Source organism: Vreelandella arctica, assembly GCF_037070215.1.
In the GTDB taxonomy this organism is placed as follows: Bacteria; Pseudomonadota; Gammaproteobacteria; order Pseudomonadales; family Halomonadaceae; genus Vreelandella; species Vreelandella arctica.
The window spans coordinates 1-230142 of the sequence record NZ_JBANSN010000004.1 but is presented as its reverse complement, the minus strand read 5'-3'; the positions used below and the strand labels follow the sequence as shown (position 1 = coordinate 230142).

Below are 230142 nucleotides of genomic sequence, written 5' to 3'. Positions count from 1 at the left end.
TGCTGATGACCTACGAACAGGGTAAGCCGCTCAAAGAAGCGGCGGGTGAAATTGCCTATGCGGCCAGTTTTCTGCGCTGGTTTGCCGAAGAAGCGCGACGCGTTTACGGCGAAACCATTCCTGCCGCTAAAGCTAACCAGCGCATTGTGGTAACTAAGCAGCCCGTCGGTGTTGTGGGGGCCATTACGCCCTGGAATTTCCCTGCGGCGATGATTACTCGCAAGGCAGGGGCTGCACTGGCAGCAGGCTGCACGATCGTGGTTAAACCTGCTAGCCAGACGCCTTTTTCAGCCACTGCGCTCGCGCTATTGGCCGAGCGTGCCGGCATTCCCCGCGGTGTGTTCAATGTGGTGCCCGGCAGTGCCAGCGATATTGCCCAAGCCATGACCCAGTCGCCCAAAGTGCGCAAGATTACCTTCACTGGCTCGACCGAAGTAGGCCGCAAGCTGATGGCGCAAGCGGCGGAACACGTACAGAAAATCTCGCTAGAGTTGGGCGGTAATGCGCCGTTTATCGTGTTTGAAGATGCCGATTTAGACGCCGCTGTAGAAGGCGCCATGGCCGCTAAATTCCGTAACGCCGGGCAAACCTGTGTTTGCACTAATCGCTTCCTGGTTCAGTCCAGCGTGATTAATGCCTTTTGCGAAAAGTTAGCGGTTGCCATGAACAGCGAGCTGCATGTCGGCGATGGCACCAAGCCGAATATTAATATCGGTCCGCTCATTGATGGCAATGCGGTTAAAAAAGTCAGTGAACATGTGCAGGACGCCATCGATAATGGTGCAGAGCTGTTGTTGGGCGGGCATCCGCACCCGTTGGGCGGTAACTTCTTTACGCCGACGCTGATCAGTTTTGCGACCGACAAGATGAAAGTGGCTCATGAAGAGACCTTCGGTCCGCTCGCGGCTGTCTTCCCGTTTGACGATGAAGAGACCGCGATTGAAATGGCCAACGATACCCAGTATGGCTTGGCTTCTTACTTCTATTCGCGTGATCTCTCCCGCGTATGGCGCGTGGCCGAAGCACTTGAGTACGGTATGGTCGGGATTAATACCGGCGCCATTTCTAACGCTGCTGCGCCGTTTGGGGGTGTCAAAGCCTCAGGCTTAGGCCGTGAAGGCGGCCATCAGGGCTTGGAAGAGTACCTTGAAACCAAGTATCTATGTATTGATCTTGGCTGAGCCCTGAGCCCTAAGTGTTCTTTTTTTTAAGTAAGACTGGGTAAAAAAGCCCCCATCAGCGCGCTGCTGATGGGGGCTAGTTTTTGACGGTATCAGCTTGATGCCGAAAGTGTGGCTAAGCGTTGTGGCTACTCTTAGTGGCGGAAGTGGCGCATGCCGGTAAACACCATGGCAATGCCTGCTTCGTTGGCGGCGTCGATCACTTCCTGGTCGCGCATGGAACCCCCCGGTTGAATCACGGCGGTAATGCCTGCGGCTGCCGCGGCATCAATGCCATCGCGGAACGGGAAGAAGGCGTCAGACGCCATCACTGATCCGGGCACCGAAAGACCTTCGTCGGCGGCCTTAATGCCGGCAATTTTAGCCGAGTAAACGCGGCTCATTTGGCCCGCGCCAACGCCCACGGTTTGGCCCTCTTTGGCATACACAATGGCGTTGGATTTGACGAACTTGGCCACTCGCCAGGCAAAGGCCAGATCACGCAGCTCCTGTTCGCTAGGGGCGCGCTGGCTGACCACGGTCAGGTTGTCACGGGTGACCATTCCGTCGTCACGTTCCTGCACCAGTAACCCGCCGTTGACACGCTTAAAGTCCAGCGCAGGCTGCTGCTCGCCGGGCCAGTGAGCGCTGACGTCCAGCAAGCGTACGTTTTGCTTATTCGCCACGATGGCAGCGGCTTCATCGCTGACCCCTGGGGCAATAATTACCTCGACAAACTGGCGATCAATGATCGCCTGGGCTGTTTCGGCGTCCAGCGGTGTATTGAAAGCGATAATGCCGCCAAACGCACTGGTAGGATCGGTGGCAAAGGCTTTGTCGTAAGCGGCTAAGGCGGTTGCGCCAATGGCGACGCCGCAGGGGTTTGCGTGTTTAACAATCACGCAGGCTGTCTCGTTAAAGGCTTTTACACACTCAAACGCAGCGTCAGTATCGGCGACATTGTTATACGAAAGCGGCTTGCCTTGGAGCATTTTAGCCGTAGCGACACTGGGCTCGCTCGCCTGGGGGTCAACGTAAAAGGCTGCCTGCTGATGCGGGTTTTCGCCGTAGCGCATGTCCTGCTTTTTATCGAGCTGCAGGTTAAAAGTGCGTGGGAAGGTCTTATCGCTAGCATTCACTTGGCGACCCAGGTAGTCAGCAATCGCGCCGTCGTAGCCAGCGGTGTGTTCAAACGCTTTTACCGCTAAATCAAAACGCGTGGCGCGACTCACCTGGCCATCCTGTGCGGCCAGCTCACCAAGTACCCGCGCATAGTCACTGCTATTGACCACGATAGTGGTGTAGGCGTGGTTTTTGGCGCAGGCGCGTACCATGGTTGGGCCGCCGATATCGATATTTTCAATCGCATCTTCCAGCGTGCAATCAGGCTTGGCTACCGTCGCGGCAAATGGGTAGAGGTTGACGACCACCATGTCGATCGGGGTAATGTCGTTCTCAGCCATGACCGCATCATCCTGACCACGGCGCGCCAGGATGCCGCCGTGGATTTTCGGATGCAGCGTTTTTACCCGGCCATCCATAATTTCGGGGAAACCGGTGTGTTCAGACACTTCTTTCACTGCGATAGCATTTTCCTGCAGTAGGCGGAAGGTGCCACCCGTGGAGAGCAGTTCAACACCATGTTTAGTCAGGCCACGGGCAAATTCTACAATGCCGGTTTTATCAGAAACGCTCAAAAGAGCGCGGCGGACGGGGGTGGCGCTACTGTCAGTCAAGGAAGAACTATCAGCCATGAGAGGATTATCAGCCATAAGAATGCTCGTATGCAGAGTCGAGAATAGAAAATAACAACGCCCCAGGGTTATGGGGCGTCACCTTCGATAAGTCCGTATTGCTTGAGTTTTTTACGCAGGGTGCCGCGGTTCAAGCCGAGCACATCCGCGGCACGGGTCTGGTTGCCGTCGGTGTGCTCCAAAACGCAGGCGAGTAATGGTGCCTCTACTTCGGCCATCACCATGGCATAAAGGTCGCTGGCTTGGCTGCCATCTAAATGCTCAAAGTAGCGGCGCATTGCCGTTTCAACAGCCTCTCTAAGCGGCTGTGGCGGTGAGCTAGCAGCCGCCGGATCCGCAAGCGTGCCCGTTAAATGGGAGTAGCCTTCGCTGGCACGGGTGTCGCTAGAAGAGTAGGTGTCGCTAGAGAGAAGATCGCGTTCGGTCATGCAGCATGGCTTCCTTTGGCTAGCAAACGTATGGCAGCACCGGGGGCCATCACGTCGTTGATCCAATCAAATTGCGTTTCAGGTGACGCTAACGCATTGAACTGCTGCTTAAGCGCGCGCTGCTGAGGCTGCGTAAAGCGTGGGTCGTCGCTGAGGTACCAGCCGACATGCTTGCGCGCAATACGCACACCCATCGTCGTGCCATAAAACTCATGCAACGCCTCGACATGCCCGTGTAGCACGTGGCGGCGCTCCACAAGGGTGGGTAGCGCCAACCGTTCCCCATGCTGAAGATAGTGGTTAATCTGTTGAAATATCCACGGGTTGCCCTGAGCACCACGGCCTACCATTACTGCATCAGCGCCGGTATAAGCGAGTACCTCGGCGGCTTTTTCCGGACTTGTTATGTCGCCGTTGGCTATCACCGGTATCGAGAGGTGAGATTTTATCTCAGCAATCGTGTCGTACTCTGCCTGTCCAGTATAGCGCTGCTGGCGGTGACGGCCATGTACGGCGAGTGCTTGAATGCCTGCGGACTCAGCTAAGCGGGCAATTCGCAAGGCGTTGTTTGATTCGGCGCACCAGCCGGTGCGAATTTTCAGCGTTACTGGAATATCGACCGCTGAAACTACTGCGTCAAGAATCTCGGCAACCAAGGCTTCATCGCGAAGGAGCGCCGACCCAGCGGCTTTGTTGCAGACTTTTTTCGCGGGGCAACCCATGTTGATATCGATGATCTGAGCGCCAAGTTCGGCATTCAACCGCGCCGCCTGGGCGAGCATCTCGGCATCGCCACCGGCGATTTGTACCACGCGGGGGTCGGGCTCTCCGCGATGGTCCATCCGTAGCTGCGATTTACGCGTGTGCCATAAGCTGGGGTCTGACGTCACCATTTCACCCACCACCCAGCCAGCCCCCAGCCGCCGACATAACTGGCGGAAAGGCCGGTCGGTGACGCCGGCCATGGGCGCGAGAATTACCCGGTTGGGTAATGCATACGTCCCAATGGTGACGGGCTCATTGGAGGCTAGTGCATTGGCTACAGTCATGGCGTTAGGCTTTATGTGTGCTGGGCTAGCGGCGAGTAGGCGATTCAAGGGGGCGTATGATACGCCTACTCGGTGATGGGGTGAAGGCCGTTTGCCGCTTTAACGCGGACGCTGGCCGTTAAGTCGCACCCATCCTTCGCGAATCACTGGCTCCTCCATGGCGATTCCCTGTGCGGCATAGGCTTCATAAACCTCATTTGCCTGGTTCGCCAAGATGCCGGATAGCGCAATGCGGCCGCTAGGGGCCACGTGCCCGGCAATCATTGGAGCAAGCTCGACTAGCGGGCCCGCTAAAATATTGGCGGTCACAACAGGGTAGTCGCCGCCATCACTTAACTGCTCAGGGTAGTAGAGCGTTAAATCCGGCTCGGCAATCCCGTTACGCTCGGCGTTGTCACGGCTGGCTTGGAGTGCCTGCGGGTCAATATCGGTGGCATCAGCATGGCTAGCGCCGAGTTTGAGTGCGGCGATAGCAAGAATGCCGGAGCCACAGCCCACATCCAGCACGGTCTGCTGGGCTAAGTGCCCAGCCACGGCCAGTTCATCCAACCACTCCAAACACAGCGCTGTGGTCGGGTGCGTGCCCGTTCCAAAGGCCAGGCCGGGGTCGAGAATCAAGTTAACGGCGTCGGCATGGGGAGGTTCGTGCCAGCTTGGTACGATCCACAGCCGCTGGCCCATCTGCAGCGGTGTGAAGTCATCCATCCATTCCCGCTCCCAGTCCCGGTCAGCCAGTAGCTCATATTCGATGGTGGGGCAGGGCTCCTCAGGCATCTGTTCGGACCATGCCGCCTCAATACGTTCCAACATGCTTTCGACGCCCTCTAGGTCATCGTAAAGGCCGGTCAGAATGGTGTCTTCCCAGAGCGGTGTGGTGCCACGTTCTGGCTCAAATACCGGATCATCGTGGGCATCCTGAAGGCCAATCGCTGTCGCGCCTTCATCAAGCAGCAGTTCTTCGAGAAACTCTGCTTGTTCAGGGGCGACATGGGCTTTGAGTTGGAGCCAGGGCATGGAGAGTCTCCGCAGGGCGAATTAAAGACAAATACAGTAAAGACAGATTCAGTAAAAACAAAGAAGGTAAAGACAAAGACGTTAAAGACAGAGACGGGGTGGACATGGCCACCCCGCTGGGCATCACTCTTAGCGCTGGAAAGCGTTTGAAGTGCTATTAGCTGCTGAGTTTCTTTTCCAGATAGTGAATGTTGACACCACCTTGACGGAAGTAGCTATCGCGAACCAAATCTTTTTGTAGATCGATATTGGTTTTAATACCTTCCACCAGCAGTTCATCAAGGGCATTGCGCATGCGCGTAAGCGCTATTTCGCGGTCGGCGCCCCAGGTGATCAGTTTGCCGATCAGTGAGTCATAGTGAGGCGGCACGGTGTAGCCGGTGTAGAGGTGGGAGTCCATACGGACACCCAGGCCACCCGGCGCGTGAAACAGCGTTACCTTGCCAGGGGAGGGCATAAAGGTGCGCGAGTCTTCAGCGTTAATCCGGCACTCGAAGGAATGACCGTTGAGCTTTACATCTTCCTGGCGAATCGACAGCGGCAGACCCGAGGCAATGCGCAGCTGCTCTTTAACGATATCGACGCCGGTGACCATCTCGGTAACAGGGTGCTCTACCTGAACGCGGGTATTCATCTCGATGAAGAAATACTCGCCGTCTTCGTACAAGAATTCAAAGGTGCCTGCGCCACGGTAATTGATCTTAATACATGCTTGGCGACACGCTTCTAGCACTTGGGCGCGAGCTTCCGGATCAAGACCTGGTGCAGGCGCTTCTTCAAGCACTTTCTGGTGACGGCGTTGGAGTGAGCAGTCGCGGTCATAAAGATGAATCGCGTTGCCCTGACCATCCGCAAGCACCTGAACTTCGACGTGGCGCGGTTTTTCGAGGAATTTCTCCATGTAAACCGTGCCGTCACCAAAGGCGGCATGGGCTTCAGTGCGAGTAACGGTGATTGCCGAAAGCAGGTGGCCTTCGGTGTGTACCACACGCATGCCGCGACCACCGCCACCGGAGGCTGCCTTGATGATGACCGGGTAGCCGATGCGACGCGCAGTGGCTAAATTGGTCGCATCATCGTCACCCAAGGGGCCGTCTGAGCCTGGCACCGTGGGAACGCCCGCTTCTTTCATCGACTGGATAGCACTGACTTTATCGCCCATCAGGCGAATCGTCTCTGCGCGGGGGCCAATAAAGGTAAATCCCGAGCGCTCAACCTGTTCGGCAAAGTTGGCGTTTTCAGACAAAAAGCCGTAACCGGGGTGAATAGCGGTCGAGTCAGTGACTTCGGCCGCACTGATCAGGGCCGGAATATTTAAGTAAGACTGCGCTGACGATGCCGGTCCAATACACACGGCTTCATCCGCCAGGCGAACATGCATGAGTTCACGATCAGCTTTGGAATGTACCGCAACGGTTTTAATGCCCAGTTCTTTACAGGCCCGTAGGATACGGAGGGCAATCTCGCCGCGGTTGGCGATAAGTACCTTGTCCAGCATGGGAGAGTCCACCCGTGTTGAAAATGAAGGATTAAGCGATGACGATCATGGGTTGATCGAATTCGACCGGCTCACCATCTTCTACCAGGATGGCTTCCACCACGCCGTCGCGGTCAGCTTCAATCTGGTTCATCATTTTCATGGCTTCAATAATACAAATGGTATCGCCTTGCTTGACGCTATCACCGACTTCTACAAACGACTTGGCGCCCGGCGCGGGGCTGCGATAGAAGGTGCCTACCATCGGGGAGTTAACGGCTTCACCACGGTAGCTTGTGCCTTGAGGCTCAGCTTCAGCAGCCGGTGCTGATGTAGGAGCGGGAGCTGCTGCATAGCCAGGCTGCTGTTGTGCGTATTGCGGCATGGGCTGTGGCTGCCACGAGGCGCCATTAGGGTGGCGGCTGATACGAACGGACTCTTCGCCTTCCTGAATTTCAATCTCGCTAATATTGGACTCTTCGAGCAGCTCGATCAGTTTCTTAACTTTGCGGATATCCATGGCATAGCCCCATCAATGTCATAAAAGAAGATTATGAGAAATAATCACACAGTAACCGTGGCCTATAGGCGAGTTGCTGCGCGGCGCTGCGCGGCTCATCTATAGGCGCAGTAAACCAAATTTAAAAATGAAGAGAACGCTGCATGTTAGCGAACGTTACCCCGTTCTCACCCCTAAAAAAGGAAGTTTTTAGCTAATATGGGAGCGGAGTTTGCCGAAAAAGTGCCAGGATGTCCAGCGACAGCCTAAGCCAGTGCTTAAACTGACGCTGAATGTAGATTTAAACAACTGTTTGACGATATTCGCGTCAAAACGCTGCTTAAGTGCCTTAGTGGGCAAGGCTCGTAGGGTGGTGGCTCAACTATTGGCAAGCCACTGGCTAACGGATTCAAGATGTTCATGCAGTTGGTCGGCGGTGACTTCGCCTTGAATGCGCGCATCACGAATTTCTTCGCCTTGACTGAAAAACAGCAGGCTTGGCGGGCCGAAAAGATTGAACTGTTCCAGCAGCTCACGACTTTGTGGATCGGTCTGCGTCACGTCTGCGGCAATTAATGTGTAACCCTCCAATGCCGCTGAAACACGTGGGTCAGGATAAACATCGCGCTCCAGTAGCTTGCATGAAATGCACCAGTCAGCGGTAAAGTGAACAAACGCCGGCTGATTAGTACTTTTCGCTTGAGCGATGGCCGCCTCAAGCGCGGTAAGGTTATCGACCTCAACAAACTCAAGCTGTTCCACTTGAGACTCGCCGGGCCCAATCGAGGTGGCCGCAAGAGGGCGCAGTGGGTTGCTGCCACCTTGCGCGGCACCAATCACCAGCAGGACGCCCCACGCCAGCAGCAAAACCCCCAGCGTTTGACGTGCCCGTGGCCACCCTTGCGGTTGATTGAAGTTCAGAGCCCCAAGCGCCAGCGCCGTGCCGATCGCGAGTGTTGCCCATAGAAGTAGCGCTATGGGTGCAGCAACTAAACGCTCGATCATCCAAATTGCCACACCCAGTAGCAACAGGCCAAAGGCAATCTTTACGCCATTCATCCAGGCGCCCGAACGGGGTAACAGTGTGGCGCCAAAGGTGCCGACTAAAAGAAGCGGTACGCCCATGCCCATTCCCAGGGCAAAGAGTACCGTACCCCCCATGGCTGCATCACCGGTTGAGGAGATAAACACCAGTGCCCCGGCTAATGGAGCGGTGACGCAGGGTGACACCACTAGTACGGAGAGCGCACCTGCTAACGCTAAACCCGCTGGTCCACTACGCTGAGCGCGAGCCTGCCAGGCGTCAATACGGGTGGCTAAGCGGGGCGAGAGATTCAGCGTGAAGGCCCCGAACATGGCCAGCGCAAAGAGCGTGAAGAGTACGGCGAAAGTGATAAGCACCGGTGCCGACTGTAAGCGCGCCTGAAGATTAAGGCCGGCGCCGAACAGCCCCATCAAGATCCCGACCAGCGCGTAGGTCAGCGCCATCCCCAGCACATAGCTTAACGAGAGAGCAAAGGCGCGTGGGCGGGTGGGGTTCTGGCCGACGACGATTGAGGAGAGAATCGGGATCATCGGGAGTACGCAGGGGGTAAAGGTAAGCCCCAAGCCGGCAATAAAAAACAGCCCTAACGCTAACGGTAAGCTTGCATCGCTAATCAAAGCGCTAAAGCGGCTATCTTCACTTTGAGGCCCCGCGAAGTTACTCTGTGAAGTAGAGGTAGCGGTAGCGATTTCACTAGCGGCGCTATCTCCTTCTTGCCAGTTTGCAAATTGATTGGGCGGCTCAGTCTCACTCGCTTGTAGGCTCAAGCGTTCCGGTGGATAGCATAGCCCTGCATCCGCGCAGCCTTGAAAGGTTAACTCAACGTTTAGCGGGCCTGCGTAGGGAGCGCTCAGCGGTACTTCAAACACCACCTGGTCGCGGAAGATGTAAACATCGCCCATGAATTCATCGTTGGTGAACGTGCCTTCGGGGATGTTGGGTTCGCCAAGCGTTATACCCTCGGTCTGACTGGAGACAGCAAACTGATGCCGATAAAGATAGTACTCATCGGTGATATCGGTACCGATAAAAAGCGTTTCTCCATCGTGCCAAGCGGTAGGCTGAAAGGCTTCCATTACCGGTAAAAATTCATCTTGGTTGCTAGACGATGAAAACCATTGGGCGTGTGCGCTCAAGGGTAACCAGCCGAGAAAAAAAACCAGTAAGGGAAGTAGGCTCAGGCGTTTAAGAGATAACACGGTGCGTCCTTAATTAATGGCATCGCAAGCTAGGACAAATAGCATACCGCAACCTTGAATCTCTCGCGTATACGCTGCGGTGACGTGACGCGGTCGCTAATGGTGCGTTAATCCTAACAACCTAAAAGGTCGCCCGAAGGCGACCTTTTCACATACACAGAAGCAACTTTACAAAACGATTACGCTTTCTGGTAAGCGATAACGGATTTTTCAATCGCTTTGCGCGCAGCGTCAGCGCCTTCCCAGGACTCGACTTTTACCCATTTGCCTTTTTCGAGATCTTTGTAGTTCTCGAAGAAGTGTGCAATTTGCTGGCGCAGCAGCTCAGGTAGGTCAGTGACTTCCTGAATGTCATCGTAGAGCGAACTAAGCTTGGCGTGGGGCACACAAATCAGCTTGGCATCTTCGCCGGCTTCGTCGGTCATGTTTAAAATGCCTACCGGACGAGCACGAATAATGCTGCCGGGTTGAACCGGGTGCGGGGTCACGACCAGCGCATCCAGGGCGTCGCCGTCATCGGCTAGGGTGTGGGGAATAAAGCCATAGTTGGCAGGGTAGAACATGGGGGTGGCCATAAAGCGGTCAACGAGTAGTGCGCCCATGTCCTTATCAATTTCGTATTTGATTGGATCGTGGTTGGCTGGAATTTCGATCACCACATAAACGTCGTTGGGGAGATCCTTTCCAGCAGGGATATTATCGAAGTTCATCGTTGATTCCTTGGTAGTACTGTGGCTTGAGTCGTGCAGAGGTTAGGTAATCGTTACAGAGTCGTTGATGGCGAAGAATTATACGAACATGACTACGCGATTACCAATGCGACATAGGTGGGCCGGTGTGGTTTAGCCGTTGCCCTATTATGAGGGAAATCAAAAAGCAGCGCATATAAAAGCGCACTAATACGATAGAGACGTTTGTTGGGCATCGTTTCTGCTCCGCTGCGTGTATCATAGGCAGAGTTTATTGACAGTGAAGTCCCTCGATCGAGTCGGCAGCCTAGGAGGATGACTTGTCGCACGCCCAGTTGCTCATCAGTTATGGTCAAGCATTTGTCGCGCCGGACCGGCGCCTGCACCGCAGTTCAATGTCGGTTCGCTTTCCTGAAGCGCCGCTGCTGCGCGCCAAAGGTGGCTGTGCCGTTATTAGTGACTCCATCTCACGCAATACCATGGCCAAGCAGGCCGGTGATTTAAGCGTGCGCGGCTTTCTGGCCGATTACTTCTCCACCCCTGATCATTGGGATGTCAAAACCTCGGCCACCCGCGTGCTGCGTGCCCTTAATAGCTGGTGCTACAGCCAAAGCCAGCATGTGAAAGAGGGCAGCTTTGTTTCCTCCATGTCGGCGATGGTCTTCCGTGGGCGCGAAGCACATCTGTTTCATATGGGCGACACGCTGGTGTTCCGTTTGCGCGGGGCCGAGTTTGAGCAGTTGAGCCGAGACCATGTCACCGACTTAGGAGGGTACCGTTATCCTTCCCGGGCGCTGGGTATGGATGGCAGTGTTGATATCGATTACACCCATATAGCGCTCAAACAGGGCGATCTGTTCTTGTTCACCACCCAGGGTGTGCGCGGTACTCTGCTACCTTCCGACTATGTACGCTTGATCCGCCAAGATGCCAGTGATCTGGATGCCGCCTGCGAACGGCTTGCCGATGAGGCGAAGCAGCGCGCCCAGGATCGTGGCTACGGTGGCGATCAGTTCTGCTTCCAGTTGGTGCGAATCGATGAGTTGCCTGACGAAGTAACGGAGCATCCAGGACAGCTCTACGGCGACTTGCCGATTCCGCCAGAACTGGCGCCGGGTGAGCGTTTAGATGGCCTTGAAGTTCTCGCTGTGCTGTCACGCACAGCGCAGTCGCGGGTTTATCGTGTTCGTGATGTGCATAGCGAGCGTGAAATGGTCATGAAAGCACCCAGCCCGGAGCTTTCGTTGCGCAACGCCTATCTGGAGCACTTCCTGCTTCAGCAGTGGGTGGTCGAGCGCGTCAATTCGCCGTTTGTGGTCAAGGTGATGGAGCCGTCGCGGCCGCGCCGTTATCTCTATTACCTGATGCAGCATATTGAAGGTGAAACGCTGCGACAGTGGGCCGAACGCCATCCTCAAGCCAGCTTAACGCAGCGCTTAGATATTGCTAATCAGCTGGGTAAGGCGGTGCAGGCGCTGCATCACCGGGAAATTATTCATCAGCAGATCAACCCCGATAATATCCTGATCGACCCGCACGGCAAGCTGGTGCTGACTGATTTTAGTGCCTGCCATATGCGCGACGGCGAAGGGCACCGCCACTCGGGTGAGTTGCTCCGCCAAATTGGCTTCAACGAGCACACCGCCCCTGAGTATGCGTTGGCCGACAGCATTGGTCGGCGCAGTGATCAGTACTCGCTGGCATCCACGACCTACTGGTTATTGACCGGTGCTTTGCCCTATACCTTGACGCCCAATCGCCTGCGCAGCCATACCGATCTTGAAGAATTAACCTACCGCAGCGCGCGCACAACCAATCCTGAGATATCCCAAGACTTAGACGATGCGCTACGCCGCGCTTTGGATCCGCAGCGGGCTCTGCGCTTTAGGCGTCTATCGGAGTTCTTGCATGCCCTTAGGGTGCCGCTGGGGCGATTGCCGAACCGGGAAGAGAGCCGCCAGGAGCCGCGGCGTTTCTGGCAGGGGGTAGCAGGTATATTGCTATTGCTGCTCGTGCTTTCCTGGCTGTTACGCTAAACCTACACAGCGAGTTGCGAATAAAACGGGGTTATGTCATTGCGAGGAGTGAAACGACGCGGCAATCTCAACGCCGCGGCGGCAGCTAACCCCGAGATTGCTTCACTGCGTTCGCAATGACATCAGGAGAGGTCATTGCGAGGAGTGAAACGACGCGGCAATCTCAACGCCGCGGCAGCAGCTAACCCCGAGATTGCTTCACTGCGTTCGCAATGACATAAGGAGAGGTCATTGCGAGGAGTGAAGCGACGCGGCAATCTCAACGCGCCGCGGCGGTACCTAACCCCGAGATTGCTTCACTGCGTTCGCAATGACATTGCTACAGCAAATATTTATAGCGTAAAAGTAGGCAGTTTACGTTCTGCTTTTGCCAGTTTCAGCTTGGCCACTTTCGGCAAGCCATTCTCAAACGGGGGGAAATCCTCGCCCTGGATCAATGGTGAGAGGTAATCCCGGCACGTCTGGGTAATCGCAAAGCCGTTGTCGCTGATAAAGTCGCGGGGCATAAATTTCTCTTTATTGGCCACCTGTGACAGCGGGGCAGAGATGACATCCCACTGGTAAGGTGACTGAGAAATACGACGAATAGCGGGCATCATGGCATTTTTGCCTGCTAGCGCCAGCGTCACCGCTTCGCGACCCACCGCATAGGCCTGTTCAACGTCGGTTTTAGACGCTAGGTGGCGCGCTGCGCGCTGTAGATAATCGGCCACTGCCCAGTGATACTTGTAGCCCAAATCCTGCTTGATCATACCGGCAAGTGTTGGCGCTACGCCGCCCAACTGGCGATGGCCAAAGGCATCGGTATTGCCTGCGTCAGCCAGGAAAGTGCCATCTTCGTAGCGGGCGCCTTCAGAAACCACGATCACGCAGTAGCCATATTGTTTAACGCTTTCTTCAACCCGCGCCATGGCCGCTTTACGGTTAAACGGGATTTCCGGGAAGATAATCATGTGCGGCGGCTCGCCTTCGGCTTCGCCCGCTAAACCACCGGCTGCGGCGATCCAGCCCGCGTGGCGGCCCATGACTTCAAGTACAAATACCTTGGTGGAGGTGGCGCACATGGAAGCAATATCCAGCGACGCTTCCAGCGTAGAGGTCGCAATGTACTTAGCGACACTGCCAAAGCCTGGGCTGTTATCGGTAATCGGCAGGTCGTTATCCACGGTTTTAGGCACGTGAATCGCGGTAAGCGGATAGCCCAGCTTCTCGGAAAGCTGAGAGACCTTTAAGCAGGTATCGGCACTATCACCGCCACCGTTATAGAAGAAGTAGCGAATATCGTGAGCTTTAAAGACTTCGATCAAGCGCTCGTACTGGGCGCGGTGAGTATCAATATCTTTTAGCTTATAGCGGCAAGAGCCGAAAGCACCACCTGGCGTGTGGCGCAGGGCTGCAATCGCTTCGTCACTCTCTTGGGTAACGTCGATTAGGTCTTCTGTTAAAGCCCCGATAATGCCGTTATGACCGGCATACACCTTGCCAATCTGATCGGGTGCTTGACGACAGGCTTCGATAACGCCACAGGCACTGGCGTTGATCACGGCGGTGACGCCACCGGATTGGGCGTAAAAGGCATTATGCTGGGCCATGGAAACGTCTCATCTCCTGAAAATGGGGAAAAATTAATCGATATCGTTTTATCACCGCCAAACACGCGCTAACCGGCATTGTCGGTGGTAAATCACATTGCAGTAATGCGGCAAAGTTTAGCGTAAAGCCTGATTTTCTGCATTAGCGGCTCTCTGCATTGCTGCCTCTATGCATGAGTAATGCATCAACGGCTAGGCGGCGGATGCCAAGTTCTAATCTGTGCTATCCATCTCTTGCTCTCGCTGGGCAAGCTGCCAGCCGCCCAAATCTTTATAGCGATTCACCATGGAGCAAAATAGCTCAGCAGTTCGCTCAGTATCGTAACGGGCGGAGTGGGCAGCTTTATTATCAAACTCAATGCCAGCAGCACGGCAGGCGCGGGCAAGCACGGTTTGCCCATATATCAAGCCAGCCAGAGTGGCGGTATCAAAGCTAGAAAACGGGTGAAATGGATTGCGCTTAATGCCGCAGCGATTCACCGCCGCGTTCAAGAATCCCTGATCGAACGCCGCATTATGACCGACTAAAATCGCGCGAGTGCAATCGTGAGCTTTGATTGACTTCCGTATAGGACGAAAAATTTCATTGAGTGCTTCAGCTTCGCTAAGCGCGACTTGGCTGCGCAACGGGTCATCCAGGTTAATGCCGGTAAAATCGAGTGCCGACTGCTCAACATTCGCCCCTTCAAAGGGGTGAATGTGGTAAGCATAGGTGGCATCAGGCAGCAGGTTGCCTTCCGGATCCATGGTTAGCGTAACGGCAGCAATCTCAAGTACGGCATCACCTTGGGCATTAAATCCCCCGGTTTCTAAATCAACGACCACCGGCAGGTAACTGCGAAAACGTTGGGCCATTAATTCGCGGGCAATTGCCTCGCTCATGCAGCTCTCCTTATGTTCAAGCGAGTAATAGTCTTCAAGCGAGTAATCATTCGACATTAGCGGCAAGCCGCCGCTTTGAATGGAGTGATTCTAGCAGCTTTAGCCCCCAGGCGTCGTTGACGGTATTCGCTGAGCATTGAGAACGCTATACTCAACGTCTGTCTCAAAGATCTATCTCAACGGTCGGTCGCAAAGAGCTCTCGCATCAGCCAAGTGTTAATGGCTAGCGTGGTTTTGTTTTTATCAATTTCTTATGGTCAATGAGGAGCAAAGAATGTCCGATGTCAAAAAGGTTGTGCTGGCATATTCAGGCGGCCTGGACACATCCGTCATCGTTAAGTGGTTGCAAGAAACTTACAACTGCGAGGTAGTGACCTTTACTGCCGACATCGGTCAGGGCGAAGAGGTCGAACCAGCTCGTACCAAGGCGCAAGCCCTTGGTGTAAAAGAAATTTACATCGAAGACCTGCGCGAAGAGTTTGTGCGTGACTACGTTTATCCCATGTTCCGCGCTAACACGATTTATGAAGGTGAGTACCTGCTGGGTACCTCTATCGCTCGGCCCCTGATCGCCAAGCGCTTGATCGAAATTGCCAATGAAACCGGCGCCGACGCTATTTCTCACGGTGCTACGGGTAAAGGTAACGACCAGGTTCGCTTTGAGCTCGGCGGCTATGCCCTTAAGCCCGGCGTGAAAGTCATTGCCCCGTGGCGTGAGTGGGACTTAACCTCTCGCGAAAAGCTGATGGCCTATTGCGAAGAGCACAACATTCCGGTCGATTTTGCCAATAAAAAGAAAAAATCGCCGTACTCAATGGATGCCAACTTACTGCATATCTCTTATGAGGGCGGTATTTTGGAAGATCCTTGGGCCGAAGCCGAAGACGACATGTGGCGTTGGAGCGTGTCTCCTGAAGCCGCACCCGATACCCCTACCTACGTTGAACTGACGTATGAAAAGGGTGACATCGTGGCCATCGACGGCGAGCCGTTAAAAGCCCACGAAGTGCTTGAAAAGCTCAATAAACTAGGAGGCGACAACGGTATCGGCCGCTTGGATATCGTTGAAAACCGCTACGTGGGCATGAAATCACGTGGCTGCTATGAAACACCTGGCGGCACTATTATGCTGCGCGCTCACCGCGCGATTGAGTCGCTAACCCTAGACCGCGAAGAAGCCCACCTGAAAGATCAGCTGATGCCGAAATACGCGGAAGTGATCTACAACGGTTACTGGTGGAGCCCAGAGCGTCGCATGCTGCAAGCGGCCATTGACGAGACCCAAAAGAATGTATCGGGTGTCGTACGTATGAAGCTCTATAAAGGCAATGCTACCGTGGTTGGCCGCAAGTCTGATGAATCGCTATTTGATGAGTCAATTGCGACATTTGAAGATGATGCGGGCGCTTACAACCAGAAAGATGCCGAAGGCTTTATTAAGCTGAATGCTCTTCGCCTGCGTATTGCCGCTGGCAAAGGCCGTAAGCAAAGCTAGTAAAACCTAGTTAATTATAAAAGCGTATATCTTGTCAGGGCGGCAGCTAATAGCTGCCGCCCGGCATGTTAAGGAGCCACTATGTTAAAAAAATTATTATCTGGCCTCTTTGGTAGTGATCGTCAGTCTGCGCCAGGCGCTACCACCAAAGCGGCTGATGCCGTGGAGTACAATGGTTATGAGATCGTATCTCAGCCGGACGATCAAAGCGGCCAATACCGTGTAAGTGGTTGGATTCGTAAGGCCGATGCCAGCGGTGAAACCCTTGAACACCGTTTTGAGCGTTCCGATATGCTGCCTGGACGCGAAGCGTGTGATGCTATGATGGTCACTAAAGCGCAGCGCTATATTGATGAAGTAGGGGAGGCAATGTTCGAGCCTGACCCACGTCGTGCTGGCGACAGCGCATAGTAAAACCGAGAAAGAAGTAAAACCGAGATAAAAGTAACGCCGACACAAACGTTCGTAAAGGAGAGGCGTATGCGAGTAGTACACCAAGCCTCGCCCTGGCGCTCCTTATTCAACGAGCATGGACATTTAAACACCATGGCGCTCGACGCGCCGCTCCAGCATCTTTTCTCAAAAACCTCTTCACCTCAGTCTTCCATTGCCGACGCTTATGCGTGGCAACCCTCCTTGGTTGAAACGCTGGCACATTACGATTTACCCGCTTGGCGTATCAGCCAGATCATTAGTGATCACAATGCTTGGCTATACCGGCGCGCTATTGCCCAGTCGCTTGAAGAGATGCAAGCGCAAGGGTGGGGCACACCACCGGTCGATTACTGTGTGTTGATGTTAGGTTCGGCGGCTCGCTACGAGAGCCTGCTCGGCCCTGATCAGGACAATGCGCTGATTATCGATGATTACCCTGACCATAGGCATGTTGAGATTGACGGCTACTTCCAAGCCCTGGGCGAGCGGTTTACTCAACGTCTGGATGAAGCCGGCATTCCCCTTTGCCGAGGCCATGTGATGGCTCGCTGGCCAATGTGGCGCAAGCGGATAAGTGAATGGCAAGCACAGCTGGAAATCTGGAGCGCCGATCGACGGGTGAAGCGTGTTCAGCAGACTAATATTTTGCTCGATTTTTCTCCCATCGCTGGCAATCAAGCACTTGCCGCGCAACTGGGGGATAGCATCGCCGCGATACTCCCTAACGCATCGCTTTATATGGATGAAATGGCGGCGCTACTGAATGAGTTGCCGGTAGCTTTGAACCGCTTTGGGCAACTTGCCTCGAGCCCACACCTTGAGGCTCCTCACGAGCAAGCCATTAATCTGAAACTTCAGGGCCTATTGCCTTTGATTAGCGCTGCGCGTTTGTTCTGCCTGCGTTACGGGCTGCGCCACATAGCCACCCGCGAACGGTTGATCGCGCTCAGTCATATGAGAGATGGTCATACGGAAGATGGTCATAAGGTGGATGCGCTAACGTCGGCTGAATCGGCGTTGCTTATAGCCGCTTTTGAGCGTCTACAGCAACTCTTATTAGATCAGCAGCGTTACAACAGAGCCCGTGGCCAAGCCGCAGACGCCTGGGTGGATCTTCGCCGCCTGCGTGAAGACGAGCGCCTGCTATTAAAGTTTGATCTGCAGCAGATTAGAGCGTTTGTTCAGCGCGCCAAAAGTGGTTAGCGGAAAGTTCTTGGCGGAAAGTTCTTAGCTGAATAGGATCAAGCGTGGGTGTCATCCGGCGCCGCGGGTAGCTCCAGTGTTAAACAGGCACCGCCAAGCGTTTTGGCATCCTCAACCCAGAGTCGTCCACCCAGATGAGCGATAATTCCACGGCTAATGGGTAGTCCCAAGCCGCTCCCTCTGGGCCGTCCTCTTGGTATATCATCGTCTTGCTGTATCTGATGAAATTTTTCAAATACCCGTTCACGCTCATCCGCGCTAATCCCGGCGCCGTTATCCTCCACGCTTAAACGGAAATGGTGGCGATGGCGGTAGAGCGACAGGCGCACTTTAGGCTGGTGGCGATCGGCAAACTTACTTGCGTTATCAAGCAGGTTAATAATCACCTGTTCTAAACGATCATGGTCACCAACCACCATTGCTGGGTCTGCTTCTAAATCAACCTCTAGTTGGATGCCCCGCTCTTGATGCAGGTGCGCGATGGCGTCAATGCTGTGTCGGGTAAGCGCGGCAAGATCCAGCGGCACCGGGTTAAGCGTTAAACGGCCACTTTCCAGACGGGCAAGGTCCAGTATTTCTTCGATTAAGCGTGAGAGCCGTTGGCTTTCGAGAACGATGACACCCAGAAAATGCTGGCGCTTTTCATCGGGTAGCTGGCCGCTATCGCGCAAAATTTCAGCAAAAGCGCGGATGGAGGTTAGTGGCGTACGGAGTTCGTGGCTGACCATGGCGACAAACTCATCTTTTAAACGATCCAGCTCCCGCAACCGTTCATTAGCGCTGCGTAACTCTTCGCCGATTTGGACGAGCTCTTGGGATTTCTGCTCTAAGCGGCGGTTGTACTCAAGGGTTTGCGAGGTGGTATCCAGAATACTAAGGATCGACTCAATATCCAGCGCCTCGCCGCGAACCACTGAGTTGATCAACACCCGCGCTGAAGAGCTGCCAAGGGCCCCCGCCAATGCCTGCTCTGCACGTGTAATCAACTCAGCGGCAGCGGGCTCGTCTGCCACAAATGCGTTTTTGATACTGCTATGGCTGAACACCCGTCGGGTAGTGTGGGCACCGAGATAGCGAACCAACAGCTCTTTGAGTGCCCCCTGGGTGGTTTGCCCGCGCCATAGTGACGTCGATAGTGATGTTGTTTGTAGATTGGGGTTCATCGCTTCGGTGAACAGCGCCGCCTGGGTTTGCTCCAGGGGCGTTGGGCGGGTAAACAGCGAAACACCGACCAGCAACCCGACGTTGACCAGCATGCTCCACAGCAACGAGTGGGTGTAAATATCCCAATTTTCGAGTCCAAACAACGCATAGGGTTTCAACCAGCCGATTCCCCATGGCCCTTCGGTAAGTAGCGTGGCGTCCAACCAGCCCGACTGGGCAAACCCCGGCAGCAGTAGTGTATAGCACCACACCAAAAAGCCAGCGATTAAGCCTGCCGTGGCGCCTTGGCGAGTCGCACCACGCCAGTAAAGGCCTATCAATAGCGCCGGTGCGAACTGTGCTGCACCTGCAAAAGAGACCAGCCCGATTGTGACCAGACTGTAGGAATCGCCAATCAGCGCATGGTAAAGATAACCCAGCAGCAGAATCAGCACGATAGCGACCCGACGAATTCCCAGTAGCCAGCCGGCAAGTTCGCCTTTGGTGCTGAGGTGCAAACGCCGTGAGCGCAGCAGCAGTGGCATCACCAGCTGGTTACTGACCATTGTGGAGAGGGCGATTGTCTCGACGATCACCATGCCAGTTGCCGCTGAAAGCCCCCCAATAAAGACCAGTAGCGGCAGCCCTTCTAAGCCTGCCGAAAGCGGTAGCGTCAGAACAAAACTATCGGGGTCGCCTGCGCTCGCACCTAGCAGCAGGCCCGCCAGGGCGATAGGGATTACGAACAGGTTGATCAACAGCATGTAAAGGGGAAATAGCCAGCTTGCTCTGGCTAAATGCTGCTCGTCGACATTCTCTACCACCAATACCTGAAACTGGCGGGGAAGCGTTAAAAAGGCCAGGAAGGCGAGCACCAGCATGCCCACCCAACCAGTGACGCCACCAGGAACGCTGTCCAACCGCATGCTATCGACCAGCGCTGGCGTGGCTGCTACCTGAGCAAACAGCGCCGCGGGGCCTTCAAACATCACAAAGACCACGAAAACACCGACGGCCATGAAGGCGACCAGCTTCACCAGGGATTCCAGCGCGATGGCGGCCACCATACCCTCGTGGCGTTCGCTGGCATCCAGGTGGCGAGTGCCAAATAGAATAATAAACACCGCCAGTACCAGAGCCACCCAGAGCGACTTATCCATCCAGAAGTGTTCATCCACCAGCGTGGTGTCGGCCGCTTGTGGGTAGTTAATGAGCACTGCATGGCTAACGGTAATGGCCTTTAACTGCAGGGCAATATAAGGCGTGATACTGATCAGCGCCATTAAGGCCACCAGGGCGCCTAAGCTGGTACTTTTGCCGTAGCGGGCACTGATAAAATCGGCAATGGAAGTAATGCGCTGGCGGGCGGCAATGCGCACCATCTTGCGGACCACGAAGGGTGCCAGCAGCATGGCGAGTGTGGGGCCAAGATAGATGAGCAAAAAGCTGGGGCCATACTCCGCAGCGCGGCCTACGCTGCCGTAGAAGGTCCAGGCAGTGCAGTAAACGGCAATGGAGAGGGCGTATACCGTGGGCGAGCCGATCAGCGATCGCCCCTGCTCGGCCCGCCGGTCGCCCCAGGCCGCGACCACAAACAGCAGTGCTAAATAGCCAAAGGCAGTGCCTAGGATGACGGCGTCAGTACGCATCATCAGCGATCCGCACGGTGTTCCATTAGCCAAGCCGTCAAACCGATGACGACTGCCCAAGCGCAAAACAGATAGAGCGGTAACCAGCCGACGTTAAAGGAGGGTAGACGGTCTACCACGATAATCAGTGGTGGGCAGAACAGCAGTAAGGCGACCGCTACCAGGGCCATTAAGCGTTCGGTTTGTCGCGATTTAGTGCCTGTCTTTTTCATGAGGCGAAATTTTTCATAAGACTAAGCCTTTCATAAGGCACTCGCATCCTGTCGGTCAAAAGCATTGGCTTGTAGCGTTAAAAGCTGTTCCAGGGTATCGACGCCGCGGGCCTCTAAGCGTGGCAGCAGGGCTAGCCAGAGTTCTGCGGTCACCCGAGCATCGCCTAAGGCAGTGTGGCGGGTGCCGGGGGGGAATGCCAGGTCGTAGCGCTGGGCAAGACTATCCAGGTCATGCCCGTCCAAGGCTTCGTCCAGTGCCCGAGAAATCAGCAGGGTGTCGATGACGGGAATATCAAAAACGACGCCTTTGTGGCTGATGGCGAGCAGATCAAACGCGGCGTTATGTGCCAGTAATACCGCTTCTCCTACAAAGTCACGAAAGCGGGTAAGTACGATATCCAGCGGTGGTGCACCTATGACATCGGCATCGGTAAGACCATGAATGGCCGTGCTGGCGGCAGGAATAGGTCGCTGTGGGTCGACTTTTTGATCGAAAGCCTCGCTTGCCAATAGCCGCGCGTTGACCACGCGGCAGGCACCAAGACTGATCACCGTGTCACCTCGACGCAGCTCAAGCCCGGTGGTTTCGGTATCAAACGCCACGACTTCCAAGCTGCGCAGGGAACGACTCGCAAGCGCTTCATCCGGCGGGGGCAGGTCGGCAATCCCAAAATCATGAAACTCGGGGCGTGGTGGTGCGGTTTCCCGCGGGGCACCGACGCGTTCAACGGCAGGGAGCGGAAGGCGCAGGCGGGCATGCACACCATCATCGTCGACCAAGCTCCAGAGGTCGCTGGCGTGTTGGCGCAATACATCGGCCACGCTGGGTGTTAGGGGCAGTGAGTTGAGCGGCTGCTGGCGCCATTCAGCCAGTTCATGTTCGGGGATCGCTTTGCCACGCCAAATTAGGTCTAAATAGACACGCTTATTGCCTAGACATATTTCACCTTCAAAGCCGCTCTCAGGAAGGTGGGTATTCAGATGCTTTACTAATGAGTCGAACAGCGCAATCAGGGCGGGGGCATCGCCTTTAAACCAAGCGGGCATGCCCACCGGGGTAATCAAACGATGCTCTGGGTCTAGGCGTTCATCCAGTGCTTGCCAGAAATCGTTAGACCACATCGGCGTTAAACGCTCGCCCTGATGCTGCATATCGTCGAGCAGTTGGCCGATTTTAGCCACGTTGTCGCCTAACGTGATGCCTTCCTCATGAATAACCCGCTCAAACCGTTGGCGTAACAATGACGTGCTATCGTCGTTTTGATGGCGCAGTTGGATCAGCGCATCGGCAGCGCTGGTTAGGCTGGCGGTATGCTGACGGAGAGGCGTCAACATATTGGCCAATTCGGCTCTTACGCCCATTTCACTCGACCACGATGCCGTTGCATCACCAAACGTCAGCAATGTTTCGCCATCGCTACCCGGCACGCGACGCAGAATAACTTTTAGCCACCGGTTATCACAGGGGGCAAGCAGTTCTCGTGGGGAGCCATCGTTAGGCAGTTGGCTAAGTGCTTGCTGTAAGCTAGCAACTGGAAGCAGCGCTTCAAGACGTTTACCTAAGCCTAGCCCGGTATTGCCGACAAAAAAGTCTTCAGCCGCCTGGTTAAACAGCATTACACGCCGGTGGTGGTCACATAAAAGTAGGGGTGTTTCGAGTACCTGCAGCAGTGTTTCCAGTTCCTGGCGGATGCGTGCCGCGCTGCGGGCGCCATCGGCGTGGGCGGTAGCGAGGCGGCTGCGATCTTCGCGCCAGCTTTCGCGCACACGGCGTAAATCTGGCCCCAGCCCTTTTAGCCAACCCTCGGGCGGGTGTTCGTCACGGGCGTCAGGATTGGCAACCAAGCGTGCCAGCTGCACCTGTAAATGGCGTAGCGGTGTAAACAGCATGCGTTCAAGCACTAAGCCCACCATAAATAGGGTCGCGCCGCCGGAAAAGCTGCCTAGCCATAGCGCTATTCGTGTTACGCCCGTGGGTGCGAGCTGAGCATCCAGCCAGGCGGCAAAAATAGCGCCACCCAATAGGCTGATGCCGCTTAGCGAGAGCCATAAGCCAATCAGGCGCTGGCGTTTGGGCAGCCCACCACGGGTCATGGCTGCTCCTTAATGAGTAGCGCTTTGACTTTTTCCACCAAGGATTGGGTGGAAAAAGGCTTGGTAATATAGTCATCAGCGCCCAGCGCCATGCCTTTTTCACGCTCGACATCGCGGCCGTGGGCAGTGAGCATAATAATCGGTAGTTGGGCGGTGCTTTCTTCGTTACGCAGGCGCTCTAAAACGTCAAAACCGCTAATCCCTGGCAGGCTGATATCAAGCAGGAGTAAATCGGGCTGGCTATCCTGGACACGTGCTAACGCCTGTTCACCATCTTCGGCAGTCACTACCTCAAATCCTGCTTGCTCCATCAAGAACTCAAGCGATAGCACAATGTTGGGTTCGTCATCGACGACGAGCACTTTGGCCATGGTGTTCTCCAGCTTTTATTTGTTTTAACGACGCATACTTGCAGTCTAGATAGATCGAGACAGTCAGCCAAGACGACCTTGGCCGAATGTACTAGCAATCCGCTAGCAGCGAGCAAATGCGATTGGTTTGGTACACTGGTGTCTCTATGCCATGGCATAACAAGCGATGGCTTACTACTGATCTGCTTGCTAAGGCTGTGAATGCGCGTACTACTGTTATCCGCCTACGAAGCGGTGAGTCATCGCTATTGGGCGCAAAGTTTAATGGCGCAGCTTGATGAAGTATCGTGGGCGATGTTGAGCCTGCCACCGCGTCATTTTGCCTGGCGAATTCGCGGCAACCCACTGAGCTGGATGTTGAAAGAGCAGGATACCCTTAGCCAGTCGTATGAGGTGGTGCTTGCCACGTCAATGGTGGATCTGGCGACGCTAATAGGGCTGTTTCCACACCTTGGCCGAGCCAAAAAGATCGTCTATTTTCACGAAAACCAGTTTGCCTATCCTGAGTCTAGCGATCAGATACCCCAGGTAGAGGCCAAAATGGTCAACCTCTACACGGCGCTAGCGGCGGATTGTGTGGTGTTTAACAGCGCTTACAACCGCGACTCTTTTATCGATGGCGCGCGAGCCTTTCTGAAAAAAATGCCTGAAAACCTACCTGCAGCGAAGCCATTGGAAGCGCTGCGCGAGCGGTCTCAGGTTTTACCCGTGCCCATTTCTGATAGCTCAATTTCTCACCAGCAAACGGCTGTGCAAAAAACAGTGCCACAGCGTATTGTTTGGAATCACCGCTGGGAGTATGACAAAAATCCTGATGACTTCTTTGCCGTGCTGTTCGCGTTAAGCGATGCCGGAGTGGCATTTGAGCTGGCCGTGCTAGGGCAGCGCTTCCGCCAAGCTCCGGCCATTTTTGACGAAGCCGAGCAGCGCTTAGCCAAGCATATTGTGGCTTGGGGGCCCCAGCCCGAGGGGAGGTATCGCGAATTGCTGGACAGCGCAGGCATCGTGGTATCGACCACCTGGCATGAGTTTCAAGGCTTGGCGATCATGGAGGCAGCTCAGCGCGGGGCGCTGCCCCTAGTGCCGGATCGGCTTTGCTTCCCGGCTTTATATCCACCTGACTACCGTTACGATGGCACTCAGGAAGGGCTTTATAAGCGACTCCATGCTTGGCTGACAAATCCAACTGCGCGTCCTATGAGCCTTGATACTGCGGCTTGGGAGTGGGCCGCTTGGCGCGAGGCCTATCGCCAGCTTCTTTCAGTCGAGCCGGTCTAATCGTCGTGTCGGCCAGTGCACCACGGCGGTATGGCGACGCATCTTTTGCGCAAGCATCGGGTGCTCACGGCGAATCACCTGCTCGGCAAAATCTGACAGAAAGTGGGATTTAAGCTCCGCGCGGGCGCGGTCGACGCCGCTGTGCTGGTAGGGGGTCGAAGCCAGCAGCATAAAGCCATCATCTGGGATGCGTCCGGCGCGCATATTGGTGTCAATGATGGTGGCTGCCGTGCCAATGGGCACTGCTAAGTCCGGCCCGTAAGGGCCAATAATCAGGGCGGTATTGGGTAGGTGCAGAAAATCAAAGCCCCGGCCGATGCAGATCACCCATTCGCGGTGCTCGATATCGAGCTCCCGCTCGACGCCATGCAATTCGCTAACGTGGGCAAGGTTACCTTCCAGCAGAGGCAACAAATCGCGCTGCATGTCATGGGGCATATCGGGGCAAAGGGCATTCAGTTGACTGCTTAGTCCTTCTGGGGCCCGGCCAATCCACTCGCTGACATCAAGGGTGGTGCCGTCTTGGCCATGAATCACCAGCGCATCGCTGTCGGTTTCAAAGCCGCACACCAGCGGGTAAACCTGCTGGTGGTCGTGGCCAAATAGCTTTCCAGCCTGTTCGGCAATGGCATAGGCGTGGGCTTTCGCGGCTTGGGTATCGCAGTTAAACCCGGCGCAGCCGCGGGCTGGGTTGCCATGGGAAAAGTGGTAGGTGATCAGCATTAGCGTGCTGCGCCCCGCCTGAGCGGCGTCGACTACCGTCTCGGTCAGCAGTTCCCCCAGGTAGGGCCAGCCTAGATCAAAAATGCCGCCCAGGTTACGAAACGGCGTAATGATACCTAACGGCGTGCGCGTGGCGTGGGGTATATGTATGCGCCCATCCATGCACTTCATGACGACGATGGATGTCGGGTGCTGTGCCGTATAACGCTGCCGCGCTAGCCATGCCCCTGGGCTACAGAAATGCTCGGCGTGTTGCCGTGACAGATCCAGTAGCGCATCAATACGCTGCTCAATGGGCTGATCATGCAGAAGCGTGGCAGGGGTAGGCATGGAGGACTCCGTCTAGGCGATTTCGGTTTTGTCTTTATAGTCGCACAGATCCTCAATAATGCAGCTACCGCAGCGCGGTTTGCGGGCAATGCAAGTATAGCGACCGTGCAGAATCAACCAGTGATGAGCATCTTGCAGAAATGCTTTGGGCACATGGCGCAGCAGTTTTTGCTCCACCTCCACAACATCTTTACCTTTGGCGATGCCAGTGCGATTAGAGACCCTGAAAATATGCGTATCCACGGCCATGGTGGGCTGGCCAAACGCCGTATTGAGAATCACATTGGCAGTTTTGCGGCCTACGCCAGGCAGGGCTTCTAACGCTTGGCGGGTGTTGGGCACTTCGCCGCCATGCAGGTTGACCAGCATATGGCAGGTTTTCATCAGGTTTTCGGCTTTGGTGTTGTATAAGCCGATGGTTTTGATGTGCTCTTTAAGTTCGTCGATGCCCAAATCAATGATCGCTTGGGGAGTATTCGCTACCGGGTAGAGCCGTGCTGTGGCTTTATTGACGCCCACATCGGTGGCTTGAGCAGAAAGCAGTACGGCAGCAAGCAGCTCAAAAGGTGAGCTCCAGTTAAGCTCGGTAGTGGGATGCGGGTTCTCTGCCTGAAGGCGAGCAAAAATTTCATGACGCTTTTGGGCATTCATGGCTGGTCTCGTTATTTAAAAGACAATGTTTTAAAAGACAGTGGTTAAAAACAGTATTTAAAAAAAAACAGTGACTTATGCGCAGTGATTAAAAACGCTATTTAATCGTACCGGTTACCCGCACACGGCGATCAACTCGGGTTTCAATGGCTGCCGGACGAGCGCGTGCTGCACTGCGTTGATCGATGGCATTTTTCAATGCGATCAACATGCCCGCCACAAAGAAAGCGCCCGGGGGCAGCACAAAAAACAGAAACTGGTAATCGTCGGCAATCGTCAGTTGCCAATTAGCGGCTTGGGGTCCAAACAGCAGCGCCATGTCGCTGAACAGCGTGCCCTGACCGAGTAGCTCGCGTAGGGCGCCCAGGAGTACCAGCACGGCGCCAAACCCCAGCCCCATCATCAAGCCATCGATAGCCGCTGGAATGACCGGTTGGCGGGAGGCAAAGGCATCGGCGCGGCCTAAAATAGCGCAGTTGGTGACAATCAGTGGAATAAAAATCCCTAGCACCTGATAGAGCGGGTAAGCATAGGCGGCCATCAGCAGTTCGGCGCAAGTCACAAAGGCGGCAATCACCATCACGAAAGCGGGCAAGCGCACCGCGCTGGGGACTTGGTGGCGAATCAGCGAGATCGCCGTGCTGGCGCCTACCATTACCAAAAGCGTGGCAAGTGCCAAGCCCAGCGCATTCACCACGCTGCCGCTAACGGCTAACAGCGGGCAAAGCCCCAGCAGTTGAACCAGCGCAGGGTTGTTTGACCACAGCCCATCACGGGCCAGTTGGCGCCATTGGCTCATCTGCTTGTTTTTCACGAGCGTGGCTCCTCAAATGTTATCGGTAATGGTGTATTAGCGGCGTACTCCAAGGCTTTATGAACGGCGTTAACCACGGCTCTGGGGGTGATCGTTGCGCCGGTAAACGCATCAAACTGGCCACCATCTTTAGTTACCGCCCAGCCCTCTGGTGGCAAACTATTTAGCCCCAGGCCATCAAAGTGAGTGATCCAGTCGCTGCGGCTGCGCTCAATATCATCGCCTAGCCCGGGCGTTTCCTGGTGTTGGGTGACGCGCACACCGCTAATGCGCTGCTGCTCATCAATCCCGATCAGTAGGCGAATTTCGCCGTTATAGCCTTGCCGGGTGACCACCGGAAAAATGACGGCACTGTGTTTATTACTGTTGTCGTTGTCGTTGTCGCTGCCGCTTACCCACCAGCCTTGGCTATCGCTTTTCAACCCCAGTGCTTCTGGGTTAGGAAGCGTAAAGGTGCTTTCTAGCACGCGTGCAACGGGCGTGTTGGCAAGCGTCTGAGGCAGTACTTCTTGAAGCTGACGGTGCTGGTAAGCCAACTGATGGGTCGCTATGCGCTCGGCGGTTAATGCGCGCGTGAGCGCAACGCTACCCGCGGTCACCAGAGCAAAAGTGCCCAATGCGAGAGCACCCCGCTGCATGGCTTGAAAGAGCGTCATGGCTGCTCACCCCGGGAGCTTTTTGGCTGCCCCGTCGGGCGTGGCACGCTGTACAGGTCTAGCAGCGGCACGCACAGATTCATCAGCAACACCGCAAACGCCACTGCATCCGGGTAACCGCCAAAGGTGCGAATAATGATAACCAAGGTGCCGATACCGGCTCCATAAAGTAGTTTGCCGCGGCGGCTGGTGGCGGCGGAAACCGGGTCGGTGGCGATAAAAAATGCCCCAAACAGCGTCGCCCCGGTAAGTAGGTGAAAAAGCGGTGAGGCAAAGTGGCTGGGGTCGCTGAGATAAAACAGCGTGGCCAGCACCACTAGGCTACCCAGCATAGCGGCAGGAATGTGCCAACTGATAATCCGCTTTGCCAGCAACAATACGCCACCTGCTAACCAAGCAAGGGCGACCCAGCGCCAAGCACTCAATGTGCTCTCGGGCAGTGGGTGGGTGGCCCAGAATTCGCTGGCAAGCACGGCCTCGCCTTTGTGCTTAAAGGCATCGAGCGGTGTGGCGCCACTTAGGCCATCTAGCTGGCCAGCTGGCAGCGTTCCTGTGATTTGTGCCCACAAGCCCTCCGGTAGTAGTTCTTGGGGGGGAGCCCAAAGCGTCATATAGGTTGGGAACGACACCAAAAGCAGCGCATAACCTACCATGGCGGGGTTAAACGGATTGTGGCCCAAGCCACCGTATAACTGTTTAGCGACGATGATCGCCGCGATCATCCCGACACCGATCAGCCACCAAGGGCTTGCGGGGGGCAGCGAAACGCCCAGTAAAACGCCGGTGAGTAGGGCACTTGAGTCATTCAACGTAATACGAACGGGGCGATTACGTAACTTAAGAATGGCGGCTTCTAGCCCAAGGCCAAACGCTGCCGCTAGCATTACATTGCTGAGTACCCCAAGGCCAAAGAAATAGCTCATAGTGGCGATGCCCGGCAGCGTGGCGATGATCACCCAGCGCATTAAATTTGCCGTGGGTGGCACGATAGTAGCGTTTGCACTGGTCACCTGTGAGGCGTGCATCATGCTCATGGTGATTCCTTGCTGGGCTGTTGTTCGCGTGCTTGGGTAAGCTGGACCTCGGTGGCGCGTAAATTTTCCTGGGCGGTGGCAAGCTGCATTTCGAGATCATCAAGAGGCTGTTTGGGGTCTTCCTGGGCAACGCGTGCCAGGGTTTTTTCAGCTTTTTTGACTGACGCCTTGGCGGCGGCATGGGCAATTCGTAGCCCGCGCAAGTCGACCTTTTCACTACTGGCTGCTGCACTAGTGGGCGTTTGACGCTGTTGCGATTTGCGGGCCTCTTTACGTGCCTGTTTCTCCGCCTCTTCCCGCGCCAACCGCGCTTGACGAAACTCAAAGCGGTGCTTGGCATGCTCTGCTTTTACCGTCTCGATTCGCTGCAGGCGGATTCGACTTTTTGCTTCACGATAATCGTCAACCAGGGGGATATGGCTGGGGCAGACGTAGCTGCAAGCGCCGCACTCAATGCAGTCGAAAAGATGATAACGCTCCATCTTGGCATCATCGTTGGCGCGAGCGTACCAGTGGAGCTGTTGGGGTAGCAGCGACACCGGGCAAACGCTTTCACACTCACCACAGCGTATGCAGGGGGATTCCACCGGGGCAGGTGGTAGTTCGGCAATAGTTGCAGCTATTAAACAGTTGGTAAGTTTGGTAACTGGCGTATCAAGTGTCAGCAGCGGCGCTCCCATCATGGGGCCGCCCTGAATCACTTGATTGAGCATGGGCTGATTAAGGCCTGCCTGTTCCAGCAGTGCTTTCACGGAGGTGCCTAGTCGCACCCAGCGATTGCCGGGCTGACTGATCGCTTCGCCCGTTAGCGTGACAACCCTGGACACCAGCGGCTGACCATCACGCACTGCATGTAATATTGCCAGCAGTGTGCCAGGGTTATGGCACAGCACGCCTACGTCAGCGGGTAAGCCGCCGCTGGGTACCGTTAGATCCAGCAGTTTTTTGATCAGTTGGCGCTCGCCGCCGCTGGGGTAGCGGGTAGAAATCACCTTGAGCTCAACGGTAATCGGGTGGCTATTCTGTATCGCCTGCCGCAGCGCTTCAATTGCCTCGGGTTTGTTATCTTCAATGCCGATAACGATATGCTGCGCGCCGCACAGTTTGGCGCTTATCTGGGCGCCTTCGAGTACGTCGTTAGCGTAGTGGCGTAGCGTGATATCGTCGGCGGTGATATAAGGCTCACATTCGGCGGCGTTGATCACCAAAGTATGAATGTCATGCTGTTCCACTACCCGCGCTTTAATATGGGTAGGGAAACCAGCTCCGCCGAGTCCGACAACCCCGCTCTCATTCAAGCGCTCAAGTAGCGCATTGAGTTCGCCGCGTTGCCAGTCGAGGCTGGGTAACCGGAGCCACTCATCCTGACCATCGCTATCAATGATGATTTGGATAGCGCTCACCTCGCTCACCGTGCCGCTAATGCTGGCGTGCAGATTACTGGAGATCATGCCTTCGCGCTTGGCAATGACGCTACCTACTTTGACTGTATCGCCCGGCGCGACACAGGGCGTGGCGGGCTGGCCGCTGTGCTGTTGCAGCGGCAGTGTCACTCGGCCAGGTAATGGCGCGTCAATCAGCTCGGCCTGATTCGATCGCTGTTTGCGCTCGGGCGGGTGAATTCCACCGGGGAAATCAAAGGTGTTCGACATCAAGACACCCCTGGTGCGGGTTGGCGGTCACTGGCAATCATGTTTGAAGAGTGCGCTGTTACCGGTTGCCATTGGGTGAGCGGTGCCGTGCGTGGCAGCATATCGATACAGTCTACGGGGCAAGGGTCAAGGCACAGATCACAGCCGGTACACTCATCTTCAATCACCGTATGCATTAACTTAGCCGCACCAATAATCGCATCGACCGGGCAAGCTTGGATGCATTTTGTGCAGCCGATGCACTCTGCTTCGCGAATAAACGCTACTTTGGGCTCACTTTGGGCTTCGCCATCGAGGGGCTCTGATTCGCGGCCGAGTAGATCGGCGAGGGCGTGAATCGTCGACTCGCCACCGGGTGGGCACTTATTCAGTGCATCGCCCTGGTTAATCGCTTCGGCGTAAGGGCGGCAGCCTGGGTAGCCGCACTGGCCGCACTGAGTTTGCGGCAGCAGGGCATCAATTTGTTCCACTAGCGGGTTATCTTCCCGCTTGAAGCGTTCGCTCACCACGCCCAGCAGGGCACCAAAACCCAGGCCTAAGCCGGTTAATACCGCAACGGCGCTAAGCATGCTGATAGCATCGAATGTGTCACTCATTATGCGCTACCTTCACCCTTGTACTAATCCGGAAAAGCCGAGAAACGCTAGCGACATAAGGCTAGCGGTCACCATGGCAATCGCCGCACCTTGAAATGGTTTAGGAATATCCGCTCCTGCCAAACGCTCACGCATGGCAGCAAATAGTACCAAAATAAACGAAAAACCCAGCGCCGCGCCCAAACCATAGAGGGTGGTATGAAAAAAGCTCAGTTCGCGGTTCAGCGACAGTAGCGCTACGCCCAATACCGCGCAGTTGGTGGTAATAAGCGGTAAGAATATTCCCAGTACTTGATGTAGTAGTGGGCTTAATTGACGCACCATAATTTCTGTAAATTGAACCACCGCGGCGATCACCACAATAAAGCTGATGGTGCGCAGGTATGTCACATCCAGCGGCACTAGCAGCCCGTGATAAACCACGAAGCTAGCAGCCGATGCCAGGGTTAACACAAAAGTGGTTGCCAGGGACATGCCCATGGCCGACTCCAATTTATTAGAGACGCCCATAAATGGGCATAGACCCAAAAATTGAACCAGCACGAAGTTATTGACCAGCGCCGTGCTGATCAAAATGATAAATAGCTCACTCATGATGGCGCATTGTGCGAAGAAATTGTGGCGTTGGCGAGCGAAGGTGTATAAACCTTGGCGCAGTGTCTGCCAGCTGCTTTAGCAGCGTAAAGCGCTTGGTCAGCGGCGGTCATTAATCCACTGAATGTCTGAATGCCTGCTATACCCAACTGGCTAATACCGATGCTTACGGTAACATGCGGTGCTACGGGCGACATATAGTGTAGATGCTGCAATTGATCAATAGCGTCACTAAGTGCTTGGCTTTTTTCCAATGCCTGGGTAGCTGATGTTGCGGACATCATGGCACTAAACTCCTCGCCGCCTGTACGCGCGATAAAGAAGCCATGCGCAGTGGCGACGTCATGCATGGTTTGTGCTACCCGCTGCAAACATATATCACCCTCGGGATGCCCATAATGATCATTAAACATTTTGAAGTGATCGATATCGAGCATCATGACCGACAACGGTTGGCCTGACGCCAAGGCGCTATTAACCACCTCTTGCAGGCGCTGATCGAATAATCGCCGATTGGGTAAACCGGTTAAGGGGTCATGAGTAGAAAGCTCGATAAGCTCAGCATTGAGCTGCTGTTGATGCTTGAACTGGTATTGAAAGGCCCGTGCTAGGATGCCGATTTCATCTCCACGCCCTAATAAAGTGCTTGATCCCTTTAAATCCACGCTGGCTTGCTGCGTAAACTGGGTCAGAGTTCTGAGTGGCTTCAGAATAATACGCTCCAGTAGCAGCAGAACAAGGCCAATCACTAATAGCATCAAGCAGGCTGTCCATAAAAGTACGTAGCGAAACGTTTCTAGACTGGCCAAATAACTGGTGCGATTAAGCTGGGTTCCCAATGCTAACTGCTCGTTATGCGGGTAGGTAGTCAAATAGCGCTGCGCCTGGATCGTATTGCCTGAGATGGTGACGGCTGCGTCATTATTGATACCGCCTTTCACCATCGAAAGCGTCGTTGGTAGCCCCGTATAGTCTTTTATGATCGTCAACCATTCATCGTCCATCGGCCTTACTTTGAATAGCCATCCTTGGGGCGGACCGCTCTCATCGGTTCTCACAATGGGGTTGGACGCAACCATTAGCGGCGTTGTGCCCGCATACAGGCTACTTTTACCCTGTTCTGGATCTTCTTTAATGGAAGCCTGCATCGAGCGAATAAGTCCCGACATCCAGCGGCACTCACGTTCTGCGGTATAGCAAGCGTGGTATTGGCCGGTAGCAGGATTGAGACCTGCCAAAAAATGTACATCGCCCTTCGCATTGAAAAAGGCCATTAGCTGGTAGCGCATTTCTTCAAACATCTGTTGGCTAAAATTGGTATCCGTATAGCCAGGGTAGTTACCCTGAATAAATTCATAGGTATCGTCCCAGATCGACCAGTCTCGCGCTTGGGCTAGTAGTTCCTGTTGGCTGATATTGAGGCTGCGTTCAATTTGCGCTAGCTCCTGGATTACTACCGCACGCTCTTCCTTATGAAGTGCGGGAAATATTACCCACTTGCTCAAGGCAGCTAAGGAAATAAGGGCTAGTAATAACACCCCGCCCAAGGCGGCCAGAAAACGAAAGCGCAAAGATCGAGAGAAGCGATGAACCATAGGGGTGCCTAAGCGAAACGGTGACGATGTACGACAGCTGCAAAAAATAAAAGGGGCAAAGGCGTTTAGCCTCTGCCCCTTTGGCATGGCACTTTAGTGATTAAGTGACCCGCTGGCCCGGTTCAGCACCGGTGTCAGGGGAGAGCAAATAGATGCCGTCTTCGTTTGCTGAGGCTAGCACCATGCCTTCCGATACGCCAAAGCGCATTTTACGCGGTGCCAAGTTGGCAACCATAACTGTCAAGCGACCTTCCAGTGCTTCAGGTGCGTAAGCAGAGCGAATGCCAGAGAATACATTGCGTGTTTCGCCACCTAGGTCGAGGGTCAATTGCAGCAGCTTGTCGGCGCCTTCCACGTATTGGGCTTTCGCAATGCGCGCAATGCGTAGGTCGACCTTGGCAAAGGCGGCAAAGTCGATTTCATCCGCGATGGGGTCTTCCGCCAGCGGGCCTTTTGGCGCCTCTTTCAGCTTTTGCTCTTCCACAAGATCTTCCTTGGACGCTTCAATCATGGCATCAATTTTATCCCGCTCGACGCGAGTCATCAGAGGCTTAAATTTGTTGATCGAGTGATCGGTCAGAACCGTTTGGCGAGTGTGCCAGTCAAGAGACGCGACATTCAAGAACTCACGCGCTTCTTTGGCCATCGTGGGAACGACGGGGACTAGATACACCATCAACTGCCGGAACAGGTTAATACCGACCGAACATATCTCAAGCACTTCAGCGTCGCGGCCATCTTGCTTGGCCAGTGCCCAGGGTTCTTTGTCGGCAATATAGGTGTTGGCTTCGTCTGCCAACTCCATAATTTTACGCATTGCTCGGCTAAATTCGCGGGCTTCAAAGTCGTCGGCAATCTCATCACCGGCGGCAATAAAGCGGGCGACCATTTGCGGTTCTGCGCAGTGAGCCGAGAGAGTGCCACCGCCAATTTTTTTAACAAAACCGGCGCAGCGACTTGCAATGTTGACTACTTTGCCGACTAAATCTGAATTTACTCGGGCGGCAAAGTCCTCCAGGTTTAAATCCAAATCATCCACTTTGGAGGTAAGCTTTGCGGCAAAGTAGTAGCGCAAGTATTCCGGATTCAGATGGTCGGCGTAGGTGGCGGCTTTAATGAAAGTCCCGCGAGATTTTGACATCTTGGCGCCGTCCACCGTCAGGAAGCCGTGACAATTAACGGCCGTCGGCGTGCGCAGGTCAGCGCCATGCAGCATGGCAGGCCAGAACAGGGCATGAAAATAGACGATATCTTTGCCGATAAAGTGATATACCTCGGCCTTCGAGTCTTTGTTCCAGTAGCTGTCGAAGTCGATCCCTTCGCGGTCGCAGAGATTTTTAAAGCTGGCTAAATAGCCGATCGGCGCATCCAGCCAGACATAGAAGTACTTGCCTGGGGCGTCGGGGATTTCGAAGCCAAAGTAGGGCGCGTCGCGGGAAATGTCCCACTCGTTAAAACCGGACTCAAACCATTCCATCAGCTTATTACGGATTTGCGGCTGAACGTGGCCGTCGTCAATCCAGCGCTGTAGGAAGTCGGCAAAGTCGGGCAGCTTAAAGAAGTAGTGGGTTGAGGTGCGTACTTCGGGCGTTGCGCCTGAAATTGCTGAGACGGGATTAATCAAGTCAGCGGGGGTGTAGGTAGCACCGCACTTTTCACAGTTGTCGCCGTACTGGTCCTCTGAACCGCATTTAGGGCAGGTGCCTTTAATAAAGCGATCGGCTAAAAACAAGCCTTTCTGGGGATCAAACATCTGCTCAATATCACGCGTGGCAATATGGCCTTTATCGCGTAGACGCTTATAGATCATCTCGCTGAAGTGACGATTTTCAGGGGAGTGCGTCGAATGGTAGTTGTCGAACCCAACGCCAAAACGGGCAAAGTCCATTTGGTGGTCATTGGAAACCCGTTCGATCAGCGCTTCAGGGGTAATACCTTCCTGTTCCGCACGCAGCATGATGGCAGTGCCATGGGCGTCATCGGCGCATACGTAGTAGCACTGCTGGCCACGGCTTTTCTGGAAACGTACCCAGATATCAGTCTGGATATACTCAAGTAAGTGACCGAGGTGAATGGCTCCGTTGGCGTAGGGGAGCGCGCTTGTCACCAAAATGTTGCGCGTGGCGGTAGTAGACATGGTGAAGGTTAATTCCGAGTGAATAAGGGTGCCGATCCGGCGATACCAAAAAAGACGGCGAAGTCGCTAAACGCTTCGCCGATAGCGTTACTTTCTAATAACGGTTAATAAAGCGCTTGCTCTTCTTGAACCACTTCGCGCAGCAGTTCTAAAAAAAGCTTATCAGCCTCAGAGTGCTCAGCAGGGTCTTCGGGTATGTGCACACTGGTGGTGTCGGAAATTTCGTTAGCAATCCGTGCCATGGCCGCGGGGCTGTTGCCTTCGGTCAGTTGCTGCCTGGCGATCACAAGGGATTGCTCAAGAATTTTGGGGTCTTGAAGCAATTTGCGAATAAAGCCACGCAGCTCATTGATGACACGTGTTTTCTGGATTTCTGAACCGGACATGGGAGTCTCCTTAGGATCGCGAATGACGACAGGGCCAAGCGAAGCCAATCAATGCATTGACCATAGCATTTTTTCTGCCAACGGGCATGAGTTGCACGGCATTAAACCTGCAGATTAAAACGCTGGTTTAAAGCGTCAATCGACCGGCTTTGTGCTTGACGGGGTTCGCGTATTGAGCAAGCCAATATGGCCTTAACGCCTCGGGTACATCGGCAAGTCGTGCATTGAAACGCTCCCTGTCTTGTTTAGTAATCGCTTTACGCGCTACTAGTTCTGGCGCTTCGCCCAATGCTTCAAGCGCTAAATAGTGGCTGGGGAAGAGGCGGTACCCGCCAATCACCTGACGATCAATCTCCGCGGCCACTTCGTCTGGCGTCGCCATATCAGCGCCGACCGGCGTGCCAAAGTGCAGCCGCACACGGCCCTTAGAGCCGGTAATGCCTGCCACAATGGAACGGATATCCTCAAACTCACCTTTGGCATAGCTGCCCTGCGTATCAATATCGTGTAGTTCCTGGGCCTTTTGCACGTCGCAGGGGTCATATTCATAGCTAATCGATACCGGCACGAGCTTCAATTCGGCAATCGCATCACCAAACACCATGTCGCGCTCTGACGCTTTCCTGGCCATGGTTAACATCTTGATAATAGCGGGCTCGGTATGGTCGATACCGTTCTTGGCGCGCCCTTCGCGCTGCGCCATCCAAATCGAGTGTTGGTCTTCGGTAATGGTGTGGCGAATATAGGCTGACAGCTGCTGGTACGCGGCTAGCATCGCCCGCTTACCCCGGGCGCTGCGTGGCACAATAAAGCTTTTATTCAGCCGCATCAGGTCGGTGACGTAGGGCTTTTTAAGCAGATTGTCACCGATAGCGATGCGAACGGTGTCGCGGTTTGCCTGATACAGCGCATAGTTGACGAACGCGGGATCCAGCGAGATATCGCGGTGATTGCCAATAAAGAGATAGGCGCCCTGTGGTTCGAGTTTGTCGAGCCCCGTGACTTCAAATGCATCCGTAGTGGTACGAATCATGCGCTCCATATAATGAGCAATACGCATTTGAAATTCGTAAACCGTCGACACATCTTTGACTTCACGGCGTATAGCACGGCTGGCAAAAGCACGTGCCAGCGACGGCGCCCAGCGCGCTAAGCGCGGAAGTCGAAAACGTGTGAGCGCATCCAGCAGCTCGTTGTCCCGTGATAGCCTAGCAAGCACATCGGCCACTTCATGATCCATAAAGGGCCGAATGTCGGCCCACGGGTCTGTCTCAGTAGAGGCGTTGGTAGCGTTATTGTGATGAGTCATGCGAACCGTTGGATGATAAATAGTGAAGATCGATTAATAACATCGAGGCGAACGTATATAGAACCATTGACTGCTATAGAGCCACTTACTGCACTGCGGGTTCCCGCTGCGTCTCGCCGCCGAGCCACTCTATCAAGCGCGGAATATCGTCCGATAGCGCCTGCGCCATTAAAACAAAATCCGTTTCCAGCCGCGCAAGGGCGTCATCACCGTCATCAGCATGATCGGCTTCCTCAATCAGAGCATCGCCAAAGCGCAATGATTTGAGCGCTAAATCATCATGCAACACGAAGCTTAAGCGGCCTTCCAGGCTAATCGCGAGCTTGCTGGCCTGACGGCCGCTCTCTAGCAGTTGCTGAATTTCATCGCTGTCTAAGTCGACTTGGCGCGCGCGTAGTACGCCGTCATCGCCTTTGGCCTTGAGCTCTACCTGGTCGCCAAGTTGCAGGTCGGCAGGGCGACTCGCGGCATCCCCAAGCCAGGTAGTCATGGCGCGGATAGGCAGCGTTTGTGAGCTGAGCGGGGTGACTTTTAAGCTGCCCAGCGTTTCACGCAATAAATCTAGAATATCTTCAGCGCGGGTACGCGAGCTGGCGTTAATGCCGATCATTTGCCCCCGGGTATCCCACCACAAATCGATTTTCTGGCTGCGCACAAAGGCGCGGGGCAATAAATTCTCAGTGACCTGCTCTTTGAGTGCGGTCTTCTCTTTGCGAGTGACTTTGCGGCCTTCGCTGGCCTCAATGTCGGCGACCTGCTCATCGACTTCTTCTTTGACCACAGAGGCGGGCAGTAGACGCTCTTGGCGCAGGGCGGAAAGCAGCCGATGTGCTTGGATTTCGTGAACCAGTTGGCCGCCGCCCATACGGCCAGCAGGCGCTGTCCAGCCCAGGCGGCGCGCATCGGCGTTGCCGAGTGGTTTGGCGGAATGCTCGTCTAAAGCGCTAGCCAGCGCATCGCTGGATATTTCGGGCGCATCGTGCAGGCGGTATATATGCAAGTGCTTAAACCACATAGGGCCAATCCTGTTCAAAAGGTGGCACATTATGGCGAAAGCGGGGCCTTCCTACCAGCATGCAACGGGCAATCCATGTTATTGCACACGTTTCAAACTTGTGTTTGATTGAGTTGTCGGCTAATCGATATAAAGGAGCTGTTATGACCGCATCACTTTCACGGGTTCAATTGCGCGTTCGTGGCTATCACTTGGATGGCTATGGGCATGTGAATAACGCTCGCTACCTGGAGTTTATGGAAGAGGGGCGTTGGGATTACTTTGATCAACACCCAGCGATGATCAAGGAACTCCATCAGGCTGGCCGTGCGTTTGTAGTGGTTAACTTGAATATTGATTATTTAGCCGCGGCGCGTCACGGCGATGATATAGAAATTATGACGGGTATCGTCGACGTCGGTGAGCGCAGCGGCCTCTGCCATCACCGCATCGTGCGCAAAGACGGTACCGTCATCGCCCAGGCAGATTTGACCTTTGTGCTTCTGGATATGCGGGCTAATAAAGCCGCTGCCATTGAGGGCGAGGTGCGCGATGCGTTGGCTTCATTAACGTTGGCGAAAGAGGCATTTACCCCCTAAACGGCTTTGGTGAGCTCTCTGGCTGCCCTTGCTGCTTTTGCGGTGGTATGATGGTGGAGTATTTGCGCGCCGCTCTAATTTTCTTTTAAGGGCGGTGTTTTTAAGCGCTTTCAACTCTCGCAGTGCCAATGCAGTGCAAAGGATCTGACTTTCATGGGTGACATCGCCAGAGAAATCTTGCCCGTCAATATTGAAGACGAGCTCAAACAGTCGTACCTCGACTATGCGATGAGCGTCATTATCGGCCGCGCGCTTCCTGATGTGCGGGATGGCCTTAAACCAGTTCACCGGCGTGTGCTGTTTGCCATGCATGAGCTGAGTAATGACTGGAATAAACCGTACAAGAAGTCGGCGCGTGTCGTCGGCGATGTCATCGGTAAATACCATCCGCACGGCGATAGCGCGGTTTACGACACTATCGTACGTATGGCGCAGCACTTCTCGATGCGCCATGTGCTGGTCGACGGCCAAGGTAACTTCGGTTCTATTGATGGGGATAATGCGGCGGCCATGCGGTATACCGAGGTGCGCATGGCGCGCCTCTCTCATGAGCTGCTCGCTGACCTTGAGAAGGAAACCGTCGACTGGGTCGATAACTACGACGGTACAGAGCGTATTCCCGCCGTATTGCCCACTAAAGTACCCAATCTGCTGATTAACGGTTCTTCGGGTATTGCGGTCGGTATGGCGACCAATATTCCACCGCACAATATGCGTGAAGTGATTGACGGCTGTTTGGCGTTAATCGACGACTACACGCTGACGGTGGATGACTTGATGGAGTACATCCCCGGCCCTGATTTCCCCACCGGCGCGATCATTAATGGCCGTGCGGGCATTTTGTCGGCGTATCGCACAGGCCGTGGACGTATTTATGTGCGCGCTTGCCACACCATTGAGCACCACGACAAAACCGGTCGCGATCACATCATCATCACCGAGCTGCCTTATCAGGTGAACAAGGCGCGGTTGATTGAGAAGATCGCTGAGCTAGTGAAAGACAAGAAAATCGAAGGCATCGCCGAACTGCGCGATGAGTCGGACAAAGACGGCCTGCGTGTGGTGATTGAAATCAAGCGCGGTGAGTCCGGCGAAGTAGTGGTTAATAATCTGTTTGCCCAGACGCAGCTGCAAAATGTGTTCGGGATTAACATGGTGGCGCTGGAAAACGGCCAGCCACGTATCCTCAATCTTAAAGAGATGCTGGAAGCTTTTATTCGCCACCGCCGCGAAGTGGTTACTCGGCGCACGCTGTATGAGCTGAAAAAAGCCCGTGAGCGTGGCCATCTGCTGGAAGGCTTGGCGGTCGCTATCTCGAATATCGATGAAGTGATTGAGCTGATCAAAGCCTCGCCCAACGCGGCAGAAGCGCGTGAAAAGCTGCTGGCCAAAACCTGGCAGCCAGGGCAAGTGACCGCCATGTTGGATCGGGCTGGGGCGACCTCTTGCAAGCCTGAAGAACTGGAAGAGGGCTTTGGCTTAAATACTGAAGCGACTTCCTACCGGCTGTCACCTGCTCAGGCGCAGGCGATTCTTGAGCTACGCTTGCACCGCTTAACGGGTCTTGAGACAGAGAAGCTACTTGATGAATACCTCTCTATCCTCGAGAAGATCGCCGAGCTTACCGAGATTCTGGCATCTGCCGACCGCTTGATGGAAGTCATCCGCGAAGAGCTGCACGCGGTGCGTGATCAGTTTGGCGATGACCGTCGCACGGAAATTCAGGCCAGCCATCTGGATCTCTCCATTGAAGACTTGATCGCCGAAGAAGACATGGTGGTGACAGTGTCGCGCTCCGGCTACGCCAAGACACAGCCGCTGTCGGACTATCAGGCCCAGCGCCGTGGCGGCCGCGGTAAGTCTGCCACCGCAATGAAAGACGAAGACGTAATAGAGCACCTGCTGGTAGCGTCTACACACGACACCGTGCTGCTGTTCTCTAATCGCGGCAAGGTGTACTGGCTGAAAGTGTATGAAATGCCCAACGCCAGCCGTGGCTCACGCGGTAAACCGTTGGTCAATATGCTGCCGCTGGAAGAGGGTGAAGCGGTTAACGCCATCTTGCCAGTGCGCGACTACAATCCTGATAACTACATCTTCTTTGCTACGGCCAAAGGCACTGTCAAGCGGACTAGCCTTGAGCAGTTCTCCCGGCCGCGCAGCGTAGGTCTGATTGCGATTGACCTTGAAGAGGGCGACCGCTTAGTGGGTGCGGCGATTACTGCCGGTAATGACCATGCCATGCTGTTGTCGTCTAACGGCAAGGCGATTCGTTTTGAAGAGGGCAAAGCTCGCGCCATGGGACGTACTGCTCGCGGTGTGCGCGGTATGCGCCTGGCCGGTGATGCGGAAGTGATCAGTCTGATTATTCCCAAGAGCCAGCAGATCGACGCCGAAGCGGACGCCGAAAGTGAAGCGCAGGATACCAACCAAGAGAGCGTGGTGTCCGAAACGGCTGATGGCCAGATCTATATCATGACCGCCAGTGAAAATGGTTACGGCAAGCGCACGCGGCTGGAAGCGTTCCCGCTACGTGGCCGCGGTGGCCAGGGCGTGATAGCCATGCAAACCAGTGAACGTAACGGTTCGCTGGTGGCGGCGATGCAGGTTTACGACAGCGATGAAATGATGCTGATCACTGACCGCGGCACGCTGGTGCGTACCCGTGTTGAAGAGGTCTCAACCACCTCGCGTAATACCCAGGGCGTGATGTTGATTCGTCTGGGTAAAGAAGAAAAATTAGTCAAAACCGTTCGCGTTGATGAGCCCGCCGAAGTCGATCTGACCGCTCTTGAGGAAGGTGCCGAAGAGGGTGCCGAGGCTAGCCTTGATGAGCGACCTGAAGACGTTCAGGCGAGTGAATCATCCGATGACGCACAGGAACCGGGGACTGATGACACGTCATTATAATTTCTGCGCAGGGCCAGCGGCCCTGCCAGTAGCCGTACTGGAACGCGCCCGGGAAGAGTTGCTGGACTACCATGGGCGTGGCCTTTCCGTAATGGAAATGAGCCACCGTAGCGACGAGTTTGTTGCCATTGCTGAGCGTGCAGAAGCTGATTTTCGTGAGCTTCTAAGCGTGCCAGATAACTATAAAGTGCTGTTTTTGCAGGGCGGCGCCAGTATGCAATTTGCAATGCTGCCGATGAACCTGCTGGGACAGGGCGGTAGCGGCAACTTCATCCAGACCGGTATCTGGGGCAAAAAAGCGCTTAGCGAAGCAAAGCGCCTTGGTTTCGCTTGTCATGTTGCTGCAAGCAGCGAAGCTAATGGTCACATGGCGGTACCCGCGCTGGATAACATCAGCGTTAGCGATGACGCGGCCTATTTGCACTACACGTCGAACGAAACGATTGGCGGCTTGGAGTTTGACTATACACCCCATGTTCAGCGTGCCGATGGCGCTAGCGTGCCGTTGGTCTGCGATATGTCATCAAATATCCTGTCTGGGCCGATCGACGTTAGCAATTTCGGCGTGATCTACGCTGGGGCGCAGAAAAATATCGGCCCCGCAGGTTTAACGCTGGCCGTCGTTCGTGACGACTTGCTAGGCAAAGCCCAAGCCAACATTCCTTCGCTGTTTGATTACAAAATGCTGGCCGAAGCGGGTTCGATGGTGAATACACCGCCCACCTATGCCTGGTATTTGGCGGGATTGGTGTTTCAGTGGCTGAAAGATGACATTGGTGGGCTAGCCGCGATGGACGCCATTAATCAGCGCAAAGCCGATAAGCTGTATGAGGCGATTGATGACAGCGACTTTTATAGAAACCCGATTGCTAAGCACAATCGCTCGCGTATGAACGTACCGTTTGTCTTGGCCGATGCGGCGCTGGATAAAGCGTTTTTACAACAAGCCGATGCGGCGGGGCTGCTCAATTTAAAAGGCCACCGCAGCGTGGGCGGTATGCGGGCTAGCCTATATAACGCAGTGCCTGAGTCTGCGGTAGATGCGCTGATCGCATTTATGGCCGATTTCGAACAAACAAGGGGCTAAACACCATGTCCGACACGTCGATCAATCTGGATGAGCTGCGCCAGCGAATCGATCAGCTCGATAGCGATATTCTGAATCTCATCAGCGAGCGCGCCAGCTGTGCCCAGCAAGTGGCGCATGTGAAGCTGGCCGAAGATAAAGATGCGGTGTTCTACCGCCCTGAGCGAGAGGCTCAGGTGCTACGGCGCATCATGGCCTTGAATAAAGGCCCGCTTGATTCAGAAGAGATGGCGCGCCTGTTTCGCGAAATCATGTCGGCGTGTTTGGCACTTGAACAGCCGGTTAAAGTGGCTTACTTGGGCCCTGAGGGCACTTTCACTCAGCAGGCGGCGCTCAAGCACTTTGGTGAAAGTGCAGTCAGTCTGCCCATGGCGGCGATTGATGAAGTGTTTCGCGAGGTAGAGGCGGGCGCTGTGCATTACGGCGTGGTGCCGGTGGAAAACTCCACCGAGGGGGTGGTCAATCACACCCTGGACACTTTCATGGACTCCTCCATCAAAATTTGTGGCGAGGTGGTGCTGCGTATTCACCATCATCTGCTGGTCAGTGAAACGACCCGTCGCGATAAAGTCTCGCGTATCTACTCGCACCCGCAGTCGTTTGCCCAGTGTCGTAAATGGCTGGATGCTCACTATCCCCATGCGGAGCGAGTTCCGGTTTCCTCTAATGCGGAAGCGGCTAAGTTAGTCAAAACCGAGTGGCATAGTGCGGCGATTGCAGGTGATATGGCAGCCAAGCTTTATGGGCTTGAGCACATTGCCGAAAAAATTGAAGACAGCCCGGATAACTCCACGCGATTTTTGATTATTGGCAACCAGGATGTGCCCATGGCAGGAGAGGATAAAACCTCTATTGTGGTTGCCATGCGCAATCAGCCGGGTACTTTGCACGCGTTACTGGAGCCGTTCCATCGCCATCAGATTGATTTAACGCGCCTTGAAACACGTCCTTCGCGCACTGGTGTGTGGAACTACGTCTTTTTTATAGACTTTAAAGGCCATCGTGATGAGCCCAAGGTCGCGGCGGTGCTTGAAGAGGTGCAGCTGCGGGCGGCGGACTTGCGTGTGCTGGGTTCCTACCCGATAGGGGTACTGTGACGTTAATGGTTGGAAGCAGCGTAACAACATCATCTTGTCATGAGTCGCGCTTATTAATTGTTGGTCTGGGATTAATTGGTGGTTCGCTTGCGGCAGCTCTGCGCGCTTCAGGATTTAAGGGGCAGATTGTTGCCTGTGACCCTGATAAAGATGAAATTGCTCGCGGTATAGAGATGGGTCTGATCGACTCAGGTGGCACCCACCTTGCGGAGCAAGTGAGTGGCGCTACTATGGTGGTGTTGGCTGTGCCGGTGCTGGCGATGGAAAGTGTAATGACTCATTTGGCGGGTGCCCTGGCATCTGCGTCACCGAGTGTGGTCATTACTGATGTCGGTAGCACTAAAGCCACTATCCGCGCCTGCGCTGAGCGAGTATTTGGCCAAGTTCCCACCAATATGGTGTTAGGGCACCCCATCGCCGGTTCAGAGAAAAGCGGTGTGGCGGCGGCGAATCCACGCCTTTATGTGAATCATAAAGTGATACTTACGCCCGAGCCCAACGTAGATGCCGATGCCTTGCAGCGCGTCCGTAGCTTGTGGGAAGCCTGCGGTGCCGATGTGCTGGAAATGGACGTTGAGCGCCATGACCAAGTGCTGGCGCGCACTAGCCATTTACCTCATCTATTAGCATTTTCATTGGTGGATACGCTGGCTCGTCAGGATGAGCGGCTAGATATTTTCCGTTACGCAGCGGGCGGTTTTCGCGATTTTACCCGTATCGCGGGAAGCGACCCGGTAATGTGGCGGGATATTTTTATTGCCAATAAGCAGGCGGTTTTAGCATCGTTGGATGATTTTGAAGCAGGGCTTTCTCGCTTGCGTCATGCGGTAGAAACCGGTGACAGCGATGCGTTAATTGCCACCTTCGATCGGGCGAGCCATGCCCGGCACTATTTCGACTCTTTATTGAACAAAACCAGCTATCAGGCGGAATACCATATGCAACCACAAGGTAAGGTCACCTACCGTGTGCAGCCGGGCGGTCAAGCCCAGGGGCGCCTGCGCGTGCCCGGCGATAAATCCATGTCACATCGCTCTATTATGCTGGGCGCGCTGGCAGAGGGTGTTACTGAAGTAAAAGGCTTTCTGGAAGGCGAAGATAGCTTGGCGACGCTGCAGGCGTTTCGTGAAATGGGCGTGGCGATTGAAGGACCGCATCAAGGTAAAGTCACCATCCATGGCGTTGGCATGCACGGTTTAAAAGCCCCCGCGGGGCCGCTCTATGTAGGCAACTCAGGCACCGCGATGCGGTTGTTTTCAGGGCTGCTCGCAGGTCAGGCGTTTGATAGTGAGCTAACCGGCGATGAGTCGCTGACCAAGCGCCCTATGGGACGCGTGGCTGACCCGCTACGTCTAATGGGAGCCACCATTGATACGGCTGAAGGCGGCCGCCCACCGCTGAAAATTCACGGCGGCGCTAATCTAAAGGGCATTTATTACGATATGCCTATGGCCAGCGCCCAGGTGAAATCCTGCTTGCTGTTGGCGGGGCTCTACGCCGAAGGCGAAACCCGTGTACGTGAACCAGCGCCCACACGCGACCACACCGAACGTATGCTCAATGGCTTTGGTTATGCGGTTTCTCGAGAAGGTGATACCTGCTGGCTGCAGGGTGGCGGTAAGTTAACGGCTGGGCCGATCGATGTGCCTTCGGATATCTCTTCAGCAACGTTTTTCTTAGTCGCAGCGGCTATCACACCGGGTTCTGATATTACCCTTGAGCATGTAGGTATTAATCCCACCCGGATCGGCGTTATCAATATTCTGAATTTGATGGGGGCCGATTTAACGCTTGAAAATGAGCGTGAGGTAGGGGGCGAGCCGGTGGCGGATATTCGTGTTCGCTATGCGCCACTTAAAGGGATTGATATTCCCGTTGATCAAGTGCCGTTAGCGATTGATGAATTTCCTGCCCTCTTTATTGCTGCCGCCAACGCAAACGGCGTAACCCGCCTAAGAGGCGCAGAAGAGCTGCGTGTTAAAGAGTCCGATCGCCTCCAGGCAATGGCGGATGGCATGGCCATCTTGGGTGTTAAGCACACGCTACTTGATGACGGTATCGATATTACCGGCAACGGTAATGCCGAGGTGGCCAGTTATGGCGGTGGGCGTATCGATAGCCTGGGTGATCACCGTATTGCCATGGCGTTTGCGATTGCATCTCTGCGGGCGAGTGCAGAAATTGAGATTGAAGACTGCGCCAATGTGGCGACCTCTTTCCCTGATTTCGTTGAATTAGCCACGCGCATTGGCATGGGCGTTAACGTGGAGGGCGCGCATGAATGATCGCGCTTCAGCTGTTCCAGTGCTCACCATTGATGGCCCAGGCGGGGCAGGTAAAGGCACCATTAGTGGTTTAGTAGCAGAACGCCTGGGCTGGCATTTGCTGGATAGTGGCGCACTGTATCGGCTGACGGCTCAAGCAGCGGTTAAGCACAACGTAGCCGTTGACGATGAGGCGGGGCTTGCCCGCTTAGCGGAGCAATTGGATGTCGCCTTTCCAGTTGAAGATGGTCAGCCACGAACGCTACTAGAAGGTGAAGATGTTGGTCAGGTGATTCGTACCGAACAGGCTGGGGAGCGTGCCTCGCAAGTAGCAGCGCTTCCTGCTGTGCGTCAGGCATTGCTGCAGCGCCAGCGCGATTTTTGCCAAGCGCCAGGGTTGGTGGCCGATGGCCGCGATATGGGCACGGTGGTGTTTCCCGACGCCACGCTAAAGATTTTTTTGACGGCAAGTGCCGACGAACGGGCACGTCGGCGTCATCTGCAGTTGCAGGAAGCCGGGGTGAATGCTAGTCTTTCGAGTCTTTTAAAGGAGATTCAGGCACGCGATGCACGCGACACGCAACGCAGCGTGGCCCCTCTCAAGCCGGCAGATGATGCCATTACGCTTGATACCACGCGTCTGAGCATACCGGAAGTGGTTGAACGACTGACCGAACTGCTCGCCCAAAGAGGGCTGGTAAGCGGCGTGTGATTCTCCCTTGCGGCGCTTTTGGATAGGTGTCACGACGTGGCAGGGCACTAAACTCACATCGGTGAGCCCGGTCAGGTCTAACCAGCGTTAACACCCCCAAAGGCTGAGTGACATTAGGCCCGCACTTGCTGGTGGTGCGGAGAAGGCATTTATGCCTCAACAACGTAATTACGTAGGAACACCATGAGCGAAAGCTTTGCTGAGCTGTTTGAACAGTCTCTTAACGACATCAACATGGAGCCAGGCGCTATTGTCGCGGCTCAGGTTGTCGACATTGACGGTGACTGGGTTACTGTCAACGCTGGCCTAAAATCTGAAGGTCAGATTCCGGCGTCACAATTCCGCGATGAACACGGTAACCTGAACATCGCTATCGGTGACGACGTGCACGTTGCATTGGAAGCCGTTGAAGATGGCTTCGGTGAAACTCGTCTGTCCCGTGAAAAAGCCAAGCGCGCAGAAGCTTGGAAGGTTCTGGAAGCAGCCTTCGAGAAAGACGAAATCATCAAGGGCGTTATTAACGGTAAGGTTAAAGGCGGCTTCACAGTTGAAGTTGACTCTATCCGTGCCTTCTTGCCTGGCTCGTTGGTTGACGTTCGTCCGGTTCGCGACACTGCGCACCTGGAAAATAAAGAGCTGGACTTCAAAGTCATCAAGCTTGATCCGAAGCGCAACAACGTCGTGGTATCACGTCGTGCGGTTCTGGAAGCAGAGAACAGTGCCGAGCGCGAAGCGCTGCTGGCAACGCTGCAAGAAGGCCAGCAGATCAAGGGTATCGTTAAGAACCTGACAGACTACGGCGCTTTCGTAGACCTGGGTGGTGTTGACGGCTTGCTGCACATCACAGACATGGCGTGGAAGCGTATTAAGCATCCGTCCGAAATCGTTGCCGTTGGCGACGAGATCAACGTCAAGGTTCTGAAGTTTGACCGTGAGCGCAACCGCGTTTCACTGGGTCTGAAGCAGTTGGGCGAAGATCCGTGGGTCAACATTAAAGAGCGTTACCCAGAAGGCATGAAGGTACACGCAGTCGTCACTAACCTGACTGACTACGGTTGCTTTGCTGAGCTGGAAGAGGGTGTTGAAGGTCTGGTTCACGTGTCTGAAATGGACTGGACCAACAAAAACATCCATCCGTCTAAAGTCGTTCAAGTGGGCGATGATGTTGACGTCATGGTGTTGGATATCGACGAAGAGCGTCGTCGTATTTCTCTGGGCATCAAGCAGTGTACTGCTAACCCGTGGGAAACCTTCAACACTGACTACAACAAGGGCGATCGCGTTTCAGGTACCATCAAGTCGATCACTGACTTCGGTATCTTTATCGGCCTGGAAGGCGGTATCGACGGTCTGGTTCACCTGTCTGATATTTCTTGGACTGATACTGGCGAAGAAGCCGTACGCAGCTTTAAGAAAGGCGACGAAGCTGAAGCCGTTATCCTGTCTATTGATCCTGAGCGTGAGCGTATCTCGCTGGGCATCAAGCAGATGGATTCTGACCCCGTTGCTGAGTACTTGTCAGTCAATGATAAGGGCAGCATCGTAACGGGTCGTGTCATTGAAGTTGATGCTAAAGAAGCTCAAGTTGAATTGGCGACTGACGTTATTGCTGTGCTGAAAGCTTCTGAAATTAGTGCTGATCGCGTAGAAGACGCGCGTAATGTACTGAATGAAGGCGACAGTGTAGAAGCCCGTATCGTGAGTGTTGATCGCAAGAGCCGTCAGATTAACCTGTCGGTAAAAGCGAAAGACCAGGATGATACGCGTCAGAACCTGAAGAAGATGCGTGAGCAAGAGCCGGAAACTGCGGGTGGCCCGACTACAATCGGCGACCTGATCAAGCAGCAGATGGGCCAAGACTAATTATCGATTAGTTATTGGTTGATAAAAGCGCCGCCCTTATGGGCGGCGCTTTTGTTTGTAAGTGTTGAGCCTTCTAATAGATGACACATAAATTCACAAAGCAATGATGAGCTATTAGGGTTATAAAACACTTTAAATAGCAGTTGTGTTTTTAAAAAACGATTAGTAATTGAGTAAAAATCAACTAGACTGTTGTCAGTTAGTCTTTTTACAGCAATAATGTCCCAGCATTCTGAACTAGTGGGTGCCAAGGTTGTCAAGTTAGCACCTAAGCCAGTTGAACCCCTTTCAGTTGGACCCCGTTCAGTTGGATACGATACTAAAGGAACCCCGATGTCATTACTTAACGAATATATTCAAAAAGAACAGCAGCTGAAGCAGCTTCAAGAAGACCTACAGCGCTTAGAAGGCGATCAGCGCCTTAAAAGCGAGTTGGAGTTCAAGGCCAAACTTGAAGCGCTTATGACTGAGTTCGGCAAGCGTCCTAGCGACGTCATTGCTTTACTAGATCCCGCTTCTGATCAGCGCAGCGTTAAAACGACGGCTAGTGGCAATGCGCGCCGTAAGCGTCGTCTTAAAATTTATAAAAACCCTAAAACCGGGGAAGTCATCGAAACGCGTGGTGGCAATCATAAAGGTCTGCGTAGCTGGAAGGATGAGTACGGCGATGAAGCCGTCGAATCCTGGCTGGTTCGCATGGAAGATTAAGAAATTTAATAACCGGCATTTCTTTACAGAAGTGCCGGTTTTTTATTACCCCAGCTCAGCGGTGCCTCAAAGACGTTATCTTTCCTACTGACTTATAAGCGGGAGCCGAAGCTCTAAACAATGTGCTTTCCATAAGACCTGAGGCGGGTAACCGCTTACGTGGAAGCTATTCTGGCTGTAAAGCAAGTGCGCGATGGTATGCTTCAACGCATCATAAAGATCAGCTAAATCACCAAAGCGCGTACTTGAATAATAGTGGGTTGGAATGTCGACCCGCCGATAAGGCACCGGTAAGGCAATGTCTTGAGCGTTATCTGCTGGTTCAAGGTAAAGGCCTACGTCTGTGCGGTAAGAATGAAAATAATCATTATTAAGCGCACCCACTTTGGCCGATAGTATATCAGGCAGTGAAATGGTGGTTGTCGATAGGCGTAATCGCGCCTGTAAGCAGGCTAGCTGCTTGTTGTGGTAGCGTGCATCCCCTAGCCCTTTAATATGCTCGGGAGCTTGATAGAGGCGCATTAGGATCATTTGCCGGTCACTGGCTTTTTGGATGTCAGTTTTGAAGCCTGGATTAGGCATTGAACGTGACAACGTGCTTTTTAGTGATTGCCGAAAATTACGTGGCCTAAGCTGATAGCGACGCTGGAATGCGCGTGAAAAGGACGAGTGATTATGATACCCACAACGTATCGCAATTTGCGCTATATTGAGAGGCGTAAGGGCTAACAATACAGCCGCCCGTTCTAATCGTCTTTTTTCGCGGTAGGCGCTAGGCGAAATGTGAAAGCTTTGGCGAAATTGGCGCCGTACTTGGGAAGACGAATAACCAATATGGTTAGCAAGATCTTCAATACCGAGTGGCTTATCAAGTGTGTCCTGCAGCCAGATCTCAGCTCGTGTCATCGCGTTGAACATTATCTGGCCTCTCATGCGTGAATCGTACAGGTCGTGCTTATCTCGCCTGTAGTGCACTCTCCCAGTGCGTTAGTGTTTGGTAACCTAGCTGAATAGCAAATGTTCAGCATCTAGATGAGAGTTGAATCTCTGTTCAGGCTACTTGTGGCTACGTCGATGCTAAGCATCAATTTTTGAGTTACCGCTGACTGTGGTGTATTTGATAAAGTGTTTGTCACCATCGTGTGCCTAATGATGTTGCCTTTATGCTGGTAACAGGGTGGCAAAGGCAAGTTTGCTCGTTATCTTTACGCGTTTGTGCACAGTTTTTGCAAAAAAAATGCTACGTTTGTAGCCATGTCGACCATTTCAAGTAAGGTGTAAATGAAACATCGATGAAATATCAAAAGGTTCAAAAGCCGATAGATGAGCGTGAGAAGCTGCGTAAATTCCGTGAATTAGACGATGCCTTTGCGCAGGCGTTACGTCAGTTAGACGATCCTGATAGCGACTTTGATATACCGACGGGGCCGCCGGTAAGGTCGCTTGCGGCATTGGAGCAAGATGATGTAGAAACAAAGCAGAAGGAACAACAAGAAGAGCAGGAGCGTGTGTTTAAACAGCGCTTTGAAGCTTTGCTGAATGAGTATGGTATTGACCATGGCGATCTGGCCGAATTGGTCGAAACACTGCTTGGCTATGGGTTATGGCAGCAGGATCAAGTACCAGGTAGGGAGTAAGTGCTAAGTAGTTAGCACCTCTACAATATCCTACGTGTGGTAGTGCTAACGGTAGCGGTAAACGCGCAAACTCGGCAGAAATACATCTGGCTCAAGCTTTTCATCGCGCCTTCGTGCCCGTGTGCGAGTGGTGGGGGGCTGTAAAGCGGGCAGGTTTATGTGTGGCAGCCGCTGGTTATTGTCTGGCACGAAGATCGGCATGGCCGCATTCAGTGCTCGCCTTGTATGGCCATCATCGAGTGGCTCGGTAAAAAATAGATTTGCCCGCATAAGGGGAGCCTGCGTTTGCACCTGGGCGAGCACTTCGCCGCTTGGGATGCCTGCTAGTTTGCGTAGTTGAATACGGATATGCGGTGCATCGGTATCAAGCTTTAAAAGCTTTTGCTCAGCCTCTTGAACGGTCAACCGCTTTATAGAGCGACCACTGCTATACCACGCAAAGCGAACCCGTGACACGGGCGCTTGTGCGATGGGCAGTTGACGCCAACTCTGCTTGAGGTGCAGGCGGGCAAGCCCATTGCGCCGTAACGCTTCATCAACATAGGGATGGCGTTGTGGCAGGCGGCTTTTGGCGTCACTCAAGGTTTGTGGAAAAGCCTGTTTAATATGTTGCAGCAGCTCAGCAAAACTTTTTTTGGCTTGATTAACGGCGTCTATCGCTGTCAGTAATTCATCATTAGCAGCCACAATGGCAATGTAATTTCGCGTTTCGCGGCCATCCTGATCTTGTTCATGCCACATATCGAAAAGCGCTTCGCGTAGCCAGTGGCGAGAGGGTGTTGCTTGATGAAAGACCCACGATGCCGGTTGCTGCCGTTCAAAAAGCGAAACAGCGGTCTCAATCATGTCAACTAAATAGTCAAACTGCTGCTCCAGCTGAAGCAGCAGATGATAGGCCGAGGGCGATGATTGATCAGGCATTGTTGTAGCCATGTGGATTGCGGGACTTAAAACGTTGGTTGCTTGGTGCGTTATGAGAGCGGCGCATCCTTATCGGCTTGCGCCAACAGTGTTTCAATATCAGCTTCATCCATCGCCGATTCGCCCGATATACGGTGCGACTCATCGGCCCACGCACCTAAATCTAACAGTTGGCAGCGTTTGCTGCAGAAAGGCCGATAGGTGCTCTCAGGTAGCCAAGGCACGCGCTTAGCGCACTGAGGGCAACTAACTTCAAGCGGGGAATCGTTTGCAGGGCGAACCATAAAAACTCCAATTGCGTTAACAGGGGCGATATCTCAGTCGTTAAGCAGCTGACGGTAGCGTTGATCCAGCCGCACCACTTGCTCCATCATGCTGGCATGGTCACCGCTGTTATCTATCACGTCATCTGCTTGTGCTAGTCGTTGTTCGCGGGAAAGCTGGGCGGCGAGAATAGCATGCACTTGGCTTTCGCTCACCCCATCGCGTTGCTGGGTTCTCGATAATTGTAGCGCTTGTGGTACATCGACAACGACCGCTCGGTTGGCTAGCGAATTTTGGCCCGACTCAAATAGCAGCGGTGATACCAGTAGCACATAAGGCGCGCCTTGTGTTTTAAGCTGCGCTAAGTGTTGCAATAGCCGTTCTCTTATTTTGGGGTGTGTGACTGATTCTAGCCATAGTCGCTGCTCTGGATCTTTAAAAATAATATCGCGTAGGACCACGCGGTTAAGCGTGCCATCCTGATGCATGACCTGATCACCGAAGCGGTTTTTAATGGCTAATAGTGCCGGTTCGCCAGGTAGAACGATTTCTCTGGCGACATCATCAGCATCGACCGAGGCAGCACCGAGCGTTTCAAAGGCGCGCGCAACAGTCGATTTGCCCGACCCAATGCCACCGGTTAATCCGATAATCATCTGCTGCCTCACTTAGCTAGGTTTTTAATAGCTCGGTTTTTAATAGCCCAATTTCACTAGCTCAGCTTTAATAGCCAAAATAACGATAATTAAACGTTATATAAGCAGACTGAGATATAGCGCCATTAGCTCATCGCCAACTAATAACGCTACCCAACCAGCGAGGGCAAGAAAAGGTCCAAAGGGTAGCGGTTTACCACGTAAGCGAGGCGCGCAGGCCTGAGCAGTCAAACCAACTACCGCGCCAAGCCCTGCGGAAAGTATCAAGATAAGCGGTAAAAATCCCCAGCCTAACCAGGCGCCTAATGCTGCCAGCAGCTTAAAGTCGCCAAAGCCCATGCCCTCTTTACCGGTGACGAGTTTGAACAGCCAATAAAAACTCCATAGAGAAAGATAGCCCACCATCACACCAATAACGGCATCGGGGAGCATAAACGGCTGAAAGAGTAGCTGAAAAAGTAAGCCTGACCATAGCAGCGGGAGCGTAATGACATCCGGCAATAACTGGGTGCGAAAATCGATCACGGCGAGTGCTAACAGCATCAAGCAGGCCCCGTAAATAAACAATGACTCTGCAGTGAGGCCATGGAGTGCCAGTACCGCTAATGCCAGTAGGCCACCGGCCATTTCCACCAGCGGATATTGGAGGCTGATGCTCGTTTGACACTCTGCACACCGCCCGCGGCGTTTAATCCAGCCAATCAGCGGTAGGTTGTCGTGCCAGGCGATCGGGGTTTCGCAGCGAGGGCACAGAGAGCCTGGTGTGGCCAAATTGAAGCGTGGCGAGTGTTCGTCATCCAGTTCAAGCGCTGCACGCGCCTCACGGCGCCAATGGCGCATCAGCATGACCGGTAGGCGCGTGATAACAACATTAAGAAAACTGCCTAAACAGAGCCCTAAAAGTAAAACGATAAACCACACGATAAGCGGAGGGTGGTGCATGTAGCTCCTTAGGTTTCTTAAACGTAGCGTTATTGGCAGTTTGAGGCTTAGAGTGCAGACCCTAAGTCGAAGATAGGTAGATACATCGAGACAACAACGCCGCCGACCAGCACGCCCAGTACCACGATAATAACGGGCTCCATTAGCGAAGTGAGTGCATCGACTTTATTGTCGACCTCTTCTTCGTAATAATCGGCGACGCGGTTCAACATGGCATCCAGCGAGCCCGCCTCTTCGCCGATACTAACCATCTGGATCGCCAGAGGAGGGAAGCGGTTAGTCATCCGCATAGCGAAATGCAATTGCTGCCCGGTCGCCACGTCTTGGCGCGTTTGAATCACCGCGCGTTCGTATACTTTATTACCTGTGGCCCCGGCGGCAGTATCTAAGCCCTCGACTAACGGCACGCCTGAGGCAAAGGTGGTAGCTAATGTACGCGAGAAGCGAGCAATAGCAGATTTATGCATAATATCGCCGATTACCGGTAAGCGAAGCAGTAAGGCGTGCATGCGGTAAGCGACCTTAGCAGAACGCTGAATGCTAAATTTGAGCAGTAGTACCGCGCCAATCACCGCCCCCAGCGCCACAAGCCAATAGCGCTGGGCAAGCTCGGACAAATTCACGGTCATCTGGGTAAGTGCGGGAAGCTCCGCGCCGAAGCTCTGAAACATGCTTTCAAATTCAGGCACCACTTTGATTAACAAGAGCATAGTCACCGCGATGCCAATGGTCATAACGGCAGTAGGGTACCAAAGCGCTTTCTTTACCCGTGCTTTGAGCGACTCTACTTTCTCTTTATAAGTCGCAACACGATCAAGCATCTGATCGAGCGCACCTGACTGCTCACCAGCATTAACCAGATTAACAAACAGCCGGTCAAAGTGTTTGGGATGGCGGCGTAGAGCGTCGGAGAAACTAGAACCCGACGACACATCGCTCATCATATGCTGTACGAGAGCAACCATGGCGGGTTTTTTTAGGCTTTCGGCCACTACTTGCAGCGCTTGTAGTAAGGGGATGCCCGCTCGAATCATGGTGGCCATTTGGCGCGCAAAGACCATGACATCATTAGGATTAATACGACCGCTGCCGCCCAGGTTGCCCTTTTTAGAAATGCGCCGGATAACGATGTTCTGCTTGGCAAGCTCAGCCGCTACTTCAGCTTTGCTGCGGCCAATCATTTCGCCGCTTAGCGGCCTATCTTGAGGACCTTTACCTACCCATTTCCAGCGCGATAGTTTGATGGCGGGCGTTGGGCGTCGACGTGCCGTTTTAGCCATGCCTTACTCCTTGCTCACTCGGTTAACCTCTTCCAGGCTGGTAATGCCCTGCATGACTTTCAACAAACCACTGCGCCGAAGGCTGGGATAACCCTCTTTACGTGCCTGATGATCAATATCTAATGCATTAGCGTCGCGCATAATTAACTGGTTCATCGCGTCAGTAATGGGCACCACTTCATAAATGCCAATGCGGCCTTTATAGCCTTGAGTGCAGTGTTTGCAACCTACTGGCTTATAGATACTCGCTTGCTGTATTTCATCATTATTAAACCCCTCTTTACGTAGCGCTTCATGAGGGATATCAATAGGTTCCTTGCAATGCTTGCAAAGTTTACGAGCTAGCCGTTGGGCAATAATCAAACTAACGGCGCTAGCAATGTTAAACGAGGAAACACCCATATTAGCCAAGCGTGTGAGTGTTTCAGCAGCAGAGTTGGTGTGTACGGTAGATAGCACTAAGTGGCCCGTTTGCGCGGCCTTAACGGCAATTTCAGCCGTTTCAAGGTCACGAATCTCCCCCACCATCACTACATCAGGGTCTTGGCGTAGAAACGCCCTTAACGCACTAGCAAAATCGAGGCCGATTTTAGGCAATACGTTCACCTGGTTGATACCCGCTACTTTGATTTCAACCGGGTCTTCGGCGGTACAAATATTGCGCTCAATTTTGTTCAGAATATTGATGCCGGTATAGAGCGAAACCGTTTTACCGCTACCGGTCGGACCGGTGACCAGAATCATACCTTGGGGCTGCTTCAATGCCTGCTCGTAGTGGCTACGCTGCTCATCGGTGAAGCCCAGCTGCTCAATACCTAACTGAGCGGCGGTAGGATCTAAAATCCTGAGCACCAGCTTTTCGCCATAAACAGTCGGCAATGAGTTAACGCGAAAATCAAGCGAGCGGGTGCGTGATAACTTGAGTTTGATCGCGCCATCTTGTGGTAGGCGGCGCTCCGAAATATCAAGGCGAGCCATGATTTTCAGGCGGGCTGCAATGCGGTTGCGCATGGCAAAGGGGGGGCGTGCCACTTCTATCAGCATGCCGTCCACACGAAAGCGCACCCGATAGAGTGTTTCGTAGGGCTCGAAGTGGATATCAGACGCGCCACGGCGAATGGCATCTAACAATATCTTATTAACAAACTTAACGATGGGAGCGTCCTCGCTATTTTGCGAGGACTCTTCAAGCGGGACTTCGTTACCATCGCTATTTTGTACTACGTTCAGTGAGCTTACCGCATCGTCAATATCATCAAGCTCATCGAGCATGCCGCGTTCGTTTTGCGCAAGGTAGTTATTCAGTGCGACTGTAATTTGGTCAACAGGCGCGAGCACGCCTTCAACGCTAAGGCCCGTAGCAAACTGTAATTCATCCAATTGCGTTAACGTGGCGGGATAGGGCACTGCAACGGTAAGGCGATGGCCATGGCGCGCTAACGGTAGAATGTTAAGGTTCTGCAGCACCTTGATGGGGTAATCAGCGGCAGGCGGTAGTGTATTTAAGCGCAACGCCTCTAAATCAACGACCGGAAGCCCATACTCCCAACCCGCCGCCACGGTGGCTTCGATGGCATCTACCAAGCCGCTCTCGATGACATGCTGAAGTAGCGATATTTCCAGATCTGACGCGGTTGTTTCCGCCGTTGCGGCTTGGGCATCGGTCAGCAAGCCGTGTTTCACCAAGCGCTGAGCAATGCCGCGCAGGCCACCACGAGCAGCGGCGTGGCTTAAGGTCGACTCAAAAGGGGGTTGGCTCATCAAAAAACCTGTTTTACATCGGCGTAGGCGAACTACTTGTACCATAAACTAGCGGTTGCAGGCACTACATGACTGGTCATACAAAACTGCTCAAGTAGTAGATGGCTGAGCCGATAGCGTTTAGAGAATCTGTTGTAAAAAAGCATCACGTAAGCTAGTGTAACGCTTATTAACGCTAACTCTTTTTAAGGAAGCTCATTCCTTAGAAAAGCTTGCTCTTTCCCCGTAGGAGATGTCTTCATGCAGAAATCTGCACAACTCAATACCCGCAGCAAGAAACAGGGCGGTTTTACGCTGATTGAGCTGATGATCGTGGTCGCGATTATTGGTGTATTGGCGTCTATCGCTGTACCGCAGTATCAGAATTATGTGGGGCGGGCGCAGGTGAGTGAAGCTATTAGCTTGATGTCCCCAGCTAAAACGGCTATTTCAGAGTACTACATCACACGCGGTGAGTTTCCTGCTACTAACGAACAGGCTGGGCTATCTGAGCCAGACGAAATGGCAGGAAAATATGTTGCCAGTGTTGATGTTTCGCCTGGCGAGCCTGGTGTGACCGTTATAACAATGAAAGGTGATTCAGTAGTTACTGAATTGCAGGACGCGACACTAGTATTTGAACCTTCCGCTAGCGTGGATGGTGGAGTGGTCAATTGGGAATGCCGTACTGGAGGCGGCAGTCAGATACCGGCAAAATTCTTGCCTTCTGAATGCCGTTTAGATAATGATGACTAATTAAAAGATCATACATAAAGGGCCTTAGAGCCCTTTTTTGATTTCCATACTTCCTGCTTAATCACCCGGTACACTGTTAGTTCTGAACTTAAACGAGGAGCTTACAGTGACCCCCATAAAATTGATTGTTCTGAGTACGCTTGGCGCACTGCTACTCAATAGCGCCGCCTTTGCACAACCCGATCATGCCCCGGCTCATGGCGCTCGTGACAAGGGACAGCATCATGAATTTCACCGCCCTGGAAATACACGAGATGACCGGGTTGATTTACCCCGTATCAACGAGCGTGAACTTCGCCAGCTATTGCGCCAGCATGATGCGCCGCGAGCCGAAGCATTGCCGCCGGGCATACAGCGTAATTTAGAGCGTGGTAAGCCTTTGCCGCCGGGTATCGCCAAGCGCTTTGATGGTCGGCTAGCCTCTCAGTTACCGCAATATCCAGGCTATGAATGGGAGCGTGTGGGTGCTGATGTTGTCTTGATCGAAGCAGCCACCCGCGTTGTGGTGGATGTTCTGGTCGATGTTTTGCGCTAACAAGCATGATGGAAAGTCGGCACGACTCGAAAATTACCTCTCGGCGGCTTATGGTAGAGGCTCTTAGCATCATGGCGTTCTAAATGGAGACTTAATGAGCGACTACACATTAGCTGCACGTCTTGAGCGAGCCATTGCCATCGCCGAAGAAGCCGGGCAGATGATTATCCAGGCGCGGGAGCGGCAAGGTTTTTCACAACGGTTGAAAAAAGACAATGAGCTCGTTACCGATGTGGATGTAGCGGTTGATCAGCTCATTAGCCAGCGGCTTGAAGAGCATTTTCCTGGTGAGGCAAGGCTGAGTGAAGAGCTCGCCCCCGAGAGCGCTGTGCATGTGCAAGCGCCGCAGCTTTGGGTAGTGGATCCCATTGATGGCACGGTCAACTTTGCGCAGGGGTTGCGCCATGTGGCGGTATCAATAGGCTGGATGGAAGAGGGCATTGCTAAGGTCGGTGTTGTACACGCACCGTTTTTAGGCGAAACCTTTAGCGCGGCAGAAGGCGGTGGGGCTTTTTGCAACGGCCAGGCCATCCAGCCTAGCCGTGCTGATTCACTGGCTCACACCCTGGTAGGAACGGGATTCCCCTACCGCAAAGAAGGGCGCAAGCACCTTTTAAAGCGGTTAGAGGCGGTGCTGATTGAATGCCAGGATATCCGCCGTAACGGCGCGGCGGCACTCGATCTGTGCGATGTGGCCTGTGGCCGCTTAGATGCGTATTACGAAAGCGTCTCGCCCTGGGATTTTGTCGCAGGCTGGGTCATTGCACGCGAAGCCGGGGCGCGGGTAGGCCACTTATATGAGCCGCCCAAATCGGTACCCGAAGACCTCTACCCAGAACACTTGCTGGTCGCTGCGCCGGGTGTCTATGACGCCATGGCCTATCTGCTGCTCGACGCTGATCAACACTAACGAGAAAGGCTGGATCGCGTTAAGCTGATGAATGACAAATACTTGAAAAGAAAGCGCTATAAGGGCTTTTCATTTATGCAAGAAACCGCTAGTATACGCACCGTCTTGAGGCAAATATGTAGCAGCCAATAAAGACAGCGGAGCGTGGCGCAGCTTGGTAGCGCGTTGCAATGGGGTTGCAAAGGTCGCAGGTTCGAATCCTGTCGCTCCGACCAAGAACATAGAAAACGGTCACTTAGCTAATTGCGACAGTGGCCGTTTTTGTTTGGTTAGATTTTAGGTAGTAAATAGGTGACATTCGTCAGGAACTCTTTTCTGAGGCTTCTTCATTATCGTATTTTAATTTAAATGGTAAATTGCTTGTGACGCTTTCGTTTAGCTACAACTCAGACCTCATTGGTGGTGGATTGATGGTGCGTGAAAGCCGTGCAGTTGCAGCGCTATTGCTGGATGAGGTAGACGAAGCACACTGGCATCAAGCTATCATCGTTGAAAACCGGCTACAGAAGAATCGCCCAGCGACAGCCAAGCGTGCAGCGCAGGCCATCCGTAAACGCTTAGAGAAACTGGAACCCTCTTTTTGGAAAGCCCTGCACGATGGAGACGATCAGCTAGCGTCACAGGTATCGTTTTGTGCTGCCATGGCACGCAACCTGCTGATGGTGGAGTTTCTTGAAAGCGTGGTGGCCGATGCGTTTTTAACGCGGTCTGAAAAGCTTCAGTCCTATCAGTGGGATGAGTTTCTTGCCGAACGTGCTAACCGCGATGCAGCGATTGCTACCTGGGCAGAAAGCTCAAGGCGCAAAATGGGTCAGGTAGTGTTTCGGATGCTGACAGAGGTCGGCATATTGGATTCCAGTCGATCGCGTCGACTTCAGTCTTTCTTGCCCCGCCCCGAGCTGAAGATGCTGCTTGAAACCCACCGCCATACCCGATTGCAAAATTGTCTTCAAAAATTGCGCTAAGCATTTATCTGTTGGAAAAACTCATTATTGAACTAATGAAAACTAAGTAGACCTTGCGGCTATGACTGTAAGCAACGTAATCTTGCCCGCAATATGCCCAAAACAAGCCCGACATAGAGACGCTCCGCATGTCACATAATGAGCAGCACCTATCACCTACCAGCGTTATGTTCCATGAGGATGACCAGCTTCGGGCACGATTAAACCAAGTCGCCGAGAAAATCGCTCGGCCGGATTTTTTAGCAGGCCAAGGGTTAGGTAACGAAATTGGCTTCTGGATTTTTGATTACGCTCCAGAGCACGAGCTTCAGGTACGTGCCTATCTGAACTTCCTTCCTTCGTTAATGGCGCGCCAGTACGCCCATGTCAAGGTGGCGCAGGTTAACTTGCTTCAAGTGCTCAAAGACTATCTGACTGAGCGTGGCTTTCTTGATAAAGCCATTGCCATGCAGAAAAACAAAGGCGATGCAGCGCTGCTTAAGGCGCTGCGTGGGCCACTGCACATGGATAAGTTCGCCCCTTATCTGATCCGACATTCTTTGTCGCATGATCCTGATATCGTGCTATTAACCGGTGTCGGTAGCCTATGGCCAATGGTACGAGCGCATAGTTTGCTGAACGCTCTGCATGGCCCGTTAGGGCATAAGCCCTTGGTGCTGTTTTACCCAGGCCGCTACGATGGGCAAACGCTTACCCTGTTTAATCAGATTAAGAGCAATAACTACTATCGCGCTTTTGCGCTCGTGCCCTAGCACTGGAAACGAGCACCAGATAGCAAACCGTGCAGAGTGTTACGTTCACACGGTAATTGCTGTTACCAAGCTGCGGGATCTTCGCGGTTTAGGTAACAGTCTATTTTTAAAAAGTTTGTAGGGCTTATACATTTACAGGACTGATATGCGCATTCAAGAGCTTTTCCTCAAGCCGCTCAGCCGGTCAATCAATGGTGTTGTAAAGGCTGATCAGCGTGACCAGGAAACCATCTACCAAGAGCTAGATGAGTACGTGGTCACCAATGAGTTAGAAAAGCACTTCCGCGCCTTTTTTGAATCCTACACCACCCCGCTAGACGACCCCTCCATTGCTAACCGGGTAGGCGTCTGGGTTAGCGGTTTCTTTGGGTCGGGTAAATCCCACTTTTTGAAAACGCTCTCTTATCTGCTTGAAAACACCGAAGCTTTTGATGCCAACGGCCATGCCAAGCGGGCGGCGGATTTCTTTGATGAGCAGAAGCTGGTGGACAGCTCCATACGGGCTGATATCACCAACGCGGTACGCGAACCCGCCCATGTGGTGCTATTCAACATCGACAGTAAGGCCAGCTCTAACGACGATGGCAACCCCATCCTCAACGTCTTTCTGCGCGTATTTAACGAGTACCAAGGCTTTAGCTCGGATTACCCGCACATTGCCCACATGGAGCGCCACCTAGAGAAGCGCGGTGTGTATGAGACCTTCAAGCAGGCGTTTAATGACGCCAGCGGCATGGCGTGGGAAGAGGAACGGGACGGCTATCAGTTTTACCAAGATGACATCGAGCAAGCGATTAGCGTTGCGTTAGAGCTTTCCCCGGAAGCTGCCCATAAATGGTTTGAAGAGTCAGAAGCCAATTTTAGTGTTTCAGTGGAAAACTTCTGCCACTGGGTGAAAGAGTTTTTGGAATCCCGATCATCCACCCGGCGCATGGTATTTATGGTGGACGAAGTCGGCCAGTTTATTGGCAGCGACACGCGCCTTATGCTCACCCTGCAAACGCTCACCGAAAACCTGGGCACGATTTGCGGTGGTCGCGCTTGGATTGTGGTGACGTCTCAGGCGGATATGGACGCAGTGCTAGGCGAAATGACCGCCTCAAAAGCCAACGATTTCTCTAAGATCGCCGGACGCTTCAAAACCCGCTTATCGCTCTCAAGTTCCAACTCTGACGAAGTCATCCGCAAGCGCCTGCTGGTGAAAACCGACCCGGCACGCGCTGAGCTGGAAGGTGTGTTTGAAGCCAAAGGCTCTATCCTGCGTAACCAGCTGACCTTTGATCGTTCCGGCCCCACGCTGAAAAACATTGAAGGCGTGGATAGCTTTATCGCCAATTATCCCTTCGTGCCGTACCACTTCCAACTGGTACAAAAAGTCTTCGAAGAGATCCGCAAGGTAGGTGCCACCGGCGCGCATCTCGCTTATGGTGAGCGCTCAATGCTCGATGCTTTCCACATGGCCGCCAAAGCCGTGCAAGAAAAATCGATTGGCGCGCTGGTGCCGATGCACTGCTTTTATACGGCGATAGAAGGCTTCCTTGATACGGCCGTAAAACGCACCATCGACCAGGCCAGCGAAAACCCCGTGTTAGAGGCGTTTGATGTCGAAACGCTGCGCACGCTGTTTATGATCCGCTATGTGGATCTCGTCAAAGGCACGGTCGACAACCTCATCACGCTCTCGCTGACTCAAATTGACGACGACCGAATTGCTATTCGTGAGCAATTAGACGCGACCTTAGCGCGACTAGAAAAAGAGAGCCTGATTACGCGTAATGGCGATGAATACCAGTTCCTCACCAATGAAGAGCGCGACATTACCCGCAAGATCAAACAAACCGAAGTCACCAGCAGCGACGAGAACAAAGAGCTTTCCAGCCTGATCTTCAAAGACCAGCTGCGTGACCGCAACAAATACCGCTACCCGGTCAACAAAACCGACTACGGCATTGGCCGCTACCTGGATGGCCACACCCTGGATGGCCGCTATCAAAGCCAGCTAAGGGTGGAGGTGGTCTCACCGCTGGATGTGGAGTACGTACAGCTAAGCGAAGCGGGCTGCATCCACAAAAGCGGCGATAACGGCGGACAGGTGCTGATTAAACTGCCCGACGATAAGCGCTTTACCGACGAACTGCGCACGCTGTTAAAAACCGACAAGTTCATCCGCTTGAACCTATCGGCCAACGACCACAGCGTCGAGCGCATTCTGGCCGACCGTGGCCGGGAAAACCAAGAGCGTAAAAAACGCCTACGTGTTCGTCTGGAAGAAATGCTATTAGATGCAGACGCCTATGCGCTTGGCCAAAAGCTGGAACTCAACCGCAGCCAGCTAAGCACCCGCCTGGATGAAGCCTGCCGCTACCTGCTGGAAAACACCTACAACAAGCTGGGCCAGCTGACGGTGCTTAACCCAGAGCCTATGCGTGAACTGCAAGCCGTGTTAACAGCCGATGATATTGGTACGCAAAACCTTAACTTAGACGGGGAGGAGGGCAACGCCCAGGCAGTAAAAGAGGTGGAGCAGTATATCTCGCTGCACAGCGGCGAACCCGTGCCGCTTAACCCGCTTATCGAACGTTTCAGCAACCGACCTTTCGGCTGGCCGGAAGGCGAAACGCTGCTGATTCTAGGCCGCCTGCACGCCGCTGGCCGTTTGACCTTCCACACCGCAGGCCCCGCGCTCAGCGGTAAAGAAGCCTTCGAGCTGCTTAATAACGCCCGCCGACGCAGTGAAGTACGCATTCAGAAAAAGCGCCAAACTGAAGATGCAGTGCTGAACAAAGCCCGCAACCTCACCAAAGACCTGTTTGGCCAGCTAGGCCCCGCCAGCGAAAAAGAGCTATTCAGCTACTATGTGGATCGCTTATCTCGCTGGCGCCGGGAGCTAGACGCGTACAAAAGCAAAACCGATGTGGGCAATTTCCCAGGGCGAAAAGCCATTGAAAGCTCGCTGCTGGAAGTAGAGCGCCTACTGCGCCTAGACGACAGTTTCGACTTCTTTAAAGCAGTGGCCAGCCAGCAGGAGACGCTGCTCGATTTAGAAGAAGACTACCGCGACCTAAGCGACTTCTTCACCAAGCAGCTCACCACCTGGCAGCAGCTGGAACAGGCGCGCGTAAGGTTTGGGGTTAACCACCTGGAGCTAGAAAAACACCCCGAGGCCCAGCAGGCACTGGCCGAGTGTGAGTGCATTTATAGCGCCGATGCCCCCTACGCCATGTTGAACAAAGTAGATGGCCTGGTGCGAACGTTGGATGACATTAATACCCGCTTGGTCACCGAAAAACGCGAACACGCCATTGCCCGTATCGACACGCGCATCGCCAAGGTGAGCGCTGAAATTGCCAAAAGTGGCATTGGCAACGCCGAACTCAGCAACCGCTTGTTGCACCCGCTGCAGCAGCTCAAAGCGTCGGTCAATCAGTCGGTCAGCATCGCCCAGATCTACCAACTGCAAACAGAAACGGCCGTTGAGCAAGAAGAAGAGAGCCTGGATGCGCTTCACAACGCCCAGGCTGAGGTAGCCAAGCGGCAGCCGCCCGTGCCTACGCCTGCTGGAGGCGACTCCACCGCGCCGACGGCCACCCCAGGCAGCCAACCGCCCGCAGGGCACACGGCGGCAAGAGATAAAACTTACGATCCCCACACCGCAACAGCCCCAGCAGCAGTCAATGCCCCCAAACCCGTGGCAAGGGTACGCGTCAGCGACGTACTCAGCCGCGTGCATAGCGGTGTGTACCTGGAAAGCCAAGCGGAAGTGGATGCGTTTATGGAAGAGCTGAGAAAAGAGCTGGAAGGGTCGCTTTCAGCGGGCAAACGGGTACAGGTGCGGTAGTGTTCGATGATGTTTGTTGACAGTGGCAACGATTAACGCCAAGCCTAAGCATCCCGGTTGGCAGGGTGTCGACGAGCAGGTTACACTTTAAAAATAACCCGTTCAGCCGCGTCGGGTCTGAGCGATACCGCAGAGGTGAGTCATCATGCATGCCAACGTCAAGCAGCTGCGCTTGCAAACCAAAGCTTTGATTGCCGCTACCCAGCGTGGCGAGACCGTAGAGATCACCTTTCACGGCAAGCCCTGTGCCCGCCTGGTGGGGGTGGCGTCTGCCACGCCTGAAAAGCGCTCGGCCCCCAACCCGGCGTTCGGCCTCTGGGCGGATCAGGGCGAGGCAAGCGCCCAGGAGATCGACACCCAAGTCCGCCGTTTGCGCGCGCCGCGCTCCTTCGAGGGCACCGACTGATGCTGGTGGACACGGATGTACTGATCTGGAATCTGCGCGGCAACCCCGCCGCCGCCCAGCGCCTGGATGACGCGCCGGGTTTCTGGCTCTCTGCCGTCACCTATATGGAACTGGTGCAGGGCATGCGCAACAAGCAGGAGCTAAGGCAGCTACGTCAGGCACTGATCTACTGGCAAGCAAGCATCCGCCATCTGGAAGAGGGGATATCCTCGCGTGCCATGTTTCTGGTCGAAAGCTATGCGCTCAGCCATAACATGCAAATGGCCGATGCCCTGATTGCCGCCACCGCGATGGAGGCAGGGGTTCCTTTGCTCACCGCCAATGACCGCCATTACCGCTATATCGATGGCCTGGAGATCGACGTTTTTCGCCCTGAATAGTTTGCCCTGAGTAAATCATCACTTGGCGCAGTAATGCCCACAATAAGCTACCGTCGCGTGTTCCAGGACGCGGGACAGTGAGACGGAAAGCAATATAAAAAATCAACAGGCCACTCATGACTGCCACAACCATTGAACAGCGGCTCAGTGAGCCAGAAGGCAAGCAGCTTGAGTTCAAGCGTGATCTGTCATCGCCCAAGCCGCTGATGAAAACCCTGGTCGCTTTTGCCAACACCGCAGGTGGCCAACTGATCATTGGCGTTGATGACGACGGCACCGTGCTAGGTGTGGATGACCCGCTGGATATGGAAGAGCGCCTGACCAGCATGATCGCGGATGCCATTCACCCCCGGCTATTACCCAATATTGAATTGGTTAGCGTGGGTGAACATACCCTGGTGTGTATTGAGGTGTTCTTGAGTAGCGCGCGCCCACACTTTTTCAAGGCGCTAGGCGAAGAAAAAGGTGTGCTGGTGCGGCTCGGGTCCAGTAATCGGCAGGCGGGGTTGGCACTCATTCAGGAAATGCAGCGCCAAGCGAGCGGCACTACGTTTGATGTTCAGCCCATGCCCGAGCTGAGCCGTGACGACCTTGACCAAAACGCCATACAGCATGCCTTCGGCAGCGAACAGCCGCTTGATGACAACACGTTACGCACGTTACGGCTACTGGTGCCGTATCAAGGCCGCCTAGTACCCAGTGTGGGTGGCATTCTGCTGTTTGGCCGCGAGCGCCAATGGCACTTTGAAGACGCCTGGATTCAGTGCGGGCGTTTTCGCGGCACCGATAAGGTTGAGATTTTCGATCAGGCAGATATCCACGCGCCGCTACCCCAAGCGGTAGATGACATCGAACTGTTTCTTAAAAAACATGCCTTCAAGCAGGCAGAGTTTGGGGCTATGCGCCGCCGCGATGTGTGGAGCATACCGCTGACCATCTTGCGTGAAGCAATTATTAACGCCTTGGTACACAGCGACTACTCCCAACGCGGTAGCCCTATACGCATTGCGTTTTTTGATGACCGTATTGAGATTGAAAGCCCAGGGCTACTGATGCCCGGCATGACCATTGAAGACATGAAACGCGGCGTTTCCATGATCCGCAACCCGGTGATTGCCCGCGTATTTCGTGAGCTTGGGCTAATTGAACAGTGGGGCAGCGGTGTAAAGCGTATTTTCGCGGAAGCCCATACCCAAGGGCTACCAGAGCCGCATATTGAAGAAATTGCCAACCGTGTGCGGTTGAGTATCCGGCTGGCAGCGCCGGTTCCTATAGAAAATCCAACATCAGTGACCCAGTCAGTGACCCAGTCAGTGACCCAGTCTGAGAATATAGAACCACTGCTCCCGCTGCTGAAAATATTAAGCGATGGCCCGCTATCATCAGGCGAGCTACGTCAACACTTGCAGCTCAAGCATCGTGCTCATTTTCGCCAACACTATCTAACGCCTGCGCTTCAGGCTGAATTAATCGAAATGACGCTGCCCGAGAAGCCCAACAGCCGCCTTCAGCAGTACCGCCTAACCCCTAAAGGCCAGCGCTTTTTGCAAGACACCCTCAAGGATCCAACATGAACACCGCCAACATCAAAAAATACGCCCCCAAGGCCCGTGCCCGTTTTATCGACACCATGACGCGCCAGGCGGCCCGGGTGGGCATTAGCCCAGATGGCAAAGGCGGTGCTGTGATTGCCCCCCTGGAGCACAAGGGCGATGTGTTGGTGATGACCGCCCAGGATGGCCAAACCCACACCGTGCCCGCCCACCTGAAAGGCGCACGGGAAGCGCTGGCCGCGTGGGTGCAGCGCGATGGCTTTACCCAAGCGATAGAGCAGGCTGCCTACAGCTGGTTCAACCGCCTGTGCGCCATTCGCTATATGGAGATTCACGGCTACCTAGACCATGGCCGCCGCGTTTTAAGCGGGGCAGTGGGCGAAGCCGGGCAGTTTCAGATTCTGGAGGAATGCTTAGAGGTGGTTTTACCCGGGCTGGATACTGCCCGCGTTCGCGAACTCAAGCTCGATGGCACCCAGGATGAAACCCTCTACCGCGAGCTCCTGCTGGCCCAATGCCACGCCCTGCATGAGGCCATGCCGTTCCTGTTCGAGCCGCTGGACGACGCCAGCGAGCTGCTGCTGCCCAACAACCTGACCAAAACCGACTCACTCATCCGCGAGCTGGTCGAGGCGATTCCCGAAGAGGACTGGCAAGATGTAGAAGTCATCGGCTGGCTCTACCAGTTCTACATCAGCGAGAAAAAAGACCTGGTGATCGGTAAGGTGGTGAAAAGCGAAGACATCCCCGCCGCCACCCAGCTGTTCACCCCCAACTGGATTGTGCAATACCTGGTGCAAAACTCGGTAGGCCGCCAGTGGCTGCAAACTTACCCAGGCTCGCCACTCAAAGGCCAGATGCCTTACTACATCGAGCCCGCCGAGCAGGAGCCAGAAGTGCAGGCCCAGCTGGATGCCATCACTCCGGCCAGCCTCGACCCCGAAACCATCAAGGTGCTCGACCCCGCCTGCGGCTCTGGCCATATCCTGGTCGAGGCCTATAACGTGCTCAAGGCCATCTACGCCGAGCGCGGCTACCGCACCCGCGACATCCCCAGGCAGATATTGGAAAACAACCTCTTCGGCCTGGACATCGACGACCGCGCCGCCCAGCTGGCCGGCTTTGCCCTGCTGATGAAAGCCCGCGAAGACGACCGCCGCATCCTCACCCGGTTGGCCGACAGCGGCGTGCGCCTGAACGTGCTCGCCATGCAAAGCAGCCAGCACCTGGACGCCAACACCCTCTGGCAAGACCTCAACCTCACCGGTGCTAGCCAGCAGGGCCAGTCTCAACACCTGTTTGAGAGCGAGCAGCAAGACCTTGCCAGCAACGACGCTAGCTACCAACTGATCGCTGACCTGATCGAGCGCTTTCAGGATGCCAAGACCTTCGGCTCCCTGATTGAAGTGCCAAGCGAGTTGGATGCGCCGCTAAAAGCCCTGTTGGAACAGCTGGAAGCCCTCACCGCCAGCGGCGATACCCTGCAAAAAACCGCTGCCCAGAGGTTAAGACCGATTGTGCAGCAGGCCTGGGTATTGGCGCAGCGTTATGATGCTGTGGTGGCGAACCCGCCGTATATGGGGCATAAATATCATACTTCGGAATTAAAAAAGTTTGCCAAAAAGCATTACAAAGAGACAAAATCAGACCTGTACTCAGTATGTGCTGAAAGGTATCTTTTATTTGTTAATCCTAATGGCAATATGGGGCTTATGACACCCTTTACATGGATGTTTTTGAAGTCATATGAGGCGCTTAGGAATAGGTTTTTGGATACGTGCACTCTTAGCTCGTTAGTGCATCCTGAATACCATGCTATTTGGACTTCAGCTGCCGTTCCTATTTGTGCTTATACTGTAAATAAAAGCCATATACCTTCTTACGGGGCAACATACATCGGGCTTACTAAATTTTACGGCGAAAAACTACAACCAATTAAAATGCTGGAGGCTATAGAAGACCCAAAATGTGAGTGGTCTTATTTTGTAAAACCTGAAGAGTTCAAGCTAATTCCTGGCTCCCCTTTGGCATACTGGGCGCCAAGAAAAATTAGAGAAATTTTCGCAGAAAATAAGTCTCTTGGTGATGTGTGCGACTCATCCGCAGGAATGTTAACAACTGACAATGATAGATTCCTCAGATACTGGTGGGAGGTTCCTGATAAAAGCATAAAGTGGGATGCCGCTAGTAGTGAAGAGGCCAAGTCTAGCAAGCTAAGATGGTTTCCTCATAATAAAGGCGGCGCTTTCAAAAGATGGTACGGAAATCAAGAATATATTGTTGATTGGCAGAATGATGGGGAAAGAATAAAGCAAGAGGTCATAAGGAAGTACCCCTACCTAAATGGAAATCCAAATTTTGTTGTCCATGATGATGGATACTATTTTAAAGAAAGCATTTCTTGGTCGGAGATAACATCAAGCTTGCCCTCGTTCAGATACTTCCCGGAAGGGTTCACGTTCAACTATAAAGGAATGAGTGCATTCTGCCGAGAAAATCACTCTTACCAGCAGGTTATTTCTTATTGCAACAGCAGTTTGGTTACATATCTATGCAAAATGATAAACCCTAGCTTATCTTTTGGAGTGGGGAATTTCAGAATTCTTCCAGCGCTGTTTCTTGAGAATGATTTGGTAAAAGAAATAGTGGATGAGCTTATATTGATAAATAAAAAAGACTACGATTTATATGAAACTTCTAGAAGCTTCGATTGCCACTTCTTGCTTCAAGGCTTTGGCGATGATAACTCCTTGCTTCATCAAGCATATGCCCACATAAGGGATTTACACAAAGATTGGTATCACAGGACTAAATTGCTGGAGGAAAAAAACAATAAACTTTATGCCGACTTCCTTTATCTGGAAAATGAAATAGATCATGAGGTATACCCGAGCCAAGTCACTCTTCATTCAAGCCCCTTTTATCGATATGAAGGGAAGCTTGGAGCTTCAGATGGAGAAATCAGGCTGCAATCGGAAGATACAGTCGACTTCCTTTCATATGTAATTGGATGCATGATGGGCCGCTACTCCCTGGACAAGCCCGGCCTGATTCTCGCCAGCCAAGGCGAAACCGTCCGCGACTACCTCGCACAGATCCCCGAACCCAGCTTCGCCCCGGATAACAACGCCATCATCCCGCTCACCGACCAGGAATGGTTCCCCGACGACGCCACCAACCGCTTCCGCGATTTTGTGCGTACTGTATGGGGTGAGGAACATTTGCAAGAAAACCTCGACTTCGTCGCCGAAAGCCTTTGCCTGCACGCCATCAAGCCCAAGAAGGGCGAAGCTGCACTGGAAACTATTCGTCGTTATCTGAGCACCCAGTTCTTCAAAGACCACCTGCGTACCTACAAAAAGCGCCCCATTTACTGGCTGTTCTCCTCCGGCAAACAGAAAGCCTTCGAGTGCCTGGTCTACCTGCACCGCTACAACGAAAGCACCCTCGCCGAGATGCGCACCGACTACGTCATCCCGCTCACCACCAAGCTCGCCAGCTACGTGGAAAAGCTAGAACAAGACAAAGAAGCCAGCACCTCCGCCGCTGAAGCCAAGAGTATCGAAAAAGAGCTGAGCAAGCTCTACAAGCAGCAAGCCGAACTCAACACCTTCGATGAGAAGCTACGCCACTATGCCGACCAGCGTATCTCGCTGGATCTGGATGACGGCGTGAAGGTGAACTATGGCAAGTTTGGGGATTTGTTGGCGGAAGTGAAGCAAGTGGTGGGTAAGTAAATGAATAGTTCAACAGAGAGCCATCCTTCTTTGCAGAGGCGCATTCGTTATAGCACAGATGAGGTTTACAGTCGGTATCTAGGCATAAGCCTTCCAGTAGCTAACGTGAACAAGTTTTGCGAGGGGCGTTTTGGCCGTTTTCTTGCTGATAAATTGGGTATTAAGAAGCTGCCTTATAACATTACCTTGGTAGATTTGGTTTCTAGTGGTTGCATGACGCCAAATCTTGTAGTTAATTTGCCTTGCTATTACTTTGAAAGCTGGCTTAATTTTCCATGCTGTCCAAGGCAAAATTCTGACGAAGAATATGAGGAGATAGCTGGGCTATATAGCTACGAGGCTGTGTTGTCGAGCATTGATAATATTGAAGATATTATTCATCCTTATGACGAATTGAAAAGCGATTTTGTGGAAAGGTATAGAGCAAACTTGCCTCTGAAGTATATCTCTTTTCAGCATCCAAATGGTAGGCACTATAAAGCTGGAGAGTTTTATTTTTCTTATTGGCAGGGGATGGCACTAGCTAGTTCTATCCATAAAATTAATAATATTGAATTACACCTATCTCAACAAGAGGGTGTGAAGAGAGCAAAGGAGATAATAAAATCTAGCGTCGAAGAGTTCTGTGAGCGATATGGCGATTCGTTAGAAAGAGTTTCGTGGTATAGAACGGCTATTGCCGTAGAGCAGTTTTCTAATATCAATGCTACGTACGAAGATATTATTTCAGAACTTGGAAAGTATAGAGAAGTTGATCAAGGAGTTTTGATTAATGATCTTAAAAAATTGCTTTGCTTGTATAAAGAGTGGAGTAATTTGGTTGACAATATAGGCTGTACAGTTGTTGCTAAAGGCCTTGAGGTCTTGAGGAAAGACACATATCTCGTTTTTGAACAGCTGTGTGTTTTTGGAGTTGATAAATATAGTTTGTTCGAACAATTTTCTTATGGCCGTCACTCTTGTGAATGGGCACAGTTGCATGAAGTTGTCTACTTTGAAGACTATAAATTTAAAATTTTCTTTGAGAAGAATCTTGATTTATATTGCAAGAGAGTTAAGCCTTTGGGTTATGGGTGTAATTCAAAAATTTTTGAAAGTTTTTCTAAAATACAAGGCTTTTATCCTTGGGTAAGATCTCTATACGACTTACATGAAAAAATGAAGTGGGATGGGGAAGTTGATTTTTCTCACTCAAGAATCGTAGATTGCCTTATTGTTGCTTCGGTTAGGACTGAAATAGTTATCAGAGAGATGCTGAGAGTAAGTTTTAAGGGTTTAAATGACTATGATGCTGATGGTAATTTATCAAAAATTTTATTCCGTATAGGAGACTATATTGGAGAAGAAGACGGGGAAATTCTAAAAACAGTAAAATCTAAATCAAAAAGCACAAGACTTGATTCTCGACCAGAAGACATTTTTTCGGAAATAGACTCTATTGGCTTTAAAAAATGGTCGAAAAGAGATTGTCTTTTTTTTAAGTCAATATTGAAATTTGTGTGTGCTAGGAATTATTTTGCTCATCATGCTTATAAAGATGAAGAGTTTGATAGTTTTGCAAGTGAGCTGGCAGCTGAAACATTAATGTCATTAGTTGAAACGTTGTTGTTTTTTCATAGAATTTGCGACAAGAAAAATCGACTCGCTTCAGGTGGTGACCAAGTATGAACCTAAATCAACTCCTGCAAGGCTCAAAACACGCCTTCTTCACCGACCACGATCGGATTGTCTTCTGGTATGACGCCCTCGGCCACTTTGCCGAACCGCTGAGTGAGCTTGCGCTTGGCGGCTTTCAGGTAATCATAATGGCGGGGCAATCGTCCCTCGGCATGAAGTTGAATCATGGAGAATTTAAGACCTGTTAGCGGAAGTGAAAACTGTGACAGGTACAACATTGGAGCGCTAGTTATGAGAATTGGCAGAGTTTTCACTAACCAAGTTGGGCCACTGGCCGATGGCGCAATTTCATTTGAAAACGACTGGACTGAAGAAATTGAGACCAAGGTTTTGCTCACTGGGCCGAACGGTTGCGGCAAATCTACGCTAATACGTGGGTGTGCAATGCTTTGGGTCGCGCTTGGGTATTGGCTTGATCAGCGTAAGGCATTGCCGCAAAAGCATGAGGCGAAGCAGTGGCTTCAGCGTTGGGGTGGCATAGCGCTCATATTGGATGGTATGGAAGATGTAACAGGCAAACCAGAGGTCAAGGTAGGCCTGATATTCGGTTCCATGTCGTGGTGTGAGCAATTAAAGGCTCAAATGCCGGATATATTCTGGGTGGGTGAGGCGGTCGAGCGATCCGGGAAGCCTGGGCAGCCGAAAAGGTCGCTGTACCTACCTAAAGAGCCCTGGGTTGATGAGTGGTCGCAAAAGCGCAAAAAACTGATTCTGTCATCGGAAAAGATTGCAGCTCCTAACATGATGTATCTGGATGCGGAGGAACGGCGTTGGGTGACGCCCAAGCGAAATATTGCTGAGCCATTACCCGATGTTATGACTCAGCGGTGGTTGACCAAGTATGTGGTAACAGATGACTGGAAAGGCCAGCTTGAGGCCTCACTGATCAACCTAAAAACCACCCAACTGCACAAGTACCATGAAGTGATTCGTGGCCTTAACCAGTTTTTGGTAGGCAAGGAAATAGACCCCGATATTAAACCCGGCGAGGGCCGTTTAAGAGTGCGGATTAAGGGCGAACGGGGTGTGCATCATGGTATTGATGAGCTCAGTGCCGGTGAGCACCAAGTGTTGATTCTGCTTTTCCTGATGTTGCGCTGGCTGCAGCCCGGTGGTGTTGTGTTGATTGATGAGCCGGACTTGTACCTGCATCCCTCATTGGTTGATCCGTTGCTGGATGTATTGGAAAGAACGGCACAAGAGCTTGAGGCCCAACTCATCATCACCTCTCACTCTGTGGATATCTGGCGGCGCTACGAAACCTCAGGCATTCGCGTTGAACTCAAAACCGGCCGGGGTTAGGGATGAAAGGAATCAATAAGAAGATCCGTGAGATCAAGGAGCAGAAGGTCGGTAATAGTGAGCGACGGGTTTTGGTTGTTGAAGGCAGTGATGACGTTGACGCATTCGAGTTGATGCTGACAAAGCTCGCGCCAAGCTTTAGTTCTGGCTGGGTGTTAGCGGAGGCAGGAAAGAAGTCCGCCGTACTTGAAATGGTTCGCCGAGAGCCAGCATGGTTCGGGATAGTAGACCGAGATGAATGGGCCGACGAAAAAATCTTACAGCTTGAAGCCGAGCTGCAAAACCTAGCTGTATTGCCTAGATACTGCCTTGAAAACTACCTCATTGTTCCTTCTGAGCTTTGGGAGGCGCTACCCCCTAAACAAAAGGCAAAGATTCCCGGTGGGCACCAGGCGTTGCAGGATAAGATTCTGGAGGATCTGGATCGGTGGGTTAGGCATGGTGTGCTTTGGTCTGTTGTGAACCCTCTGTGGGAGGGGCTTCGCTCGCTTGGCTTTAAGGAAAAGCTGTTGGCGGTTGATATTGCTGAAGATGACGCTGAGATAAAACGAATTCTCCATGAGTGGCACCAGTTTCTGAATCCGAATGATATTTGGGATCGTTATTTGAATCGGTTGAATGTGGTGGCAGAGAAATCGGATGACGAAAAGCTGACGCTGCATGTGCATGGGAAGGAGTTCTATAAAACAGTAGTGAATCCAGCGTTGAATCAACTGTTGGGCCAAAAGAACGCAGAGGAACGGCAATTTTCGATCATTCGAACACTTCCCCAAGCGGAAGACCTTCGACCTATTTTGGACAAGCTTGGGCTTAATAAATAAATTGGGGCCTTGTTAATGAAACTAAACAATATCAAAGAGCTTATTGATAACGAGGGTGAAATCACCGTCGGTCGAATAGGGCCGGTTCGATGTGGTGCCTCTGCCTGTGATGAATCTAATTGTCTTGCGATGTTAGCTAGGCGGCCTGGCGAGTCCTTTGAGGATTTGCTTGAGCGACTTGATTCTGCGATTGAGGATGCTATCGAACACGACATCATCGTGGATGAAATCAATCAATAATGCGCTGACGTTAAGGAGCCACTATGACTAACCCCATCGGCCGCTGGCGTATCACCTGGATGGAAATGTGGGATCAGGACTTTGTCGATTTGATCGAGCCGGGGCACTTCCGGTTCGATGACAATGGCCTTGGATTTTTTGTCTTCGGTGCCGTTGAAGGCCAGATTGATTACCGCGTATCAGAGGGTGGAAAACGTATCGATTTCAGCTGGTCGGGTAATGATGAGGGCGATGAGAAATCTGGCCGGGGCTGGTTTAAGCTTTCATCCTCGCGTATTGCCAAAGGGCGCTTTTTTATTCACTGCGGGGATGAGTCAGCGCTGGAAATTGAACGCCAACCCTGAAGCGAAGCAAGCCGTTCTCCCGCCGCTATGTGGATAGGCGAGCAGCCGTGGCGAGCGCTATTGTGCTAGTTCCAGGGTCAATGTACTGTTCCATTGCTACTAATTTTTATATGATTAGTAGAAAATCCTGGTCGTCGCTCATATACTAATATTAAATAAATTAGTAGTTGGAGCAATGTGATGAAGGTGCCTGTCTCTCCACCACCTCAGGAAAGGCTGCTTGAGCTGCTCAAAAGTGGTGATGTCGCTAAAATGGCGTTGCTCTTTGGTCAGGCTGTTGGGCCGACGGACAGTAAAGGCCGTTACCTACACTGGGACAAGCTTAGGCACTTGGCCATGCCGGAAGGCTATGACGCTGAACTTTACTGGCTGGCCATGCGCAACGCGCGGGAGAAAATTTCCAGGGATCTGCCTTTTAAAGATAAGCAGGGGGCACCCTTTCGGTTTTGCATACCGGATACCGTGATGCGTGACATTCTCTGGATCAGTGAGAACGCAACGGGCGCTATCAAAGCGGACAGCCGGATCTCAGATCCGCAAACAAAGCAAACCTACCTGATCAACTCGCTGATTGAAGAAGCTATTAATTCCAGCCAACTGGAAGGGGCTTCAACCACCCGCCAGGTGGCCAAGGACATGCTACGTTCGGGAAGAACACCCAAAGATCATTCTGAAAAAATGATTCTTAACAACTATAATGCCATGCGTTTTATTCGTGAGTACAAGGATGAAACGCTCACGAAGTCAATGATATGCGAATTGCATAAGATTGTGACTGAAGATACGTTACCTATAGAAGACGCTGATAAAGCGGGTGTTTTTCGAGGGCGGGATGAAGATATAAGGGTGTACTCACTTGATGACAAGTTGTTACATACGCCGCCATCCTATAAAGAGCTTGATGGCCGTATTCAGCAGCTATGTGACTTTGTTAATGCGGAAAATGAGAGCGAGGCTAGCTTTATACCGCCTGTTATCAAGGCCATCGTTGTCCACTTCATGATTGGGTATGACCACCCCTTTGTTGATGGAAACGGCAGAACCGCGCGCGCGCTTTTCTATTGGATTATGGCCAAGGAAGGGTATTGGCTGATGGAGTATATCTCCATCTCACGGGTGTTGAAGCAGGCACCCGCACAATACATGGCGGCTTATCTGCATACAGAAACGGATGGCAATGACGTTACATATTTCATTATTCATCAGCTTGAAGTCATTAAAAAATCGATTGCTGATCTACATGGCTATCTTACTGATAAAGCCGGTGAGTACAGAGAGGCTGAAAAAATCCTCAAGAAATCAAAGCTCAATGGCTTGCTCAATCATCGCCAACTGGGGCTTTTAAAAAATGCGCTGGATAACCCCGGGATGGAGTACACCATCAAATCTCACCAGAATTCTCATGGGATTGCTTACCAGACCGCGCGAACCGACTTATTAGCGCTATCAGATGAGTACCATCTGCTGAAAAAATACAAAGTCGGTAAAAAAGACGTTTTTATCGCGCCTGCCAATATGCTGAACCTGATAAAAAATGACTGATCTATCTTGGGGGCAGCGCAGTGAGTGGCTAGGCAGCGCTGCCGTCTTTACTGACCTGAACGTGATAACATTTTAGAGTCTAGGTTTTAGAGTCTAAGCACACGTCGCTATCCATGAAATGGCAGTGTGATTGGCAGCAAGTTTTATGTTTATTGGGCAAGGAGGCTAGATGCAGCTCGACCAACTCCAGCAGGGCTTACAACACGCCTTCTTCACCGACCAACATCGGATTGTTTTCTGGTACGACGCCCCTGGCCACTTTGCGGATTCGCTTAGCGAGCTTGGGCTGGAAGGCGTTCAGGTGATCAATATGGCGGGGGAGTCCACCCTGGGCGTGAAGCTACGCCTGGAGCTGGAGGAGCCGGAAATGCCCACGTTGCTCTACTTTCCCTACGCCGAGCCAGCCCCAGAAGATGACTGGCTGTTGGATATCAAGCTGTACTCTGGCCGCTTCTACGCCGACCGCGTTTCGATGATTTTCAACGAGCTGGGCCTAACACGCCATGTGCTGCGCGAGCACTTGGCGCAGCGGCAGGCGTTTTTAGCCAGCCGCAAACGTATTGAGGCCCTGAAGCGTTTGGTTACGCCTTCCCTCAGTGAAGATGAGCTGGATTTGGCGATGCTGGCCGTGGTGGTCGGGGCAACGTCCCTCGATGTTGCCACGCTGCTGTTTCATCTGGCTGAAGAAGCGGTGGCCAATGAGCTGGGGTTAGAGACGAACCCAGCGGCGTTGATTGAAGCGGAAAAGTACGCCTTGGTGCCTGCGCTGGTGCACGCCCTGCAAGCCGAAGTGGGTTACCCCGCCAGTCAAGCAGAGCTTAGCGGCGAAGCGCCGCTTAACTTCGGCCAGCTAATGCTGCGGTTATTGATTACCGGCTACTGCGAGAGCATTTCTGATATTCCTGACTGGGCGCGTCAGGTGGCCATTCCCTCTGTTAATGCGCGTGCATCTTCGCGGGCGCTGCTCACTCGCTGGCGGGATAGCTCGCGCTTTTACCCCGCGTTCGATGTGATCTCCGGTTGGGTGGCGGATGCCCAGCGCATTGATGACAAGCTGCAGGGTGTGCCGCTAGAGCAGCTAAGCCATGTGGCGACGTTTGAGGTCGTGGAGAAGCAGATCATTGTCGATCTCTGCCAGGCGATTCCCTCGGCGGATGCCCGCGACCTGAAGCTGTTCGACAGCATCATTGTGGCGCGCCTGGACGGCTACTGGGCATCTCGGCATAAAAACGATGCCCGCCGCGAGCGCTATCGTCAGCTGTACGCCGCGCTTACCGCGGCGATTGCGCTGTTTAGCCTGCGTCATCAGCATGCCAAAGGCTTTCATTACGAGAGCGTTGAAGCGCTTTATCACGCGTACCAAACAGACCTCTACCGTTTTGATACCGCCTATCGCCATTATGCCGTGGCGTCTGATGCCACTGGCGTTGAGCTGCTAAAAAACCTGGATGCCGCCGTTGAGCGCTGTTATGACGAGTGGTTCCTGGGCCAGCTCACCCGTAACTGGAGCGAGCGGGTAGAAGCCGAGCAGCGGCTCACCCACTGGAAGCTACCCAATATCCCCAGCCAGCAGCATTTCTACCGTGACTGGGTGCAGCCCCAGCTAGCCGCTAGCCGCCAAAAGCGTGTGGTGGTGGTGATTAGTGATGCTTTCCGCTATGAGGCGGCGGAAGAGCTGCGTGAGCGCATTAATGCTAAGCGCTACAGTGAAGCGACGTTAAAAAGCCAGTTAGGTGTGGTGCCTAGCTACACCACGCTGGGGATGGCCTCGCTGTTACCGCACCGAGAGCTCAGCTATCAGCCGGGCAGCGATACGGTGCTGGTGAATGGCCAATCCACCCAAGGCACGGCGAACCGCAGCAAGTTACTTAAAGCCGCGCTAGGCGGGGAGGCGTTAGCCGTCACCGCCGAGGACGTAAAAGGCTGGAGCCGTGAAGAGGGGCGCGAAAAGATCAAAGGCGTGCAGCTGATGTACGTTTACCACAACGTGGTGGATGCCCGTGGGGATGCCGCTAACACTGAAAGCGAGACGTTCGCAGCGGTGGAGGATGCCATTGATGAGCTGGATCAGCTGACCCGTAAAATTCTCATGCACCTGAACACCAGCACGGTGCTGGTCACCGCCGACCACGGTTTTCTGTTCCAGCGCAGTGCGCTGGATGCTACCGACCGCACGGCGCTGTCAGACAAGCCAACGTCGGCCTTCAAAAGCAAAAAGCGCTATGTGCTGGGCGAGTCGCTGCCCGACAACCCCAGCGTGTGGCACGGCCATACCCGCGATACGGCAGGCACCGCCTGCGACACCCAGTTCTGGATACCCAAAGGCGCACACCGTTTTCACTTTGTCGGCGGGGCGCGCTTTGTGCATGGTGGCATCATGCCCCAAGAAATCGTTGTGCCGGTGCTCACGATACAGCAGCTGCGTGGCGAAAAAGCCGAGAAACGCAGTACCCGCAAGGTCGAAGTAATCTCACCGAAGGCATCGTTGAAGATGGTCAATAACATTCAGCGCTTCGACCTGCTGCAAACCGAAGCGGTGAGTGAACGCTTGCGGCCTGTCACCCTTTCAGTCGCGATTTATGAAGGCAGTAACGTGGTCTCCAGTGAAGAGGTAATCACCTTCGATAGCGCCAGCGACAAAATGAACGAGCGCATGAAGTCGGTACGCCTTTCGCTCTCGGGTACATCGTTTGACCGTAAAAATGACTATTTCCTGGTGCTACGCGATAAAGACTTAGGCACCGAGCGAGAGCGCTACCGGGTAGTGATTGACTTGGCGTTTACGGATGATTTCTTTTGAAACAAGGGTATGTATGCAGTTAGCTAAAGATAACATGGGCGTCAATATTAATGGGGTGCAAGTCAGTTGTAATGATAACGGCTTTTATAACGCACACGCCTTGCACAAATCTTCATCTGGTGAAAGAGCTAAAGGGCCAGAAGAGTTTTTGATACATTTCCCTGAATATGAGGCAGAAGCTAAGCATCTTGAAAGAAAGTTTGGTAGTAGACCAGGACTGTTTTTTTCGCAGTGGTTGTCAGTCGTATATGCTTCATGGATATCAATTAAGTTCTTCAATTTAGTGGTAAATAAAATTGAAGAAAATATTGTGACGCAAGCATATACGTTAGGTGTACAGAGTAATGAGAGCGAAGATATTAGGCACCAAGTCTTTAATAAAGGCTTACTTAGAGGGCAAGAAGTTGAAAGAGAGAAGCTGAATCAAAAATTTGCAAATATGCCTGATCATCCTGTGCAGAAAAAATCGATCAATACGCTTGAACTTTGGAAAGAGGCTACATCACAAGAAGAAAGCACTCCCTCTGACTTTGTGAACTATATGCTTTTGGCTGCACAAGTGTATAGAGATTTAGGTCGAGATGATGTTCTCTCAAACTATGACTGGAATGCTGAAAGCTACTGGGTAACGCCGGAGTTTGCTTTCTACATACTATCTTATTTTCCTTTTGGTTCGTCACAGCGAGCTAATGGGCTAAGTTACTTGAACAAGATGTCCAATGGACGAGTGTGGGCCAACTCTGTTGGATAGTAGCGTGTACTGACAAAATAATGGAATTTTTCTTATGGACAACGAATCGCAATATGATCTCGACACGCTACTCAACACTCACTTTGCTGGCCGCGTGGTGCGCAAAGACCTTACCCAGCGAGTGAAAGAGGGCGCCAACGTGCCGGTGTACGTGCTGGAGTACCTGCTGGGTATGTACTGCGCGTCTGATGATGCGGAGGTAATTGCGAAAGGCCTGGAAAACGTCAAAGCGATTTTGACCAATAACTACGTTCGGCCTGATGAAGCGGAGAAGGTGAAGTCCATCGTTCGGGAGCGGGGCAGCTTCAAGGTCATTGATCGTGTAACGGTGCGACTGAACGAGAAGAAAGACCGCTATGAAGCAGCGTTTAGCAACTTAGGCATCAAAGATGCTGAGATCTCTGCAGGCATCGTAAAAGAGAACGAAAAGCTGCTAGTGGGCGGTATTTGGGTAATTGCAACGCTAAGCTACTTCCATGAAGAGGGGCAGACAACATCACCATTCGGCGTCAGCCTGCTCAAGCCGATTCAAATGCCACACATGAATATGGACGAGCTATTTGTAGGGCGGCGTGGGTTCACCAATTCACAATGGCGTGAAGTATTGATCCGCTCGATTGGCATGGAACCCGCTGAGCTAGACGAGAGCGTGCAGTGGCACTTGCTCGCCAGGATGATCCCGTTTGTCGAAAACAACTATAACGTTTGTGAGCTAGGGCCACGCGGTACCGGCAAAAGCCATATCTATAAGGAGTGCTCGCCCAACAGCATTCTGGTCTCCGGCGGGCAGACCACGGTAGCTAATTTGTTCTACAACATGAGCTCGCGGCGCATTGGTTTAGTCGGCATGTGGGACTTGGTGGCGTTTGATGAAGTAGCGGGTATCTCGTTCAAGGATAATGACGGGGTGCAGATCATGAAGGATTATATGGCGTCTGGTTCGTTTGCCCGTGGGCGTGAGCAGATGGAGGCATCGGCCTCGATGGTGTTTATAGGCAACATCAATCAGAGCGTTGAGTCGATGGTGAAAACCAGCCATCTGTTGACGCCATTCCCTGATGTGATGATCGATGCGGCGTTTTTTGATCGCTTCCATGCATACATTCCCGGCTGGGAAATTCCCAAGATGCGGCCATCGTTCTTCACCCAGCGCTATGGATTTATCGTCGATTATCTGGCTGAATTTTTTCGCGAAATGCGCAAGCGCAGTTTCGCCGATGCGATTGATCGCTATTTCTCCCTGGGTGACAACCTCAATCAGCGTGACGTGATCGCGGTTCGCAAAACGGTTTCTGGACTGCTTAAACTGATGTTCCCGCATGGTGAGTATGCGAAAGAAGAGGTGAAGAAGTGCCTGGAATACGCCATGCAAGTGCGACGCCGGGTGAAAGAGCAGCTGAAAAAAATTGGTGGCATGGAGTTTTACGATGTCCATTTCAGCTACATCGACAAGGAGACCCTGGAAGAGCACTTTGTTTCAGTGAAAGAGCAGGGCGGCGGTGGTCTGATTCCAGAAGGCCAAGGCAAGCCGGGCGTGGTGCATACTATTGGCCTAAGCGACAAGGGTATGCCAGGTGTTTACCGCATCGAAATGCAGGTAACCGCAGGCAGCGGCAAGCTGGCGATGTCGGGACTATGGAATTCCACAGGAGCCAAAGAGCAAGTCAAAATGGCTTTTGATTACTTCAAGGCCAACGCTAGCCGCATTAGCGGTGCCCGCAAGGTCATGGAGCATGATTTCCACCTCCATGTGGTCGACCTGCAAAATAGTGGTGTTCTTCGTGATCTCTCACTAGCTAGTTTGGTGGCGTTTTCATCAGGCCTTGTCAGCAAGCCGACGCAAAGCCAAATGGTGGTGCTAGGCGATATGAGTCTGGGCGGAAGCTTAAAGCCCGTTCAAAACCTTGCAGAGTGCCTGCAGGTCGCCTTCGATGCCGGCGGTAAGCGAGTCACCCTGCCGATGAGCAGCGCCATGGATATTTCCACCATCCCCGGCGAGCTATTTACCAAATTTCAGACCAGCTTCTATGCAGAGCCAATCGACGCAGTCGTGAAGGCGTTGGGAGTTGATTAAGGATAATCTATTCATTTACACCATGGATGCGTAGTGTATCTCTTGCACGTTTTCGTTCGGTTCTTAGCTCAAATAAAGCCGATGGAGTGACGATTACCGTGCTGCTCACATTCTTCCAGGGCAAGGGCATCCAGTAGCTTATTCAGGCGAATGGGTAGCCCACGTAAATCCAGTTGATCTAGTGCTGTACGAACGTTCCTAGGCTTTGTACGAAAAGTCTTATCTGCTAACTTTTCCTATGCAATAGCCGCATAGGGGAAAACGATGGTCGGACATTACGAGATATCTGATGACCTTCACTTTGTCACCCGGCCAACAGTCAGAGTCTCGCCACTTCATCTCTACCTTAGAAAGAATCCACCTGCCAGGTAGAACGGGTCGGCCCCGTAAGCGTAGTCGTTACATAGTGGCGGATAAAGGTTATGACAGCGATGAGCTACGCCGCTATTGTGACAGACACGGTATGAAGCCCGTGATAGCTCAGCGTAATATGCATCGAAGAGCCCGTCCTGGATTACCAAGGCGGTTTGATAAACAAATATCGGCAACGCAATGCGGTAGGACGCTGCTTTGGTTGGCTGAAAGAGTTACACCGAATCGCCACACGCTATGAAAAATTAGCCAGTAGCTTTAGAGCGATGGTATGCGTTGCGTGCATCGACCGTTGCTTGCGAGCCAACTTTTTGTACAAAACCTAGCTTTTCTTCCGCCGACTTCGCACAAATGCCATAACAATGGCTCGAAAATGTATGATGAAAATAATAGGGCTGAACGGTGGGGTACGCTGGAAATATAAACAAGTTTACTACGCGCCTAAATGTAGGCATTCAATGCCATTATGGTCAGTAACTGCTGCTTCTAGCGCTTGGCAAAATGCTTGAAAGGCTTCACTGGAATGGCCAGGGCGCTGGTGAAGCTCTATTTCCACATGCCCAAGATCAGGTAATCCATCGGCTTCTGTCACGATACGACAACCTGGCGGAACACTGCGCGGTGTCTTAACGGTTAGCGCAAGCCCATTTTGCACAGGGACATTAATGCCGGTCGGGGATTGGCTAATGTAGCGAAGCTCCCAGGGTTTTTCCTCACGTCCGAGTGCTGACAACGCATGCGCACGAAAAATGCAGCCTTCAGGGTTTAAGGCCAATGGAAGTATTGGCCATTGCGCCAACGGTACATGTTCAGCAATCACCCACACCATTGGCTCCCAACCGAGTAGTTGCCCTGATTGAGTGGGCTTATGTCTAACCGACAGCACGACATCCAACAACCCTTCCTGAAAGCGCTTCACCAGCGCGTCGCTGATATCACACTGTACCTCTAACTGAATATGGGGAAACTGTGCCGAAAAGCGGGGCAGCAGATCTGGCAAGTAGGTAGCCGCTTGTTCTTCAGAGGTGCCTAGTCGAATGATTTCGCCATGTGTCCCTCCTTTAAGTAAGTCTTTGGCTTCATCTTCTAACTTGAGTATGTGGCGTGCGTAGGGCAGCAAACGCTCTCCGGCGGCCGTTAGCAACACGCTACGGCTAGTGCGCTCAAAGAGTGACTGCCGCATCTGATCCTCAAGGCGCTTTATTTGCAGGCTCATCGCCGATTGGGTTCGATGCAACACCTTACCGGCGGCGCTAAACCCTTGGCATTCCGCCACGGTGACAAAGGCGCGAAGTAAATCCGTATCCATAATTCATGAGCCTTTTAAATGGGTCGTATCTCAACTATTCATTTCTATTATGAGTCATCCATCACTACCCTGTCCAAAACGTTATTCAACGTGACCTTATTCACCAGATTATTCGTTAATTCGACAGGAGTATTTTTCATGCAAGCGACTGCGGTTGCTCCATCGGCGAATACATTAGATGGCCTTATCGATCTCAAAACGTATCCCATTGATGCGTTGGACAGCGAAACCGGACGTGCGTTAATCGCACAGTGTCGCAGTCAGCTAGGTGAAGATGGCTGCGTCGTGCTTAAAAACTTTGTTCCTGAGGAGGCTCTAGCACGTCTTGAACGGGAAACAGAGCGGCTGTCGCCGGATGCTCATTACAACCAAACGGAGACGAACCCGTATAACAGTGAAGGAGACCCTTCACTGCCGGCCACACATCCCAAAAATCGCTTTGACGATCGCACAAATGGTTTTGTGGCAGGGGATCGTATCGGTAGTGACACTATTATCCGACAAGTGTATGAAAATAAAGAATTTCAACGCTTTATTGGGGCCGTGGTGGGAAGGGAAAAAATTCACCAGTACGCCGACCCGTTGGCGGACTTAGTGGTAAACGTGTTGCGTGAGGGCTGCCAGCACCCTTGGCACTATGACACCAACGAGTTCATTGTCACGATGATGACGCGTCAATCTCATGGTGGCGGCCGTTTCGAGTACGCGCCGGGGATCCGTAGCCCTGAAGGTGAAAACTTCGAAGACGTTGAGAAAGTCATCGACGGGGATTGCTCACAACTGAAAACCCTTGATCTTCAACCGGGTGACTTACAGGTGTTCTTTGGTCGCTACTCTCTCCACCGAGTGACGCCGGTTGAGGGAGATAAAGAGCGCCACACCGTCATTTTTGCCTACGCCAAAGAGCCAGGCTTTGTGGGTCGGCCGGAACGTGCTCAGCGTATCTTTGGCCGCATGGCACCAGTTCATGAACAAATCCTTAAAGACGGCATGCAGCGTAGCGATAGCCTAGCAGATTAGGAGTCGTTTAGACGTTCCCCGCGACTCCAACCAACCCTGAGGCGAGAGATACCATGAGTATTGTCGAAAGCGAAAACCTTACCGATAACGAACCTGATCAGATTCCAGTGGTGCCGTCGGCGCCGATGGGCAACGGCGATAGCATTCCCACCGCCTTTGATCCTAAACAGCTGCGCGCTGGGCGGCTTCAGCGTCTGCGTGCCATGATGGCGGAAGAAGGGTATGCAGCACTGGTGCTGTTTGACCCGAATAACCAGCGCTATGCGACAGGGTCGCGCAATATGTTTGGTTACTTCCTGCGTAACTCCACGCGATACGTTTATGTCCCGCTTGAAGGGCCAATTATTCTATTTGAGTATCCCGGTAGCGCGCACGTCTCCACCTGGCTTGAGACCATCGATGAGGCGCGCACCTCTAAGGTGGTGTGGTCAGCGGTGAATCAACGCGATGGCATGTCGTCTGACCCTTTTGGTGTGGAAATTGCCGAACTGGTTAAGGAACACGGCAGGGGTAATAAGAAAGTGGGCCTTGACCGTTGCGCGCTTAATCTCGCGCGTGCATTAGAAGCGCAGGGGCTTGATGTCTACGATTGCATGCAGGATACGTTGCACTGTCGTCGCATCAAAACGCCTGAAGAAATCGCTTGTTTGGCTCAGTCGATGGCCGCCAGTGAAGCCGCCGTGGCGGAAGTCGAAGCCGCGATTAAACCGGGCATCACTGAAAACGAGCTGTTTGCGATCATGTACGGCGAGGTGATCAGAGGCGGGGGCGAGTTTATCGAAACCCGTCTTCTCTCTTCTGGGCCGCGTACAAACCCTTGGTTTAATGAAGCCAGTGACCGCAAAATTCGCCCTGGCGAGCTGGTCGCACTGGATACCGACACCATCGGTTGCCACGGTTACTACTCGGATTTCTCGCGCACGTTCCACGTTGGTCCAGGCAAACCTTCGGCCTATCAGCGCGAAATATATCGCATGGCGTACGACCAGGTACACCACAATATGGGCTTGCTTAAACCGGGCATGAGCTACCGTGAAATTGCTGATAAAGCCTGGAAAATCCCCGATCGCTTTATCGACCGCCGCTACCCATCGATCATTCATGGGGTGGGGATGCATGGTGAAACGCCGCTGGTCGCCCACCATATGGATTTTGATAAGTTCTCCAAGGACGGTGTTCTAGAGCCAGGCATGGTGGTGTCGGTCGAAAGCTATATTGGCGAGGTCGGCCCGGCTGATGGTGTCAAACTCGAAGAAGAGGTATTGATTACCGAGACCGGTATCGAAAAGCTCTCACGCTACCCCTTCAACGACGAGCTGCTAAAATAAGGAAGTGTAATCCCGTGATTGATTCATCGCTGACGACTGTTCCCCACTGGATAGGAGGGAGCCCCGTAGAAGCAGCTCGTTACTTCCCCGTGGTAGATCCAGCCTTTGGTAAAACGGTGCGCCAAGTGGCAATGGCGGACACACAAACGGTCAATTCAGCCGTGAAAATGGCGCTAACGGCGTATCCCACTTGGCGTGATATGCCGCCTAGCAAGCGCGTACAGGTCATGTATCGCTTCAAAATGCTGTTAGAGCGTGATGCTGAGGCGCTGTGTAAGCTGATTAGCGAAGAACATGGCAAAGTGTTGGAAGATGCCATGGGAGAACTCAAACGTGGCATTGAAAACGTCGAATACGCATGCGGTATTCCTGAGCTATTAAAGGGCGAGTATTCCCATAACGCTGGACCGGGTATTGATACGTGGTCAAACCATCAGCCGGTGGGGATTGTCGCGGGCATCACACCGTTCAACTTTCCCACGATGGTGCCGCTATGGATGTTCCCCATAGCGATTGCATGTGGCAACTGTTTTATTTTAAAACCGTCAGAGCAAGTGCCCTCCGTGGCGATCAAAATGGCGGAGCTACTTGAAGAGGCAGGCCTGCCAGCCGGTGTGTTTAGCGTCGTACAAGGAGACCGTGAAGCCGCCGATGCGCTCATCGAGCATCCAAAGGTTAAAGCGCTGTCGTTCGTTGGTTCTACGCCGGTAGCCAAAGCAATATACCAGCGTGGTGCCGCCCTGGGTAAGCGCGTGCAAGCATTAGGTGGGGCGAAAAATCATGCGGTCATACTGCCTGACGCTGACCTTGAGAATGCGGCTAATACCTTGATTGGTGCCGCTTATGGTAGCGCTGGTGAACGCTGCATGGCGATTTCGGTGGTTGTTTGTGTGGGAAATCAAACCGCTGATGTGTTGGTAGACAAGATTGCTGAAAAAGCGAAGCATCTCAATATTGGACCCGGAACAGAGCCGGGGTTGGATATGGGCGCGTTGGTAAACCAAGCCCACCGTGATCGGGTGGCAGACTATATCGGTCAAGGCGAATCAGCTGGTGCAGTATTAAGACTCGATGGTCGCAAACATCCGCTAGTGGAAAACGCCCCTGGCTACTTTATGGGCGCGACGCTATTTGACCACGTCACTTCAGCGATGCGTATTTACCAAGACGAGATTTTTGGCCCCGTCTTGTGTGTCGTTCGCGTGGATGACTTTGATCAAGCCATTGAACTCATAAATGCTCACCAGTATGGAAATGGTACCTGCTTGTTTACCCGCGCTGGTGAAGCAGCACGCCGCTTCACCGATGAGGTTGAAGTCGGCATGGTAGGTATTAATGTGCCGCTACCCGTACCGGTAGCCTTTCATAGCTTTGGTGGGTGGAAAGAGTCGCTGTTTGGCGACTTGCATGCCTATGGGCCCGACGCTGTGCGCTTTTACACTCGGCGTAAGGCAGTCTCACAGCGCTGGCCGACGGAAAGTGCCCAAGAGACGGCACAGTTTAGCTTTCCCTCCCACTGAACCTACCTTTCCCCCCTGCCCGCCGGATACTTACTCTGGCGGGTGAGCTGGCCGTTGCTAGCGATAACCCGCCATAAGCTCCCTGACCAGTGGGGTATCCGCATCACGATGTGTGGGTAATTCAAAGCGTGCTTTGGCAATCGCGGTACGGGAAAGATCCGCCATAATCAGCACTTCTTCATCGTCGGCTTGCGCAAGCGTCTCACCACCCGGGCCGAGAATGCGCGAGCCGCCCCAGAAGTGGCTGTCACCCTCCGGCCCAAAGCGGTTCGCCATAATGACCGGTGTGCCATAGGTCATGGCGTAAAACCGGGTATTCAATGCCCAATTTTCTTCATTGGAAAAGTCCTCACTGACGATGCCGCTAGCTGAGTTAATCGGCGCGCAAAGCACCGTCGGGCGAGCGAGCAGGGCGGCATGCACTAATGCTGGGTTCCATAAGTCGGCACAAATCAGCTGAGTGGCCGACCAGCCAGGGCAAATATCGGTATGCGTGAGTTCACTGCCATGGGTAAACCACTTGCCTTCTTCCAGCCCGCCATAGGTGGGCAGATTAAGCTTGCGATGCACGCCCATTAGCTGGCCGTGCTGAAAGATGGCCAGCGCATTGTAGTACTCACCGGGGCTCGCCTCTTCCACAAAGCCGACCACTACCTGCATAGAGCCGCACACGTCGGCCAACGCTTTGAGGCGAGGGTCTTCGAGCGGCATCGCCACTTGCATCACGCGGCTGGCTAGCCGATAGCCCGTTAGCGAAAGTTCGGGGAAGACCAGAAGCTCCACACCATCACGCTGAGCCTCGGCAATCAGCGCCAAATGGCGCTCGAGGTTATGATCCACGTCGCCAAGCGTGGTGTTAATCTGTGCTGCGCCTACTCGAAGCTTATTTTGATAATGCATTGGCTCCCCCATTGAAAAAGCCGCTCCATTGGAGCGGCTTTTTGGCGATGTTGTGACAGGCATTATGCCAGTGCCATGCACTAGCGCCTAGCAGTGTTAGAGCAGATCGTTCTCTTCGAGAAAGCTCTTTGCAACGTCTTCAATTGACTCGCGCTCGACATCCACACTGGCATTGAGTTCGGCCATGGTCTCGTCATCGAGCAGCGCCGAGAGTTTATTCATCTGGTCGGCAAGCTCAGGATTAGCTTCCAGGGTTTCCGTACGCACCACCGGAGCGAGCGCATAAGACGGGAAAAAGCCTTGATCGTCTTCAAGAACATAAAAGTCAAAGGCAGGAATACGGCCGTCGGTGGCAAATACGAGGCCGACGTCGACTTCTTCATTGCGCAGTGCTTGATAGACTAAGCCTGTATCCATGCGGCTCACTTCGCTGCGACCAACACGAAAGTCGTAGGCTTCCATTAGCGGGCGCCAACCATCTTCACGGGCGTAGAACTCGGCATTGAGCGCAAAGGTTAGACCCTGCTCATTATTGACCGCGTCGGCCAGGTCAGAAAGCGTTTCAATGCCACTTTCCTCGGCGGCAGCTTCGCGCATGGCGAGCGCATAAGTGTTGTTGGCCTCCGACGGTTCAAGCCAGGTAAGGCCTTTCTCGGCGTCGAGTTCCTTGACCCGTTGGTAGGTTTCTTCAGGGCTTAGGCTTTCGCTGATGTCGTTGTAGTTGATCAGGGACGTGCCGGTGTACTCCCAATAAAGATCAATCTGACCATTTTCCTGCGCTTGGCGAAGAATGGCCGAGCCCATGCCAGAACGGCTATCAACATCGTAACCGAGGTTGTCCAGATACTGTGTCGTCATGGTGGCCAGTATCTGCTGCTCGGTGAAGTTCTTACCGCCAACGCTAATGTCGTTGGCGTTTGCGAGCGAAACGCTGCTCGCCAAGGCAATACTAGTCAGTGCTGTCGTAAATGTTTTCATCATCGAATCCTTCTTTTGTTAGAAAAGCTTCATGAGTGGCGGGGCTTAAGCGCGACCGGGATTGACCCCGCGAGGGACAACTAAAAACGCAATAACCGCGATTAGCGCATCGACCACGATCGCCAACAGCGCGGTGGGAATGGCACCGGAAAGCATCATGATAGGGTCGTAAAGATCAATGCCGGTAAATATCAGCTCACCGAGACCGCCAGCACCGATCAAAAACGCCAGGGGAACCGTGCCTACATTGATGGTTAGCGCCGTGCGCATCCCCGCAAAAATCACGTAGAGGGCATTGGGCAGCTCGACTTTGAAAAGTCGCTGCATGGGTGACATGCCAATCCCCGCAGCAGCTTCCATCAGTGCTGGGTTAACACCTTTTAACCCTGCATAGGTATTACGCGTAATCGGCAGCAGTGTCGCCACAAAAAGGCCAAACACCGCTGGTACCGTGCCAATGCCCAAAAAACTCATGGATAGGGCGAGCACGGCGAGGGTCGGGATGGTAGTACCGACGTTGAGTACCTGCATCAGTGACTCGGCTACCCGGGCCATGCTTGGTCGGGAGAGCAAAACACCCAGCGGGATAGCGACGATAATCGCCAGGCTACCCGACATCAACGTGAGCCAGATATGCTGCACCATCAAATACTGAACGTCAGGCAGATACCAGACAAACTCATCAATAACGCCGCTGGCTTGGCTCCATACACCGGCGAGGAAAATTGCCACCAGCACCAGTGCCTTAAGCGCCCCTTTTATGGATCGAATAGGCATGGTTACTCCTTAATGGCCGCCGATGGCTTGCGATCATCTCCCTGGCGAGCGCGGTAGCGTGCACCTAAATGGCTGGTCATGGCGCGCTGGGTTATTTGGCCGCACACCGTTCCTTCTTGGTTGACGCAGGGCAGCCAAGTTTGGTCGTGAGCAAACATCAAAGAGGCGGCTTTGCGTAGGTCATCGTCGAGATCAACAACCGCAGGAACAGCTTGGAAGTGATCGCGGCAATAGCCTTTAGTAGTGCGGGCGACGGAGCGGCTAATAATCCCGGCGGGCTGCTTCCGTTCATTCACCATCAAAATAGCGTTTTGATAACCGTAGTCGTCAATTTTCGCCAACGCTGTCTCTAACGTATCGCTTGGCAAGACGGTGCCGATTTCGTCGGTAACAATCTCACGCACTTTTACCAGGTTTAACCGCTTAAGCGCACGGTCTTCACCGAGAAAGGATTCCACAAAAGCGTTTTTGGGCGCCGCCAGCAAGTCATCGGGCGTGGAGTACTGAACCAGCTTCCCCTCACGGAAAACCGCTATGCGGTTGCCCATTTTGATAGCTTCATCGATGTCGTGGCTTACGAACATGATGGTTTTGTTGAGATCCTGCTGCATCTTCAGGAACTCATCCTGAATGACGGCTCGGTTGATCGGGTCGATGGCGCCAAACGGTTCATCCATCAACATCACTGGCGGGTCGGCGGCGAGTGCACGGGCCACCCCAATGCGTTGCTGTTGGCCACCCGATAACTCACTGGGGAAGCGCTTAAGAAAGGCATCCGGCTCCAGCGCGATCATCGCCATCATTTCGCGTGCCCGTGCTTTGTATTTGGCCTTATCCCAGCCCAAAAGCTTGGGCACAATGGTGATGTTTTCCTCGATGGTCATGTTGGGAAACAGACCAATTTGCTGGATCACATAGCCAATATTGCGACGCAGTGTCTGAGTATCGAGGCCGGTTGTATCCTCGCCATTGATAAACACTTTGCCAGCAGTGGGCTTAACGATCCGGTTGATCATCTTCAACGTGGTGGTTTTGCCGCAGCCCGATGGCCCCAAGAGGACACAGATTTCCCCTTCAGGCACTTCCATATCGATATGGTCAGCGGCCACCACCGCGCCTTTCGGCGTATCGAACACCTTGGTCAGGCTATCAAGTCGAATCATATGGGTGTCTCTTATAGTAGCAATTACATCAAGAAAGAGGCGTTAGGTCGCCGCAGCCTCACGGCTCATTCCTTTAGGGGTTAGGCGCTTTTGTAAATACAGTAGTGAATAGTCAACGATAATGGCCAGCAGACTCACAGCAATCGCACCGACGATTAGCTGGCGTGGATCCGATTGAGAAATGCCCCGGCTAATAAAGGTGCCTAATCCACCGGCGCCGATGTAGGCGGCGATCGCCATGACGCCAATATTGAGCACTACGGCCGTGCGTACGCCAGCCATGATGACCGGGATGGCGAGTGGAATTTCAACCAAACGCAGGCGCTGATTGGGGCTCATGCCAATGCCTCGAGCGGCTTCTCGTAATGCCGGATTAACATTATTAATCGCCGTGTACGTGTTGCGGATGATAGGTAGCTGGGAGTACAGCAATACCGCGATCACAGCTGGCACATAGCCGATGCCATGCCCGATGAGCGATAAAACCGGAATCATGATGCCAAAAAGGGCGATTGAAGGGATGGTAACGATGATGGACGCTAGATAGAGCACACTTTGTGCGACACGCTCATTTTTAGTAATGGCGATGCCGATTGGCACTCCCGTCAAGGTGGCAATGCCAACGGCAACGCCAACAAGGGCAATATGCTCGACTGTGCGTGACAGCAGCAGACCTGCATTATTCAAGGCGAAGTGAAATAGCTCCAAACGCTGCCTCCTGATTATTAATAGTTATATAAGAGCCGTTATAAAAATGCTCATGTACGCTAATGGTGGCTAGAGCGCAGTCCGTCAGGGCACATATCTCTTGATGTGTTTAGAAGAAAAGTAGTTTAACAAAAGGGACGCGTGATTATTGAGTATTAGTATGATGATGGGTAATAGGCACAATCAGGGAGCGTAATAGTTAATTTTTATGAATCAGTGCACTTTACTTACGCTTCGGCTGTTCTAGTGGCTAAGCCCTTCAGTTTGATTGGGTGGCTAGGCTAAATTATTTAGTAGTGTTTTTTTTATTAATGGAAGCTGATCAACGGAATCTCTTTTTTGCTCCGATAGGGGCCGCATTCTTGGAAGTATAATCTTCACGCAAATATTCGCAGCGAACAGATTGAAGCGCAACAGCGAAAGGTGACTGGCCTTGGAGAGTAGGCATGTAGCACAGGCGGTTAGCCAATGAACAAGAACAGAGTAAGAGGCTCTGCTGAGCAGGGCGAAAGATTTTCCCCGCAAATTATTATCATGACTTATTGGTATGGCCTCTTTCGTTTGAAAACCATGCCGCTATATACCTAGTGCGTTTACGTCGCTACCAGAAAAATCCCAGCCAGCGCCCCGATCAAGCGTTGGCCGAAACCTTTATTGTAGACAGCAGGGTGGCGATGCATGTCAAAGCGGCTGAAGAGCGCTCTCCTTTGCGGTGAGCTGAGCCACTGCCTTGGGTAGCTCGCTGGCGTGATGGATGACGATGGCACCTTTCGGCGTCTCCTCCTCTTCGGGAAAGCGATTGAGGTGAATTACCTGCATGCCAGCGGCCAATCCAGCGACAACGCCGACGGTGGCATCGTCGATCACTATGCAGCGCTCGGGTGCTTGGCCCATGGCCTCGGCCGCCTGTAGGTAGAGTCTCGGATCGGGCTTCCACACACCCAAGGTATAGGCGCTGAAGAGGTTGTTGCCGAAGTGCCGTGCCAGGCCAGCACTTTCCATGGCGCAGCGAATCTTTCGATCCGGGCCGTTGGAAACAACCGCTTTGGGGTGGGCGGCAAGGATGTCCAGAACCTCGGGTATTCCGTCGATGGGCAGCAGCTCGGCGCGCATACGTTGCTCCATCAGGCGGCGCATCTCACTCTCCATTGCCGGGAAGTGCTCTTCGTTCAGGGCACCGTGGCGCTCGCCAAGGCTGTCAACGATGGTACGAAAACGCACGCCGCGGAATTCTTCCATGTATTGACGGGCGGAGAAGGGCAGGCCGAAGGTCGGCAGAATATTGCCCATCACCTCGGCGAGAAGGATCTCGCTATCGACCAGAGTACCGTCGGAGTCGAAGAGCAGGCAGAGAGGTAAGGACATAGAGGTCTCACGATGTTGAACAATGTAGCGCCGGCTCACTTTAACAGCAACCGGCGTCGGGGTAGATCAGACGAAGTCCGGCACCAAGGCACGGGGGATCGCCAGAATTAACTGAGGGTAGACAATCAGCAGCAGGATCACCGCAAGCATCACTGCCAGATAGATCAACGTGGTACCAAGCGCTTTGAGCAGTGGAATACCACCGATCTTTGCCGAGATCATCAAGCACAGCCCGTAGGGTGGTGTAATGAGCCCAAGGCCCAGTGCCATCACGCCAATTACCCCAAACTGCACCGGATGGATGCCCGCTTGCATAGCTAACGGCTGGAAGATCGGTGCCATGATCGCCATGGCCGGTAGCGAATCCATGAAGGTGCCGATGAGCAGCATTACGGCAGTCATCACCAGTAGCAGTATTATCGGATCTGAGATGTTGACCCCAGCCATCAGCTTGGGTGGAATCTGGTAGAAGCTGATTAGGTAACCAAAAATCGCCGCTCCCACCAAGCTGAATAGCGATAGCGAGCAGAGCCTAACGGTCGCCGTGGAGGAATCCAAGACATCGCTGAACGTCAGCTCTCGATAGACAAGAAAACCTAGTGCCAGTGCATAGAGCACGGCAATCATCGCCGCTTCGGTGGGGGTGACAATACCCAACGTAATGCCGCCAATGATCACCACTGGAATGCCTGCTGCCATCAGACCGTCCTTACCTGAGTGCAGCAGCTGGCGGAAGGTGGCACGCGGTCGAATCGGTACGTTATAGCGGCGCACGTAGCCTAGGTTTAACAAGAGCTGGGCTACGCCGATCATGATCCCGGGTAATATGCCGCCGAGGAAGAGGCCAGCGATGGACGTGTTGGTCAAGGCACCCCAAACAATCATGTTGATTGAGGGAGGAATGATGATGCCCATCACCGACGAGGCTGCTGTGACGGCTACGGCGAAGTGTGTCGGATAGCCTTCGCGCTTCATGGCTGGGATTAGCACCGTGCCTATGCCTGCGCTGTCGGCAGTAGAGGAACCGGAAACGCCCGCGAACAGCATGCTGACCATGACGTTAACGTGGGCCAGGGCGCCCTTAAAGTGACCCACTAATAGCATGCACAGCGTGATCAAACGATCCGTGATACGTGCTGCATTCATTAAGTTACCGGCCAGCAGAAAGAGCGGAACGGCTAGTAGCACGAATGAGTCCATGCCGCTGTACATGCGCTGGAAGAGCACCCAAGTGGTCAGCCGCGGGTCGAGGAAGATTAGGCTGAACGAGGTAAGGATGAGCGCCATGGCGATGGGCACGCCTACCACGATGAGCACGGAGAGCAAGCCGAACAACAGCCAGGGCAATAGGAAAATCCAGTCGGCAGGCATCATGGGCGGGGCTCTCCCTGTTCAGTGTGTGTCTTACTTCTGGGGGCCGGCTCAAGGCTTTCCACGCTGTGACCAGACGCGCTGCTGACCTTCAGCGTCTCGATCTCGCTCGGCGTATTGAGTGACGCTTCCATGGCATCCAAGCCGTGAAGAAGTGTATGCAGTAGGCGCTGTATACTGAATAGCAGAATGAACACCCCACTGACCAAGAAGGTGGAGTAGACGTAGATCATTGATAGCCCCGAGGCGGTGGCGCTACGGCGCAGCCCGGATAGGGCAAATTCGTAGCCGTGGAAGACGAAGATAATACCGATGGCCAAACACGCCAGGTCGCGAATCACCCGGGTAGCGAGATCGGCCCGTGAGCCGTGGGGGAAGGCTTCAAGCACAAAGTGGTCGGCGTGAAGCACTCCCACTGCGGCGCCCAGCATTACCATCCACTGGAAGGCGAAGCGGCTGAATTCCTCGGTCCAATAGAGATTTGGCATGAACGCCAGATTTCGGCTGATCACCTGGTAGATGACCATTAATATGAAGCCGAACACTAGCGACAGCAGAATCCAGTGGAGCACACGCTCCAGAAACCGGTTGAGCTGTGCCAAGCCAGCGAGCAGTCGGGACATGGTGATTACCTATGGCAAGCGAGGCGCCGGCCAGGCCGGCGCCGGGTGGGTTATTCCGCGTTGATGATCATCTGGTGGTACTCGGTCAGTCCCATGTCGGCGATCACGCTCTCTAGCGGTCCCGCGACGGCTTCCATCATTTTCTCGCGATCCATTTCGTGCAGGGTGGCACCCTCTTCAACCAGCAGGTCGAGCGCTTCGGCATCTTGTTCTAGTTGCACGCTGCGAGCGTAGCTAGCGGATTCGGTGGCAGCCTTCATAACCTGCTCTTGCTGGGATTCGTCGAGACGATCCCAGGTTGCCTGAGAGAGTGTCAGCAGTCGCACCGTAATATCGTGCTCGGAGAGGCCGATGTGTGGGGCAACTTCGTGAAAGCGCATGCGGTGAATCCACTCTGCTTCATTGAGCAGTCCGTCAATGGCGCCCAGTTGCAACCCGGTGTAGATCTCGCTCCACTGCATGACGGTGGGGTCCGCGCCGAGTGCCTCCCAAGCAGTGATCAGTGGTTGGGTGGGGTTCGTGCGGATCTTTAAGCCTTCGAGATCATCAAGGCTCTCCAACGGCTCGGTGCTAACGACCTGGCGCTTGCCGCCACCGTAGAAAGCCAATACGCGCACGTCGGTTTCCGCAGTGATCTGGTCAGCAATTGCGCGGCCCACTTCGCCGTCAAGCACCTGGCTCCAATGATCTTCATCACGATACAAAAAAGGAATCGAGAAAACGTTGGCGGTGGGAGAAAAGTCGGTGATCAGGCCGGGGTTGATGATCGACACGTCCAGTGCGCCAGCCATCTGCTGTTCAAACATTTCAGTCTCGTGGCCGAGCACTGAATTCCCCATGATCTGGACGCCCATCTCGCCATCGCTGGCCTCGGCAAGCAGCTCTTTGAAGCGCTCGGCGCCCAATTGGTAAGCGGTGTCTTCGGTACCGCCGTGGCCGAAGTGAAGATCTAAGGCCTGGGCCGTGCCAGCGAACCCTAGAGCGGCCGTCGCCAGCAGGGCGGAGCCTAACAATCCACGAGTTGAGGTGTTTTTTAGATCGATCCATTTCTTAGTCATAATTCTACCTTTTTGTTATCGCCGCTTTGAGCGGCGTTGAGTTGCAGCATGGGACAGAACGCTAGGCGTGAGTCCCAGCAGCACGGTTGGGCAGGGTTGCGTCTGACGTAGGCCTGGCGGCCCCGCAGGAGTCGCGAATCTGCAGTCGGGGCGCTAATACCACTTGCTCCCGTGCGCCTTCCGGGTTGGCGATGCGTCGCAGCGCTAAGCGTGCCGCCTCTTCGCCGATTGCATAAGGATGGGTGGCGATGCTGGTCAGTGACGGTTCGCTCAGGCTGGCTTCTTCGACGTCATCCGTGCCGATCACCGCGCAGTCGACGCCTGGCACTAACCCTAGGCGCTTCAGGCCAAGCATGGCACCGAAGGCCACCATGTCGTTGTGGCAAACGACCGCTGTGGGCGCTGGCGATTCAGCCATTAGCTGCGTAATCATGTCGACGCCATCGCGGCGAGTCACGGTGGAGCGCAGCAGGCGCTGGTAGGTGAGCTGATGGTGTTCTAATGATTCCCGGTAGCCTTGCCAACGCTCGCGGGTCGCCGAGTGCTCGCTGTGACCGCCAAGGAAGGCGATGCGTTGATGGCCCAGTCTCACAAGGTGATCCATGGCTTGGCAAACCCCTTGGTGAAAGTTGGCGCCAGCATAGTCGAAGGGCGGCTCGGCCACGTGGCGTAGTACCTGCACGCAGGCCATGCCCCAATTGTCGAGAGTGTCGATCAATCCTGGGTCGGTGCCCTCCGCTGGGCATAACAGGATGCCGTCGACGCTGTGTTCGCGCATGCGCTCCAAAAAGCGCTGTTGGCGCGCTGGTGAATCCTCGCTGTTGGCCAAAAAAGAGACATAGCCTTCGCGGTTCAGTGCGGCATCAATACCCGCCACCATAGCGCCAAAGAAGGGATTGGCGATGTCGTAAACTACCACTCCAAGTGTCGAAGTGCGGCTGCCGCGCAGGGCGGCAGCGCCGCGGTTATAGACATAGCCCAGCGCTTTGATGGAATGCTGCACTTTTAGACGGGTTTGCTCGGCGACCAATGGGCTCTCGCGCAATACCAATGACACCGTAGAGCGGGATACCCCAGCGTGGGCGGCGATATCCTTCAGAGTCACACTAGCAGTATCGCGCTGGTTCTGATGGGGTAAGGCATCAAGGTGCATGGTAGCTACCTGTATAGTTGTTTTTAGATTGATCTAAAAGTTAGCTGAGATGATGAGCTTCTACCAATCGTCTTTAGTCTAAGAGTGCCCAATTAAGCACCCCGGCGCGCCTCCCAGGCCTCTTCGTTGACTAGGCTAATAGGTCGGCTGCCGGATAGTGCCAAGGTGAGGTTGTCAACCGCCCGTTGAGCCATGGCGTCGCGGGTTTCGTGGGTCGCCGAGCCGATGTGCGGCAGCGCTACCACATTGTTCATGTGAGGTAGAGGTGACTCCTGCGACAGCGGTTCCCGAGTGTAGACGTCGAGGCCAGCGGCGCAGATGCGTCCTTCCTCCAGCGCCTCAATCAGCGCTGCCTCATCCACTACTGGGCCACGGGCAATATTGATCAGAATCGCCGAAGACTTCATACGGCTGAGCTCATGAGCGCCGATTAGATGATGGGTGGTGTCGGAGAGTGGGACAGTAACGCATACGAAATCGGACTCGGTGAGCAACTCGTCAAGTGTACGGCGTTCGGCGCCCAACTCTTCTTCCAGGGCTGGCTTGGGCGAGGCCATGGCGTAGCGCACCTGCATACCGAAGCCCAATGCGCCGCGCCGGGCCACAGCTGCGCCGATGCGCCCAAAGCCCACGAGGCCGAGAGTCTTGCCGTGTACGTCGCTGCCGAAGTGCTCAGGTCCGATACTCTTCTGCCAGTCGCCGCGCCTGACAAAGTCGGCCAGTTCCACAACCCGGCGGGCGGTGGCCATGATCAGCGTCTTGGGCCCGATCAAGCATGGTCTCGGCGAGCTCGCGGGCGCTCGATGAGAGCGCTGTCGGCGTCCGTCGGTGCCAAGTGGCTGGCGGCACTGCCACGGCGATAGTATTCCACGTGAGGATCTGCACCGCCTTGGGCAAGCTCCTTGAAGACAAGGCCTGTGGGGTGTTCGGGGTCGGTGCGCAGATGGCGGCAGTCGAGCCCCTCGGCCTCCAGGGCTTGGCGAATGAAAGGCCCAAAGCCATCGTCGCCGACCCGGCTCAACCAGCCCACATGAAAGCCTAGGCGGGCTAGGCCGATGGCCACGTTGGTGTCGGCGCCTGCAATGCGACGCTGAAAGTATTCGACGTTGGCCAGCTTACCGGGCGCTTCGGCGACGAGCATTGTCATTGCCTCGCCGAAAGCAAGAATTTCGGGAGCGGCATAAGGTCGAATCATGACGATCTCCTGTGTCGTGGGTGGAAAGTTAGAGGTGGCGCAGTCGCGACAATTGTTTAGCGGTAATGGTCGTCAAATCCTGACCCTGTAAGGGGTATTCGATAGCGCGGGGGACTTGAGTTGGTAAGTGGGCTAGCAACGTATGCCAAGCAGCGAGTTCACCATCGTCGGGCACGCTAGCTCTGAGGTGTCCTTGATCGGACACGACTCCCTTGCAGTGTAGATAGCGCACGAAAGGCCCCAGGCGCTGCGCCGCGGCCAACGGGTCATTGCCAGTCCAGTGCCAGTTGCCAATATCAAAGGTCATGCCTAGCGGGCAGCCCGCTGAAGCGGCGTCTTCCAAGCAGGCGGACAAGGGTTCCAACGTGCCGCCTTCGAGGGTCTGGTCATTTTCTATCAGTAGCGGCGGGGCGGCCGCGAGGCGTTCCCGCAGCGCTGCCCAATCGACCTGACTCCCACCGGGGTAGTGGCCCATGGGGATTTTGACCGCGCCCGCGCCAAGTTCGGTGGCCTCGATCAGTTGCTTATCCAGACACGTAGCGAACCGGTCGACCTCCCAGAGCCTTTCGGGTGCGGAGTAAACGATGGCAAGGCCTAGGTCGGCGCAGGCCTGACCTAGGCCGATGAAGTCCGCGAAGTCAGGCGGCAGCAGCTCACGGCGGATCTCTACGCCGTCGGCGCCAGCCGCGGCGAGCCACGACAGCACTGCGGTATGGCCGTGGGCAGCGATGGCCTCGTGGCCATAGGCAGAGGTGGCGACCAGGGTGGCGGGTGAATCTGTAGTGCCAGAAAGCAACAGTGGGAACGATACCATTCGAGAGCGAGAAAATTGAAGGGACATGAGGAGTCCTGAATGAGTGGATTAGCGGCAGGTAGAGCCACGTGGAATCAGACTGGCCTGAAAATGTACGCGGCGTGCTGGCATGGTGCGGCCACCGGTGTCACGGCGACGCATTAGGCACTCGACTGCAGCACGACCGATCGCCTCGGTGGGCTGGGCCAGCGTGGTGATGCCGGGGCCAACGAGTTCGCACCAGTCGAGCTCGTCGATGCCCAGCAGCCCAGTCTCGCCAAGTCGGGCGCCTAGGGAATGTAGTGCCCGGGTAGCGGCCAGGGTGGCGTTGCCGTTGGCACAGAGCAGCGCCTTGGGTAGCGTGCCGGGACGTGCCAAAAAGTTGCCGATAGCACGGTTCAGAGACTCAGTCTCGCCGAGTGTCTGGCAATGAACCTCACCGGCCAGGGCGCGCGCAGCGACCCCTTGCTGGAAGCGAGTAAGGCGTGCCTGGCGTGGACTGGCCAGGCCCGGGGGTTCGCTCAGGTAGAGCAGTTCTCCATAACCCCTGGCTTGGAGGTGGTCTAGGGCTAAGTCGAGCGCACGAGCGTTGTCTAGGCCCACCACTTCAGCCTCTACCTGGCTCAACTCTCGCTCAAGGAGGACTAGAGGGGTGCCCTGTTCAACCAGCGCCTGCAGTTCGCGGTCCAGGCTGCCGACAGCGTTCATTACCAGACCCTCTACTCGGTAAGAGGTGAGTAGGGCGAGATGTTCGCGCTCTAGTGCCGAGTCATTGTCGGTGTTGCAGACCATCAGTGAGAGGCCGCGCTCGCGGCAGGCTTGTTCCACACCGTGCATCACTGCCACCGAGAACGGGTTCCGAATGTCTGCCACAAGCATGCCTATGATCCGCGAGCGACCACCCTTGAGGCCACTGGCCATCCGGTTGGGGTGGTAGCCTAGGCGCTGGGCCGCGGCGGCGATGCTCGTCTGCAGGTTCGGAGATAGCCGCTCACGTTCTCCACTGAAGTAGCGGGAAACGCTGGTCTTGGAAGCCCCTGCCTCGCGTGCAACCTCAAGGATTGTCGCGTGTTGATGAGTAGGTGTTGTCATTTTATCTCTACTTATGGGACCGTTCCCATCGTAGGCTCCAGATGTTAATAAGGCAAATGCACGTTGTTTAAGTCGTTCGAATGAAATTAGGATTGCATCAGCGTCTTAATGGAGTATTAGCTCTGTCCTCTCACACGTGATAATGATAATCTCATTATTATTAATAGTTTATAGCTATGTAGCAAGGTAATCCCCCGAAAAACCAGGGTGCTCAGAAGTAGAATGTTCCGTAAGCTAAACGAAGGGAGATTCTGCATAAAAAAATCACGTTTTTCAGACAGCCAAATACTGTCGATCCTTAAGCAAGCCGAAGGCGGTGCCCCGGTTCCGGAGCTATGCCGTAAACACGGTATGAGCAGCGCGACCTTCTATTAAGTGGCGAGCTAAATTCGGCGGTATGGATGCGTCCATGGTGGCACGGCTGAAAGAGCTAGAGGATGAAAACCGACGGCTCAAGAAAATGTATGCCGAGGAACGATTGAAAGCGGATATCCTCAAGGAAGCGATCGAAAAAAGTGGTGAAGCCGTCTCGTCGCCGTGAGATGGCGCAGAAAGCCGTCATGGAAAAGCACGTCAGCATCCGCCTGTCCTGCTGGATGTTTAGCCTCAGTGAAAGTTGCTATCGATACCAAGCGAAGCTCAGCGGCGAGAACGATCAAATCGCCGACTGGTTGATCACGCTGACGCATAACCAGAGAAACTGGGGCTTTGGCTTGTGCTTCCTGCACCTGCGTCATGTGAAAGGCTTTCGTTGGAACCATAAGCGGGTCTACCGAATTTACCGCGAGCTGGAGCTGAATCTTCGGAACAAACCGAAGAAACGGTTAATCCGCGAGAAGCCTGAGCCTTTAAAGGTGCCCGAAACGATTAATGACAGCTGGCCTATGGATTTTATGCATGACCAACTGAGCGATGGTCGTCGCTACCGCCTACTGAATGTGACCGACGACTTTAACCGAGAAGGTCTTGGTATCGAAGTAGACATCTCGTTGCCCACTGAACGAGTTATCCGGGCGCTAGACCAGATCATTGAATGGCGTGGTAAACCACACTCTATTCGTTGTCACTACGGGCCAGAATATATCAGCGGTAAGTTATCGGCATGGCCTGAACTCTACTTTTGAAACCCTCTGAAAATAGGGGGATTACCATTGTCTTGGTTTCTCCTGTGAAGTTAAACCTTCTGTGAAGTTAAAACAGTATAAATGTCCTTGGCCTAGCTGCCTTACGCGATACACGATGACTTGACGGTCATCATGGTTCGTTTAAATAATTTCAAGTTAAATTTTATGTAGCCATCTCGGTATACTTTATTAGATAGTCGTCTTGATGTTTTTTCGATGCAAGGCGTGAGAACGGCGATTTAGCTGTAATATTTCTTCCTTAACTAACGTTGATGAACGCGCAGCATACCGCGCTGACCTGCCATTGCTAGACGGAGATGTTTAATGTCAATTCGCAATTTAGATGCGTTGTTTTCTCCCACCACGATCGCTTTGATTGGTGCCAGCAATCGCCCAGGCTCAGTAGGTGCTGTGCTGGCGCGTAACTTGTTTGATGCCGGATTCGAAGGGCCGATCCTGACCGTGAATCCAAGAGAGCGGGCTATCCGCTCGGCTCTCAACTACCACACGGTAAGTGAGCTGCCGCTAGCGCCTGACTTGGCCATTATTGCGACGCCACCAGATACGGTCCCCGGGCTTATTCGCGAGCTTGGGGAGCGTGGGTGCCGGGCTGCAGTGGTGATTACCGCGGGCTTCGGTGAAGGTGAGCATGCCGATGGCCAAGTGCTCAAACAGGCGATGCTTGATGCGGCAAAGCCTTACTTGATGCGCATTGTTGGCCCTAATTGCTTGGGGGTCTTGGCACCGCACCGGGGAATCAATGCCAGCTTTGCGCATATCATGCCCCAAAAGGGGAATGTCGCCTTTGTGACGCAGTCAGGCGCGGTGGCTACTTCTATCCTCGATTGGGCGTCAGCGCGGGGGGTCGGCTTTTCGCATGTGGTGTCCCTCGGTTCGATGAGCGATGTCGATTTCGGCGATATGCTCGACTACTTGGCCCTCGACCCCAAGACGCATTCCATTCTGCTTTATGTTGAGGCCATTACCGAGGCACGCAAATTCCTATCGGCGGCCCGCAAGGCCTCACGTAATAAGCCTGTGGTGGTGGTTAAAGCAGGGCGCAGCGATGCTGGCGCCAAAGCCGCACTGTCACATACTGGGGCGCTGGCGGGTGCTGATGCCGTTTACGATGCAGCGTTTCGGCGCGCAGGTATGCTGCGGGTCAATACACTTGATGAACTGTTTCAAGCCGCAGGCACCCTGGCCACCGGTATTCACGTTAAAGGCGACCGGCTAGCTATTCTCACCAATGGAGGGGGAATCGGTGTGCTGGCAGTGGATGAGCTGGCCGAGATGCAGGGTCGCTTGGCCGAGCTTTCTGAAGCAACGCTAGCGCGTTTGGATAGTGTGCTGCCACCCACGTGGTCGCATGCCAATCCGGTCGATATCCTCGGCGATGCGCCGGGGGAACGCTACACAAGCGCACTTGAAGCCTTGCTTAACGAGAAAGAAGCGGATGCGATTCTTGTTATGAACTGTCCCACCGCGGTCGCAGATAGCCTGGACGCTGCCCAAGCGGTGGTTGATACCCTGGGGTCGCAACGTCCGGCCGTTCTTACCTGCTGGCTGGGAGAAGGGGCGCCAGCTAAGGCCCGCCATTTGTTTGCGGCACAAAAAATTCCAACCTACGAAACGCCTGAGCAGGCCATCCGGGCCTTCTGGCACTTATCCAGCTACTGGCGAAACCAGCAAACGTTGATGGAAACGCCACCGCCCATTTCCACTGACGGTACCATCGATAAAGCCAGCGCGAACGCTATTATTGACCAAGTCCTTAAAGATGAGCGCAACGTGCTGACCGAGCCAGAGGCCTCGGCAATATTGTCGGCTTATGGGATTCCAACCGTCCCTGCCATTGCTGTGCATACACCTGAAGAGGCGAGTGAGGCAGCAAAGCAGTTGGGCTTCCCGGTCGTGCTGAAGATCCTCTCGCGTGATATTTCGCATAAGTCTGATAGCGGGGGCGTGCAGTTGAACCTGGCCTCGCCCGGTGCGGTGGCACAGGCGGCCGAGGATATGCTGGCGACGCTGCGCCAAGTGGCGCCTGAGGCGCGGTTAGATGGTTTTAATGTGCAGCCGATGATTCGTCGCCCTGGGGCGCATGAGCTGATTTTAGGTGTCGCGGAAGATAGCGTTTTCGGGCCGATTATTATGTTTGGCCAGGGAGGCACGGCAGTAGAGCTAATCGGTGACCGGGTGGTGGGTCTCCCGCCACTCAACCCGCTGCTAGCACAAGAAATGATCCAGGCGACACGTATCTCACGTTTGCTGCGCGGCTACCGTGACCGCCCTGCGGCCGACTTGGAAGCGATTTCTCTCACGCTCATTAAACTGTCACAGTTGATCAGCGATCTGGATCGCGTGGTTGAACTGGATATCAACCCGCTACTGGCCGATGCTACCGGAGTGATTGCCTTGGATGCGCGCATCGTGGTCAGGGCCGACCGTGAAGGGCGGCCTCCTTTTGCCATCCGACCCTATCCGCAGCAACTTGAGCAAACTATCGAAACACGCATTGGCCAGCATTATTCACTGCGCCCCATTCGTCCCGAAGATGAGGGTGCGCTGGTGGATATGCTTCGTCATTCCACGTCCGATGATGTGCGCCTACGCTTCTTTGCCGCCATCCGGCGGTTCGACCATGCCTTCGCCGCCCGGCTGACTCAGATCGATTATGATCGGGAAATGGCGTTTATTGCGATGCCACAAGGTAAACAGGAAATCGTGGGTGTTGTCCGTTTGTCTGCTGATCCCGACAAGGAAAAGGCGGAGTTTGCGATCATGGTGCGTAGTGACATGAAGGGCACCGGGCTTGGCTATCGGCTTATGCAGCAGATGATCGACTATGCGCGTGAAAATGGCCTTCAGCAGGTCTTTGCCGATGTTCTGCGAGAAAACCATGCCATGCGAGAAATGGCGAAAGAGTTTGGTTTCGTGGTTCAGCCAGCCAATGATGAGACGGATACCGTCATGGTCGTGCTTAATCTGTAACGCCACTACCTCATTAACTGGGGTGTAGAGAAGATTCCCGCGTTAGCGCCAAGCAATCAGTACCGCTAGTACGCAAACGCCCCGCTGGCATATCCAGCGGGGCGTTTGCGTACTAGCGACTTAATCTTCTGTGGAAGTGTCAGATATCCCACCTATGCAAACCAAGTTGCCTAGCGTTTAAGGACGATTATCGAAGGTATTGCCAGGGCGCTTTGCTGTTGTATCGCGCGGGGTAGCCTGCGGCTGTGGCGGCGTCCGCTTTGCATCATTGCGACCACGAACATCTTTCCAAGCGTCCTTGGCTTTCTGTCTGTTTGCTGGCTTACGCAGCCAATTGACGACTGCCATTACGATCCATTTCCTCATGCGAACCTCCTGGTACCTAATTGCTTAGGGGCATATTCGTTATAGCATTGGTGTTAAGTCCAAGCCGTTCAAGACGGACTAGGAGTTGTAACAATATTCGACGCGCCGCATTCCTCTGAGTTCCTAATTTTCTACTTCAATCTACCTCAGGCTAAGTGTTCAGCCATCCATGTGCTATTTCACTATTCTCTATGCGGTCATGCCCTTAATCTTCCTTTTTTGCTCCTTAAGCGTAGCAGAGAACTCATTTGATACCTGTGTGGATAACCAGATTTATCGCTCTGTTTTATAGCTATCGACATGCGCTTCGGGAGAAAGTAAACTGACTTTGATTGAATATTGCACACAATGATCATTAACTCGACGATAGTCTAATATGCCCAGTACAACAATTCTAAACGCGCTGGTGAAAGGGCTGATGGCGGGGTACTGAGTGATTTGCAAACGTCTAAGAGGCTAGGGAGAAAATAATGGAGCTTATCAATAGTGTACCTGCGGTCATTAAGTTGAATCTTCATGACAATGTTGGCGTGGCGAGTAGGGCTGTTCCGAAGGGCTACCCCATTGACGATGATCAGCATACTGCCCATGAGAATATTGATGCTGGTCATAAGGTTGCGTTAACGGTCATTGAGCCAGAACAGCCCATCTTCAAATATGGTCAAATTATTGGGCTGGCAACGCGGCGTATCGAGGCCGGTGAGCATGTGCATACGCACAATATTATTATGTTGGAACGTGACACATCACTTGAGCATTTCAAGCCAGCGCCAAGGACATCGGTGAATGACAGCCAGCGCACCTTTAATGGCTACCATCGTGCAAATGGCCAAGTAGGTACCCGCAACTATATCGGCATTCTTTCCACCGTGAACTGTTCGGCCACAGTCTCGAAAGTCGTTGCCGAGCGTCTCAATGCCAGCGGCGAGTTTGAGGCATTAGGCTTTGATGGCGTCGTGCCGGTCACCCATGGCTCAGGCTGCGCAATGAATACGGAGTCGGAGGGGTTTGCATTCCTTGAACGGGTATTGAATGGCTATGCGATCAATCCGAATTTTGCTTTTGTGCTTATTATTGGTTTAGGTTGCGAAGCTAATCAGGTTAAGCAACTGGTTGAAAAGTATGGACTGACCGATACATCAAGAATATTTTACTTTAATATTCAGAGCGCTGGCGGTACCCGAGCGAGCATTGAGAAGGCGTCGGAAAAAATCCGTCAAATGTCGAATGACTACCGTGATGCCGAGAGACGCCCGGCCCCGTTGAGCCACCTTACCGTGGCACTGCAGTGTGGCGGGTCAGACGGTTATTCTGGTATTACTGCCAACCCTGCCCTGGGACATGCGGCTGATCTTATCGTCCAACATGGCGGTAGCGTTATTTTGAGTGAAACGCCTGAAATCTATGGTGCCGAGCATTTGCTTCTCGATAGAGCTATCAATGAAGACGTGGCGCGTAAGCTGCTTGAAAGGATCGAGTGGTGGAAGCACTACACGCAGATCAATGGGGCTGAATTAAACAATAATCCTTCGCCGGGAAATAAAGCAGGGGGCTTGTCCACCATTCTTGAAAAATCGCTGGGCGCCGTGGCTAAGAGTGGTTCTTCGAGCCTTAATGACGTGCTTGAGTATGCCCAGCCGTTGAAAGAGCCAGGTTTTAATTTTATGGATAGCCCCGGCTATGATCCGGTATCCGTCACGGGGCAGATTGCTTCAGGCGCAACCGTTGTGTGTTTTACCACGGGGCGCGGCTCTGTCTCCGGGTTTAAGCCCGCGCCGTGTATTAAGCTGGCCACCAATACGCAGATGTATGAAAGTATTCTCGAAGATATGGATATTAACTGTGGCACCATTGTGGATGGTACCGCCACAGTAGAAGAAGTGGGCGAGCATATTTTTGAGAAGATCATTTCGATTGCCTCGGGCGAGCAGAGTGCCAGTGAATCGTTGGGTTATGGTAACAATGAATTTGTGCCGTGGATGGTGGGTGCCGTTACTTAACAGCCCTATATAGCCCTTAACTAACACCTATGTAATGAGTGGCTTGAATGTCGCAGTCGTTAAAAGACCAGCTTTACGAGGCGCTTAAGCGAAGTATCAACAGTGGCCACCTTGAGTCAGGTTTAGTGCTACTCGAAGGCAATATTGCAGAAATATTCGGAATGAGCCGCTCTCCTGTTCGTCAGACGTTAGGACGACTGTATGATGAACAGTTAATTTGCCGTTTCGATGGCCGTGGTTACTTGGTGGGGGCAACAGCCGTTGAGCCTATCAGGCGGAATCTAACCACGGCCGATTTCAGTGCGTTGGGAGAGGATGCCAAGATTGAGCGCACGGACACTTGGCGCGCCATAGCCGATGTTGTGGAACATGATGTTGTCTTGAGTTCGATGAAGGGCAGGTTTGAACTCAACGAGCTCCAACTGGCAAGAAAATACAGTGTCAGCCGTACGATTACGCATCGAATTCTACTCTATCTGCAGTCCATTGGGGTGGTTGAAAAAGTGAAGTACACCAGTTGGTCCATTGTGCCGCTGGACAATGATCGACTGCATAACCTTTATGAAGCGCGTAGGCAGTTGGAGCCCTTTATGATTGCCAGGGCTACGCAGAGTATGCCCGAGCAACAAATCTCCCATTTCATTGAGAAGTTAGAGCAGACAGCGGCGAAATATCCTAATGTCGAAGGCGCGACACTGGATGAACTTGAAAGCGACCTGCACTACAGAACCGTGAGCATGGGGGGCAATCAAGAAATTTTTAACATGCTAAGACGCACTCATCCTGTCCTGCTTATGAGCAAGCACCTGCTGGGCTCGAGCATGGCACTGCCAGACAAAGATCCGTTCTTTCATGACCATCTAAAAATCTTCGACAGAATGCGTCATAAAGAGGGCGAGCAAGCTAGCCAAGCGCTCTCTGCTCACTTGGCAGGCTCCGAAGCCAAGGTTCAAGAGCGTCTTAGCGATTTTCGTGACCACGGCGTTCTCGACATTCCCGATTACTTGCGTTAACGATAAAGGTAGTTTGCGTCGTTAATCGAGGGGCATTTCGTTTCGGCGTCTGAGTTCTCGAATCAAGGCGCTATGGTCGAGCTCTCCGTCGCCATGGGCAACAAGGTCCGTGAACAAGCTATTCACCAGCGATGTTACGGGCAGGTCAAGCGACAGCTCTTTGGCGAGCGCAATGGCCGTTTGGGTATCTTTGAGTTGCCATTTGGCGGGGCCACCCGGTGCGAAGTCATTGGCAATCATACGGGGGGCATGAGCGCGCAGTACGGTGGAGTCCGCAAAACCACCTAACAGTGCCTCGCGAACTTTAGCGGGATCAGCGCCGCCGCGCTCTGCAAGAAGCACCGCCTCTGAGACAGTGGCGATCGTATTGGCGACGATTAATTGATTGGCTAACTTCGCTAGCTGCCCGGTACCCGCCGGGCCAACATGAACCGGGTTGCCCATTATCTTAAGTAGGGTACTTGTGCGCTCGAATGTGGCCACTTCACCGCCGACCATAATCGCCAAATTACCCGCTTGAGCACCTTTTTCGCCTCCTGATACGGGGGCATCCAGATAACCAATCCCGCGCTCAGCCGCGGCCTTGGCCTGCTGCTGTGCAGTCTCAACCGGGATCGAACTCATCACTACCAGCGTGCTGTGCGGCTTCATGGCTGCTAATAGACCGTTGGGGCCCAGGATCACCTCATCGCAGACAGGCCCTGAACTGAGCATGACCACCACAACGTCTGCATGCTCAGCCGCCTGATGGAAAGTCTCGCTTACCTCTATGCCCAGTGAGGTAAGAGCGTGCGCTTTATCCGGGGTGCGATTCCAGACGCGCACCTGATGGCCAGCTTTGGCGAGATTGGCGGCCATCGGCCCACCCATAATGCCTGTGCCAATAAAGCCTATTTTTGTTGGTTCGCTCATGATAGATGCCTCACTGCTCTGGTCCTACGATGATCAATTATTTGCCGCAGCTATCTTTAATAACGGCCCTTTAGTGATGAGTCATCAATAGCCTTTTGTAGCTCAGTCACCACATCGTCCGGCAGCGGAATACCTTGTTCCAAGTACTTATCTCGACGACTAAGCCCGGCTTGTCCAGGCATTCGCACCGGATGCTGTGGGTTGACCGGCTTGGAGCTCAGGCATGCTTCGATTAAATGATCTGTTTCATCAAGGAAAGCACTCTGCCCCGAGAAAAGGGTGGGGTCGATCACCATGACTGTCACCGAGGCCCCCCAGCCAGTGGGCGCATCTTTACGACCAAACCCGCCTAATGCGGAGGTCAGTGCTTCCACCATCAACCCCATCGCAAACCCTTTATGACCGAACTCCTGGCCGCCGAGCGGCAGGATGCTACCTTGCGGGTCGCTAAAAAAGTCCGCTGGATCGTCGCTGGCAACACCGGTATTCGTCAGGATGACGGGATGCGCCATTTTGGTTTTCTCAGCATGTGCTTTTCCCACGCTGCCGTTAGTGACGGTCGACATGCTGACGTCCATCATGATCGGTTGGACGCGACTGGGGATGCCCATTGCAATAGGATTCGGTGTGTAAACTGGCGAAACGCCTCCATATGGAGCGACCGATTTCACCGCTGGATCCGAGGTCATAATGATCGGCATCAACCCTTGCTCAACAAAAGGCTGTAAATACGAGGCCAAGCAGGCGATATGGTGCGAACGTTTTATGGTCACAATACCAATGCCCGACTCTCGTGCTGCATCAGCACTTCGCTCAAGCGCTTTTTGCACTAAGTAGGGGCCAAGAATATAGTGGCCATCAACAAGGGCAGCGACTGAGCTGATCTCTTTTGAGGTCATCGCGTTGTGGTCACCGCACGCATGCCCCGATTTCAAATCTCTTAAGTAACCATTAGCCAGTTTGACGCCATGGGTATGGTGCCCCAATAAATCGCCTTCAATAAGAATACTGCTGGTCGTCTCACTTACTTCACGTGAAGCGCCGGCCTCCATGAATAGGGTAACCAGTACCTCTTCCAACCAATTTCTTGTATAGCGTTTCATGGAATCCTCGGCGCTTTGTGCTGACTATTATGTTTGAATTTTTTGTAGGCCATGGTGATTAGCGGAGAGAGCCATAGCAAAATAACGAGGGCACCTAGACCTGCACTAATAGGGCGGGAAAAGAAGCTAAGTAGATCGCCATTGCTTTTTAGCATTGAGCTCATAAAACTGTTTTCCAATGTCGTGCCTAACACCAAGCCAAGAATCGCTGGCGCCATGGGAAAGTCACATCGGGCGAGAATTGAGGCGATAAAGCCGATCAGCAACATAATCCATACATCAGTAATCGAATTATTGATGGAGAAGGCGCCTACAATGCAGAAGCATAAGATGATCGGCATTAGGATTTTGCGGGGCGTTAAGATGAATACCTTGGCGGATTTTATCGCCGCATAGCCAATCGGTAGCATGATTAAATTGGCAAGAAAGAACACGATGAAAAGGGCATAGATCAAGCCGGTGCCATCCATGAAAATGGTGGGGCCAGGATTCATACCTTTCATATAGAGTACGCCGATCACTATGGCGGTTATCGAGTCACCCGGAATCCCGAATACCAAGGCCGGCACCCAAGCGCCGCTGATTCCCGAGTTATTAGCGGAGCTGGCATCGACAATGCCTTCAACATGACCGGTACCATAGTTCTGTTTCTGTTTAGAGCGGCCTTTGCCAACGGCATAAGAAATCCACGCCGCAATGTCAGCCCCCGCGCCGGGAAGTGCGCCAATCAGGGTTCCAATCGAGCTCCCTCTTATCATGTTCGGCCAATAAGCTTTTATATGCTTTGGTGCCTGCTTGAAAACGCTATCTTTGGATAAATAAGGCAGCTCTCTGCCCTCATTGCGTGAACCATAAAACAGCATTAGTTCGTTGAGTGCGAACATGCCGATCATTACCGGAATAAAGTTAACACCTCCCATTAAGTCTGGAATGCCGAAGGTGAAGCGGGGGGCGCCACTCATCATATCCAGACCAACCGTCGAGAGCAGTAAACCGATCATCAAAGAGAGAAATGCTTTAACCCTGGAGCCAATAGAGATAAAAATCGAGCAACTTAGCCCCAGTAGCGCCAGCCAGAAATATTCAAAAGAACTGAACTGGAGTGCCACTTCAGCTAATGAAGGTGAGACAAAGACCAGTATTAGTGTTCCGAATAGACCGCCAAATACCGAACAGATCAAGTTCATTCCCAGCGTTTCTCGTGCTCGCCCTTTATGTGCTAACAGATGTGAATCGTTAACATAGGCAGCTGAGGAAGGGGTGCCGGGGATATTTAAATACGTAGCTGGGATATCACCAGCAAAGATAGCCATGGCCGATGTGGTAACAATGGCAGCGATAGCGGGGGTCGGATCCATGTAGAAGGTAATCGGTACCAAGAGTGCAACCGCCATTGTGGCGGTTAGCCCTGGCACCGCTCCCACGAACACACCAAATATGGCGGCCGCAAAGATAACCAGCATTGTTTCTACATTAAAGACGAGCTGCAGCCCTAACAGGAATGCTTCCATAATCTAACCCCAGAAATTCAGTAGCCCTTCAGGAAGGGGGATCAGCAGGTATCGCGAGAATAGGAAATAAATTGTGAGCGACGCGACGAAGGAGACCAGCAGTGCTAAAGGTAGGGAAGTTTTTCTCACCAGCATAAGCACGAACATAATGATGGCTAGGCAGAGGGCCGCACCAAGAAACTCGCTCGTGAATATATAAAAAATAATGAGTGCTATTGGGAGAAGTGAGACAAGCACGGAACGTAAGTCGAAGATATTCCCCACATTTGCATCGGTGCCTGACAGTTGACGTTTTAGCGTAGGTAGCTGCGTTGCCGAAAGTACCAGGCCCCCTATGAGAAACCCTCCCCCAATGAGGGAGGGAAACAGAGATGGACCATATTGAAGACTTGCCATCGTCGGGTACTGACTAGCGACAGTTAACACAACGGCGCCAAGCAGCATAAAGGCTAGTCCCAAGAGGAGATCTCTCATTGCTTAGCCCCTTATTGACTCAGCCCAACGTTCTTAACAATTTCTCCATACACCGCATCCATTTCGACCATCAGCTCACCAAACTCTTCGGCATTGCGCCACTCAGTACCAAAGCCTTGTTTAGCCATGAAGTCTTGATAGGTATCGCTGTTGTAAGCGGCCTCTAGCGCTTCCTCAAGGGTCGCTACGATTTCCTCATCCATACCCTTAGGGCCGGTGATGCCACGCCATTCACCGACGAGATAATCGCTTCCGATCGCTTCATTAATCGTAGGGACGTCGGGGAAGCTGTTAATACGCTCTGGTGCCATTACGCCAAGGCTTTTGGCACGCCCGGCTTCGATCATCGAACGACCTTCGGGAACAGAACTCGGCACAATATCGATACCACCGGCAGCGAGTTCCGTCATTGCTGGCGCCGCGCCCTGGCTGGGGATCCAGGTAACACGGTTGGCTTCAAGCCCCTGATCCATTAAGAAGCCTGCAAAGGCTAGGTGCCATACGCCACCTTGACCTGTACCTGAGGCTTTAAAGGTGCCCATGGGTTGCTCAGCAATAGCATCTACGAGTTCTTGGACTGAATCGTAAGGCGCATCGGCGGCTACTTGAATGCCGGCGTAATCAAAGTTGATCTGGCCGATTGGGGTGAAATCTTCATAAGTCAGGTCGGTCAGGCCTTGCCAGTGCATCATATTGAGCTCACCGGTAGCCAAACCCAGGGTATAACCATCCGGTTTTGCACTCGCCATGGCACTGTGGCCGACAACACCGCTACCACCGGTACGGTTAACCACATTCACCGTTTGGCCCAATTGTTCTTCTAACGCAGCGGCAATAGTGCGCGCGGTCGCGTCTGTGCCGCCACCTGCGGCCCATGGAACGATGATAGTGATGGGTTTTTCAGGGTAGGCCGCCAGCACAGAGCTGGATGCGGTGAGTAGCAGTAAAGCAGTAATGCGCTTGAGCGATTTAGTTTTGGTGATCATTTTATGAGTCTCGGTTTTTGTGTATTTGTCGAGTGGCAAAACAAATCTAGCATTAACGACCATTGTGTTCAATAATCATATTTTGTAGACTTTAGTTCTATTTTGACCCGTCTTGTTTGGCTTTATTAATGCGGGAATGGGCCGGAATGATGCATCGCGATACCTGCTTGTGGTGTTGCCTCGTCAGGCTTGTTCGCAGTGCGAGAGTAAGTTATTACTAAAAACACTAACAATTCCAAAGGTACTGAAATGGCAATAATCAACTATGTTACTCAAATTCAATTTGATTTCGGGGCTGCCTCGCTGCTGCAGTCAGAGTGCGATCGTCTAGGTATTCGGCGCCCTATGGTGGTGACTGATGCGGGAGTGCGGGCCGCGGGTATTGTCGACCAAGTGCTAAAGCATTTAAGTGATCCTAATCCGGCCATTTATGATCAAACGCCTCCCAACCCCAATGAGGCCGCCGTGCGTCAAGCCGTTACGCAATACCGCGAGGGTGGTTTCGATGGCATCATTGCCATTGGTGGCGGCTCCTCCATTGATCTTGCTAAAGGCGTGGCTATTTGCGGTACCCATGAAGGCTCTTTGAAATCCTTTGCGGTGGTTGAAGGAGGCTCAGAGCGAATTACCGCTGCCACGGCACCTGTTATCGCAATTCCAACGACGGCAGGCACCGGGAGTGAAGTAGGCCGCGGGGCGATTCTGATCCTGGAAGATGGGCGTAAAGTTGGCCTGTTATCACCCCACCTGGTACCTAAATCTGCTATTTGCGACCCTGAATTAACGTTGAGTCTGCCCGCTCAAATGACGGCAGCCACGGGGATGGACGCCTTATCTCATTGCCTTGAAACGTTCATGTCGGCGGCCTTTAATCCTCCTGCCGACGGCATCGCGTTGGATGGACTGCGCCGCGGCTGGCTGAATATTGAGAAGGCGACGCGCAACCCCGGTGATCGGGAAGCACGCATGAATATGATGAGTGCCTCAATGCAGGGGGCGATGGCTTTTCAGAAAGGATTAGGCTGCGTACATAGCTTGAGTCATTCGTTAGGCGGTATTAATCCGCGGCTTCACCACGGCACGCTTAACGCCATTTTCCTGCCAGCAGTGATCGAATTTAATTCCAGCTGTGAGTCTGTAAAGCATGAGCAAAAGCTCGAGCGCATTGCCCAGACGATGCAGCTCAGTAGCCCCGCTGATATTGGCCCGGCTATTACAGACATGACTAAGCGCCTCGATTTACCCATGGGGTTAGCGGAATTGGGCGTGTCTGAAGCGTTATTCCCTCGAATCATTAAAGGCGCCTTGGCTGATCACACCCACAAAACGAACCCGCGCATTGCGAGTGAACAGGATTATCAGTGGATGCTTGAGCAATCCCTCTAAATCGATCACTGGCGAAACAGGAGTAGAAAATGGAACTAGGTATTGCAGGTCGTTGGGCACTGGTGTGTGCCGCAAGCAAGGGGCTTGGAAAGGGGTGTGCCGAGGCGTTGGTAATGGAGGGAGTGAATGTGGTTATCAACGCACGCTCCTCCGAGTTACTGGAAAAGACGGCGGTGCATTTACGGCAAATGAACCCTGATGTGACGGTGCTCACTGTGACGGGGGATATTTCACAAGAAACGACACGCCAAGCGGTGCTAGCCGCTTGTCCGCAAATAGATATCTTGGTGAATAATGCCGGTGGCCCTCCACCAGGAGACTTCCGAGATTGGTCACGACAGGACTGGTTAGACGCTGTCGATGTCAATATGGTCACGCCTATTGAGCTCATCAAGGCAACGGTAGACGCCATGGCGGAACGGGGCTTTGGCCGGGTGATTAATATCACCTCAGCAGCCGTTAAAGCACCCATCGATATTTTGGGGCTATCCAATGGTGCCCGCAGCGGGTTGACGGGCTTTATCGCGGGCTTGGCTCGTCAACCGCAGCTTGCTGGTCGCAACGTAACGATCAATAACTTGTTACCAGGCTCTTTTGATACTGATCGATTAAAGAGCACTCATCAAAACGTCGCAAAATCCTCCAACCAGGAATACGAAAGCGTTCGGGATTCCTTTCGCCAAAAAGTTCCTGCGCAGCGTTTCGGCACGGCGGAAGAGTTTGGCGCCTTCTGTGCGTTTCTGTGTAGCGCTCAGGCCGGTTATATGACCGGACAAAATATACTGTTGGATGGTGGCAGTTACCCAGGAACGTATTGAGCAACACGTGTGGTGAATAGCGCAATCCAATAACATCGACGTGGCGAGCTTCTTTAAAGTGTAATCGGCACGTCGATGTTGCGCCTGCTCTTAATTAGTAGCCTTCCAATGTCGACTCGCCGAATGAGGCGGTTTACAGATCTTGCTTATTTCGCAACATGCTGGCGTCGTAAAGCCGAGGCACATACTGGTCGTTGCCCAGTGTGTTTTCAGCTTGCTTCAATACCTCGCGTAAGGCAGGCAGCATCATGCTCTCGAAACCAGATGCCGTGATCGTTTCGCTTAAATAACCCATGTCCTTACCGGCATTGCCCAAACTAAAGCGCAAGCGCGTTTCATCTGCTTCAAGCACCCAGGGCATCACAGCGTTAAACATGGCGCTATTGGCGCCGCCTTGTGAACACACTTCAAATAATTTTTGCTGATCAACCTCCATGTTGGCCGCCATCGCCGCGGCTTCTGCCGCCAGGGTAGCGGCGCCAAGCGAGAGATAGTTGTTGATCAGTTTGAGTTTGTGGGCTGAACCAAGCTCACCGATATGAAAGATATTTTCAGCGAATGACTCTATGGCTGGCCAGGCCTGATCGACTACTTTTTTGCTACCTCCCACCATGACATTCAGCCGTCCTTCGCGGGCCTCCTTTGGTGTTCTTGCTAATGGGGCGTCCAACAGGTGGCATCCTGCGGCTTCGATACTCGCGGATAACCGTTGTGTCGATTGAGGTAGCGATGTCGAGCAATCGACGATAATCAAACCAGGATTCGCGCCAGCAAGTAGACCCTCAGAGCCCAGAGTGATGGTTTCCATTTGTTCACTAGTACTGACACAGACAAAAACTAAATCACTGCGTGAGGCAACTTCAGCAGGTGTTCCTACCTCGTTTGCTCCCAACTGACATAGTGCTTCGATTGGTGCACGATTTCGATGCGCCATGATAGTCAAAGGAAAATTATGTTTAATAAGGTTTGTGGCCATACCCTGGCCCATCAAGCCAAGTCCTATAAAGCCAATATTTAGCATTTTCTTACTCCCTTTTATAAGGTTGTTAGAGTGGCATAAGAGTAAAAAGAGAAGGCGATTGTGCATCGCTATGAATTCAGGTTACACCCTCTTAGGTAAGCCAGCATCTCACTTTGATTTTGTTCGTTCTGCATCGTAACTACTAGTAAAGAGAATACGATGACGGTGTGCCACTATGGTGATGGCAAATTTAACTCGCTAGCACCAAAGGGTAGTGATAAATAGTACTTTCCGTTAAGCTCCTCAGCAATTTTTACCATTGTCTGCGTTGAGGTGTGTGTATGTGTAGCCCTCTAAGGCTGTCTGCAATAGCACTATCAGTACTCATGATGGCGGGTTGTTCAGACCCCAAAATTGACACAAGCTCCATGCCCGCGTCAGTCGTCTCGGTCGAAAAAGTGCGCAACTCGCTGCCTACTTATAAGCGCGACGATTTTGATCAAGGGCTCATTATTATTTCGACGGCATCGACATTTAACAGCATTGATATTCTTAATCCTAACCGTATGAACGCGGCAGAGATCGCTGAGTCAGCCAATGTGCAAATGCATGGATTGACTGGCGATCAGGTTATTCAGCGCGCCGATCAAATACTTCGCGAGCGCCGGTCACGAGAGCGTGAGCAGGCAATTCGCACGTTAACACGATTGGAAGAGAAGCAAGCTAAGGCGAAAAGCGACCAGCAGCAGTTAGCGCGTTTCAGTATTGATAGTGCTCGCTATTACATGGGCGAGAGCCCTTATGGTGCTCCTGAGCCGGTGATTGATCTTGAAGTAACGAATGCCACTGATAAGGTCATTACCGAGCTGTCTTTAAGAGGTATCGTTACCAGTCCTGAACGCTCACAGCCTTGGGTCGATGAGCAATTCTACTACGTTGTGCCGGGCGGAATTGAGCCGGGAGAGACGCTGGCCTGGAGTCTTGCGCCTAATCGTTTTGGCCCCTGGGGAGAACCTCAAATACCCAGTAATGCAGAACTGACAGTTAGCTTGGAAGGCCTGCGAGGAGCTGATGAGCAGCCATTATGGGACTCCCCGGCGCTGAGCGAAAGCGAAGTTACCAAGCTAGAGCGTCTTCGGACAGAGTATGGCGGTGTGGCGTTATCGAACGTGGAATAAGCATCGTGTGGAATACATAAGGGAGGCTGTACTATAAAACGCCCTAACGTTTGGCTGTTAGGGCGCATGTGTTATAGCAGTTACCCGCTATTTGAAGTTATTTACTCTTTGGCTTCATGATCCGCCAACGCAGCCACTATGGCTTCTTCCCACTGTCCTTCCGTTAGCCCCCAATGTTCCATTTCTGCTTGGTCGGGACTGCCTTCGGCGGCATCGCGTAATTTATCGACGCTACTGCTTTCATAGCAGTGTTTGGCGAAATCCTTTGTTTTTACATCTTGTAACTGATTAATCATCGACATGTGAGTTCCTTTCAGTAGTGATTAGGGCAATAGTGACAGGTGCATTGCCCACGCTAGTGTAGCTAATCAGGCCACTTATTTCTGGAATGGTTCCTGTTGTCTGGGGCTGATCGCGCCTGTAGCACACAGCCGCCACCTAATCGTCAGCTGTGGTGCGGTGTTGCGGTTTATTTAAGTACGTAGCAGGGTGTGTAATGCTGACCATCTAGCTTCATGCGACCTTGTGCCACAAATGAGGTCAATAGTTCATCCAAGCGCTGCATCAGTTCAGGCTCAGCCGTCAGCACAAAGGGACCATGGGCTTCAATGGCGCGAATACCGTCTTCTTTAACATTGCCCGCTACAATCCCGGAGAACGCCCGGCGCAGGTTAGCGGCTAGCTCATGAGTTGGTTGTAAGCGGTGAAGCGCTAGCGATCGCATCGCTTCATGGGTCGGTTGAAACGTTGCCTGAAAATCGCGTGCAATGGTTAACCGCCAGTTGTAGTAGAACGCATCCTGGTGTGTGCGCCTAAATTCAGCAATTTCGTCGATGCCATGGCGCATGGTGCGAGCAACCGCCACCGGGTCGCCTGTAATAATCGTGTAGTAGCGACGAATTTCTTCACCGAGCGTATAGACCAGGAATTCATCGATTTTCTGAAAGTAGGCGGCAGAATCGGCAGGGCCAGTGAAAATTAACGGGAATGGGATATCTTTATTGCTTGGGTGCAGCAAAATACCCAATAAATAGAGAATCTCTTCCGCCGTGCCAACACCGCCAGGAAAAACAATAATGCCGTGGCCGAGGCGCACAAATGCTTCCAGGCGTTTCTCAATGTCCGGCATTACCACTAGTTCATTAACGATGGGATTGGGCGCTTCGGCGGCGATAATGCCGGGTTCTGAAATACCTAAATAACGACCCTCTTTACGGCGCTGTTTTGCATGGGCGACGTTGGCGCCCTTCATGGGGCCTTTCATAGCCCCTGGCCCACAGCCGGTACAAATATCTAAATCACGCAGACCTAAGTGGTAGCCGACGTCCTTGGTATACTCATACTCTTCACGAGAAATAGAGTGACCGCCCCAGCAGACCACTAGGCTAGGGTCGCGGCCAGGTTTCAACGTGCCCGCTTTGCGCAGGATATGGAAGACCGCATTGGTAGTGCCTTCGCCAGTGCTAAGGTCAAAGCGGTTGTGATGTTGAATTTCGTTATAGACGTAAACGATATCGCGAATAATTGAGGAGAGATGTTCGCGGATGCCGCGGATCATACGGCCATCCACAAACGCTTCCGCTGGCGCGTTAGTCAGCTTTAAGCGAATGCCGCGATCTTGTTGCAATACTTCAATATCAAAATCTTTATAGGCTTCTAAAATCGCCAGACTGTCGTCACTTGGGTTACCACAATTTAAAACCGCCAGTGCGCAACGCCGAAGTAAATCATGAAGGCCACTTTGAGAGGTTTTATGCAGGCGATTAACTTCATGCTGAGAAAGTACTTCCAGGCTTCCTTCTGGGGAAATGATACTGGAAAGGGTGGCGCGGGGTTGAGCAGTTGCGGTCATTAGTGGGGCTGTCCCTGGTCGTTTGAGTGCTATTGGCAGTTTACCATGCCCAGGCAGCCGGTACAGCGGTACAGCGGCGCAACGACTGCCCGGGCCGCTGTGCTACTATGAACCCTGTTTAAAAGGATGGCTGCTAAAGACAATGGTTCTTTACTATGTTTAACGCTCAATATTTCCGTACGTTTATTACGTTAGTGGAAACAGGCAGTTTTACCCGTACCGCTCATCGCTTGGAAATGACGCAGCCCGGCGTAAGCCAGCATGTTCGCAAGCTAGAAAGCTACTTAAATAAAGAGCTGCTTGAGCGCAAGGGGCGCAGTTTTACGCTAACGGAAACGGGGCGGCGAGCTTATGATTATGCGTTGAAGCTGTTTGCTGAGCATGAACAGTTTCGTCATGGCTTAGATGACGACTCACTCGATAGTGGCGATTGCCGTATTGCATCACCTGGAAGCGTGGGTCTGATGTTTTATCCGTATATTTTGGGCCAGCAGCAAATGCACCCCAATTTAACGGTCAACTATAGTTTCGCTTTTAACCATGAAATTGTGAATGATCTGTTAGATGGCCGCTATGACATTGGCATTGTCACGGAGGCAATGAGTCACCCTGAACTTCATTGCTCTATTTGGCATCAGGAGCCTCTCTGTTTAGTGGTGCCCGCTGATTTTGCCGGTAGTACGCTGTCTGATTTGATGGGGATTGGCTTTCTCAATTATTACGACGGCATTAACCACGCTAATGCGCTATTACGGGCTAATTATCCGGATGAGTTTCGTTCAATGACGCATTTCCGCCATCAGGGCTTTACCAATGAAGTCAGCATGGTGCTGGATGCGGTCGCCAGGGGGCTTGGCTTTACCGTGGTATCGAGATTGGTGTTGGAAACGTCTCCTTGGCAGCGCCAAGTCAAAGCACTCAATCTGCCCAATGCGGTCAATGAAGTGCTTTATCTACTTCGCCGTCGCGACTCGGTACTGCCTAAACGCTACGAAAAGCTGTTAAACGGCTTTCACGCCCAGCGTGTGCAAGAAAAAACGCCCCTGATGCCATCGAACGGTTAAGGCAGCAGGGGCGTTTAAGTGGCGTTTAGTCGCGATACTCGTCAATGCTGGGGCAAGAGCAGATCAACTGACGGTCGCCAAACACGTTGTCAACGCGGTTAACGGCAGGCCAGTATTTAGCGGCTTGTACAGCAGCGGTGGGGAAGGCAGCTAACTGACGGTTATAAGGCCGTTGCCAGTCACTATCCATCAGGTCCGCCTGAGTGTGCGGCGCATTGACCAGCGGATTATTGTCCAACGGCCATTCACCGCTTTCCACCCGGGCAATCTCGTCACGAATGGCGATCATGGCATCGCAGAAGCGGTCAATTTCATACAGCGACTCCGACTCGGTCGGCTCGATCATTAGCGTGCCTGGCACCGGGAATGACATGGTCGGTGCGTGGAAGCCGTAATCCATTAAGCGCTTGGCTATATCCTCTTCGCTAATCCCGGAGGCCGCTTTGAGCGGACGAATATCGATGATGCATTCGTGGGCGACGGTGCCGTTCTGGCCACGATAGAGAATAGGGAATGACGCTTCCAAACGCTTGGCAATGTAATTGGCGTTAAGGATGGCAAGCTCTGTTGCCTCACGCAGACCGCGCGCGCCCATCATTTTAATATAGGCCCACGAGATCGGTAAGATTGAGGCGCTGCCAAAGGCGGCTGCGGATACCGCACCGCTATCGCTATTCACACCGTTGATCGGCGTAACCACGTGGTTAGAAACGTAGGGCGCTAGGTGCGCTTTAACGCCGATGGGGCCCATGCCTGGGCCACCGCCGCCATGAGGTATACAGAACGTTTTATGCAAATTGAGGTGGGAAACATCGCCACCGAAGTCGCCGGGACGCGTCAAGCCCACCTGAGCGTTCATATTGGCACCATCAATATAAACTTGGCCTCCATTGTCATGCACTACTTTGCACGCTTCGCGCACGCTGGTTTCAAACACGCCGTGGGTCGACGGGTAGGTCAGCATAATGGCAGACAGCTGATCGCGGTGCTGCTCGGCTTTCGCGCGTAAATCAGCCATATCAATGTTGCCGTTTTGATCGCATTCAACCACGACCACTTTCATCTGCACCATCGCCGCTGAGGCAGGATTGGTGCCGTGAGCAGAGCTAGGAATCAAGCAGACATCACGATGACCTTCGCCCTGGGCCGCCTGGTAACGGCGAATCGCCACTAAACCTGCATATTCCCCCTGCGCGCCGGAGTTAGGCTGCATGGAGAGATGATCATAACCGGTGACTTCAACCAAAAAGGCTGAGAGCTCATCAATCATCTGATGATAACCAGCCACCTGGTCGCGAGGGGCGAACGGGTGAAGATGTGCAAACGACGGCCAGGAAACGGGGATCATTTCGCTGGTGGCGTTGAGCTTCATGGTGCAGGAGCCGAGCGGGATCATCGCGTGAGCAAGCGACAGATCCTTATTCTCCAGGCGCTTCAAGTAGCGCAACATTTCGGTTTCGCTGCGGTAGCGGCTGAAGGTAGGGTGGCTCAAGAAGTCGCTTTCGCGTTGGCAGCTAGCGGGAATACCCGAGGCGCCGTTAGCCACTACCTGCTCGTCCAGCACTGCAACGGCAAGGCCGTGCTCATCGCCCAGCAGCACATCAAATAATGCGGCTACGTCGTGAGCGGTGGTGGTTTCATCGAGGCTGATGCCCACATTGCCATTGGCGAAGTAGTGCAAGTTAATATCGTGGGTCATGGCGCGGCCATGAATCTTGCCTGCATCAACGCCTGTCAAGCATAGCGTATCAAACCAGCTGTCATGGGCGAGTGTGACGCCTGCCTGCTTAAGGCCTTCAGCAAGTAGGGTGGTCAAACGATGAACGCGGCCCGCAATTTTGCGCAGACCCTCAGCGCCGTGATAGGTCGCATAAAAACCGGCAATATTGGCCAGCAATGCCTGGGCGGTACAGATATTCGAGGTCGCTTTCTCGCGGCGAATATGCTGTTCGCGAGTTTGCATCGCCATGCGCAGGGCGGTATTGCCGCGGCTATCTTTGGAGACGCCGATAATCCGCCCTGGGATTGAGCGCTTGAGCTTATCTGATGTGGCAAAGAACGCTGCATGAGGCCCACCAAAGCCCATGGGTACGCCAAAACGCTGGGAGTTGCCCACCACGATATCCGCGCCAAACTTGCCGGGCTCTTTCAGCAGCACCAAACTCAAAAGGTCGGTCGCCACGCAGGTCATGATGTTGCGGTCGGCGGCTGCGTTCAACAGCGGCGCTAAGTCACGAACTTCACCGCTGGCAGACGGGTACTGTACCAGGGCTCCAAAAACATCGTGGGCTGCCAGTTCTTCAGCCGGTCCCATAATCAGTTCGAAACCAAAGAACTCCGCACGGGTTTTAACCACGTCCAGCGTTTGTGGGAATACATCGTCGGCGACGAAGAAAGCGTTGGATTTGCTTTTCTTATTGCCGCGCTTACACAGCGCCATGGCTTCGGCGGCAGCAGTGGCTTCGTCAAGCAGTGAAGCATTCGCAAGCTCCATGCCGGTTAAGTCCATTACCACTTGCTGGAAGTTCAGTAGGCCTTCCAGGCGGCCTTGAGAGATTTCCGGTTGGTAAGGCGTATAAGCCGTGTACCAACCTGGATTTTCCAGCACATTGCGCTGAATGACCGCTGGCATGTGCGTGCCGTAATAGCCTTGGCCAATGTAGCTTTTAGCCACGCGATTTTGCCGCGCCAACTGAGCTAAGTACTCTAACGCTTCGGATTCACTGCGCGGATCGTCTAGCGACAGTTCGCGCCCCAGGCGGATATCGCTCGGCACGGTCTGCTCGATCAGATCTTCCATGTGCTGCATATTGAGCGCTTTTAACATCGTGGTAACGTCATCACTACTTGGACCATTATGACGTTTGATAAAAGCATCGTGGTCGGCCAGCTCGGCCAGGCGGCGTGTTTCAAGAGACATGAAGAAGATTCCGAACGTTAAGAGAGAGCCGTGCAGGATAATAAGCGAAGCGCCTGCCAGAAAAGGCAGGCGCCTGAGTATGCTTTATTCGTCAGCGCTGAGTGTTGCCTGGTAGGCATCGGCGTCTAATAGGTCATCAATGGCATCGCTGTCTAGGCGAACTTTCATAATCCAGCCGCCTTCATAAGGCGCGTCATTGACTGTTTCGGGAGCGTCTTCAAGGGCTTCATTCACTTCAATCACTTCGCCCGCAACGGGGGAGTAAAGATCAGAAGCGGCTTTAACCGATTCAATCACACCAAACTCTTGGCCTTTTGTCAGCGCCGCGCCCACTTCCGGCAGTTCCACAAAGACGACATCACCCAGTGCTTGTTGGGCGTGATCGGTAATGCCGACGGTAACGGTGCCATCTTTGTGGTCAAGTACCCACTCGTGGCTTTCAGCGTAACGGAGATTGGCAGGAAGGTTGCTCATGATGTTTTCCTATATGAAACAGTTGTCTGGACCCGGGCATACTAGCGATTGTCGCTCACCTTGGCGACTGTCGGCTAGCGGAAAGCGAGCGAATAAAGATGTATGTTAACGTGTTTCCAATCGGAAACAAATTTCTTATCTGCTCCCTTCGACCGTAGTAGAGCGAGGTATTTTGATTCCGTTATTCCTTTGTGTTTGGTTATGAAAAAAGTGGCATCCTCTATGCGCAAGCGACATCACCATAGAAGACCACTAGCCACATAGTGTAAAACATGCAGATTCTGGGTTAACAAATGCAACAAACTAACAGGGTGAGGAGAAGCACATGGAAACATTAACTAGCCTCTTGGGGGCAATCAACGGCGTGGTGTGGGGACCCATCATGTTGATCTTGCTCCTGGGGGTAGGTATCTACCTGCAGATTGGCTTGAAACTGATGCCGATTAGAAAGCTCGGCATGGGTTTCAAGCTAATGTGGGCAGGACGAGCGCCAAAGCCAAGCGCTGATAAAGCGGTTAGTAAAGAGGGCGATGAGGGGGAAATATCTCCCTTTGATGCGTTGATGACAGCGCTGTCGGCGACCATCGGTACCGGTAACATTGCCGGTGTAGCCACAGCGATTGCGCTAGGTGGCCCAGGCGCGGTTTTTTGGATGTGGATTACCGCGCTAGTAGGGATGGCGACGAAATTTGCCGAAGCAGTATTGGCTGTCCGTTACCGTGAAACCGATAGCACTGGTTTCCATGTCGGTGGGCCGATGTTTTATATCAAAAACGGTTTGGGCAAAAAATGGCTCTGGCTGGGCGGTGTCTTTGCTTTCTTCGGCGGCGTGGCTGCTTTCGGTATTGGTAATACCGTACAGTCGAACTCAGTGGCAGATGCTATGGATGCCACATTTGGTGTGCCGCACTGGGTCACGGGCGTGATCATTATGGTGCTGGCAGGGGCGGTAATTCTTGGTGGTATCAAGCGTATCGCTAAGGTGGCGGGTAAGCTGGTCCCCATCATGGGCATTGCCTATGTGGTGGCAGGTCTGCTGGTATTGATCATTAACGCCGGACAGATTGGCGAAGCTTTTGGCTTAATCTTTTACTATGCCTTTAATCCAATGGCGGCGGCCGGTGGTTTTGCCGGTGCAGCAGTTATGGCGGCGATTCGCTTTGGTGTGGCGCGAGGCATCTTCTCTAACGAAGCGGGTTTAGGTAGTGCGCCGATTGCCCACGCAGCGGCAAAAACCAAAAATCCGGTGCGCCAGGGCTTAATCGCGATGCTGGGTACTTTTATCGATACCATTATTGTCTGCACGATTACCGCACTGGTGATTTTGACTTCTACCGTATGGATCGACGGTGAAGCCGGCGCGTCGCTGACTGCGCTCTCGTTTGACGCCGCGCTGCCAGGGTTCGGTAATCAAATTGTCGCGGTCGCCTTGGCTGTCTTTGCCTTCACCACCATTCTTGGCTGGTCATTTTATGGTGAGAAATGTTGCCAGTTCCTGTTTGGCACGCGTTCTATCATGATCTATCGCGTGCTGTTCGTGTTGGCGATCCCGCTAGGCGCCATCGCGCAATTGGGCTTTATCTGGTTAATGGCGGATACCTTCAATGCCATGATGGCCATTCCCAACCTGATTGCCTTGGCACTGCTTTCGCCGGTAGTCTTTAAGTTAACCAAGGACTATTTCGATGGCAAAGATGTACTACCGGGTGAAGAACTGGAACACGATCAATAAAACCTTCAGCTTGTTACGTGAGCTGCAAGTGAATGTTTGATGTATAGCTAAATGGAGTCGGGAAGGCACACAGGTGGCTTCCCGTTCTCTTTTGTGAGTGAAGAATTTCTAAGTGAGGAATCCCCCATGTCTGAATTAAAGCAAACGCCGCTGCATGCGCTGCACCTCCAATTGGGTGCCAAAATGGTGCCTTTTGCTGACTACGAAATGCCTGTGCAGTACCCGCTGGGGGTCAAAAAGGAGCATGAACACACTCGCCAGAAGTGCGGCCTGTTTGACGTCTCTCACATGGGCCAGATTAGTGTGTCTGGCGATAATGTCGCTGAAGCGCTGGAAACATTAATACCCGCTGATTTAGTGGGGCTTGAAAAGGGCGCTCAACGGTATGGGCTATTCACCAGCACTGAAGGTGGCATTATTGATGACCTGATGGTGGTCAATGCAGGCGATCACTTTTATCTCGTAGTGAACGCTGCCTGTAAAGATCAGGATTTAGCGCATTTGCGTTTGAATTTAGCATCAACCCATGAGGTTGAGACATTAGATCGTGGCTTGCTGGCGCTCCAAGGGCCTCAGGCGCGAGATGTGATGCAGCGATTGTGTCCTGAAGCGTGCGAGTTAGTGTTTATGCAGCATGGCCGCTTCACTATTGCGGGGCAGGAAGTGTGGGTGAGCCGCAGTGGCTATACTGGTGAAGATGGCTTTGAAATTTCAGTCGCGGCTGATGCCTGCGAAGCTTTCGCCGAGCGGTTGCTGGCAGAACCTGAAGTAGAGGCTATTGGCTTGGGCGCACGGGATTCATTGCGTCTGGAAGCAGGGTTATGCCTCTACGGGCACGATATGGATATGCAAACGACGCCTGTTGAAGCCGGGCTGATTTGGGCGATTGGTAAACCGCGTCGCCATGGCGGCGAGCGTGCAGGCGGTTTTCCTGGGGCTGACGTTATCCTGCATCAAGTTGATGCCAAAGATCATACCCGCAAGCGCGTCGGTCTGTTAGCCGACGGGCGTGCGCCTGTAAGAGAGGGGGCAACACTGGTAGACGAAGCGGGCAATGAGATTGGGGTGGTGACATCGGGCAGCTTTGGACCGAGCATCGGTAAACCGGTGGCGATGGGTTATGTGACCCGTGAGCTGGAGGCACCGCAAAGCACTGTGTACGCGGTAGTGCGCGGTAAGCAGTTACCCATGGTGGTTACCCCTATGCCGTTTGTAAAACCTGGCTACTATCGCGGCTAACAAGACGGCTGACATTAGCCTAAACCCCACGGCCTCTGTCTAAGCAGGGGCCGCATGGTTTTTAACCAGTGCTTTAACAAGTGCTTTAGCGCAGCACCTGCCTTGGATCGATGGGTTTACCACCCTGGCGCAGATCGAAGAGAAGATCGTAGCGCTGGGTTGCATCACTTTGACCGACCTCGCAAAGCGCATCACCCGCGTTCACCTGCTTGCCTACCTCGACCAATATACGATCACAAAGCGCGTAGACGGTTTGGAGATTGTCGGCATGATGCACGATCACGACCTCACCCAACTGACGCATTCCATCGGCGAAACGTACCTCACCCGGGGCGACAGATTTTGCTTGGGCGCCCGGTTGTGTTGCCAGCAGCATTGGCTGCAGAGTGCCACGGCTATCTGGGCCAAAGCGGCGAACCACACGATAATCATCCAATGGCCAGGGCCAGCGTCTAGCTGAAGCGGGCAGCGCCTGACTGGGTGCACTACTGGGCGCGGCAGCGGGTCGGTTAGGGCTAGGTGAACCACTACTGCTCGCAGCGGTTCGAGGCGCAGAGCCGCCAAGCGGAACGCTAACGACTTGGCCTACTCGTAAGTTAGTGGGCGTGGCGCTAGGGTTGGCGCTCTGAATACGGCCGCTGGTGGTACCAAAATGGCGGGCGACACTCGAAAACGTATCGCCGGGGCGAATTTGGTAACGATAAGGACCGCCGGAGGGCGCGCGCTCTTGCTGAGTGGGGATCAATAACCGTTGGCCTACCTTAAGCCGTCGTGCATTCACGCCTGGGTTAAATCGTTGTAACCGTTCTAGCGGCACATTAGCGCGGGCCGCCATCTGCCCGAGTGTGTCACCGCGCTGTACCTGCACCCAATTGCCACTAATCTGCGTAGCACTAGGGGCCGCCGCACGCTGGTATGACGATTGAGGCGCATTGGCACAGCCGACAAGCATTCCGGCTAATAGGCAGGTGCTTAGCAAACCAATCAGTCGTGATCGGTTTGGCCGTCCAACAAACCATCTTTTGCCCGCCAGAGTGAATTGATCCATGTGTGGAAACGTTCCTTATGCTGCTTTTCGTCGTGGTTATTAGGTGCGTACATCCACTGAGGAATATCTAGTTGCCGTGCGTATAGCGTAATGGGTGCTTCATTACCGCACAAAAAACCCCAAAAAGTGGGGGATGGGTTGGTATAGCTAATGGTTACGTCCAGAATACCATCTAATTGACTGCCTAGCAGGCTAAGTACCTGGGCAACGCCACCTGCTTTGGGGCGCAACAAGTGACGATAAGGGCTTTGCTGGGCATCGCGCTTAGCGACGCTAAAACGCGTGCCTTCGACGAAATTAAAAATCGCAATCGGGGTATTACGTGCCTGTTGGCACATACGCTCGGTAGACGTGCGGTCTATGGTGGCAAGTTTGGGGTTTTTAGCTATTTGTTCACGGCTAAAGCGGCGCATGAAGGGGAATTCGAGTGCCCAAAAAGCCAAGCCAACGATAGGAATCCAGATTAATTGACGTTTGAGGAAAAAACGCGGCATCGGAATACGGCGGTGTAACGCCATGAATAGCATAAAGATATCAGTCCAGCTGCGGTGGTTGGATATTACCAGCCACCACTGATGGGGGCTCAACTGCTCGGGAACGGTGATTGATACGTCAGGCTTAAGCCAATGCCGCATCCACCACAGATTAAAGCCAATCCAGTTGAGTGCCACGGCATTTAAACCCAGCAGCACCTTCTGTTTCAGTCGCTGCCCGGGAGCAATGAGTTTGAGTAGCGTCAACAGAATTAGAGGTACGCCCCAAAATAGCGTGTTGAGCGTTAGCAGCAGAGCGCTGACAAGCCCCTTGAAAATAGGCATACCACGTTTCCTTACCGTCAGACGAATAGCTTAATACTGAATGCTAAATGATCCTAGCCACGCTGCCCAGCAGAACCCCAGTTCGTCTCATCAACTTAGCAGAGGGTTAGTCGAGAGGGAGCGAAGGCGCTTGAACGGTATTAAGCAGTACAGTGCGAAGCGCATGGGCGGCAACGGAAAGCTCTTGGTGTGTCAAAATACCTACACGGCAAGAGATGGCTGGCGCTGTTAGCGGTATGCACCGGGCGCCCAGCTCATGCATTTGTCGAATACACATAGAAGGCACTGCGCTCACCCCTAACCCGTCAGCAACCATTCTTCCGACGGTGGAGAGCTGGTGGCTTTCAAACGCCACAGGCAGTTCCATGTGTTGTTTCCGCAGCTCCTGTTCCAGTAAGCGGCGCACCATAGAAGGGCGCTGCAGCGTAATAAAATCGTGATTGAGAAGGGTCGACCAAGCGAGCTGTGAGGCTTGATTTAGCGAGGAAGTCGGTGGTACCACCGCGACAAAATGATCTTCAAACAGGGGTGTAAACAGCAGGCTGCCCGCGCCTTCCGGTGAGAAAGCGATTCCCATTTCCACCTGCCGAGAGCGCACCATTTCAGTGACTTCTTCATTGATCACGTCGTGGACTGTGATATTGATCTTGGGATATTGCTGGCGAAACTTAACTAACGCTGCGGGTAACAAGTTACAGGCGAAAGCAGGCATGGCGGCGACGCTTAACCGGCCCAGCTGAAGCGTGAAGCGTTGACGCAACCGTTCTTCGGTATTATCCCATTGGGCCAGCAAGTGTTTGGCCAGCGGTAGCAGTGACTCGCCTTCTGGGGTTAGCCTAACGCTACGGGTGCTCCGGATTAACAATTTGCCCCCCAACGACTCTTCTAACCCTTTGATCGCCAAGCTGAGCGCTGGTTGGGATAAATACAGCCGCTCACAGGCCTGAGTAAAGCTAAGCGTTTGGGCGACCGCGAGAAAGGCGCGCAACTGTTTGACGGTCATAAAGTGCCTTTTATAAGTTTTATCAATGAATTGATAAGAAAAACAAACTTAACAAATATATCATCTGGCACAACACTGGCACTATCTTAAGGGGCGGTCTATGTATTATTGACAGCTCATATCAATGACCACTCATATTTAATGACAACAACGTGAGGCACAACAATGGCAGGATTCGATAAGCGAGTATCTTCCTACGAAGAAGCGATGGAAGGCATCGAGAGCGGTATGACCGTCATCGCTGGCGGCTTTGGCCTATGCGGCATTCCCGAAAATCTGATCGCTGAAATCAAGCGTCGCGGCGTTAAAGACCTTACCGTGGTTTCAAATAACTGTGGTGTGGATGGTTTTGGCTTGGGGATACTGCTTGAAGATCGTCAAATCAGTAAAATTCTGGCCTCTTACGTCGGTGAAAACGCGTTATTTGAGAAGCAAATGCTCAACGATGAAATTGAGGTGGTGTTGACGCCTCAAGGCACGTTGGCGGAAAAAATGCGCGCAGGTGGCGCGGGTATCCCTGCTTTTTACACTGCCACCGGCTACGGCACGCCGATTGGCGAAGGCAAGGAAGTGCGTGTCTTCAATGACCGGCACTATATTTTAGAAGAAGCCATTATAGGTGACTTTGCCATTGTGAAAGGCTGGAAAGCGGATCGCTATGGCAATGTGATGTATCGCCATACAGCACAAAATTTTAATCCCATGGCCGCTACTGCAGGAAAAATCACCGTGGTAGAAGTTGAAGAAATTGTGGAGCCGGGTGAGCTTGAGCCTAGCCAGATCCATACGCCAGGCATTTATGTGGATCGGATTATTCAAGGCACGTTTGAAAAGCGCATTGAAAAACGCACGGTGCGCAGTTAAGTCACCGCTTTTCAAAGACTTAAATTTCAAATATCTCACTCGCTTCTCATTTAACGATTCAACAAGAGGTAGTCACCATGGCTTTAACACGAGAACAAATGGCCCAGCGTGTCGCTCGCGAACTTCAAGATGGCTTTTACGTCAATTTGGGCATTGGTATTCCCACCCTGGTTGCCAATTACATTCCAGACGGCATTGATGTCATGCTGCAATCCGAAAACGGACTGCTGGGGATGGGCCGTTACCCCACCGAAGAAGAGCTTGATCCAGATATGATCAATGCGGGTAAAGAGACCGTGACGGCGCGCCCAGGTGCGGCGATTTTCTCTTCAGCTGAGTCCTTTGCCATGATTCGTGGTGGACATGTGGATTTGACCGTGCTGGGCGCCTTTGAGGTTGATCAACAAGGCAATATCGCCTCGTGGATGATCCCCGGCAAGCTTATCAAAGGCATGGGCGGCGCCATGGATCTGGTGGCTGGCGCTGATAATATTATTTGCACCATGACGCATGCCTCTAAACATGGCGAATCCAAACTGCTGGAAAAATGTGAGCTGCCGCTGACGGGGGCTGGTTGTATTAACCGTGTTTTGACCGATCTCGCTTATCTGGAAATCAAAGACGGTGCTTTTATCCTCAAAGAGCGTGCGCCCGGCGTTAGCGTTGAAGAAATCGTCGAAAAAACAGCGGGCAAACTAATCGTGCCAGACCACGTGCCTGAAATGACCTTTGACGCTTAATAAGGCACCCCGTCAGCCTTTAAGCCGAGTGGCATTAAAGATAGTGGGATAGTGAGACACTAACTGAAAAAAGTTAGCGTCTCACGCCATTTCACAGCGTGTGTGATGGGGCAGAAGTACGTCGGCTAGGCGCTCGTGACTATGCTCTACATGTTTTTGGACGAGCGCCAGCCCTCCTAAGCAGAGGCGATGCTCATCGCCATCGGCGAATACGGCTTTCTGCGGTGTCGTTGGGTAAAAACGATGGTCGAGCAGTGCTGACACCGTAAAAACACCGTTCTGCTGCTCTTTCAGGCTCAGCATGCCTACCTCTTGGAGACGTTGATCCAAAACGGCTAACGGTTCGCCAAGCTGACCACAATCAAAGCCCGCGTGGTGCAAGCGGGGTCCCATGACCGCAAGCCATGCGGCTAGCGGATGGGCCTGTTGCAACTGCTGGTAAAGCGCCCAAGAGGGCATTGGCCAGGGTCTGCCGCGGCAAAGTAAATTATGCCCTTTGCAATCCTGGGGATGCGATTGGCGCACCAGTCCTTCAATCGCTTCTCGCGGCGCTTTAGAAAGGGTGCCTATTTGCAATTCGGCAAGCACTAGCCAGCTACTGCCATCGCTGGGGGCTAGTAAATGCACGAGTAGGCCTTTGTCTGCCATGGCGTAGTGGCTAATAGCGCGATAGCCCATGTGGGCTAAATTGCTGCTAAGCGCGGTAGCGGAAAAAGGGCCGTAGTTGAGCGTAACTAAGGTTAAATATTCGGCTGCGGCCGAGAGTGGCCACAGCCTCAATGCCCCAATATCGGGGTGTGTATGTACATAGTCTAGCCACAGCTGCTGAACAAACTCCTGACGCTGCATGGTGAACTCCTTGCCTAAAAGTGGCACACCTCGCGTGGGCCATGAGTAACTGCACAGTATAGGCAAGCAAGGCAGGCATGGGTTCAACGGGTATTAACGAGCGTTTTAACGGCAGCGCAGTGGCAATCGCCAATTACTATTAAACGGCGAGGAGCTGTTTGTCGCGGACAAACTGATCAAACTCGGTAAAGCCACCGACATGGGTTTGATCAACAAACACTTGCGGTACGGTGTGAATGGGTTTGCCAGCGGTCTTGGCGATATCTTCTTTAGTAACGCCTTCAGAAGGCATATCAACATAGCGGTACCCTTCAATTTTTCCGGCTTTTTCCAAGTGATCCGCAAGGTGTTTAGCGCGTACACAGAAGGGGCAGGACATCCGACCAAAAATAACCACAAACATAGGTGGCGCTCCTTTACGATAAGCAGAATAAGTTACAAAGTGGAACGTAACCGAGTGAAAAGTCTTTGCGGCACGATAATCTGCGCCCATTGTGGCTTAGCAACACTTATTTCGCCAATAGCAGCTCGCTACATTGCCCATTAATGCCTGTTATCACCTGGAAAAAATTCACACGTTTATGTATATGCTGACTGCTGACGAATACGCCTCTCTTGCTGAACTGGCGAAGGCCTATCGAGATGTGCATTTACCTTCCATGAAACAACAGGAGGGATGGAACCCACGGTTAGGGGTTGATGCGCTATGCTTTCAGCATCATGGTGCTGGAAACATGGTGGGTGCGTTGATTACACCCTGTGAGCTTTGGCTGGTCGTGGTGCCTGATCACCCCCGTCTCACGGAACCTTTGGTAGATTCGCTGACGCTTACCTTGCCTTCAGGCGCCTATCAGCTATTTCTTGAGCGCCTGCCAGGTGGATATGGGCTCTATAAGCGCGCAATCTTGCGCAATTTAGAAGAACTCGAGAACATGCAGGAGGCTGCTAGGTTGGCGCAGCAAATGATGGCGCGTTTAATGCAACCTGCCGATGAGTCTGACGCTTAACCACGTACCGCTATACTGAAAACACCTTCTGACCACTTATGCCAAGGAAATGCCTATGACTTCCTCATCAGTTTCAACGCCGCGTGTAGCGCTGGTCACCGGGACCAGCAGTGGTATCGGTGCTGCGGTTGTTAAGCACTTTTGCGAGCTAGGCTATCAAGTGCTTGCTGTCGATTTTAACCCGGCGGGAAAAGCGATTGCTGAACAGGCTGGCGCTGCCTTTTTTGAAGCCGACCTGACCGACCCAGATGCCTGCCGTGCGGCGGTAGCCGATGCGGTTAAGCGTTTTGGCGGGGTTGATATATTGGTCAATAACGCCGGTATCCAGCATGTTGCGTCGATCGAGACGTTTCCCGAGGAAAAGTGGCGGCAGATTATGGATCTGATGCTGACCGCTCCCTTTCTGCTCACGCAAGCGGCCTGGCCGCACATGCGCGAAAAAGGCTGGGGGCGCATCGTTAACGTGGCTTCAATACATGCCCAGGTGGCCTCGCCCGGCAAAGCAGCTTACATCAGCGCCAAGCACGGGATGATTGGTCTGACTAAAACCGCAGCGTTGGAAGGTGGCGAGCAAGGGATTACCGCTAACGCTGTTTGCCCTGCCTATGTAAAAACGCCACTGGTGGATAATCAGATCGCCGACCAAGCTAAATTGCACGGTATGGATGAACAGGAAGTGATTGAGAAAGTCATGCTCAAAGAGGCGGCGATCAAACGCCTGATCGAGCCTGAGGAAGTGGCGCAATTAGTCGCCTACTTGGCGTCCGATGCTGCCGGTGCAGTGACCGGATCAAGCTTTAATATTGATCTAGGCTGGACGGCGCATTAAGCGTTGAGGCCCCCGCCTAAACGCTTAAGTGGGGACGGGGGGTTGAGCTGGCGAGCAGTTAGCCAACAATCTAACGCCGCACTGGGCGTTTTTGTAATTTGCGCTGCAGGGTACGGCGGTGCATGCCCAGTGCTCGGGCGGTGGCCGATATATTGCCGTCGTGCTCCTGGAGTACCTTCTGAATATGCTCCCAGGTGATGCGGTTAATCGAAGGTGGGTTATCAGCCAACTCAATATCAGGGTCGCCACTTTGGCGCTCAAAGGCCGTGAGGACGTCGTCTGCATCTACCGGCTTGCAGAGATAATTAACTGCACCAAGCTTAATGGCCTCAACGGCAGTTGCAATGCTGGAGTAGCCTGTCAGCACCACAATGCGACACTGGGGCGAAATGGCCAGTAGCTCGGGAAGCAGCTTTAAGCCCGAACTATTTTCCAGTTTTAGATCAAGGGTCGCCATCGTGGGTAAGTACTGGGCGGCCATTGCCAGGGCCTGATCGGCATCATGGGCAACAATGACTTCGTAACCACGCCGCGTTAAAGCGCGATTTAGCACATGACAAAACATTTCATCGTCATCAACAATCAGCAGGCGTTGGTCTCGCGTTTGCATGTTGTCCTCAATCCATAAAAGGCGATGCTTGGGCAGCCGGGTTTAATGCGGTGCCGCGCAGCGGGGCAGTGTAACTTCCGTTAGCGTACCCCCTTCCGGGTGATTATACAGGCTTACCCCGCCTCCAAAGCGATTGATAGTGGCATGGGTTAAAAACAAACCAATACCCATGCCTTTGCTTTTTGTGGAGATAAACGTTTCCCCTAGCTGGTCGGCAATCGACATGGCCACCCCTGGGCCATGGTCGCGTATATCAATGACCACATTTTCATCCTGCCAATCTAAACGAATCGAAATTTGCTCAGGGTTGGCGTCGGCGGCGTTGTTCAAAAGATTCGTTAACGCTTGGTCAAGCGTGGCATCAACCGCAAGCCATGGCCTGCTACGCTTCTCAGCCACCTCGAACTGATGGCTCACATCAGGCCTTAGCACTAGCCAGCGCTGCACAACGCCTGCTAGCCAAACTTCTGCATCAAGTACTTCAGGCTCTGCCATTCGGCGCCTATCCGCATTAGAGACTAAGTTTTGCAGCCGTGATTTGCAGACGTCCACCTGCTGACGCAGGAGGGTGATGTCCTCATGCAGTTCAGACTCAGGTAGCGCGTCGGCCTGCATTTCTTTGAGTAGTACCGCCATGGTAGAGAGCGGCGTTCCCAATTCATGCGCTGTGCCGGCGGCTTGAGTGGCGACTGCCAATACCTGTTCATTACGCAACGCGGCTTCCCGGGTGCGGGAAAGTGCCTGGTCCCGGCTACGCAATGCGTGGGCCATTTTGTAGATAAAAAAGGTCACCAAACCCGCTGAGAGGCCAAAGTTAAGCCACATACCCAATATGTGCAGGCTCAAGGGGCTGTCGCTATTAATATGACCCAATTGCGGGATTGGGTAGTAAGAGAACATTAAAGAGGTATACCCCGCCATAGCGCAGGCTGCAATGATCCAGGCGTGGCGCCAGGGCAGGGTGGCGGCGGCAATAGTAACCGGGACTAAGTAGTAGGTAATAAAAGGGTTGGTGGAGCCCCCGGAAAAGTAAAACAGCAGTGTAAGGCCTGCAATATCGGCCAGTAGGTGCAGTAGATACTCCAGGTGGGTAACGGCCCGTGGACGACCCAATCGCCACCAAGTGGCGATATTCAGTATGCCCATGGCTATCACCACGCTTACCACAGCAGTCACTGGTAAATCGAAGGCGAGCAATTCGACACCCACAATAATTGCCAGTAAAAAACCGGTCCAGGTAATACCGCGCACGATAGTGAGCCGCACTAAATTACGGTTGGGCGTAGAGAGCGGAAGTGGTAGAGCCGTTGGCATGATGAGCTTACTTAGTCCTGGTTTTTAGGCCATGAATAACAAACTTAATAAACAACGTCATGACGTAGGTGGCCCAGCCAGCAGAGGCCAGGATATTAAATAGCAGCATTTTCGGCGGCAACCAGGCGCTGCCTAAAAGGGCTTCCAGCATGATGTGGAAGAACATCGCCAGCAGCAGTGGCAGGGCTAAAATATGTATCCACATATCGGTTCGGCGTTTGCGAATATGGTAACGACCCAACAAATAACGCAGCGGGCGATGCGCCCAACAGAACACCACGAGAGCACCAATCACTAACAAACTGGCGAGGGTAGGTTCCGTGCTGCCCATATGGACAGACAGCGAAATTGACCAAGCCAGGCTTAGCCATAACACGCCCTCCAGGCTGGCAATGACATCCGCATAACGCCGCACATTCTGCATAAACAATCGGGCCCTTAACGTTAACCGCGAGCTATCAACCCTAGTCGTTAAGACGGGTTCATTAAGAAAAGTGCCGCCATGATACGACACTTGGGCAAATGTGTGGTGCTCGAAGAGTGGATTTATCCAATCGCGCAATTGCGTATACTGTCGCTATCATTTTTCCGACATCACTCCAGTACAGGACTCGCCGTGGACACTGTAACACTGACCCGCCCCGATGATTGGCATCTTCATTTACGCGATGGTGAAGCGCTAAAGGCGGTGGTAGGCCATACCGCCGCACAGATGGGGCGGGCCATCATTATGCCTAATCTAACCCCGCCGATCACCACAACCTCCCAGGCGATTGATTATCGTCAACGTATCCTAGACGCCTTACCCGCGGGCAGTGCTTTTGAGCCCTTAATGGTGCTTTACCTTACCGATACCACGCCCCCCGAAGAGATTGAACGCGCAGCGCGGAGCGGCATCGTCAAAGCGGTCAAGCTTTACCCAGCGGGTGCCACTACAAATTCTGACTCAGGTGTGACCGACTTAGCCCATTGTGATGCCACTATTGCCAAGATGGTTGAAGTAGGCATACCCCTGTTAGTACATGGCGAGGTCACTACCGCTGAGATTGATATTTTTGATCGCGAAGCGGTATTTATTGAAAACGTGATGAAGCCGTTACTGGAGCGCCACCCCACGCTGAAAGTGGTGTTTGAGCATATCACTACTCAGCAGGCCGCAGAGTTTGTCGCGCAAGCGCCGGACAATGTGGCTGCAACGATTACGGCCCATCACTTACTGTTCAATCGCAATAAAATGTTGGTCGGTGGTATTCGCCCTCATTACTACTGCTTGCCGATTCTCAAGCGTGAGCAGCATCGTCAGGCGCTTTTGAAAGCAGCCACCAGCGGTAGCCATAAGTTCTTTTTGGGCACCGATAGCGCGCCTCACTCTCAGGGTGCTAAAGAGTCAAGCTGCGGCTGTGCGGGTGCTTATACCGCCCCCGCCGCCATTGAACTTTACGCTACTGCTTTCGATGAAATGAATGCCTTGGATAAACTGGAAGCCTTTGCCAGCCTTAACGGGCCGCGCTTTTATGGCCTGACGCCTAACGCTGACACCATGACGCTAGAACGACGCGAATGGCGACTGCCAGAGAGCTACTCCTATGCCCAAGGCGAGGCGATTATTCCGCTATTGGCGGGCGAAACGCTTGGATGGGCCATTAAGAAGGCGTAGCCCTGAGGTACCAGCTAGCCTTGGCTAAGCTGCTTCAGCATTTGATCTACCATGCGCGATGAGTGGTCGGCAGCTACTTCCAAAAACTCATCAAAAGAGAGGTGGTTGTCGCCGCTGCCGGGAATGTCAGAGAGCGCGCGAATCACGACGAAAGGGCACTGATAGAGATAGCATGTCTGAGCAATCGCAGCGCCTTCCATCTCGACCGCCAGCATGGTGGGAAACTGGGCGCGGGTTGCTTCTACGCGCGCGGGATCGGCCATGAAAGCGTCTCCCGTGGCGATCAGTCCTTCGCGTACGTTGGCCTCACCTAATGATGCAATGGCGTTACGGGCAATGTCTCGTAGCGCCGTATCGGCCTGATAGGCGGCGGGCATCCCAGGTACTTGGCCCATCTCATAGCCAAATACGACGGCGTCAACATCATGATGGCGTACTTCATCAGAGATGATCACATCGCCAATCTTTAAATCGGTGGCAAATCCACCCGCCGAACCGGTATTAATAATGGCGTCGGGTTGGTGGCGCTCCAATAAAATAGCGGTGCCCACTGCCGCGTTGACTTTGCCAATCCCTGACTGCAAGACAATGACCTCAAGGCCGTAACGCGTGCCAGTATGAAAAACAAAGCCCGCATGCTCATAGCGTTCTGCATTATCTAACTGAGCTACCAAGGTGCTTACTTCCTGCGCCATTGCGCCAATAATACCAATACGTTGCACTGCGCCATGCTCCTGCATAAAAAAGGGGGGTATATGAATCAGGCGTGATCCTGGGGCGTCAAATCGTGCCATTCGGCGGCTTCAAGCGTATTTTCGAGCAGCGTTGCGACGGTCATGGGTCCCACGCCGCCCGGAACCGGGGTGATAAAGCTGGCGCGTTCAGCGGCGGCGGCGAAATCAAGGTCGCCTTTTAGCGTGCCATCTTCCTGGCGATTAATACCTACATCAATCACAACAGCCCCTGGCTTAATCCATTCCCCTTTAACGATGCCTGGCTTGCCGACGGCTACCACCACAATGTCAGCGCGGCTAACGTGGTCTTTAAGGTTCTGGGTAAAACGGTGGCATACGGTAGTGGTACAGCCCGCCAGCATCAGTTCAAGCGCCATAGGGCGGCCGACAATGTTAGAAGCGCCGACCACGGTGGCATCCAGGCCACGTAGCGCGATATCGCTTTGCGCCAGTAAGGTCATGATGCCTTTAGGGGTGCAAGGGCGTAGCGCAGGCATGCGCTGTGCTAAGCGACCAATGTTGTAAGGGTGAAAGCCATCAACATCTTTATCAGGACGAATACGCTCTAAAATAGGGCCGGCATCTAAGTGCTTGGGTAGTGGCAGTTGAACCAGTATGCCGTCTACGGCCGGGTCGCTGTTGAGCTGATCAACCAGCGTTTCTAAGTCATGCTGAGAGGTCGCAGTGGGCAGAGTATGCTGGAAGGAAAGAATGCCTGCCTGTTCACAGGCGCGGTGCTTATTACTGACGTAAACGTGAGAGGCGGGATCATCTCCTACCACAACTACGGCTAGGCCCGGTGCTCGTGCGCCTGCATCTTTACGTGCGGCAACCTTCTCGGCAACCTGTTGGCGAACAGTAGCAGCGATGGCTTTGCCATCGATTAGTTGGGCAGTCATGTAGAGAAATCCCTGTGGACGTGGAAAAGGGCTAGGCGGTGTCTCGAAGCCTTTTGACGTAATGGCTTTTAAGGCAGTACCTAGTGCTGCTAGCGCAGTTGGCTACGCTTTCTAAGGCGGCAATTTTCGCACGCTAGGGCACCCAGGCAAAGCGCCTTCACGAACAATCACTTTAATGGTTGACTTTAAAATTAAAAATAGTAATATATGCCTCGCTTGAGACGGACCAAGCGGTAGCGTCTAGGGTGATGAAAAATCGGGATGTAGCGCAGTCTGGTAGCGCGCCTGCTTTGGGAGCAGGATGTCGGGGGTTCGAATCCCTCCATCCCGACCACACCTAAACGTGAAAGGTAGTAGCTTGCTTTTTCAAGCTTTGGTTGTGGTCTAGTGCTCATCAGTATTCGTTATTTCTGAATGCTTTTTGTGCGCCCATAGCTCAACCGGATAGAGCAACGGCCTTCTAAGCCGTAGGTTGCGGGTTCGATTCCTGCTGGGCGTGCCACCTAATTTCAGTGGTAACAACCCGTCAGAGAATCATATCTTCAAGTGTGTAATACCTGTTTTTACGTAAGATTGTCTATGGTGGGTGTAGCTCAGGGGTAGAGCCCCGGATTGTGACTCCGGTGGTCGTGGGTTCAAATCCCATCATCCACCCCAGTGACAATATTTGCGTTTCCAGTTTTAGGTTGTGGTGGGTGTAGCTCAGTGGTAGAGCCCCGGATTGTGACTCCGGTGGTCGTGGGTTCAAGTCCCATCATCCACCCCATTACCCCGCATACTTCCTTCTTGTTATTTCCTCTTTTTTAGCGTTTACCTCCCAGCGATTATGCCCTTTTTAGGGATTTTTTCGTTTCTGAATTTTATATCGCTACGTTCTTGTTAACACGTTCCTGCTAGCGCGGCATTACTTTAATGCGATTGCCGACCATGTTGGTAAGCGGTTCAGGCATGCCGAGTAAATATCCTTGTGCATAGTCAATTCCCATCTGATGTAACGTATCCAATGTTGCCTGGGTTTCAACAAACTCAGCAATGGTCTTAACGCCCAGTGCTTTACCGACGGCATGAATCGCCTCAACCATTGCTCTATCAATCGGATCTTGATGCACATTGCGGATAAAATTACCGTCAATTTTTAGATAATCGACGGGTAGCTGCTTCAAGTAGCTGAAAGAGGAAAGCCCGGTGCCAAAATCATCCAATGCAAACCGGCAGCCGTAGCCTTTCAGGGTATGAATCAATGTTTTGACACGTGAGAGCTGTGCGATCGCGGTGCTTTCAGTGATTTCAAAACAGAGTGTGCCGTGAGGCAGATAGGCAGTGGACACCTGAGCAATAAGATCCTGACAAAATTCAGCGTCAGAAAGCGATGCCCCGGATAGATTGATGCCCCATAGGCTATGCGCTGACGGAACAGAGTGGCGGTTTTGATCCCCTAGCCAGGCCAGAGTATTGCGAATTACCCAACGATCAATGCGTCCCATAAAGTGGTAGCGCTCAGCGGCAGGTAAAAAACTTCCTGGGGCGATGAGTTCACCATGCTCTTCGAGCCGAAGTAATATCTCACGGTAGGCGGGGGCGTCAGCACAAATGGCTTTGATCGGTTGAGCAAAAAGGCGAAAAGCATCATTGTCCAGGCCATTTTGCAAGCGCTGAACCCACTGTAGCTCACCGTGCTTTTCCAATAAAAAATGATCATCAGGCTGATAGCAGTGGATACGATTGCGGCCTGCCTCTTTGGCGGCGTAGCACGCCGCATCAGAGGCGTGGAGTGCTTGGCTAAGCTGCATAGGCTGAGCAGCATGGAGTTCTACCAAGCCAATACTGACCCCAATCCCAAACGTATGCTCTTGCCAGGCAAAACGATAATTCTCTATATCGCTGCGTAGTGCCTCGGTAATCACTAGTGCTCTTTCTATCCCGCAATCTGGTAGCAGTAGGGCGAACTCATCGCCACCGAGACGCGCGGCAATATCGCTGCTGCGTACATGGGATTTCAGCTTTAATGATACTTGGCGCAACAGTTCGTCACCCGCAAGATGACCGCAGGTATCATTGACGATTTTGAACTGATCAAGATCCAGGTAGCACATCACGTGCTGGCCATCCTCCCGATTGAGAAGCGCTGTAAGTGCTGTTTCAAAGGCGCGCCGATTCAACAGGTCGGTTAGGTTGTCGTGGCTGACCTGATAGCTCAACTGTTCAGTAAGCTGGCGTGTGAGGCTAACATCTTGAAAAACCACAACAGCGCCCAGGGTAATGCCGCTGCGTGAACGAATGGGTGAGGCGCTGTGCTGGATGGGGGTATGCGTGCCGTCATGGTGGACGAGCATGCAATGTTCGGTTGATTGCACTGGCGTTAGCTGTGTCAGTACTTGCCGGGCTGGATTACTTATGGAGTCGCCGCTGATTTCCTCAAGTAGTTGGTAAACCACATGAATAGGTTTATCCATGGCCTCTTCAAGGGTCCAGCCGGTCAGTCGCTTGGCTTCCGCATTGATAAACGTGACATTGCCGCTGGCATCACAGGTAATTACGCCATCTCCGATGGAGGCTAGAGTGGTGCGAGCAAGATCACGTTCGCGATTTAACTGCTCTTGAAGCTGTCTGCGCTCGGTGATGTCGCGCACCATGCCAGAGCGCTCTGATGCGGAGCCGCTGGCGCCTTCGCTCACCTGTATTTCGAGATAACGCACTCGCTTATCGGCTGTACGTCGTTTGATTTCATGGCGTGCACCGGGTGTCAGCTTGAAGTTCGGTAGCAGCGTGGAAACGGGTTGGCCGATGAGAGTGGCGGCGTCGACATTAAAGAGCATCTCAGCGCCGGGGTTAAGGCTTGTCAGCGAGCCGTCTGCTTGCCAGGTGATTACTCCATCGCGCAGGTTACGCAGCATCACGCGGGTGTGGCCGAGGGCGGTTTCAAGGGCCGCTGTTACCCGATTATAGCTGGCCGCTATTTCGCCCACTTCAGTAAACGGGTCGGCTTCAATTCGCCGGCGAATATCGCCTTGCTGTTCGTGCTGGCGCATATGTTCGAGTAGCTGGTTCAGCTCATTATTGGCGCCATGCTCGGCTAAATTAAGACCCATTTTTTCAGCTTCAGGCGAGACCCTTAAGGGCAGAAAGCGACGAGTGATACGAAATAGCAGCCATGCGCTGCCAAAGCTCCAGATGCCACAAACGACAACACCAAGAAGCTGAATGCCGAATTGAGCGGGTCGGGACAGGCCACTATCCAGCATTGTCATATCCGCCACCCAGGGTAGTGCGAGTGTGCCCCAAATGCCTGATACTAAATGGGCAGGTATGGCGCATACGGCGTCATCAATACGCTTACTCAGCAGCCATTCGCTGGTCAGTACCATTAGCACGCCGCTAACCGCCCCCAAGCCAAATGCTGCTGGGAGCGAGATCACATGCGCACTGGCGGTGACGGCGACTAGACCAGCAATGGCGCCATTAATTGCGTACATCACATCGGCGTAACGACGTGTGCGCATTCCCATGAGCATGCCGGAAAGGATGCCGCCAACGGCTCCAAGCACGGTATTAGCCAATATGCCGGGTATCTGGTCAGTAACAGCCAAGGTGCTACCGCCGTTAAAGCCGAACCAGCCTAATATCATAAACAGCGCGCCAAGCATCGCGAGTGGAAGGTTGCCAGAGGGAAAAGCGGTAGGAGGCTTGTCGTGTGCGAAACGACCACTGCGGGGGCCGATGCAGAGTACTGCTGCCAGCGCTACCCAGCCACCTACACTGTGAACCACTGTGGAGCCGGCAAAATCAACAAACCCTAGAGCCCCTAACCAGCCTGCGGCACCACCTAGTAGCCCGCCCCAAGCCCAGTGGCCGAATACGGGGTAGATGATTAACGCGATCCAGAGCGCCGTCCAGATATATGCCAGAAAGGGCATGCGTTCCGCCACCGCACCCGACACAATGGTCGCGGCGGTCGCGCAGAACATTGCCTGGAAGATGAATACCGTAATCACCCAGCTGCCCGAAGCGTCTAACTGCCAGCCGAATAACGTTGTACCTACAACACCGCCCAACGAATCACCAAACATGATGCCGAATCCGATGAGCCAAAAAACACTGACGGCAATCGCAAAGTCCGCTACGTTTTTCATAGCAACATTAATCGCGTTCTTGGTACGCGTTGTGCCAGCCTCTAAGCATAGAAAACCAGCTTGCATCACAAATACCAGAGCGGCTGCCCAGAGTACCCAGAGCGTATCGATCAGCGAGCTATCCAGATTTAGCGTGGCAGGCATGGTGTTTTCCTTTGTCACTAGTACGAGGGCATCTTTTGGTGCGAGCGCTTCTTTTTGGTGCTTTATGTGTTTTTCGCAGAGGAGGAGAGGCCGTTACGACGTCGTCAATTGCATACCGTTCAGGTTACCTAATAGAAACTAAGCAATTGTTATGCCGCTAATAGTGTTGTCTTCCTTTTTAGCTCGCTATGGAGCATTAATTACTTATTTTTGGCTCTAAAACAGCGTTTTCTACTATATTAATGCAGTTGGTTTGGTGATATTTTTCAAATAGTTATTAATTACCAATCATGGTGCTGAATCGACAGCGGGGAGTGCATCAACATGGCGCGTCAAACGGTAGTTTTAGGAGCAGGGATGGTAGGTGTCAGCATTGCCTGGCATCTGCGTCAGCGCGGTCATGAGGTCACCGTGGTAGACCGCCTCCAGCCTGGTCGAGAAACCTCGTTTGGCAATGCAGGCATTATTCAGCGTGAAGCCGTTAGGCCTTACCCATTTCCACGGGATGTTAAAACGCTCTTGAGCGTATTGCCTAATCGCCGGGTTGATATTCGCTATCGTCCTGCGGGCATGGTGAATGCCGCTTCTCCGCTGTTGCGCTACTGGATGAATTCAGCGCCGAAGGCTTACCAGAAAATCGTGCCGGAATATGCATCTTTGATTCAGCAGTCACTGAAGACTCATGGCCCGATGATTGAGGCTGCCGGAGCGGAACACTTAGTGCGCAGGCAGGGATGGCTTGAGCTTTACCGTACCCCTGAAAAGTTGGCCGCACGGTTAAAAGATGCCGAAGAGGCGCGCCGTCTTTATGGTGTTCAATTTGAGCAACTGGATCGGGCTGCGCTGATGGAGAAAGAGCCTTCTCTTAGCGAACATATTATTGGCGCAATTCACTGGCTCGACCCTTGGACCGTGGCCGACCCCGGTGCGCTGGTCGCGGCTTATGCCCAAGCATTCAGCAATGATGGCGGGCGCATTCTGCAGGCGGATATCACCTCGGTTCAGCAGGTGGGTGGCCGGTGGCAGGTAAGTACTGCCGCTGAAACGTTAGAAGCAGACGACGTCGTGGTGGCGCTAGGGCCTTGGGCGGGTAGCTGGCTGAAGGAGCTTGGCTACCATTTCCCTACCTTTGTGAAGCGTGGCTATCACATGCACTACGCCCCACAAGCAGAGGCCAAGCTAAATTACTGGGTCATGGATGCTGAAATTGGCTACCTGCTGGCGCCGATGAATGCGGGTATCCGCTTGACCACCGGGGCAGAGTTAGACCGCCTTGATGCCCCCGCCGACGTTAACCAACTGGGCGCGGCAGAGAAAGTGGCGCGCAGTGTGTTTCCGTTAGGGGAGCGCCGCGATGAAGCCCCTTGGAAAGGTGCGCGGCCGTGCCTGCCCGATATGAAGCCAGTGATTGGCCCAGCGCCACGCCACCCAGGTTTATGGCTCGCCTTTGGGCATGGGCATCAAGGGTTTACTCTTGGTCCTGCAACGGGTCATTTGCTGGCAGATATGATGGAAGGGCAGCCTACCGCAATTGATATGAAGCCGTTTCGCGCTGACAGGTTTTGAACGGGCGCTATATTCGTTAATGATTCGGCGAGTTAAGCCGATAGTAGTAGATGCTGGCATTAGTAATAGTGACGATATCTTTGCGCGTGATCTAATGCTTTGCTAGTTTGTAAGTACATTTGCATACCATTAGGTGAAAATATGGATGTAGGCATCAGCAGTTCAGTCAGTGCCTCGCTTTATATGAATCAGGCGCAAACAGCCGAACAGGCGCAGATGCAGGTGTTCAAAGAAGCCTTGGACACCCAGGCTGAGCAGGTGACGGAAGTTTTAGCCTCTGCCAACACCGGTGCACAACCGGACTTGGCCAAAGAAGGCAGCGTCGGTACTCAGGTGAACACCTACGCATAACGCCTAGAAGCAGCATCTCGTTGCATGCTTCGTTAAAAACGCTGAATTCGTCAGCGTTTTTTTTGGCCTCTCCAATTGCTTAGTCACTCATAAAGCCAGCCGCGACAAAAGCGGTCTCCAGGCGTTACAATTGTCTCAATGGACATTGCTCACCGCGTGCTAATCAATCACTGGAAAGCGGCGCGGAGTAAACATTTTCAAAGAGGCACAATGAAAGAGACTCAGTTAGCCCATGAGGCGGGGCTTAGACGCACCTTTGCGATCATTTCGCACCCTGACGCTGGTAAAACCACCATTACTGAAAAGATGCTGCTGTTTGGCAACGCCATCCAGTTGGCCGGTTCGGTCAAGAGCAAGCGTAACGATCGGCACGCAACGTCGGATTGGATGAAAATGGAGCAGGAGCGGGGTATCTCTGTCACTACCTCGGTAATGCAGTTCCCCTATGGCGGGCGCATCGTCAACCTGCTGGATACACCTGGCCACGAAGACTTCTCCGAAGATACCTACCGTACGCTTACAGCGGTAGACTCTGCCTTGATGGTGATCGACGGCGCAAAGGGCGTCGAGGATCGTACTATCAAGTTGATGGAGGTATGTCGTCTGCGTACAACGCCGATTCTGACCTTTATCAATAAAATGGATCGTGATATCCGTGACCCCATTGAAGTAATGGATGAGGTCGAAACGGTACTCAATATTCAATGTGCGCCGATGACCTGGCCGATTGGCATGGGGCGTCACTTTAAGGGCGTTTATCACCTCTATAACGATGTGGTTCACCTCTACACCCAGGGGCAGGGTAGCCGAATCCCTGAAGACAAGCGTATTGAGGGCCTGGATAATCCCGAGGTCGATGCTGTGCTCGGGGAAGAGCAGGCGGAAGAGCTGCGCATGGAAGTGGAGCTGGTGCGCGGTGCATCCCATGAGTTTGATCTGGACGCCTATCGCCGTGGTGAGCTTTCGCCGGTCTATTTCGGTACTGCAATGGGTAACTTCGGCGTGCGCGAAATGCTAGACGGCTTTGTCGAATACGCGCCGCCGCCCCAGGCCCATGAAACCGATACCCGGGTCGTCACTTCTGATGATGATCGCTTCACCGGTTTTGTGTTTAAAATCCAGGCCAACATGGATCCCAATCATCGCGATCGTATCGCCTTTTTGCGGGTCTGCTCAGGCAAGTACGAAAAGAACATGAAAATGCGCCATGTGCGTATTGGCAAAGACGTCAAAATTGCCGATGCGTTGACGTTTATGGCCTCTGACCGCTCGCAGGTCGAAGAAGCGTGGCCCGGCGACATTATCGGCCTGCACAACCACGGTACCATTCAGATCGGCGATACTTTTACCGTCGGTGAAGATATGCGCTTTACCGGTATACCGCACTTTGCGCCAGAACTCTTTAAGCGCGTGCGGTTAAAAGACCCGCTCAAGATGAAGGCGTTGCAAAAAGGCTTGCAGCAACTTTCTGAAGAGGGTGCTACCCAGGTCTTTATGCCGATGGACAATAATGACCTGATTCTTGGCGCCGTGGGTACCCTGCAGTTCGATGTGGTCGCTCATCGCCTGAAAGAGGAGTATAAGGTCGACTGCTTGTACGAAGGCGTCAATGTGCAGACTGCCCGCTGGGTCTACTGTGAGGATGCTAAAAAACTCGAAGAGTTTAAGCGTAAAGCCAGCGCTAATCTGGCGATTGATGGCGGTGGCTATCTCACTTATATCGCGCCGACTCGGGTTAACCTGCAGATGACCCAGGAGCGCTGGCCGGACATTCGCTTCCAACCCACCCGCGAACACTAAGTTTTGTATGTTAATCGACGCGCACTGCCATCTCGACTTTTCTGAGTTCGATCATGATCGCACTGAGGTGTTTGAGGCTGCCAAGGCGGTGGGTGTGGCGCGCTTTGTGGTGCCGGGTACAACCCGGGCCCGCTGGCAACAGGTGCTGGCGCTGGGCGAGCGGGATGACACCTCGGTTTGTCTGGGGCTTCATCCGCACTTTATGCAACAGCATCAAGAGGCCGACATCGAGGCGCTCGACCAATCGCTGAGCGAGCACCCTGAGGCCGTTGCGTTGGGCGAGTGTGGCATTGATGGCCGCTTTAGCGACACGCTGGACGCGCAGTGGCATTACTTTGATGCTCAATTGAGGCTCGCTAAGCACCACTCACTGCCGGTAGTGGTGCACTGCGTCCATGCTAACGATAAGGTCGCCAAGCGACTTCGCCAACTTGCGCTACCTCAAGCTGGGTTAATTCACGCTTTCTCAGGCTCTATTGAGCAGGCGACGAAGTTTCTCGATTTAGGTTTCAAACTGGGATTGGGCGGCGCGGTAACTTATGAGCGTGCCAAACGGTTGCAGCGAACCGTTAAGGCACTGCCGGATGACGCTTTTGTGCTTGAAACCGACAGCCCTGATATGCCGCTAAGCGGCTACCAGGGCAAGCGTAATGAACCGTGCCGGGTAGCGGAAGTATGTAGTGTGGTGGCTGCCCTACGCGGGCAAACGGCGGAACAGGTAGCGACCATAAGCAGCCATAACGCCACGACGCTGTTTGGCTTACCTCACGCTTAGAAGGCGGAAAGGCTAGTTATTAAGGCCAACCGCCAGCTGTTCGGGGTCAACTCGCTCAATCGTATAGGGTAATGGTAGTAAAGTGGCTGGCGCCCCTGCGAGAAATACGGGCACTGTTTCTTCCACGACCTTGGTACTCATTACTGCAAGCAGCTCGACGCCGCCTTGCTCGTTAAAGGCGCTGACCACGACTTCGCCCACCGCTTTATCGTCACCGTTCGTCAGGCTGGCGCCTACCTCGGGTAGCGCTTCGGATAGTGCTTGCGCCTCTACGCTAATATGCATCAGACGCTTTTTAACCTGACCGCGAAAGTGGGCGCGGGCGACGACTTCCTGGCCGGTATAGCAGCCTTTCTTGAAGCTAATCCCGCCCAACGCTTCCCAGTTAAGCATTTGCGGTAAAAAGTGATCCTTCTGCGCATCGGTCAACCACGCCAAGCCACTGCGAATATCCTCAAGCTGCCATGCGTTACGGTCTTCGTCGTCGTCCTGGAACGATATTTCGTCGCCATGGATATCGTGATCGAAACACAATAGCCAACGCGGTGTCTTACCTGGGTAGCGCAGCGCACAGAGCTGATCATTGTTGCTGTGAGTGCCAACCTGCTCTGGGAATTGCAGGCCAAGTTGGTCAGCGAGTGACTGGACGCCCTCATCGGTGCCGATGAACGTAAGGTTAGGCAGTGCCGTCAGTTCGGCCTTATAGAAGGCGGCGAATTTTTTAAGATGGTTGGCTAAACTATCTAACAGGGTGCTGCTTAGTAGCAGCCGAAAATGGTTTTCCCCCATGCGCAGCAACTGAGCATTGGCTAACATGCGGCCCTTAGGTGTGCAAAAACAGGTCAGCGGCGCAAAGTATCCATCGGCTAGGCTGACTTGGGCGCTAGTCTGGCCTTGAAGGAACTTTTCTGCATCGGCGCCTTTCACATCCAGCGCGGCTAAGTGAGTAAGGCGGACGCTGCCAAGGGCGGAATTGCGTGAGGTAACGGTCGCCATAAAAACTCCTGATCAAAGTGGTGATTTGTCAGCCATTCTAAGCTTGCGGACAAATGAGTGTGCACGTATTGCCTTTAAGTGCGGGCAGACGGCATTAATTGCAAGGCACTATTAGCGTGCTAGACTCTTTCCCTCGTAGGAGTCTTGCATTGGCCAATAGGCAGGGAAATGGTATGGCGCAGCAATCATTAACATTTCAGGGTGTTAAATCGGTCGAGCAGGTTAACAAAATTACCACAGCACTCATGATGCTGGACGGCGTTGACAGCGCCGAGGTGGGCCGCCATGGGGCTGATGTCGATGGACGTGCAAAGCGTGAAGCGCTGATTAACGCCATTGAAAAACTCAAGCTAGGCATCAAGGTATCCTAATGCACATACCTATTACCGTCATTAGTGAGCGCAACCATGCCTTTAGGCAGCGTGTTGAAGTCGATGGTCTGGAAGATTTGTATGCCGATGTACCGCCAGTGGTTGGTGGCGAGGGCAGTGCCCCTGATCCGCACGACTATTTCGATATCGCCTTGGGCACGTGTAAAGCAATTACCGTGCAAATGTACGCCAAGCGTAAGGGATGGCCACTTGAAGGAGTGACCGTCACTGTGCAACGCGATGATGGTCAGGAACGAAAAGGTATTTACAGACTGGGTGTCGCTTTAACACTGCACGGCATTAATGACCCTGAGCAGCGCGCCAGGCTAGAAGAAATCAGCCATCGTTGTCCCATTCAGCGTTTGATGACCGAGTCCACGGTTGAGATAGAGACACGTCTTGTTTAGTTACCCTTAAAATAGTTTTCCTTTTTGGAGCATCGATGAGCAAAGCCTTTCGATTACAGTCAAAATTTCAGCCTGCCGGTGACCAGCCCGCCGCCATTAAAGGGCTGATTGGTGGCCTGGAATCAGGGCTTGCCCATCAAACGCTGCTAGGCGTTACCGGCTCGGGCAAAACTTTCACCATGGCCAACATCGTCGAACAGCAGCAGCGCCCGACCATTGTAATGGCGCCTAACAAAACCCTTGCTGCCCAGCTTTACGGTGAGTTCAAGGCGTTTTTCCCGGATAACGCGGTAGAGTATTTCGTTTCCTACTACGACTACTATCAGCCGGAAGCCTATGTGCCTTCGTCTGATACGTTTATCGAGAAAGATGCCTCCATCAATGATCACATTGAGCAGATGCGCCTCTCGGCCACTAAGGCACTGCTGGAGCGCCGGGATGCGCTGATTGTGGTGTCGGTGTCAGCCATTTACGGTTTGGGTGACCCGGATCAGTATCTAAAGATGCGCCTCCATTTTACCCGTGGTGAACTGATCGACCAGCGCGCCTTCCTGCGTCGCCTGGCCGAGCTGCAATACACCCGTAATGATATGGACTTTCGGCGCGGGACCTACCGGGTACGTGGTGACGTGATCGATATCTTCCCCGCTGACTCTGATGAAGAAGCGGTGCGTGTGGAGCTATTCGATAGCGAAATCGATACGATTCGCTTGTTCGACCCGTTGACCGGTGCCGTTAAGGGCGAGGTGCCGCGTATGACCATCTACCCTAAATCGCACTACGTGACGCCGCGGGAAACCATCCTAGGCGCCATTGATGCCATTAAAGAAGAGCTCAAACAGCGTCTTGAGTGGATGCGCAAGCATGAGCGCCTAGTCGAAGCGCAACGCCTGGAGCAGCGCACGCTTTATGACATTGAAATGATGCTGGAATTGGGCTATTGCAACGGTATTGAAAACTACTCCCGCTATCTATCAGGGCGTGCGCCCGGCGAGCCACCGCCGACATTTTTTGATTACCTTCCCGATGATGCACTGCTGTTTATTGATGAGTCGCATGTCAGCGTGCCCCAAGTGGGCGGCATGTATAAAGGTGACCGTTCGCGCAAAGAGACATTGGTGGAGTACGGTTTTCGGCTGCCTTCAGCGCTTGATAACCGACCCATGAAGTTTGAGGAGTGGGAGGCGATTTCCCCGCAGACTATCTTTGTCTCCGCCACCCCTGGGCGCTATGAGGGCGAACACGCCAGTCAAATCGTTGAGCAAGTGGTACGGCCTACCGGTCTGTTGGACCCTGAAATCGAGGTGCGCCCGGCCAGCACCCAGGTAGATGATTTGCTCTCAGAAATTGGTCTGCGTACCGCCGTAGGTGAGCGGGTACTGGTCACTACGTTAACCAAGCGCATGGCGGAAGACCTGACCGAGTATTTTGACGAGCACGGTATTCGGGTTCGCTATCTGCACTCGGATATCGATACCGTTGAACGTGTTGAGATCATTCGTGATTTACGTTTAGGTAAGTTTGATGTGCTGGTGGGTATCAACCTGTTGCGTGAAGGGTTGGATATTCCCGAAGTGTCGTTGGTGGCCATTTTGGATGCTGATAAAGAGGGCTTCTTACGCGCTGAGCGTTCGCTCATACAAACGATTGGTCGCGCTGCCCGTAACGCCCACGGCAAGGCGATTCTCTACGGCGACCGGATTACTGACTCGATGCGCAAAGCCATCGATGAGACCGAGCGTCGGCGAGCGAAGCAGACTGAGCACAATCTAGAGCATGGCATTACGCCGACGACGATAACGCGCTCGGTGTCCGATATTCTGGAAGCCGCCCAAGCACCGGGCAAAAAGAACAGCCGTCGGCGCGGCAGTGAACGCAAAGTGGCGGAAAGCGCCGCTGAATATGATGTGTCCACTATGAATAAGCATGATCTGCTGGGCGCGATCAGCAAGCTTGAGGATGCCATGTTCGAAGCAGCGCAAAACCTGGAGTTTGAAGAGGCGGCGCGGCTACGCGATCAGCTCCATCAAATGAAAGAAAAACAGCTGGCGCTGGGCTAGCGGTATGCCAGAAGGGCCAGAGATTCGTCGGGCGGCCGATCGTGTTCAGCAGCAGATAGGCGGGCGGGTAATTGACAAAGCTTGGTTCGCCTTTCCCGAGCTTGCCAGCCAAGCAGACTCTTTCACTGGTGTTCAGGTGTCCCGGGTAGAGACGCGTGGCAAAGCAATGCTGATCCGGTTTGCTGATGAGCGGGTGCTTTATTCACATAATCAACTCTATGGGGTTTGGAAGCTGCATAGCGAGGATAAACCTCCCGCCACAAAGCGCACGTTACGCGTTCGTTTGACGGCAGAAGGGCGCTGCGCAAGTCTTTACAGCGCTTCCGATATCTCGCTTTTGTATCGCGATAATCTCGCCGAGCACCCATTTTTGGCCCGTTTAGGGCCTGATTTATTGAGCCAGGATGTAACCCCCGCCGATGTTCTGCAGCGGTTAACTCTCAAGCAGTTTCACCGGCGAAGTTTGGGTGCACTGTTGCTCGATCAAGGATTAGTGGCAGGGCTCGGCAATTATCTGCGCTCTGAAATCTTATTCTTTACCCAGTTGCCAGCCAGCGCTCGGCCGGTAGATCTCACCACCCATCAACAACAATCGCTTGCGCACGCTATTATCGAAACAACTCGGCAAGCGTACCAAACCGCAGGCGTGACTAATCGAGAGGCCTGGATTGAACAGGCTAAAGCAGCCGGTGAGTCACGTAGGCAGTGGCGTTTTGCGGTGTTCGATCGCGCTGGTCTTGAGTGCCACCGCTGTGGTGCGGTGATCGAGCGCCGGATGGTGGGATCGCGAAGGCTCTACTATTGCCCGCATTGCCAAGGCAGTTAATAGCTTCGATGAGTCAATACCGCGCTTTATTGAGTATTTATACCGTTATCTTGGTTGCTGCTAACAATAAATAAAGTACTAATTTCTAAACCCAAGACGCTACCAAGGAGTGCTGCTGCCGACAGGGCAATACGGTATACTGGCGTCACGCTAAGACGGCACTTGCGCCGATGCGCAAGAATGCCGCTGACTAGACGATAACCTAGGAGCTGTTAGTCCATGACCGTGATTCGCCAGGACGACGTTATTCAAAGCGTTGCCGATGCTCTGCAGTACATCTCTTACTATCATCCTAAAGATTTTATTGACGCCATGGCGGCCGCCTACGAGCGTGAAGAGAACCCCGCTGCTAAAGACGCTATTGCGCAAATTCTGATTAACTCGCGTATGTGCGCCACCGGGCATCGCCCGATTTGCCAGGACACCGGCATCGTCACCGTGTTTGTTCACGTGGGTATGAACGTTACCTGGGAAGCGGACATGAGCCTTGACGACATGGTCAACGAAGGTGTTCGTCGCGCTTATTTACTGCCCGATAATGTCCTACGTGCCTCGGTGCTAGCGGATCCTGACGGCAAGCGGGCCAACACCAAAGACAACACGCCGGCCATTATTCACCACCAAATTGTGCCTGGCGACACTGTCGATATTCACGTGGCTGCGAAGGGCGGTGGTAGTGAAGCCAAGTCTAAATTTGCCATGCTTAATCCTTCCGACAGCGTCGTCGATTGGGTAATGGAACAGCTGCCGAAGATGGGCGCAGGCTGGTGTCCGCCCGGTATGCTGGGCATTGGCATCGGCGGCACCGCTGAAAAAGCGATGATGATTGCCAAAGAAGCGCTACTGGATCCCATCGATATTCAGGATTTACAGGCCCGCGGGCCCAGTAATCGCGCCGAAGAGATACGCCTAGAACTGTTTGATAAGGTCAACAAAAGCGGCATCGGTGCTCAAGGGTTAGGCGGCTTAACCACCGTGCTGGATATTAAAGTAAAAGACTATCCGACCCATGCCGCCAATAAGCCTGTAGCGATTATTCCCAATTGCGCAGCAACCCGTCATGCCCACTTCACCTTGGATGGTTCAGGCCCTGCGGCGTTAAAAGCACCGAAGCTTGAGGACTGGCCGGAAATCACTCGCGAAGCAGGCGATAACGTCAAGCGTGTCAATCTTGACACCGTAACGCCCGCTGAGGTCAAAACCTGGCAGCCAGGCGATACGCTACTGCTGAACGGCAAGCTGTTAACCGGCCGTGACGCTGCTCATAAGCGTATGGTGGATATGTTAGCCAAAGGTGAGCCGCTACCTGTAGATATGAAAGGGCGCTTCATTTATTACGTGGGCCCGGTTGATCCAATCGGTGATGAGGTAGTGGGGCCCGCAGGCCCAACGACTGCCACGCGAATGGATAAATTTACCCGCACCATGCTAGAAGAAACTGGCCTGTTAGGTATGGTAGGAAAAGCAGAGCGTGGCCAAACCGCCATTGACGCGATTCGTGACAATGAGGCGGTGTACTTAATGGCGGTAGGGGGCTCAGCTTATTTGGTCGCGCAAGCGATTAAAAAATCCCGAGTCGTCGGCTTTGAAGATTTAGGCATGGAAGCGATCTACGAATTTGAGGTCGAAGATATGCCGGTGACGGTTGCTGTTGATAGTCTGGGCACATCAGTGCATCAAACCGGGCCTGCGAAGTGGAAAGAGATTATCGCTCAGTCGGCGTAACAGAATGATAAGATTGATTAGGCTTTGAACGCTTAGGTTTTTAAGCACATAAGGGCCTCGCTGACGGCGAGGCCTTGTTCTTTGTGAGGGCTTTATAAGGACGTGGCTATGACCTCCTGGTTGCTAGGGACCAGCATCTTATTGATACACTTATTGGGTATCGTTTCGGCCATTATGGCGTTAATGTCCAGTCGCACCTCTCAAGGGGCAGTGGCATGGATCATATCGTTGCTTACGTTTCCCTATGTCGCGCTTCCTGCTTACTGGTTCTTTGGACGACCAAGATTTTATGGCTATGTGTCTGCGCGGGGGCAGCGTGACACTGTGCTACGCCGTGTGCTGGTACGTTACCGTGCCAATGTAGAGCCTTTTGTGGCACCCTCGAGTAATGCGGATATTCAAGCGGTTGAGCAGCTTGCCATGATGCCCTTAACCCATGGTAATCACGCCACGTTATTAATCGACGGCCCCGCGACCTTTGAAAGCCTTTTTGACGGCATTGATCGTGCCGAACAGTATGTATTGATACAGTTTTTTATTGTTCGCAGCGATGCCCTGGGGCAGCGCTTGAAACAGCATTTACAACGCGCTGCCCAGCGTGGCGTGCGTGTCTATTTCCTCTACGATGAGGTAGGAAGTCGTCAATTAAACGATGGTTACCTAAATGATTTAATCAGCGATGGGGTGGCCGTCAGTGCTTTTCGCTCATCAAGGGGCTTCAAACACCGCTTTCAGCTTAACTTCCGGAATCATCGCAAAGTAACAGTCATTGATGGCAAAGAGGGTTGGATAGGGGGCTTTAATATTGGGGTTGAATATTTAGGCGAAGATCCTCGGCATGGCCCCTGGCGTGACACCCACCTAAAGCTTGAAGGACCCAGTGTCTTAGGCCTGCAAGAAGCGTTTTGGGAAGATTGGCACTGGGCTACCGATGAGGTGATTAGCCTGAACTGGATGGCTGAAACGTCTTCTTCAACTGATCATCATGTTGTTATTGTGCCCTCTGGGCCTGCAGATCGTCAGGATACTGCCAGCCTGCTGGTACAACAGGTTATTCATAGCGCAAAACAGCGCCTATGGGTGACCAGTCCTTACTTTGTTCCTGACCAAGGGGTTCAGGATGCACTGCGACTTGCGGCCATGCGCGGGGTAGATGTACGCGTCATGATTCCCGAACGACCAGATCACTTATTGGTTTTCCTATCAGCCTTCTCGTTTTTACCGGATATGTTAAGAGCAGGTGTAAAAATATACCGTTATCTTCCTGGATTTTTACATCAAAAGGTAATGCTTGTAGATAGCAGTGCAGCCACGGTTGGCACTGTAAATCTGGATAACCGTTCATTTCGGTTAAACTTTGAAATAACTGCTTTTATTCCAAACCAAGACTTTGCTGCCAGCGTGGAAAGTATGCTGAAAAATGACTTTTCACAATGCCGCCGGGTCAGCATTGATGAAATCAACCAGCGCTCAATGTGGATGAAAGTCGTATCACGTGCTGCCTATTTAATGGCGCCCGTCCAATAGACCGCAAAATAGGAAAACAATATGCGTGCACAAAGGGTGAGACAAGGAGTCCCGGGGTGAATCTCGAAACAAAATGGCTAGAAGATTTCGTAGCACTCGCCAGCACACGCAGCTTCTCTGCGTCAGCACGACAGCGCCACGTAACTCAGCCTGCATTTAGTCGGCGCATTCGTGCACTGGAGCAGGCTGTGGATGTCACTCTTGTCGATCGTTCAACTACCCCTGTTGGGCTAACACCGGAAGGGCAGCTGTTTTTGGTTACCGCCCGTAATTTGGTCGAACAGTTAAACGAATCGCTTAGTCATTTGCGCGGCCTTTCGATTGCCAATGAAGCGTTGGATATCGTGGCCGCTCACTCCCTGGCATTAAGCTTTTATCCGCCCTGGATCTCCCGTTTACAACAGGGCTTAGGCGAATTGCCGACACGCCTAGTGGCAATGAACGTAGGTGAGGCGATACATGTGCTACGTGAAGGCAATTGCGATTTAATGCTGGCTTATTACGATCCCTTTGCCACCATGCAGCTCGATGCCGAAGTGTTTCCCTCCTTCTCGATCGGTAAGGTCAATATGCTGCCCGTCTCGCTACCCGATGCACAGGGAAAAGCTAAATTTTCCCTTCAGCATGACACTTCCATCCCTTACCTTTCCTATACGCAGGGTGCATTTTTGGGGCGCAGTGTGCGTATGCTGCTGAAGAATGATCCGCTACGTATGAAGCTGCGTACCGTGTATGAAACGGCCATGGCCGAAGGCCTGAAAGGGATGGTATTGCAAGGGGTAGGCGTTGCCTGGATACCGGATTTCTGTATTCGTGAGGAGTTAAAAAGCGGCCGCTTGGTCAGGGCGGGCGACCCGAGCTGGGACATTCCCTTAGAAATTCGCTTATACCGCTGCTCAATGGTGCATAAGCCCGGCGTGGAGCGTTTATGGCGGCAAATGATGAAATTACCCAGGGATTTCCTGCAAGCATGAACGTCCCAAGCGATTGCCGCCCTAGTTCCTGAAATTTCTAGTTGCTTCCAAAATCGGCAGGCAGGCCTAGAAAATTCTGAATAATAAAAAAGTGGTCTTCAAACAGGCTCTCAGGTTCAAGGTCAGCAAGTGCCACCCAGTGCGCATGATCTCCCCCTTTAACAGGCTTTAAGCGAGGCAGCTGTTGGTCAGGGCGTAACGCAAAGTAGAAAGCTTCTGCCAAAGTGCGCCCGCGCCAACTGCGGTGGGGTTCGTCAAACAGACGCTGGCCACGCAGTGACCCCTTAAGCACAGGCTCGGGGACTTTTAACCGCAACCGTTCGCGCAGTTCGCGCAAACAGGCATCAAGTAAACGCTCATGAGGATTAATAAATCCGCCTGGCAGGGCGTAAAGCCCTTTACCTGGCGCCGCCGTACGCCGTACCAGCAATACATGGCCCGACTGCACCACGACCGCATTTACGGTGACAAAAATAGGCGGGTAGGGCGCATGGGCCCACGCCTGACGGTATTGATCCAACAACTGCTGCTCTTCCAGTAGCCGCTTATAAGCGCTGACGTGGCAAAACTTCTTTACACTTTCGACAACGCCAGGGGGCAGGTCGTGGTAAGCCCCCGTACTTAAGTAGTCATCGGTGGAGCTGGGCGAACGGAACAGGCGCTCTCGAATTTGACTCGCTGAAATCCCTTCTACCGACGGTACACTGACCGACTCCCATTGAGGGAATAGCGACAGGTAGTAGCTAGACTGCCCGCGGCTGGCTCCAATCAAACCAATGCGCGGTAGGCGGACATTGGCAGGGGCGGCTAAATCACGCACTTTGCGCTGAACATCGCGTACCCAGACATCATCATTGTAGAGTGCGTCCAGTAGCGGGGTAATCTCTAAGCGTTGATTGTCAGCCTCATCAAACCCTGAACGGAGCATGGCTTGACGTTCGTCAAATCGCCATGGGTTACGCAGCGAGCGTGCTTGCCACGCAGAGCCCACCAATACAATTACTTGCCGTGCGCGTTTTAGTGCTTCCCGAATAATCGCCAAGTGGCCAAGGTGAGGCGGTTGAAAGCGACCAATAAACACCAAACAGTCGAAATCGCAGGCGGTTGTAGAGCGCGCAATATCGGTGGCCATCCAAGCTTCCTTTTGGTTTGGTGATATTAGGGGGTCAACGTACCAGAAAACTGCGCTAAACGCTGTGGTTAGGTATGCTAGAAAAAATAGGCTATTGATTACGTTTAAAATTGGCCTTAGTACCAACGACACAGGGAGTGGATATGATAAAACGTGCGGCTAATTTTTGGTGGAAAGTCACCCAAGACGCCACCGCATTATGGCTGGAACGTAATGCGTTTAGCTATGCGGCTTCGCTCGCGTTTTATACGCTTTTCTCACTGGCACCCACGATTATTATTGCAGTCACTGTCATCGGTGTTGTGATGGGAGAAGAGGCCGCTCAGGGACAAATAGTCGCTCAACTACAAGGCACTTTAGGCACGGATGCCGCCGTCGCGATTCAAGAAGCCGTTGCTCAATCCAGAATCGAAGAGTCTGGCCTTTTGCCCACGCTATTAGGTGTCGGCGCGCTTGTGGTAGGCGCCACCACTGTTTTTGCGCAAATGCAGTTTTCACTCAATACGATTTGGGGCGTGACAGCCAAGCCAACCTCTAACAGTGCGTTAAGGTTTATCAAAAGCCGCTTGCTCTCGCTGACTGTAGTGCTGTCTATTGGATTTATACTGCTAGTGTCATTAGTGCTAGGGGTTGTGTTACGTGGCATGCTGCTTGCGGCGGACAATCTATTCCCATTCGCTAGCCTGTTTACTACTACCCTTGAGTCGCTCATCTCTGTCGCCATGGTGACCCTCCTATTTGCGACTATTTTTAAGGTGCTTCCGGACGTGGTGCTGCGCTGGCAAGATGTGTTGATTGGTGCCGTTGTTACCGCCGTACTATTTACGCTCGGCCGCAGCGTGATCGCGATCTATCTGGCTTATACGGCGACAGCGTCTACCTATGGTGCTGCCGGTTCAGTGGTAATGATCTTACTATGGGTCTACTACAGTTCGCTGATACTGTTGTTCGGCGCGGCATTTACACGCTCCTTACTACTACGCCGTGGTCGTCCACTGGTACCGCGTAATAGCGCAGTGCTAATTAAGCATGAGTTTGTGTAATAGTGTGTATGGTACGAGGAGGAAAGGATGACTGACTGCTGTGTACGTGCCTTGGTCACTGGTAAAGTGCAAGGTGTCTGGTATCGCCGTGCTACTCAAGAGAAAGCGCTTCAGCAGAGCCTTACCGGTTACGCTAAAAACCTGCCTGATGGGCGTGTCGAAGTGTTGATGTGTGGCCACTCCGATGCCATCAAGCTGCTGAGCGAGTGGCTATGGCAAGGCCCGGAGGGCGCGCAAGTTACCCACGTCGAACTTGAGGTTTTGGATAATTGCCACGCCCCTAGCCATTTTGCTACGCACTAGGGCCTAAGAAGGCCCTAGTGCTATCACATAATGCGCTAATACTTTTATTTAAGCACTTTTCCATTCACGGATATTATTCGCCGTCAGGCTGACAATATTCTGGCGTGCTTCCGGTGTAATCCAGGCGTTGTGGGGTGTTACGATTAAGTTGAGCGGCTCGTTAAGTGCATCGAGCAGTGGATGGCCGTCTCTGGGCGGTTCTGCAGGCAGTACATCAACGCCCAAGCCGCCCAGCTTGCCACTGCGCAGCGCCTCTAGTGCAGCGACTTCGTCGATAACTCCGCCGCGGGCGCAGTTGATCAGCAGTAGTGATGGCTTTGCACTGGTCAGACGCTGTCGATTAATCAAATGCTTAGTAGCGTCACTAAGCGGGCAATGTAGGCTGATCACATCTGCTTCTGGGAGCAGGTCATCCAGCGCAGGACGCTTATCATTGGCTTCATTGCCCGGCCTGGCGGCGAAGGTCACGCGCATGCCAAACGCCTCCGCTAGGCGTGCCACTTCTGTGCCTAGCTCACCTTGCCCCACCATGACTAAATGTTTATCTGACAACTGCAGTGTCGGGTAGTCTTGCAAACAGAAAAAGGCGCTACGCTGCCATTCGCCTGCCGCGACATCACGCTGATAAAGCGGAAGCCGATTGGCTAATGTCAGCATCAGCATCAAGGTATGCTGAGAAACACTGGCGGTGCCGTAAGCCGCGACGTTTTTAACCTCGATATTCTGCTCTTTTGCCGTTTCAAGATCGATATTATTAAGCCCCGTAGCGAGCACACATATCAGCCTGAGTTTAGGCAACTGCTGTAACGTTTCAGCGTCAAGTACCACTTTGTTAACAATGGCGATGTCGGCATCCGCTAGGCGTTCAAGTGCTTGCTGGGTGGTACTTTGCTCAAACACCTCAAGGTGTGTGACTGACTCTCTAATAGCGCTTAAGTTGATCCCTGGGCCGAGGCTTTGCGCGTCCAGTATTACTGCATGAGACATTTTATTCTCTCCATTAACTGCCGAAGGCTGCATAACCTTGCTCGGCAGGGGTCACAAAAGGGTATAATGGCGGCGCTTATCAACCGCAGCCTTGGAATTTATCCCGACTGGCCACATATTGGCAGCTTGGCAGCGTTTGTGTTCGCCACTGTTCTTTTCTTTCAGCACTTGGTCTTACCGGACTAGGTCTGTCAGTACTGAATCTGTCAGGGTTGAGCTTTTTAGGAGCCAATAACATGCCCATCTATGAATATGAGTGCAAGGCCTGTGGCCATCGCCTGGAAAAATTGCAAAAAATTAGTGCCGATCCGTTGAAGGATTGCCCTACATGCCAAAGCGATGGCTTGGAACGGCTGGTCTCGGCCGCGGGTTTCCGCTTGGCCGGCGGCGGTTGGTACGAAACCGATTTCAAAACGGGTAGCAAAAAGAATCTGGTTGCTGATGGTAAAACTGCCTCCACAGAGACCGCTAAATCAAGTGATTCCAGTGCTACTCCCAAGAGCGTTACTCCCAGTGACAAAGGCGCCGCAGCATAACTGCGGCAGTCAGGGTCGGGGACGCCCGCGACACATTAATTGCCACGTAACAGAACAGGATTTGACATGCGCAGCCATTATTGCGGCCAGCTAAACGAAACTTTGGTGGATCAAACGGTTACGGTATGCGGATGGGTTCATCGCCGCCGCGACCACGGTGGGGTCATTTTCCTCGACATGCGCGATCGCGATGGCATCGCTCAGTTCGTGGTCGATCCTGATACCGCCGAGGCGTTCGCCACTGCCGACCGTGCCCGCAGTGAGTATGTCCTGCGTATCACTGGACGTGTTCGGCTGCGCCCTGAAGGTACTCAAAACGCCACCATGCCCACAGGCATGATTGAAATATTGGCGAAAGAGGTCGAAGTACTCAACACTGCGATTACACCGCCTTTCCAACTGGATGAGCATGGCAAGGTAGGCGAAGAGGTGCGCTTAAAGCACCGTTATATCGACCTTCGCCGTCCGGACATGATTGAGAAGCTACGCCTGCGTTCGAGCATTTCTCACAACGTACGTGCTTATCTCGAAAGCCAGGGCTTCCTGGATATCGAAACACCGGTACTCACGCGTGCCACGCCTGAAGGTGCCCGCGATTACTTGGTGCCAAGCCGTACCCACGCGGGAAGTTTCTTTGCGCTGCCCCAGTCACCACAGCTCTTTAAGCAGCTGTTGATGGTGGCCGGTTTTGACCGCTATTACCAAATCGCAAAGTGCTTCCGCGATGAAGATCTGCGCGCCGACCGTCAGCCTGAGTTCACTCAGATTGATATTGAAGCGTCGTTTGTGGAAGAGAGCGATATCATGGGCATTACTGAATCCATGATTCGTCAGCTATTCCAGGACGTGTTAAAAGCCGAACTACCTGAATTTCCGCGCATGACTTGGCAGGAAGCAATGGATCGCTTTGGCTCTGATAAGCCGGATCTGCGCATCCCGCTTGAATTGACTGATGTCGACGATCTGATGCAGCAAGTCGATTTCAAAGTTTTCTCTGGCCCGGCCAGCGCGGATGATGGTCGTGTAGCGGCGCTGAAAGTACCCGGTGGCGCTAAGCTGTCGCGTAAAGAGATCGACGAATACACCAAGTTTGTCGGCATCTACGGTGCCAAGGGCTTGGCGTGGATCAAGGTCAACGAGCGCGCTAAAGGACTTGAGGGTCTGCAGTCGCCGATCGTTAAGTTCATGGAAAATATCGTTGAAGAGTTGCTCGATCGGGTAGGCGCTGAAGATGGCGATATCATCTTCTTTGGTGCAGATAAAACCCGTATCGTCAACGAAGCCATTGGCGCGCTGCGCGTCAAACTGGGCGCTGACCTTGAGCTCTACACTCAGGAATGGGCACCGCTGTGGGTAGTCGACTTCCCGATGTTTGAAGCTGACGACAATGGCCGCCTCAGCCCGCTTCACCACCCCTTTACCGCGCCTTCTTGCAGCCCGGAAGAGCTAAAGGCCGACCCAGCGAGCGCACTTTCGCGCGCTTACGATATGGTGCTCAACGGTACCGAATTGGGCGGCGGCTCTATTCGTATCCACGACCAAACCATGCAGAGCACCGTTTTCGAGATCCTCGGCATTGGTGAAGTAGAAGCTCAAGAAAAATTCGGCTTCTTGCTGGATGCGCTTCAGTACGGCGCGCCGCCCCATGGTGGCTTAGCCTTTGGTTTGGACCGCCTCGTCATGCTGATGGTGGGTGCTAAGACTATTCGTGAAGTCATCGCCTTCCCGAAAACCCAAAGCGCTGCTTGCTTAATGACGAATGCCCCAGGCGAAGTCAGTCCTGAACAGTTAAAAGATTTAAACATCCGTCTACGCCAGAAGGCCAAGCCGGAAACAGCCACCGAATAACGTGGTTGGTTAAGTGCCTAACACCGACGCTCCGGCGTCGGTGTTTTTGTATAAAGCCCCAACGAGTGTCGACGACATGGATGAGAAAAAGCCTGCTAATCCTGTCCGTATCCTGGGTATTGACCCAGGGTCACGCGTGACAGGGTATGGGGTAATCGACGTGGTCGGTGTGAAGCCCTGCTACGTGGCAAGTGGTTGTATTCGCACGGCGGAAGGGGCGCTAGAACAACGACTGGCACAGATTTATGCCGGTCTTAGCGAAGTCGTCGGTTTGCATCGGCCCAACCAAGTGGCTATTGAGCGTGTCTTTATGGCCAAAAACCCTGATTCGGCGCTCAAGCTGGGCCAAGCGCGGGGGGCGGCGCTTGTCTGCATGGCCAATCATGGATTGAGCCTTGCCGAGTACGCCGCGCGGCAGATTAAACAGGCGGTGACAGGCCAGGGCGGCGCGGACAAAGAGCAAGTCCAGCATATGGTGACCGCTATTCTGCAGCTTTCTGCTACTCCCCAGGCTGATGCCGCGGATGCATTAGCGATTGCGTTAACGCATGCCTTTAGTGGTTCTGTCTTTAGCAGCCATGGCCTACCCGCCGCGCCAACGCGGGCCCGTCGTCGCTCCACAGGCCGCTGGCGGCTGTAACGGTTACTCTGCGTGTGGCTGAACTACTGGTCACCTGTACAGAGTCGCTTTATAGTAAACGTCTGTTTTCACCCTCTTGTTTTATTATTTCAACACCTGTGCGAGCGACTTTATGATTGGACGTCTAAGTGGCCAGTTACTGGCAAAGCAACCTCCCTGGATTGTTATCGACGTTCATGGTGTAGGCTATGAGCTGGAAACCTCGATGAATACGCTGGTAGCACTGCCTGCCGTCGGTGAAAGCGTTTCATTATTTACTCATCTAACAATTCGTGACGATGCTCATTTGCTATATGGGTTTGGTAGAGAGCATGAACGAGCGCTTTTCCGCGCGCTGATCAAAGTCAATGGGGTGGGGCCCAAGCTGGCGTTAGCGATTTTATCAGGTATGGATGAAGACGCCTTTATGCGCTGTGTGCGTGATGATGACAGCAAGGCGTTGACAACACTGCCGGGGGTGGGCAAGAAAACCGCCGAGCGGCTGATTATCGAAATGCGTGACCGCTTCCCCGAGTGGGAAGATGGCAGTAACGCACTACTGCCTCTAGAGGCCGCTAATGGCCGAGCATCCGCCCGTGATAGCCTTGCCGATGCAGAAGCCGCCTTAGTCAGCTTGGGGTACAAGCTGACTGAGGCATCGAAAATGCTCGCCGACATTGACCCTAATCAGTCCACCGAAGCACTGATTAAAGCCGCGCTCACCCAACGCATGAGCGGCTAAGCGAGCTCGCATTAGCAAACGTCAATTCGACGCTGTCATTTTGTAATCGTTATTAAGAAGAGCACTTATGCTAGAACACGATCGGCTGATCGCCGCTGAGCCCGAACAGGGGGAGGGGCGCATTGATTACGCAATTCGCCCTAAGCGACTGGATGACTATATTGGCCAGCCGCGTGTCCGCGAGCAGTTGGAAATCTTTATTGGCGCCGCACGGCTGCGTGAAGAGAGCCTGGACCACACGTTGGTATTTGGCCCGCCTGGGTTAGGTAAAACGACACTTGCGCATATTATTGCCACCGAGATGGGGGTCGGAATGAAGTCGACCTCTGGCCCGGTGTTGGAGCGGGCGGGGGATCTCGCTGCCATGCTGACCAATCTTGAGCCTGGCGATGTGCTTTTTATCGATGAAATTCATCGTCTTTCGCCGGTGGTCGAAGAAGTGCTATACCCGGCCATGGAAGATTTTCAGCTGGATATCATGATTGGCGAGGGTCCGGCTGCGCGCTCTATCAAGCTGGATTTGCCCCGCTTTACCCTGGTGGGGGCGACGACGCGGGCAGGTTTATTGACCTCTCCACTGCGCGACCGGTTTGGCATCGTTCAGCGGCTTGAGTTTTATAATCTTGAAGAGCTAACTGAAATTGTTTCGCGCTCGGCGCGCCTGTTGGGGGTTGAAACTAGCCACGACGGCGCGATTGAAATCGCCCGCCGTTCCCGCGGTACGCCACGAATCGCTAATCGGCTATTACGCCGTGTGCGTGATTACGCTGAAATGAAAGGCAACGGTGTGGTCGATGTCGCCATAGCCGATGCTGCCCTCAATATGCTCAATGTGGACCACCACGGCCTGGATCATATGGATCGACGGTTACTGCTGGCCATGATCGACAAATTTGACGGCGGGCCGGTGGGCATTGACTCGCTCGCCGCTGCTATCAGTGAAGAACGTGACACCATTGAAGATGTGATTGAGCCCTATCTGATTCAACAGGGCCTAATGATGCGTACACCACGCGGGCGTGTCGTGACCCGCCAAGCGTGGCTGCACTTTGAACGTGTGCCCCACGAGCAGGCGACCGACATGGAAGGGGAGCGCCGTCCGTGAGTGATTTGGCTAACGATAGTTATCGCCTGCCGCTGCGTGTTTATATGGAAGATACTGACGCAGGCGGCATTGTCTACTACGTTAACTACTTGAAGTTTATGGAACGGGCGCGTAGCGAATGGCTACGCCAATTGGACCTAAATCAGCAAACGCTGCTAGACGAAGGCACGCAGCTAGTGGTATACCGCTTGGCCTGTCACTATGCGAAACCGGCTTGCCTCGATGACATGCTGGAGATTAGTACTCATGTCACCGACATTGGTCGCTGTCGAATGACATTTGAACAGCAAGTTTGGCGTAATGAGGAACTCCTCTGCTCAGCGACAGTCGAGATAGCCTGCTTGAGCGTCGAGCGTATGCGACCTAAAGCATGGCCAGAATCGCTTAATAGTTTGATCCGGGCCTCTTAACCAAGAGGTCATTCACTGCGTCGGCAATACCGACCCTAATAGATTGATGAGGGCACCTGTGAACGATAACACCATGTCCATTCCCCACTTAATAATGAATGCCAGCACCGTGGTGCAGCTGGTTATGTTGCTACTGTTGGTGGGGTCGATCCTCTCTTGGGTGGTGATTTTCCAGCGTAGTATTGCAATGCGTCGTGCCAAGCAAGAGTACAACCAGTTTGAGGAGTCTTTTTGGTCGGGTGTCGACTTAAATGAACTCTACCGTGAAATCCCCGCTGATGATCCACGCCATGGTGCCGAGCATATTTTTCAAGCAGGGTTTCGCGAGTTTAACCGCTTAATGCCTAAAACCCGGGATGCAGATACCGTATTGGAAGGCGTGCAACGCAGCATGCGCGTTGCCTGGTCACGTGAAGAAGATCGTCTAACCCAACATCTGGTGTTTCTGGCGACGGTTGCGTCTGCCAGCCCCTATATCGGTCTTTTCGGTACCGTATGGGGCATCATGGGGTCATTCCAAGCGCTGTCACTGACCCAACAAGCGACGCTCGCAACGGTTGCTCCCTGGATTGCTGAAGCATTGATCGCGACGGCCATGGGTCTGTTTGCGGCTATCCCAGCGGTCATTTTTTATAACCGCTTGTCCAATACATCTTCTCGCTTACTCGGTAAATATGAAGATTTTGCCGAGGAGTTCCACGCTATCCTGCACCGTAATTTGCAAGGTCGTGATGGCAAGCCAAGCGCGAGTTAAGGGAGACAGCCATGCAAGGACCTTTCAATCGCAGCGGTAAAGGCAAACCAATGGCGGAGATCAATGTGGTCCCTTTCATTGACGTCATGCTGGTGCTGCTCGTTGTGTTTATGATTACGGCGCCCATGTTAACCCAGGGCGTACAAGTTGAATTGCCGCAAGTCACCTCTCAGCCTATAGAGACGCAGGAAGATAATGACCCCATTGTCATTTCTGTTGATAGCGAGGGTGGGTATTTCATCACATTGGGGGAAGACTCCAACTCAGTCTCGCTGGATGAGATGGCCGCGCGGGTAACCACGATTTTAGAGCGACGTCCCGGCACGCCAGTAATGGTGCGTGGTGACCGCAATGTGGCCTATGGACAAATTGTTGTCTTGATGAGCACATTACAAGGTGCTGGTGTGGCTAACGTGGGGCTGCTTTCTGAGCCGCCGCAAGATGGGTAAGGGCAACGCGCACATGGCAGTAAATACTCCGCGTGATCCTCAAGATGTCGGCTATAAGTGGCCGACTGTGCTGGCGATAACTGTGCACGTTGCGATTGTCGTGTTTAGCTTAATCAGTTTGCCGACCCGCAACGCAGAGCCCGATAGCTCTTCGATTGTTCAAGCAACGCTGGTGAGTACAGAGACCTTTACCGACCAGGCTCAGCAGGCAACGGAACAACAAGCGGCGATGAATGCACCGGCTGAAGCGCCTACTGAGCCCGATGCACCAGCAGAGCCGTCGGCCAGTGAGCAGCAAGCCGCCGCCGAACAGCAAGCGGCCGAAGAAGCTGCCCAGCAGGCAGCCGAAGAGGAAGCGCAAGCATTAGAAGCCGCGCGAGAGGCAGCTGAAGCAGAGGCAGAGCGCCGGGCTCAAGAAGCGACAGAGCAGGCTGAGCAACAAGCCGCTGAGGCTGCTGAACGCGAGGCCGAGGCGGAAGCCGCTGCTGAGCGTCAACGTGAAGTCGAAGAGGCGCGCCGCCAGCAAGAGGCTGCCGAGCAGCAACGCCAGGAGGAGGCAGAAGCCGAACGTGCGCGTGAAGCGGCAGAGCAGCAGCGCCAGGAAGAAGCAGAAGCCGAGCGTCAACGTGAAGCCGAAGAAGAGCGGCTTCGTGAAGAGGAGGCGGCCCAGCGAGAGCGAGAGGCGGAAGCTCAGCGTCAACGTGAGGCAGAAGAGCAGCAGCGCCGAGAAGCCGAAGCAGAGCGCCAACGCCAGGCTGCAGAAGCCGCAGAGGAGGCTATGCAACGACAGCTGGCGGGTGAGGCAGAAGCCGCGGCCAATGCTCAGCAGGCTGAGCAGGCAGCCAATAGCTTTATCAATATTGTCCGTCGCGCTGTTGAGCAGGCGTGGTTGATTCCTGCCGGTGCAAGTGATTCGATGAGTGCTACCCTACAAGTGAGGCTAGGACCGTCTGGAGAAGTATTGGCAACATCGATCGTGACATCCAGCGGCGATAGTGCTTTTGACCGGTCTGTGATGCAGGCCGTGGAACATGCTGCACCGTTTGGTGAATTGAGAGATTTACCAGCCGATCAGCAGCGTAATTTACGTCAGTTTAATCTGCGATTTACCCCGGGGGATGTTCGCTGATGCAAAGCTTGAGCAAAGTGTGGTTGTTCTGTGTGCTGCTGCTAGTCAGCAGTGTAGCGAGTGCCAATTTAACCATTGAAATCACGCGTGGCAGCGATCAAGCGCTGCCTATCGGCGTAGTACCGTTCGCAGGTTCAGACGGAATGCCCGAAGATGTTGCGCAGATTGTCCAGGATGACCTTGAGCGTAGTGGCTATTTTGATCCGCTAGAGCGTAGCGCGATGTTTGAACAGCCCAATCAATCTGACGATGTTCAATTCGATACTTGGCGTTCATTAGACGTACGCTACTTAGTCGTAGGTAGGGCAGAACAGACCAACGGCGGTTTTGAAATACAGTTTGAGCTGATGGATATTAGCGGTCAGCGCCGGATGATTGGTGAAACCGTGACGGTGAGAGGCAATGACTTACGCGGTGCCGCTCACTATATCAGTGACCAAATCTTTGAAGCGATTACTGATATTCGTGGTGCGTTTTCAACTAAAATTGCCTATGTCACCGCACAGGGTATTGGTGACAACATGCAGTTCGGCCTGTACGTTGCCGACGCCGATGGACGTCGCAGTGAGCAAGTATTGACCTCTGACGAACCCATTATGTCGCCCGCATGGTCACCGGATGGCACAAAGCTTGCTTATGTCTCGTTTGAAACTGAGCGCCCAGCTATCTATATTCAAGATGTAGCAACAGGCCAGCGGATAAAAGCAACGTCATTTGATGGTATCAATGGCGCGCCAGCGTGGTCACCTGATGGCCGTCGTATCGCGATGTCTCTCTCCAAAGACGGCCAGCCAGAAATCTATATTATGGATGTGGCTAACCGCTCAGTAGAGCGTATTACCAATAACAACAGCATTGATACTGAGCCTGCTTGGGCACCCGATGGTCGTAGCTTGCTGTTTACCTCTGATCGTAGTGGTGGCCCTCAGCTTTACCAGTATGCAATGGGGGGAGGAGAAGCCGAACGCTTGACGTTTACGGGTAATTACAATGCGCGCGGTCGCTACTCACCAGATGGCGAACAGATATTCTTGATCCACCGTTCAAGCAATGGCTATCAAGTGGCAAAGCAAGATCTAAGCGGTAACCGCTTGGTCGTACTTAGTGAATCAACAAGAGATGAATCTCCTAGTGTTGCGCCGAACGGGACCATGGTAATCTTCGCTACCCAACAGGGTAATAGTGGGGTGCTAAGTGCTGTTTCTGCCGATGGCCGCTCATCCTTTAGACTGCCATCAGCACAGGGCGATGTACGTGACCCAGCTTGGTCACCCTTCTTAAATTGATCGACACATCTGATTTACATCGAAATTTTTAGTTTTCAGGCAAGGAGTCTGATTATGCAACTTAAACCGTTGGCTCGCTCATTAGCAGCAGCGCTATCTATCGTGGTAATCGCTGGCTGTTCCAGCACCGGCGGAACCCAGGACGGTGACTCGTACGGTAGCCAGGATGGCAGTACTACCGGTTCCAGCACCTCTGGTACAGGTACGGGAAGTCAATATGGTTCTTCCTCAGGCTCTGGTTCTAGCTCAGGCCAGCAGGCTGATTCGCGTATTCCAGAAGTACGCACTATCTATTTCGATTACGACCGAGATACGATCAAAAGCGAATATGAGTCTGTCGTAATGTCGCATGCACGTTACTTGCGTGCCAACCCGAGCGCTCAGGTGGTTCTGCATGGGCATACGGATGAGCGTGGCACTCGTGAATACAACATGGCGCTGGGTGAGCGTCGTGCTAATGCTGTAGAGCGCTTCCTGAACATTCAGGGTGTGTCTCCTTCACAAATGAGCGTTGTCAGCTATGGTGAAGAGCGCCCGGCCGTTAATGGTCAAGACGAGAGCGCCTACTCGCAGAACCGTCGTGTTGTATTTAACTACTGAGCATTTAACGATTGAATGCTTAACCACTGATGAATTCGGCGTGCGGCTTATCGCACGCCGTTTACGTCTACGGAGTCATTATGAATCACAGTCTCAAGCGTTACGTTGAGAGGCTGTGCGGTGCGGGAGCCTTAGCGCTCCCGCTGTCCGTATTGCCTTTAATGGCCGTCGCTCAACAGCCGCTCGTCCAAGATCTTTCTAACTCTGACGCTTCCAGCAGCAGCTTCTATCAGCAGACGCAGCGTCAGGAAGCCTCCAGCGGTAATTTGGTGTTATTTAACCAGGTGCAGGAGCATCAGCAGGAAATCCAGCAACTGCGCGGTCAGATTGAAGAGTTGCGTCACCAGTTAGAGCAGCTACGTCGTCAATCACAGCAGCAGTATCTCGATATTGAAGACAGGCTAATGAGCAGTGGGCCAACGCAGATTGAGCAATCAACCCCAGCGGTTGAGCCTGAAGCTGCCGAGGAAGTGGTTAACGCCCCCTCTACTCGCAATGTCAGTGAGGATGCGCAAGCCGATTACCAGGCGGCCTTTGCACATGTTCAAGCACGCCGTTTTGAGGAAGCTATCGCGGCGTTTGAAACCTTTGTCAATGATCATCCTGATACCAGTTTAACGGCCAATGGCCACTATTGGCTGGGTGAGTTGTATTCAGCTGAAGGTGAATTGGACGCTGCTGACCAGGCGTTTAGCCGCGTCATTGACGAGTATAGCGGTAGCAGCAAAGTACCTGATGCGATCTATAAGTTAGGTTTAGTAAAAGCGCGTCAAGGCGAAGCGGAACGTAGCCGTGAGCTACTTGAGCGAGTGCGTGACGACTACCCGCAAAGCAGTGCCGCGGGCCTTGCCAGTGACTTTTTACGCCAGTCAGCAAGTTAAATTTTGCTCTTAATCGCTTCTAAGAATAGTTTCAAGGAATCAGCATGAGCTGCAAGATCGACTATCAACCAGCGCCCAACCTATTGGAAAATCGCATCGTGTTGGTAACCGGCGCAGGAGACGGGATTGGCCGTGCGGCAGCATTAAGCTATGCCCAGCATGGGGCCACCGTGATTCTATTGGGGCGCACCATTGCCAAATTAGAGCGTGTTTACGACGAAATAGAAGCGGCAGGCGGGCCTCAGCCTGCGATTTTCCCACTCAATTTTGAAGGCGCTACGCTCAAAGATTTTCATGATATGGCCGAAACGCTGGATCAGGAGTTTGGCCGCTTAGATGGCCTGTTACATAACGCTGGGCTATTAGGTCGCATTACGCCATTTGAGCAATATAACCCTGAGCTATGGCAGCAGGTGATGCAGGTCAATATCAATGGGCCTATCTGGATGACCCAAGCGTTATTGCCACTACTGCAACAGTCTGAAGATGCCTCGGTAATCTTCACTTCCTCTAGCGTTGGTCGTAAAGGGCGAGCCTACTGGGGGGCTTATTCCGTCTCTAAATTTGCCACTGAAGGCTTTGCCGACGTATTGGCTGATGAGCTGAATAATCAGGCACATATTCGGGTGAATTCACTTAACCCAGGCGCCACACGCACCCAAATGCGGCGTACGGCGTTTCCCGGTGAAGACCCCTTCACACTACGTACGCCGGAAGAGATTATGCCGACCTACCTGTGGCTAATGGGGCCAGACAGCGCAGGCACCAGCGGGCAAAAGCTAGATGCCCAACCTCCCCGCACATAACCGTTTGTTTTGAAAAACGCGTCGATGCCCCCCGCCATCATGCTTGTCTAGAGCTTGAACTCGCCTAGGGCATCGACCAGCGCTGCACACTCTTCAAACCAAATGTCAGCTGGCCACTGTTGGTAGTCATCCTCTTCGCTGATATAGCCATAGCCAACCGCGACGGCGGTCATGCCGGCGGCGACGGCGGCCTCCATATCACGCACATGGTCACCGATGTACCAGCAATGTTTAGGGTCAACGCCAAGCCGGCGGGCAGCTTCCCAAAGCGGTTCAGGCGCTGGCTTTTTAACGCTTAGATCATCCGCACATAGCAATGCGCCAGGCTGCAGCAGCAGAGCTTCTAGTAGCGGTAAGGTATAGCGGCGCGGTTTATTGGTGACAATCCCCCACGGCCGCTGATCGCCATGCCACTCTTGTAGCCACACATCCAGCGGCGAGAAAACCCGGCTGTGTACCGCTACGGCTTGCTCATAAGCATCAAGCAGAAACTGGCGTGCTTGAGTGTGTCCATCAGCAGAGGCCTCTAAGCCCAGCGCTAGTGTAACCAGCGCACTGCCGCCATTAGATACTTGGCGGCGAATTACCTCAAAGGGTAGCGGCGCTAACCCATGGTGAGCACGCAGCGCATTGGTCGCTTCTGCCAAATCGGGGGCCGTATCTACCAACGTTCCGTCCAGGTCGAACAGTATTGCTTGAGGCGCTTGCATCGACATTTAATCGCTTACCTTGCGGCAGTACATCATGTAATTGACCGAAACATCATGGCTGACCAAGCGGTAGTGGCGGGTAAGCGGGTTGTAGGTCAGTCCCGTCTGTTCACGCACTTCTAAACCGCTGTGACGAGACCAAGCCGCCATTTCTGAAGGGCGAATAAATTTTGCATAATTATGCGTGCCTCGTGGCAGCAGTTTAAGCACATATTCGGCGCCTAAAATAGCGAACGCGTATGACTTAGCAGTCCGGTTCAACGTAGAGAAAAACACATAACCACCCGGGCGTACGAGGGCGCTGCAAGCACGAATGACGGAGGCAGGGTCCGGTACGTGCTCCAGCATTTCCATGCAAGTCACCACATCATAAAAACCAGGCTTCTGAACGGCCATGGCCTCCACGCTGATATGTTGGTAATCAACTTTTACGCCACGCTCTTCTGCGTGCAATCGGGCCACTGCTAACGGCGCTTCACCGAGATCAATGCCCGTCACCGTAGCACCACGGTGAGCCATCGATTCGCTTAAAATACCGCCGCCGCAGCCTACATCGAGCACTTTTTTACCCGCCAACCCCGCACGCGCATCAATAAAGTCAAGACGTAAGGGATTAATATCATGAAGGGGTTTGAATTCACCCTGCGGATCCCACCAGCGGCTAGCAAGAGCCTCAAATTTGGCGACTTCTGCTGCATCGACATTGTCTTGATAGTGATGAGCAATGCTATCCTGTGGTGTCGCTTGCATAGTGTGACTCCCATAACTTTTGAACATTTAGCAAAATATTGACGTGTAGCCACTTGTTCGCCGTTGCGAGGTGGTATCCATCCACGCCTTCAGTATTATGGACATTCTAACCACTCCTGTGTCGGAACGCATGAAAAGGACCTCTTCTATGATTCGTAAAGCCGTACTTCCTGTTGCTGGGTTTGGTACTCGCTGCTTGCCAGCGTCGAAGGCTATTCCCAAGGAGATGATTACGATTGTCGATAGGCCGGTGATCCAGTATGTCGTTGAAGAGGCAATTGCCGCTGGTATCCGGGAGATTGTGCTGGTCACCAGTAGCAATAAAAGCGCTATCGAAAACCACTTCGATACCCATGCTGAGCTGGAAGCTAGCTTGGAAAAAAAGGGAAAGCATGAGCTTCTGACAATGTTGCGCAATTTAGTGCCTGACGACGTCAGCATTATTAGCATTCGTCAGGGCGTGCCGTTAGGGCTAGGCCATGCAGTGCTCTGTGCCCGCCCCATCCTTGGCGACGATGAACCTTTTGCGGTGCTATTGCCCGATGTGTTGGTCGATAACAGTGCCAACTCAGCAACGGACTTGGCCGGTATGTTAGCGGCCTATGATCAGCAGCAAACGGCGCAATTGATGGTGGAAGAGGTCGCCTGGGAGCAGGTGGAAAAATATGGCATCGTGGCGCCAGCAGGGGATGTGCCCGCTGCAAACGAGTCAGCCGATTTAGCCGGCATGGTGGAAAAACCCAAGCGTGATGCTGCACCCTCGAATTTAGCGGTCATAGGCCGTTATGCGCTACCAGGCCATATTTTCTCCATATTAGAAAAAACACCGCCCGGTGCCGGTGGTGAAATTCAGTTGACCGATGCGCTGGAAACACTACGAGAACAGTCCGGCGTCCAGGCATATCGTATGCAAGGGGTTACCTACGACTGTGGGCAGCCCTTAGGTTACCTTGAAGCCACACTCGCCTACGCACGCCGTCATCCTGAGTTTGGAGAAGCTTTCCAAACCCTGCTGTCACGTTACCACCAGGGGGAGTAACGCATGCGGGTGTTACTTTACGGCAGCGAATTAAGCGCAGCGACGGCAGCCGCTGCGCTGGCTTGGGTGGGGCATCAGGTTCAGTGGTTACCCCACGCTGATGCGCCTTGGTCAGTGCTTTCTGAGGTGGACTGGTTACGCAGTGAACCTCATTTAATGACCCATCTTGAGCAGGGCTTAGCAGAGGGTACCCTGCAGCTCATTGAGCAAATAGATGATGCCGCCATCCCAGAGGTGATTTGGATGGCGTTATCACCCTCACAGCGCAGTTCGGCCAGCGCACTACTTGAAAACCCGTTATTAGCGGATCAGCACGATCTTGTGCTGGTTAATAACTCGACGTTTCCGGTAGGCGAGACCGAACGCCTGCATACATTAATGGGTGCCCAGCACTCCAGTGTGGCACTGCCCGATACGTTAGAAGAAGGCCGTGCATGGGACTCTTTCACACGCCCAACCCGGCGCTTGCTAGGCTGCGATGATGCGACGGGTGAGCAAGTCACCAGAGAGCTGTTACGCGCCTTTAATCGGCGTAGCGAAGTGTTTCAATGTATGCCTCGCCGCGCTGCGGAGTTAACCAAGCTGGCCATTAACGGCATGTTGGCCACGCGTATCAGTTATATGAATGAAATCGCCGGCTTGGCTGATACTCTAGGCGTTGATGTCGAACATGTCCGCCAGGGGATGGGAGCCGATTCGCGTATCGGGTTTGAGTACCTGTACCCTGGGTGCGGTTTTGGAGGCCCTAACTTCTCCCGCGATTTGATTCGCTTGGCCGATGTGCAACTGCAGAGTGGCCGATATTCAGCGCTGCTTGAGCAGGTAATGGATATTAACGAACAGAAAAAAGAAACGCTGTTCCGCAAGCTGTGGTCCCATTTTTCCGGCGAAATGGCCGGAAAAACCGTGGCGATTTGGGGAGCTGCGTTCAAGCCCGGCACTGCACGCATTGACCACGCGCCCGTATTAACACTGCTTGAAGCACTTTGGGCGCAGGGAGTTAAGGTTCAGCTACACGACCCTGCCGCCGTACCAGCTCTCCATGCCCTGGTAGGCGAACGCGAAGATTTACGCACCTTTACTCATGACCCCTACCAAGCCTGTGAGGGCGCCGATGTACTGATGTTGGTAACAGAATGGAAAACCTATTGGAACCCAGACTGGCATCGGCTGGGCTCGTTATTAAACGCTAAGCTCGTATTAGATGGACGCAATATTTACGATCCTGAATTTGTTGCCAGCTGTGGATTAATGTATCGCGGGATAGGCCGTCGTGCTGACCCGAAGACTCTCTGAGGAACTGTTATGCCAGACGCCACTGCATCCTCTCGTATCGTACCCGATGTGGATCAAAGCTTGACGGCGCAGCATTTGCGCCACCGAAAGGGGCCTACTTTGTGGCCGCTATGGCTATGCCTGTTATTAATCATTGCCCTATTGGGTGCGGCGGCGGCTGGACTTTGGTACGAACGTGAACGACTGTTAAATGAGTTACATCGGGTAAGTGGCGAAGTGTCCAATGTTCATGCTCGCTTGGATTCGGATGACACTGATGTACAAGATACGATAACCTTTGTACAAGCTCAGATGTCGACGCTCTTTCAAGAGCAAGAGCAGCTGTCCATTGCACTGACCGATACTCGCGAAGAGTTGTACAGTTTGCTAACAATGAATGAGGACATGGCCTCTAGTGATTCGATCAATTCATTGCTGCAGCAGTTGAACCAGCTTAATGAGCAAGCTGAGTTGCGCGACAGTCAGTTGTTGGCGATGCGGGAATCATTGAATGCCCTGGAACAGGCTGGTACCTCAGGACGGCAAAACTTGATTGAGGAAGTGTCCCATCTTGAGCAACTGACCGAACAACGCCTGTCCGTACTGGACAGTCAGATCAGTAACATTAGTAGTGATTGGGAAGAGCAGTTATCAGCGCAAAGAAGCGCCATTGAGTCGCGCTTTGATGAGCTGGAGGCTTCTATTGCTGAGGTTGAAGCGTCACCGGATCAAGATGCTTTGACGGCATTAGAGCAGGAATGGTCGGAACGTTTGAATGCACTAGAGAGTGATGTTCGACAAGTCCGTCAGGCACAGCTTGCCTTTAGTGCCCAGTTAGAAATGCTACGTTAAAAAGTAGCCAAGATAGTTGGGTAGTCAGGATAGTTGTATCGCATTGATGCGTTCTAGTGCGAAGAACATTCTATAAGTCGTTGAAGTAAATAGATAATGAAGCCGCTGATTTAGGTTAGGATAAAAATGTATGGGAAGACAACGGCGATGGACTTCAGCCACCGGTCGCACTGTGTTGGTAGTGCTACCACTATTATACGCATCACATGGGGCATGGGCGTTAGAGGCGAGCATCACGGGTGTTTCCGATGAGGTCGAAAGTAATATTCGAGCCTATCTACAGAACGTAGAGGCTGAGCAATACACCGAAGCACGTTTAGAAGGTGAGGTTCGTCAACGTACTGAAGAAGCCATGCGTGTGTATGGTTATTATGAGCCTGATATAACCTTTGAGCATACTGACGATGAGCTTGTATCGCTTGAGATTGAACCAGGGCCTCAAATTGAAATTGAAATTTTATCAATTAATGTCGAAGGCGACGCCAGTAACGACCCACCATTTCAACAAGCAGTAGAAGACTTCCCGCTGGAAGAGGGTGACGCACTGCGGCATGCCCCATGGGAGCGGCTGCGTGGTCAGTTTTCTGGTTTGGCTATCGAGCGGGGTTACTTTGACTGGGGCTTTACGGATCGACGTATGGAAGTCCGCCCGTATTTACAAAGTGCGCGCCTCTATATGGATTTTGACAGCGGCCCCCGCTATCAGTTTGGAGAGACTTCAATAACAGGTAGCCACATAGAGATCGACCGATTACTCCGTATACAGCCGTTTGAAAGAGGCGACCCCTATCTAGCGCAAACGCTAGCTGACTATAACCAATCGCTTGCAGAAACCGGCTGGTTTAGCTCAGTGTCAGTGCGGCCGCGACTTGAAACAGCGCAAGAGCTGGCGATTTCTCCGCCTGGTGGCGGAGACGCCTGGTGGAGCGAGGCGACTGCTTCCCAACCAGAGCGCCCACGAGTCACCGGCGCGGCTTTAACCAGTGCGCTAAGCATCAATAAGCCCAGTGATACGCAGTTACCTATTGATGTGAGTGTGGAGCCTGCTGATCGCCACCAGTTTGAAGTCGGCATTGGCTACGCTACCGATGTGGGGCCCCGTCTGCGTTTTGGTTGGGAACAACCATGGATCAATCGTTATGGTCATAGTCTTGACCACGACCTCTATTTATCCTCCCCGGAGCAGCGGTTTACCGGGGTATATAACGTTCCGCTAGAAGACCCGCTGCGTGATAGCTACCGGCTGCAATACGGTATCCGTAATATTGATGATAGTGATACCCAATCATTAGAAGGCACCGTTGAAGTGGCTCGGCGCTGGGAGTTTGATAACGATTGGGTTCAAACTCTGTACTTCCGTACCACTTATGAAGACTTCGAGCAGGGGGGCGAAGCCGATCAAGTTTGGCTGTTTTATCCTGGTATTCAGTGGTCGCGAACCCGGACACGCCCTCAGCGCTTTCCATTATGGGGCGACCGTCAGCAGCTCTCTTTAGAGTACTCGGATAAGGTTTGGGGGTCGGATGCACAGTTCACACGCGTTACGGCCGATACGGAATGGATTCGCACTATCGGCAATGATAACCGCTTCCTGGCGCGAGTTAGCTTAGGCGCCATCGAAACCGATGACTTTGCCAAAATCCCACCTTCTTTACGCTTTTTTGCCGGTGGCGACCGCAGTGTGCGCGGCTACTCCTATGAAAGCCTTTCGCCACGCAATGAAGAAGGGCGGCTACGGGGCGGCCAACAATTGCTGACCTCAACCCTTGAGTACCAACGGCGTGTCACGGGGGATTGGTGGGCAGCCACCTTCGTGGACAATGGCGATGCGTTTGATAACTGGGGACCTAACGATTTGAAAACAGGCGCCGGCGCCGGGGTGCGCTGGGTTTCACCGGTCGGGCCAATTCGCTTTGATATCGCACATCCTTTTGACCATGAAGACGATTGGCGTTTGCACTTTTCCATCGGACCGGAATTCTAGGAGAGAGATTTGCCTCAGGTTGAAACAGCGACATCTGATAAGCGCCAGCGACTATCACCCAAATACCGTACCTGGCTTCTGTTGTGGAGCCTTTTGCGCCTGATTATCGTATTGCCAATTTGGCTGTTTGGGATTGCGGCGCTGCTTGTTGGGGTAGCATTATCGCCTTGGGGCACTGGTGTATTGCTCTCGCAGGGGGAGCAGCGGGACTTATTCACCTATGCACACCATGAAGGTGGGCTGCTTGATCATTTTCTGGTCGAAGATTTCCAATTGCAGTTGGGTGAAACCCGTATCACCGTGGATGAATTTGAGCTTGCGTGGGCGGATGACTGCGTCCTGGCGGGCCGGTTATGCATCGACACGCTTCGCGTGGTAGGCGCTGATGTTCGTTTAGGTGCATCGGGCGAACAGGAGCCGCCGCCAGAAGAAGAGGGGGCGCCACTCGCTATTCGTTTTCCCTTCCCGATCGAGCTACGTTCGCTACAGCTTGACGATGTCAGCCTACGCCTTGCCGACGGCACCGAGATCAAATGGCGCTCGTTAAGCTCAGCGGCTGTTGCCGAAGGCAACCAAGTGCGTCTTGAACCGACCCACTTGGAGCAACCGCGCCTTTATTTGCCACCATCGGCAGGCGTGTTACTGACGCAAGCCACTGAAACACCACTTTCTGCTGAGGCTATCGATGCCGCTATATTGCTCCGCGAACCGCAAGACGAGGCCGTACTGGCAGTAGAGTCTCCAGAAGAGCAGTTAGAAACACGAGAACGGCTGGAATTACCTGACATTACCTTGCCGGTGGATATTCAAATACCCGAATTTACGCTTAACGATTTTCGCCTGGAAGGCGCCACTGAGTATCACGTGGAACGCCTTCAGCTTGGACTGATGACCGAGGGCGACCGCGTTGAGTTAACCGAACTTGCTGTCGTTACCCCAGACGCTGAGGCTGAATTAACCGCAAAGGCGACTTTAAGCAACAGTTACCCACTTGAAGCTCGTTTGAACGTAGAGCTTTTTTTAGCTGAGAGGTTTCCTGAGCTCGATGGCGAGACCTTGACATTAACGCTGTCTGGCCCACTCGATGCCCTTGAAGCACAGTTGGAAGCATCCGGCGCGGTAAACGCGTCGTTAAACGGCCAAGTAGACGCCCTAGCCCCTACACTGCCATTTCAAGTGCAGTTACAAAGTGACCAGGTCCAGTGGCCGCTCTCCGTTGACGAAACGGCGCAAGCTAACGGCGACGGGGCCACCGACCCTTATGTGGTCGATGAGCTGGATATACAGGTGACCGGAAGCCTGAGTGAGTATAGCGCTCAGCTCGCGATGGCCGTTGAGGGCCCCAGCGTACCGCGTACCCAGATTAACGTCAGCGGTGAGGGTGACCTTGAACACTTTAGCTGGCAGCCGCTTACTCTGGCCGTAGGCGAAAGCTCCCTGCGCAGTGAAGGCACCGTTAGCTGGTTAGCTCCCTTGCAGGTTAATGCGAGTATCCGTTTGGATCAGTTCGACCCCTCTCACTTCGTGGATCAGTTAGACGGCAGTCTGAATGGCGATATTGAATTTTCCTTGTTCCAGCAAGAGAGCCCGCAAGGTGCCGTGTGGGCTGTCAGCGTACCCAACTTGGCGATTGATGGTGTCCTGCGCGACTACCCCCTGACACTGCAGGCAGCTCTGGACGCCAACAGCAATATGGAGCTGGATATTAAACAGCTGCTGTTTACCCAGGGGGATAACCGGTTGGAAGCGGCAGGCCAAATCAGCGAACAGGCAATGTCGTTAAATGCCGACATTGCGCTACGCCAACTGCAAACCCTCTCACCAGATCTAGCGGGTAACATTGTGGGAACGCTGGAGGCTAGCGGTAGTTTTGATCAGCCGCAATTGCTGGCTGACTTACAAGGTGATGGCGTGCGTTTCGGCGAAAATCGCATTGAACGGCTCACGCTAAATGCCGATGTGCAGGGAATCGATGACCCTACCCTTGATGTGCAACTGGCCCTACAAAACGTCAATGCCGTTGGCCAGGCGCTGTCTGCCATGAACGTTAATTTAGCCGGGCGTCTCTCAGAGCACCGTCTTGAGCTTAATGCCCAGGGTACGGACAACAACGTATTAAGTCGCGCGCAACTCGCCCTTGATGGGCGTTTTGATCAGCCGAATCAATTGTATCAGGCTCGGGTAACGCCACTGGAAATCGATTCCGAAGCTGGCGATATTCGCCTTGAAGCACCCTTGGATCTCCGTTACAACTTGGCCAGCGGTCAGGCGAACCTTTCATCCTTCTGCCTACGTCGTGAGCAGGGCGGCTTGGTCTGTTCTGAAGAGGAAATAAATGCTTCGGCGCAACAGGGCAACGCCGTCCTTTCATTACGTGAAGTGCCTATGGAAATGCTGGAGCCTTTTTTACCCGAAGAGTGGCAGTTAGAAGGCGACACAACGGCGGATATTAACGTTAATTGGCGCCAGGGCGGTGCACAGTGGCAGGCAAATCTACAGGTGCTAAGTGAACTCGCAGTAACGGCCATCAATGATTATGGTCAGCCCGTGCAACTGCCAGAAATCAATTTAGACGCCCAGATTGAGGCTAACCAAGCACAAGCGGATGCCAATGTAACGCTTTCCCTTGCCGAGGCAGGCGATCTAAACCTGGATTTATCGATCAATGATCCACTAGGGGCAGGCGAGCTAGATGGGGAGCTGCGTGCAAACGATGTTTCGCTGCAACCTTATCGCCCTATGCTCGTCGGGATGGATCAATTGGAAGGAGATCTGACAGGTAGAGTGCAAATTTCGGGCACTACCGATCAGCCCGGCTTGCAGGGCCAGCTTGGGTTGCGTGAAATTCGTGTAAACGGTCCTGATATTCCCGTTGACGTACAAGATGGAGAGTTGCTGGTTTCCTTTGATGGTGAGCAGGGCGATATTGACGGTTATCTGGCGGCCGAGCGCGGGCGTTTGGAAATCACCGGTGATGCTTACTGGCCAAGCGGTGACGACTGGCGCATTGGCGTCGATCTAAATGCTGTTCAAGAGCCTATTCTGATCGTATTACCACAGTTTGGTCGTCTAGAAGCGGCGCCTGATGTTCGTGTTCGTGTGACCCCAGAAAGGCTGCAAGTAAGGGGAGATATCAACTTACCCTGGGCAAGACTGGAAATTGGCGATATGCCGTCGTCTGCCGTTACGCCTAGCGGTGATGAGGTGATTATCACCGAACGCGACGATCGGGAGGCAGAAATTGAGGCACAGCGCGCTACCGCCAATGGCGATGAGCCTAGCGCTGCAGATGAACTAGCCGCTACCGGCATGGCCCTTGATGTGCTGGTAACGCTAACGCTGGGCAGTGATATGCAGCTATCGGCCTACGGCTTAGAATCCGGATTGGGAGGTTCATTAGAAATTCGCCAAAGTGGCGGTGCATTACAGCTATTTGGCGATGTCAATTTAGTTGATGGGCGCTTCCAGGCGTTCGGTCAAGACTTGGTCATTCGCCGCGGTGAACTACTGTTTAGCGGGCCCCCTGGGCTACCTACCCTCGACTTTGAGGCCATCCGTAATCCCGACGTTACCGAAGATGACGTTATTGCTGGCCTGCGTGTCACCGGTAATGCCGAAGCCCCCAATGTACTGATCTTCTCCGAACCAGCAATGGATGAAACACGAGCACTTTCATATTTACTACGGGGCCGTGCCCCGGATGCCTCCGGCGGAGGGGTGGATAGCGCACTAACTACGGCGTTGATTGGTATGTCATTAGGACGCACCGGTGGCGCAGTGGGCTCGATTGGCGAGGCTTTCGGCATTGACGACTTAACCCTGGATACCACCGGCGCCGGCGATGACAGCCAAGTCGCCGTCAGTGGTCAACTGACCGATGACCTTAGGATTAGTTACGGCGTGGGAATTTTCTCGCCGATTGCAGAACTAACACTACGCTATACGCTGTGGCGTAATCTTTATCTTCAGGCCGTATCGGGTACCAATCAGGCGGTGGATTTGATCTACACCTTTACCCGTTCCGGTGACCCAAAAATCTTACAGCAGCAATGAGTGAGGGCGATATGTCGCTATTTTCTTCTTCAAGTACCAGTCGTGTACTGCCTGGCCGTGATACCCCTATAGAGACCAGCGATGCTCACACCATCAACGGGCATTCGTTGCATCCACCGTTTCCAGAGGGCCATGAAGAGATTGTGCTAGGAATGGGCTGCTTCTGGGGTGTTGAACGTCTGTTTTGGCAATTGCCCGGCGTCTATGTAACCGCGGCAGGTTATGCCGGCGGTGAAACGCCCAACCCCACCTATGATGAGACCTGCACAGGGCGTACCGGCCACACCGAGGTAGTGAGGGTGGTCTACGATCCAAAGCAAGTCGACCTGGAAACGCTGCTACAGGTGTTCTGGGAGCAGCACGATCCTACCCAGGGAAATCGACAGGGCAACGACATTGGCTCGCAGTATCGTTCGGCTATCTTTACCACCACCGAGGCCCAGCAAGCAGCCGCTGAACAGAGCGCGGCCGCCTTTCAGCAGGCGCTCGATAAGGCAGGCAAAGGGCAAATCACGACCGAAATAAAACCGCTTGAAGCGTTTTATTATGCAGAGGCTTACCATCAGCAGTATCTCGACAAAAACCCGAATGGCTACTGCGGCTTAAAAGGCACCGGCGTGACCTGCCCGATAGGCTAAAAGCTCATTTTTATCAAAGTTAATTTAACCAAGCTAACCAGCGCATTATAAAGGAAGCCATTATGCAGCAGCGTTATCACCGAAAGCGGGCTTTCCAGCGTAGCGCGATAAGCAGTACTTTGGCGCTGCTACTATGTGCGCCGTTATCCTGGGCGGGCGACGAGGCCACTAGCGAGCTTTCAATGCCTCAAACCGTTGGCGACACTCAGTTCGCCAGCGAGCGTGACGCAGTGATGTGGCGCCAGCAAGAGCTCAAAGATATTGAAAGCCTGGTTCGTCAGCTGCGTTTTGACTTAGTTAACAATCAAGATGTAGAGGCCGCTGCCCCACGCTTAACGGAACTCCAAGAGCGTGCGACTGCCCAGCAGCTACTGCCTGCCTTTATTGCAGGTACGCATGGCGGTGGTTCTGAGGCGCGCGCCTCTATTTGGGAAGAGTGGAGTGAGTTTGCCGCTGGCTTTACTGACCTTGAGGATAAAATCACTCAGCTGGTTGAGGTCGCCGAACAGGGGGATACTCGTGACACAGCGCGAGCACTTTCAGAGGTAGGCGCTAGCTGCAAGAGCTGCCATCGCGCCTACCGCTACGACTAGCGTCTCAGTAGGCGCAAAAAAAAGAGACTTAATCGCCTGATTGTATGCGGTCAATACGGTAAAGCGTTTCCACTTGCTCTAAGCCACTGATGGTGCAATTCAGGTCTTTGACGCGACCATCGCTTAAACCGTAAACCCAGCCATGTACCGAGATTTGCTGCCCACGCTGCCAGGCGCGCTGCAAAATCTTGGTACGGCACAAGCTATTCACCTGCGCTTTAACGTTGAGTTCGCACATACGGTCAATTTGATCTTCCAGAGGAAGATGGTCTAGCGAATCACGGTGACGGTTGTACTGTTCGCGAACCGAATGTAGCCAATAATCGACCACACCGCATTCGCCACCCATCATGGCGGCCTTAATGCCCCCGCAACCATAGTGTCCGACAATCATAATATGGCTGACTTTAAGTACATCCACCGCGTACTGAACCACCGACAGGGCGTTCATATCCGTATGGTGGAGCAGGTTCGCTACATTGCGATGAACGAAGACTTCCCCAGGCGGCAGCGCAATAATTTGATTGGCGGGCACACGGCTATCCGAGCAGCCGATCCATAAATAGTCTGGGTTTTGCTGACTTGAAAGCCGTTTAAAGTAGTCGGGGTCCTCTTCGCACATGCGCTCAGCCCAGGCACGATTGTTATCGAGTAGCGTCGCAATAGAGTCAGACATAGTGTCTCCAGCAAAATTAAATAGAGTTAAGTCGCTGATCGAGAAGCGAAATAATAAATCTTAGTAAGTATAAGGGATTGGACAGTATAAAATAGCAGCAAATGGTTTTAACCTCCCCCGACAGCCAGGTCAATATCCTTGTTTGGCCGTCAGGGGTAGGCATTTTTAACTTCACAGGAGCAAACGATGGCAGACGTTTCCGAATACGAATATGACCTCCTGGTGATTGGTGCAGGCTCCGGCGGCGTGCGTGCTGCGCGTATGGCAGCCGCCACCGGTGCCAGAGTAGCGATTGCCGAAGACCGATACCTGGGCGGCACCTGTGTCAACGTTGGCTGTGTGCCCAAAAAACTTTACTCATACGCCGCCCACTTTCACGACAGCTTTGATGACTCGGCCGGTTTTGGCTGGCAGTTGCCTGGCCCGGCCAGCTTTGATTGGGCGACGCTGCGTGATAATAAAATAAGCGAAATCAAACGGCTAAATGGTATTTATCAGCGCATGCTGGAGGGCGCCGGGGTAACGCTCTTTAATGCACGGGCTCGGCTGGCTGATGCGAATACAGTGACGTTGAGCGGAGAGCATGGCGATATTTCGATAAGCGCAGAAAAAATCCTGGTGGCCACGGGCGGGTGGCCATGGGTGCCCGATTTTCCGGGTAGCGAATATGCGCTGGACTCCAACCAGATCTTTGATCTCGATACGTTTCCCAAGCGCTTTCTGGTTTTGGGTGGCGGTTACATCGCAGTCGAGTTCTCTAGCATTTTCAACGGGCTTGGTAGCGAGACACACCTTATCTACCGTGGCGAGCTATTCTTGAAAGGTTTTGATCAACAGGTTCGCGAATTCACCTGTGCCGAAATGGAAAGAAAGGGGGTCAACCTCCACTTCAACACCAATATTGAGCGTATTGAAGCCACCCAGAATGCCTACAACGTTTATCTCACCGATGGGCAGGTAATGGAAGTCGATGTGGTGCTGGCGGCAACTGGGCGCAAAGCTAATATAAAAGACCTGGGGCTGGAGGCGCTGGGTATTAACCTGGATGAGCAGGGTAAGATCCCTGTCAACGATCGTTTTGAAACGGCGCAACCGTCGATTCTTGCGCTAGGCGACTTAATCGCTGGCCCAGAACTAACGCCAGTGGCCTTGGCAGAAGCGATGCAGCTGGTGGATGTCCACTATGCCGACACCGTCCCCCAGCCGCTCGATTACACCACGATTCCAACCGCCGTTTTTTGCCACCCTAACATCGGCACGGTAGGGCTTTCCGAAGAGGCGGCTCGTGAAAAATTCACCAATATCCGCGTTTATAGCACCAATTTTCGGGCCATGAAGCACACCTTGTCGGGTAGCCAAGAGCGCACCTTAATGAAATTGGTGGTAGACGATGCCACTGATGTGGTGGTCGGCGCCCATATGGTCGGCGACGACGCAGGTGAAATCATTCAAGGTATAGCTATCGCGGTAAGGGCAGGCCTTACCAAGCATGACTTTGACCGCACTGTGGGTATCCACCCAACGGGAGCAGAGGAGTTCGTCACTATGCGCACGCTCACGCGTACTTGACCCGGTGCTTATGTTGCCTTGCGACGAGCGCTGGATGCCCGTGAAGACATCGCATATGAAGATCGTGCATGTGAAGACAAGTTGTGAGTGAAAACAGATTTAGGTGTGCCCATTGGCACGCCTTTTTTTGTCGGCAAGTTGGGCTATTCTAAATCAGTAACGACGGATCTGAGCGCGAGCAGATAGCTAACAAGCCGTCTCTCATAACAAAAAATTATGGAAAGTAGGGTGGTGAATAATATGGTTTTTGAATTGCTCATAATCAGCTGTTATAATGATTATCAAATTCGCTACAGCGAAGCATAACTATGAGTACGCCCATACAACCGTTTACCCCCTCTGCTGACTTGGCCAGGCCTACAGTAGCCGATGCCGTCGTTGGTCATGCAGAGACGCCGCTGTTTATTCGCAAACCTAATGCGGATGATGGCTGGGGAGTGTACGAGCTTATCAAAGCCTGCCCGCCGCTGGATGTGAATTCTGCCTACGCCTATTTGCTACTCGCTACACAGTTTCGTGATACCTGTGCAGTCGCTACCAATGAAGAGGGTGAAATCGTTGGTTTTGTATCAGGCTATGTGAAGGATAATGCCCCCGATACTTATTTCTTATGGCAGGTAGCCGTCGGCGAAAAAGCACGCGGTACAGGTCTTGCACGCCGCTTGGTCGAGGCAATCATGTCGCGCCCCGAGCTTGACGATGTGCATCACCTTGAAACCACGATCACGCCAGACAATCTAGCCTCTTGGGGCTTATTTCGTCGCTTGGCCGCGCGCTGGCATGCGCCGCTCAATAGCCGCGAATATTTCTCTACCGAACAGCTCGGAGGGGAGCATGACCCGGAAAACCTGGTTCGTATCGGTCCGTTTCAAACAGACCGCATCTAACACGTGTGTTTAACCATATACAGCACGTAGTGAACATACTGTTTTTCCCGCTCATGTTGCTCCGGGCTAGCAACGCCTAATGGCAAAATGATTGACCAAGGAGGTCGCAATGCAGACCCAGACGCTTGAACGCATGGAATCCAATGTACGTACTTATTCTCGTTCATTCCCGGTGGTGTTTACCAAAGCGCAAAATGCGCGCCTAACCGATGAGAACGGCCGTGAGTACATTGATTTCCTCGCCGGCGCGGGCACGCTTAACTACGGCCACAATAATCCGCACATGAAGCAGGCAATGATTGATTACCTGTCAACAGACGGTGTTGTGCACGGTCTGGATATGTGGACCAATGCCAAGCGCGATTATTTAGAAACGCTTGAGGAAGTCATCTTCAAGCCACGCGGTCTCGACTACAAAGTACATCTACCGGGGCCGACTGGCACTAACGCTGTCGAAGCCGCTATTCGTCTGGCCCGTGTTGCTAAAGGCCGTCACAACATCGTGACATTCACCAATGGCTTCCACGGTGTAACGATGGGCGCTTTGGCTACCACCGGTAATCGTAAGTTCCGTGAAGCCACGGGGGGTATCCCGACGCAGGGTGCCAGCTTCCTGCCCTATGATGGCTACATGGGCGAGCATACCGACACACTGGATTACTTTGAAAAACTGCTGGGCGACAAATCTGGCGGTCTGGACGTTCCCGCTGGTGTCATTATTGAGACCGTGCAAGGCGAGGGCGGTATCAACGTGGCAGGCCTGGAGTGGCTGAAGCGTTTGGAAGGTATTTGCCGCGCCCATGACATTCTGCTGATTATCGATGATATTCAGGCAGGTTGTGGTCGTACCGGTAAGTTCTTCAGCTTTGAGCATGCAGGCATTACGCCAGACATTATTACCAACTCGAAGTCACTCTCTGGCTTTGGCCTGCCATTTGCGCATGTCTTGATGCGTCCAGAACTGGATAAGTGGAAGCCAGGTCAATATAACGGTACCTTCCGTGGCTTCAGCTTAGCGATGGTGACAGCCACCGCCGCGTTAAAAAAATATTGGACTAACGATACCTTTGAGCGTGATGTTCAGCGCAAAGGACGTATTGTAGAAGAGCGTTTTCAGAAGCTTGCGGCACTGCTGACTGAGAGCGGCATGCCTGCCACTGAACGTGGGCGTGGTTTGATGCGTGGCATTGACGTGGTATCGGGAGATATCGCCGATAAAATTACCAGCAAAGCTTTTGAGCACGGCTTGATAATTGAAACCAGTGGTCAGGACGGTGAAGTCGTGAAGTGCCTGTGCCCACTGACCATCAGCGATGAAGACCTGCTGAAAGGCCTGGATATTCTTGAAATGTGCGTGAAAGCTGTTGCTAGCGAGTAATTTGGCGTTAGGATAAAGCGTAAACTCACACCCGTTTCGTTAGGGAAACTGCGGCTGGTAATCGCTAGCCGCTATGCTATGGAGTACTTCTATGATCGTTCGTAATCTCGAAGAAGCGCGCAAAACAGAACGCCTAGTCACCGCTGAAAACGGCAATTGGGATAGCACACGTCTTGTTCTAGCCAATGATAACGCTGGCTTCTCGTTTCATATTACCCGAATTTTTCCCGGCACTGAGACCCACATTCATTATAAAAACCACTACGAAGCGGTGTTTTGCTATGAAGGTGAAGGCGAGGTGGAAACCCTGGCCGACGGTAAAATCTGGCCGATCAAAGCAGGCGACATTTATCTGCTAGATCAGCACGATGAGCACCTGCTACGCGGTAAAGAAAAAGGAATGACGGTTGCTTGCGTCTTCACGCCGCCGATTACCGGCAATGAAGTCCACCAGGAAGACGGTTCATACGCAGCAGAATAGAAAACGCTATTTGGAAAACAGTTAAAAAAGCGTCAGCATAAGATGAAAAAAGCAGCCTGCTTAATAGCGGGCTGCTTTTTTAGCTAGGTGCCGAGTTTTGTCTATTGACCTGTGTTCTCAAAAACTAAGGTGATTTCACCCAGCGTTAAGCCGAATTTTCGCATAGCCGTTCGGTTGATCAAGCGGCCATCCGGTTGCAGGTACATCCAATCATCCATGGTGAACGTAATCATCCGCCCGTCGATAGCAATCTCTAACGGGTATCGCATATGGAAAGCATGTCCATATTGCCGAGCGCCAACGTGTCCCTCCACGTCGCTGGCGGTGCCAACCCAGTGATGCGCGTCGATACGTTCAAACGTCCATACCCGTCGGTCGGTTTCACCATCTGAAAACATGAAGGACTCATCCAGCGTTAGTGTGTCGGCCTCGTAGGTGCCCTGGATTTCCACCGTGAAGCGGCGCTGTACCTCACCAGAATAATCCTGCACCATGCCCCAGGCTCGCGTAGTCCCTGTAAAGTACTCGGCAATATCCAAGCGGGGCTCTGAATCAGCGTAATCTTCGATATCAACACCCACACAGCCAGCCAGCAGGAAGAGCAGTGTGAAAAAGCTTATGCGCAGCGAATGGATCATGGCATCATTTCCTATATTAAAATGGACTCATGTACAGCTATGGTAAAATATTTTAACAGCATAGAGCAGCTAAGCTGTTGTAGCTACTACGTCTTCTTTGGGTTCGCTTAATATATATTATGTTAAATAAAGTAAATTGTGTGTCTGAATAATCGTGATGACGTTGGACACTAGTCGCCCATCTCCTTATTATTCCCTCCACCTATTTGTCCAAGGATATCTCTCGTTATGCGCCCAGGTGTTTTGTGGCTAATAGCTAGCTTGTCGCTTTCAATCGCAGGCTGTGCAGCAACCCAGCCAGAAACGAATGAACCGCCTCCCCTAAGTGAAGCGTCTTTTAATACTCGAATCCTTGAATTAGAGAGCCAATTGGCGCAGCAATGCGACACCCGTTCTGAGCTTCAGACACGCCAACTTGATCAGCAGCAGGTACTCACTGCCGACGTGCGTGAAGTCGGTAGTTTATTACGTTCGCTACGCCAAGATGTTCAGCAGTTAGAAGCCCGTGGTGAAGAACCTGTCATCATCCGCGAAGAGTGTGAAGTTGATGAAACGCTAAGCACGAAAACGCTACTGGGTCGTAGTGAATGGGTTGGTTTTCCAAGCCTGGGCACCTATCTCAAGGCGCGTGTCGATTCAGGAGCCAACACCTCATCGCTGTCGGCCGACGAAATCACCCGCTTCGAGCGTGACGGTGAAGACTGGGTACGTTTCAAACTAGCGCTAAACGACGACGATGTGGCCGTTGAGTCGCAGCGTGATGAATGGGTAGAGGCACCTATTGTGCGTCGGGTTCGTATTCTTCAAGCTTCTGGTGAAGAATCCCGCCCGGTTATTTCATTATTAATGACGTTGGGTCCGATCCGCGAAAACGTCGAGTTCACGCTGAATGACCGCTCACATTTAGAGTATCCGGTGCTACTGGGCCGGCGCTTTTTAATGGATATCGCGGTAATAGACGTCGCCGATACCTACTTACATGACCGCCCCGAGTTTCCTGGTGGCGAGCCAGCCGATCAAGCTGCTGAAGATGAAGCAGTTGATGACGACGATACAGAAGAGTAACTGCTCTCCCCTGGCGCTTTACGTAGAAAGGAATCTCCATGTCACGGTTAATGTTTTATATCATTGTCGGCTTGCTGTTGGTTGCGGGCATTGCCACCAGCGTACATCGCCATGTGCAGTTTGAAATCCCCTGGCTGCCCGGTGAACAACGCCAGGTCTGGGAAATTGAAGCGGGCATAAACTTCAATGCTCAAGATGGCCCTGTGCAAGTCGACTTGGCACTGCCTTCTCATCAGGCGGGTTATCGTGTATTAACTGAAAATACAGCATCGTCAGGGTATGGCTTGGCCTACCAAGCAGATGAACTAGGCCGTACCGCTCAGTGGACGATTCGCGAAGCGGCTGGCAGCCAAACGCTGTACTACTCTGTTCAAATGCTGGTATCGCAAGATGCCCAGGCACCGGTGCAAACGCCGCCTGAAATGACCCCAATCACGCCATGGGAAAGTCCTTATGACACGGCGGCTAGCCAACTGATCGAACAAGCCTGGGCTCGCAGCGCCAATAACGCGACGTTTGCCCGGGAGCTGATCCGAGATGTGAATGGTGAGCGCCAGGGCGAAAACGCGCGTCTTCTGTTATCTCAGGAAAACCCAGCGGCATTAGTAGTCCGCTTGCTTAACCAAGCGGGCGTATTAGCGCGCGAAGTAAGCGGCCTGCTATTGGAAGATGGACGTCGCCGCCAAACACTTAGTAGTTGGATCCAAGTGTTTGACGAGTCTGGTGAACAGTGGTCAATTTTTCACCCGCTGACAGGCGAGCAAGGCAAACCTGAAAACCTACTGTTGTGGGAAACGGGCGGTCGAGCCGTTTTAGAAGTACAAGGTGGCACCAACTCTCGGGTCACCTTCTCAATGATGACCCATGATCAGCCGGCATCAGCCGCGGTGCGCAACCACTATTCCGAAGACACGCTGCTGAATTTCTCCATTCATAGCCTGCCGTTGGAAGAACAAGCGCTATTCCAGACCATTCTGCTGATTCCGATTGGCGCGCTAATGGTGGTGTTTCTACGTGTCTTGGTAGGCATAAAGACATCCGGTACTTTCATGCCGGTATTGATCGCCCTCGCCTTCATTCAAACCACCCTGCCCACTGGCCTGATCGGCTTCCTGCTTATCGTCGCGGTCGGGCTGATTATCCGTAACTATCTCTCTTACTTGAACTTGCTGCTGGTGGCCAGGGTCTCCGCGGTTATCATCACGGTGATCGCGATCATTTCTATCTTTACTGTACTGGCCTATCGCATGGGGCTGAGTGCTGGCTTAACGATTACCTTCTTCCCGATGATTATCCTTGCCTGGACTATCGAGCGGATGTCGATTTTATGGGAAGAGGAAGGTCCTAAACAGGTATTGATCCAGGGTGGCGGCAGCTTGATTACCGCCGTCCTTGCCTATCTGGCGATGAACAATCCCTGGGTACGCCATATCACGTTCAACTTCTTAGGCGTGCAGTTGATACTCATGGCGTTGATCTTGCTGCTGGGTAATTACACGGGGTACCGACTGTTAGAGTTACGCCGCTTTAAGCCAATTACTGATGATGAGAAACCATCATGAGTTGGTTCAACAACTGGACGTGGCCCACGCGCTTGCGTGATAAAGGCATCATTGGCATGAACCGGCGCAATATCCGCTACATAGGCCGTTATAACAGCCGCCGGCTCTATCCTTTGGTGGACGACAAGCTTAAGACCAAACTGCTTGCCCAGCAGTATGGGATAACGTCGCCAGAACTGATCGGCACTGTCACCACTCAGTTCGGGGTTAAGCACATCGGTGAAATGCTCACGGGTCATGCAGGCTTTGTTATCAAGCCTGCTAAAGGTAGCGGTGGCAAAGGGATTTTGGTGATTGAAAAGGTCGAAGATAATGCCTTTATCAAGCCAAGTGGTGCCAAGCTAACCCTCACCGATGTTGAGCGACACGTCTCTAATATTCTTTCCGGCCTCTACTCATTGGGCGGCTCGCCCGATGTGGCGGTGATTGAAACGCTGATCAATTTTGATGAAAGCCTGATGGATTACACCTACGAGGGGGTGCCCGATATCCGGGTGATCGTCTTTAAGGGCTATCCCGTTATGGCCATGATGCGGCTTTCCACCGCCGCCTCTGATGGCAAGGCAAACCTACACCAGGGGGCCGTGGGCGTGGGGTTAAACATTGCAACGGGGGCTGCACTACGCGCCGTACAGTTTGATCGGCCCTGCTTCAGTCACCCGGATACAGGGCACGACCTGGCAAGTTTAGTGGTGCCTCAGTGGGAAACACTGCTGAACTTGGCGGCGGGCTGTTATGAAATGACCGGCCTGGGGTATCTCGGCACCGATATGGTGTTGGATCGCAAGCATGGACCAATGCTGCTTGAACTGAATGCACGCCCCGGCCTAGCCATTCAAATGACCAATGGGGAAGGATTGCGCCGTCGCCTGGATCTAATTGAGCGGCAGCCGGATGGCGTGCCTGCCAAACAGCGTGTCGCCTTTTCCCAACACCATTTCGCGCGGCAAAGTGAGCTGGTAGAAAGCCCTGACACCACCTCTTCCAGCGCGTAGACTGGCTATTGACGAGAGCCTAGGCTAACCACGTTCAACGAGTTGTCCATGACCCAAGCGAATACACTACTGCAGCAGGCGGAGTCTCAGTGCCACATCCGCGGCGTTCGTTTCACGCCTATACGCAGGCGCGTGCTAGAGCTGATTGCCGAAAATAATGGTGGGCTGAAGGCGTATGATCTGCTGGATAAGCTGTCTACCGAGCATGCGGCGGCTCGGCCGCCGACGGTTTATCGGGCGCTTGAGTTTCTGATTGACCAGGGCTTGGTGCATCGCATTGAGTCACAAAACTCTTATGTGGCCTGCGCGTGCCCTGAGCATGTGCATGGTTTTCAGTTGCTTATTTGCCGACACTGCGGTTACGTAGAAGAGCTGCATTTAGATGAGATCAGTGATCAACTGGCGGCTCTGGCAAACAGCCAAGGGTTTAACGTTGAGCGCCAAACCATAGAGCTGCAAGGGCTCTGCCAGGATTGTCGAACAAGCTGATGTGTTCAATAGCTAGCGAGTAGAATGTATGTCCCGTTTTGACCAAGTAGCTCCAGACGCCCTTTTTAAGCAGCTTGAACGTGCTACTCCTGATGATAGCCTGCCCGCTATTGCAACCCTGCTAACGGCTGTGCGCTTTAATGTCGATGGTTTAATCCCTGCGATTGCCCAGCAGCACGACTCCAAAGAAGTGCTAATGATGGCGTGGATGAATCGTCAGGCGCTAGAAGAGACGCTAACCACTCAGCGGGTCTGTTACTACTCGCGCTCACGGGGAAAATTGTGGCGCAAAGGGGAGTCATCGGGCCAGCAACAACAGCTTGTGTCCGCTGCCCTTGATTGCGATGGTGACACCCTGCTTCTGCAAGTTGAGCAAACAGGACCCGCTTGCCATACCGGCCGTCGTAGCTGTTTCTATATTGGCGTGGCCGAAGAGCAGGCATCGATTACCAGCACGCCGCTGATCGATCCCGATGAGCTCTACGGCAACAAAGCCTCTTCCTAGCCATGAAGCACCTAGCCATGGGCCGCTGGCTAACATCACTGCGATCAGCCCTGCGCTGGGCATTAACAAGCGTGATGATTGGCTGCATTAAAACCTACCAATATACGCTTAGCCCCCTTTTGGGCCCGCGCTGTCGCTTCTGGCCCAGTTGCTCTTCTTACACTATTGAAGCAATTCAGGTGCACGGGCCGATAAAAGGTGGCTGGATGGCCGTGAAGCGTATCGTCAAGTGCCACCCAGGCAGCGCTGGCGGCATGGATCCAGTACCTGGCGGCCGAAGCGAGCAGCTTTGCCGCGAGGACGAAGATGCATCCTCATCCTGTTGCAGCGACCACCATTCCCGCTAGCGCTGGCGTGCCACCTGATAGATCTTTTCAAGCATCGCATGTAAGCCGTTGCTACGGGTTGGCGAAAGATGCTTATCCAATCCCAAATCAGCTAAAAAGTGCGGTTCGGTAGCACGAATCTCTGCTGGCGAGCGGTCACTATAAATGCGCAGTAATAGGGCAATCAGGCCAGACACAATAGCGGCATCGGACGTCGCCTTAAAAATCAGCTTATCGCCCTCCTCTTCATGCCGCATCCATACATTCGACTGGCAGCCCTGGATTTTAAACTCCTCGACTTTCCAATCGTCGGGGAAGTCAGGCAGCTGTTTGCCCATATCAATAATGTACTGATAACGATCCATCCAGTTATCGAATATCTCGAAATCTTCAATCAGCTCTTGCTGGGCCAGTTCGGCGCCGGAAGTGCTCATGGTATTTCCTTCTAAATGGGTAATGGCTACTGGTATAGCTATTAATGAAGCTATGAATCTGCCCCATTATAACGAGTCAATGGCGAATTGCTTAACCGATGACGCTGCTGCTCGCTATGCCACTCAATGTCTTCGGTATGCAGATAGCGTGATGTGGTATCGAGACGCGCATGACGCGCGCTTTCAGCCAAATGGCGCAGACTAATGCCCGACTGAGCCTGATGGGTAATCGATGTATGCCGTAACCAGTGTGGCGTTGCCTGACGCAGCGCGTTGACATGCTGCGATGCGCCGTCCTCCTCTTCAAGCGCTAGGGCTGCCTGCTGAAACGTTGCCCGAATCAGTCTATAAAGCTGGTTGTGGCCCAAACCGCGTTGCCCATCCAGGGCGCGTAGAGCCGGTGTATTATGCTCAAGCTCGCTAGGCTGGTCAGGCAAGCCTAGCGCCTGGCGCCACTGGCGCAAGCAGGCCAGCATATCGTCGGGCAGCGGAATCCGCGCCACCTTGCTGCCCTTACCTACCACGCTCCACCACCAACGCCCTTCGCTGCGCTGGAAATCGCCCATGCGCGCGTCTGCCATTTCGCTAATTCGCGGAGCGAGTAGATAGGCAAAACCAAAGATAAAGCGTCGACGCGCCTGCTCAAAAAACCTTCGACTACCCTCTTCCACCGCTAACGGCTCATTGAGCCACTGCCAGAACCACGCCCATACATCGCTCTCCAGGTAACGCTCAATGCGCGGCGCCTGATTGTTCAAGCGCCTTGATTTATCACGCATCAGGCGAAACGGGTTATGGCTAACCCACCCGGCTTCTACCAGCCAGGCAAACATGCCCTGCAGAATCACTAAGCTCTGGCGCCGACTGGCGGGCGATAAAGGCCCACGAAACGGCCGCCACGCTGGGTGTGCGCGGGGCTTGGAGGGCCCTACCCACTGATCACTGGGCTGAGGGTCGGCAAGGAACAGCTCAAACCGGCGCAGCGCATCTCTATGGATATCTGCCAGCGTGAGTCCTTGGCTATTCAGCCAGAGTAAAAGCCGCTCGGATTCCCGGCGGTACGCTTTCCAGGTTTGTGGGCTGTCAACGTACTCTTCAAGCCAAGCCATCACCGCCTGAGCATCATTTTGTGCCGTAATTCTGACATTAATCTGCCCGCTTACAGGCCTGTGATCGAGCAGCAGCGGCTCCACTCCGCCCGGTGTTAACGCAGTTGGCATGTATTATTCCCTGAGCAATCGATGTTCTCTATGTGCCAGAGTGTGCCGTTGTAGCGGCATAAATTCAAGATAAGGCGGGTAATCTTGCATTTATTGTCTATTTGATAAATATTATTACGTATTATGTAATACGTAATAATTGCTTTTTAGCCCTTAAATACCGACAATGGCGGCTATAAAATTCCCCGCAAGGATGTCATATGGCCCGCAACGGCATTCAGTACAGCGATGTTCAACACGCCATTGATGAATTACTCGCCCGCGGCGACACACCCAGCGTGCAGCGTATCCGCGATGTACTGGGCACTGGCAGTTTTACAACGATTAGTGATCACTTCCGCCTTTGGCGCAGCGAGCGCGAACAAAATCGTGATGTGCCGCCACCCAAAGGTGTGCCGGAAGTGGTCGTCACCATGGCCAGCGAGCTATGGCGTGAGGCCCAAAATGTGGCCAATCAAACGCTGCTCCACTACCGCGAAGATGCCAATCGACAGGTAGAGGACGCGCAGCGGCTAGCGGAAGAGGCTAAACAGCAGGCGGCAAACGCCGAGCAGCGTGAAAGCGCCCTGGCCGAGCACTTACGCCACATTGAGCAACGAATGGAGGCACTTAATCGGGAACTAGCCGCCAGTCAGACCAGTGAACGCCACTGGCATCAGTTGGCCGAAGCGTCGCAAGGAGAGGCCAAGCAACTCAAGCAAGTTCAGCAACAACTAGAGAGTCAGGCAGAAGCGCAGCGCGAAGCCCATCACCTTGCTCTCAACGAACAGCAAGCGGCCTGGGAACAGCGATTGTTACAAGAAGAGCAGCGTCACGAAGCGGCTGAAGGAAGATTGATGGCGATGCTGGATAGCGCCCAACAGGCGCGGGCGCAAGAAGAAAAGACCTTCCAGAAACGGCTCCAGCAGTCAGACCAGCGGATCGAAGGACTAAGCCAAGAGCTAAAATCAAAGCAGCAGGCATTGCATCAGCTACAGCTGGAAGCCAGCGAGCGGGATCAGCAGCTTAGTGAGGCTCAGCAGCAAAACAGCGTGCTGGAAAAGCAGCACCAAACACTTGCAGAGCAGTTGGAGGAAGCGCAGTCGGCGTTAAAACACCAAGCGCAACGGCATGCCGATCAGGAAACGGCGCTACAGCACGCCTGGCAAGAGAAACTCTGGGCACGAATGGAAGCACTCCAGCAACAGCTAACTGATTTACCCTCCTCGCTGGAAGATAAGGAGCCATCGCCAAAGCGTTAATGTAGCTAGTAACAGTTAGCCAAAAATAAGCCACCTCGCTTGAGGTGGCCGATTAGCGGAATCTATCTCGCTCGTTTAAGGCGTATTCGGCTTAACATTATTACTGCTCAAGCCGTCACTGCTAGCACTAGCATCGCTGCTATCATCCGGTAGCTCCCAAGTACCCTCTTTTGTCCACGGGTCATTTTCGGGAAACTCTTCAATATTGATTTCCGGGTCGTTGTAGTCAGGCTGGAAGCGCAGATCATATTTCGCCGCTCGCACCATAGAGATCATCAGCAGCAGCGCAATAACCAGCAGTGGCACGCCGCTAACAATACTGGCCGTTTGCAGTGTTTGAAGCCCACCTAAGAACAGCAATGACATAGGCAATAATGAGAGCGTAAATGCCCAGAAAAGACGGTGCCAGCGGGCTGGCTCTTGATTAATATTTTTCTCTGCCGCGGAGGAGAGGATATAAGCAATGGAATCGAACGTTGTGGCAGTAAAGATGGAAAGCAGCACAACCACCGCTAACGTCACCAGCCATGAGAGCGGCAGTTCGCCTAACACAGCATAAAACGCTGCGTTCGCCGACTGGTCGTTCATGATCTGGATAACATCCAGCGCACCCGAAAGCTGTAGATAGAGGCCATAGTTGCCCAAAATCACGAAGAACAGCGCGCAGCCAAGTGAGCCAAAAAAGATCGATCCAGCCACCATGGTCTTGATCCGGCGCCCTTTGGAGATCCGTGCGATAAATAGCCCTACGGTAGGGGCAAACACTAGCCACCAAGCCCAGTAGAAAATCGTCCAGTTTTGCGGAAAGCCACTGTCTTCAAAGCCATTTAAATTGCCAAACGGCTCAGTCCAGGTGGCCATCTGAACGAGATTGCTTAACATCAGGCCGAGTGAGTTAAGGCCGGTATCCAGAATAAATACCGTTGGCCCCATCGTCAGTACAAACAGCAGTACCGCCAACCCTATCCACATATTAATATCAGAAAGTATTTCGATACCGCCTTTCAGACCACGCCAGGCGCTGACGGCAAACAGTGCGGTAGTGCCTACAAGTACCCCGATCTGACTCAGAGCATTCGGCGTAAAACCAAATAGCCCGCCCAGGCCTTCATCAATCAGTGGCACTAAAATACCCAGTGACGTTGCGCCGCCGCCAAGCATGCCGAAAATAAATAGGATATCAATTACGTTACCTAGCCAACTACGGGCGAGCTTCTCACCCAGCACTGGGCGGATCGCCTCACTGATGCGCAGCACCTTGTGCTTGCGCACGTGTAGGAAATACGCCATTGGCAGCGCAGGAACCAAATAGATTGACCACGCGATAGGTCCCCAATGGAACATGCCGTAAGTGGCAGCCCAGGCGGTCGCTTCTTCAGAAAATGGCTCAAGATGAAACGGAGGGTTCTGCAAGTAATACATCCACTCGACCATTCCCCAGAAAACCACCGCACCACCGATACCGGCAGCGAACAACATGGCACCCCAAGAAAACAGCGAGAATTCGGGTTCGGCGTCCACATCGCCTAATTTAATTTGGCCGATATCGCTAAACACGATGTAAAACATGAAGCCTAACGATGCTAGCCCCATCGTTTGATACAAGACACCAAAATTCTGAGTCACAAACCCTTGTGCGGCCATTACCCATACTCGCCCCATCTCGGGGAAAAGTATCAATGGAAGCGTCACTGCTAACAAAAGCCCTAATGAGCCGAAAAAAATCGGCTTATGGATATTGGCAAATGTGCTGCGAATGTTAATGTTCCTAACTCCCTATTCTCTTGTCTATCTAGCTAGCCAAATGAGCCCAGCGCCATACTAGTGCCAAGCGTGCGGCTTTATCGCTTGTGTTTATTACACGACTCTTGCGTTGAGCACAGTTGGAATGTTCAACGTAATTTGCCGCAAAGCTATAGGCGCGCACAAAAAAGCCCAGCACGTGGCTGGACTTTTCTGATGTGGTATTACGTTTAGATTTAGCGGTAGTAGGCGTTGGTGGTGTCGGTATGGTCGGTCACATCGCGAATGCCCGCAAGCTCCGGGATGCGCTCCATCAATGTTTTCTCGACGCCATCTTTCAGGGTTAAATCAACCGCTGCGCAGCCCTGGCAACCGCCGCCAAAAGCTAAGACAGCGTATTGTTGTTCAGTCAGCTCAACCAGCTTGATCTCGCCGCCGTGGGCCGCCAGCCCAGGATTGATCTCGCTGTAAAGCACGTAATTGATACGGTCTTCAAGCGGACTATCCGCATTCACCTTAGGCATCTTGGCGTTGGGCGCCTTGATGGTTAGCTGGCCGCCCATGCGGTCGGCATTGAAATCCACCACAGCCTCTTCCATAAAGGCCAGGCTGTTTTTGTCGAGATACACATTGATCTTCTCGAGTTCTAGCAGCACATCCGTCGGCTCTTCTTCACCCGGACGACAGTAAGCCAAGCAGGTCTCTGCATAAGGCGTGCCCGGCTGGGTAATGAAAATGCGTACAGCGATACCTTCAACGTTCTGCTTTTCAAGCAGTTCTGCCAAGTATTCTTGCGCGCTATCGGTAATATCAATACTTTGAGTATCGATATTGGTATCTATTTCGCTAGTCGTGGTCATGAGGGCTGTCTTCCTCCCGTGGTAGTGGCGGCGCCACTTCACATGTCATTTGTCACTATGGTAAGCAAAACGGCGCGCTGACACAATCCCGACTGTTTTAGTAGGCTATTTAAATGCTGTTTCTCAAATGCGTGTAGTGATTGTCTTTGCTTATGCACCGTATAGCGCTCCCTGGGGGCGCCTTTTGCTATGCCTTTTGTTATCATTATGCGCCTTATTACGACAGATACTGCTTTTCCGACGATAACAACATCCCCTTTGACGACTGTGACGCTGGAGAACTCCCCCTGCCATGGCTGATAGTGCTTTGACCGCAACCCTCACCCAACGCCTTGCCGAACGTATCCTAATTCTGGACGGCGGCATGGGCACCATGCTGCAGAATGCCCAGCTGAGCGAGGAGGATTTTCGTGGCGAACGGTTCAGTGATTGGCCCTCGGATCTCAAAGGCAATAACGACCTGCTCGCGCTCACCTGCCCTGATGTCGTCACGCGGATTCACCGTGACTATTTAGAGGCCGGTGCGGACATCATCGAGACCAACACTTTCAATAGCACCCAGTTGTCGCAGTCCGATTACGGTATGGAAGCACTGGTGGTGGAACTCAACCGCGAGTCAGCGCGTCTTGCCCGCGAGGTGTGTGATGCCGTTGCCGCCGAAACCGGCGTGCCCCGCTATGTCGCTGGGGTGTTAGGCCCCACTTCGCGCACCGCGTCGCTATCGCCGGATGTTAATGACCCGGCCAAGCGCAATGTCACCTTTGATGAGCTTCGCGAGAACTACTACGAAGCGGCGGAAGCCCTGATTGCGGGCGGTGCCGATTTGATCATGATCGAAACCATCTTCGATACGCTCAACGCCAAAGCGGCTATTTATGCCCTGGAAGAGCTCTTTGACGATCGCGGCGAACGCTTGCCGGTAATGATCTCAGGCACGATTACCGATGCATCAGGCCGTACCCTATCCGGCCAAACCACCGAGGCTTTCTGGAACTCGGTGCGCCACGCTCAGCCATTATCTGTTGGCTTGAACTGTGCCTTAGGCGCCGAAGAACTTCGTCCTTATTTGGAAGAACTCTCTACAAAGGCCGATACTTTTGTCTCCGCGCACCCCAACGCGGGCCTGCCTAACGAGTTTGGTGAGTACGACCAAACGCCGGAAGAGATGTCCGAGATCGTTAGTGAGTTCGCCTCCAGCGGGCTGGTCAACATTATCGGCGGCTGCTGTGGCTCCACACCTGAACACATTCGCGCGATTGCGGATTCCGTTCGGGATATGGCGCCGCGCTCTATTCCCGAGCGCAGCCGTGCCTGCCGTTTATCCGGTCTTGAGCCGTTCAATATTGAATCTGACGCGCTGTTCGTCAATGTTGGCGAGCGCACCAACGTCACCGGCTCGGCGCGCTTTAAGCGCCTGATCGTAGAGGAGGACTTCACCACCGCGTTAGAAGTCGCTCTTGAGCAGGTAGAAAGCGGCGCCCAGGTCATCGATATCAATATGGACGAAGGCATGCTCGAGTCCAAGGAAGCCATGGAGCGCTTCCTTAACTTGATCGCCGGTGAGCCCGATATTGCCCGCGTGCCCATTATGATCGACTCCTCCAAGTGGGAGATCATCGAAGCGGGCCTGAAGTGCGTTCAAGGCAAGGCGGTGGTGAACTCCATCTCGCTCAAAGAAGGCGAAGATGCCTTCCGCGAACAGGCAACCAAATGCCGACGCTATGGTGCTGCCATTGTGGTGATGGCGTTCGATGAAGAGGGCCAGGCAGACACCTTTGCGCGTAAAACCGAAATTTGTCAGCGCGCCTACCGTCTATTGGTCGATGAAATTGGCTTCCCCGCCGAAGATATCATTTTCGACCCGAACATATTCGCCATCGGCACTGGGATCGAAGAGCACAATAACTACGCAGTCGATTTTATCGAAGCGACCCAGTGGATTCGCGACAACCTGCCCCACGCCATGGTGTCTGGCGGCGTTTCGAACGTCTCGTTCTCGTTTCGTGGCAACAATCCGGTGCGCGAAGCGATTCACTCAGCGTTTCTTTATCATGCCATTCGCGCTGGCCTCACCATGGGTATCGTTAACGCGGGCCAGCTCGCTGTTTATGACGACCTCCCCGCCGAGCTGCGCGATGCCGTTGAGGATGTGGTGCTCAACCGCCGCAGCGACGGCACCGAGCGCCTGCTGGATATTGCCGACAAGTACAAAGGCGACGGCAGCGGCGCTCCCAAAAAAGAAGACCTTGAATGGCGCAGTTGGCCGGTTAACAAGCGTATTCAGCATGCGCTGGTTAAAGGGATTACGGTGTATATCGAAGATGACACCGAAGAGGCCCGTGCCCAGGCTGAGCGCCCTATCGAGGTCATCGAAGGCCCGCTGATGGACGGCATGAACGTGGTCGGCGATTTATTTGGCGACGGCAAAATGTTCCTGCCTCAGGTGGTCAAATCGGCACGAGTCATGAAACAGGCCGTGGCCTACTTGATTCCTTATATTGAGGCTGAGAAAAGCGAAGAGACCAAAGCCAAAGGCAAGATCGTCATGGCCACGGTCAAAGGCGATGTGCACGATATCGGTAAGAACATCGTTGGCGTGGTGCTGCAGTGTAATAACTACGAAGTGATTGATCTGGGGGTCATGGTTGCCGCCGATAAGATCCTGCAGGCGGCCAAAGATCACAACGCGGATATTATTGGTCTTTCCGGACTGATCACTCCATCGCTGGATGAAATGGTTCACGTGGCCAAGGAGATGCAGCGTCGGGGTATGGATTTACCGCTTCTGATTGGTGGTGCCACTACCTCTAAAGCGCATACCGCGGTCAAGATCGAACCGCAGTATGAGCATCCGGTGATTTATGTCACCGACGCTTCCCGTGCCGTTGGGGTAGCGGGCAAATTATTGACGCCAGCTTTAAAAACACCTTACGTCGCCGAGATCCGTGAAGAGTACGAAAAGGTCCGCGTGCGTAACGCCAAGCGCCGCCCTAAAGCAGCAGACCTGGACTACACTCAGGCGCGCAAGCGGCGCTTCCGTACCGATTGGAACGCCCACACCCCAGCTGAGCCCAATATGCTGGGGCTAAAAACGTTTGACGACTACGATCTTGAAGAATTGATTGAGCGCATCGATTGGACGCCCTTCTTCATGAGCTGGCAGCTGGCGGGCAAGTATCCCAAAATCCTCGACGATAAGGTCGTCGGTGAAGCTGCCCGCAACCTGTTTGACGACGCCAAGGTCATGCTACGCAAGCTGGTTGAAGAGAAGCGCGTGCAGGCACGCGGCGTAATCGGCCTGTGGCCCGCCAATAGCGTGGATGATGACGTGATCGAAGTGTATGCCGACGAGTCGCGCAGCGAAGTGATTGAACGCCTCTTTCATATTCGTCAGCAAACGACGAAAGGACGCGACGGTATTTGCTACAGTCTGGCTGATTTCATTGCCCCAAAAGAGAGCGGCAAAGCCGACTGGATTGGTGGTTTTGCGGTTACCACCGGCCATGGCGTCCATGAACTTTCTAAAGCCTATGAGGCGGCAGGCGATGACTACAACGCCATTATGGTGCAGGCGTTGACAGACCGGTTGGCAGAAGCCTTTGCCGAGCGTATGCACGAACGCGTGCGTAAAGAGTTCTGGGGCTACGTGCCCGACGAAACGCTGGACAACGACGCATTGATTGCTGAGAAATATCAGGGTATACGCCCTGCCCCCGGCTATCCTGCCTGCCCGGATCATACAGAAAAAGCGTCGCTATTCAGGCTGTTAGATGCGACTGAAAATACCGGACTGGCGCTAACCGAAAACTTTGCCATGTGGCCAGCCGCAGCGGTTTCCGGCTGGTACTTTGCCCATCCCCAGTCGAAGTACTTTTCGACCGGCAAAATTACCCGCGATCAGGTCGAGGCGATTGCTGCACGTAAGCAGATGCCGCTTGTGGAGATGGAGCGTTGGCTCTCACCGGTGCTCTCCTACGACCCGAGCTGATTAGTGCTGTTGGCAAACCGTCATGGCAAGGTGATCCGCCTTGCCTTCCCGATCATGTTGGGCATGCTGTCGCAAAGCATACTCAACTTGATCGATGCTGCCCTGGTAGGCCATTTGGGTGAAGTGGCGCTTGCTGGTGTGGGGGTGGGCGGTTATGTCATGTTTATGCTGAGTGCGGTGGTGTTTGGCCTCTCTTCAAGTGTCCAATCACAAACCGCTCAACGGGTGGGCGCGACCCAACCAGAGCTCTTCCACCCACTACAGTCGGGCCTGATGATCGGGTTTTCGGTTGCCCTACCGCTTTCACTCTGGGCATGGTGGCAAGCGCCGCTACTGATTGGCTTGATTACTCAGGCCGAGGATGTGCAAAACGTTGCTATCAGCTATTTCCGCTGGCGGGTCGTATCACTGACCGCCATCGCGCTGACGCTCTGTTTTCGTGGCTACTGGAACGGACGCCAACAGACACACCTCTACTTGCTTATCATTGTGGCGGCTCACCTGCTCAATGTGGCGGTCAGTGCGGGGTTGATCTACGGCTTGGCGGGTTTGCCTAGCATGGGCCCGAGTGGCGCAGGCGCAGGTACCACAGTGTCGCTGTTCGTGGGCTTGATAGTGTGGTGCTGGGTAAGTATAAAACGCGCTTCTACTCAGCCATTTTTGACACATTTGCCATGCTTGGCCACCCTGCGTACTACTTTGACGCTTGCCGTACCCCACTCAACGCAGCAGGTTTTGTTTGCAGCGGGCTACGCGGTACTATTTTGGCTATTAAGCCAACTAGGCACGGCCAGTATCGCGGTTGGCCATGTACTGATTAATTTATCGCTGCTGTTGATTTTACCAGGAGTGGGGGTAGGCGTTGCCGCCATGAGCCTAGTCGGCGAAGCGCTCGGCCGAGACGCTCAGCACGAAGCTCACCGCTGGGGGTTGGATGCACTGCGTGTTGCTTGGCTGCTGTTGCTGGCGTTGGCACTTCCCATGCTCATCATGCCCGCGCAGGTATTGAGCCTTTTTTTCAATAGTGACGAACTAGTTGCCTTGGGTACACTGCCGCTACAGTTAACCGGTGTAATGATTGTGCTTGATGCCGCTGCCTTAGTGCTTGCCCAGGCTTTGATGGGCGCAGGGGCTCAGCGCACCGTCATGCTGCTGACGCTGGGAATGCAGTGGCTGTTTTTTCTTCCCCTGGCTTGGTGGATCGGGGTTGGCCTGGGGTATGGCATATTGGGTATCTGGCTGATACAGCTACTTTACCGCTTGATAAACTCGTTAGGATTCTTATGGGTATGGCAGCGTCGCCGCTGGCTGATGCTACCTGTTTAACCCTGTTGTTTAAAAACCGTGCTTCAAACCTGGCTTTTTATGGGGCCGCCTTTGCTTTACCATTCTCTAAATAGCTTTTAGTGATAAAAAGATAATTATATATTCTTTTGTAGAATATGACGCCCGCGTTAAGGTGACGCTACATTAACGTCCGTCTCAACGTGACCATTTCGCTTTTTAGCAGGATCGTGCCACATGTACCGTTATGATATTCACGACCAAACCCTGGTTGATGAGCGCGTTGCTCAGTTCCGCGATCAAATGGATCGCTATCTTGCCGGCCGACTTAGCGACGAAGAATTTCTCCCTCTGCGGGTGCAGAACGGGTTGTATGTTCAGCGCTACGCTCCCATGCTACGGATCGCTATCCCCTACGGCATGCTGGCGTCCTATCAGCTGCGTAAGCTGGGCGATCTAGCGCGTGATTTCGACCGCGGATACGGCCACTTTACGACACGCACCAACCTGCAGCTGAACTGGCCCAAGCTGGAAACCGTGCCGGATATGCTAGCCGAGCTGGCCACCGTTCAAATGCACGCAATCCAGACAAGTGGTAATGACATTCGTAATACCACGACAGACCAGTTTGCCGGTATCGCGGCAGACGAAGAAGTCGACCCACGCCCCTGGTGCGAGCTTATACGTCAGTGGTCGACGTTTCATCCTGAGTTTGCTTACCTGCCCCGGAAATTTAAAATCGCAGTAACCGGTGCCGAGCAGGATCGTGCTGCCATTCAGGTTCACGATGTGGGATTGCGTCTATGGCGTGATGATGCCGGTGAAGTACGCGTGAAAGTCCTGGCGGGCGGCGGCTTGGGCCGTACTCCCATGGTTGGTGAAGTCGTTTGTGAGGACTTGCCCTGGCAGCACTTGCTAACCTACTTGGAGGCACTGGTTCGCGTTTATAACCAGTTTGGCCGCCGGGACAACAAGTTTAAGGCACGGATCAAGATTCTGGTTAAAGCACTCGGCGCAGAAGAATTTAGCCGCCGTGTGGAAGAAGAGTGGGCGCACCTTAAAGATGGCCCGCAAACCTTGACAGATGAAAGCATCGAGCGGGTTGCCGGCTACTTTATCGACCCTGACCGCCGCCCGGTGAGTGATGAAGCCATTGCGCGCATTGATACACTGCGTCAGGAAAACCGCGCTTTTGCTCGTTTTATGACGAACAACGTGCAGGGCCATAAAGTCAAAGGCTACAAAGCGGTTACGCTATCATTGAAGCGCAGTGGTCATTCGCCAGGCGACGTTACCTGGGAGCATATGCACCAGATAGCGGATCTGGCAGACACGTACAGTTTCGGCGAGATTCGCGTAACACATGAGCAAAACCTGGTGCTTGGCGACGTACCCGCCGACCAGCTGGAAGCGCTATGGCACGATTTGGACGCACTGGGTTTGGCAAACCCGACCGTCGGTACACTAGCAGATCTTATCTGCTGCCCTGGCGGTGACTACTGCGCGCTTGCCAACGCTAAGTCGATTCCTGTTGCTCAGTCGATTCAGGAGCGCTTTGAAGACCTGGATTTTCTTTACGACCTGGGGCCTTTGGACCTTAATATTTCAGGCTGCATGAATGCCTGTGGGCATCACCACGTAGGCCATATCGGCATATTGGGCGTCGATAAGAAAGGCGAAGAGTGGTACCAGATTTCCCTTGGCGGTGACCAGGGCAATAATGCTGGCCTGGGCAAGATTCTTGGCCCATCATTCAGCCGCGAAAACGTGCCTGATGTGATTGATAAGCTGTTAAATGTTTACGTAGGTGAGCGTCAAAACGGTGAAACTTTCCTGGATACTTACCGCCGTATTGGCCTGAAGCCTTTCAAGGAGCGCGTTTATGCTTAATCAGCCTTCTTCTGAAGATAACCTGTCTGTTGAGAGCGAGTCGGCCGAACGCTCGCGCCCTTATCTGTTTCGTGGTCAAGAGGCCCAGGACTGCTGGACGCTGGTACTCGATCCTGAGGCAACCGAAGTCGCACTTGACGAACCTGTTATTGTGCCGCTATCAACATGGCTCGAAAGCGCATTCGATAGCAAGATCACAGCGCCCTGGCTGCCGGCAGATACCGAACTGACACCCGAATTAGCTGAACGCCTTTCAGACGCGCCGTTGATTGCAGTCGATTTCCCTAAGTTTACAGATGGTCGTGGGTATAGTGTGGCGCGCCTATTACGCGAACGCTATGCCTACCAGGGTGAAGTGCGTGCTATTGGTGATGTGCTAGTGGATCAGCTGTTCTTTATGACGCGCTGCGGATTCGACGGTCTCTCGCTTAGAAAAGATCAGTGGGTTGCAGATGCCCTACGCAACTTGCATATCTTCAGCCGTGCTTACCAGCCCGCCACTGATCAGCCCGAACCACTATTTCGCTTGCGTCAAAAAGCGCCCGACAAGGCGTTGTCTTACGCTTGATAATCAACCCAGCATTAAGTGCTCCTCAATGAGGAGCACTTTTGTATCTATCCTTTCCTTTTCTGCTGGCGCTCGCGGTTATTAGCTTTAGCGCGAGCGCTTTTACGCAGCATCACCCAGGTAGCGCCTAGTCCCCCTTCTGAAGGCTGTGCCGATACGTACGCCTGCACCTCCTCAAACTGACTGAGCCACTTGGCTAGGTACGAACGCAGCACATTGGCGGGGCTGTCAATTTCACGCCCACGGCCGTGAACGATCAGTACCGAGCGTAAATCGTGCGCGTACGCTTCCTGAATAAATGGAAACAGCAGGCGGCGGCACTCACTCAAGGGGCGGCGTAGCATATGTAGCTGCGACTGCACGCTATAGCCGCCGTGCCTTAATTTATCGACAACACCCTGTTGAATTCCCTCGCGGCGATACTCCATCGGGTCGAACGGAGGAATCAAATCGACAAAATCATCGGATAGAAAGTTGCGCGCCCCCATCTCCTCTTCCGCCCATTCACGGCGAGCCAGCTGCGCCTCAGAAGGCCTTTTGCGATTAGCGCCAGGGTCTGCACGATTGCTTGGTGGTAGTGGCTTAACATCGTCGATTAAATCACGAAAATCCATATCATCACGAAGTGGCTGATTCATTGCAGGCTCCTCCGGCAGGATCAAAAGACCATCTATGTTACAGAGATAGCCTAGCAAATCTGACCACTTTGCTTAAGCAGATAAAATAAGTCGATTACTCAGGATGTGAAGCATAGAGCTCAAAACATGGGGCTTAAATTATAGAGCTTGTTTTCACCACGTTGGCACGCCAAGCTATGCAGCCACTTTTTCATCATCAATCCGAGGCGCTTTGGTTTGGCTAAAATGGTGTGGCTTAAACGCCTTTTTGTTATCGCTGGCGTGGGTTTGCTCAGTCTAGCGGGATGGTTATGGTTAACTATGCTGAGCCCGTGGTTTTACGACCGTCCGGAGGATCTGGCCGACATCGAACAGCGCCCTCATCAGGTCTTCGTTTACGGCACGCTGCGCTACGCGCCCATTCGCTTTGTGGTTATGGGCAGTTTTGGCGACCCTGAAAAGGCCACTCTGGAAGAGTACCAGCGCGATGGGCTGGACCTTTCCCCCCAGCCTGGGAGTGATGTAGAAGGCCTGCTGCTCCATGTGGATGCCGAAGAACTGGCCCGCCTTGACCGCTATGAACGACTGGGTATTCGTTATGAGCGAATGGAAATCACCCTCAGCGATGGCAGACGCGCCTGGGTTTATCTACGTTTACCGACGCTAGAAAATACGTTTGTACCAGACGCGGACTTACCAATAGCTCTGGTACCATAGGCAACCATGTTATGTGCTATTCGCGTGACAGCTTCCATGATCCTAGCCAGGAATAATGATGAGTGAAATGACTCCGTACGTTTTGGTGCTCTACTACTCCCGCTCAGGGGCAACGGCCACCATGGCGCAGCAAATTGCCGCGGGTGTAGAGAGTGTGCCCGGCATTCAGGCACGGCTGCGCACGGTGGCGCCGGTGTCCACTACCTGTGAAGCCGTTGAACCCGAAATTCCTGCTGAAGGGGCTGTTTATGCTGACCTGGATGACCTGCGCAACTGCAGCGCGTTGGCGTTAGGCAGCCCTACCCGGTTTGGCAATATGGCCGCGCCACTTAAATATTTCATCGACTCCACCAGCAGCCTATGGATGAACGGTGCCCTGATTGATAAACCCGCCTGCGCTTTCACCTCGACATCGAGCCTGCACGGTGGCCAAGAAAGCACACTGCTGACCATGCTGGTACCACTCCTACATCATGGCATGGTCTATGCGGGCGTGCCGTACAGTGAAACCACGCTGCTGGAAACCCACACCGGCGGCACACCCTACGGTGCCAGTCACTTGGCCGGTACTCGCAGTGATCGCTCGTTGGATGAGCACGAGCGCGCGCTATGCGTGGCCCAGGGCAAACGGTTAGCGCGGCTCGCCCTTGCCCTGCACGCTATGCGTCAGGAGGCATTATGAGACAGTGGTTAGAAGACGTAGAAGCCCGTCATGGGATTGATAAGCTCACACAGCGAACCCGCCAACTGGTGTTGGCCAGCTTTGCTATTTTATTGGTGCTGGTTATTTACCGAGGCTTTCTAGTACAAGGCGACGAGTTTAACTGGCGCCCGGTGTTAGCCTTTGTCCTGCCCCTGGTACTGTTCCTGCCTTCCATCATTGGCCAGCGAGCCCGTGGTCATGCGTGGCTTGCATTTGTCAGTCTGCTCTATTTTACTCAGGGGATAATGTTGGCAACGTTGCCTGGGCAAAGTATGCGCGGGCTTCTAGAAGCGGCCGTTTCGCTGGCTCTATTTGCGGGGTGCATGGGCTATGCGCGCTTCCGTAGCCGGCAGCTACGTCAATAAATAGCCGTTAAAACCAAAGCCATACGACGACGCCAGCAGCTATTAGCAGAGCACCCAGCGCTCGTAAACGCAGCATGGAGGCAGTTAACGGCTCATTGTGAGCATCGATCGGCTGCTGGTGAAAGCGCTTGGTACCTCCCAGCATCGCCGCTAACAGCGGCTCTCCAAGCAGACGATGCATCACCAGCCCGACCAAGTGCAGCCCAATCAAGATGATCAAGAGATCGCTATTCCACTGATGCAAGGTTCGCAACTGGCTGCTAGCCCCTTCCCCAAACAAGCCATAGAGTGGCGCCTGAAAAAAAATGTCGTCGCTCAAAAACAGACCGCTGACTGCTTGAAAAGTGAGCGAGAGCAGCATGATCATCACCATCCAGCCGCCTAACGGGTTATGGCTGGCATAAGCACTCGGCTGTCGCTGGATGAGTGCCTTTGAATAGGCCATTGTTTTAGCCGGTGGATACAAAAATGTCTTGAATCTCGCATAGACACTACCCAGCATGCCCCATAACCAGCGAAAGACAAGTAACCCAAGTATCAGATAACCTGCTTGAGCGTGTACCTCCATGGGAAAGAGAAAAGGCGCACCGCTGGTCTTGGTGGTATAAAATGAGATCAACACTGCCAGCACCAATCCCCAGTGAAACAGGCGCATCCAACTATCCCATACTTCAATTGCTACCTTGCCACGCATAGCCCTTTCCTCTATCAGCAGTGATGAGCTAACCGGTGGTGAGCCCGTATGGGTGAGACAGCTTCGCATTAATTCTAACTTTCTCATAGAATGCGGGACAGTTAGTCGCAACCAAGTTTGTCTCTACCGGAGAAGTGACCGTCGTGAATAGGTGCGTTAAACATTCATTGATGGCGATCACTTGAGCTTTAAAGGCAGACCAGCGAACATGGAATAAATTCAAGGGAGAAGCATTCGATGACACGTAATATAGCCGATATCAGGCGTGATTATGAAGGCGGCAGGCTTGATGAATCCCAGGCACCTGACGATCCATTCGTGTTATTCGATGAGTGGTTCACTCTTGCGCTGGAGAAAGAGGGCAAGGATGGTAACGCCATGACGCTTGCCACCGTTGACAGTCAAGGCAGGCCCCATGCCCGGATAGTACTGCTAAAGGGGTTTGATGAGCGTGGCATGGTCTTTTTTACCAATTACCATAGCCATAAAGGTAGCGAGTTGAGCAATGTACCCTTCGCAGCCATGACTTTTTGGTGGCCTTCGCTGTCTCGGCAGGTGCGTATCGAAGGTCCTGTTGAGCCAGTATCTGCCGAAGAGTCTGACGAGTATTTTGCCAGCCGCCCACGTGGCAGCCAGCTGGGGGCGTGGATTGCGACTCAGAGCGTTGTGATTCCCGATCGCAACTGGATCGAAGAGCGTCAAAACCGTTTCGAGCAAGCCTATGATGGTCAGGACATCCCTCGCCCTGTCCATTGGGGTGGCTATCGCGTCGAACCTGAAATGATCGAGTTTTGGCAGGGCCAGCCTAGCCGCCTGCACGATCGGCTGCGCTTTGAACGCCGCGATGGTGGCGAGTGGGGCCGCTTCCGGTTGGCGCCATAACGTAACGATACGCCTAAGGCCTGACGATAAAAACGCAGGCCTTTTAAGTTGTTAGCCCGGCGCTTAGTCCGGCAAGCTTTCCAGGCGGTGCCGCTGCCACTCGCTTTCGGGTTCGTTGAGACGCAGCACGGCATCTATAACCTGCTCTTCCATGTTGTAACGGCTCTTGAATCCCAGGTGTTTCATCAAGGCCCGCATCGGGTGGTTGTCGACCATGATTTTGCCAATCATTTCCAGTGTGCCGATGTTGGTGCAGTAAGCAATCATCTTTTTCATCAGCAGGCTGCCAATGCCCAGCCCCTGCAGGTCATCTCGAATGATGATCGAAAATTCGGTACGGATATTGTCCGGGTCGTTCCATACCCGCACTACCCCTAGCATTTCTTTGCTGCCATCTTCGCTCAAGTGTTCGGCGATAAACGCCATCTGGCGGTCATAATTGATATGCGACAAGATCGACAGATCGCGCTGAGTAAGATTGGACTTATTGTGGAAGTAGCGAAAGCGAATACTCTCTTCCGACAACTGGCGGTGGAAGGTGGTAATCAGGTGGGCATCTTCGGCGCGAATTGGTCTTACTTCTACCTTCCAGCCATTTTTGAGTGTTACCCATTCACGCAGCTCTTCCGGATACGGCATGATCGCAAAACGCGACGGCGTACCAAGATCCATGGCGAAATCCACAGCGACCATGCCATCGCGATTAAGCAGCAATGGGTTCACTTCCAGCCCACGCAAATCGCCCAAATCCGAGGCCATCTGCGATAGTTTCACCAGCATTTGGCATAGGTGCTGTACATCGCGATCAGGGTCCGCGGAGTGTTCTCGGATTAGCGAAGCGGCATGGGTTCGGCCCACCACATCGGCTGCCAGGCTCATATTAAGCGGTGGCAGCGCTACTTGGCGGTCAGCCAATACGTTGACCTTGTAGCCGCCGATACCAAAGACGATCAGCGGCCCAAACACAGGGTCGCGAGTAATACCTGCGCAAATTTGCATCGAGTGTTTGCCACGCTGCATAGGCTGCAAACAGTATTCACGGATCGCGTATTCGGGGAATTTCTCAGCTACCTTGTCGCCCAGCCGCCGCACGCCTTCAGCTACCTGTTCGGGTGTTTCCAAATCCTGCAGCAGGCCTGCCGAAATTTTATGCGGGTGTTTACGGTAGCGGTAAGGGCGGCAATTGCCTTCATGAACAACCTTCAGCGCTTTGGTGCCGGGGATTTCTGTTGCGCGGGCAAGCGCTTCGTCCGGGTTGGCCAGATAGACGCTCGGCGCGGTTGGAATGCCATACGCCTCAAGCACCTGGGCGGTTTCCGAGTGGGTTAGCGTCTGCCTACCCTGCTCTTTTGCCCCTTTGATCAACGTGCGGCATTGGGCACGAATTTCCGGACTGGTTGAAAACGGCAAGCTGGGAGGGATCTCCTGCAACAGCGCCTGAACGCGTTGGTAAATCACCATATGCATAAACGCCTTGACCGCTTTTTCAGGCGAAATATAGGTCGGAATTCCGGACAGATTACAGGCGTGTCTGGCGTTGAGTGCCTCTTTTAGGCCCATCCAACTAGTCAGCAGGTTACGGCGAAACTTCTTGCGGTTATCGATTAAGGCCTGGGCCGTCACCAGCGAAGGGGCCATGCGGGTGGGGGCATGAACCACTAACACGGCGTCTACGTTGGCGTCGGACGCGACAATCTCCAGTGCCTGGACAAACCTCTCGGGTGAGGCGTTACCGCCCAGGTCCACCGGATTCTCGCCTGGTTTACTCATATCGACTTCGCTACGGTGTAGCGCAGCCTGGGTTTCGGCGCTAAATTCAGCCAATTTGCCGCCGGCACTGATCAATTTATCGATGGCCAGCATGGCAGGACCCAAACCATTCGAGACAATCGCTAGGCGGTCGCCCTTCAGCGGCTTCATTCGCGAGAGGGTTTCCAGCGCGTCGAGCAGTTCGTCGGAGTCATCAACCCGCACAACGCCCGCACGGGCAAAAGCGGCATCAAACACCACGTCGCGGTTGGCGATACCAGGCGTCGGTGCCATGCCGGAAATATCCGACTCTGGTGTACGGCCGCTTTTGATGGCCAGCACCAAACGGTTGCGTGAGGCGTCACGTACGGCGGTCATAAAGTGCTGAGCGTCACTGATGCGCTCCAGATGCAACAATATGGCTTGCGCGGGAGAAAACTGGTTAACGTAATCGATTAAATCCGGCAGCAGCACATCAACGCTGTCGCCAACTGTAATCAGATGTGAAAAGCCGACATCCCGCCCCGCGGCCCAATCTATCATCGCATTGGCAAGCATACCGGACTGGCCAAGGTAGGCGACCTTACCTGCCTTCACCGGCTGACTGGCATACGAGGCGTTGAGTTTTTTACCCGGGACAATCAGCCCCATGCACTCTGGGCCCAGCACACGAATACCGGAAACGCGTGCCGCACTCAGCATGCGTTCGCGAATCGAGCCCTTGTTGCCCTTGTCGCGATCCAGATAGGCGCCTCCGGAGAGCACCAGGGCAGCCTTGACGCCGTGCTGACCAAGCTTTTTGATCAGGTCAGGCACGCCCTCGATAGGCGTGCAGACCACAGCCAGATCAGGTACCTCAGGCAGTTCACTCACCCGGCTCACGCAGGGGGCGCCGAATACCTGCGGGTACCCCTTGAGATTGACCGCCCAGAGCGCCCCCTTGAAGCCGCCCTCTTGAATATTTCTCAGCACTAAACCGCCCAGCGATGAGGACTTTTCAGAGGCGCCAAACACCGCTAGTGTATGAGGTTCAAAGAAATGGTGTAAAAAGCGCGTGCTCACGAACGAGTCTCCCCTGACTAAATAGCGGCTGTACGACTTATTGACACTGTCGCGTAGGGCATGGAGGCGATTAAGGTGGCATCAATAATAATGGAGCGTTTGAATGATTACCGCCTACCTTACCCACCCAGACTGCTCATTGCACCATATGGGGCCGGAGCATCCCGAAAGCCCTCAGCGTCTGGAGGCTATTCGCGCTCGCCTATCGCTTGCTGGTCTATTACAGCAGACCATGCAGGCAGATGCCAAAGAAGCCTGCGAAGAAGCCCTGGCTAGGGTACACCCCTTGCGTCATTTGCGCGCCCTGGAAAAGTGCTTGCCCAGCGAGGGCATTGTTACGCTAGATAGCGACACCATGATGAATCCAAACAGCCTGAAAGCCGCGCGCGTGGCTGCGGGGGCGGTCATTCGTGGTGTTGACCAGGTATTTAAACGTCAGGCGGATAACGTATTTTGTGCCGTAAGGCCGCCCGGCCACCATGCCGAAGCCAGCGATGCCATGGGGTTCTGTTTTTACAACAATATTGCCGTGGGCGCGGCTCATGCCAAGGCCAAGTATGGCGCCAAACGTATTGCGATCCTCGATTTTGATGTACACCAGTGCAACGGTACCATCGATATCTTCAAAAATGACCCTGAGGTGCTGATCTGCACCAGTTTCCAATACCCATTTTACCCCTGGCGCTATTTGCGCAGCGAGTGGCAAAACGTCGTCAATACCCCACTGGAAGTGGGTAGCGACGGACGCGAGTTCCGTCGCGTAGTGGAAAACCATTGGCTGCCTGCCTTGCACGCCTTCAAGCCCGATCTCGTCATGATTTCCGCTGGGTTCGATGCCCACCGGGATGACCCAATGGGGGATCTCTGTCTGGAGGATGAAGACTTCTATTGGGTAACGCACCTGGCAATGGAGATCGCGACACTCTATGCCGACAACAGAATTGTCTCGGTACTTGAGGGCGGCTATAGCCCTAAGTCGCTGGCCAGTGGTGTCGAGGCGCATCTCAAAGCGCTGCTGGGTCTGCCCTATGCAGAGGTTCCCTAGTGCTGGCATCTGATTGGCAACCACTCTTGGCGGCCTGAAGGCTGTGATATCATGGGCGTTTTATAGCTACTTCTAGCCCAAGCCAACGCAGCCAATTTGACAATTTATGACCGCTACTTCTGAACAGCATGCCGCGCTGCGTATCGCATCGGGAAGCAAACCGTTTGTTGAGCCGCTGCGCCTGGGCGAACGGCTCAAGCAAATCCGTCTTGCCAATCAATGGACTCTGGAAGATGTCAGCCAGCGCACGGGGCTTGCCCGCTCGACGCTCTCTAAAATCGAGAATGATCAAGTCTCTCCTACGTTCAGCGTGGTACAGAAGCTGACCACCGGTCTCAACATCGACCTACCCCAACTGCTGACGCCACCTAAACGGGAGCGTTACACCATGGGGCGGCGCGATTTGACCCGGAAAGGAAAAGGCCAGCTACACCCTACGCCGACTTACGAGCACGAGCTGCTGGGGCATCAACTAGCCCAGAAACGTATGATTCCTTTCAAAACCATTGTGCGGGCACGCAGCTTCGACGAGTATCACCAGTGGGTGCGCCATGATGGCGAAGAGTTCTTGATGGTGCTGCATGGCGACATCATGCTCTACACCGAATTCTACGCCCCATTGGTACTGGCAGAAGGTGACAGCATCTACTTTGATAGCGACATGGGGCATGCGCTCGTTTCCACCAGCCAAGACGACGCAGTGGTGCTGTCAGTTTGTACCCGTGGCGACGTGGCGTAGGAAACGCAAATAGTGCGTTATAGGCAATTGGTAGGCTTGGGCAGCCCGGCTAGGCGGGCAATCCTTTTTGCCGGGCTGCCAGGAAAGAGCTGCATAAGATAAATCGAACGCCCCTTCTCCTCTCCCAACGCATTTTTCGTTGCCTTGACGAGTGGCCGCATGGCCGGCGCCATTTCGTAGCGTTGGTAGAACGCCCGAACGACTTCAATGATTTCCCAGTGAGCAGGCGTAAGCGGCAAGCCTTCCTCTTCTGCCATCAGGTTAGCGACGGTATCGTTCCATTTTGATTGATCAACTAGGTAACCTTCCGGATCCAGCTTCCATCTTTTTTCTGAATCAAGATAACGGTATATTTTTGGATCTGACATGAGTTAATACCAAGTAACTGTCTTTGTGTATTGCTCCGTAAGGACTACAAAGCCGTCCATCTCCAGGGTAGGCAGTTGGTGCTCGGCCGCAATACTGGCAAGACCACGTGACCTCAAGTCCTCCAATAACAGGAAGATTCGCGAAGGGCACTGCTCCCAAGCCTCCCAGGCAGGGGCAAGCACAGCAGTGACCGCCTCTTCAATCAACAGCACGCTATCCTGCGCCCCTACCGCCTGCTGCATTTGAGCAGCTGCACTGCTATCAGGCGCTTTGGTGAGGATGTGTAGAATCATAGTAGCCCCACTAAAAATTAAAAATGTTGCTGTGCTGCTGCAATAACCCAGGCACTTGCTGTTCCGCTAGGAGGGTCACTCCTTCTACTAGGGCATCCGTGGTTAAATGCATGCTTTTCAGCGCCTCTTCCATTACCCATAGCCTCTCAATATCGTACATTTCCAACATGTCGATAGTGGGCAGCGTCGCTTTTTGCCCGGCAGCCCCACTGCTCTGATCTTTCAGCAAAGCCAGTATCCCCTGTCCCATGAACAGTAGATGTACGGGCTGGCCAAACGCCGCAGCCACCAAGGCAGCATCTAACCCTTCACGCAACCAGCTTGAGTTGTGCGGAGCGTGTCGAATAATCACTAACAGCGCGTTGGGCGTCGCCATGGGGTCTCCTTTTAAGCAAAAGTAATGAGGTGATCGGCACGTTGCTGCAACTCAAGCAGCTGGCCAAGACCGGTCAACTCAAAGGGAGGTGAGAGATTATACGCCTGCTTTCCATGACGCTGCGCTTCCGACTCATTCATCAACCCGCGCCGCAGGGCAGCGGCGATACAGACGTCCAGGGGGACCGCATGTTGCTGGTGCAGCTCAGCCCAGGCGTCGTGCATATTGAGTTCGTCCTGCGGTGGCGCCATCAGAGAAGAGGCATTATGAACGCCGTCGTGATAGAAAAAAACACCTGCGAGTTGATGCCCGCGCGCCAGCACGGCATGGGCAAAACGCAATGCAGAGTGAGGGGCCGGGCTGCTGTACGGTGCGCCCATTACCAATAAGCCGTACTGCATCATTTTAATACCTAGTTGTTAATACCTAGTGACGGTGACCCTAAAAAAAAGACAGACCCTAAAAATAGGGCCTGTCATATCATCTAGTAGAGCTCCCAGAGATCAATCGTTGCTCATGATACCCAGAATTGAAAGCAGGCTCACAAACAAGTTGTAGATCGAAACGTAGAGCGTCACGGTGGCGAGAATATAGTTGGTTTCGCCAGCACGGTGAATGATCTCGCTGGTTTGATACAGGATGGCAGCTGAAGCAAACAGCACAAAACCAGCCGATACCATCAGTGAAAGCGCAGGAATATTAAAGAAGAACCCAGCAATCATGGCAAGAATCAACACGATGGCGCCTGCCATCAAGAAGTTGCTCAAGAAGCTAAAGTCTTTCTTGGTGGTTAGTGCTACCGCTGATAGACCCACAAACGTCAGACCGGTCATGGCCAACGCGTTCATAATCAGCGCACCGCCGTTAGGCAGGGTCAAGTAGGCAGAAAGGATCGGCCCTAGCGTAAAGCCCATGAAGCCGGTGAAGGCAAACGTTGCCAGCAAACCCGCTGCAGAGTTAGCGGTTTTGTGGACAAGGAACATCAGGCCGTAGGCACCAATGAAGAACACAAAGATGTTCATCTGTTGAATACCAAGTGCAACTGCGGCACCTGCGGTTACTGCCGAAAACAGCAGTGTCATTGCCAGTAGCGCGTAGGTGTTTCGCAACACCTTGTTAGTACTAACACTATTAGCAACGCCGCCCGACTGGGGACGTGCCATACGTGAATCGTTGTAAGCCATGTGTTCATGCTCCCTAATGGTATTTCCAACAACTGACAAGCATGCCGTTACCGAGTTCCAGACGCAAGCCTTTGTCTATTTCACACTATCTTCTTCGCCAATGGTTATTCAACGTTGAATCAGCTTAGCAAGCATTGTCTAGGCTTCCTGAACTCTCAATTGGACACGCTACTATGAAAAAAATTCTAATCTCTGGCCAAACGTTGGTCGGCGGCGCCCTGTTCTCTTGATTGTTCCAAACCACCCAGCGTTAGGGTACGCATACGCTCTCGATCTTGGTAGAGGCGATTAATAGCAGCTCGCTTATCGTCGACCGCCTGGGGATACATGCTCTCTTTCAGCTTTGCCCTTCTTCTTTGTCATCTTTTTCGTCTTTATGCGGCGTCACTGCGGTAATCGCCGTTTGACGAACATCCTGCGGGGAGTTGTAGAGACGAGCATCAATCACATGCAGCACCGCCAATTGCGCAAATAACACCGCAAAACAGACGATCAGACCTTTTAACATGGCGGTTTTTCCAAAGAGTTAACGTTAATCGCATAGTAGCCGATTGTTGGCTAAACACAATCGCTTTAAGCGGCAGATGTCGCCCTCCCTAGCCCCGCCTTTCACAAAGATGGTCTACAGTGAAGGTGACTCAAATTGCGCAAATAACAAACCAAGGAGAGGATTATGGCGACGTTTATCGTCTACAGAGCTGTCAAGGAAGGTGCCGAGATTGATTCACAGCCCGAATGGTGGGTGGTTGATACGCGTGAGGCGAGCGATAGAGATGGCGAGTTCGTTAGACACCGCTGCGCAACGAAGCCTGAGGCTGATCGAGAAGTGCGCCAGCTCAATGAGCAATATGAAGATACTTGAGATTCGCTAGAAAAATGTCTAACAATAGCGGTGGAGGCCGCTCTGGCCTCCATCCGCTTATTGGATCTAACTGATTATTCGTACCCGTTAGTCCTTAACCGAGACGGTACGCAGGTCATCAACGGCCACGCCTTCTGGCAAATCCGAGACTTCTGCAGGCAACCACACCGGAGAAAGATCACTGTCTTCTCTGCCATCGTCAAAATGATGGCCAGGTATTCGATAAACGACTCGATTGTGATGATGGTCCCACGCAAATACACGATCCATATGCTTATCCTGGTAAATGAACATAACCTTTATGACCGCTAGGTTTAGCGTGATGTTCCATTGACGCTGATCGATAACCGTGACCCGATGTTGCTGGGTCGTTTTTGTTTGATGAACTTTGCTAAATAAGTAATAGGTGATCGCTTGAAAGAACCTCATGATGGTAAAGACCCGCAAGAGGCTCTTCGTGCTAGGCTCAACAAAAGCTTACAGGAACGCAGGGCCTCAGCAGTACGCAGAAGAATAGGCGCCCGAGCAACCCGGCAGCAGTTCCTGGAAGCGACTCGCAACGTGGGCGTGATCGTAGTGGCCACCTGTTTCACGGCGGGCTGGGTAGTCACCAATCCCATCTTAAATACCGACAATGTTTGGATGGGCGTGGGATTGGGTATACTCTTGATCTTTGTCGGATCATTCGGCTATGGTTATGTGGAGCGGGACAAAACCTCAGATGAGGAAAGTAAGCCATGAATGAACTTATTCTTGCCAGTATGTTGATGAGCCTTGCGGTAGTATCAGGCGGTATGGTCTGGAGTCAGTACCGCGAGCACCACGGTAAAAAATCACTTACCGAGAGCGCTTTTTCCTGGATTGCCAAGCGCTTCGCCTAATCACTACTATTTATGAGCAGCTACAGCTTATAAATAACAAAGGGTCGCTACTAGCGGCCCTTTTTGTTTATTCCCTATACGCTTAAACGCTCAATTCTCGACTTCCGCGCCACCAAACAAAGAACATGCGCACTTATTACGCTAAGAGACCCAAATGCCTGTAATCCAGCGACTGCTTCGCGTCCTCAAAGCATCAACTCTTCAAATCTCATGGACATTTCTTCTGCTAGTAGTCCTCGCACACATGGGCACTACCTGGGCGTTTTTTTCCATGGTCGGCGAAACAATGGCCGACTCCATTACCGATTGGGTTTATTTTTATGTGGTGGTTGCCAGCACCGTCGGTTTCGGTGATTTCAGCCCCGAAACAGTGGCTGGCAAATGGATCACCACGCTCTATCTCATTCCCGGCGGCATTTCGCTGTTTGCAGCGTTGATTGGTAAAGCCACTGTCACACTTTCAGTTTTTTTGGAGACTGCAGATGCAAGGAAAAGGCGATTTTAGCCACCTAACCGGCCATACTCTCGTTATCGGCTGGCACGGCGAAACCACAGAACGTATTTTGGATATTCTCAAAGCCGACAAAAGCCTACCTGACGAAATAGTGCTTTGCGTTACCAAAGAGATGAGCAATCCACGCCCAGCCGATCTTAAATTTATTAAAGGTGAGAGTTTTTCCAATGCTGATCTTCTCAAGCGGGCGGGGGTTGAGAACGCCAGCCGTATCATTATTTATGACACAAGCGATGACCGGGTGGCCACAGTTGCACTGAGTGCCTACAGCCTAAAAGGGAAAGGTGCCCATATTGTCGCCCACTGCGCAAATCCTGACACCGCGGCGATGCTACGTCGTACCTTACCCGGTATCGAATGCACCCAGGCGCTAGCACTTGAAATGCTGGTACGCTCTGCTTCAGATGCCGGTATTTCGCGAGTGGTTAATGAGCTACTTGCCGTCGATCGCGGTGCTACGCAGTATCAAACGATGATAAGTAATCCACCTGCTGGGGCCACTTTTGGCGACCTTTTTATTCAGGCGAAAAGAATCTGCAACGCCACTGTTTTAGGGCTCGCTAGCGGCCAGGACGATAGCGAAGACAACATGCTCAACCCTGCCACAGACCGTCCACTAAAAGATGGCGATATCGTCTACTACATGGCCAATACACGGCTTTCAGAACAACAAATGGGAGGTTTGCTCAGCGAGTCCCACTAGAGCAATCCCCCTTCGCTCCGCCTAACGCACACAGGTGTCAGCTATCTTGATTAGGATATGGAGCTTGCTTCAGTAGCGTTGCGAGGTGAACACAGTTACGGGCAAGTCCCGCCGTTGCGGTTTGAACGACCTCTGGCGTCTGCTTCAAATCTTTGAAATCGGTTGACTGCATTGCTTCGCCTACCCAGTAGGTAGAAGCATTCGCTGGAATTGTGAAACCGACATCGTTCAAGCCCTGGAACAGTTCAGCGATAATATGATGCGCGCCATCTTCATTACCCACTGCCACGACGCCCGCGACACAACCGTATGAGACGAGCCGCCCCTGGCCATCTGTCTCACCCAGGAAAGCATCAAGCCGCTCTAGAACGCGCTGGCAAACACTGGAGTGATGCCCTAACCAAACTGGGCTACCCAAGATGAATATATCGGCGTCTAGGATTCGCTGACGAAGTTGAGGCCAATCATCCCCCTCTCCCTCATCAGAAGTGACGCCAGGTTTGATGTTAAAATCGACTGCGCGGATCTGCTCGCCGGTGACACCGTGTCGCTCAAGCTCTGTTAGCGTCTCCGCTATAAGCCGCTCGCAAGAGGACTCGGCGGGTGAAGGTGTAAGGGTACAGTTAATTGCGAATGCCGTGAGTGCCATGTGCTACCTCCATGTGACTGTCACTTCAATTACTAACGCTATTGAACACTCTTGCCGTGCAAAGGCCGAGCAATGTGGTCAAAATCCCGGGCTAGCGCCGCTAAATCACGCCCCAAAGCCTCACCCTCCATGGGCCGCCCATGACCGGTCAAGACCACACGGGGCTTAAGCTCTGCTAGATGTTGTACGGAGTCGCGCGCGGCGTCCCAGTCAGGTGTGAAATAGCGGGGCGGCCCGCTAAGTTCTTGATGTTGAGTCAGTACTTGATATAGCTCATCTTGGCGAACGGTTACAAAAGCGTCACCGACGATCATGGCGCGGTCGCTATCGCGGAAAAACGAAACATGTCCTTGGGTGTGGCCTGGGGTTGCTATCCAGCGCCAATCGGGCATACCGGGTACGCTGCCGTCGTCGGGCAAGGAGTGAATGCGGGGTCGCAGGTCTATCGGCGTATTAGGAAAAAGACCTGACAGCTTGGCAAGAAGTCCGCCTTCCACCTGGGTATCAGGATAGGGATAGTGTTTTTCCCCAGTGAGATAGGGCATCTCTAAGGGGTGAGCGTAAACCGGCACATCCCAATGTTCGGCCAGCTCTATAGCCGACCCAACATGATCGAAGTGGCCGTGGGTCAGTAAAATAGCCTTAGGTCGAGCATTTTCTCCAAAACGAGATACTGCTACTTCGGCTATTAATTCTTTGCTGTTGGGCATGCCAGCATCAATCAATACCCAATCGCTGCTACCGGGGTGTCCGACAAAGCAAACATTGACGATCTTCACCGTCAGCCCAGCAACATCAGGTCGCACTTCAAAGAGGTCACCACTCTTAATCGATGTCAAAGGCATCATTTTGCTATTAAGTGGGTTATTAGGCATAGAGCCCCTCCATGGGCGAAAATAAGAGCGTCATAGCAATCATCGCCACCATCTCCCCTACTTTTGGCAAAATGATAGCAATGGCGATACGAAAGCGTGTAAGTTCCGGTTATTACTTCTTCCGCATAAAAGGAAAAATCTTTGCCATCGTGTCAGCCAATACTTGATCCAGCGGTTTATGGTCCAAGCTGATAGCCGCCCTTGCCGCCGTGTAGGTTCCTTTGTACTCTTGGGCAATCTCGCTATCCGTCATCGATTCCGGTAGCTGCTCTTTGGCGCGGATAGCATCAATGACCTCCTTATCCATACAGCCTCTCCTTTAAACTGGGCATAACACCCAGCCTAGTACACATAGGAACGTGGTGATGGAGTAAAACGGTTAACAAATTTTAGAGTTCAACATCTTTTCTTATTATAATTAGCACATCGCCTGACTCGCCGACTCGCCTCATTACTTCACGATCACCGGGACCCAGAACAGGTACACCACCGGCTAGACACCATGGTTCGTCAACGGGTGTTTGGCGTGGCCGCTGGATACGAGGACCTGAACGATCATGACGCCCCTCGCTTTGATCAAGCGCTGCAAACGGCAGTTGGCCAGGACGACTCCCTGGCAGGCAAGTCCACACTGTGCCGGATGAAGTAGCAGGCGGATCGGCAGGCGATTAGCTGCACTGCATTAAGCAGGTATTCTGTAACCAGTGTGACTCACCAGCATGGCTATTACCCTCCGCTCAACTACACTTCTTATGGGCAAATTGGATTTGTACCCTGGAAAGGAGGGTGCGCTATGCATATTGCGAAAGAAGACATTCCAGTCCAGATAGATTTACCCGGTGCAGTCGCCCGACAGCAAAAGGATTTTGGTGATGTAACAGGGTTTGGAAAAATGGGCGCTGAGTATTTCTCATTTGGCAACGGTACTGATATCACCGAGTTGTTACATGGCCTAGAAGGGAATAGTTGTCAAAGTCCACACTGGGGTTACGTGGTAAAAGGTGCCATTACCGCTTTGTATTCCGATAACACTGAGGAAACTTCCCGAGAGGGTGACATGTTTTATTGGCCCCCAGGGCACAGCGTTCGGGCGGAAGAAGATACAGATATCGTGATGTTCAGCCCTCAACATGAGCATGGCTTGGTCATCGACCATATCAAGCGCAAAACGGCTAGATAAATCACTCCCGAGACTATGGGGCTACTACCTCTGTGGTAGAAGTCCCTTAACCCGGATTTATCATGGGGTATAAAAGAACGCGGCTGAAAGTGATAACGTTTCAAGGCCTTACACCAAAAACCAACACCAACAGCCGCTTACAAAATGGTACCTGAAAAACTGACCTTCTCGCCACTCTCCCGCCGTCAAATTGAAGCCGATTTTTCCGGCGGCCACATCACCTCCGATGCTGGATTGCTCCTGCTACGGGAAGTCGATAAGCAACATCGCCTGACGCATCGCTTGGCCTCCGTGCTTCATGATCCCCGCGCACCGGAACAGGTTCGTCATAAGATCGACACTCTGGTTCGTCAGCGGGTGTTCTGTGTCGCCGCGGGCTACGAAGATTTTAACGACCATGAGGCCCTACGCTATGATCAGGCGCTTCAGACAGCGTTAGGTGAAGATGAAGTCTTGGCGGGTAAGTCTACACTGTGTCGGAGCGAGCAGAAGGTAGACCGGCAAGCGATGGTGAAGGCCCATGAGTTACTGTGGCATCACTTCATTGAGCAGCATGACCAACCACCCAAGGAGATCGTGCTGGACTTTAATGACAACGATATTCCCGTGCACGGCGAGTAACCCGGCAAGTTCTTTAACCGCTATTACGATCACCACTGCTACTTCCCTCTGTATGTTTTCTGTGGCCGCCATCTGCTAGTGAGCTATCTGCGTACCAGTGACTACAGCGACAGCCATCACAGCTGGGCCATCCTGGCGTTACTGGTGCGGTTTATTCACCAGTACTGGCCCGATACGCGCATTGTGTTACGAGGTGATAGTCACTTTTGTCGCCCCCGGATGCTGAGCTGGTGCGATCGGCATCACGTTGACTATATCGTGGGTATCGGTAAGAACAGACGGCTGCTCAAGGAAGTGGACGTGCCCATGATGCTGGTGCGCAAGACCCAATGGCAGGTGGGAGGGAAAGTGGCAGAGACGTTCCGCTTCCCGTATCAAGCACACTCTTGGAAATACCCACGCTGGGTGGTCGCTCGTATAGAAGAAAGCGAGCAGCGCTCCAACCCCCGGTTTATCATCAGCTCCCGTTACGACGACGGCTTCAAGCTTTTCTACGAGCAGTACTGTGCTTGGGGCGACATGGAAAACCGAATCAAGGGTCAACAACTGAGCCTGTTTGCTGACCGGACCTCCAGTACGCACTGGTGGGCCAATCAGTGGCGGCTCATCTTGTCGGGCTTTGCCTATACGCTGTTCGAGCGCTTACGCACTTACCTGAAGAAGCCCCCTTTCAGCGCATGTGCCCAAGCAACCTAAGGCTCAAACTCATCAAAGTGGGCGCGGTCATCATCCGCAATACGCGCCGAATCCGGGTGTTGATGAGTGACAGCTACCCCTATAAAGCGGAATTATCCGATCTCGTCAGGCAGTTGGTGCCGAACTGAATGCTCGGGCGCCCCCGGCCCGACGCAATGGGGGAAAGGGGGAAGTGTGTCTGAACGGCGGAAAGTGGTTAAAAAGTAGGCAATTTAAGCCGTGCCAATAGATTTTAGTGGCATTACGTCTTGGGTGCGGTACTGGCTGAGGTGCTATGAGAAATCCGGGCTAGGAAGCCTCTGATTAACGCAATGCCAGATAAAGCACTTAGCTCAATCATAAGCTGCCCTACTCTGAAGCACCCGCATCATGCTCGGCGGCGTCTTCTTCACCCTCTTCGACCATTTCTTGTGCTTCCTCCTCTTCTTCCTCTGACGCTTCGGGCTTTTCCTGGTCTTTGCGCCCAACAGCAAGCGTCGTAACGATCCCGAAGTGGTCGGAGCCAATCACTTTGACCCGTTCAAGCTCAACAAGGTGAAGCCCATCAGAAACAAACAGATGGTCGATTGGGTAGCGCCAAAACGGGTACGCCGAATGGTAAGTACTCAGCAATCGTCGGCCACGACGTGGGTCTTTTAGATCGCTCAAATCGGCAAACAGCCGCGTGGTATGCGACCAGCCCATATCGTTAAAATCACCGGTTACGATCCAGCGATTATCCGGGTCTTCTTGCACATGCTCGGCTATCAGCATAAGTTCCGCATCGCGTTCACGGCTGTCCCGTCTTGCCTCGGCATCCTCGCTCTCGATATCTTCTTCAAGGCCGGGAGGAACAGGATGAGCGCCAACAAACCGCACGGGCCCTATGCCTGGTACATCAAGGGTGGCGAAAACCGAAGGCCTGCGCTCTGAGACCAAGTGTTCAACCTGCTCTTCCAGAAGCGGATAACGCGACCAAAGCACTAGCCCCTGACCTTCGTCACGCACCTCTCCCACCCGATAATCGTAATAGTCGTCCAGCGGTGCCAACCCTTCTTCCCACGCGCTATCAACTTCAATCAACAGCAAGAGATCTGGATCCTCAAGCCGCACCATATCTATCAATTCGGCATAGTGATCGTTTTTGAAGGTAATATTCGCGGTCAGCACTTTTAATGTTGTCCGATCATCATTGGACCGCATCTCCGCCGACGGAACCTCGGTGGGCCAAACGGGGGTAAAGGGCAAGATGTGGTAAAGGTGCCACCCAGCAATGACCAGGATAACGGCTACCCAGGCGGCATGCTCTTTTTGTGGACGCTTGAGCCACGCATGGATAGCTAACAGAAGAAGCGGAAACACCAACGCGGCGGTTAACTGCAAACGAGGGAAATCCCACAGCCTGACCCACCACTCACCACTGGGTAACAAAGGTAGAAGGCATACCACCACCATCAAAAGAACCAGCACTCGGCTGGCCCACAAAAGAAGCTTTAAAAGCATGAAACCTCTCAAACGCAGCAACGGCGACCGAAGGGGTCTCGGTCGTACTTAGCCAGGTTGCCGCAAATATTTTACGATTTATGCATTCCACTTTAGTGAATGCTCCATACACTTATGATGGGGCTTGCTTAATGATAGGCCGCTAACCTCGCATAAATGTAGTCTAATGCGTAGTAATTAATAAGAAAAAATCGTGAATTCCACAACCTGAGTGATGATCACTGACCTGCATAGATTTGGTAAGCTAATCGCCTTAGCAAATCGCTTCAATGCCGATTTTACAAGCAGGCAGCTATCGACTGCGGTGAGATAGGCCAACCCGCGTTTGAAGTATCGTTTCTCTCAACACTGTTGGCCATAGCCGTGCACATAGGAAAGCTGCCTTTCGGCCTAAGCGATAAGAGAGCACGCTCGCCAGTAGCTCCGCATTACGGACTGGTCGCCTTAGATCGTTGTAGGCCAAGCGTTGATACATATAGGAATCGCCACCCGAGGCGTGCACGCGGGCTGCAAGGGATGCCGTATGCAGGGCAATCGCAATGCCATCACCTGCGAACGACGGGATAACCGTTGTTTGATCCCCCAGCGGGAACAGGCCAGGCTGCGAGTCACCGGGAGAGCGGAGATAACCATAAGGAACACCAGAAACTGCCAAGGGCTCACGCCAGCACGGTGTTAAACTGGCGAGGCGCTGCTTCATGTGGGATGACGTATTACTCAACCATTCAAGCAAACCAGGCCAATGGCTGCCACACGCCTTGTAGATATCCTGCCTGACTAAAAAACTAAGATTAACACCACCCTTCTCTATCGGCTCAAAACCGGCGTACCCCCCCTCAAATAAATGAACCTCAACCGTTTCCTGCCATGGGTTCTGCTGCATTGCGCTGAGACTAAAGTGCATTTTAAAACCAATGAAATCAGGGTGGCGAGTGGCGCGCCCCCGGCGCTTCCAATCGCGCAGTTCATGCTTGCCAGTGGCGAGAAACACCGTTTTTGCTGAAATTGCTGCGCGGGCGCTAAGTCTGTTTCTGGTAAGTAGCCTCCACCCATCGTCAGTCCGCGTTAAATGTCTGACTGCTGTGCCACGTTCAACGGCTGCTCCCGCAGTTTTGGCCTGCTCAAGCAGTGCGTTATCCAATCGGTATCGGGATAAACTCCACGCGGTAAAAGGCAATTCGAAGCGAAGCTCACTCTCGCCGTTGTAAAACCGAGCGTAGCGAATGGGTTCGGCCCCTAATGCCGCTAAACCTATCCCTAATTTTTCAAGGTAGTGAGCGGCTTCAAAGCTAATGAACTCGCCGCACACTTTGTGGTGCGGGCCCGGTTTACGTTCCAATACGCGTGCCGGAATACCGTGCCTGGATAGCTCAATAGCCACCGCTGCACCCGCTGGGCCGCCGCCTATAATGACTCCTTCTTCATTCATTAGCAGTGAGCATCTTTATGGCAGGAAACACAGATACGAAACGGAAAAAACCACTTTACACGCACATGTTGATCGAGCCCCGCTTGGCTAATCAGGCGTTGCCAGTCAGCCACGGTAAAGGCACGCGCGACCGAGACGGCGGCGTCATGACGAATCAAACGGTTGCGGCTAAACAGGGCAGTCGCTGACTTAATAAAATAATAGGGAACAGGATGCCGATGTAGATCATTGATAAACCAGCCTTTGCGCGCACGATGGTTCATCCAGCGCATAAATTCAATAATCTGGTTATCGGTAAGATGGTGCGTAAATAACGACGATATAATCAGATCAATGGACTGGTCTGGCTCGAACTCAAACACATCCGCGGTTTGATAACGGATTGCTGTAGATGACGGCCATGATTCGGCAGATTTTTTAGCCCAGTGGTTTAGATCAACACCGACCATACGGCAGCCGTTTGCGGCCGCTGTTCGCTCAGGCCACTCCTTGGCGATCTGTCGCAACATGTCCCCACCGCCGCTGGCTACATCCAGTACCATGAGGCGTTCACTGCTTTCGACCCAAGGACGAAGCCATTGCAAGGTCGGACGATACGCTAACGTTAAATGATTGATACGCTCTAGGCCGATGAGGCAATCGTGGAATTCTTCGAAGGAGATATCTTCTTCATCCATAAGCTCCTTCTCATCGCTGCGCTGACTGAAATCCGGCATGACTGCCTTATCCCTTAAGGTCAAAAAGTATGCTTTCGACCGTTAGTCCAGGACCAAAGGCCATGGCGAGGCCTGGGCCCGGCTTCTTAGGGTTGTTCATCATTGCCTGAAGCACAAACATGATAGTGGCCGACGACATGTTGCCAAACTTTCTAAGCACCTCACGCGATTCCGTCAAGTGATGCTCCTCAAGCTCCGCCCCTGCTTTTACAGCATCTAATACCGTGCGCCCACCGGGGTGAATTGCCCAGTGCGCGATATCACTGCGTTGATAACCATCCAGCAGCTTAGTCATCATCAGCGGTAAGTGGCTGGCAATAATGCCAGGTACTTTCCCTGACAACTGCATATCGAAGCCTTGATTGCCAATACGCCAGGTAATTAATGCTTCCGTTTCCGGTAGTACATCCGCGTTGAAACGCTGTATTTCGAGACCAGCTGGCTCCGCCGTCACGATGCTTGCAGCACAACCATCGGAAAAAATGGCGAACGACAAAATCTCTTCGAGCGTGCCCGTGGGTTTAAGATGCAGAGTGCAGAGTTCAAGGTTGAGTACCAACACTTTTGCGTCTGGCTCCGAGCGCACAATGTGTCGAGCTAACTTAAGCGCATTAATCGCAGCATAACAGCCCATGAAGCCGACATTAGTGCGTTCGATATTCGCTGGTAACCCATAATGATGAATCAATTGATGATCCAACCCCGGCGCATAAAAGCCAGTGCAAGTAGTGGTCACCAAATGGGTGGTGTCAGAGAGATCAAGTTGATCCAGTGCGCGCTTCGCCAAGATGAAAGCAAAGCGTTCATAAAACTGCATGCGCCCCTGAGTGTCAGGAAATGCTTCATTTTTATAGAAGCCTTCTACGTCCAAATTATCTTCATCTAAATGGGGTTCCAGGAACGAGTATCGATGCTCTATCTGCGCCCTTTCTGCCATCCGCTGAAACACTTTTACCGAACGCTTATCCGGCAGCAGGCGCGGGCAGTGTAGTGGTCAAGTAAAACTGGCCACCGCTTTATAGTTAACCCAGTACTTTTCCTCTGCCTGGTTCGGACTCATACCACCGTTATGCTGGTGAGGCCTAAGCTGGCTGTAATACCCGATTAAATAGTTCACGATATGATGCTGCCCCTGCAAGAATGAGCGATAGCCATACGTTGGCACCCATTCAACCTTTAAGCTCCTGAAGAAACGCTCCATTGGCGCATTATCCCAGCAATTACCACGTCGGCTTAGACTTTGTTTTACCTGGCATTTCCAGAGTGTCTGACGAAACTTACGGCTCGTATAATGACTGCCCTGGTCGCTGTGGAATATAACCCCT

Annotated in this window: 213 protein-coding genes, 5 tRNA genes and 5 pseudogenes (1 of these 223 only partly in view); 121 read left to right on the top strand and 102 right to left on the bottom strand. The window is 53.1% G+C overall.

The features are described 5' to 3' along the window. Positions 1–1181 carry the 3' portion of an NAD-dependent succinate-semialdehyde dehydrogenase gene (locus V8L70_RS05540; protein WP_101147171.1) on the top strand. Its footprint begins 277 nt before the window's first position, so the window shows 1181 of its 1458 coding nt (coding positions 278–1458); the start codon falls outside the window, past its left edge; its stop codon occupies positions 1179–1181. Positions 1182–1315: 134 nt separating this feature from the next. Here the strand turns inward: V8L70_RS05540 and purH are convergent, their stop codons facing one another. The 8 genes from purH to ppa all read right to left on the bottom strand — a co-directional run bounded on the left by purH (position 1316) and on the right by ppa (position 10335). Then, positions 1316–2932: a bifunctional phosphoribosylaminoimidazolecarboxamide formyltransferase/IMP cyclohydrolase gene (gene purH, locus V8L70_RS05535; RefSeq protein WP_198556114.1), complete on the bottom strand. Its 1617-nt coding sequence runs from the start codon at positions 2930–2932 to the stop codon at positions 1316–1318. Positions 2933–2982: 50 nt separating this feature from the next. Continuing rightward, entirely contained in the window at positions 2983–3342 is a 360-nt protein-coding gene (fis, locus tag V8L70_RS05530) for a DNA-binding transcriptional regulator Fis (RefSeq protein ID WP_008956430.1), read from the bottom strand. After that, a complete protein-coding gene (gene dusB / locus V8L70_RS05525; RefSeq protein WP_101147172.1) occupies positions 3339–4391 on the bottom strand; it encodes a tRNA dihydrouridine synthase DusB in 1053 nt (350 codons plus the stop codon). Before dusB ends, fis begins: the two co-directional genes overlap by 4 nt. Positions 4392–4490: 99 nt before the next feature. After that, the gene (gene prmA / locus V8L70_RS05520; protein ID WP_101147173.1) at positions 4491–5405 is read right to left on the bottom strand and encodes a 50S ribosomal protein L11 methyltransferase; all 915 of its coding nucleotides are present in this window, start codon (positions 5403–5405) and stop codon (positions 4491–4493) included. Positions 5406–5562: 157 nt separating this feature from the next. Beyond that, complete coding sequence (gene accC, locus V8L70_RS05515) at positions 5563–6903, bottom strand: acetyl-CoA carboxylase biotin carboxylase subunit (RefSeq protein WP_008956427.1); 1341 nt, start codon at positions 6901–6903, stop codon at positions 5563–5565. Positions 6904–6934: 31 nt separating this feature from the next. Beyond that, positions 6935–7402 carry an acetyl-CoA carboxylase biotin carboxyl carrier protein gene (gene accB / locus V8L70_RS05510; RefSeq protein ID WP_008956426.1) on the bottom strand — a complete coding sequence of 156 codons (468 nt, stop codon included), beginning with the start codon at positions 7400–7402 and terminating at the stop codon, positions 6935–6937. A 357-nt stretch (positions 7403–7759) separates the two neighbouring features. Continuing rightward, entirely contained in the window at positions 7760–9625 is a 1866-nt protein-coding gene (dsbD, locus tag V8L70_RS05505; protein WP_101147174.1) for a protein-disulfide reductase DsbD, read from the bottom strand. A gap of 179 nt (positions 9626–9804) precedes the next feature. Then, positions 9805–10335, bottom strand: coding sequence for an inorganic diphosphatase (ppa, locus tag V8L70_RS05500; RefSeq protein ID WP_008956424.1), 531 nt, complete (start codon positions 10333–10335; stop codon positions 9805–9807). A 299-nt stretch (positions 10336–10634) separates the two neighbouring features. Here ppa and V8L70_RS05495 point away from each other — a divergent pair, with 299 nt between their 5' ends. Next, positions 10635–12350: a bifunctional protein-serine/threonine kinase/phosphatase gene (locus tag V8L70_RS05495; RefSeq protein WP_008956423.1), complete on the top strand. Its 1716-nt coding sequence runs from the start codon at positions 10635–10637 to the stop codon at positions 12348–12350. Between the two features lie 332 nt (positions 12351–12682). Here V8L70_RS05495 and V8L70_RS05490 read toward each other — a convergent pair whose 3' ends face one another. Together V8L70_RS05490 and rnt are read right to left on the bottom strand one after the other, a co-directional pair. Further along, a complete protein-coding gene (locus V8L70_RS05490) occupies positions 12683–13942 on the bottom strand; it encodes a 6-phosphofructokinase (protein ID WP_008957299.1) in 1260 nt (419 codons plus the stop codon). A gap of 213 nt (positions 13943–14155) precedes the next feature. Then, positions 14156–14824 carry a ribonuclease T gene (gene rnt / locus V8L70_RS05485; RefSeq protein WP_008957300.1) on the bottom strand — a complete coding sequence of 223 codons (669 nt, stop codon included), beginning with the start codon at positions 14822–14824 and terminating at the stop codon, positions 14156–14158. Between the two features lie 274 nt (positions 14825–15098). Here rnt and V8L70_RS05480 point away from each other — a divergent pair, with 274 nt between their 5' ends. The 3 genes from V8L70_RS05480 (at position 15099) to V8L70_RS05470 (ending at position 17957) form a co-directional block, all read left to right on the top strand. After that, positions 15099–16319: an argininosuccinate synthase gene (locus tag V8L70_RS05480; RefSeq protein WP_101147175.1), complete on the top strand. Its 1221-nt coding sequence runs from the start codon at positions 15099–15101 to the stop codon at positions 16317–16319. An 81-nt stretch (positions 16320–16400) separates the two neighbouring features. Continuing rightward, complete coding sequence (locus tag V8L70_RS05475) at positions 16401–16730, top strand: HlyU family transcriptional regulator (RefSeq protein WP_101147176.1); 330 nt, start codon at positions 16401–16403, stop codon at positions 16728–16730. 69 nt (positions 16731–16799) lie between these two features. Then, positions 16800–17957, top strand: a complete 1158-nt coding sequence (locus tag V8L70_RS05470) for a DUF294 nucleotidyltransferase-like domain-containing protein (protein WP_101147177.1) — start codon at positions 16800–16802, stop codon at positions 17955–17957. 38 nt (positions 17958–17995) lie between these two features. On the opposite strand, the gene V8L70_RS05465 is transcribed toward V8L70_RS05470, so the two are convergent. The 4 genes from V8L70_RS05465 to V8L70_RS05450 are packed head-to-tail and all read right to left on the bottom strand — an operon-like array spanning position 17996 to position 23426. Then, the gene (locus V8L70_RS05465) at positions 17996–20749 is read right to left on the bottom strand and encodes a sensor histidine kinase (protein ID WP_101147280.1); all 2754 of its coding nucleotides are present in this window, start codon (positions 20747–20749) and stop codon (positions 17996–17998) included. 2 nt (positions 20750–20751) lie between these two features. Next, positions 20752–20961: a hypothetical protein gene (locus V8L70_RS05460; protein WP_008957305.1), complete on the bottom strand. Its 210-nt coding sequence runs from the start codon at positions 20959–20961 to the stop codon at positions 20752–20754. A 30-nt stretch (positions 20962–20991) separates the two neighbouring features. Next, on the bottom strand, positions 20992–23055 hold the full coding sequence (locus V8L70_RS05455; protein ID WP_101147178.1) for a 3'-5' exonuclease: 2064 nt from the start codon (positions 23053–23055) through the stop codon (positions 20992–20994). Further along, positions 23052–23426, bottom strand: coding sequence for a response regulator transcription factor (locus V8L70_RS05450; RefSeq protein WP_101147179.1), 375 nt, complete (start codon positions 23424–23426; stop codon positions 23052–23054). Before V8L70_RS05450 ends, V8L70_RS05455 begins: the two co-directional genes overlap by 4 nt. Before the next feature lie 201 nt (positions 23427–23627). Between V8L70_RS05450 and V8L70_RS05445 the strand changes: the two genes are divergently transcribed. Continuing rightward, on the top strand, positions 23628–24704 hold the full coding sequence (locus V8L70_RS05445) for a tRNA-queuosine alpha-mannosyltransferase domain-containing protein (protein ID WP_101147180.1): 1077 nt from the start codon (positions 23628–23630) through the stop codon (positions 24702–24704). On the opposite strand, the gene V8L70_RS05440 is transcribed toward V8L70_RS05445, so the two are convergent. The 13 genes from V8L70_RS05440 to V8L70_RS05380 form a co-directional block, all read right to left on the bottom strand. Next, the gene (locus V8L70_RS05440; protein ID WP_101147181.1) at positions 24687–25757 is read right to left on the bottom strand and encodes a carboxysome shell carbonic anhydrase domain-containg protein; all 1071 of its coding nucleotides are present in this window, start codon (positions 25755–25757) and stop codon (positions 24687–24689) included. The genes V8L70_RS05445 and V8L70_RS05440 overlap by 18 nt on opposite strands. A 12-nt stretch (positions 25758–25769) precedes the next feature. After that, positions 25770–26408: an endonuclease III gene (gene nth, locus V8L70_RS05435; RefSeq protein WP_101147182.1), complete on the bottom strand. Its 639-nt coding sequence runs from the start codon at positions 26406–26408 to the stop codon at positions 25770–25772. A gap of 97 nt (positions 26409–26505) precedes the next feature. Further along, the gene (locus V8L70_RS05430) at positions 26506–27207 is read right to left on the bottom strand and encodes an electron transport complex subunit E (RefSeq protein ID WP_101147281.1); all 702 of its coding nucleotides are present in this window, start codon (positions 27205–27207) and stop codon (positions 26506–26508) included. Between the two features lie 11 nt (positions 27208–27218). Beyond that, a complete protein-coding gene (gene rsxG, locus V8L70_RS05425; RefSeq protein ID WP_101147183.1) occupies positions 27219–27878 on the bottom strand; it encodes an electron transport complex subunit RsxG in 660 nt (219 codons plus the stop codon). Further along, on the bottom strand, positions 27875–28912 hold the full coding sequence (locus V8L70_RS05420) for an RnfABCDGE type electron transport complex subunit D (protein ID WP_101147184.1): 1038 nt from the start codon (positions 28910–28912) through the stop codon (positions 27875–27877). Before V8L70_RS05420 ends, rsxG begins: the two co-directional genes overlap by 4 nt. Continuing rightward, a complete protein-coding gene (rsxC, locus tag V8L70_RS05415; protein ID WP_101147185.1) occupies positions 28909–30564 on the bottom strand; it encodes an electron transport complex subunit RsxC in 1656 nt (551 codons plus the stop codon). The genes V8L70_RS05420 and rsxC overlap by 4 nt, the downstream gene beginning before the upstream one ends. Then, positions 30564–31160: an electron transport complex subunit RsxB gene (gene rsxB, locus V8L70_RS05410; protein WP_101147186.1), complete on the bottom strand. Its 597-nt coding sequence runs from the start codon at positions 31158–31160 to the stop codon at positions 30564–30566. The genes rsxC and rsxB overlap by 1 nt, the downstream gene beginning before the upstream one ends. A gap of 12 nt (positions 31161–31172) precedes the next feature. After that, a complete protein-coding gene (gene rsxA / locus V8L70_RS05405) occupies positions 31173–31754 on the bottom strand; it encodes an electron transport complex subunit RsxA (protein WP_101147187.1) in 582 nt (193 codons plus the stop codon). Further along, positions 31751–33349: a sensor domain-containing diguanylate cyclase gene (locus tag V8L70_RS05400; protein WP_336269038.1), complete on the bottom strand. Its 1599-nt coding sequence runs from the start codon at positions 33347–33349 to the stop codon at positions 31751–31753. The genes rsxA and V8L70_RS05400 overlap by 4 nt, the downstream gene beginning before the upstream one ends. A gap of 100 nt (positions 33350–33449) precedes the next feature. Beyond that, a complete protein-coding gene (gene metG, locus V8L70_RS05395; protein WP_336269037.1) occupies positions 33450–35486 on the bottom strand; it encodes a methionine--tRNA ligase in 2037 nt (678 codons plus the stop codon). A gap of 104 nt (positions 35487–35590) precedes the next feature. After that, positions 35591–35872: a hypothetical protein gene (locus tag V8L70_RS05390; RefSeq protein ID WP_035558576.1), complete on the bottom strand. Its 282-nt coding sequence runs from the start codon at positions 35870–35872 to the stop codon at positions 35591–35593. A gap of 127 nt (positions 35873–35999) precedes the next feature. Further along, on the bottom strand, positions 36000–37181 hold the full coding sequence (locus V8L70_RS05385) for a 1-acyl-sn-glycerol-3-phosphate acyltransferase (RefSeq protein WP_336269036.1): 1182 nt from the start codon (positions 37179–37181) through the stop codon (positions 36000–36002). An 85-nt stretch (positions 37182–37266) separates the two neighbouring features. After that, positions 37267–38196, bottom strand: coding sequence for a recombination-associated protein RdgC (locus V8L70_RS05380; RefSeq protein WP_336269035.1), 930 nt, complete (start codon positions 38194–38196; stop codon positions 37267–37269). A gap of 143 nt (positions 38197–38339) precedes the next feature. Here V8L70_RS05380 and V8L70_RS05375 point away from each other — a divergent pair, with 143 nt between their 5' ends. The 8 genes from V8L70_RS05375 to V8L70_RS05340 all read left to right on the top strand — a co-directional run bounded on the left by V8L70_RS05375 (position 38340) and on the right by V8L70_RS05340 (position 49415). Continuing rightward, positions 38340–38774, top strand: a complete 435-nt coding sequence (locus V8L70_RS05375) for an acyl-CoA thioesterase (protein ID WP_336269034.1) — start codon at positions 38340–38342, stop codon at positions 38772–38774. A gap of 153 nt (positions 38775–38927) precedes the next feature. Then, the gene (gene gyrA / locus V8L70_RS05370) at positions 38928–41684 is read left to right on the top strand and encodes a DNA gyrase subunit A (protein WP_336269033.1); all 2757 of its coding nucleotides are present in this window, start codon (positions 38928–38930) and stop codon (positions 41682–41684) included. After that, on the top strand, positions 41668–42771 hold the full coding sequence (serC, locus tag V8L70_RS05365; RefSeq protein ID WP_336269032.1) for a 3-phosphoserine/phosphohydroxythreonine transaminase: 1104 nt from the start codon (positions 41668–41670) through the stop codon (positions 42769–42771). The genes gyrA and serC overlap by 17 nt, the downstream gene beginning before the upstream one ends. A 5-nt stretch (positions 42772–42776) precedes the next feature. After that, entirely contained in the window at positions 42777–43868 is a 1092-nt protein-coding gene (gene pheA, locus V8L70_RS05360) for a prephenate dehydratase (protein WP_008957324.1), read from the top strand. Between the two features lie 5 nt (positions 43869–43873). Continuing rightward, on the top strand, positions 43874–46153 hold the full coding sequence (locus V8L70_RS05355; protein WP_336269046.1) for a bifunctional prephenate dehydrogenase/3-phosphoshikimate 1-carboxyvinyltransferase: 2280 nt from the start codon (positions 43874–43876) through the stop codon (positions 46151–46153). Next, positions 46146–46844 carry a (d)CMP kinase gene (gene cmk / locus V8L70_RS05350; RefSeq protein ID WP_336269031.1) on the top strand — a complete coding sequence of 233 codons (699 nt, stop codon included), beginning with the start codon at positions 46146–46148 and terminating at the stop codon, positions 46842–46844. The genes V8L70_RS05355 and cmk overlap by 8 nt, the downstream gene beginning before the upstream one ends. A 183-nt stretch (positions 46845–47027) precedes the next feature. After that, on the top strand, positions 47028–48707 hold the full coding sequence (gene rpsA / locus V8L70_RS05345) for a 30S ribosomal protein S1 (RefSeq protein WP_176303578.1): 1680 nt from the start codon (positions 47028–47030) through the stop codon (positions 48705–48707). A gap of 333 nt (positions 48708–49040) precedes the next feature. Beyond that, positions 49041–49415 carry a histone-like nucleoid-structuring protein, MvaT/MvaU family gene (locus V8L70_RS05340; protein ID WP_008957328.1) on the top strand — a complete coding sequence of 125 codons (375 nt, stop codon included), beginning with the start codon at positions 49041–49043 and terminating at the stop codon, positions 49413–49415. 84 nt (positions 49416–49499) lie between these two features. On the opposite strand, the gene V8L70_RS05335 is transcribed toward V8L70_RS05340, so the two are convergent. Further along, complete coding sequence (locus tag V8L70_RS05335) at positions 49500–50333, bottom strand: helix-turn-helix transcriptional regulator (protein ID WP_336269029.1); 834 nt, start codon at positions 50331–50333, stop codon at positions 49500–49502. 374 nt (positions 50334–50707) lie between these two features. On the opposite strand from V8L70_RS05335, the gene V8L70_RS05330 reads away from it, so the two are divergent. Beyond that, positions 50708–51052 (top strand): hypothetical protein, encoded by a 345-nt coding sequence (locus V8L70_RS05330; RefSeq protein ID WP_336269028.1) that lies wholly within the window; start codon positions 50708–50710, stop codon positions 51050–51052. 45 nt (positions 51053–51097) lie between these two features. Here V8L70_RS05330 and V8L70_RS05325 read toward each other — a convergent pair whose 3' ends face one another. The 6 genes from V8L70_RS05325 to pilB all read right to left on the bottom strand — a co-directional run bounded on the left by V8L70_RS05325 (position 51098) and on the right by pilB (position 56876). Beyond that, positions 51098–51973 (bottom strand): DNA replication terminus site-binding protein, encoded by an 876-nt coding sequence (locus V8L70_RS05325; protein ID WP_336269027.1) that lies wholly within the window; start codon positions 51971–51973, stop codon positions 51098–51100. A gap of 50 nt (positions 51974–52023) precedes the next feature. After that, on the bottom strand, positions 52024–52257 hold the full coding sequence (gene yacG / locus V8L70_RS05320; RefSeq protein ID WP_008956862.1) for a DNA gyrase inhibitor YacG: 234 nt from the start codon (positions 52255–52257) through the stop codon (positions 52024–52026). 33 nt (positions 52258–52290) lie between these two features. Continuing rightward, on the bottom strand, positions 52291–52893 hold the full coding sequence (gene coaE / locus V8L70_RS05315) for a dephospho-CoA kinase (RefSeq protein ID WP_336269026.1): 603 nt from the start codon (positions 52891–52893) through the stop codon (positions 52291–52293). Positions 52894–52989: 96 nt separating this feature from the next. After that, positions 52990–53835, bottom strand: coding sequence for a prepilin peptidase (locus tag V8L70_RS05310; protein WP_336269025.1), 846 nt, complete (start codon positions 53833–53835; stop codon positions 52990–52992). A 47-nt stretch (positions 53836–53882) separates the two neighbouring features. Next, positions 53883–55115: a type II secretion system F family protein gene (locus V8L70_RS05305; protein WP_336269024.1), complete on the bottom strand. Its 1233-nt coding sequence runs from the start codon at positions 55113–55115 to the stop codon at positions 53883–53885. A 3-nt stretch (positions 55116–55118) separates the two neighbouring features. Next, on the bottom strand, positions 55119–56876 hold the full coding sequence (gene pilB / locus V8L70_RS05300) for a type IV-A pilus assembly ATPase PilB (protein ID WP_336269023.1): 1758 nt from the start codon (positions 56874–56876) through the stop codon (positions 55119–55121). 240 nt (positions 56877–57116) lie between these two features. Between pilB and V8L70_RS05295 the strand changes: the two genes are divergently transcribed. The 12 genes from V8L70_RS05295 to V8L70_RS05240 all read left to right on the top strand — a co-directional run bounded on the left by V8L70_RS05295 (position 57117) and on the right by V8L70_RS05240 (position 72355). After that, entirely contained in the window at positions 57117–57611 is a 495-nt protein-coding gene (locus tag V8L70_RS05295; protein ID WP_336269022.1) for a pilin, read from the top strand. A gap of 106 nt (positions 57612–57717) precedes the next feature. After that, entirely contained in the window at positions 57718–58146 is a 429-nt protein-coding gene (locus tag V8L70_RS05290) for an anti-virulence regulator CigR family protein (RefSeq protein WP_336269021.1), read from the top strand. 94 nt (positions 58147–58240) lie between these two features. Beyond that, positions 58241–59056, top strand: a complete 816-nt coding sequence (locus tag V8L70_RS05285; protein ID WP_336269020.1) for an inositol monophosphatase family protein — start codon at positions 58241–58243, stop codon at positions 59054–59056. 138 nt (positions 59057–59194) lie between these two features. Continuing rightward, a tRNA-Pro gene (locus V8L70_RS05280) sits at positions 59195–59271 on the top strand. A gap of 147 nt (positions 59272–59418) precedes the next feature. Continuing rightward, entirely contained in the window at positions 59419–60021 is a 603-nt protein-coding gene (locus tag V8L70_RS05275) for a DUF1819 family protein (RefSeq protein WP_035586310.1), read from the top strand. Positions 60022–60149: 128 nt separating this feature from the next. After that, entirely contained in the window at positions 60150–60773 is a 624-nt protein-coding gene (locus V8L70_RS05270; protein WP_198556115.1) for a DUF1788 domain-containing protein, read from the top strand. Between the two features lie 145 nt (positions 60774–60918). Next, complete coding sequence (gene brxC / locus V8L70_RS05265; protein ID WP_101147206.1) at positions 60919–64611, top strand: BREX system P-loop protein BrxC; 3693 nt, start codon at positions 60919–60921, stop codon at positions 64609–64611. 172 nt (positions 64612–64783) lie between these two features. Next, complete coding sequence (locus tag V8L70_RS05260; protein ID WP_336269019.1) at positions 64784–65017, top strand: type II toxin-antitoxin system Phd/YefM family antitoxin; 234 nt, start codon at positions 64784–64786, stop codon at positions 65015–65017. Continuing rightward, positions 65017–65397, top strand: a complete 381-nt coding sequence (locus V8L70_RS05255) for a type II toxin-antitoxin system VapC family toxin (RefSeq protein ID WP_101147207.1) — start codon at positions 65017–65019, stop codon at positions 65395–65397. The genes V8L70_RS05260 and V8L70_RS05255 overlap by 1 nt, the downstream gene beginning before the upstream one ends. Before the next feature lie 116 nt (positions 65398–65513). Further along, on the top strand, positions 65514–66971 hold the full coding sequence (locus V8L70_RS05250; protein ID WP_336269018.1) for an ATP-binding protein: 1458 nt from the start codon (positions 65514–65516) through the stop codon (positions 66969–66971). After that, a complete protein-coding gene (gene pglX, locus V8L70_RS05245) occupies positions 66968–70687 on the top strand; it encodes a BREX-1 system adenine-specific DNA-methyltransferase PglX (RefSeq protein WP_336269017.1) in 3720 nt (1239 codons plus the stop codon). The genes V8L70_RS05250 and pglX overlap by 4 nt, the downstream gene beginning before the upstream one ends. Continuing rightward, on the top strand, positions 70688–72355 hold the full coding sequence (locus V8L70_RS05240; protein ID WP_101147210.1) for a hypothetical protein: 1668 nt from the start codon (positions 70688–70690) through the stop codon (positions 72353–72355). A gap of 23 nt (positions 72356–72378) precedes the next feature. Here V8L70_RS05240 and V8L70_RS05235 read toward each other — a convergent pair whose 3' ends face one another. Continuing rightward, positions 72379–72531: a hypothetical protein gene (locus V8L70_RS05235; protein ID WP_157826558.1), complete on the bottom strand. Its 153-nt coding sequence runs from the start codon at positions 72529–72531 to the stop codon at positions 72379–72381. Between the two features lie 64 nt (positions 72532–72595). Between V8L70_RS05235 and V8L70_RS05230 the strand changes: the two genes are divergently transcribed. The 10 genes and pseudogenes from V8L70_RS05230 (at position 72596) to V8L70_RS22880 (ending at position 82936) form a co-directional block, all read left to right on the top strand. Then, positions 72596–73666 carry an ATP-binding protein gene (locus V8L70_RS05230; RefSeq protein WP_101147212.1) on the top strand — a complete coding sequence of 357 codons (1071 nt, stop codon included), beginning with the start codon at positions 72596–72598 and terminating at the stop codon, positions 73664–73666. Positions 73667–73668: 2 nt separating this feature from the next. After that, the gene (locus tag V8L70_RS05225) at positions 73669–74487 is read left to right on the top strand and encodes a DUF4435 domain-containing protein (protein ID WP_101147213.1); all 819 of its coding nucleotides are present in this window, start codon (positions 73669–73671) and stop codon (positions 74485–74487) included. 15 nt (positions 74488–74502) lie between these two features. Further along, complete coding sequence (locus V8L70_RS05220) at positions 74503–74727, top strand: hypothetical protein (protein WP_101147214.1); 225 nt, start codon at positions 74503–74505, stop codon at positions 74725–74727. Positions 74728–74750: 23 nt separating this feature from the next. Then, positions 74751–75071 carry a hypothetical protein gene (locus V8L70_RS05215; protein WP_198556116.1) on the top strand — a complete coding sequence of 107 codons (321 nt, stop codon included), beginning with the start codon at positions 74751–74753 and terminating at the stop codon, positions 75069–75071. A 180-nt stretch (positions 75072–75251) separates the two neighbouring features. Then, positions 75252–76613, top strand: coding sequence for a Fic family protein (locus V8L70_RS05210; RefSeq protein WP_101147215.1), 1362 nt, complete (start codon positions 75252–75254; stop codon positions 76611–76613). Between the two features lie 169 nt (positions 76614–76782). After that, on the top strand, positions 76783–79413 hold the full coding sequence (gene pglZ / locus V8L70_RS05205) for a BREX-1 system phosphatase PglZ type A (RefSeq protein WP_101147216.1): 2631 nt from the start codon (positions 76783–76785) through the stop codon (positions 79411–79413). After that, positions 79400–80164 (top strand): hypothetical protein, encoded by a 765-nt coding sequence (locus V8L70_RS05200; RefSeq protein ID WP_157826559.1) that lies wholly within the window; start codon positions 79400–79402, stop codon positions 80162–80164. The genes pglZ and V8L70_RS05200 overlap by 14 nt, the downstream gene beginning before the upstream one ends. A 34-nt stretch (positions 80165–80198) precedes the next feature. Next, on the top strand, positions 80199–82238 hold the full coding sequence (brxL, locus tag V8L70_RS05195; protein ID WP_336269015.1) for a protease Lon-related BREX system protein BrxL: 2040 nt from the start codon (positions 80199–80201) through the stop codon (positions 82236–82238). Between the two features lie 289 nt (positions 82239–82527). Beyond that, a pseudogene (locus V8L70_RS22885) lies at positions 82528–82740 on the top strand (transposase); the annotation flags it as partial. Positions 82741–82765: 25 nt separating this feature from the next. Continuing rightward, positions 82766–82936, top strand: a complete 171-nt coding sequence (locus tag V8L70_RS22880; RefSeq protein ID WP_431313160.1) for a transposase — start codon at positions 82766–82768, stop codon at positions 82934–82936. Positions 82937–83043: 107 nt separating this feature from the next. Here V8L70_RS22880 and V8L70_RS05185 read toward each other — a convergent pair whose 3' ends face one another. Next, a complete protein-coding gene (locus tag V8L70_RS05185; protein WP_035558489.1) occupies positions 83044–83919 on the bottom strand; it encodes a LysR family transcriptional regulator in 876 nt (291 codons plus the stop codon). Between the two features lie 138 nt (positions 83920–84057). On the opposite strand from V8L70_RS05185, the gene V8L70_RS05180 reads away from it, so the two are divergent. Genes V8L70_RS05180 through V8L70_RS05170 form a run of 3 tightly spaced genes read left to right on the top strand, consistent with a single transcriptional unit; the run spans position 84058 to position 87787 of the window. Beyond that, the gene (locus tag V8L70_RS05180; RefSeq protein WP_335598295.1) at positions 84058–84939 is read left to right on the top strand and encodes a HalD/BesD family halogenase; all 882 of its coding nucleotides are present in this window, start codon (positions 84058–84060) and stop codon (positions 84937–84939) included. Positions 84940–84992: 53 nt separating this feature from the next. After that, positions 84993–86267 (top strand): M24 family metallopeptidase, encoded by a 1275-nt coding sequence (locus V8L70_RS05175; RefSeq protein ID WP_336269014.1) that lies wholly within the window; start codon positions 84993–84995, stop codon positions 86265–86267. A gap of 29 nt (positions 86268–86296) precedes the next feature. Continuing rightward, entirely contained in the window at positions 86297–87787 is a 1491-nt protein-coding gene (locus V8L70_RS05170; RefSeq protein ID WP_335598305.1) for a CoA-acylating methylmalonate-semialdehyde dehydrogenase, read from the top strand. A gap of 57 nt (positions 87788–87844) precedes the next feature. Here the strand turns inward: V8L70_RS05170 and V8L70_RS05165 are convergent, their stop codons facing one another. From V8L70_RS05165 to V8L70_RS05100, 14 genes and pseudogenes are all read right to left on the bottom strand, one after another. Continuing rightward, the gene (locus tag V8L70_RS05165) at positions 87845–88687 is read right to left on the bottom strand and encodes a nitrilase-related carbon-nitrogen hydrolase (RefSeq protein WP_335598296.1); all 843 of its coding nucleotides are present in this window, start codon (positions 88685–88687) and stop codon (positions 87845–87847) included. A gap of 96 nt (positions 88688–88783) precedes the next feature. Beyond that, on the bottom strand, positions 88784–89668 hold the full coding sequence (locus V8L70_RS05160) for a glycine betaine ABC transporter substrate-binding protein (RefSeq protein ID WP_335598297.1): 885 nt from the start codon (positions 89666–89668) through the stop codon (positions 88784–88786). Positions 89669–89710: 42 nt separating this feature from the next. Then, complete coding sequence (locus V8L70_RS05155) at positions 89711–90442, bottom strand: ABC transporter permease (protein WP_335598298.1); 732 nt, start codon at positions 90440–90442, stop codon at positions 89711–89713. 2 nt (positions 90443–90444) lie between these two features. Then, positions 90445–91605 carry an ABC transporter ATP-binding protein gene (locus V8L70_RS05150; protein WP_335598299.1) on the bottom strand — a complete coding sequence of 387 codons (1161 nt, stop codon included), beginning with the start codon at positions 91603–91605 and terminating at the stop codon, positions 90445–90447. Positions 91606–91647: 42 nt separating this feature from the next. Next, positions 91648–92313: an ABC transporter permease gene (locus V8L70_RS05145; protein WP_035558468.1), complete on the bottom strand. Its 666-nt coding sequence runs from the start codon at positions 92311–92313 to the stop codon at positions 91648–91650. Positions 92314–92994: 681 nt separating this feature from the next. Then, a complete protein-coding gene (locus tag V8L70_RS05140; RefSeq protein ID WP_335598300.1) occupies positions 92995–93678 on the bottom strand; it encodes an HAD-IA family hydrolase in 684 nt (227 codons plus the stop codon). Positions 93679–93744: 66 nt separating this feature from the next. Then, positions 93745–95052 (bottom strand): TRAP transporter large permease, encoded by a 1308-nt coding sequence (locus V8L70_RS05135; RefSeq protein ID WP_179915165.1) that lies wholly within the window; start codon positions 95050–95052, stop codon positions 93745–93747. After that, on the bottom strand, positions 95049–95672 hold the full coding sequence (locus V8L70_RS05130; protein ID WP_179915164.1) for a TRAP transporter small permease: 624 nt from the start codon (positions 95670–95672) through the stop codon (positions 95049–95051). The genes V8L70_RS05135 and V8L70_RS05130 overlap by 4 nt, the downstream gene beginning before the upstream one ends. A gap of 50 nt (positions 95673–95722) precedes the next feature. Next, positions 95723–96730 carry a TRAP transporter substrate-binding protein gene (locus tag V8L70_RS05125; protein ID WP_335598301.1) on the bottom strand — a complete coding sequence of 336 codons (1008 nt, stop codon included), beginning with the start codon at positions 96728–96730 and terminating at the stop codon, positions 95723–95725. A gap of 61 nt (positions 96731–96791) precedes the next feature. Beyond that, positions 96792–97883: a LacI family DNA-binding transcriptional regulator gene (locus V8L70_RS05120; RefSeq protein WP_335598302.1), complete on the bottom strand. Its 1092-nt coding sequence runs from the start codon at positions 97881–97883 to the stop codon at positions 96792–96794. Positions 97884–97975: 92 nt separating this feature from the next. Continuing rightward, a pseudogene (locus V8L70_RS05115) lies at positions 97976–98638 on the bottom strand (NAD(P)-dependent oxidoreductase); the annotation flags it as partial. A gap of 14 nt (positions 98639–98652) precedes the next feature. Then, complete coding sequence (locus V8L70_RS05110; protein ID WP_179915160.1) at positions 98653–99078, bottom strand: PfkB family carbohydrate kinase; 426 nt, start codon at positions 99076–99078, stop codon at positions 98653–98655. A 28-nt stretch (positions 99079–99106) separates the two neighbouring features. Then, positions 99107–99919, bottom strand: a complete 813-nt coding sequence (locus V8L70_RS05105; RefSeq protein ID WP_246361683.1) for a sugar phosphate isomerase/epimerase family protein — start codon at positions 99917–99919, stop codon at positions 99107–99109. Positions 99920–99940: 21 nt separating this feature from the next. Then, entirely contained in the window at positions 99941–100963 is a 1023-nt protein-coding gene (locus V8L70_RS05100) for a LacI family DNA-binding transcriptional regulator (protein ID WP_179915159.1), read from the bottom strand. Positions 100964–101218: 255 nt separating this feature from the next. On the opposite strand from V8L70_RS05100, the pseudogene V8L70_RS05095 reads away from it, so the two are divergent. Together V8L70_RS05095 and V8L70_RS05090 are read left to right on the top strand one after the other, a co-directional pair. Continuing rightward, positions 101219–102075: pseudogene (locus V8L70_RS05095) on the top strand (IS3 family transposase); the annotation flags it as partial. A 336-nt stretch (positions 102076–102411) separates the two neighbouring features. After that, a complete protein-coding gene (locus V8L70_RS05090) occupies positions 102412–105078 on the top strand; it encodes a bifunctional acetate--CoA ligase family protein/GNAT family N-acetyltransferase (protein ID WP_336269011.1) in 2667 nt (888 codons plus the stop codon). A gap of 177 nt (positions 105079–105255) precedes the next feature. Here V8L70_RS05090 and V8L70_RS05085 read toward each other — a convergent pair whose 3' ends face one another. Beyond that, a complete protein-coding gene (locus V8L70_RS05085; protein WP_101147223.1) occupies positions 105256–105444 on the bottom strand; it encodes a hypothetical protein in 189 nt (62 codons plus the stop codon). A 470-nt stretch (positions 105445–105914) separates the two neighbouring features. On the opposite strand from V8L70_RS05085, the gene V8L70_RS05080 reads away from it, so the two are divergent. Together V8L70_RS05080 and V8L70_RS05075 are read left to right on the top strand one after the other, a co-directional pair. Continuing rightward, positions 105915–107444 carry a UxaA family hydrolase gene (locus tag V8L70_RS05080; protein ID WP_336269010.1) on the top strand — a complete coding sequence of 510 codons (1530 nt, stop codon included), beginning with the start codon at positions 105915–105917 and terminating at the stop codon, positions 107442–107444. Positions 107445–107491: 47 nt separating this feature from the next. Next, positions 107492–108457, top strand: coding sequence for a GntR family transcriptional regulator (locus tag V8L70_RS05075; protein ID WP_101147225.1), 966 nt, complete (start codon positions 107492–107494; stop codon positions 108455–108457). Between the two features lie 21 nt (positions 108458–108478). Here the strand turns inward: V8L70_RS05075 and V8L70_RS05070 are convergent, their stop codons facing one another. From V8L70_RS05070 to V8L70_RS05050, 5 genes are read right to left on the bottom strand one after another with little or no spacing between them, the layout of a single operon-like run. Next, complete coding sequence (locus tag V8L70_RS05070) at positions 108479–109369, bottom strand: NAD(P)-dependent oxidoreductase (RefSeq protein WP_336269009.1); 891 nt, start codon at positions 109367–109369, stop codon at positions 108479–108481. 56 nt (positions 109370–109425) lie between these two features. After that, positions 109426–110472 carry an Ldh family oxidoreductase gene (locus tag V8L70_RS05065; protein ID WP_336269008.1) on the bottom strand — a complete coding sequence of 349 codons (1047 nt, stop codon included), beginning with the start codon at positions 110470–110472 and terminating at the stop codon, positions 109426–109428. After that, a complete protein-coding gene (locus V8L70_RS05060) occupies positions 110469–111983 on the bottom strand; it encodes a tripartite tricarboxylate transporter permease (protein ID WP_101147228.1) in 1515 nt (504 codons plus the stop codon). The genes V8L70_RS05065 and V8L70_RS05060 overlap by 4 nt, the downstream gene beginning before the upstream one ends. A 3-nt stretch (positions 111984–111986) precedes the next feature. Then, a complete protein-coding gene (locus V8L70_RS05055; protein ID WP_101147229.1) occupies positions 111987–112457 on the bottom strand; it encodes a tripartite tricarboxylate transporter TctB family protein in 471 nt (156 codons plus the stop codon). Between the two features lie 11 nt (positions 112458–112468). Beyond that, positions 112469–113443: a tripartite tricarboxylate transporter substrate binding protein gene (locus V8L70_RS05050; RefSeq protein ID WP_176302074.1), complete on the bottom strand. Its 975-nt coding sequence runs from the start codon at positions 113441–113443 to the stop codon at positions 112469–112471. A gap of 249 nt (positions 113444–113692) precedes the next feature. On the opposite strand from V8L70_RS05050, the gene V8L70_RS05045 reads away from it, so the two are divergent. Together V8L70_RS05045 and V8L70_RS05040 are read left to right on the top strand one after the other, a co-directional pair. After that, positions 113693–114829, top strand: coding sequence for an iron-containing alcohol dehydrogenase (locus tag V8L70_RS05045; protein WP_336269007.1), 1137 nt, complete (start codon positions 113693–113695; stop codon positions 114827–114829). A gap of 29 nt (positions 114830–114858) precedes the next feature. Continuing rightward, on the top strand, positions 114859–115647 hold the full coding sequence (locus tag V8L70_RS05040) for an SDR family oxidoreductase (protein WP_101147232.1): 789 nt from the start codon (positions 114859–114861) through the stop codon (positions 115645–115647). 133 nt (positions 115648–115780) lie between these two features. Here the strand turns inward: V8L70_RS05040 and V8L70_RS05035 are convergent, their stop codons facing one another. Continuing rightward, a complete protein-coding gene (locus V8L70_RS05035; protein WP_336269006.1) occupies positions 115781–116734 on the bottom strand; it encodes an NAD(P)-dependent oxidoreductase in 954 nt (317 codons plus the stop codon). A gap of 215 nt (positions 116735–116949) precedes the next feature. Here V8L70_RS05035 and V8L70_RS05030 point away from each other — a divergent pair, with 215 nt between their 5' ends. After that, entirely contained in the window at positions 116950–117786 is an 837-nt protein-coding gene (locus V8L70_RS05030) for a DUF6694 family lipoprotein (RefSeq protein WP_332870662.1), read from the top strand. A 101-nt stretch (positions 117787–117887) separates the two neighbouring features. Here V8L70_RS05030 and V8L70_RS05025 read toward each other — a convergent pair whose 3' ends face one another. Together V8L70_RS05025 and ppnN are read right to left on the bottom strand one after the other, a co-directional pair. Beyond that, on the bottom strand, positions 117888–118088 hold the full coding sequence (locus V8L70_RS05025; protein ID WP_008958028.1) for a hypothetical protein: 201 nt from the start codon (positions 118086–118088) through the stop codon (positions 117888–117890). Between the two features lie 167 nt (positions 118089–118255). Continuing rightward, positions 118256–119638, bottom strand: coding sequence for a nucleotide 5'-monophosphate nucleosidase PpnN (gene ppnN, locus V8L70_RS05020; protein ID WP_101147234.1), 1383 nt, complete (start codon positions 119636–119638; stop codon positions 118256–118258). A gap of 155 nt (positions 119639–119793) precedes the next feature. Between ppnN and V8L70_RS05015 the strand changes: the two genes are divergently transcribed. Then, positions 119794–120702 carry a LysR family transcriptional regulator gene (locus V8L70_RS05015; protein WP_101147235.1) on the top strand — a complete coding sequence of 303 codons (909 nt, stop codon included), beginning with the start codon at positions 119794–119796 and terminating at the stop codon, positions 120700–120702. Between the two features lie 25 nt (positions 120703–120727). On the opposite strand, the gene gcvP is transcribed toward V8L70_RS05015, so the two are convergent. Both gcvP and gcvH read right to left on the bottom strand, forming a co-directional pair. Next, positions 120728–123622, bottom strand: coding sequence for an aminomethyl-transferring glycine dehydrogenase (gene gcvP / locus V8L70_RS05010; protein WP_101147236.1), 2895 nt, complete (start codon positions 123620–123622; stop codon positions 120728–120730). A gap of 84 nt (positions 123623–123706) precedes the next feature. After that, positions 123707–124096: a glycine cleavage system protein GcvH gene (gcvH, locus tag V8L70_RS05005; RefSeq protein WP_101147237.1), complete on the bottom strand. Its 390-nt coding sequence runs from the start codon at positions 124094–124096 to the stop codon at positions 123707–123709. Positions 124097–124421: 325 nt separating this feature from the next. Between gcvH and V8L70_RS05000 the strand changes: the two genes are divergently transcribed. Together V8L70_RS05000 and gcvT are read left to right on the top strand one after the other, a co-directional pair. Continuing rightward, entirely contained in the window at positions 124422–125828 is a 1407-nt protein-coding gene (locus V8L70_RS05000) for an alanine/glycine:cation symporter family protein (RefSeq protein ID WP_101147238.1), read from the top strand. 126 nt (positions 125829–125954) lie between these two features. Next, positions 125955–127067: a glycine cleavage system aminomethyltransferase GcvT gene (gcvT, locus tag V8L70_RS04995; RefSeq protein WP_101147239.1), complete on the top strand. Its 1113-nt coding sequence runs from the start codon at positions 125955–125957 to the stop codon at positions 127065–127067. An 85-nt stretch (positions 127068–127152) separates the two neighbouring features. On the opposite strand, the gene V8L70_RS04990 is transcribed toward gcvT, so the two are convergent. The 3 genes from V8L70_RS04990 to V8L70_RS04980 all read right to left on the bottom strand — a co-directional run bounded on the left by V8L70_RS04990 (position 127153) and on the right by V8L70_RS04980 (position 129936). Beyond that, entirely contained in the window at positions 127153–128019 is an 867-nt protein-coding gene (locus V8L70_RS04990) for a LysM peptidoglycan-binding domain-containing protein (RefSeq protein WP_101147240.1), read from the bottom strand. Between the two features lie 32 nt (positions 128020–128051). Continuing rightward, complete coding sequence (gene yihG / locus V8L70_RS04985; RefSeq protein WP_101147241.1) at positions 128052–128933, bottom strand: 1-acylglycerol-3-phosphate O-acyltransferase, YihG family; 882 nt, start codon at positions 128931–128933, stop codon at positions 128052–128054. A gap of 106 nt (positions 128934–129039) precedes the next feature. Continuing rightward, positions 129040–129936 (bottom strand): LysR family transcriptional regulator, encoded by an 897-nt coding sequence (locus V8L70_RS04980; RefSeq protein WP_101147242.1) that lies wholly within the window; start codon positions 129934–129936, stop codon positions 129040–129042. A gap of 165 nt (positions 129937–130101) precedes the next feature. Here V8L70_RS04980 and V8L70_RS04975 point away from each other — a divergent pair, with 165 nt between their 5' ends. Continuing rightward, complete coding sequence (locus tag V8L70_RS04975) at positions 130102–130800, top strand: CoA transferase subunit A (protein WP_008958017.1); 699 nt, start codon at positions 130102–130104, stop codon at positions 130798–130800. Positions 130801–130877: 77 nt separating this feature from the next. Then, positions 130878–131540 (top strand): CoA transferase subunit B, encoded by a 663-nt coding sequence (locus tag V8L70_RS04970; protein ID WP_101147243.1) that lies wholly within the window; start codon positions 130878–130880, stop codon positions 131538–131540. An 81-nt stretch (positions 131541–131621) separates the two neighbouring features. Here V8L70_RS04970 and V8L70_RS04965 read toward each other — a convergent pair whose 3' ends face one another. Both V8L70_RS04965 and V8L70_RS04960 read right to left on the bottom strand, forming a co-directional pair. Next, complete coding sequence (locus V8L70_RS04965) at positions 131622–132389, bottom strand: VOC family protein (protein WP_101147244.1); 768 nt, start codon at positions 132387–132389, stop codon at positions 131622–131624. 139 nt (positions 132390–132528) lie between these two features. Continuing rightward, positions 132529–132792, bottom strand: coding sequence for a GrxA family glutaredoxin (locus V8L70_RS04960; protein WP_035558335.1), 264 nt, complete (start codon positions 132790–132792; stop codon positions 132529–132531). Positions 132793–132976: 184 nt separating this feature from the next. Here V8L70_RS04960 and hybE point away from each other — a divergent pair, with 184 nt between their 5' ends. Together hybE and V8L70_RS04950 are read left to right on the top strand one after the other, a co-directional pair. After that, positions 132977–133396, top strand: a complete 420-nt coding sequence (hybE, locus tag V8L70_RS04955; RefSeq protein ID WP_332870663.1) for a [NiFe]-hydrogenase assembly chaperone HybE — start codon at positions 132977–132979, stop codon at positions 133394–133396. A gap of 55 nt (positions 133397–133451) precedes the next feature. Beyond that, on the top strand, positions 133452–134225 hold the full coding sequence (locus V8L70_RS04950) for a 3-hydroxybutyrate dehydrogenase (protein ID WP_101147246.1): 774 nt from the start codon (positions 133452–133454) through the stop codon (positions 134223–134225). A gap of 70 nt (positions 134226–134295) precedes the next feature. Here V8L70_RS04950 and V8L70_RS04945 read toward each other — a convergent pair whose 3' ends face one another. Genes V8L70_RS04945 through V8L70_RS04935 form a run of 3 tightly spaced genes read right to left on the bottom strand, consistent with a single transcriptional unit; the run spans position 134296 to position 136573 of the window. Beyond that, positions 134296–134835, bottom strand: a complete 540-nt coding sequence (locus tag V8L70_RS04945; RefSeq protein ID WP_101147247.1) for a response regulator transcription factor — start codon at positions 134833–134835, stop codon at positions 134296–134298. A 42-nt stretch (positions 134836–134877) separates the two neighbouring features. Continuing rightward, a complete protein-coding gene (locus V8L70_RS04940) occupies positions 134878–136149 on the bottom strand; it encodes an ATP-binding protein (RefSeq protein ID WP_101147248.1) in 1272 nt (423 codons plus the stop codon). 7 nt (positions 136150–136156) lie between these two features. Beyond that, the gene (locus V8L70_RS04935; protein WP_008958009.1) at positions 136157–136573 is read right to left on the bottom strand and encodes a hypothetical protein; all 417 of its coding nucleotides are present in this window, start codon (positions 136571–136573) and stop codon (positions 136157–136159) included. A gap of 192 nt (positions 136574–136765) precedes the next feature. On the opposite strand from V8L70_RS04935, the gene pyrC reads away from it, so the two are divergent. Next, positions 136766–137806 carry a dihydroorotase gene (gene pyrC / locus V8L70_RS04930; RefSeq protein ID WP_101147249.1) on the top strand — a complete coding sequence of 347 codons (1041 nt, stop codon included), beginning with the start codon at positions 136766–136768 and terminating at the stop codon, positions 137804–137806. A gap of 14 nt (positions 137807–137820) precedes the next feature. Here the strand turns inward: pyrC and mtnN are convergent, their stop codons facing one another. Further along, positions 137821–138528 carry a 5'-methylthioadenosine/S-adenosylhomocysteine nucleosidase gene (mtnN, locus tag V8L70_RS04925; protein WP_101147286.1) on the bottom strand — a complete coding sequence of 236 codons (708 nt, stop codon included), beginning with the start codon at positions 138526–138528 and terminating at the stop codon, positions 137821–137823. 38 nt (positions 138529–138566) lie between these two features. After that, positions 138567–139439, bottom strand: a complete 873-nt coding sequence (gene folD / locus V8L70_RS04920; RefSeq protein WP_101147250.1) for a bifunctional methylenetetrahydrofolate dehydrogenase/methenyltetrahydrofolate cyclohydrolase FolD — start codon at positions 139437–139439, stop codon at positions 138567–138569. Between the two features lie 257 nt (positions 139440–139696). Here folD and V8L70_RS04915 point away from each other — a divergent pair. The 4 genes from V8L70_RS04915 (at position 139697) to V8L70_RS04900 (ending at position 140205) form a co-directional block, all read left to right on the top strand. Beyond that, positions 139697–139773, top strand: a tRNA-Pro gene (locus V8L70_RS04915). Positions 139774–139864: 91 nt separating this feature from the next. Next, positions 139865–139941: transfer RNA gene (locus tag V8L70_RS04910), tRNA-Arg, on the top strand. Positions 139942–140021: 80 nt separating this feature from the next. Further along, positions 140022–140096, top strand: a tRNA-His gene (locus V8L70_RS04905). A 34-nt stretch (positions 140097–140130) separates the two neighbouring features. Next, positions 140131–140205, top strand: a tRNA-His gene (locus tag V8L70_RS04900). A 127-nt stretch (positions 140206–140332) separates the two neighbouring features. Here V8L70_RS04900 and amt read toward each other — a convergent pair. Further along, positions 140333–143713 (bottom strand): ammonium transporter, encoded by a 3381-nt coding sequence (gene amt, locus V8L70_RS04895; RefSeq protein ID WP_101147251.1) that lies wholly within the window; start codon positions 143711–143713, stop codon positions 140333–140335. A gap of 324 nt (positions 143714–144037) precedes the next feature. On the opposite strand from amt, the gene V8L70_RS04890 reads away from it, so the two are divergent. The 4 genes from V8L70_RS04890 (at position 144038) to V8L70_RS04875 (ending at position 148205) form a co-directional block, all read left to right on the top strand. Then, a complete protein-coding gene (locus tag V8L70_RS04890; RefSeq protein ID WP_101147252.1) occupies positions 144038–145279 on the top strand; it encodes an NAD(P)/FAD-dependent oxidoreductase in 1242 nt (413 codons plus the stop codon). A gap of 141 nt (positions 145280–145420) precedes the next feature. Continuing rightward, positions 145421–145630 (top strand): putative motility protein, encoded by a 210-nt coding sequence (locus V8L70_RS04885; protein ID WP_101147253.1) that lies wholly within the window; start codon positions 145421–145423, stop codon positions 145628–145630. 210 nt (positions 145631–145840) lie between these two features. Beyond that, a complete protein-coding gene (locus V8L70_RS04880; RefSeq protein ID WP_101147254.1) occupies positions 145841–147430 on the top strand; it encodes a peptide chain release factor 3 in 1590 nt (529 codons plus the stop codon). A gap of 7 nt (positions 147431–147437) precedes the next feature. Further along, positions 147438–148205, top strand: a complete 768-nt coding sequence (locus tag V8L70_RS04875; RefSeq protein ID WP_101147255.1) for a TatD family hydrolase — start codon at positions 147438–147440, stop codon at positions 148203–148205. Positions 148206–148217: 12 nt separating this feature from the next. Here the strand turns inward: V8L70_RS04875 and ygfZ are convergent, their stop codons facing one another. Then, positions 148218–149201, bottom strand: a complete 984-nt coding sequence (gene ygfZ / locus V8L70_RS04870; protein ID WP_101147256.1) for a CAF17-like 4Fe-4S cluster assembly/insertion protein YgfZ — start codon at positions 149199–149201, stop codon at positions 148218–148220. 173 nt (positions 149202–149374) lie between these two features. Here ygfZ and V8L70_RS04865 point away from each other — a divergent pair, with 173 nt between their 5' ends. From V8L70_RS04865 to V8L70_RS04835, 7 genes are all read left to right on the top strand, one after another. Beyond that, complete coding sequence (locus tag V8L70_RS04865; protein WP_101147257.1) at positions 149375–149572, top strand: hypothetical protein; 198 nt, start codon at positions 149375–149377, stop codon at positions 149570–149572. Beyond that, positions 149572–149979, top strand: a complete 408-nt coding sequence (locus V8L70_RS04860) for an OsmC family protein (RefSeq protein ID WP_101147258.1) — start codon at positions 149572–149574, stop codon at positions 149977–149979. Before V8L70_RS04865 ends, V8L70_RS04860 begins: the two co-directional genes overlap by 1 nt. A 35-nt stretch (positions 149980–150014) precedes the next feature. After that, positions 150015–152039, top strand: coding sequence for an excinuclease ABC subunit UvrB (gene uvrB, locus V8L70_RS04855; protein ID WP_336269003.1), 2025 nt, complete (start codon positions 150015–150017; stop codon positions 152037–152039). 4 nt (positions 152040–152043) lie between these two features. Beyond that, positions 152044–152865: an endonuclease VIII gene (gene nei / locus V8L70_RS04850; RefSeq protein WP_336269002.1), complete on the top strand. Its 822-nt coding sequence runs from the start codon at positions 152044–152046 to the stop codon at positions 152863–152865. A 219-nt stretch (positions 152866–153084) separates the two neighbouring features. Beyond that, on the top strand, positions 153085–154590 hold the full coding sequence (locus tag V8L70_RS04845; RefSeq protein WP_336269001.1) for a fumarate hydratase: 1506 nt from the start codon (positions 153085–153087) through the stop codon (positions 154588–154590). 108 nt (positions 154591–154698) lie between these two features. Then, positions 154699–156117, top strand: coding sequence for a cardiolipin synthase (gene cls / locus V8L70_RS04840; protein WP_336269000.1), 1419 nt, complete (start codon positions 154699–154701; stop codon positions 156115–156117). A 56-nt stretch (positions 156118–156173) separates the two neighbouring features. Next, positions 156174–157091 carry a LysR substrate-binding domain-containing protein gene (locus tag V8L70_RS04835; protein ID WP_008957993.1) on the top strand — a complete coding sequence of 306 codons (918 nt, stop codon included), beginning with the start codon at positions 156174–156176 and terminating at the stop codon, positions 157089–157091. Between the two features lie 37 nt (positions 157092–157128). Here the strand turns inward: V8L70_RS04835 and V8L70_RS04830 are convergent, their stop codons facing one another. Beyond that, the gene (locus V8L70_RS04830; protein WP_336268999.1) at positions 157129–158223 is read right to left on the bottom strand and encodes a bifunctional nicotinamide-nucleotide adenylyltransferase/Nudix hydroxylase; all 1095 of its coding nucleotides are present in this window, start codon (positions 158221–158223) and stop codon (positions 157129–157131) included. A 143-nt stretch (positions 158224–158366) separates the two neighbouring features. Here V8L70_RS04830 and V8L70_RS04825 point away from each other — a divergent pair, with 143 nt between their 5' ends. Then, entirely contained in the window at positions 158367–159266 is a 900-nt protein-coding gene (locus tag V8L70_RS04825; RefSeq protein WP_101147264.1) for a YihY/virulence factor BrkB family protein, read from the top strand. Between the two features lie 27 nt (positions 159267–159293). Next, positions 159294–159569: an acylphosphatase gene (locus tag V8L70_RS04820; protein WP_101147265.1), complete on the top strand. Its 276-nt coding sequence runs from the start codon at positions 159294–159296 to the stop codon at positions 159567–159569. 48 nt (positions 159570–159617) lie between these two features. Here the strand turns inward: V8L70_RS04820 and V8L70_RS04815 are convergent, their stop codons facing one another. Then, complete coding sequence (locus V8L70_RS04815; RefSeq protein WP_101147266.1) at positions 159618–160556, bottom strand: D-2-hydroxyacid dehydrogenase; 939 nt, start codon at positions 160554–160556, stop codon at positions 159618–159620. 236 nt (positions 160557–160792) lie between these two features. On the opposite strand from V8L70_RS04815, the gene V8L70_RS04810 reads away from it, so the two are divergent. From V8L70_RS04810 to V8L70_RS04750, 13 genes are all read left to right on the top strand, one after another. Further along, the gene (locus V8L70_RS04810) at positions 160793–161092 is read left to right on the top strand and encodes an FmdB family zinc ribbon protein (protein ID WP_008957987.1); all 300 of its coding nucleotides are present in this window, start codon (positions 160793–160795) and stop codon (positions 161090–161092) included. 66 nt (positions 161093–161158) lie between these two features. Then, positions 161159–162940, top strand: coding sequence for an aspartate--tRNA ligase (gene aspS / locus V8L70_RS04805; RefSeq protein ID WP_101147267.1), 1782 nt, complete (start codon positions 161159–161161; stop codon positions 162938–162940). Between the two features lie 76 nt (positions 162941–163016). Then, the gene (ruvC, locus tag V8L70_RS04800; protein ID WP_101147268.1) at positions 163017–163580 is read left to right on the top strand and encodes a crossover junction endodeoxyribonuclease RuvC; all 564 of its coding nucleotides are present in this window, start codon (positions 163017–163019) and stop codon (positions 163578–163580) included. Positions 163581–163692: 112 nt separating this feature from the next. Further along, a complete protein-coding gene (ruvA, locus tag V8L70_RS04795) occupies positions 163693–164301 on the top strand; it encodes a Holliday junction branch migration protein RuvA (RefSeq protein ID WP_008957984.1) in 609 nt (202 codons plus the stop codon). A 67-nt stretch (positions 164302–164368) separates the two neighbouring features. Continuing rightward, positions 164369–165406: a Holliday junction branch migration DNA helicase RuvB gene (gene ruvB, locus V8L70_RS04790; protein WP_008957983.1), complete on the top strand. Its 1038-nt coding sequence runs from the start codon at positions 164369–164371 to the stop codon at positions 165404–165406. Continuing rightward, positions 165403–165816: a tol-pal system-associated acyl-CoA thioesterase gene (ybgC, locus tag V8L70_RS04785; RefSeq protein WP_101147269.1), complete on the top strand. Its 414-nt coding sequence runs from the start codon at positions 165403–165405 to the stop codon at positions 165814–165816. The genes ruvB and ybgC overlap by 4 nt, the downstream gene beginning before the upstream one ends. Before the next feature lie 58 nt (positions 165817–165874). Beyond that, on the top strand, positions 165875–166570 hold the full coding sequence (tolQ, locus tag V8L70_RS04780) for a protein TolQ (RefSeq protein ID WP_008957981.1): 696 nt from the start codon (positions 165875–165877) through the stop codon (positions 166568–166570). 11 nt (positions 166571–166581) lie between these two features. Further along, on the top strand, positions 166582–167019 hold the full coding sequence (gene tolR / locus V8L70_RS04775) for a protein TolR (RefSeq protein ID WP_008957980.1): 438 nt from the start codon (positions 166582–166584) through the stop codon (positions 167017–167019). Positions 167020–167032: 13 nt separating this feature from the next. Further along, positions 167033–168148 (top strand): cell envelope integrity protein TolA, encoded by a 1116-nt coding sequence (gene tolA / locus V8L70_RS04770; RefSeq protein WP_232774939.1) that lies wholly within the window; start codon positions 167033–167035, stop codon positions 168146–168148. Beyond that, positions 168148–169434 carry a Tol-Pal system beta propeller repeat protein TolB gene (gene tolB, locus V8L70_RS04765; protein ID WP_008957978.1) on the top strand — a complete coding sequence of 429 codons (1287 nt, stop codon included), beginning with the start codon at positions 168148–168150 and terminating at the stop codon, positions 169432–169434. The genes tolA and tolB overlap by 1 nt, the downstream gene beginning before the upstream one ends. A 54-nt stretch (positions 169435–169488) precedes the next feature. Continuing rightward, positions 169489–170034: a peptidoglycan-associated lipoprotein Pal gene (gene pal, locus V8L70_RS04760; protein WP_008957977.1), complete on the top strand. Its 546-nt coding sequence runs from the start codon at positions 169489–169491 to the stop codon at positions 170032–170034. Between the two features lie 80 nt (positions 170035–170114). Continuing rightward, a complete protein-coding gene (gene ybgF / locus V8L70_RS04755; protein WP_008957976.1) occupies positions 170115–170915 on the top strand; it encodes a tol-pal system protein YbgF in 801 nt (266 codons plus the stop codon). 44 nt (positions 170916–170959) lie between these two features. Continuing rightward, on the top strand, positions 170960–171721 hold the full coding sequence (locus V8L70_RS04750) for a YciK family oxidoreductase (protein ID WP_101147271.1): 762 nt from the start codon (positions 170960–170962) through the stop codon (positions 171719–171721). A gap of 47 nt (positions 171722–171768) precedes the next feature. Here V8L70_RS04750 and V8L70_RS04745 read toward each other — a convergent pair whose 3' ends face one another. Then, positions 171769–172437, bottom strand: coding sequence for an HAD-IA family hydrolase (locus V8L70_RS04745; protein ID WP_008957974.1), 669 nt, complete (start codon positions 172435–172437; stop codon positions 171769–171771). After that, complete coding sequence (ubiG, locus tag V8L70_RS04740; RefSeq protein ID WP_008957973.1) at positions 172438–173181, bottom strand: bifunctional 2-polyprenyl-6-hydroxyphenol methylase/3-demethylubiquinol 3-O-methyltransferase UbiG; 744 nt, start codon at positions 173179–173181, stop codon at positions 172438–172440. Positions 173182–173329: 148 nt separating this feature from the next. Here ubiG and galU point away from each other — a divergent pair, with 148 nt between their 5' ends. From galU to V8L70_RS04705, 7 genes are all read left to right on the top strand, one after another. After that, on the top strand, positions 173330–174220 hold the full coding sequence (gene galU / locus V8L70_RS04735; protein WP_008957972.1) for a UTP--glucose-1-phosphate uridylyltransferase GalU: 891 nt from the start codon (positions 173330–173332) through the stop codon (positions 174218–174220). Positions 174221–174223: 3 nt separating this feature from the next. Next, positions 174224–175516, top strand: coding sequence for a nucleotide sugar dehydrogenase (locus tag V8L70_RS04730; RefSeq protein ID WP_101147272.1), 1293 nt, complete (start codon positions 174224–174226; stop codon positions 175514–175516). Positions 175517–175525: 9 nt separating this feature from the next. After that, positions 175526–176347: a GumC domain-containing protein gene (locus V8L70_RS04725; RefSeq protein WP_336268997.1), complete on the top strand. Its 822-nt coding sequence runs from the start codon at positions 175526–175528 to the stop codon at positions 176345–176347. A 130-nt stretch (positions 176348–176477) separates the two neighbouring features. After that, positions 176478–178331: an autotransporter assembly complex protein TamA gene (gene tamA, locus V8L70_RS04720; RefSeq protein ID WP_008957969.1), complete on the top strand. Its 1854-nt coding sequence runs from the start codon at positions 176478–176480 to the stop codon at positions 178329–178331. A 9-nt stretch (positions 178332–178340) separates the two neighbouring features. After that, positions 178341–182384 (top strand): autotransporter assembly complex protein TamB, encoded by a 4044-nt coding sequence (gene tamB, locus V8L70_RS04715; protein ID WP_336268996.1) that lies wholly within the window; start codon positions 178341–178343, stop codon positions 182382–182384. Positions 182385–182395: 11 nt separating this feature from the next. Beyond that, positions 182396–183022 (top strand): peptide-methionine (S)-S-oxide reductase MsrA, encoded by a 627-nt coding sequence (gene msrA / locus V8L70_RS04710; RefSeq protein WP_336268995.1) that lies wholly within the window; start codon positions 182396–182398, stop codon positions 183020–183022. Positions 183023–183084: 62 nt separating this feature from the next. Beyond that, the gene (locus V8L70_RS04705) at positions 183085–183615 is read left to right on the top strand and encodes a c-type cytochrome (protein WP_336268994.1); all 531 of its coding nucleotides are present in this window, start codon (positions 183085–183087) and stop codon (positions 183613–183615) included. Between the two features lie 28 nt (positions 183616–183643). Here V8L70_RS04705 and can read toward each other — a convergent pair whose 3' ends face one another. After that, on the bottom strand, positions 183644–184291 hold the full coding sequence (gene can / locus V8L70_RS04700) for a carbonate dehydratase (protein ID WP_176302125.1): 648 nt from the start codon (positions 184289–184291) through the stop codon (positions 183644–183646). Positions 184292–184477: 186 nt separating this feature from the next. Between can and gorA the strand changes: the two genes are divergently transcribed. The 4 genes from gorA to V8L70_RS04680 all read left to right on the top strand — a co-directional run bounded on the left by gorA (position 184478) and on the right by V8L70_RS04680 (position 188606). Further along, complete coding sequence (gorA, locus tag V8L70_RS04695; RefSeq protein ID WP_336268993.1) at positions 184478–185860, top strand: glutathione-disulfide reductase; 1383 nt, start codon at positions 184478–184480, stop codon at positions 185858–185860. Positions 185861–186168: 308 nt separating this feature from the next. Then, positions 186169–186747: a diaminobutyrate acetyltransferase gene (gene ectA / locus V8L70_RS04690; RefSeq protein WP_008957963.1), complete on the top strand. Its 579-nt coding sequence runs from the start codon at positions 186169–186171 to the stop codon at positions 186745–186747. 109 nt (positions 186748–186856) lie between these two features. After that, positions 186857–188125 carry a diaminobutyrate--2-oxoglutarate transaminase gene (ectB, locus tag V8L70_RS04685; RefSeq protein ID WP_176302127.1) on the top strand — a complete coding sequence of 423 codons (1269 nt, stop codon included), beginning with the start codon at positions 186857–186859 and terminating at the stop codon, positions 188123–188125. Positions 188126–188216: 91 nt separating this feature from the next. Then, positions 188217–188606: an ectoine synthase gene (locus tag V8L70_RS04680; RefSeq protein ID WP_008957961.1), complete on the top strand. Its 390-nt coding sequence runs from the start codon at positions 188217–188219 to the stop codon at positions 188604–188606. 101 nt (positions 188607–188707) lie between these two features. On the opposite strand, the gene V8L70_RS04675 is transcribed toward V8L70_RS04680, so the two are convergent. Beyond that, positions 188708–189244 (bottom strand): DUF3833 domain-containing protein, encoded by a 537-nt coding sequence (locus V8L70_RS04675; protein ID WP_336268992.1) that lies wholly within the window; start codon positions 189242–189244, stop codon positions 188708–188710. Positions 189245–189472: 228 nt separating this feature from the next. Here V8L70_RS04675 and V8L70_RS04670 point away from each other — a divergent pair, with 228 nt between their 5' ends. Genes V8L70_RS04670 through yidD form a run of 6 tightly spaced genes read left to right on the top strand, consistent with a single transcriptional unit; the run spans position 189473 to position 194207 of the window. Then, positions 189473–190309: an ATP-dependent zinc protease family protein gene (locus tag V8L70_RS04670; protein WP_179915110.1), complete on the top strand. Its 837-nt coding sequence runs from the start codon at positions 189473–189475 to the stop codon at positions 190307–190309. Between the two features lie 38 nt (positions 190310–190347). Continuing rightward, positions 190348–191871, top strand: a complete 1524-nt coding sequence (locus V8L70_RS04665) for an inactive transglutaminase family protein (protein WP_176302130.1) — start codon at positions 190348–190350, stop codon at positions 191869–191871. Continuing rightward, a complete protein-coding gene (locus V8L70_RS04660) occupies positions 191868–192866 on the top strand; it encodes an alpha-L-glutamate ligase-like protein (protein ID WP_101145526.1) in 999 nt (332 codons plus the stop codon). Before V8L70_RS04665 ends, V8L70_RS04660 begins: the two co-directional genes overlap by 4 nt. A gap of 48 nt (positions 192867–192914) precedes the next feature. Continuing rightward, a complete protein-coding gene (locus V8L70_RS04655) occupies positions 192915–193355 on the top strand; it encodes a transcriptional repressor (RefSeq protein WP_336268991.1) in 441 nt (146 codons plus the stop codon). 28 nt (positions 193356–193383) lie between these two features. Next, positions 193384–193860 (top strand): phosphoribosyl-AMP cyclohydrolase, encoded by a 477-nt coding sequence (hisI, locus tag V8L70_RS04650; protein ID WP_336268990.1) that lies wholly within the window; start codon positions 193384–193386, stop codon positions 193858–193860. 17 nt (positions 193861–193877) lie between these two features. Then, a complete protein-coding gene (yidD, locus tag V8L70_RS04645; protein WP_336269044.1) occupies positions 193878–194207 on the top strand; it encodes a membrane protein insertion efficiency factor YidD in 330 nt (109 codons plus the stop codon). Here the strand turns inward: yidD and V8L70_RS04640 are convergent. Both V8L70_RS04640 and V8L70_RS04635 read right to left on the bottom strand, forming a co-directional pair. Beyond that, complete coding sequence (locus V8L70_RS04640; protein ID WP_336268989.1) at positions 194204–194620, bottom strand: SufE family protein; 417 nt, start codon at positions 194618–194620, stop codon at positions 194204–194206. The two genes, yidD and V8L70_RS04640, sit on opposite strands and share 4 nt — an antisense overlap. Positions 194621–194670: 50 nt before the next feature. Next, on the bottom strand, positions 194671–195840 hold the full coding sequence (locus V8L70_RS04635; RefSeq protein ID WP_336268988.1) for a tyrosine-type recombinase/integrase: 1170 nt from the start codon (positions 195838–195840) through the stop codon (positions 194671–194673). A gap of 200 nt (positions 195841–196040) precedes the next feature. Between V8L70_RS04635 and V8L70_RS04630 the strand changes: the two genes are divergently transcribed. Then, positions 196041–197081: a DNA-binding protein gene (locus V8L70_RS04630; RefSeq protein WP_101145529.1), complete on the top strand. Its 1041-nt coding sequence runs from the start codon at positions 196041–196043 to the stop codon at positions 197079–197081. A 75-nt stretch (positions 197082–197156) separates the two neighbouring features. Here the strand turns inward: V8L70_RS04630 and V8L70_RS04625 are convergent, their stop codons facing one another. After that, positions 197157–198806 carry a BCCT family transporter gene (locus tag V8L70_RS04625; protein ID WP_101145530.1) on the bottom strand — a complete coding sequence of 550 codons (1650 nt, stop codon included), beginning with the start codon at positions 198804–198806 and terminating at the stop codon, positions 197157–197159. A 254-nt stretch (positions 198807–199060) separates the two neighbouring features. After that, positions 199061–199684, bottom strand: coding sequence for a Fe-S biogenesis protein NfuA (nfuA, locus tag V8L70_RS04620; RefSeq protein ID WP_008957949.1), 624 nt, complete (start codon positions 199682–199684; stop codon positions 199061–199063). A 292-nt stretch (positions 199685–199976) separates the two neighbouring features. Between nfuA and metH the strand changes: the two genes are divergently transcribed. The 4 genes from metH (at position 199977) to V8L70_RS04600 (ending at position 207414) form a co-directional block, all read left to right on the top strand. After that, positions 199977–203672, top strand: coding sequence for a methionine synthase (gene metH / locus V8L70_RS04615; RefSeq protein WP_101145531.1), 3696 nt, complete (start codon positions 199977–199979; stop codon positions 203670–203672). A gap of 54 nt (positions 203673–203726) precedes the next feature. Beyond that, on the top strand, positions 203727–204998 hold the full coding sequence (locus V8L70_RS04610) for an MATE family efflux transporter (RefSeq protein WP_101145549.1): 1272 nt from the start codon (positions 203727–203729) through the stop codon (positions 204996–204998). Between the two features lie 195 nt (positions 204999–205193). Continuing rightward, the gene (locus V8L70_RS04605; protein WP_101145532.1) at positions 205194–206846 is read left to right on the top strand and encodes a nitrite/sulfite reductase; all 1653 of its coding nucleotides are present in this window, start codon (positions 205194–205196) and stop codon (positions 206844–206846) included. Further along, complete coding sequence (locus tag V8L70_RS04600; RefSeq protein WP_101145533.1) at positions 206839–207414, top strand: DUF934 domain-containing protein; 576 nt, start codon at positions 206839–206841, stop codon at positions 207412–207414. Before V8L70_RS04605 ends, V8L70_RS04600 begins: the two co-directional genes overlap by 8 nt. 47 nt (positions 207415–207461) lie before the next feature. Here V8L70_RS04600 and smrA read toward each other — a convergent pair whose 3' ends face one another. Further along, a complete protein-coding gene (gene smrA / locus V8L70_RS04595; RefSeq protein WP_101145534.1) occupies positions 207462–208052 on the bottom strand; it encodes a DNA endonuclease SmrA in 591 nt (196 codons plus the stop codon). Between the two features lie 225 nt (positions 208053–208277). On the opposite strand from smrA, the gene V8L70_RS04590 reads away from it, so the two are divergent. The 3 genes from V8L70_RS04590 to V8L70_RS04580 are packed head-to-tail and all read left to right on the top strand — an operon-like array spanning position 208278 to position 209816. After that, the gene (locus V8L70_RS04590) at positions 208278–208748 is read left to right on the top strand and encodes a gamma-glutamylcyclotransferase family protein (RefSeq protein WP_101145550.1); all 471 of its coding nucleotides are present in this window, start codon (positions 208278–208280) and stop codon (positions 208746–208748) included. Positions 208749–208806: 58 nt separating this feature from the next. After that, positions 208807–209430, top strand: coding sequence for an NAD(P)H:quinone oxidoreductase (gene wrbA / locus V8L70_RS04585; protein WP_101145535.1), 624 nt, complete (start codon positions 208807–208809; stop codon positions 209428–209430). Next, positions 209427–209816, top strand: a complete 390-nt coding sequence (locus V8L70_RS04580; RefSeq protein ID WP_101145536.1) for a DUF2069 domain-containing protein — start codon at positions 209427–209429, stop codon at positions 209814–209816. The genes wrbA and V8L70_RS04580 overlap by 4 nt, the downstream gene beginning before the upstream one ends. 7 nt (positions 209817–209823) lie before the next feature. On the opposite strand, the gene V8L70_RS04575 is transcribed toward V8L70_RS04580, so the two are convergent. Further along, positions 209824–210510, bottom strand: a complete 687-nt coding sequence (locus tag V8L70_RS04575; protein WP_336268987.1) for a cytochrome b/b6 domain-containing protein — start codon at positions 210508–210510, stop codon at positions 209824–209826. A gap of 237 nt (positions 210511–210747) precedes the next feature. Here V8L70_RS04575 and pdxH point away from each other — a divergent pair, with 237 nt between their 5' ends. Further along, positions 210748–211392: a pyridoxamine 5'-phosphate oxidase gene (gene pdxH, locus V8L70_RS04570; RefSeq protein ID WP_336268986.1), complete on the top strand. Its 645-nt coding sequence runs from the start codon at positions 210748–210750 to the stop codon at positions 211390–211392. Positions 211393–211455: 63 nt separating this feature from the next. Here the strand turns inward: pdxH and V8L70_RS04565 are convergent, their stop codons facing one another. Then, positions 211456–214203, bottom strand: coding sequence for a bifunctional acetate--CoA ligase family protein/GNAT family N-acetyltransferase (locus V8L70_RS04565; RefSeq protein WP_336268985.1), 2748 nt, complete (start codon positions 214201–214203; stop codon positions 211456–211458). Positions 214204–214306: 103 nt separating this feature from the next. On the opposite strand from V8L70_RS04565, the gene V8L70_RS04560 reads away from it, so the two are divergent. Together V8L70_RS04560 and V8L70_RS04555 are read left to right on the top strand one after the other, a co-directional pair. Then, on the top strand, positions 214307–215248 hold the full coding sequence (locus V8L70_RS04560; RefSeq protein ID WP_336268984.1) for a histone deacetylase family protein: 942 nt from the start codon (positions 214307–214309) through the stop codon (positions 215246–215248). A gap of 106 nt (positions 215249–215354) precedes the next feature. Then, on the top strand, positions 215355–215987 hold the full coding sequence (locus V8L70_RS04555; protein WP_008957936.1) for a helix-turn-helix domain-containing protein: 633 nt from the start codon (positions 215355–215357) through the stop codon (positions 215985–215987). A gap of 17 nt (positions 215988–216004) precedes the next feature. Here V8L70_RS04555 and V8L70_RS04550 read toward each other — a convergent pair whose 3' ends face one another. The 7 genes from V8L70_RS04550 to V8L70_RS04520 form a co-directional block, all read right to left on the bottom strand. After that, the gene (locus tag V8L70_RS04550; RefSeq protein WP_101145540.1) at positions 216005–216355 is read right to left on the bottom strand and encodes a TusE/DsrC/DsvC family sulfur relay protein; all 351 of its coding nucleotides are present in this window, start codon (positions 216353–216355) and stop codon (positions 216005–216007) included. Positions 216356–216358: 3 nt separating this feature from the next. Continuing rightward, on the bottom strand, positions 216359–216649 hold the full coding sequence (tusB, locus tag V8L70_RS04545) for a sulfurtransferase complex subunit TusB (RefSeq protein ID WP_101145541.1): 291 nt from the start codon (positions 216647–216649) through the stop codon (positions 216359–216361). 10 nt (positions 216650–216659) lie between these two features. Continuing rightward, positions 216660–217025, bottom strand: coding sequence for a sulfurtransferase complex subunit TusC (gene tusC / locus V8L70_RS04540; protein ID WP_336268983.1), 366 nt, complete (start codon positions 217023–217025; stop codon positions 216660–216662). A gap of 11 nt (positions 217026–217036) precedes the next feature. After that, positions 217037–217426, bottom strand: a complete 390-nt coding sequence (gene tusD, locus V8L70_RS04535) for a sulfurtransferase complex subunit TusD (RefSeq protein WP_101145551.1) — start codon at positions 217424–217426, stop codon at positions 217037–217039. A gap of 102 nt (positions 217427–217528) precedes the next feature. After that, positions 217529–218209: a Bax inhibitor-1/YccA family protein gene (locus tag V8L70_RS04530; protein ID WP_008957931.1), complete on the bottom strand. Its 681-nt coding sequence runs from the start codon at positions 218207–218209 to the stop codon at positions 217529–217531. Positions 218210–218394: 185 nt separating this feature from the next. After that, positions 218395–218538, bottom strand: a complete 144-nt coding sequence (locus tag V8L70_RS04525) for a hypothetical protein (RefSeq protein WP_336268982.1) — start codon at positions 218536–218538, stop codon at positions 218395–218397. A gap of 8 nt (positions 218539–218546) precedes the next feature. Further along, positions 218547–218717 (bottom strand): hypothetical protein, encoded by a 171-nt coding sequence (locus V8L70_RS04520; protein ID WP_336268981.1) that lies wholly within the window; start codon positions 218715–218717, stop codon positions 218547–218549. Positions 218718–218882: 165 nt separating this feature from the next. On the opposite strand from V8L70_RS04520, the gene V8L70_RS04515 reads away from it, so the two are divergent. Then, positions 218883–219071 (top strand): hypothetical protein, encoded by a 189-nt coding sequence (locus V8L70_RS04515; RefSeq protein ID WP_336268980.1) that lies wholly within the window; start codon positions 218883–218885, stop codon positions 219069–219071. Between the two features lie 87 nt (positions 219072–219158). Here V8L70_RS04515 and V8L70_RS04510 read toward each other — a convergent pair whose 3' ends face one another. Next, entirely contained in the window at positions 219159–219341 is a 183-nt protein-coding gene (locus V8L70_RS04510) for a hypothetical protein (protein WP_176302155.1), read from the bottom strand. 144 nt (positions 219342–219485) lie between these two features. On the opposite strand from V8L70_RS04510, the gene V8L70_RS04505 reads away from it, so the two are divergent. From V8L70_RS04505 to V8L70_RS04490, 4 genes are all read left to right on the top strand, one after another. Continuing rightward, positions 219486–219812, top strand: coding sequence for a hypothetical protein (locus V8L70_RS04505; protein WP_176302156.1), 327 nt, complete (start codon positions 219486–219488; stop codon positions 219810–219812). After that, positions 219809–219952, top strand: a complete 144-nt coding sequence (locus V8L70_RS04500; RefSeq protein ID WP_158414210.1) for a hypothetical protein — start codon at positions 219809–219811, stop codon at positions 219950–219952. The genes V8L70_RS04505 and V8L70_RS04500 overlap by 4 nt, the downstream gene beginning before the upstream one ends. Positions 219953–220106: 154 nt before the next feature. Beyond that, positions 220107–220457: a potassium channel family protein gene (locus V8L70_RS04495; protein ID WP_336268979.1), complete on the top strand. Its 351-nt coding sequence runs from the start codon at positions 220107–220109 to the stop codon at positions 220455–220457. Then, positions 220435–221169: an NAD-binding protein gene (locus tag V8L70_RS04490; protein ID WP_336268978.1), complete on the top strand. Its 735-nt coding sequence runs from the start codon at positions 220435–220437 to the stop codon at positions 221167–221169. The genes V8L70_RS04495 and V8L70_RS04490 overlap by 23 nt, the downstream gene beginning before the upstream one ends. Before the next feature lie 37 nt (positions 221170–221206). On the opposite strand, the gene V8L70_RS04485 is transcribed toward V8L70_RS04490, so the two are convergent. The 3 genes from V8L70_RS04485 to V8L70_RS04475 form a co-directional block, all read right to left on the bottom strand. Beyond that, positions 221207–221818: a flavodoxin family protein gene (locus V8L70_RS04485; RefSeq protein WP_176302158.1), complete on the bottom strand. Its 612-nt coding sequence runs from the start codon at positions 221816–221818 to the stop codon at positions 221207–221209. 38 nt (positions 221819–221856) lie between these two features. Beyond that, a complete protein-coding gene (locus V8L70_RS04480; RefSeq protein WP_336268977.1) occupies positions 221857–222693 on the bottom strand; it encodes an MBL fold metallo-hydrolase in 837 nt (278 codons plus the stop codon). Between the two features lie 112 nt (positions 222694–222805). After that, positions 222806–223000, bottom strand: coding sequence for a hypothetical protein (locus V8L70_RS04475; protein WP_176302160.1), 195 nt, complete (start codon positions 222998–223000; stop codon positions 222806–222808). A gap of 117 nt (positions 223001–223117) precedes the next feature. On the opposite strand from V8L70_RS04475, the pseudogene V8L70_RS04470 reads away from it, so the two are divergent. The 3 genes and pseudogenes from V8L70_RS04470 to V8L70_RS04460 all read left to right on the top strand — a co-directional run. Beyond that, a pseudogene (locus V8L70_RS04470) lies at positions 223118–223339 on the top strand (transposase); the annotation flags it as partial. Between the two features lie 147 nt (positions 223340–223486). After that, the gene (locus V8L70_RS04465) at positions 223487–223873 is read left to right on the top strand and encodes a cupin domain-containing protein (protein WP_176302161.1); all 387 of its coding nucleotides are present in this window, start codon (positions 223487–223489) and stop codon (positions 223871–223873) included. A 144-nt stretch (positions 223874–224017) separates the two neighbouring features. Further along, a pseudogene (locus tag V8L70_RS04460) lies at positions 224018–225318 on the top strand (IS1380 family transposase). 220 nt (positions 225319–225538) lie between these two features. Here V8L70_RS04460 and V8L70_RS04455 read toward each other — a convergent pair. From V8L70_RS04455 to V8L70_RS04435, 5 genes are all read right to left on the bottom strand, one after another. Further along, positions 225539–226672, bottom strand: coding sequence for an endonuclease/exonuclease/phosphatase family protein (locus tag V8L70_RS04455; RefSeq protein WP_336268976.1), 1134 nt, complete (start codon positions 226670–226672; stop codon positions 225539–225541). Positions 226673–226964: 292 nt separating this feature from the next. Further along, positions 226965–228101 (bottom strand): NAD(P)/FAD-dependent oxidoreductase, encoded by a 1137-nt coding sequence (locus tag V8L70_RS04450; protein ID WP_336268975.1) that lies wholly within the window; start codon positions 228099–228101, stop codon positions 226965–226967. Continuing rightward, positions 228101–228817 (bottom strand): methyltransferase domain-containing protein, encoded by a 717-nt coding sequence (locus V8L70_RS04445; protein ID WP_176302164.1) that lies wholly within the window; start codon positions 228815–228817, stop codon positions 228101–228103. Before V8L70_RS04445 ends, V8L70_RS04450 begins: the two co-directional genes overlap by 1 nt. 7 nt (positions 228818–228824) lie before the next feature. Continuing rightward, positions 228825–229754, bottom strand: coding sequence for a type III polyketide synthase (locus tag V8L70_RS04440; RefSeq protein WP_336268974.1), 930 nt, complete (start codon positions 229752–229754; stop codon positions 228825–228827). 57 nt (positions 229755–229811) lie between these two features. Then, positions 229812–230142: integrase core domain-containing protein (locus V8L70_RS04435; protein WP_336268973.1), on the bottom strand; the 331-nt coding region annotated here is incomplete at its 5' end.

Coding starts and splice junctions, on each gene's coding strand:
- V8L70_RS04670 (WP_179915110.1), top strand. CDS start 189,473: ATGCGCCCAGGTGTTTTGTGGCTAATAGCTAGCTTGTCGCTTTCAATC.
- metH (WP_101145531.1), top strand. CDS start 199,977: ATGGCTGATAGTGCTTTGACCGCAACCCTCACCCAACGCCTTGCCGAA.
- wrbA (WP_101145535.1), top strand. CDS start 208,807: ATGAGTGAAATGACTCCGTACGTTTTGGTGCTCTACTACTCCCGCTCA.
- coaE (WP_336269026.1), bottom strand. CDS start 52,893: ATGATTATCGGATTAACCGGTGGCATTGGGTCGGGCAAATCGACTGTT.
- rnt (WP_008957300.1), bottom strand. CDS start 14,824: ATGAGCGAGGCAATTGCCCGCGAATTAATGGCCCAACGTTTTCGCAGT.
- V8L70_RS05450 (WP_101147179.1), bottom strand. CDS start 23,426: ATGGCCAAAGTGCTCGTCGTCGATGACGAACCCAACATTGTGCTATCG.
- gorA (WP_336268993.1), top strand. CDS start 184,478: ATGGCAGACGTTTCCGAATACGAATATGACCTCCTGGTGATTGGTGCA.
- pglZ (WP_101147216.1), top strand. CDS start 76,783: ATGCAGCTCGACCAACTCCAGCAGGGCTTACAACACGCCTTCTTCACC.
- V8L70_RS05130 (WP_179915164.1), bottom strand. CDS start 95,672: ATGTCCCGACTGCTCGCTGGCTTGGCACAGCTCAACCGGTTTCTGGAG.
- ppa (WP_008956424.1), bottom strand. CDS start 10,335: ATGAACTTCGATAATATCCCTGCTGGAAAGGATCTCCCCAACGACGTT.
- V8L70_RS05455 (WP_101147178.1), bottom strand. CDS start 23,055: ATGACCCGTGGTGGGCTGCCCAAACGCCAGCGCCTGATTGGCTTATGG.
- tusC (WP_336268983.1), bottom strand. CDS start 217,025: ATGGCGACGCCCAACGCGCTGTTAGTGATTATTCGACACGCTCCGCAC.
- V8L70_RS05155 (WP_335598298.1), bottom strand. CDS start 90,442: ATGCCTATTCGATCCATAAAAGGGGCGCTTAAGGCACTGGTGCTGGTG.
- ppnN (WP_101147234.1), bottom strand. CDS start 119,638: ATGACCGCAACTGCTCAACCCCGCGCCACCCTTTCCAGTATCATTTCC.
- V8L70_RS04610 (WP_101145549.1), top strand. CDS start 203,727: ATGTTGGGCATGCTGTCGCAAAGCATACTCAACTTGATCGATGCTGCC.
- V8L70_RS04640 (WP_336268989.1), bottom strand. CDS start 194,620: ATGAGCACTTCCGGCGCCGAACTGGCCCAGCAAGAGCTGATTGAAGAT.
- rsxC (WP_101147185.1), bottom strand. CDS start 30,564: ATGTCGAACACCTTTGATTTCCCCGGTGGAATTCACCCGCCCGAGCGC.
- accB (WP_008956426.1), bottom strand. CDS start 7,402: ATGGATATCCGCAAAGTTAAGAAACTGATCGAGCTGCTCGAAGAGTCC.
- dusB (WP_101147172.1), bottom strand. CDS start 4,391: ATGACTGTAGCCAATGCACTAGCCTCCAATGAGCCCGTCACCATTGGG.
- V8L70_RS04520 (WP_336268981.1), bottom strand. CDS start 218,717: ATGTTAAAAGGTCTGATCGTCTGTTTTGCGGTGTTATTTGCGCAATTG.
- tolR (WP_008957980.1), top strand. CDS start 166,582: ATGCAAGGACCTTTCAATCGCAGCGGTAAAGGCAAACCAATGGCGGAG.
- V8L70_RS05225 (WP_101147213.1), top strand. CDS start 73,669: ATGAAAGGAATCAATAAGAAGATCCGTGAGATCAAGGAGCAGAAGGTC.
- V8L70_RS05420 (WP_101147184.1), bottom strand. CDS start 28,912: ATGAGCATGATGCACGCCTCACAGGTGACCAGTGCAAACGCTACTATC.
- V8L70_RS04990 (WP_101147240.1), bottom strand. CDS start 128,019: ATGCTTGTCGGCTGTGCCAATGCGCCTCAATCGTCATACCAGCGTGCG.
- nfuA (WP_008957949.1), bottom strand. CDS start 199,684: ATGACCACGACTAGCGAAATAGATACCAATATCGATACTCAAAGTATT.
- V8L70_RS05390 (WP_035558576.1), bottom strand. CDS start 35,872: ATGTCCGGTTCAGAAATCCAGAAAACACGTGTCATCAATGAGCTGCGT.
- V8L70_RS04510 (WP_176302155.1), bottom strand. CDS start 219,341: ATGGATCGTGTATTTGCGTGGGACCATCATCACAATCGAGTCGTTTAT.
- V8L70_RS05040 (WP_101147232.1), top strand. CDS start 114,859: ATGGAACTAGGTATTGCAGGTCGTTGGGCACTGGTGTGTGCCGCAAGC.
- V8L70_RS05100 (WP_179915159.1), bottom strand. CDS start 100,963: ATGACAACACCTACTCATCAACACGCGACAATCCTTGAGGTTGCACGC.
- V8L70_RS05150 (WP_335598299.1), bottom strand. CDS start 91,605: ATGATTCGACTTGATAGCCTGACCAAGGTGTTCGATACGCCGAAAGGC.
- V8L70_RS04970 (WP_101147243.1), top strand. CDS start 130,878: ATGGCTTTAACACGAGAACAAATGGCCCAGCGTGTCGCTCGCGAACTT.
- V8L70_RS04820 (WP_101147265.1), top strand. CDS start 159,294: ATGACTGACTGCTGTGTACGTGCCTTGGTCACTGGTAAAGTGCAAGGT.
- V8L70_RS05240 (WP_101147210.1), top strand. CDS start 70,688: ATGAATAGTTCAACAGAGAGCCATCCTTCTTTGCAGAGGCGCATTCGT.
- can (WP_176302125.1), bottom strand. CDS start 184,291: ATGTCTGACTCTATTGCGACGCTACTCGATAACAATCGTGCCTGGGCT.
- V8L70_RS05445 (WP_101147180.1), top strand. CDS start 23,628: ATGCGCGTACTACTGTTATCCGCCTACGAAGCGGTGAGTCATCGCTAT.
- V8L70_RS04960 (WP_035558335.1), bottom strand. CDS start 132,792: ATGTTTGTGGTTATTTTTGGTCGGATGTCCTGCCCCTTCTGTGTACGC.
- V8L70_RS04490 (WP_336268978.1), top strand. CDS start 220,435: ATGCAAGGAAAAGGCGATTTTAGCCACCTAACCGGCCATACTCTCGTT.
- brxL (WP_336269015.1), top strand. CDS start 80,199: ATGGACAACGAATCGCAATATGATCTCGACACGCTACTCAACACTCAC.
- ybgF (WP_008957976.1), top strand. CDS start 170,115: ATGAATCACAGTCTCAAGCGTTACGTTGAGAGGCTGTGCGGTGCGGGA.
- purH (WP_198556114.1), bottom strand. CDS start 2,932: ATGGCTGATAATCCTCTCATGGCTGATAGTTCTTCCTTGACTGACAGT.
- V8L70_RS05000 (WP_101147238.1), top strand. CDS start 124,422: ATGGAAACATTAACTAGCCTCTTGGGGGCAATCAACGGCGTGGTGTGG.
- V8L70_RS05140 (WP_335598300.1), bottom strand. CDS start 93,678: ATGTCCTTACCTCTCTGCCTGCTCTTCGACTCCGACGGTACTCTGGTC.
- V8L70_RS05400 (WP_336269038.1), bottom strand. CDS start 33,349: ATGGTTCATCGCTTCTCTCGATCTTTGCGCTTTCGTTTTCTGGCCGCC.
- amt (WP_101147251.1), bottom strand. CDS start 143,713: ATGCCTGCCACGCTAAATCTGGATAGCTCGCTGATCGATACGCTCTGG.
- V8L70_RS05085 (WP_101147223.1), bottom strand. CDS start 105,444: ATGAGGAAATGGATCGTAATGGCAGTCGTCAATTGGCTGCGTAAGCCA.
- V8L70_RS04455 (WP_336268976.1), bottom strand. CDS start 226,672: ATGCTTTTAAAGCTTCTTTTGTGGGCCAGCCGAGTGCTGGTTCTTTTG.
- ectA (WP_008957963.1), top strand. CDS start 186,169: ATGAGTACGCCCATACAACCGTTTACCCCCTCTGCTGACTTGGCCAGG.
- nth (WP_101147182.1), bottom strand. CDS start 26,408: ATGAATGCCCAAAAGCGTCATGAAATTTTTGCTCGCCTTCAGGCAGAG.
- tusB (WP_101145541.1), bottom strand. CDS start 216,649: ATGATTCTACACATCCTCACCAAAGCGCCTGATAGCAGTGCAGCTGCT.
- V8L70_RS05015 (WP_101147235.1), top strand. CDS start 119,794: ATGTTTAACGCTCAATATTTCCGTACGTTTATTACGTTAGTGGAAACA.
- ruvA (WP_008957984.1), top strand. CDS start 163,693: ATGATTGGACGTCTAAGTGGCCAGTTACTGGCAAAGCAACCTCCCTGG.
- V8L70_RS05080 (WP_336269010.1), top strand. CDS start 105,915: ATGGAGCTTATCAATAGTGTACCTGCGGTCATTAAGTTGAATCTTCAT.
- V8L70_RS04480 (WP_336268977.1), bottom strand. CDS start 222,693: ATGCCTAATAACCCACTTAATAGCAAAATGATGCCTTTGACATCGATT.
- V8L70_RS05075 (WP_101147225.1), top strand. CDS start 107,492: ATGTCGCAGTCGTTAAAAGACCAGCTTTACGAGGCGCTTAAGCGAAGT.
- pheA (WP_008957324.1), top strand. CDS start 42,777: ATGTCCGACACGTCGATCAATCTGGATGAGCTGCGCCAGCGAATCGAT.
- V8L70_RS05105 (WP_246361683.1), bottom strand. CDS start 99,919: ATGTCCCTTCAATTTTCTCGCTCTCGAATGGTATCGTTCCCACTGTTG.
- V8L70_RS04495 (WP_336268979.1), top strand. CDS start 220,107: ATGCCTGTAATCCAGCGACTGCTTCGCGTCCTCAAAGCATCAACTCTT.
- yidD (WP_336269044.1), top strand. CDS start 193,878: ATGGGCCGCTGGCTAACATCACTGCGATCAGCCCTGCGCTGGGCATTA.
- V8L70_RS05490 (WP_008957299.1), bottom strand. CDS start 13,942: ATGGCCCAGCATAATGCCTTTTACGCCCAATCCGGTGGCGTCACCGCC.
- rsxB (WP_101147186.1), bottom strand. CDS start 31,160: ATGAGTGACACATTCGATGCTATCAGCATGCTTAGCGCCGTTGCGGTA.
- V8L70_RS05060 (WP_101147228.1), bottom strand. CDS start 111,983: ATGGAAGCATTCCTGTTAGGGCTGCAGCTCGTCTTTAATGTAGAAACA.
- V8L70_RS04485 (WP_176302158.1), bottom strand. CDS start 221,818: ATGGCACTCACGGCATTCGCAATTAACTGTACCCTTACACCTTCACCC.
- V8L70_RS04440 (WP_336268974.1), bottom strand. CDS start 229,754: ATGGCAGAAAGGGCGCAGATAGAGCATCGATACTCGTTCCTGGAACCC.
- V8L70_RS05480 (WP_101147175.1), top strand. CDS start 15,099: ATGTCCGATGTCAAAAAGGTTGTGCTGGCATATTCAGGCGGCCTGGAC.
- V8L70_RS05270 (WP_198556115.1), top strand. CDS start 60,150: ATGTCACATAATGAGCAGCACCTATCACCTACCAGCGTTATGTTCCAT.
- uvrB (WP_336269003.1), top strand. CDS start 150,015: ATGAGCAAAGCCTTTCGATTACAGTCAAAATTTCAGCCTGCCGGTGAC.
- V8L70_RS04515 (WP_336268980.1), top strand. CDS start 218,883: ATGGCGACGTTTATCGTCTACAGAGCTGTCAAGGAAGGTGCCGAGATT.
- hisI (WP_336268990.1), top strand. CDS start 193,384: ATGTCCCGTTTTGACCAAGTAGCTCCAGACGCCCTTTTTAAGCAGCTT.
- V8L70_RS05230 (WP_101147212.1), top strand. CDS start 72,596: ATGAGAATTGGCAGAGTTTTCACTAACCAAGTTGGGCCACTGGCCGAT.
- V8L70_RS05295 (WP_336269022.1), top strand. CDS start 57,117: ATGCAGAAATCTGCACAACTCAATACCCGCAGCAAGAAACAGGGCGGT.
- V8L70_RS04810 (WP_008957987.1), top strand. CDS start 160,793: ATGCCCATCTATGAATATGAGTGCAAGGCCTGTGGCCATCGCCTGGAA.
- ruvC (WP_101147268.1), top strand. CDS start 163,017: ATGGATGAGAAAAAGCCTGCTAATCCTGTCCGTATCCTGGGTATTGAC.
- V8L70_RS04450 (WP_336268975.1), bottom strand. CDS start 228,101: ATGAATGAAGAAGGAGTCATTATAGGCGGCGGCCCAGCGGGTGCAGCG.
- V8L70_RS05285 (WP_336269020.1), top strand. CDS start 58,241: ATGAGCGACTACACATTAGCTGCACGTCTTGAGCGAGCCATTGCCATC.
- gyrA (WP_336269033.1), top strand. CDS start 38,928: ATGGGTGACATCGCCAGAGAAATCTTGCCCGTCAATATTGAAGACGAG.
- V8L70_RS04890 (WP_101147252.1), top strand. CDS start 144,038: ATGGCGCGTCAAACGGTAGTTTTAGGAGCAGGGATGGTAGGTGTCAGC.
- cls (WP_336269000.1), top strand. CDS start 154,699: ATGACCTCCTGGTTGCTAGGGACCAGCATCTTATTGATACACTTATTG.
- V8L70_RS05065 (WP_336269008.1), bottom strand. CDS start 110,472: ATGAAACGCTATACAAGAAATTGGTTGGAAGAGGTACTGGTTACCCTA.
- yacG (WP_008956862.1), bottom strand. CDS start 52,257: ATGGTTCGCCCTGCAAACGATTCCCCGCTTGAAGTTAGTTGCCCTCAG.
- V8L70_RS05090 (WP_336269011.1), top strand. CDS start 102,412: ATGTCAATTCGCAATTTAGATGCGTTGTTTTCTCCCACCACGATCGCT.
- V8L70_RS05050 (WP_176302074.1), bottom strand. CDS start 113,443: ATGATCACCAAAACTAAATCGCTCAAGCGCATTACTGCTTTACTGCTA.
- rsxG (WP_101147183.1), bottom strand. CDS start 27,878: ATGACGCTCTTTCAAGCCATGCAGCGGGGTGCTCTCGCATTGGGCACT.
- V8L70_RS04945 (WP_101147247.1), bottom strand. CDS start 134,835: ATGCAAACGCGAGACCAACGCCTGCTGATTGTTGATGACGATGAAATG.
- V8L70_RS04975 (WP_008958017.1), top strand. CDS start 130,102: ATGGCAGGATTCGATAAGCGAGTATCTTCCTACGAAGAAGCGATGGAA.
- V8L70_RS05375 (WP_336269034.1), top strand. CDS start 38,340: ATGACCGCATCACTTTCACGGGTTCAATTGCGCGTTCGTGGCTATCAC.
- V8L70_RS05110 (WP_179915160.1), bottom strand. CDS start 99,078: ATGATTCGACCTTATGCCGCTCCCGAAATTCTTGCTTTCGGCGAGGCA.
- pilB (WP_336269023.1), bottom strand. CDS start 56,876: ATGAGCCAACCCCCTTTTGAGTCGACCTTAAGCCACGCCGCTGCTCGT.
- V8L70_RS04575 (WP_336268987.1), bottom strand. CDS start 210,510: ATGCGTGGCAAGGTAGCAATTGAAGTATGGGATAGTTGGATGCGCCTG.
- V8L70_RS05385 (WP_336269036.1), bottom strand. CDS start 37,181: ATGACTCATCACAATAACGCTACCAACGCCTCTACTGAGACAGACCCG.
- prmA (WP_101147173.1), bottom strand. CDS start 5,405: ATGCCCTGGCTCCAACTCAAAGCCCATGTCGCCCCTGAACAAGCAGAG.
- V8L70_RS05200 (WP_157826559.1), top strand. CDS start 79,400: ATGATTTCTTTTGAAACAAGGGTATGTATGCAGTTAGCTAAAGATAAC.
- gcvH (WP_101147237.1), bottom strand. CDS start 124,096: ATGAGCAACCTTCCTGCCAATCTCCGTTACGCTGAAAGCCACGAGTGG.
- V8L70_RS04830 (WP_336268999.1), bottom strand. CDS start 158,223: ATGGCCACCGATATTGCGCGCTCTACAACCGCCTGCGATTTCGACTGT.
- V8L70_RS04845 (WP_336269001.1), top strand. CDS start 153,085: ATGACCGTGATTCGCCAGGACGACGTTATTCAAAGCGTTGCCGATGCT.
- V8L70_RS04630 (WP_101145529.1), top strand. CDS start 196,041: ATGGCCCGCAACGGCATTCAGTACAGCGATGTTCAACACGCCATTGAT.
- V8L70_RS04865 (WP_101147257.1), top strand. CDS start 149,375: ATGGCGCAGCAATCATTAACATTTCAGGGTGTTAAATCGGTCGAGCAG.
- V8L70_RS04880 (WP_101147254.1), top strand. CDS start 145,841: ATGAAAGAGACTCAGTTAGCCCATGAGGCGGGGCTTAGACGCACCTTT.
- V8L70_RS05180 (WP_335598295.1), top strand. CDS start 84,058: ATGCAAGCGACTGCGGTTGCTCCATCGGCGAATACATTAGATGGCCTT.
- V8L70_RS05475 (WP_101147176.1), top strand. CDS start 16,401: ATGTTAAAAAAATTATTATCTGGCCTCTTTGGTAGTGATCGTCAGTCT.
- V8L70_RS04745 (WP_008957974.1), bottom strand. CDS start 172,437: ATGTCGATGCAAGCGCCTCAAGCAATACTGTTCGACCTGGACGGAACG.
- fis (WP_008956430.1), bottom strand. CDS start 3,342: ATGACCGAACGCGATCTTCTCTCTAGCGACACCTACTCTTCTAGCGAC.
- msrA (WP_336268995.1), top strand. CDS start 182,396: ATGTCGCTATTTTCTTCTTCAAGTACCAGTCGTGTACTGCCTGGCCGT.
- tolA (WP_232774939.1), top strand. CDS start 167,033: ATGGCAGTAAATACTCCGCGTGATCCTCAAGATGTCGGCTATAAGTGG.
- ruvB (WP_008957983.1), top strand. CDS start 164,369: ATGCTAGAACACGATCGGCTGATCGCCGCTGAGCCCGAACAGGGGGAG.
- V8L70_RS05120 (WP_335598302.1), bottom strand. CDS start 97,883: ATGCACCTTGATGCCTTACCCCATCAGAACCAGCGCGATACTGCTAGT.
- galU (WP_008957972.1), top strand. CDS start 173,330: ATGATTCGTAAAGCCGTACTTCCTGTTGCTGGGTTTGGTACTCGCTGC.
- V8L70_RS04555 (WP_008957936.1), top strand. CDS start 215,355: ATGACCGCTACTTCTGAACAGCATGCCGCGCTGCGTATCGCATCGGGA.
- aspS (WP_101147267.1), top strand. CDS start 161,159: ATGCGCAGCCATTATTGCGGCCAGCTAAACGAAACTTTGGTGGATCAA.
- V8L70_RS04935 (WP_008958009.1), bottom strand. CDS start 136,573: ATGCAGAATGTGCGGCGTTATGCGGATGTCATTGCCAGCCTGGAGGGC.
- V8L70_RS05045 (WP_336269007.1), top strand. CDS start 113,693: ATGGCAATAATCAACTATGTTACTCAAATTCAATTTGATTTCGGGGCT.
- V8L70_RS04825 (WP_101147264.1), top strand. CDS start 158,367: ATGATAAAACGTGCGGCTAATTTTTGGTGGAAAGTCACCCAAGACGCC.
- gcvT (WP_101147239.1), top strand. CDS start 125,955: ATGTCTGAATTAAAGCAAACGCCGCTGCATGCGCTGCACCTCCAATTG.
- nei (WP_336269002.1), top strand. CDS start 152,044: ATGCCAGAAGGGCCAGAGATTCGTCGGGCGGCCGATCGTGTTCAGCAG.
- V8L70_RS05135 (WP_179915165.1), bottom strand. CDS start 95,052: ATGATGCCTGCCGACTGGATTTTCCTATTGCCCTGGCTGTTGTTCGGC.
- V8L70_RS05460 (WP_008957305.1), bottom strand. CDS start 20,961: ATGAAAAAGACAGGCACTAAATCGCGACAAACCGAACGCTTAATGGCC.
- V8L70_RS04705 (WP_336268994.1), top strand. CDS start 183,085: ATGCAGCAGCGTTATCACCGAAAGCGGGCTTTCCAGCGTAGCGCGATA.
- V8L70_RS05235 (WP_157826558.1), bottom strand. CDS start 72,531: ATGATTCAACTTCATGCCGAGGGACGATTGCCCCGCCATTATGATTAC.
- tusD (WP_101145551.1), bottom strand. CDS start 217,426: ATGCAGTACGGCTTATTGGTAATGGGCGCACCGTACAGCAGCCCGGCC.
- accC (WP_008956427.1), bottom strand. CDS start 6,903: ATGCTGGACAAGGTACTTATCGCCAACCGCGGCGAGATTGCCCTCCGT.
- V8L70_RS04940 (WP_101147248.1), bottom strand. CDS start 136,149: ATGCCAACGGCTCTACCACTTCCGCTCTCTACGCCCAACCGTAATTTA.
- V8L70_RS05430 (WP_101147281.1), bottom strand. CDS start 27,207: ATGAGCCAATGGCGCCAACTGGCCCGTGATGGGCTGTGGTCAAACAAC.
- V8L70_RS04875 (WP_101147255.1), top strand. CDS start 147,438: ATGTTAATCGACGCGCACTGCCATCTCGACTTTTCTGAGTTCGATCAT.
- V8L70_RS04885 (WP_101147253.1), top strand. CDS start 145,421: ATGGATGTAGGCATCAGCAGTTCAGTCAGTGCCTCGCTTTATATGAAT.
- V8L70_RS05255 (WP_101147207.1), top strand. CDS start 65,017: ATGCTGGTGGACACGGATGTACTGATCTGGAATCTGCGCGGCAACCCC.
- V8L70_RS05305 (WP_336269024.1), bottom strand. CDS start 55,115: ATGGCTAAAACGGCACGTCGACGCCCAACGCCCGCCATCAAACTATCG.
- V8L70_RS05055 (WP_101147229.1), bottom strand. CDS start 112,457: ATGAGAGATCTCCTCTTGGGACTAGCCTTTATGCTGCTTGGCGCCGTT.
- V8L70_RS04605 (WP_101145532.1), top strand. CDS start 205,194: ATGTACCGTTATGATATTCACGACCAAACCCTGGTTGATGAGCGCGTT.
- V8L70_RS04730 (WP_101147272.1), top strand. CDS start 174,224: ATGCGGGTGTTACTTTACGGCAGCGAATTAAGCGCAGCGACGGCAGCC.
- V8L70_RS04725 (WP_336268997.1), top strand. CDS start 175,526: ATGCCAGACGCCACTGCATCCTCTCGTATCGTACCCGATGTGGATCAA.
- V8L70_RS05035 (WP_336269006.1), bottom strand. CDS start 116,734: ATGCACAATCGCCTTCTCTTTTTACTCTTATGCCACTCTAACAACCTT.
- folD (WP_101147250.1), bottom strand. CDS start 139,439: ATGACTGCCCAACTAATCGATGGCAAAGCCATCGCTGCTACTGTTCGC.
- ubiG (WP_008957973.1), bottom strand. CDS start 173,181: ATGCAAGCGACACCACAGGATAGCATTGCTCATCACTATCAAGACAAT.
- V8L70_RS05210 (WP_101147215.1), top strand. CDS start 75,252: ATGAAGGTGCCTGTCTCTCCACCACCTCAGGAAAGGCTGCTTGAGCTG.
- V8L70_RS04590 (WP_101145550.1), top strand. CDS start 208,278: ATGGTGTGGCTTAAACGCCTTTTTGTTATCGCTGGCGTGGGTTTGCTC.
- ectB (WP_176302127.1), top strand. CDS start 186,857: ATGCAGACCCAGACGCTTGAACGCATGGAATCCAATGTACGTACTTAT.
- V8L70_RS05250 (WP_336269018.1), top strand. CDS start 65,514: ATGACTGCCACAACCATTGAACAGCGGCTCAGTGAGCCAGAAGGCAAG.
- V8L70_RS04680 (WP_008957961.1), top strand. CDS start 188,217: ATGATCGTTCGTAATCTCGAAGAAGCGCGCAAAACAGAACGCCTAGTC.
- smrA (WP_101145534.1), bottom strand. CDS start 208,052: ATGAATCAGCCACTTCGTGATGATATGGATTTTCGTGATTTAATCGAC.
- ygfZ (WP_101147256.1), bottom strand. CDS start 149,201: ATGGCGACCGTTACCTCACGCAATTCCGCCCTTGGCAGCGTCCGCCTT.
- pal (WP_008957977.1), top strand. CDS start 169,489: ATGCAACTTAAACCGTTGGCTCGCTCATTAGCAGCAGCGCTATCTATC.
- V8L70_RS05440 (WP_101147181.1), bottom strand. CDS start 25,757: ATGCCTACCCCTGCCACGCTTCTGCATGATCAGCCCATTGAGCAGCGT.
- V8L70_RS04860 (WP_101147258.1), top strand. CDS start 149,572: ATGCACATACCTATTACCGTCATTAGTGAGCGCAACCATGCCTTTAGG.
- V8L70_RS05160 (WP_335598297.1), bottom strand. CDS start 89,668: ATGATGAAAACATTTACGACAGCACTGACTAGTATTGCCTTGGCGAGC.
- V8L70_RS04750 (WP_101147271.1), top strand. CDS start 170,960: ATGAGCTGCAAGATCGACTATCAACCAGCGCCCAACCTATTGGAAAAT.
- V8L70_RS05185 (WP_035558489.1), bottom strand. CDS start 83,919: ATGGATACGGATTTACTTCGCGCCTTTGTCACCGTGGCGGAATGCCAA.
- V8L70_RS04550 (WP_101145540.1), bottom strand. CDS start 216,355: ATGTCAGATCCAAAAATATACCGTTATCTTGATTCAGAAAAAAGATGG.
- V8L70_RS04660 (WP_101145526.1), top strand. CDS start 191,868: ATGAGTTGGTTCAACAACTGGACGTGGCCCACGCGCTTGCGTGATAAA.
- V8L70_RS04675 (WP_336268992.1), bottom strand. CDS start 189,244: ATGATCCATTCGCTGCGCATAAGCTTTTTCACACTGCTCTTCCTGCTG.
- V8L70_RS04980 (WP_101147242.1), bottom strand. CDS start 129,936: ATGACCGTCAAACAGTTGCGCGCCTTTCTCGCGGTCGCCCAAACGCTT.
- V8L70_RS05310 (WP_336269025.1), bottom strand. CDS start 53,835: ATGCACCACCCTCCGCTTATCGTGTGGTTTATCGTTTTACTTTTAGGG.
- V8L70_RS05070 (WP_336269009.1), bottom strand. CDS start 109,369: ATGAGCGAACCAACAAAAATAGGCTTTATTGGCACAGGCATTATGGGT.
- V8L70_RS04600 (WP_101145533.1), top strand. CDS start 206,839: ATGCTTAATCAGCCTTCTTCTGAAGATAACCTGTCTGTTGAGAGCGAG.
- V8L70_RS05335 (WP_336269029.1), bottom strand. CDS start 50,333: ATGTTCAACGCGATGACACGAGCTGAGATCTGGCTGCAGGACACACTT.
- V8L70_RS04815 (WP_101147266.1), bottom strand. CDS start 160,556: ATGTCTCATGCAGTAATACTGGACGCGCAAAGCCTCGGCCCAGGGATC.
- serC (WP_336269032.1), top strand. CDS start 41,668: ATGACACGTCATTATAATTTCTGCGCAGGGCCAGCGGCCCTGCCAGTA.
- V8L70_RS04445 (WP_176302164.1), bottom strand. CDS start 228,817: ATGCCGGATTTCAGTCAGCGCAGCGATGAGAAGGAGCTTATGGATGAA.
- pdxH (WP_336268986.1), top strand. CDS start 210,748: ATGACACGTAATATAGCCGATATCAGGCGTGATTATGAAGGCGGCAGG.
- V8L70_RS05330 (WP_336269028.1), top strand. CDS start 50,708: ATGAAATATCAAAAGGTTCAAAAGCCGATAGATGAGCGTGAGAAGCTG.
- V8L70_RS04560 (WP_336268984.1), top strand. CDS start 214,307: ATGATTACCGCCTACCTTACCCACCCAGACTGCTCATTGCACCATATG.
- V8L70_RS05220 (WP_101147214.1), top strand. CDS start 74,503: ATGAAACTAAACAATATCAAAGAGCTTATTGATAACGAGGGTGAAATC.
- metG (WP_336269037.1), bottom strand. CDS start 35,486: ATGTCTACTACCGCCACGCGCAACATTTTGGTGACAAGCGCGCTCCCC.
- V8L70_RS04950 (WP_101147246.1), top strand. CDS start 133,452: ATGACTTCCTCATCAGTTTCAACGCCGCGTGTAGCGCTGGTCACCGGG.
- tamA (WP_008957969.1), top strand. CDS start 176,478: ATGGGAAGACAACGGCGATGGACTTCAGCCACCGGTCGCACTGTGTTG.
- V8L70_RS05025 (WP_008958028.1), bottom strand. CDS start 118,088: ATGTCGATGATTAATCAGTTACAAGATGTAAAAACAAAGGATTTCGCC.
- rsxA (WP_101147187.1), bottom strand. CDS start 31,754: ATGAGTGAGCTATTTATCATTTTGATCAGCACGGCGCTGGTCAATAAC.
- V8L70_RS05175 (WP_336269014.1), top strand. CDS start 84,993: ATGAGTATTGTCGAAAGCGAAAACCTTACCGATAACGAACCTGATCAG.
- V8L70_RS04525 (WP_336268982.1), bottom strand. CDS start 218,538: ATGTATCCCCAGGCGGTCGACGATAAGCGAGCTGCTATTAATCGCCTC.
- cmk (WP_336269031.1), top strand. CDS start 46,146: ATGAATGATCGCGCTTCAGCTGTTCCAGTGCTCACCATTGATGGCCCA.
- V8L70_RS05165 (WP_335598296.1), bottom strand. CDS start 88,687: ATGCATTATCAAAATAAGCTTCGAGTAGGCGCAGCACAGATTAACACC.
- hybE (WP_332870663.1), top strand. CDS start 132,977: ATGCTGACTGCTGACGAATACGCCTCTCTTGCTGAACTGGCGAAGGCC.
- V8L70_RS05380 (WP_336269035.1), bottom strand. CDS start 38,196: ATGTGGTTTAAGCACTTGCATATATACCGCCTGCACGATGCGCCCGAA.
- V8L70_RS05340 (WP_008957328.1), top strand. CDS start 49,041: ATGTCATTACTTAACGAATATATTCAAAAAGAACAGCAGCTGAAGCAG.
- V8L70_RS04635 (WP_336268988.1), bottom strand. CDS start 195,840: ATGCCAACTGCGTTAACACCGGGCGGAGTGGAGCCGCTGCTGCTCGAT.
- V8L70_RS05465 (WP_101147280.1), bottom strand. CDS start 20,749: ATGCGTACTGACGCCGTCATCCTAGGCACTGCCTTTGGCTATTTAGCA.
- V8L70_RS05030 (WP_332870662.1), top strand. CDS start 116,950: ATGTGTAGCCCTCTAAGGCTGTCTGCAATAGCACTATCAGTACTCATG.
- V8L70_RS05325 (WP_336269027.1), bottom strand. CDS start 51,973: ATGCCTGATCAATCATCGCCCTCGGCCTATCATCTGCTGCTTCAGCTG.
- V8L70_RS05125 (WP_335598301.1), bottom strand. CDS start 96,730: ATGACTAAGAAATGGATCGATCTAAAAAACACCTCAACTCGTGGATTG.
- pglX (WP_336269017.1), top strand. CDS start 66,968: ATGAACACCGCCAACATCAAAAAATACGCCCCCAAGGCCCGTGCCCGT.
- rpsA (WP_176303578.1), top strand. CDS start 47,028: ATGAGCGAAAGCTTTGCTGAGCTGTTTGAACAGTCTCTTAACGACATC.
- V8L70_RS04965 (WP_101147244.1), bottom strand. CDS start 132,389: ATGCAGCGTCAGGAGTTTGTTCAGCAGCTGTGGCTAGACTATGTACAT.
- brxC (WP_101147206.1), top strand. CDS start 60,919: ATGCGCATTCAAGAGCTTTTCCTCAAGCCGCTCAGCCGGTCAATCAAT.
- V8L70_RS04665 (WP_176302130.1), top strand. CDS start 190,348: ATGTCACGGTTAATGTTTTATATCATTGTCGGCTTGCTGTTGGTTGCG.
- V8L70_RS04475 (WP_176302160.1), bottom strand. CDS start 223,000: ATGGATAAGGAGGTCATTGATGCTATCCGCGCCAAAGAGCAGCTACCG.
- V8L70_RS04580 (WP_101145536.1), top strand. CDS start 209,427: ATGAGACAGTGGTTAGAAGACGTAGAAGCCCGTCATGGGATTGATAAG.
- V8L70_RS05355 (WP_336269046.1), top strand. CDS start 43,874: ATGGTTGGAAGCAGCGTAACAACATCATCTTGTCATGAGTCGCGCTTA.
- V8L70_RS04465 (WP_176302161.1), top strand. CDS start 223,487: ATGCATATTGCGAAAGAAGACATTCCAGTCCAGATAGATTTACCCGGT.
- V8L70_RS04530 (WP_008957931.1), bottom strand. CDS start 218,209: ATGGCTTACAACGATTCACGTATGGCACGTCCCCAGTCGGGCGGCGTT.
- V8L70_RS04500 (WP_158414210.1), top strand. CDS start 219,809: ATGAATGAACTTATTCTTGCCAGTATGTTGATGAGCCTTGCGGTAGTA.
- gcvP (WP_101147236.1), bottom strand. CDS start 123,622: ATGTCTCTTGAAACACGCCGCCTGGCCGAGCTGGCCGACCACGATGCT.
- V8L70_RS04655 (WP_336268991.1), top strand. CDS start 192,915: ATGACCCAAGCGAATACACTACTGCAGCAGGCGGAGTCTCAGTGCCAC.
- yihG (WP_101147241.1), bottom strand. CDS start 128,933: ATGCCTATTTTCAAGGGGCTTGTCAGCGCTCTGCTGCTAACGCTCAAC.
- tolB (WP_008957978.1), top strand. CDS start 168,148: ATGCAAAGCTTGAGCAAAGTGTGGTTGTTCTGTGTGCTGCTGCTAGTC.
- V8L70_RS05470 (WP_101147177.1), top strand. CDS start 16,800: ATGCGAGTAGTACACCAAGCCTCGCCCTGGCGCTCCTTATTCAACGAG.
- V8L70_RS05215 (WP_198556116.1), top strand. CDS start 74,751: ATGACTAACCCCATCGGCCGCTGGCGTATCACCTGGATGGAAATGTGG.